Origin of the sequence: Butyrivibrio sp. AD3002 (assembly GCF_000420905.1) — a bacterium.
Lineage (GTDB): Bacteria > Bacillota > Clostridia > Lachnospirales > Lachnospiraceae > Butyrivibrio.
Window position 1 is genome coordinate 230685 of sequence record NZ_ATVV01000001.1, and the last position, 230686, is coordinate 461370.

Sequence of the window (230686 nt, forward strand, 5' to 3'; positions counted from 1 at the left end):
TGCTTTTTTTCTGATTTATTATACCGGGCGAGGGGAATTCTATTATCTTCCTTATAGAAAACTCAAATATTTTTGGGAAAGAGCCGTTGAAGGCGGACGAAAAAGCTTTCGATATGATGAGCTCGATCCGGAATATATAATTTCAGATGATACCAAAGGGTATATCCCATATCTGGATATGCTGCAAAAAGATCTTGAGCAAAGAGATTGACAAATAAATTGTATTCCTATAAACTTAAATAAATTTAATGTAGTAGCGAAGTAGCACGTTAACGCAATAAAGCGTCCAGGAGATATGTATGAATCGAAGACTTTTGCACACACCAGAGGGTGTACGTGATCTTTATGGAAAAGAATGCAGTGACAGATCTTTTGTAATAAATACTATAGGAAACCGTATGAAATCTTACGGGTTTGAAGCCATTGATACTCCTACTTTTGAGTTTTTTGATGTTTTTGCGGAGGAGATCAGCAGTAACAGTGAAAAAGAGCTCTATAAGTTCTTTGACCAGGATGGTAATACCATGGTACTTCGTCCGGATTTCACACCATCAGTAGCAAGATGTGTTAGTAAATATTTTTTGGAAGATGAAGAACCTGTTAGATTCTGTTACAGCGGTAAGACATTTTTAAATACTCACAGTCTGCAGGGAAAGCTGAAGGAAGTTTCCGAAATTGGCGCTGAGCTTATGAACGATGGCTCAATTTTTGCTGATGCTGAGATGATCGCATTGCTGGTGGAATCGATTTCCGCTACGGGCTTAAACGATTTTAAGGTAAGTATAGGTGATGCTGATTATTATTACGGTATCTGCGAAGAAGCCGGCATCGATTTTGATACTGAAGAAGCTATAAGAGAAAAGCTTGTAAGCAGAAATACATTTGCTGCAGATCTTATCATGGAAGAGTCCAGCATTTCAGAAAAATATCGCGAACTTATAAAAAGTGTTTCAACCTGTATAGGAAATGCAGAAGTTCTTGAAGAAGCAGGAAAGCTCGTTAATAACAAGCGTTCACAAAAAGCTATTTCTCACCTTCAAAGTTTATATCAGGTATTATGTAACTACGGTATTCAGGATTACATATCTTTTGATCTGGGTATGCTTAGTAAATTTAATTATTATACCGGCGTAATGTTTGGCGCTTATACATACGGTGTAGGTGATGCGATAGCAAAAGGCGGTCGATATGATGACCTTCTCGACAGATTTGGAAAGAGCGCACCTTCAATCGGATTTATGATTAATCTTGATGATCTGATGAAAGCTTTATACAACCAGAAAATTCAGCTGCCTGAAGAAGATAAGCCAATAGTTATTGAATATGATGAAAACAGCTTCAAAGATTCTCTTTCTAAGGCTAAAGAGCTTAGAAAGCAAGGTACAAGAGTAATCTTAAAGGGGGCAAAATAATAATGAATAAACAGGATAGATATCTCACATTTGCCCTTGGTAAGGGAAGACTTGTCGATTCTACAATGGAGCTTTTAAAGAAATGCGGCATTGAGTGTGAAGAAATAACAGATAAAAAGACGCGAAAACTTATTTTTACAAATGAAGAGCTGAAACTTAAATTTTTCCTGGCAAAGGGTCCTGATGTTCCCACCTATGTTGAATATGGTGCTGCTGACATCGGTATAGTCGGCAAGGATACAATCATGGAAGAAAATAGAAGTGTTTATGAAGTTCTTGATCTGGGATTTGGTAAATGCAGAATGTGTGTATGCGGTCCCGAATCTGCCAGAGAACTTCTCGATCATCATGAAATGATCAAGGTTGCCAGCAAATATCCTAGTATTGCAAAAGATTATTTTTATAACAGAAAAAACCAGACTGTTGACATTATTAAACTAAACGGTTCGGTTGAGCTTGGTCCAATTGTTAATCTCTCGGATGTTATAGTTGATATAGTTGAAACAGGCAGTACACTTCGTGAAAACGGTCTTACTGTTTTGGAGGAGATATGTCCGTTATCTGCAAGAGTTATTGTAAACCAGGTAAGTATGCAGATGGAATCTGAAAGAATTCATAAACTAATCAATGACATGAAGGAGAACCTGTAATGCGGATAGTAGAATTAAACAGTAAAACAAAAGGAGAGCTCCTTGAGAAGTTATTAAAAAGAAGTCCTTCTAATTACGGTGAATACGAGCAAATCGTAAATGATATAATTACAAATGTAAGAGAAAATGGTGACAAAGCTATTTTTGAATATACCTCTAAATTTGATCATTTTGATATAACAGCTGATACAATAAAGGTAACAAGGCAGGAGATTGAGGCTGCATATGAAGCTCTTGACGATGACTTTATTGATGTTATAAAGAAAAGTGCTGAAAACATTCGTGTATTTCATGAAAAGCAAAAGAGAAATACCTGGATAGATACAAAAGAAGATGGTTCAATTCTTGGTCAGAGAATCATCCCAATTGAAATATCCGGTGTTTATGTACCCGGTGGAAAAGCTGCCTATCCTTCAAGCGTACTTATGAATGTTGTACCCGCCAAGGTTGCAGGTGTAGAACGTATTATAATGTGTACACCGCCTTCAAAAGATGGAAAAATCAATCCCGGAACTCTGGTAGCTGCTGATATTGCAGGTGTTACCGAAGTGTACAAGGTTGGAGGAGCGCAGGCAATTGCAGCTATGGCATTTGGTACCGAATCAGTTCCGAAAGTGGATAAAATTACCGGTCCCGGAAATATATTTGTTGCTCTTGCAAAAAAAGCCTGCTTTGGTTATGTTTCTATTGATTCTATTGCAGGTCCTTCTGAAATTCTTGTTATTGCCGATGAAACCGCAAATCCTAGATATGTTGCGGCAGACCTTTTATCACAGGCAGAGCATGATGAGATGGCCAGTGCAATTCTTGTAACTACAAGTAAGAAGCTTGCCGAAGATGTTTCAGTAGAAGTAGAGGCTTTTACCCAAAAGCTTGAGAGAAGTGAGATAATTCAAAAGTCGCTTGATAATTACGGATACATTTTTGTTGCTGATAATATGACTGATGTTATTGATGCAGCAAACGCCATAGCCTCAGAGCACCTCGAAATCATTACAAAGAATCCTTTTGAGGTTATGCCGAAAATCAAGCACGCGGGTGCTATTTTCCTTGGAGCGTATTCTTCAGAGCCCCTTGGTGATTATTTTGCAGGCCCTAACCATATTTTACCCACCAATCAGACAGCAAGATTTTTCTCGCCGCTTTCTGTGGATGATTTTGTAAAGAAGACAAGTATAATTGCGTATTCTGAGGATGGTCTCAGAAAGGTTCATAAGGATATTGAACTTTTTGCTAAAAATGAGGGCCTGACAGCCCATGCAAATTCAATAGCAGTTAGATTTGAGGAGGAATAAGAATGGCACGTATAGCTGAAATCGAAAGAAAAACCGCTGAAACTGACATTACATTAGAAATTGATCTTGATGGATCCGGAAAATCCGACATTAATACAGGCATCGGCTTTTTTGATCATATGCTTTCAGCTTTTGCCAGACATGGTTTATTTGATCTTTCTGTTAATGTTGTCGGCGATAATGATGTTGATGGCCACCACTCTGTGGAAGATACCGGAATTGTTCTTGGACAGGCAATCGCAAAAGCCCTCGGAAACAAGAAAGGGATCAAACGCTATGGTAGTTCTATCCTACCTATGGATGAGGCGCTTGTTCTATCCGCAATTGATTTATGCGGAAGACCTTATTTCGAAATGGATGCCGAATTCACTGCACCAATGGTTGGAGCGTTTGACACTCAGCTTGTGAGAGAGTTCTTTTATGCAGTTTCTTATGGTGCAATGATGAATCTGCATCTCAGAGTAATAACGGGAATCAATGATCATCACAAGATAGAAGCTATGTTTAAAGCATTCGCCAGAGCTTTGGATGAAGCAACTTCCATAGATTCAAGAATAGACGGTGTTTTAAGCACAAAGGGAAGTCTTTAATACTAAACTATTTACCGGGAGAACTAATATGCTGAAAAAATTTATACCCTGCATATATTTACATAATGGAAATGCTGTTGCATCTTTGGAAAATGCAGATGTTATTTCACAGTCACCTGTTATGCTTGCAGAGAAATATGATGATGACGATTGTGATGCAATAATCATTTTTGATATGTCAGAAAGTGATGCAGAGCATGAAGAATCACTTGATATCATAAAGGAAATATGCGGTGTGGTTTCCTGCGAAGTATATGGCGCAGGAAACGTTAAGCGTATGGAAGATATAAAAAAACTTCTATATGCCGGTTGCAAAAAGGCTTGTCTCAATTTTTCCAAACAGGGCAATATAGATATTTTGCAAGAGGTATCAGAGAAATTCGGCAAAGGCAAAATCTGTATATGCTATACAGAGACCGATAAAATATCAGCTTACGATGAACTCATAAAAAAATATGCTGATGAGCTGATTCTTTTGAACAGTTCTGAAATAAAGAAAACATTTGCTATTGATTTGCCAACTATATTATGCCTTCCGGATTTATCTCTTGATAAAATGATAGGACTGATGTCAGAGAAAAATGTCAGCGGCCTTTCCGGAAAAGCTATAAATGTCAATTCTTCCGAAATCAGAAATATGAAAAACATCTGCGCGGAGAATGATCTTGCGGTAAATCGTATGCTTCCGCAGTTTAAATGGGAAGATTTCAAGAAAAATTCCGATGGCATGGTTCCTGTAGTGGTTCAGGATTACAGAACAGATGCGGTTTTGATGGTTGCTTATTTTAACGAAGAATCATATAAGAAGACTCTTGAAACCGGTAAGATGACATATTTTAGCAGAAGTCGAAATGAGCTTTGGCTTAAGGGAGAGACAAGTGGTCACTTCCAATATGTTAAGAAGCTGACAGCGGATTGTGATATGGACACTATACTAGCAAAAGTAAAACAGGTTGGTGTTGCATGCCATACCGGCAGCTATTCGTGCTTCTTCAATGAAATTACCGGAAAAAAATATGCAGAGAAAAATCCGCAGAAGGTGCTCGATAGCGTATTTACCGTTATAAATGACAGAAAAACCAATCCAAGGGAAGGATCTTACACAAATTATCTTTTCGATAAAGGATTGGATAAGATACTGAAAAAGGTCGGTGAGGAAAGTACCGAAATGGTCATCGCCGCAAAAAATAAAAATTCAAATGAACTCATTTACGAAATGGCTGATTTCCTGTATCATATGATGGTACTTATGGCAGAAAAAGATATTAGCTGGGAAGAAATAACCGATGAGCTCGCAAGGCGCTAAGGCCTTTTAATATCGATTATTTGAATTATTTCTCAATTGATGTCTTTTATAAATCTTTCGAGGTGTAATTTGAACGAAAAATTAGCATTATCAGATGAAATCCTTCTTAGCATTAGTAAACCCGAGCGCTATATCGGCGGCGAGGTTAACAGTGCTGTGAAGGATTTATCTGACATTAAAATCAGATTTGCATTCTGTTTCCCTGATGTGTACGAAATAGGCATGTCACATTTGGGAATTCAGATTCTTTACGGTTTATTCAACGAATATGAAGATGTATGGTGTGAGCGGGTATTTTCTCCCTGGTCCGATATGGACAGTATCATGAGAGAAAATGACATCCCGCTTTTTGCTTTGGAATCACAGGATCCCATAAAGGGTTTTGATTTCCTTGGATTTACACTTCAATACGAGATGTGTTATACAAACATACTTCAGGTTCTTGATCTTTCAGGAGTCGCGATATATTCAAAGGACAGAACCTGGGATGATCCTATAGTTATTGGCGGTGGTCCTTGTTCATATAATCCGGAGCCTATAGCAGATTTCTTTGACCTTTTCTATATCGGTGAAGGAGAAACGAAATACAGAGAGCTTTTTGATTTATACGAAAAAGCAAAGGATGAAGGCTTATCAAGAGAGGAATTCTTATTCCAATGCTCTCAAATTAATGGCATCTATGTTCCTTCTTTATACGATATCAGCTACAAAGAAGACGGGACAATTAAAGCTATAACTCCTGTCAGAGAGGGCGTTCCTTCCGTAGTAAAAAAAGAACTATGCCTGGACCTCACAAATGCGTATTATCCAATGAAGCCTGTTATGCCTTTTATCAGAGTAACTCAGGACAGAGTAGTAATGGAGGTTATGAGAGGCTGCATCAGAGGCTGCAGATTCTGCCAGGCGGGGCAATTATACAGGCCTCTTCGTGAAAGAGATGTAAAGAAGCTTGAAGAATACGCAATTACATTACTTAAGAATACAGGCTACGAAGAAATATCCTTAAGCTCACTCAGCACAAGTGACTACACAGGATTAAATGAGCTTTTGGAATTCCTGATTGATTACTGTAACGAGCATAAAGTCAATATATCATTGCCTTCCCTTAGAATTGATGCATTTTCTCTTGATGTAATGAGCAAGGTTCAGGATGTTAAGAAATCCTCACTTACATTTGCTCCTGAGGCCGGATCTCAAAGGATGAGAAATGTAATTAATAAAGGGCTTACTGAAGAGGATATATTACGAGGAGCTCATGAAGCTTTTGTTGGCGGATGGAATAAGGTTAAGCTTTATTTCATGCTTGGCCTTCCCGGAGAGACTTCTGAAGATATTGAAGGAATAGGAGATATAGCCAATAAAATTGCTGTTGAGTATTTCGAGACAGTTCCTAAGGAGAAGAGAAACGGAAGAACAATTGAAATCGTAGCAAGTACGTCTTTCTTTGTCCCAAAGCCCTTTACTCCTTTCCAATGGGCTCCTATGAATACCAAGGAAGAATTCCTTGATAAGGCAAGTGTCACCAGAAAAGGTATAATGGCTCAGCTTAACCAGAAGCATATAAAGTATAACTGGCACGAGGCTGATGCCAGCATGCTTGAAGGTATACTTGCTCGCGGTGACAGAAAGCTATCGACAGTTATTTATAATGTATATAAAAGAGGCTGCATTTTTGATGCCTGGAGCGAACATTTTAAAAATGATATCTGGCTGGAAGAAATGGAAAAAGCTTCTCTTGATCCCATGTTCTATGTAAAAAGAGAGCGAACAAAGGATGAAATTCTCCCCTGGGATATGATAGATTGCGGAGTATCCAAAGAATTTTTATGGCGAGAATGGGAAACCTCCAAAAAAGGCGTTGTATCTCCGAATTGCAGACAGTCATGTATGGGATGTGGCGGTGCAAATTACGGTGTAGGTATTTGTTTTCAGCCTAAAAACGGTGTTAATTAAAGGTACTGACAAATTATGGTAAAACTACGATTAAAATTTTCAAAGCATGGTCCGATAAGGTTTCTTGGTCATCTGGATGTCATGAGATATGTCCAAAAAGCTATAAGACGTGCTGAAATAGATATTAAATACAGTGAAGGCTACAGCCCTCATCAGATTCTTTCTTTTGCACAGCCTCTTAGTGTCGGTTCCACAACCGATGGTGATTATATGGATATGACCGTACTTAGCTGTAAGTCACCCGAAGCTGTTATGGATTCTTTAAACAATGCAATGAATGAAGGCATTGTAATAACGGCTATCAGTGAACTGCCGGAGAAATCCGTAAATGCCATGACGAGTGTAGCTGCTGCTGAATATGTTATTTCATTCAGAGATGGAAAAGCTCCTGAGTTTAATCTAGAAAGTACTTTTAGAAGTTTCATGGAACAGAATGAAATTTTAGCTACAAAGAAGACAAAAAATGGTGAGAAAGAAATAAATATCAAGCCACTGATTTATGATTATGAGATACTTCCGGGAAATCAGATACATGTCCTTGTATCTGCCGGCAGTTCAAGTAATTTAAAAGCATCTCTTTTAACCGAATCGCTGTTTTCATTTGCAGGAGAGGAGATGAAGCCGTTTGCTGCCGTCTATCACAGACTTGAAACCTACCTTTCCGGTAATGATGAAAAAGGTTACTTTATTCAGCCTATGATTCCGCAAAAAATTCCGGCTCTTTCTTTTGCTGCCACTAAGTCCTCCTCACAGGGAAAGCTTTATGTGTGAAATAATTATTACAAGATGGCACGGACATCTTTCAATGATCGGTATTCTTAATAATACAGTTCAGTCGCTGGATATTTTGGATTCCATTGACAGGATCGGCAATATATACGTCGGAAGAGTCGAGAATCTTGTATCCAATTTAAACGCTGCTTTTGTCAGGTTTGAAAACATTAAGGGAAAGCATAGTGTAGGATTTTTACCATTTAAAGCTATGCCTCCTGCACATATACTTAACAGAAATGCTGATTCATCTGCATTGAAAACCGGCGATATAGTTCTTGTCCAATTAAAAGTGGAAGAGCAAAAAACAAAGCAGGCGAGGCTATCCGGTAAAATCGACCTTGATAGTTCTACTTTTGACGGTAATATCGATGATTTGATAAAGATTGCCAAGACAAGATGTGAGTACCAGATGATATCAGGTAATACCGGCCTTGTATCTGATGAAATTAGTACATTCGTATCTGATTTTATCAAAATTATTGATGCTATTGATCCTGATGCCAATTGCGCAGAATCCTATAAAATTGTTACAGATATACGAGATATTTATGATGAACTGAGCGCTCATAATGTTGTATGTGAATATTATGATGAGGAAGAAAAAAGACTTCCTTTACAAATAAATTATAGTCTTTCCAGTAAAACAGATGATTTGTTTGGGAAGAAGGTCTGGCTGGATTCGGGAGCATTTCTGATAATAGAGCAGACTGAAACCCTTAATCTGATTGACGTCAACTCAGGAAAAGCTACAAAAAAATCCGAGGATTTCTTTTTAAAACTTAATATAGAAGCTGCTATTGAGGCTTACAGACAGATTAGGCTAAGAAATCTTTCGGGCATGATACTTATTGATTTCGTGTCAATGAAAAATGCCGACATGAATGAAAGACTTATCTCATTTATAAAGAATCTGATACAATCGGATCCAATGAATCTGACTTATATTGATTTGACAGGTCTTGGTATAATGGAGTTTACAAGACAAAAAAGAAAAAAATCTCTGAGAGAAACTATTGACATAAAAAATAAGTGATGTTATTATTTCAGAGTATGCCGCTTAACGAGGTTGAAGTGGATTAATTTTTCCCACCATAGTTAGCGAGATTTGGAAAAAGGAGGTGCCTTATGTACGCAATTATTGTTACTGGTGGTAAGCAGTACAAGGTTTCCGAGGGCGACGTTATTCGTGTTGAGAAGCTTGACGTAGAAGCCGGAAAAGAAGTTACATTTGATAATGTTATTGCTGTAAGTGATGACAAGACTCTTAAGGTTGCTGGTGATGTAGCAGGCGCTAAAGTTAGTGCAACTGTTATGGAACAGGGCAAGGGCAAGAAGGTTATCGTTTACAAGTACAAGTCTAAGACAGGTTATCACAAGAAGAACGGTCACAGACAGTGCTTCACAAGCGTAAAGATTGATAAGATTTCTCTTTAATCTTGTGTTTTTTGAGTGTTTGCAGATATGACAAATATCATTATTCGTAAAAATACGGATGGCGAGTACAAGGGCTTTAAGCTTGAAGGACATGCCGGTTCCGGTGAATATGGCAAAGATATAGTATGTGCAGCAATTTCCATGCTATCTATTAATACTGTCAATTCTCTTGAAAAATTTACAGATGATGTTTTTACCTGTGATGCTAATCCTGAGAAGGGTTACATCGAAGTGCAAGCAGAGAATGGTTTCTCTAAGGAGGGCGAATTATTGATGAAGTCCTTTGAGCTTGGAATTACAGGTGTCTACAAACAGTATGGTAATGAGTTTTTGAACATTAAATTCGAGGAGGTGTAAGTCATGTTGAATATGGACCTTCAATTTTTTGCTCATAAGAAGGGAGTCGGATCCACAAAGAATGGTCGTGATTCCGAGTCAAAGCGTCTTGGAGCAAAGAGAGCTGACGGACAATTCGTAAAGGCTGGAAATATTTTATACAGACAGCGCGGCACTCATATTCATCCCGGTGTGAACGTTGGTATCGGTAAGGATGATACTCTGTTTGCACTTATCGATGGTGTGCTTCGTTTCGAGCGCAAAGGCCGCGATAAGAAGCAGGCTAGCGTTTACGCTGTAGAGAAGTAATCAGTATCGTTTTGTATTGAGCTCCAAACATATTTTGTTTGGAGCTCTTTTTCTTAGAATCCCCGTTGTTTTTATATAATTTATTTAGGAGATTATAATGCCTGCATTTGTTGATAGAGCAAGAATATTTGTTAAAAGCGGAAAAGGCGGAGATGGCCACGTATCCTTCAGAAGAGAAAAATTTGTTGCCAATGGTGGTCCCGATGGCGGAGACGGCGGAAAAGGTGGAGATGTTATTGTTAAAGTTGATCTTGGAATCAATACTCTCTCAGATTTCCATTATGGCGGCAAATATAAAGCAGAAAACGGTGAAGATGGCGGAAAGAGAAGATGTCACGGCAAACAAGGCTCTGATATCATTATTAAGGTCCCCCAGGGTACTGTAATTAAAGAAGCTGAGAGCGGTAAAGTCATTGTCGATATGTCCGGCGAAACCACAGAGTTTGTTTTACTTAAAGGTGGTCGCGGCGGTAATGGTAATATGCATTATGCAACCAGTACAATGCAGGCGCCGAGATATGCTCAGCCCGGCCAACCCTCCAAAGAACTTGAAATATTACTTGAGCTGAAAATGATAGCAGATGTAGGACTTGTTGGTTTCCCCAATGTTGGTAAATCGACGTTTTTAACAAAAGTATCTAACGCTAAGCCCAAAGTAGCAAACTATCATTTCACAACATTAACCCCTATTCTGGGTGTTGTAAGTTTAAATGATGCAAGAGGTTTTGTTGTAGCAGATATTCCCGGACTTATCGAGGGCGCAGCCGATGGAGCAGGTCTCGGACATGAATTTTTGCGCCACATTGAGCGTACAAGGATGATGATTCATGTTGTAGATGCTGCAGGAACAGAAGGGCGGGATCCCTTTGAAGATATAGAAGCCATAAATAATGAACTTGCCAAATACAATGCCGATATTACCAAGAAAACACAGGTAATAGCAGCAAATAAGATTGACATGCTTCCTGATGGAGAAGACTCTGAGATAATTCAAAAACTCAGAGAAAAATTTGAGCCACAGGGTGTAAAGGTATTTGCAACGTCAACGTTAACTGGCAAAGGCATTAATGAACTGCTATACTATATAAGTAGAGAACTTGACAAACTTGGTGATGATACTGTCGTATTTGAAAGTGAGTATGATCCCGAGGTTGAACTCAAGGTAGAAAATGAGTCCTTCACTGTTGAATATGATTCAAATGCTAAGGAATATGTAATAGAAGGACCAAAGATTGAAAAAATGCTTGGATATACTAACCTTGATTCCGAAAAAGGTTTCGCATTTTTCCAGAATTTCCTTGTTGAGACAGGTATTCTCGATAAACTTGAAGAACTTGGTATACAGGAAGGTGATACCGTCAGAATGTACGGTAACAGTTTTGATTATTACAGAAATGCAGATACCGGCGATAATCCAGTCATGAATAATGCCGAAATGCAAGATGATGATATAGATATTGATATGGAGGACAATGATGAATTTAACGAGTAAACAGCGCGCTTACTTAAAAGGGTTAGCCATGAATCTGGAGCCTGTTTTTCAGATTGGCAAGTCAGCAGTAACTCCCGAAGTAACTGAAGCAGTTTCCGAATGTTTTAATAATAAAGAGCTTATAAAGGGTTCTATTTTAAAGAATTGTACTGATGATGTTAAAGAGGTGGCAAATACTGTTGCTGACAGAACCAGATCAACACTCGTTCAGGTAATCGGCCGCAAATTTGTGTTATACAAGCCTTTTCATGAAAATCCTGAAATCAAGCTTCCTAAATAAGTAATATGTATTAAAATTTGGCCCTGTTATCATAAAGGCTACAATACTAAAAACAATTTTACAGCGAGGTTATTACTATGGCAGGCAGAAAAATCGGAATATTAGGCGGAACGTTTGATCCTATTCATCATGTTCATCTTATTCTTGGCGAAGCAGCAAGAGAGCAGTTTTGCCTGGACAGGATTATCTTTATACCCAGTGGGTGTTCATATATGAAAGATACATCTTCCATAACTCCCGGTGAGCTTAGATATCAGATGGTTAAGCTTGCAATTGAAAATAATCCTTATTTTACCTGCTCTCGAATTGAGATTGATCGTGAAGGTAATAGTTATACTATTGATACCTTACGTGAGCTTAAGAAGATGTATCCCGGTGATGAGATATATCTGATACTCGGCGGTGATACTTTCAGATCAATTGAAAGCTGGTATGAAAGTGAAGAGATTTTCAAAAACTGCATTATTCTGGCTGCTGTAAGAGACAATATGTCTATAGAAGATATGGATAAGCAAAGACGCCATCTGCACGATACATATGGTGCTGATGTCAGAATTCTCTCATTTAAGAATCTTGATTTATCAAGCAGCGACATCAGAGCTCGTATGAAAACCGGAAGATCGGTAAGATATCTTCTTCCGGATTCTGTTATTGAGTTTGCATGCCTGAAGAATATATTCAATGGAATCCCCGTAGATAATGATACCGATGATGTAAAAATATATAATGGTTGATTCATTACCTGACATTACATTATGAAGATTATTGATATTTCACACAAATTCCGAAAAGAAATGAAGCTTGTACTAAATGCGGATCGTTTTGACCACACATTGGGAGTAGCGTATACAGCAGCAAATATGGCCGCTGTACATGATGTTTCTATTGAAAAGGCTCTTATTGCAGGATATTTACATGACTGCGCTAAAAATCTCGATCATGAAGAGCAAATTAAAATCTGCAAAAAGTACGAAGTTGATATTTCCGAAGTAGAAAGAAGAAATCCGTCACTTATTCATGCTAAAGCAGGTATGTGTTTGGCAGAGCACAGATATGGTATCGATGACAAAGAGATTTTATCAGCTATAAGGTGGCATACTACCGGACATCCGGGAATGACGGACCTTGAAAAAATCGTATTCATCGCAGATTTTATAGAACCGAACAGAAAACCGCTTGAACATATGAGCGAAATTCGTAAAGAAGCATATAAAAATCTCGACAAATGTATGCTTTATATATTAAGGGACACGCTTAACTATTTAAAAAACATTGATAAAGAATGCGATCCAATGACTCAGGACACTTATGATTATTATTTAAAAAAGGGCAGGATGAACAATGAGTGAACACACAATTGAAAATTCAAAAAATATGGTCAAGATAGCTGTTGAGGCTATAGAAAATACAAAGGGCTCCGATATTGAAATTATCGATATCAGTGAAGTTTCATCACTTGGTGATTATTTCATAGTTGCAAGTGGTTCAAACAGATCTCAGATCCAGGCTATGGCTGATAAAGTTGAAGAGGCCCTTGGCAGAGCAGGCTATGAGAAAAAGGATGTAGAAGGTTATGAGAGTGCTTTTTGGATTCTTCAGGACTTCGGAGACATAATTGTTCACATATTTGATCAGGAAAACAGATTATTCTATGATCTTGAAAGAATATGGAGAGACGGAAAGCATATTACTAAAGATGAGCTGTAATTAGTTAAGGAGTAGATATTTATGAAAATATCTACTCCTTCTTTTTTATCAATATTAAATGATCTAATCGAGGATTTGGCATTTATAAATACAAATCAAAAATATCAATAAAGCCTTAAAACGCCAAATACTCTGCCAAGAATCTCGCAATCATCGACAATTATAGGTTCCATAGTATCGTTCTCAGGCTGAAGTCTTATATGTCCCTTTTCTTTATAAAAAGTTTTAACTGTTGCTGAATCATCTATAAGGGCAACTATCTGCTCACCATTCCTGGCTGTATCACAAGCTTCAACAAAAATATGATCCCCATTAAAAATGCCGGCATTTATCATAGAATCACCTTTAACATTTAGTATGAACATCTGTCCTTTAGGACACATCTCAGCCGGGATAGGGAAGTAGCTGTCAATATTCTGCTCTGCAAGAATAGGAGTTCCCGCAGCAACCTGACCGACAACAGGAATATTAACCATCTCAGTTCGAATCATATTGAATGAATCGTCACAAATTTCAATTGTACGAGGCTTGGTAGGATCTCTTTTTATATATCCGTTTTTCTCAAGTGTTTCAAGATGAGAGTGGACAGAAGATGTTGATTTCAGATGTACTGTCTCACAAATTTCTCTTACTGTCGGCGGATAGCCTTTCTCCAGAATCTTATCCTTGATAAAATCCAATATTTCTTGCTGTTTTGCACTAATTCTTCTTTTTTCCATGATAATCCTCCATAAAAATTCAGAACCTATGTTCAGTTTAGCATAAAAAAAGAATTATAGCAAACATATATTCGCTGTACGTTTTATTGGACAGGGGATGGATTATTATGAATACATAAAGAAATTGAATTAATCACAAAACACCCACATTACTGTGAGTGTCCTGCGATTTTCTTATGAGGGGGAGATAGTGTGATTTCGTTCATCAACTATCTTGATTAAATAATACTTTATAAATATGAACAAAATATGAACTCAAACGAATGATTTCTTTAAGATTATTTTGTTCTCAATTTTAGAACAAATGTGCGAATTTATTGTTGACAAAAGAATAAATGTTCGATATATTTATTACAGAACAACTGTTCGTAACGTTTGTTCGCATTCGGAGGTAACAAGATGAGAGAAGTGGTTGTTGGTGGTAAAACTTATAGTTATTCAGAGAACTGTGAGAAGAGCTTTGTTCGTTCCATGAATAATAAGAAGAGAAGAGAGATACAGCTTCGCAGAAGAGTTGTTACATTTTGTGTTTCTGTTTCTGTAATCATTTTCCTTGCTCTCATTCTTTCATTCTCATTTAAATCTGACGCAAGTAGCAGTGATGATCATCAGCAATATCGTTATTATTCTTCCGTATCAATAGCTTCCGGTGATTCAGTATATTCGATAGCTGAGAAATATATGGACGACCTTCATTACAGAGATATCAATGAACTTGCTCATGACATCGCTTCAATCAACAGAATATCGACAAATACTGATCTTGTAGCAGGTTCTAAAATATTTGTTCCTTATTATGATTATTTCATAAAATAAAAAGAAAAAAATCGGAAACTACATTTTAAATAATAGTATCCATAAATACAGTATAAAATATATAACTTTTGCCAATAGCATTTTACGCTCATATATTGCATTATTATTGAAGATAATATTGTTTAATTTTATGGAGGTAACTTATGCTATTCCAACTTTATGGCTCAAGTGCTGCGTCACAACTCATTGGATGGGTTCTTGTCTTCACGGGCCTTATTCTTATGAACGAGATTGGTAGAAGAACAAAAGCCGGCGGTATCCTGGTTTTTGTAATTATCCCTACAATCCTCACAGTTTATTTTATTGTAGCACATCTTGGTATGTTTGGAGGTGCGAGCAATCCTACAGTAGCTTATATGGACGGTTGGTTCCATTATTTCAAACTTTACGCTGCTGATATAGGATGTGTAGGCTTCATGATGATCAAGTACAAGTGGGGCATTGGCAAAGAAAAATGGTTTGCCTGGTTCCCTTGGTTCATCGTTGCAGCTAACATCATGATCGCAAATGTTTCTGATATGGAGTCAGCTCTTGCTGCATTTAATATCACAGGTAACCTTTCCGGTGCATGGTGGGCATCTAACGAAGGTGTATTCATCTACGGTGGATGGTGGAACGTTGTTAACGCTCTTGCAGGTATGATAAATATCTTCTGTATGACAGGTGTTGTTCATCTTTACACGTCTAAAGACAGAAATAAGTCAGATATGCTCTGGCCTGATATGACCGTTTGGTTTATTCTTGCTTATGATGTATGGAACTTTGAGTATACATACCTAAATCTTCCTACACACACCTGGTATTGCGGCGTTGCACTTCTTCTTGCACCTACTTTTGCAAATGCATTTTGGAACAAGGGTGCATGGATTCAGAACAGAGCTAATACACTTGCTATCTGGTGCATGTGGGCTCAGGTAGTTCCAGGATTCCAGCTTTGGAGTAAGTTTGCGGCAGCACTTCCTACAGTATACGGTGGTGCTACAGCTAATAACATTACTACAATGGATCTTTATTCAAAGGCAATTGAGCTTTACAATTCAGGAGCAGGTAAAACAGCACAGGCAGGAGAAATCATTTCATCTATGGGCATTACCGCAGATCCCAGAATGCAGGGATTTGTTGCTATTCTCTCAATTACAATCAATGTTATTTGCATAGCAGAGATTATTAAGAGAGCAGTAAAACTTGGTAAGAATCCTTACTCAAATAATGTATTTGAAGATACTAAGGATTTCCAGCTTGCTATGGATCGTGCTGAGAAGGCGTAAATATTTATATCGCGCTTATAATTGAGGTTTTTTATGCACGAACTTGGTGTAGTATTTCATATTATTGATGATCTTAAAGAGGTCGCAGAAGAAAACAAAATTGAAAAAATTGAGAAGGTTACAATTGAACTTGGTGAAGTTTCAACCGTAATTCCTCACTTTTTGACTGACTGTTGGAAGTGGGCTTCAGAGAAGCAGGATTTTATTAAAGATACAGAACTTTTAATCGAAACAATTCCTGCGATAACTGAGTGTCAGGATTGCAAGAAGCAATATGGAACCGTTGCCCACGGAAGAATATGTCCCTTTTGCGGCAGTGAACACACATATCTTGTACAGGGTAATGAATTTCTAATAAAAGAAATTGAAGTACAGGAATGATTGCAAAATTAATATATTTTAACGAAAAACTCAGCTTATATCCCTGATATAAGTTGAGTTTTTTTAATCTATTGCGTATTTTGTATTTTTTTCTTATACATTTTTAATGACAACATAGGATTTTTATTATAAAATGTATGCATGTTGCATAATACAAAACTAGGTAAGGGGGTATTCATAGCCATGGCAACTAAGGAGAAGAGAAATGTTATTGTTGGACAGTCAGGAGGACCTACAGCTGCAATCAATTCCTCACTTGCAGGTGTTTATCGTACAGCTATAGATCGTGGATACAAGAAGGTTTACGGAATGATCCATGGTGTTCAGGGTCTTATGGAAGGTCGTTATGTTGATCTTGCAGAGCACATTAAGACAGGTCTTGATGCTGAGCTCTTAAAGAGAACACCTTCGGCTTATCTTGGCTCATGTCGTTATAAGCTTCCGGAAATATTCGAAAGCAAAGAGACATATGAGAAGATTTTCCAGATACTGACTGATTTGGAAATCGATTGCTTTATTTATATCGGTGGTAATGACTCAATGGATACCATCAAAAAGCTTTCCGATTATGCAATTATTTCGGGATCTACAGTAAGATTCGTAGGATGTCCCAAAACAATTGATAATGACCTTGCACTTACTGATCACACACCCGGATATGGCTCTGCAGCAAAGTACATCGGTACTTCCGTAAAAGAGATTATTCGTGATGGTTGGAGTCTTGAGACCGAGCATGGTCAGGTTGTTATCGTTGAAATCATGGGTAGAAACGCCGGCTGGCTTACAGGTTCAGCTGCTCTTTCAAGAGGAGAGGACTGTGATGGTCCTGATGCAATCTATCTTCCCGAGCTTCCTTTTGACGTTAAGAAGTTCATAGATAAAGTCAGAAAACTCCTTAAAGAGAAAGCCAATGTTGTTATTGCAATCTCTGAGGGTATTCATGATAAAGATGGTAAATATATCAGCGAGTATGACAACGGCGTTGAATATGTAGACGCATTTGGACATAAGCAGCTTACAGGTACTGCAAGATATCTTTGCACAGTTCTTTCAACAGAAATCGGTTGTAAAACAAGAGCTATTGAACTTTCAACTCTTCAGAGAGCTGCAAGCCACTGTGCTTCACGTGTGGATATTCTTGAAGCATATGAGGTTGGCGGTGCTGCCATGAAGGCTGCTGATGAAGGTGACAGCGGTAAGATGGTTGTTATCGAGAGACTTTCAGATGATCCTTATCAGGCAGGAACAGAGGTTAAGGATGTTCATAAGATTGCAAATGATGAACGTCTTGTTCCCAGAGAATGGATTAATAAAGAAGGTACATATGTAACTGATGAGTTTATTACTTATGTTCGTCCTCTTATCCAGGGTGATGTTGGACCGATCATGGTAGATGGTATTCCGAGACATCTTTTCGTACCCGGATTCCAGGAACTCTTATAATATCTTCAATATTGACAATAATCTGTGTTACACCACTGTTATTGGGGGAGGGAGTTGCCTAATATTAGGCAACTCCTGTTTATAATTAATCGGATAATTTGCATAAAAGATATATTATTTCAATATATTTTGCTAAATTTGTACTTTAATTATGCACAATTTGATATAATATATATATAAAAGGAAACTTGTTTTTGAAGGGAGATTAATTATGTGGACAAATTCACTACTTAAACAAAACGGTAAGCTCAACATGAAAAAGAACTACTGGTATTGTGTTGTAGCTTCAGTAGTGCTTGGCATTTGCGTAGGCGGAAGCTCAGGCGGATCAGCTTATAACAGTACCCAGAATAGTGCCAGCTCAGGCGGATCATGGATTTCCGAAATTGATCCCGCAATTATAACAGCAATTTTGGGAGCTGCAGGAATAGCTATTATTATCGGTATCATTATTAAGATTGCTTTATTCAACCCCCTTGAAGTAGGATGCCAGAAGTTCTTTATAATGAACCGCGTTGAGCCCAAGGCTGAACTTGGCTATATAGCATTTGGTCTTAAGAATAACTGGAAGAATGTTGTAAAGACCATGTTTCTTACTCATTTATTTCAGGCTCTGTGGACTTTATTGTTTATTATCCCCGGAATAATAAAAGGCTATTCATACAGGCTCGTTCCATATATCATGGCTGAAAATCCTGATATGGACTCCAATGATGCCATTACACTTTCAAGATCTATGATGAATGGTCAAAAAATGAATGCATTTATTTATGATCTTTCCTTCCTTGGCTGGATAATTTTAACACTCTTTACATGCGGTATACTTGGTATTTTCTATGTTGGCCCTTACAAAGCATGTTCGGATGCAGAGCTTTATACAGCAATTAAAGAGAATTATAATCCGCAGAATACAGTATTACAGTAAAAGCTTAAGATAATATTAATTTTTCTGGCCTGTACTTTTGTGCAGGCCATTTTAGTGCGATAATATTATATATATTTATTTTGGGAACTATTATGAACACAAGAATTAAAAGATACATTTTTTTAATATTTCTATTTTGGGGATTCTTTTTTGCATGCCCTTTTTCAGAAAAACTGAGTATATCACTACATGTCAGTGCCGCCAGTGATAACAAGCTGTATGTCGGATCAAACGCCAGATATTTCACTAAGACTGTTCTTCCTAATGAAGAATTCAAAATTACGGTTTATGACAATCGTCAAAAGCTCAGCACAAAAGGCTTAAAATTTAAATCGAGTAAACCATCTGTTGCAACAATAGATAAAAATGGAAATATCGTTGCTCATGACCTGGGAATCACAACAATACAGATTAAGAGAAAACATCATCTTTTTGCCACTTTAACCGTTAAAGTAAAAGAAAGCATCCCACGAATTCTGTTTATAGGTGATTCCCGTTCGGTTTATATGTTCAATGTAAAAAACAATGAATTGTGCGGTGATGTCAGGAATGGAATGTTTGTTTATGCCAGAAGCGGAGCTCAGCATGATTACATAGACGAGGTCCTTAACGAAGTTGATCCCGATTCTTATGATGTAGTCGTTTCATGGATGGGGGCTAATGACAGAGGTAATTTTGGAGTTTATCGCAAATATTATAACGAACTACTAAAAATGAAAAAGAAGCTTATTCTATGTACTGTTGGTCCCGTAAAGGATGCATATCTTGATGAAATAGGTCTTATATGTTTTACAAATAATTTAATGGTACATTATAACAAAGGCCTGAAAAAATGGGCCAAGAAAAATCATGTAGCAACAATCGATTTATATAATTATATAGTAAAAAAGAATTTGAGAGTTGATACAAGAGACGGTGTTCATTATCTTCCACGTCCCACTAAGAGTATTTGGAAATTTATTTTAAAGAAATTACCAAATTTATAATAGCTATTTACTTCCACATGCCATAAAATGGTATGTGGAATTTTTATACATATAAAATTCCTATTTATACAAAATATATAATGATTTAGGAGATGAGAAGATGAACTATTCAGAAGAGTCACTGCGTCTGCATGGAGAATGGAAGGGTAAGATTGAAGTTGTTTCAAGAGTAAAAGTTGAAAATAAAGAAGATCTTTCACTTGCTTATACTCCAGGAGTTGCCCAGCCCTGTCTTGAAATCCAGAAGGATTACGAAAAATCCTACACCCTTACAAGACGTCATAATCTCGTAGCTGTTATAACAGATGGTACAGCTGTTCTTGGTCTCGGGGATATCGGTCCTGAAGCAGGAATGCCTGTTATGGAGGGTAAATGTGCTCTTTTTAAGGAATTTGCGGATGTTGATGCTTTTCCTATCTGTATCAGAAGCAAGGATGTCGATGAAATAGTTCGTACTGTTTATCTTATTTCAGGTTCTTTTGGCGGTATTAATCTCGAGGATATCGCAGCACCGAGATGTTTCGAAATTGAGAAGAAATTAAAGGAGCTCTGTGACATTCCCGTATTCCATGATGACCAGCATGGAACAGCAGTGGTTGTTGGTGCAGCGCTTATCAATGCACTGCGAGTCGTAGGTAAAGAAATCTCTGATGCAAAAGTGGTAATCAACGGCGCAGGTTCCGCAGGTATTGCTATTGGTAAACACCTTCTTAATCTTGGTATAAAACACCTGAAAATGGTTGACAGAAACGGCATTCTCTGTGAAGGCGTCGAGATGAATTCAGCCCAGGCAGAGATGGCAGATATTACAAATCCCGAGAAATTCAGCGGAAAGCTTGCAGACGCAATGGAAGGTGCTGATGTATTTATCGGCGTCAGTGCTCCTCATATAGTCTCAAAGGATATGATTAAGTCCATGAATGAAAAAGCTATTGTTTTTCCTATGGCAAATCCTGTTCCTGAGATTGAGTCTGAGGAAGCGCTTGAAGCCGGTGCAGCAGTTGTCGGCACAGGCAGAAGTGATCATCCCAATCAGATTAACAACGTTCTTTGTTTCCCCGGTCTTTTCCGCGGAGCACTGGATGTACGGGCAAAGGACATAACCGAAGAGATGAAACAGGCTGCATCCTATGCACTTGCTAATCTTGTATCATCTGATGAATTAAACGAAAAATACATTCTTCCGCTTGCTTTTGATAAGAGAGTGGGACCTGCCGTTGCTGAGGCTGTAGCAAAAGCTGCAAGAGAATGCGGAGTAGCAAGAATATAAAACCAAAAAATACAAAACGGTACGAAGTATAATAATACTTCGGGCCGTTTTTTCTTAAAGTAAAAAATTATAAATTATATAATTCTGTGTATTTTTCTTCCAGGTAATCCAGGAAATCATCAGCTGTAAGTGTTCTTCCCGTGATTTCTTTTATCCATTCAGAAGGAGAAAGACGGTCTGCTTTCTTAAACACATTTTCAGCCATCCAATTATTCAGTGTCCTAAAATCGCCTTTAGAAACCAGACTATTTATGTCAATTTCATTTTTCATACGATTGTAGTACATAGCATTATACATATTACCGATAGCATAAGCAGGGAAATATCCAAAGCCAAAGGTCCAGTGAACATCCTGAAGTACGCCTTCCCTGTCATTTTCAGGCTCAATACCAAGGTATTCTTTATATTTTTCATTCCATACCTTTGGAACATCATCTATAGAAAGAGTACCTTCAAAAAGTGCCTTTTCGATTTCATAACGGATTATTACATGGAAGGTATAAGTGAGCTCATCTGCTTCAGTTCTGATAAGGGATGGCTCAACAATGTTTAGTGCTTCATATAATTCGTTTTCGGAAACATCCTTCATAACCTGAGGGAATACTTCACACACTTTAGGATAAATGAGACTTACAAATTCCTTTGAACGGCCAATTCTGTTCTCATATAACCTTGATACAGACTCATGCATTCCCATTGTCTTTCCACCATTTATAAAGTGTTCGTGGTTTTCTTCGGGAACAAGCATTTCAAAGAGAGCATGACCACCCTCGTGTATTATTGAATACATGCTTCCAATAAAGTAATTGGGGTAGTAGTGAGTAGTAACACGTACATCATCCTTACCAAGTCCGTTTGTAAACGGATGCTCAGAAGTTGTAAATGCACCTCTTTCAAGATCAAAATCAATTGTTTCAAGAAGCCATTTTGCTATATTTGCCTGCTGCTCGTCGGTAACCTCTATATCCAAAAAATCTCTTCTGATATTCTTTTTACTCTTCATAATCTTTTCAAGAAGAGGAAGCAATCTTTCCTTGCACTTTCCAAAGCATTCATCCAAAACATCGGTTGTAATATCACGTTCGTAATCATCAAGAAGCTGGTTATATACCGAACCTCCGGCACTAATATCCCTTAATTTGATTATTTCCTTGTTCATCTCAAAGACATTTTTAAATGATTCCCTGAACATGGAAAAATCGGATGCTTCCCTTGCTTTGGACCAGTCAACAAAGGCCTTATTGTAAACTAGTGAAATCTCCATATTCTTCTCGGGGGTTATGTTTTTTTCTTTGATGTATGTTCTGTGAAGCTGATCTGCTAAAGCAGCATCCCATTCAGTAAGTTCGTCCTTGTGTTCATAGAGATATTCCGCAGCTTCAGTGAACTTCTCATCTTTAGCGATTTTGAATGCCTGATTACTGAGAAAAGCCGATACCTCACCCTGAGTCTCCATTCCCTTAACGGGGCATATTGTTTCCTGATCATAGGATAAAATTCTGCATGCATGATTATACGTCTCGATTTCTTTAGACGCATTAAGAATATAATTTAATTTTTCCTGTGTTTCCTTTGTCATATTCGTTCTCTCTTTCTGAAAATAATAATATTTATTGTATATCACCTTATGTTAACCTTCAATAAGGATAAATTTTACAAAAAGAATGAAAAATATTTGTCAAATCATGAAGAAATTAATATCTGAATTGATATTTTTTATTGTGTTTTTTGAGTTTTCTCTATATAATTTCATTTATAAAGTTAACGCTTTAAAACTTCAAAGGAGGAAAGTGTATGAGAAAGTTAATTGGTGTTATGACCGCCACCGTTATGCTCTCCACAATGCTTATGGCTTGTGGTAATAGCGGCGCTGCTACTATCGAGACTGTAGAAGAGGATACTGCACAGACAGAGACCGCTGCAGATACTAATGAAGATGCGGCAACTGATGAGACAGCTGATGCTGAAACATCAGAGGAAGCTACAGAGGCGGCTTCAGAAGATTACCATATTGGTATTGTAACAGGATCTGTATCCCAGTCTGAGGATGACAGAAGAGGTGCTGAGGCATTTCAGGCAAAGTACGGAGAGGACAGAGTTATTCTTGCAACCTATCCCGACAACTTCACTGAAGAGCTTGAGACAACTATCCAGACAATCGTTAATCTTTCAGATGATGCTGATATGAAGGCTATCATCGTAAACCAGGCTATTCCCGGAACAACAGAAGCATTCCGTCAAATTAAGGAGAGAAGACCTGACATCATTTGTATCGCAGGTGAGTCTCACGAGGATCTTCCTGAAATCGGAAGTGCCGCTGATCTTGTATGTAACAACGACTTCGTTGCTCGCGGATATCTTATCATCCGTACAGCACACGAGCTTGGATGTGATACATTCGTTCACATTTCATTCCCTCGTCATCTGTCCTATGAGACAATGAGCCGTCGTGTTGCTATTATGAAGGCTGCTTGTGAAGAGTTCGGCATGGAATTCGTTATGGAGTCAGCTCCCGATCCGACAACAGACGTAGGTGTTCCCGGAGCACAGGCTTACATTGCAGAGCACGTTCCGGAGTGGGTTGAAAAGTATGGTCAGAATTCTGCATATTTCTGTACAAATGATGCTCACACAGAGCCTCTTCTCAGAGGACTTCTTGAGAACGGTGGTTACTTCATTGAAGCAGACCTTCCTTCACCTCTTATGGGATATCCCGGAGCACTTGGTCTTGACCTCACAGAAGAGGCAGGTGACTTTGAGAAGATCCTTGCTAAGGTTGAGAGCGCAGTTGTAGAAAAAGGCGGCGCAGGCAGATTCGGAACATGGGCTTATTCTTATGGCTACACTGTTTCAGCAGGTCTTGCACAGCATGCTATGAATGTAATCGATGGCAAGAGTGAACTCACAAATATCGATGATATTTCAAAGGCATACGAAGTATTTTCACCCGGTGCAGCATGGAACGGTTCCAACTACACCAACGCAGATACAGGCGTTAAGGCAGACAACACCTTCCTGATCTACCAGGATACATACATCATGGGTGATCCAGGAAAATACATGGGTTCAACCGAGGTTGAGGTTCCTGAGAAGTACTTCACAACAAAATAAGATTTACCTTATGTGGGGAGATGCTTTTTATCTCCCCATATTTTGAGGTATGGAAAGGTTTTAAATAATGGGTAAAGCACCACTACTTGAAATGAAAAACATAAAAAAGGACTTCTTTGGCAATCAGGTCCTTACCGACATCAACCTTACCTTGAATGAGGGCGAGGTAATAGGTCTTTGCGGAGAAAACGGTGCCGGAAAATCCACGCTAATGAAAATTCTGTTTGGAGCAGATTCCATACGTGAAACAGGCGGATATGGCGGAGATATTATTCTGAACGGTGAAAAGGTTTCATTTCAGTCCCCGTTTGATGCCATTGCCGCAGGTATTGGAATGGTACATCAGGAATTTTCACTTATTCCCGGATTTACGGCTACAGAAAACATTTTATTAAACAGAGAATCAAAGAAAACAAGTGTTCTTTCACAGCTTTTCAGTGACCGTATGGATACACTGGATCGTAAGGATATGGATACACGCGCTGATGAAGCTATTCAGAAAATGGGCGTTAATATAGATAAAAACATGCTTACTTCAAACATGCCTGTAGGCCATAAGCAGTTTACAGAGATTGCAAGAGAGCTTTCAAAGGAGCAGTTAAAGCTTCTTATTCTTGACGAACCCACTGCGGTTTTGACAGAAAAAGAGGCGGAAGCTCTTCTTGATTCTATCCGAGGCATGTCTAAAAGAGGTATTGCTGTTATTTTCATAACACACAGACTTGGAGAAATTCTCTCGGTATGTGACAGAGTCATTACCATGCGTGATGGCTATGTAGTTAACGAATCCGCAACAAAGGATACAAGTGTTGCTGATATCACTAAATGGATGGTCGGCCGTGACGTAGCGGGTTCCGATGCCAATTATGTTACCGAAGATCTCGGAGCTGACAAGAAGATCGTTATGTCTATCAGAAAGCTTTGGGTTGATATGCCTGGTGAAACCGTGCGAAATGTCAATCTTGACGTCAGAGAGGGTGAAATTTTAGGTATCGGCGGCCTTGCAGGTCAGGGTAAGCTTGGTATTCCGAACGGTGTTATGGGACTATATCAGGCCGGAGGAACCGTTACTTTCGAAGGCAATGATATTCCCTTAAATAATCCGAGAAAATGTCTTGATTCTTCATTTGCTTTTGTATCAGAGGATAGAAGAGGAGTCGGTCTTCTTTTAGACGAATCCCTAGAGTGGAATATTTCTTTCCCTGCAATGCAGATTCAGGACAAGTTTTTGAAAAAATATCTCGGAGGCATGATTAAATGGAGAGATGACTCCGCAATTAAAGCAGTCACCGACAAATATATTGATGAGCTTAAAATTAAGTGCACAAGCTCAACTCAGAAAGCAAAAGAGCTTTCAGGTGGTAATCAGCAGAAGGTATGTCTTGCAAAAGCCTTTGCGCTTGAACCTAAGCTGCTTTTTGTAAGCGAACCTACAAGAGGTATCGATGTAGGTGCAAAATCACTGGTGCTTGATGCTTTGAAAAAGTTCAATAAAGAAAAAGGCGTAACAATTGTCATGGTATCCTCCGAGCTGGAAGAGCTTAGAAGAACCTGTGACAGAATAGCGATCGTTTCAGGCGGAAAGGTTGCAGGTATACTCCCTGCAGGTGAACAGCTTGAAAAATTCGGCGAGCTTATGCTGCAAAACTGTTAAGGAGTAATACGTGATGAGTGAACAGACAACTACGATCACATTTAAAGATAGGGCAAGAAGCATAGCCAAGGATTTCGGCCTTCCGAGACTTATTATTACCGGTTTCCTTGTACTTTTACTTGTTGTTTCGCCCTTTGTGGGAGCTGATCTACCCACACAGATTTCAAATATTATTAACCGCTTTAGCTGGAACGGAATTCTTGTACTGGCAATGGTACCTATGGTTCATTCCGGTTGTGGACTGAATTTCGGCCTTCCTCTTGGAATTATTTCCGGCCTTTTAGGTGCAACTCTTTCAATAGAGCTTGGTTTTACAGGAACTATGTCATTCTTCATGGCAATTCTTCTTGCAACACCCTTTGCTTTGGTATTCGGAAGTGTTTACGGTTGGCTACTTAACAAAATTAAGGGTGGAGAGATGATGATTGCAACATATGTTGGATTTTCATCAGTTTCTCTTATGTGTATGATGTGGCTTCTTCTTCCTTACCACAGTCCCAACATGGTATGGGGTATGGCAGGCAAAGGTCTCAGAACTACAATTTCCCTTGAAGGTTACTATACTCAGGCTCTTGCAAAGATTCTTCAGATCAATATAGGTAATCTTTCAATACCTACGGGAGCCCTTATTTTCTTTGCGCTTCTTGCTTTCCTTATGTGGGCTTTCCTTCATACAAAGACAGGAACCGCTATGACTGCAGTTGGTTCAAATCCTGAATTTGCCAGATCTGCAGGAATTAATGTAAACAAAATAAGACTTATTTCCGTTGTAATGTCCACCTGGCTTGCAGCTATAGGCATTCTTGTTTATGAGCAGGGATTTGGCTTTATTCAGCTCTATATGGCACCTTTTTATATGGCACTTCCTGCTGTATCCGCAATCCTTATAGGTGGCGCATCCGTAAATAAAGCTTCAATTATGAACGTTATTATCGGAACAATCCTTTTCCAGGGTATTGTAACAATGACACCTACAGTAATGAACAATATGATTCATCTTGATATGAGTGAGGTTATCAGAATAATTGTTTCCAACGGTATGATTCTGTATGCACTTACAAGAAAAACGGAGGGAGCAAAATGAGTAAAAATAGTTTAGGCGATTACCTCAGAAGGTTTTCAGTACCTCTTATGTTTCTTCTTATATGTGCGGTATGTGCGCCGATTTCAGGACTTTCTCCGAGCTATCTGGCAAATGAGATTGTTACCAGAATGGGAAGAAATGCATTTTTGATCCTTAGCCTTCTTATTCCGATTATGGCCGGAATGGGTCTTAACTTTTCAATGACTCTGGGAGCTATGGCAGGAGAGATTGGTCTTATACTTGTATGTGATTGGCAGATTGTCGGAATCCCCGGTATGGTACTTGCCATGATCATTTCAATCCCGATTTCTGCACTGCTTGGTCTTTTCTGCGGAAAAGTGCTCAATATGGCTAAAGGCCGTGAGATGATCACGAGTTATATTATAAGTTTCTTTATCAACGGTATTTACCAGCTTGTCGTACTTTACCTTATGGGACCTGTTATTCCAATTAAGCATGGTACAATCAAGCTTCCCAGAGGTTATGGTGTCAGAAACACAGTATCCCTTTTATCCATGAGACAAAAGCTTGATAACCTTATTCCTCTTACCATTGCAGGAGTAAAGATTCCTGTCGCAACTTTCATTATCGTGTTTTTATTATGCCTTGTTATCATCTGGTTCAGAAAGACTAAGCTTGGTCAGGATATGAGAGCAGTCGGACAGGATATGGAAGTAGCAAGAGATGCCGGAATAGATGTTGAGCGTACCAGAATTATATCAATGGTTCTTTCTACAGTATTTGCAGGCATTGGTATGATCATCTATCTCCAGAATATGGGTAATATTGCAACCTACAGCTCACATTCACAGATTGGTATGTTCTGTATTGCAGCACTCCTTGTCGGAGGTGCTTCTGTAGATAAAGCATCTATCGGAAATGTATTCCTTGGAATAATACTTTTCCACACAATGTTTATCGTTGCTCCTAAGGCTGGAACTGTTATTACAGGCGATTCCATGATAGGAGAGTATTTCCGCGTATTTGTTTCCTATGCGGTTATTACAGTTGCACTTATAATGTATGAGACAAATAAGAGAAAGAATAAATCAAAAGAGAGCCAACAGCTTGCTTTGTCTCAGGAGGAGGAAGTAAATGGATAAATCAAAGAAAAAAGTCCTGATATATCGCATTATAGCTCTTGTAGTCCTCGTCCTGATTGCAGCAGCCATGTTTATAATCGGCAGAGGACATACAGTATATTTTGATAATAAACCACTTGAATATGGTGGAAAAACAATAGACGAAGTTCCTTATAAGATAGATGTCCTCGTAAACGGCGAAAAGGTAGCATCTATTAAAGAGGGCGAACGTGGTATGGTTGATACCATGGGACAAAACTTCAATATGCAGCTTCTTGTAACCAAGGAAAAAGATGGTAAAACCTCCAAGATTCAGGTAGGACTTCCTTTGCCATATAATATGGACGGAATTATATTAAACCTTCCGGCAATGCTTGCAGGATTACCGCAGGATGCATATATTTCAGAATTTATTCCGACACCATCAGCTGCAGAACTTGAAGATGAAGAAGTTGTAACTGATGAAACCGAAGGACTTATGGATTTCGGTGAATAAATTCCAATAGCATAATTAAATCAAAAGAGACAAGATCAAAATGATTTTGTCTCTTTTATAATGCATGTGTTTTTCACGATAGTAGTTGTAATATGTGCATTTTGGTGTGTAGATATAAAATAATATCATTGCAGAAAATTCCGGTTTAATGTAATTCCTTATCACCAAATTCGCTTTGAAGCTGCATTAGTTCGTTTACTATAGGATTCTCATTATCAAAGTATTTTACATATCCATGCAAGGATTTTGCCTTTTGCTTTAATGTTTTGGAATGACTCCAAATAAATATTACGGATTTACCTTTTCCGTTTTTTGCTTCCTGAATCAAATTGGCGGCAGCGCTGTTTCCGTCAAAGGCAACTACCATGGAGGGTCTTCGTTCAAATATCTCGTAATTGAAGCTTTTATATATCCCCATTCCTTCGGCTTCAGGGGAAACACGTATATACACACCTGCATCCTTTAATTTATCACGTTCACTCTTTGTGATTAGCATAGGAACTACGGCATAAATTCTAAATCCTTTTGAATTGTGATCAATTAAATATTTTTCATATCCTGAAAGCTTATGGCCTATTATAAAACAAACTTCATCAGGATTCATGAATTTTAATAAAGCATCAAGTTGTTTTTTTCCGTCCGGAGTGATATTTGTCGCACGTTTTTCGGTATTAAAACTGCCACCCAAAAGAACAACAGGAAAACGATCCCAGGTAATTTCACTAATTTCATCCATAAGCTCTTTATTTGCATCAAATCTTTTTACTTTTCTTGAAGATGACTTTGTTATTCTTACAGTCTTCATCTTTTCAAGCAAAAATTCCTCCATATCACGATTTTTCAGCATTGAAATAAAAGCAGCTTTTTTATCGGAATAAGCTATCTGCCCCTCTTCTATTATGCCTGTTTCCGCGTCTTTCATGAGTTTTAGTTCATCATCCGTAAGTTCAAGCATTTTCTTTAAAGAAAGCTGTTCATCAATCGAACTGGTACCGTACAGAGCCGCCCCGTCTGTACCCTGTACACATCTGATTCCCTGTTTTAAATAATACTTAAGCGGATGATCTTTGAGCGAGTTCAGGTTATTTAGACGAACATTACTTGTAAGCTGGAATTCCAGAACTATATTATTCTCTTTTAGCTGTTTTATTACTTCACGTCCTTTTTTAGACCGTGGTGAGTAGGTATAAAGGCCGTGTCCAAGCCTCATTCTGGGCATAGACTGCCCCGGAAGAAGGCAATCCTTAACACAATTAATGCTATGTGAAATATTATCCTTCAAGCTGTCATTTTCTCCTGCATGAACCCTTATAACGAAAGACGGATCAATAGCGGCAAATTTTACAAGCTCTCTAAATACAGGCTTAAGGGTGATAATATCGTTTATTTCTTCTCCGACAAAGTCGCAGCCTGCAACATAAGGATCAAGGAATGTGCCTCTGAGGACCTCCAAATTTTGTTCAAGATAATCGGCAGGAGTTATCGCGTCTTTTACAATTGTAAGCGGAATTCTTCTCATAGCAGCAAGAAATCTTATCATTACGCCTGTTTCCTGATAAATCTTAGGCATCACATCATGGACTTCCTTGAGCATTTCTACGGATTCATATTTCTTAACAAGTGTCGTATCGCTTATTTCCGCATAACAAACACCTTGTTTTTTATAGTTTCTTGCAATCCAAAGCAGCTTATCCTGAAAAATAGTATTTGATGCATAATCAGGATTTTCCTTGTCCTTTAGCATCTGCTTCACATGAACCTTTACATCCTCATCAGGAATCTGGTCTATATTGCCCAATCTGATCTTATCTTCACTTTCTTTTGCTTTACAAAAAACATATCTGTAAAGATAAACCTTCTCAAGATTAGTAAAAACGGCCTGTCCATCCTTTATAACCGCAAGAGAACCGCGTATCTTTACTATATTCATTTCTGCATTATCAAGGTTATTTAAAATAAGATCAGCAAAATTAATAAAAGTATTATCATTAATTCTTCTGTCCAAGTACTTTCCTTCAAGTCCCGAAGAGATAAACTGCCTTGCAACTTTATTTCTTTGTGCATTTAACTTATCCCATTGTTCATTGGTAAGTTTTAAATCAAGCTTTTTTACATAATACAAAGGGTATCTTATCTGATGGTAAATTCCCAGTGCAATTAAGATATCCCCGGGCAGATTGCCATTCATATGTGTGTGAAGATCAGCCCTGAATTTAAGTTCTTTATTTACATAGGTTTTGAAAATTGTTTTAGAAAGATCAAGCTGGTAGTTTTTTGTCTGACTCATGAGAGTCTTGGCTATAGCCGGAATTGTAGCTTTTAGATCAACACGGCCATCAGGAAAAATATCGGCAATTTCAATGTCTCCAAGGCTAAAAATATAAGACTCACAGTTATCTGCATCTACAAAGCACGGAACTTCACCCTCAATGACAAATAAACCTTCCTCATTTTGAGTAAGAGGTAATTTGCATATTGATGCAAGATTCCTGATCAGGTTCCCTGTATGATGATTCGGAGTGGACAATACATAATAAAGTCTGTCCAAGTCCTTATAGAGACTTACAATTATATCCTTTTCCGCATCAAGAAAAAAACAGGTGAAATAAGTCATTAAACATCCCTCATATTAAGATAAGACAAGTATATTGATGAATATTATACAATTATGAAAGCTCATCAAGCGTTTTACCATAAGGCTCGAGGAAATCATCCATGAAGTCCAAGACCTCCGGTAATTCTCTTTTTAATTTATTCAGAGATTTCAGTGTGCTCTTTTCAGCCGTCCTGAATTCACTGTTACCCGCATTCTTTTCCTCAATACATTTAATAAATGCAGATAGTTTATCTGCGGCTTTTACAAGCTTTCTCATATAAAGCTCATCTTCGCCTTCCTGAGTTTTAAATATCTTCTCAAATGATGGCTGGAGGTCTTCAGGAAGCTTATGTAAGAGCTGCACATCAGCAATTGCTTCTACCTGTTTATATGCGGTCTTAAGCTCTTCATTGTAATATTTTACCGGAGTCGGCATATCACCGGTAATAATCTCCGAAGCATCATGATAAAGCCCTATCAGAGCCGCCTTCTCCGCATTTAGATTTCTTCCATATCTTACATTTCCAATAACGCAAAGAGCATGCGCAATCATAGCAACTTCAAGGGAGTGTTCGCATAGATTCTCCTGCCTTGAGTTACGCATAAGCGCCCATCTTTCGATATATTTCATCCTGGAGATAATAGCGAAAAAATTGTAAGCCATATTTTGATATCAAAAAGGAGCAAACAGCAAAAAGTCTGCTCCTTTAATCCTTTCTTAAGTCTGTAAAATAAGATTAAACCGGTTAGTCTCTGTTTTCAAAATCCTCAACAAACTGACAAATCAGATCAACTGTGCCATCTATACCCAGAACGCTGCTGTTTATTGTAAGATCATAAGTATCGGATCTTCCCCATTTCTTTGAGGAATAATAATTATAGTAACTCTGTCTCTGTTTATCTTTTTTTAGCATCATCTCGAGTGCTTTATCTTTATTGGTAACATCCGGATATCGCTCCATCAGACGGGCAATCTTATCATCCTCATCACCGTGTATAAAGATATTTAAAACGTTTTTATACTCCGAAAGCGCATAATCGGCACATCTTCCAACAATTACGCAAGGGCCTTCGTCAGCAATTTTCTTGATGGTATCAAATTGTGCAAGAAAAATCTTATGGCTGATAGGCATGTCAACAAAACTGGAGGAATTATATCCAAATGAATACGTATCCATGACAAGATTATATAGGAATGATGTGGTCGGCCTCTCATCGTGATCCTGAATCATTTCCTGCGCAAAGCCACTCTCAGAAGCCGCTCTGGTCAAAAGTTCTTTATCATAACACTTAATACCGAAGCGTTCAGCTACCTTTCCACCAATTTCACGTCCGCCTGAACCAAATTGTCTGCCTATTGTTATGATTGTATTCATAATAAAACCTCCATTTAAAAGATTTCATATATTTGAATACATTATACCATAATTGTATGCCTGTAATTAAGAAAAAAGTGGGAAATTCAGCTTAATATTTCAAGCAGATGCTGAAAATAATCCGGCAATGGCGCATCGGTTTCAATATAATCTCCGGACACAGGATGCTTGAATCCAAGTGTTTTAGCATGAAGACATTGTCCCTGAAGCTTGAATTTGCTTTTAAAGGATGGCCCATATACAGTATCTCCCAATAAAGGGTGTCCTATATGCGCCATATGAACCCTTATCTGATGAGTTCTTCCTGTTTCAAGATGACATTCAACATATGTCATTTTGTCCTTTTCAAAACGCTTTAAAACTTTATAATGAGTAACTGCTGTTTTTCCCTGTCCCTCAGGTACTATACTCATCTTTTTTCGGTCAGATACAGATCTTCCTATATTACCTGTGATTGTCCCCTCATCATCTTTAATAATCCCGTGACACAAAGCATGATATACACGATTGATGCTGTGTTCTTTTAATTGATCAGCAATAGCCCTGTGCGCAATATCATTTTTGCATATTATTACAGATCCCGTAGTATCCTTATCTATTCTGTGAACAATACCGGGTCTCATCACGCCGTTAATTCCGGAAAGATCATCTCCAAGGTAATACATAAGTGCATTAACAAGAGTCCCTGTATAGTGTCCGGCTGCAGGATGAACAACCATATCTTTCGGTTTATTTACAACAAGAACGTCCTTGTCTTCATATATTATTTCAAGCGGTATGTTTTCCGGCTCAATATCGGGAATAATGGACTTTGGAATCTCCATTTCAAGTATATCACCCTCAGATACAGAAAAACTTGCTTTCACAGGTTTTCCGTTGACAAAAACTTTCTGATCCTTTATGAGTTTTTGGATATAACTTCTGGACATAGAATCAGAGAGAGAGCTCATAACCTTATCAACTCTCTCTCCGTCATTATCCTCTCCGGCCACGTATTTTACTCTGTTTTCTTTATCAAAAGTATCCGTCATTTTAACTCCCTGTACTTTTTCTGCTGTTTAAAGCTAAGAAAATCAAAGTCCTTCTCCTTATAATAAAACAGGAAAAGAATAATAAATAAAATAGTGGAAACAGTGACATATATATCAGCCACATTAAAAATAGGGAAATTAATGATCACAAACGAAATAAAATCAACAACATACTCATTTCTAATTCTGTCAATCATATTCCCGGCAGCGCCACTTGCAATCATTACCAGTATTATCTGTAGTATAGTATATTTCTTTTCAAGGGGAAGCTGAAAAAGAACATATCCTATAACCAAAATTATCATTACCGCAATCATAACAAAAAATATTTTTTGGTTCTGCAGAATTCCGAAAGCGGCACCATGATTCTTCAAAAATGTAAGTTCAAGTACCCCTTTTATAATTACAAAGGATTCCTTCCCCTGCAACTTTTCGACCGCAAGAAATTTCGTAAACTGGTCAAGTGCAACAAGAAGAATCATTGATATCAAATCAACAATAAGGCATATTTTTTTTCTTGTAGTAATCTTATTCATAAAATGCTCCAAATATTATTCAAAGTCGTCCGTCCAGGTAATTTCCTTTAATGCTTCTCTAACCTCATCATCTGTAACAGATGGATCAATGACAGCTTTTCCAACTTTTTTCAAAAGGATAAATTTAATTGTATTTCCATCTGCTTTTTTATCAGAATGCATGAGTTCAATAACTTTTTCAGCATCAATATCAGTTACTGAAATGGGGAGTCCAAACGGAACAAACATGTCTCTTATCTCATAATACTCTTCCATCGAAAGCATCTGCCTCTTCCAGGAAATAAAAGCTGCAGCCACACAGCCAAGTGCTACGCATTCTCCATGAAAAAGTGTAAAGTCCTTATATTTTTCTATAGCATGGCCAATTGTATGTCCAAAATTAAGAAGTGTTCTATCACCTTTTTCAGTAGGGTCTTTTTCAACCACAGCTCTCTTAATTGAACAGCTCTTTTTGATCATAGACATGAGCGTTTCAGGATCTTTTTCCTCTATCTCATACATGTTATCTATTAACCACATGTAGAAATCGGAGTCTTTTATCAGACCATGCTTCATAACCTCTGCAAATCCCGAAGCAAACTGCTCACCGGGTAAAGAATTAAGAACGCTGACGTTCATATATACAAGTTTAGGCATATAGAAAGCGCCCACCATATTTTTATAGCCTTTAAAATCAACTCCTGTCTTACCGCCTATGCTACTGTCCGTCTGAGCAAGAAGCGTTGTAGGAATCTGGATAAACGCAATACCCCTGAGATACGTTGCAGCAGTGTATCCGACCATATCGCCTACAACACCGCCTCCAAGGGCAACTATAAGATCATGCCTGTCAAAATGGTTATCAATAAGTACCTGATATATTTTTTCAATCTCTGAAAGATTTTTGTTCTCTTCACCTGCCGGAATGGCATATACAACTGTTGTAGGAGAAACTGTCTCCAGGCACTCCTTTATCTGTTCTGCATATAGCTTCTCAACATTTGTATCAGTTATTATAGCAATCTTTCTTCCGGAAAAACCAAGCCCTGATATTCGTTCAGCCAATCCTTCAAAGCTGTCATCCAAAACTATGTCATAACATGGTTCATTATTATATTGTACATTCAAAACTTCTGACATACTTAAGTCCTCACAAAAAGGCAGAAGCAAAAAGCTTCTGCCTCAAAAAATCATTTATAAAATTACATCTGCTGAGGTCCGATGCTACCAAGTGAGCCCTCATAAGCTCCACCTAATATATCCTGAAAATCACCCGATATATCTACACTTGCAGGTGTAACAATAAATATATATCTGGAAATCTTCTGAAGATTACCGTTTATTGCAAAACAAGAACCTGAAGTAAAATCAATAATTCTCTGCGCAAGTTCAACATCTATTCCCTCAAGGTTAAGTACAACAGTACGATTATTAAGGAGGGTCTCTGTAATCTCACGTGCATCCTCTATAGAGGTGGGTTTAACAACACATACCTCCATGCCGCCAACACCTCTGTTTCTTGATGGAACAGGTCTTGGTGCAGCAACAGGTTTCTTTGTAAGTCTCTCCTCATTTATCTCGATTGAAGGATCATCTTTACCTAAAGAGCTAGCTTTATGTATAGGCTCTATCGGGCTATCATAATAAGCATCATCATCCTGATCGTAGTAACCACTTTCATCATCCCCATTCAGCTTCATAGCTGACAAAAACTTATCCATTACACTCATGTGATATACTCCTAATCCCCAAATAATTCTATGTAACTAATTTGGTATAATTATTACCTATTAATAGATACATATATACAACTATTATATTATGCTAGTTTTCGCTCGAAGTGTCAAGGTTCTTAACGTCTCCTTTAACTGTCGAGGCATCCAGAACAATATAATCATAAACGTTTAATCCATAATTTGTATTTGATTTTACGATAGCATATTCCTCATTTTGATAAAGTATACTTATCTGTCTGAAATCAGCATAACCTTTATTGATATTATATACGCCAACAAGCGTGTCCTTTGTACTGATAGTAAACTTCTCCTGAGAATCCGACTTAATGAGTAAATCTCCGGCTCTAAGTACATCGTCATCAACATAATAAGCTTCATCATTCTCATTATAGAGTTCAATCTCTATAACTTCAGGTGATTCCTTACCGTTTTCATCATACTTATCTCTCAGTACAGTCGAAGTATTATTAACACCTTTGGATACATATTCCTTCGGTATAACAAAAAAGCTTTTTTCTGCTATTGATGAATTTGGAATTTTAAGTCCTTTTTCCTCTTCCGTAATCAGCTCAACATTAAGGAATCTGTCTTTTGAAAAAGTAATCATCGAGTTTGTGAATGAAAGTCCGACAAAAGTGTCACCTGCATCATTTGTTACATAGGATACCTTCCCCCACACTTCATCCTGATTTTTTAAAAATCTGACCTTAACATATTCTCTTTCCGCGAGAGCCTTTACCTTATCCAGGTCATTCTCATTGATAGCTATCATCCAGTCTTCATTTGTCGAAAGCTTAAAAGCAGGATCCCCAACACCGACAAGAGAATTACTTATTAGCTGCTTTCTCTCATATTTCGTGCTATCCATAAGGTCCTTACTTAGATCTGCAAGCCCAATATTTTCATAGCCATCAATATAATACTGAACTATTCCGGTATCCGATGAATAGCAGTAATTAATACTATTCAAGGCCGATGCATTTCCGCTAAGTGATTCAATACTTTGAAGAACACTGGCACTAGCCAGCTTTTGAACGGTACCATCAAGGCTACTCTTAAAATCATACACAGTGGAAAATGATCTTGGATCAAAGTCCTCACTATAGCTGACTATCTGAGAACGAAGTTCACTTAAATCATCATCGGAAAGTGCTGCCTGCTCAGTACCCTGAGTTTTAAGGTACTCAAGAAGGTCGCCCGATTCATCAACTGTGTATACAAGATTTCCAACTGCAACCCTTTGACCCTCTGTAGCAAAATAATTTACATAACCTGCATTCGATGCTTCAACAACCTTTTCCTGCCGAAGTGCTACAGCTTCGTAGATATTATTTGAGGAAAGAGAGCCTTCTCTTACTTCATATCCGACAATATGCTTTTTACTGAAATAACTGAAAACACAGATAACAACATATACCATCATAAATGCAAAGAATATAATCCCGACATTTATATGCAGAAAAGAAGGATATCGTGTTATCTTGTTCTTCTTCTTTTTTACCATATTTTAAACTAAAGATAAGTCGCGACAATGCCGCGACTTATCGATATCCTATTCTAAATTTATAATCAGAGCGCCATTGCAACCTTTGATTTTACACTTTCAGGAAGCTCAGATTCATCCATTGAAACACTGAGTACGAAATCAACATTGAATTTCTCACTCAAACGCTCGAGCTTTTCAATTGTAGGGGTGATATCTTTTCCTTCAAGACAAGCAATGTTGAGGAAACCATCAAAATACATTTGCTGAAGATCGTGATCCTGTGAAATCACGCCGCTGACGAAACCGATAAATTCGTCTGAATTCTCAATCATAAATTCCGGAACTACAATAAGGCGAACTTTGTTGTTAAGTTCAAACATGTGCTTTGTATTTCTGTCAAGAAATACAACATTACCTAAAATGTTCTTAACCTCGGTATTGACCTTGTTCAACAGGCATTTTGTCTTGCCCTTTCCCTTATTCCCAACAATTAATTGAACCATATCCATACCCTCCAGTGTGTGTTATTTTTTTTGAGATAAGGCTCGGAAATGTTCGATTTTACCGCTTTAGGTATTATCTAAAACGCTTATCTCTTTTAATAATAATATTATAATTTACGCACCCGTTATCTGCAATAACAAATCAGACATTTCACGATAAAGTGTTTCGGTGTCCTCTGCACGCATAATTACAGCAATATAATTATTTCCGGAGGTATCCGAAGCAAGCTGAATCAGGCAATGACCCGCGGCATTTGTAGTTCCTGTCTTTCCCCCAAGAACAGTAATTCCGGCAGGCATCTCATAATTACCGTTGATATAGCCGTTCGTATTTTTTACCTCAATATCCTTGAGATCACCGGAAGCCTGGTTGTACTGCGTAGAATATGCCGACATTCTGATAATTTCATTAAATTTGTCGTACTTTAATGCTTCATTGAACATAAGATACATGTCATATACACATGTATAATGATCATCGGCAGTTAATCCGTTGGGATTCATAAAATGAGTATGAGTTGCACCGATTGCCTTAGCCTCGGCATTCATCTGTTCAACAAAAGCATCCACGCTGCCGGAGATATTCTTTGCAATGAGCATCGCTATATCATTTGCCGAATAAATAAGAAGTAAATGAAGAGCCTGCTCCAAAGTCATGGAATCACCTTCTTTAAGGTTAACCTTTTGAGCGCCATCCTCAGTTACATATACATCAGAATCAGCAATTAAAAGTTGATCAAGAGAACCGTTTTTAAGAGCAACTATCGCAGTCATCACCTTTGTCAGTGATGCAGGATCAATCTGAAGCTGTGCATTTTTGCAATACAAAGTCTTTTTATTGTTCAAATCAAAAAGACCGCAGCAGGTATTATCGCTTAATGTAAGCGAATCACCAATATCTCCGTTTGCGACACAGAGATCAGCGGCAAAGCTCTTCATGACAACAACTCCGAATTCATTATACTCAGTTGATGCAATTTTATATGGAAAAGCATACTCTTTGTCAGCACAACCGCATAAAAAAACAGAAAAAACAAGCGCAATACAAAGCATGCTAAAATGTCTCTTCAATTTATTTATACATCTCACGCCACTCAAGATCTCCTCTGTCCAAAGATTTGATTAATAATTCAGCTGTAGCAAGGTTTGTTGCAATCGGAATATTATGCATATCACATAATCTCATTACATTATTTACATCAGGCTCATGAACCTTCTGTGTAAGAGGATCACGAAGGAAAACAACAAGATCTATCTCGTTTGCTTCAATTGCAGCGCCAATCTGCTGAGATCCGCCAAGATGTCCTGCCAGATATTTGTGTATATTCAGATTTGTGACCTCTTCAATAAGTCTTCCCGTAGTTCCAGTCGCATAAAGATCATGCTTGGATAAAATACCTCTGTAAGCAATACAGAAGTTCTGCATTAATTTCTTTTTTGCATCATGAGCTATAAAAGCAATATTCATTGGTAATCCCCTTCCCCAACTTAAAAGTATTTTTTGCCTTGCAGTCGTACATTAAGTACAAACCCCATACCCGCAAAGCAGCTGACAATAGATGTTAGTCCTGCGCTGACAAAAGGCAGCGGAATTCCTGTATTCGGTAGTGCTCCTGTAGCAACACCAATATTAAGAAATCCCTGAAATCCTATCCAGGCCCCCATACCTGTAGCTATAAGCTGCCCTGTTAGATCCTTTGCTCTACCAGCTATAACCATGCATTCAAGAGCAATAAGAAGAATCAAAACAATAACCGCACATCCACCTATAAACCCGAATTCTTCTCCGACTACAGTAAAAATAAAGTCCGTCTGAGACTCGGAAACGAAACCGCCGTTCAAAACAGAACTAATCTCGTTTGTGTTGTAACCTTTTCCTAATAGCTGACCGGAGCCTATAGCCATAATAGAATTAAGGGTCTGATAAGCATCCGATGAAGCAAAATCTTCCGGATGAAGCCACGCCAAAACACGCCTTTGCTGATAATCACGCAAAATCACACTCTTATCCGCAAGCGCATCAAAAATAACAAGTAAGGCTGTCGGAATTGAAATAGCAAGAACCGTTATCACAAATTTTATATTTATGCCGGCTGAGAACAATATGCAACAAATAATAACTGTTAACATAATTGTCGTGGAAAGATCAGGCTGCAGTACAATCATGATAAGCGGCGGTGCCAAAAGCCCAAGACAAATAAAAATAAAGTATATCTTTTTGACTTTATCCTTATATTTCATTATGAACGCTGAAAAAAATAAAATCAATAATATTTTGGATGCTTCAGAGGGCTGAAACTGTACTCCAAGTACAGTAATCCATCTTGTAGCACCTTTTACTGAATGGCTCAAAGGTGTAAACACCAGTGATAAAACAACCAGATTCAGGATATAGTAAATTGCATAAAACTTACAAATAAAAATGTAATCAAGCAGGGATATGAAAATCATCATAAATACCCCCAAAACTATACCCACAATCTGCTTCTTTTTATAAGATGGATCCGCACTTCCCACAGCCATTACGCCTATGCAGGAAAGTGCTATAAGCATCATAACAAGCTTAAAATCATAATCAAATATATGATAGCTTTTTAGTTTTTCCAAAAATGTCTCAGTCCGCATTTGCTTCTCCACCTTGCAATTCTTGCGCTGTTCCGCTCTGCACCTCTTCCGGCTGTGCAAGCCCGAAGTAATATGCAAGAGCCTTCTTGGTTATCTGAGCGGCATAACTTGAAGAATATCCGAAAGCTATTCTGGTAGCTATGGATATTTCAGGCTTCTCATAAGGAGCATAGCATACAAAAAGTGCATGGTTTGCTCGTTTCTTTGATTCCTCGGCAGTACCCGTCTTACCTGCAACATTTACTGCCAGATCATCAAAATAAGGCTTGTCCTCTACAACCTGACGCATGCCCATGTGTATGGCATTCCAGAAAGAAGAATCCATATCTATATGATTTCTTACAGTCGCTCCATGCTCTTCAAGAAGATTTCCGTTTGAATCAGAAGTCTTCTTAACCAGAGTAAGGTTATAACATGTACCGCTATTGGCAACAGCGGTTATATATCTTGCAAGACCTACTGTTGTAAATGAGTTGGTACCCTGACCGATTGCGGAACGAGTCGAGTCAATGTCGGAAACAATCGGATCATATTCAGTAATCTCAATGCCGGTAGTCTCACTTAAACCATAGAGATCTGCATATTTAGCAAGCTTTTCAAGACCCACTTCGGATTTATAGTTTTCGCCCACAAGACTAAGTCTGTAACCGACCTCAAAAAAGAAAGCGTTACAGGAATTTCTTATTCCTCCGGTAACATCGAGTGACCCGTGTGATGCCGGATAAATCCAGCAGTGTGCGGGATTTGTATTATCAAGCTTATCAAATACACCGGTACAGGTGATTGTGGAGCCTAAATCTATGACTCCCTCCATCAGACCTGCCGTTGCCGATACCATCTTAAAGGTAGAACCGGGCGCGGTTCTTTGCATCGTTGCATAATTAAGAAGCGGTGAAGACTGATCGCTTCTAAGCTTTGCGTAATACTCTGAATCAACGCCGTTAGCCATTTTATTATTATCATATCCGGGATATGACACAAGAGCCAAAACATCTCCGTTATTAACATCCGTAACAACCATTGATCCGGTACATGGATCAAGTGCCAGCTGTGCGGGAGTAATATCCAGGTTTGATATTCTGTTTACCATAAAAGTATACGGAGATTCTGAGCCCGCAAGCCACTGCGAAAGCTCTTCTTCAGGTAGCTCTACTACTCCCTGCTCAAGCAGTATATTGCAAACAGCATTTCCGCTTATCAGATCATCCTGAAGAAGATACTTGTAAAGCTTTTTATTAAACTCATCATCCTCAGAAATATCATTGAAAATATATTCTACAATAGTGTTAAAGATCTCCTGCGAATCCACATACTGGCTCTCAAGATCAAGAACCGTTACATCGATCCAGTTTGCTGAAATGCAGTATCTGATATAATCCGAAAGCGAAATTGTTTCTTCTGTAGTCCATGCTACATAAGTTTTATCTTCCTTATCGACCTTTTCGGAATCAATAACCCCATTATTATATAGCTTATTTGCTATATAACTCATGTAAACCTGATACTCCTTCGTAAGCTGATTATACGGAGTGTTCAGTTCCGTAAACTCACTTCTTAGGCCTTCGTTTACCTGCTTTTTTTTGGTCAAAAAGCTCTCATGAACTGACATCTCTGAAGGCCCGGCTTCAGAGCTTTCCATATGCTTTAAATTTATTACATGGTTATCAAAAAGCGCAAAATATACATCATATATCGGTATCTGTATTTCACTGGCCTTTTGATTTTCACTCATAGTAAAGAATTTGATATTTTGAATCTTGGAAATCAAAATGCCGGCAAGCGATTGCTCGATTATGTTGTAGCATGCTTCCTGCAGATCTTTATCAATGGTCAGATATACATCACTTCCTGCAGTCGAATCTATATAACTACTGGTTTCTATAACCTTACCTGTGTTATCTACATATACTGTCTCACTACCCTTTGTACCCTGCAGTACATGTTCCATTGACTGCTCAATTCCTGATTTACCGACTGTGTCATTTGAATTATAAGACGGATTTACAGCCTGTAATTCAGCAAGTTCAGTGTCGGAAACCTTTCCGGTATAACCGATAATCTGAGAAAAATACTCAGAATCAACATATACACGGGCTGTATTTTCTTCAATGGATACACCCTCAAGGATATTTGCATTCTCCATGATATCCGCAACTGTCTTATCGCTGACACTCGTTGCAATGGTCGTATTAATATACTTCTGATAGCTATTAGAGTACATCTTATATCTTACGACTATAACCTTGAGCATCCTGTCTTTGGTATAACCCATTCCGGGAACAAAACTCTTCTTATTTCCAGGTTCAGAATAATCACCTATACCGAATTTAGTACAAAGATCGTCCACTACCTCACTTGCTGTCTTGGACCTTTCTTCGTATTTTAAATCATTTGTGCTTGTTCTGCCGTACACATCAGCAAGAAAACGTAGCAGAGCCTTATCTTCTACAGTAAACTCAAAATTATTTGAACTGCTCAGTTGAATATTGAAATCAGTATCAACGGTATCACCGTCTTTTTCGACGATATCGATTGTCTTATTTATCGTCTCATTGATTGCAGCGTTTTTACCTGAACCCGATTCATATACATCCTCGATCATAACAGAATTTGAAAGCTGATTATATGCAAGAAGATTGCCGTTTCGGTCGTAGATATTACCTCTGGCCGCAGAAATAGACTTTTCTTTCATAATCTTTAACTGAAATGAATCCTGGTAGGTTTCACCTTTTACGATTTGCAAAAAGAAAAGTCTGTAAATAAGCCCTGCAGACGCAAGTATCATCAGGGCCGATATCATGACAAGACGTGACGTTATGAAATTGACAAAAACTTCCTTTATCTTACTAAACAAATTTCTTTGCGCTCCTTTGTTCAATATCTTCCAGATAGGAATTTATCTTGATAAGAACAGGATAAATAAATACTGCCACCAAAGCTGTATATACAACCTCGGGCAAAATCACGTTTATTGTGTAATATGTAATATTGAATTTGTTTCTGAACATAAACAGAAGCACGTAACAGATAAATCCGAACAAAAAGTCCGAAGAAACTATTAGTGCCAAAGGAAGGAGAATATTTTCGGGGAAAAATATCTTATTGAACTTCCCGATAATAAAACCTATATACATATAGATAAGAGCATAAAAGCCCAGATAGGTACCAAAGAAAATATCCACCAACAATCCACAGAACATACCAACAACCATTCCACTCTTATCCCCACGCATGAAAGCATAAGAGGAAGTCAGGATGATCATCAGATTAGGTACAATTCCACTGAAATCCAACACCCTGAATACGGTTGTCTGCATTATGAAGCTTATTAAAATAGATAAAAAAATAAATAATAATCTTCGCATAAAAACAATATTATTCCCCGGTATTTTTCAGTTCCATGACAACAAGAACTTCATTCATGTATTCAAATTGAACTACCGGCGTAATCTTACCGGATTTTGTCAGATTATTTGAATCTTCTTCTATTGTAGAGATATATCCGACCAAAACTCCGGGCAGGTATTTATCACTGATATTTGAAGTAACTACCTTATCACCGACACTGACCTTGTCAGCCTCGTCAACAAGCTTGGAAAAAGCAATCTGACCTTCGTTATATAACTCAAGGTCTCCTGTAGCGATAAGATTTTCAGATGCCGAAAGAACCGTACAACTGACAGAAGAATTATCAGCAATAATGGTCTGAACCTTAGCCCAGTCAGGACCAACATCGGTAACTCTACCGACTAGACCGCCGCCGGCAATTACATTCATGTCAACTTCAACGCCTACATCAGATCCCTTATCAATAACAAAGGAATGATACCAGTTGCCGGCATCCTTAGCTATTATTCTTGCTCCGATTTTTTTATAATCGGAATACTGTGCATCAAGTTCATACAATTCGCGCAGCTTTATCAGTTCATATTTATCCTGCTCAAGATGGGTATTCTCAATTGTAAGCTGCTCGATCTGGGATTTCAGATCCTGGTTTTCCTTCTGAAGAGCTCGTATACTTTCAAGATTGTCAGCAGTACTCTTCATCCAGACGCCTACAGTAGAAATACCTTTTTGAAAAGGAATAACAGCTGTTCCGGCAAAGGAGTTAACTGAACGATTAAAAACATTAGTATTGAACGTAATTATGATAAGTCCAACACATAAAATTGTTAAAATAAAGAGGAGATATTTACTTGGAAGTGTAAATTTATCTCCCCCTCTTTTAATGATAGGACTCATTTATACATCCTCTTCAACTGAGTAAGCAAGAGCCTTATACTGATCATCCTTAATAATCTTACCGAGACCTATGGCAACGGAACTGAGCGGATTCTCCGCAAGGTTTACATTAAGTCCGACACCGTTTGACAGTCTCTGTGCAAGGTGGCATACCTGTGAAGCACCACCTGTAAGATATAAGCCGTTCTTGAAGATATCTGCGGCAAGCTCCGGAGGCGTGCGCTCAAGTGTAGCCTTAATATTGTCAAGAATCTGATCAAAGCTCTCAATCAGTGACTGATCTAAAAGATCTGTAGGAATTGATCTCTCAACCGGAAGGCCTGTTACGATATCTCTTCCGTAAACTACTGCATCTTCACCTGCCTTCTCAAGATCCTTAAGTGACATCTTTATATTTTCTGAAGTCTTCTCACCGATAATAAGTGAGAACTCTTTACGGATTACATTTCTGATGGCATCGTCAAATTTCTTACCGCCAACCTTGATCAGCTTACTGATAACAATGCCCTTAAGTGAAAGGATGGAAATCTCGGTTGTATCATAGCCTACATTAACTACAAGTACACCCTGTGAATTCATGACATCAACACCCATTCCGAGTCCGTCTGCCACAGGCTTTTTAACCATCATGATCTTCTTGGCTTTTACACCTGACTCTCTTATAAGGTCATGAAAAGCACGTCTTTCTACTTCTGTCACATCCTTAGGAACAGCTATATAAACATCTACAGGCTTAAGTGCACCCTTCATCTGATCAGTGATAAAGAGCTTTACAAGAGTCTTCATGTGTTCAATGTCAGCAATAACACCGTTACTTAAAGGATAAGAAATCTTAATATTACTCGGTGCCTTCTCATACATATCATATGCAGAATCACCGTAAGCAAGAATTGATGTCTTATTCTCAACTGCAATAAGATTCTTCTCTACAGTTACAGCATCTGTTGCCTTATTGTAGATTTTGATATTGCTTGTTCCAAGATCGATACCAAAAGTATTGTTGCCCAAAATATAAGCCTCCTAAATTACATAACATTATTTTCTGTAAAACTGAAATATGTGTGATCACCGATAATAATATGATCCAAAAGCTTAATATCCAAAAGGATACCTGCTTCTTTTAACTCTTCCGTAAGCTTAATATCCGAATATGAAGGAGTCGGATCCCCTCCCGGATGATTATGCAAAAGAATAATCTTAACCGCATTATTTTTGATTGCGTATATAAAGACTTCTCTTGGTGACAGCGGCGCGGAATTAACCGTACCAACCGAGAGTTCAAACTCACAAATGAGTTCATTCTGGTTATTGAGACAGGCTACTACTGAATGTTCACGTCTGAAGTTACACATTTTTTCCATATAATAACCGGCCACAGTTCCCGGATCGTTAAAATCAAGGCGCATCTTCGCCTTGCTCCTGGCAATTCTGTTTGAAATCTCAGCAATACACATAAGCTTTACAGCTTTAACATGACCTATTCCCGGGATCTGCAAGAGGTCCTTCATGGTCAGATATCTTATTCCCGAAATCCCTTTCCCGTACTTCTCACACATTGAGAGCACATAATTGCCAATTTCCATTGGTGTTCGCTGTGAAGTGCCGGTTCTGATAATTATCGCCAAAAGCTCTGCATCCGTAAGTGATTCCGGACCTTTTTCCAGAAATCTCTCATATGGAAGCATACTTTTAATACCGTCATCTTCATTCAGCATTTTACTTATTGATTTTTTATTATCCATTATTTCATACCAATGCTTCTTCGGGCACATTAATATGAAAAATAATCAGACCTCAAATGATTATACCACAATTTGAGAAGTGAGCAACAACGTTGCTTCTATAAAATGTAGTATTTTTCAGATTTTGACAAGTCCCTTCTCATACATGACCGCCAAAGTCTTCATAATGCCGTATTTGACATGTTGCCAGGTGAGTCCACCCTGAAAATATACACTGTAGGGTTCACGAAGCGGTCCATCAGCCGAAAGCTCAATTGAACTGCCGGAAACAAAAGCACCTGCAGCCATTATTACCTGTGAATCATAACCGGGCATATCCCAGGGCTCCGGTGTAACATATGAATCTACCGGCGCTGCAGCCTGTATTCCCTCACAGAAAGAGGTAAGCAGTTCGGGTTTTCCAAATGTAATTGCCTGAATTATGTCATAGCGCTCTTCAGTACTATTCGGTAGAACTGAAAAACCAAGCTTTTCATAAATGTTTGCCGCAAAAATAGCACCCATAAGAGCATTTGCAGTAACATTCGGTGCAAGGAACAATCCCTGGTAGAACTGTGGAAGTATGCCAAGAGAAGCTCCAACCTCCTTGCCAAGGCCCGGAGAAGTAAGTCTGTATGCGGCATTTTCAACGCATTCGCTCTTTCCTGCTATATAGCCTCCTATCGGAGCAAGTCCGCCGCCCGGATTCTTAATAAGTGATCCGACAATCATATCTGCACCTACATCCGTTGGCTCAATCGTTTCCACAAATTCACCATAGCAATTATCAACCATGCATATAACATCTTTTTTTATGTCTTTTATGAAGCTGATAAGCTCACCGATTCTTTCAACAGAAAGTGTCGGTCTTGTCTGATATCCCTTACTTCTCTGAATAGTTACAAGCTTAGTTTTTTCATTAATGGCTTTTTTTATCCCATCAAAATCGAATGATCCATCAGGCAAAAGGTCAACCTGGCTGTAACTTACTCCATATTCTGCAAGAGATCCTTTTGACGGTCGTATGCCTATAACCTCTTCCAGAGTATCGTAAGGTTTTCCAACAGGAGACAAAAGCTCATCGCCCGGACGAAGGTTACTCATTAGTGCAAGAGCAAGCGCATGGGTTCCGCATGTAATCTGCGGTCTTACCAGAGCATCCTCTGTATGGAAAACCGATGCATATACAGCTTCAAGCTTATCTCTTCCAATGTCATTATAGCCGTAACCTGTCGTTCCGAGGAGACAGGCTTCCGAAACCTTATTATCCTGCATTGCTTTCAAAACCTTAGCCTGATTAAAATCAGATACTTCCCTGATCTTTTCAAAGCGAGGCTTTAAATCATTCCAGATTTTATCGCAAAAATCATAGACATCCGAAGGGATGCCCATGCTTTCATACATACTTTTCAAATTTATATGTTCCATCTTTCTTTAATCCTTCTAACTAATTCACTGGCAATTTCCATATCATCGCGCCTAAACTCGGATTTGTCAACCCAGGATACATCTTTTTCACGTCTAAACCAGGTCAACTGTCTCTTTGCAAAATGTCTTGTATTTCGCTTTAATAGTTCTACCGCACGTTCTTTTGTAACCTCATTGTCAAGATATGAAAGGATTTCTCTATAACCAAGTGCCTGCATAGATGTGGCTTTTCTGTCTATATTTTTCTCCTTAAGCGCTTTCACCTCATCTATAAGACCTTCTTCCATCATCTTATCGATTCTCTTTTCAATTCTGTCATAGAGAATCTCCCTATCGTCAGTAAGAACAAAATAGAAAAAATCATAAGGTGATGATTTGGCTCTTTGATCTTCGTTATGTTCGGAGATTTTCATACCTGTTTCCTTATTAAAACAAAGTGCTCTCATAACGCGTTTCACATTATTCTCATGAAGATCTTTGGCATATTCGGGGTCTGTTTCCTTTAACATTTCATAGAGTTTATGAACCCCTTCGGGTGCCTGGGCCAATTCAGACAGCTCCTGCTTAAACGCCTTTAGCTCATCACTATCATGATTATTGGAAAAATCGATATCATAAAGAACAGACTGAATATAAAACCCCGTACCTCCAACAATTATCGGAAGCTTTCCTCTGTTTGTGATATCCTCTATAGCTTCTTTTGCAAGCTTCTGAAATTCAAAAACATTGAAATCCTCTGCAGGATCAAGAAAATCTATAAGATGATGAGGAATCCCCTGCATTGCCTCTTTTGATATCTTATCCGTACCGATGTTCATATCCTTATAAACCTGCATGGAATCCGCGGATATGATCTCGCCACCCAGCTGTTTGGCAAGTTCTATAGATATTTTTGTTTTGCCGACAGCTGTCGGACCTGTCAGTATTACAAGTCTTTTCATCAATCAACTACTCTCTTAAACTTCTTTTCAATCTCATACTTGCTCATGGAAATAATCGTTGGTCTTCCATGCGGACAGTTATATGGATTATCAAGTGTCAAAAGCTCATCAATAAGCTTTTCCATCTCCATTCGGGAAATTTTCATATTTCCTTTTACAGAAGCTTTACATGCCATACTCGCAATCTTGTAATTAATTACGTCCGGTGTCCTGTCAAGATTATTATCAGTAGCGAGCTCATCAAGTATCTCGGTAAACATCTCCTTCTCATTTTCGCAGCCATATATATCCACAGGCACCTCACGGATCGCATAATCATGCCCACCAAAGGGCTCTATATTAAATCCGAGTTTTTCAAAAGAAGAATGATACTTTTCAAAAACATCTATCTCCTGCGTTGTGAGTGATACTATGATAGGCGGCTGTACAAGCTGAGAAACTGTCTCTTTCTTCTCATATCTCTTGATCATGCGCTCATAGTTAACCTTCTCATGAGCTGCATGCTGATCGACAATAAACATTTTATCCTTGAATGCAATTATCCAGTATGTATCAAAAATCTGACCGAGTATCGTATACTCATTCCTGTTGTCTTTGGTCAGTATCTTCTCATCAAAAAGATCAAGCTGTATGCCTTTTTCAACAATTACTGCATCCGAGCTCTTTATAATGGGGCCTGCTGCTTTTGAGTCTTCTTCAGATTTGGGCGGAGTATGATCGCCAAAAACCCTGGTCCATACAGGCGATTTCATATTATCTTCGATAACAACGGGTTCGGGAGATATCCCCTCTGCAAAAACGGGCTCATCCTCCTTGAGCTTTTTATCCTCAGATAACCTGCTTTGTTCAAACGGCTCCGGAACTTTTTCTTCAACAGCTTTCTTTTCGGAAATATTTTTATTCGGAACCGGTGTTGCTGCAGCTTTTGCTTCAGAAGCTTTTTCTTCCCTTTCATCACGTAAAACTTCGGGAATCATCTCATGCTCATGAAGAGTTACCGCCACGCTTTTTATTATAAACTCATATACTGCCGGCTGATTGCTGAATCTCACTTCCATTTTTGAAGGATGGACATTCACATCAACAAGTTCAGAGCGCATACGTATATGAACCACGCAGAAAGGAAACTTATGCTGCATAAGATATTCCTTATAGCCCTCCTCAAGAGCTTTGGAAATAATCTTATCCTTAATATATCTACCGTTTACAAAAAAGTTTTCAAAATTTCTGTTTGATCTGTTAAGGGCCGGCTCCCCCAGATACCCTTCAATGGTATAATCGCCTTCTGTTATGGAAATAGGCACCAGACACATTGCCACATCACGTCCGAATATCCTGTAAATAATTTCCTTGAGGTCGCCGTTTCCCGAGGTGGTAAACCTATCATCTCTGTTATTTATAAAATGAAATGAAATCGAGGGATTGTCCATAGCGAGATGTTCCATAAGATCTCCCACATAGGATCCTTCGGTCTGATTTGTTTTAAGGAATTTTTTTCTGGCAGGCGTATTAAAAAACAAATCCCTTACAATAATAGTAGTACCTGTTGGAGCTCCGATCTCTTCAATAGATTCTTCATTTCCTCCGCTGACACAATACCTTGTGCCTATCAACTCATTTTCAGTTTTTGTGATGAGCTCTGTCTGTGAAACAGCAGCTATACTCGAGAGAGCTTCACCACGAAATCCCAATGATTTCAGCCTGTAAATATCATCAATGCTCATGAGTTTACTGGTTGCATGTCTCTTAAAAGCATTTCTTATTTCACTTTTGTCTATACCACAGCCGTTGTCAGTAACCCTTATCATCTTGGTTCCGCCGTCATGTATTTCCACTGTTATAGACGTAGCACCTGAATCGATAGCATTTTCAACAAGCTCTTTTACTACGCTTGAAGGTCTTTCAACAACTTCTCCTGCTGCAATCTGGTCTATGGTATTCTGATCAAGCTCAAAAATTTTAGCCATTTGTCACGTCTCCTGCAAAGCCTTTCCATCTGTTTTTCAGTTCGTTTTGAAGCTTATATAACGTATTTAAGGCATCCATAGGCGTAAGATTTGAAATATCAATCTCCTGTAATTCCTTTATAACATCTTCATCTTTAACAGTATCAAAAAGTGACATCTGAGAAAGGTCAACAGAATCATAATGTTTTACCGTATTTCTTCTGTCATTTTTTTGATTAATCTCAATCCCCTGAACCTTATCCGTTATATCATTGTCGGAAAGTTCTTCGGCAATAGCCTTTGCCCTGTCTATTACCATATCGGGGATACCTGCAAGGCGGGCAACCTGAATACCATAGCTCTTATCAGCGCCGCCTTTTATAATCTTGTGAAGGAAAACAATGTCATCGCCCTTTTCTTTTACTGCGATGCAGTAATTATTTACATTGCCGATTTTTCCTTCAAGCTCTGTAAGCTCGTGATAATGTGTTGCAAATAAGGTTCTGGCTCCAAGCAATTTCCTGTTACTTATATGCTCTATGACAGCCCAGGCGATGGACAAACCATCATATGTTGAAGTACCTCTTCCTATCTCATCAAGGATAAGAAGTGACTTTGAAGTGGCATTTCTAAGTATATTAGCAACTTCATTCATCTCCACCATAAAAGTACTCTGACCGCTTCCAAGATCATCGGATGCACCGACTCTTGTAAAAATACGGTCCACGACACCTATCTGCGCAGACTCAGCAGGAACAAAGCTTCCAATCTGAGCCATCAGTACGATGAGAGCAGTCTGTCTCATAAATGTTGATTTACCTGCCATATTGGGGCCGGTAATTATCGCAACAGCGTGCTTTTTATCATCGAGAAATGTATCGTTCGAAATAAACAGATCGCTTCTGTCAAGCATCTGCTCGATTACAGGATGTCTTCCTCCCGTAATCTTCAATGTTCCTTTATCATTTAGCTCCGGCTTGACATAATGATTTCTTTCAGCCACATAAGCCAGGGAACAATATACATCAAGAAGAGCTATTCCCTTTGCTGTACTTTGTATTCTCTCTATTTCAAGCGATATTGAATCTCTTATCTTACAAAACATCTCATACTCAAGATTATTGAGTTTATCCTGAGCATTTAAAATTGTGTCCTCAAGCTCTTTCAGTTCAGGCGTTGTGTATCTCTCACAATTTGTAAGTGTCTGCTTTCTTATAAAATAATCCGGTACCTTATCTTTAAAGGAATTAGTGACCTCAAAGGAATACCCGAAAACATTGCTGTATTTTATTCTGAGATTTTTAATATCAAGTTTTTCGCGTTCTTTTGCCTCAAGATCAGAAAGCCACTGTTTACCTTCTGTACTAGCTTTTCTGAAATGATCAATATCGCTGTCAAAACCGTCTTTTATTATGCCACCTTCTTTTATTGCAAGCGGTGGTTCTTCGATAATCGCCTTGTCTATTAGTTCATATATATCCTGCAGATCATCTATCTGCTCGTAAACTTCGGCAAGAGAAGCCGTGTCTTTCAATTCCTCAAGAACAATCCTGATCGCGGGTAGCATTTTAAGGGAATTTCTAAACGCCAAAAGATCTCTGGGATTTGCGGTATGGTAATTAATCTTCGCCATCAGACGTTCCATATCATATATAGGACCCAGATACTCTCTAAGCTCATCCCTTGAAATCGTATTTTTAAGCAAAGCTTCTACAGCGTTCTGTCTTCCGATAATATCTTCAACATCTATCAGAGGCTGCTCTATAAAGCTGCGCAGCATTCTGGCACCCATAGCAGTCTTGGTCTTATCAAGAACCCAAAGGAGCGTTCCTCTCTTCTGCTTATCTCTCATTGTTTCAATAAGCTCGAGATTTCTTCTTGTAGAAGAATCAAGAAGCATGTATTTACTCGTAAGATAAGGATAAATATGAATTATATTTGAAAGATCATCCTTTTGAAGCTCTGTAAGATATTTCAAAATTGCCCCTGCGGATAATATGCCGCTGGGAAAGTCCGTAATTCCGAGTCCTGAAAGAGAACCCACCTTAAAGTGCTTCATAAGCACCTGCTTATCCGTTTCCTCATCAAAATATCTGGGATCTAGAGGATTGATTACCAGATTACTTCTGTCCTTCAGGTTCTCTATATCAACCCCGCTTACAAGAAAGGCATCATTACAGATAAGCTCTGAGGGTTGATACTTCTGAATTTCATCAAGGATGTCCTTAAGCTGATCCACTTCGGTAAGATAAAAATCTCCTGTAGTAACATCGGCAAAAGCAATACCACTTTTATCATCCGAATAAAAAACACACATCAGATAGTTGTTCTTTGATTCGTCAAGAGCCTGCATATTAAGATTGGTACCGGGAGTAACAACCCTTGTTACATCTCTTTTCACGATACCCTTTGCTTCCTTCGGATCCTCGAGCTGCTCGCATATTGCGACCTTATATCCTCTGTTTACAAGCTTACTCAAATAGCTGTCTACAGCATGATGAGGAACTCCGCACATGGGAGCTCTCTCCTCAAGTCCGCAGGCTTTTCCAGTAAGTGTAAGTTCAAGCTCTTTGGATGCAACTTTTGCATCCTCAAAGAACATCTCATAAAAATCCCCAAGTCTGTAGAATAATATACAGTCTTTATATTCATCCTTGGTGCGAATATAATTCTGCATCATAGGACTTAGTTTTTCAAAATCAATTTTCAACTTTCTCTCCCGTATACTTCAAAGCTCGCTTTATGCATGAACTTTTCCTGTGTAATAAAAGCCATGGCATTCTTCAAGATCTACATCCAGAAATTCACCTATCATTGATTCATCTCCGGGGAAATGAACCAGCGTATTATTTGACATACGCCCTGTGACAAGTGAAGAGTCCTGTTCGTTGATCTCTTCAACAAGAACCCGATGCGTCTGACCTGTAAAGCGTGATGCACGCTCTTTGGCTGTCTCCTGAACCACCTTCAGCAGCCTGTCAAAATTGGGCTTGCTGACTGATTCCGGTACCTGTTCCCATCCCGCAGCGGGAGTACCTGTTCTCTTGGAATAAATAAATGTAAAAGCATTATCAAAAGCTGCTTTTTTAACAACATCGATAGTTTCATCTACATCGCTGTCAGTTTCACCGGGAAAACCGACAATAATATCAGTTGTAATTGAAACATCGGGTATAGCTGCCTTGATCTTATCTACAAGAGAAAGGAAGCTCTCCTTTGTATAGTGTCTGTTCATCTTTTTTAATATTTCATCAGATCCGGATTGAAGAGGCAGATGTATATGTCTTGCCACCTTCTCATTTTCAGCAATAACCTTGATAAGATCATCGGAAAGATCCTTTGGATGTGATGTCATAAAGCGAACCCTCTCTATACCATCAACCTTACAAACCTCCGAAAGTAACTCGGCAAAACTGATCTGCTCACCTTCGGGAAGACCTTTTCCGTAAGAATTTACGTTTTGTCCAAGAAGCATAATCTCCTTCACTCCATCGGAAGCGAGATATTCAATCTCCCTTATAATGTCTCTGGGATTTCTTGATCTCTCTCTGCCGCGGACATATGGAACTATGCAGTAGGTGCAAAAATTATTGCAGCCAAACATGATATTGATTCCGGATTTGAATTTGTACTTACGTACAATGGGAAGATCCTCAACTATCTGATCTGTATCCTTCCAGATATCTATTATCATTCTGTCGGACTCAAACATAGTATTGAGGAGCTCGGCAAACTTAAAAATGTTATGAGTACCGAAAATCAGATCAACATGTCTGTAGCTCTTTTGAATCTTCTCAATCGCTCCCTGCTCCTGCATCATACAGCCACAAAGCGCAATCTTCATCCAGGGCTTTTTCTTCTTTATTCCGCCGACATATCCAAGTCTTCCGAACACTCTCTGGTCTGCATTATCACGAACGGTACAGGTGTTATAGATAACAAAATCAGCATCCTCCGATTCCACCTGTTCGTAGCCGATTTTGGTGAGCACTCCGATAAGCTTCTCGGAATCTCTCGCGTTCATCTGACAGCCAAAGGTCACAACACAGGCCGTAGGCTTTCTTCCAAGTTCCTTTGAAAGCTCTTCGACCTTCTGCTTTACCTTTTCCATAAATTCAAACTGTCTTTTTGTTTCATCACCGGCATTTCCGGCAGCTTCTGAATGAAGTAATGTATTTTCGTTTTTCAAATCTTAAAATCTCCATAAATCCCGCAAATCTCAAGGATAATATCCACAGTTTTTCTCATTTCACTTACTACTGCAAACTCATATCGGCCATGGTAGTTATACCCACCTGTACAAAGATTAGGACAGGGCAAGCCTTTATAAGAAAGCATTGCGCCGTCGGTACCGCCTCTTATAGGCACCTCTACAGGAACAACTCCCAGAGCTTCCATAGCTGCCTTGGCATTTTCCACCAAATGCATATGAGGCTTAATCTTCTCAATCATATTATAATATGAATCTTCCATAGTAAGCTCTACAGTGCCTTCTCCATATTTATTATTGAGAAAATCCACTATACTTTTTACAAGTTCCTTCTTTTTCGTAAATTTTGCCATGTCATGATCACGTACAATGTAATAAACAACTGCTTTTTCGCAGGTTCCTTTCATCATTGTCAGATGGAAAAATCCTTCTCTTCCTTCTGTATACATGGGATTTTGTGATACCGGAAGCATTGACTGGAATTCATATGCAATTAATGTTGCGTTTAGCATACGATTCTTTGCATCACCGGGATGAACACTTCTTCCGTTTATAATTAGTTCAACCTCTGCAGCATTAAAATTCTCGTATTCCAATGTTCCAAGATCTCCGCCATCCACCGTATAGGCGAACTGAGCCCCAAACCTGTCAAGATCAAAATTATCGGTTCCTTCGCCTATTTCCTCATCGGGTGTAAATGCTATTTTTATCTCTCCGTGAGGTATCTCGGGATTTTTAAGAAGAGTCTCGACCATTGTCATAATTTCGGCAATGCCGGCCTTATCGTCAGCTCCAAGAAGTGTACTTCCATCCGTAACTATCAGATCCTCTCCTTTTTTTGATGTCAAAATAGGAAAATCCTTCGGAGAAAGAATATATTTTCCGTCATCGGAAAGCTTTATGTCGCCACCTTCATATCCTTTTACAATTCGAGCCTTTACATCTTTGCCGCTTACAGCATCAGAAGTATCCATATGAGCAATAAATCCGATAATCGGAGATTCATCCTTTTTACCGTTTGTAGCAGGAATTGTTGCATAAACATAGCAATACTTCTGATCGTAATAAACGTCAGAAGCACCTAATTCAGTAAGCTCATTATATAAAAGCTTTGCAAGATCGTGTTGCCCCGGTGTTGATGGATGTACATTTGTATGTTCATCAGACTGGGTATCAATTTTTGTATAACGGATGAATCTTTCTATCAGATCCTCAGGTTTATTTTTTATAAGTTCATATATATTGTTCAATTCAAACTCTCCTCTAATTCTCTTTCCCAGCGGCCTTTGTCCTTTCCGGTAAGGAATATTTCCTTTATGTATTTAAAAGTCGCTGCTTCTCCCTGATTTCCCAACATATCCAGGAAGAATTCAAGCTTATTGAGCGTATCCGGATGTACAAGCTTTTTCAGTACCGGTTTCTCTTTTTGATAATATTTCCAAGCATCCCACGAATCATACTCTGCACCTCTGTATGTCATGCATGCCGCAACTCTGTCGGCAATCATCTCAGCAACATACTTATTGGGCATGGGACACGGAACTATTCCGTCGCTATCCGGACCGCCCATTTTAAAAAAATCGATCCAGTACTCAAAATGATGCTTATTCCTGCCCTTGTGATGAAGCCAGGTTCTTGAGTATCCAAACAGTTCGCGCTCTCTAGTATTTGGAGAACGAGTTCCCTGATAATATCTTGCACCATTCCAGAACTCAGAGGGAGAATACTTCGATAAATCATGAGTAAGTCCCTGAAAATAAAGCCCCATTTTAAAACAGTTACGCCTAACGATATGTCTGTGTTTAGTTATGGTTTTAAAGTGCATTAATGCACCGCGAAATGTAATTCTATCGTTATTTTCCATTTTTATTTTGTTTTACCGGCCTTTTTTACTGTCTTTTTAATCGGTTTTCCAACACCAATAAGAATTTTTACTGATCTTCCGGCGCATGCAATCTTAGTTTGATCCTTAACGGAATGCATCTTCAAATTGTCTGAAGCCGTATCAGTGTCACCAAGCACATGCCAGGTCATGCCGTCCGGAAGCTTCGGAAGCGCAAAGGTTACAGGATTCCAATGCATATTATAAGCAATATAAAAGAAATCCTGCTCTTTATCAGCTTTTTCATAAAGTCCGCAATAAAGCATTCCAATGCTGTGGCTGTAGTTTGAAAGGTCCGGTCTCCAGGCTTCTATTCCATGATAAGAAAGATCAGGGTATCCGCAGGCTTTGTAATCCATAAGCTTAAATGCTTTGGATTCATGTAAAATCTTATATTTGAATCTAAGTTTTACAAGCGCTTTCAAATACTCCGTAATACCCGGGTTGAAGCCCTTTTCTGCCTGACTCCAGTCAACCCAGCCTGTAGCATTATCCTGGCAATAAGGATTATTATTACCATCCTGGGAGTTTCCGAATTCATCACCACCGAAAATCATCGGGGTACCTTGTGAAAACATGAGCATTGTAAGAGCGTTCCGTATCTGCTTTGCTCTTAGCTCCAATATTGCCGTTTTTCTGGTTTTGCCTTCTATACCGCAGTTCCAGCTAAGGTTATTGTCGGTACCGTCACCGTTGTTTTCTCCGTTTGTCTCATTTCTTTTATGTTCATAAGACACAAGATCTGCAAGACGAAGGCCTTCATAGTCACAAATATAATTAATGCAGCCGGATTCTGCGTTATTATTAAGCATTGCTTTTATGAAGTCGCCCAGTGAATTATCATCACCCTTTAGAAATCTTCGGGATGCATACATGAAATCCGGTTTAAACTCACCAAGTGTACGAACAGCCGGTGCTTTACCGCCATATATTCTGCCGTAATCAAAACCGTAGTACCATATTTTTATATCAGATAAAGCGGGATCTGCACATACCATTCCGGGAGCCGTATAACTTCCCTTCAGATGAACACCATCGATATGATAATTAAATACCCAGTGTCTTATCGCTCCGCATACAAGATCTTCCGATGCATTGTCATTAAAATAAAACTGCATAATAACTTCTATGCCGTTTTTATGCATCATCCTGACCATATCCTTGAATTCAAGATCTGCATTCTGTGAATCCATGGCATAGGCAGTTCTCGGAGCAAAATAATAGCCTTCTTTGTATCCCCAGAAATTAATCTTCTGACGAACAGAATTGCCTTTTTGTATTAAACCGTTATCTGAAACAACAATCTTTCCGCTGGTTCTATTATCGTTAAGAAAAGATCCTTCCGGCATATTGCCGCTGTTTGAGCCGTTACCGAGCTTTGGAATATCAAGAACATTCATCTCGTAAGTCGGCATAAGTTCAACTGCCGTTACCCCAAGACTCTTAATATACGGAATCTTCTCAATAAGCCCCTTGTATGTTCCGCGCTTCTTAAGCTCAAGACCACTTGAAGGCGCTTTGGTATAACCTCTTACATGGAGCGTATAAACAAAGGAATCCTCGTATTTTGTAAGCGGCGGTTTATCCTGGCCCCAATCATACTCAGTCTCATCCAACCTGCAGCGAAGATTTTCAGGCTCTACATTTTTCCCCCATCTATCGAGTCCGTCAATATAAAAAGCATACGGATCGACAAATAGCTCTCCGTTCTCATAGAGCATATATCCAGTAAACTCATCCGTTTCGCCTACTATTTCAGAGCAAAAGACCTTACCGTATCTGCTGTTTTCCGAAAAAAGAATTCTGGTACCCTTTTTATCACTATTTCTGAAAAGGACAATACCGCAATCCTTTTTCCCCTTATATGCTGCGCAAACACGTATTCCTTTTGAAGTTCTGCTTACTCCCATTGGATAAGGCCGGGAGGCTGCCTGTTTCAGATTGTTTTTCATCATTCTTCCTTTTCAACTATACGACTCTATATTGTACCACAATTTGTGCCTGTTATGTAGGAAAGTAAATTGTATTACGTCTCAATATCAAAAAAGAGACAGTATGGATAAACCATACTGCCTCGTATTTTAAAACAATCTCGTATTATGATCTTCTCAGTCCTCAGGATCAGCCTCTATAAGCTCATCAAACTCTACATCATCTAGGTACTCGTCAAATGCGTCAGCCACAGCTTCGTACTCATCGTCATCCTCAATATAACCAAGCTCAGGCTCAGCATCCTTCGATGCTTGTTTAAATTCATAAAACCATACATTACCGTCATTATTCTGTCCGTGTTCATCAAGCGGAAGAAGAACTATATAATCCTTTTTATTTACGGTAAGTACGATCAGAACCGCGCAGGTAACTGTTTTGCCCTCATCAAGTTCAAGGTCAACCGTAATCTGCTCATCATTCTGAATTTTAGTGTTCATTTCTGTAGCGATCTCTGAAAAGATCATGTGCACCTCCGTTTAGACCGTAAAGTCAATCTTGTTGCCAAAGCCCTTGATGGGTGTAGCTTCAATCTGGCTCCAGTCTACATTTTTAATTTTCTCAAGAAGCTCGTCTACAGAGTCAGCATATATTGTAGTAACCTTCTCATAAGGAGCTTCCTTCTTTCCGTAAGGTTTGGTCCCTTGTCCCTCACGAAGCTTGTCCATCGCTTCATCCCGTTCCTTACGTTTTGCTTCCTTTGCTTCCTCAGCCTTTGCTGCTTCCTTGTCTGCGGCAACCTGCTTCTGATACTTCTCATTCTGCTCTCTGATCTTCGCAAAGAACTTTACTGTACCTTCAGCATCGATCTTCATACCAATGGAATCAATTTCCTGGCCGGACTCCTTAAGCTGCTCCTTCATCTCATCGAGCTTACCTGTCGACTCATCTATAATGCCCATATATTTATTCTTGACATCCTCATCTGCCGCCATCTGCTCTAAGATTTCAGGCTCAATCAGTACGCTGTACTCTTTTGTTCCGCGAGACATAATACTCTCGGCTTCCTCATCTGAAGAATAGTTTGACACAAAAAAGTCCATATTGCCATACTTTTCTTTGAGTTCGTCCAAAAGTTTTTTGGCGCCTTCGGATAATTCAACCCCTTCCTGGATATGTGTCTCCGAAGCAGCCTTATTTTTTTGCACGCCAATTTGAGAATCCGGTTTTTTTGCATTTTCCGTCTTCTCTGTTCCATGTTTTTTAGGCTGATAAGCACTTAGCTGGTTCACAATATTGGAACCAAGGCCATTAACCATACTCATATGAAACCCTCCTTTGCTCTTTGAATCCGTGACTTCCGTGTCACCTAGATGGATATACTACTCCAATATTTTTATCGGAAGATTTACTTAATAACTTAACAGCTAAATAAAATTTTTTTTAATTTAATCTGAAATAATTGTCTATCTTTGCATGCAGGGAAACTTTATCAATTGTCTTTAGAATATAATCCGCAGGTTTTAATGCCAGCACACGGACAATACTGGCCTTATCTCCCTTTGCAGTAAGGAACATTACTGGAATATCCTTAATGCTCATATCGCTTTTAAACATCTCCAGAACCTTAGGTCCGGGTGTAACAGGCATCTCATAATCGAGCAGAATAAGATCGGCTTTGTTCTTTGCAAGCCATGTTATTGCCTGAATTCCGGAGTTCGCCATTGAAACACGGTAGGAGTCCTTAAGCCAGTCTCTTATGGTTCTCATATAAGTTACATCATCATCAACAATCAATATGCTCTTCTTATGAGATTCCATCATCTCATCCATAAAGAACTTATTCATGGTCTCTATGAATTCATCCATCTGAAGCGGTCTTTCGAAAAAGTTCTGAACATGAGACTCCGGCAGATACTGCAAAGCTTCTTCATATTCCAATGGATTGCTGATGAAAATCACCTGCCTATGCGTTTCAAGGCATAAATCCTTCAAATAAATAAGGGATTTAGGCACAATCTCATCAAGATAATATATAAAAATATTAGCTGATTCCTCATTTTTTTTAAGATCCTCAACCTTATCAGAAGAAAAAGTAGCTTCAATACCTACATCTTTAAGCTTCATGATAAGCCCTTTTACCATAAATGTTTCATTTGAACTTATGATAGTCACGTTCTTTGCCATAGCATTCTCCGAATCTCAAAAACTTATTTTTCGTTTAAAAGCTTCTTCATATCTTCCCAGTTAAGACCGGTTAGTAATTTTTCCATCTCAGCAAATATCTTCTCATCTTTATCCGGTAATTTAAAATCTTTCATAGATTTTATAACCATGTCAGCAAGATCAAAATCCATTGCATCAATAAATTCTGCCAGAGCTGCATAAGCATCATTTAAAGCAGACTCGTCAACCGGAGGCTTTTCTTCATCAGTGTCTGTTGACAGAAATGCCAATTTATCTTTAAACGATCTGTAGTCAGAAAGTAGTTTTTCAGTATCATTTTTAATCTTTTCAATGTTATTGTTATTTCCCGCTTCTTCAAGATCCTTCGCATCCGACCACAGCGCAAGTGCACCGACTATATTTGCTGAACTTTTTAGAGCATGAACCTTTATTGTGTAGTTTTTATAATCTTCATTTTTGTAATAGTTCTCAATTTCTTCGGATTTGACATCAATAGAATTATAAAAAATCCCAACTGCGGTAAAATATCCCTCCTCTGAACCACAAAGTGATATTCCCTTTTTATAATCTATTTCAGGAATCTGTGATATTGCCTTTATAAAGTCGCTTGTACCTGAATTATCTTCCTTCTTGGGGGCAGCTTCCGGCTTTTCATCTTTCTTGGAGTTCGCCGGAAGTTTCAAATCATTTCTTATTGCATCAGGCAAATACATTATTAGCACTGCCATAAGCTGTTTAAAATCAACAGGCTTATCAAGATAATTTGAAAATCCTGCTTCCAGGCACATTTTTCCTTCTTCTGGATCATCCGGTGAGACAAGCGCTACTGTTGGTGTCGATTCATTTCTGTTGTCAATACCGCCATGAATCTGAGAAAGCGTCTGTATTCCGTTCATCGTAGGCATAAGGTAATCCATCAGAATGAGGGCATACTCATTGTTTCGAACAGCTTTTAGGCATTCTCGCCCGCCATCAGCTTCTTCCGAATCAACGCCCAGATATTCAAGGAGTTTTCGTATAAAAAATCTATCAAGTTCAGAATCATCAACTATTAAAACTTTCGCGTCCACCAGAACCTCCAAACTCTACTTTTGTATGTTTGCACGCTCCATCATAATACCGATCGCCTCATAGAGCTCTTTATCATCAAAATAATCTTCTCGCAGTTCTTCGATATTTGTTATCTTTGACTCGCCTCTTTCTCCGGTCTTCGAGTATTTTTGAGGTTTCTTCTTTTTCTTTAAATCGTTGTCATTCTTATAAACCTTGTCTTCCGGCAGGTAATTTATCAGCATTTTTTCAAGAGCATCTCCGATAATCGGTTTTGAAAGATAATCCTGGAATCCTGATTTCCTATAAACATCCCTGGCTCCGGAAAAAGCATTTGCAGTAAGTGCTATGCTGGGAGTGTCTCTGTTGATATTCTTCTCATCACTCTTTAGCCTCCACAGCATCTCCATTCCGTCCATTTCGGGCATTCTATGATCAATTAGCATAAGATCATATTTCTTTTTTGCTGTCATCAAAAGTGCTTCCTTACCGCTTGAAGCAGTTTCTATATTGATCATCGTGTCTTTCAGAAGGTTTCTCGTAACCACGAGATTGATCTCATTATCATCTACAACAAGAATATCCGCATCGGGAGCAGTAAATAATTCTCTGTAATTACTGTCATCCTCAATGATCTTATCGTATGCTACCTTGAAATCTCCTATTGGCTCAAAGCTTCTTATTTGCTGTTCTACTACAAAGGAAAAGGTTGACCCTTTTCCATATTCACTTTTTACATATAGTTCCGAATTCATAAGTTTAAGGAATTTCTGAACTATACTCATTCCAAGACCTGATCCTTCAATATTTCTGTTTCTTGTTTCTTCAAGTCTTTCAAAAGGGTCATAAAGCCTATGCATGTCCTCTTCCCTAATACCAATACCGGTATCGGAAACAGATATTTTCAGTCCTATTGAACTGTCTTTATCCAAATGCCCGCCATCAATATAGTCGACAGCGAATTCAATTGACCCATGCTCGGTGTACTTTACTGCATTGGTCAGTATATTCAAAATAACCTGTTTAAGTCTGACATTATCTCCATACAAAAGATGCGGAATCTGACTGTTTACAATAGTGTTAAATTCCAGCCCTTTATTCTTTGCTCTTTCTTCAACCATATTTACAAGTTCCGAAATCATGTCAGCCAGATCATATTCCACATTATAAAGTTCCATTTTACCGGCTTCGATTTTGGAAAAATCAAGAACATCATTTATAAGTGTAAGCAGTGTATTACTGGCTGATTTAATATTATGAGCATACTTTTTCAGCTGATTATCATCATATTCTCGTAAAATTAGCTCATCCATACCGATTATGGCATTTATGGGTGTTCTGATTTCATGAGACATCTGCGATAAAAACTGAGTTTTCGCTCCATTGGCAGCAATCGCATTAGCTTCAGCTTCCGCTGCCTTGAATCTGAGTTCCTCGAGCCTTGCATTATTCAAAGCTTCTTTCATACGCAGATTTACCAATATAAACGTACATATAGCCGTAACAAACAAAGAAGCTATTATCGCAAATATATCTCTGGAAAAGTACAATCTGCTCTTCCAGAAATAGCAAAAAACAGAAAAGCCAGTGCACAAACTCAGATCAAAAGCAACGTAAACTCTTAGCTTGTCTATATATATAGTTGAAAACATTATCAGAAAAAAGGGGAAAAGTCCTGCCGGCTGCTCCTTATAGGGAAGAATGTCAATTACTATAAGCATCACATATAAAAGCCCATAAAAAAATATCGATTCAAGCCTGCACAACCTTAGACTTAATGCCCTGTTTTTTAGTTGCTGGTTTGATACAAAAAACAAAAAGAGAATAATGAATAAAATATAATAGGTTACATGTAGTCTGAAACCCTGCAGAAGCGCTTTTGCTACTATAAGCATGATTAAATAGATGCCTACAAGTGCGATAGACATCTTTCTTTGCACCGTCATGTTTATTTTCACTATATTTTTTTCGCAGATTTCAAAATATTTTTCTTCATCATTTCTGAAATCCGCTATGGTCTCTCTGAGCATTTGAAAGACATCTCCGTATTATGCGCAGGTTACATACTACCACCAATAACTACTTTTTTTCATCATAACATTAGCGTTATTCAATAACAATAATATGAGTTATTAAAAAAGTATAAGAAAAAAATGCCCTTGGAATTTATAATTTCCAAGGGCATTTCATAAATATTAATTCATTTTTTTATTTATTTATCGGATTCATTATTGTCTGTATTTTCAGAAGTTTTATCTGTTTTGTCGGTAGTATTATTATCTGCCTGCTCGGGCTTTGGTCCGTAGGTATATGCTCCCATACCCGGTAGCGCAGTCCTCTCTGCCGGCGTCATCTTTGAAAGTCTTTCTTTTCTCTTCTTTTCAGACTTTCTGATAAGAATGATAATTATCACTATTATAATAGCCAAAATTATAATAGTGATCAGATGCGTAATAATAAGCAGGGCCAGTTCCTTAAAGAAATCAGCAACGTCGTAGCAGTTTTCGATAAATCCATCCCTTGCTCTCTCAAAGAAAGTAGGATTTTTAACGGGTTCAGGAGTATAGTCAATAACCTCTCTGACCGTCACCCTTAGAGTACTGTAGCTAATCTGATTATCATAGGTTCTGAGCTGTGATTCCATAGACTCAAGCTGATAACGAACATCCGTAAGCTTATCCTGGATAGACATTATATCTTCTATTGTATCAGCTCTCTCCATTAATGTTAAAAGCTGTTCCTCTTCAGCTCTGAGCGCATTTCTGTGGCTTTCAAGATCTGCATAGGTCAGCGTAACATCCGTTACGTTCATATCCTGAGAGACTATATTACTCTTTTTTGCAACCTCGTTAACAAATCCGGAGAGCTTTTCTTCAGGAATGCGAAGCGTCATATTGGCTGTTCTTTCGTCCGAATAATTGCTCTTTGAAGTGCTGAAGCTTTCAACATAACCACCAAGCTCATCGGTTCTGTTCTTCAGAAAATCGATGGTTTTATCAAATTCCTTGGTCTCTGTTGTCATACTCATATTTGTTATGAGTTTTCTGTTGCTCTTCTTTGAAGCCTTCTCCTCCGTAACGGTTTCGGCATTGCTACTTCCCGATTCTTCCATAGCTTCCGCGACTTCCATATCGTAATCAGCCTCATAAAGAGCTCCGTCTGCAGCTTCTTCCATAGCATAATTGCCTGCAGATTCTGCGGATTTTGAAGCATAATTTGATGAAGAACCGCAACCGGTAACAGCAAAGGTCAAAATGACAGCACCTGTAAGAAATCTGATTTTATAAAAGGATTTTCTTTTCATGATAAATGTCCCCCCCTCTTAATCTAAATTTCACTTTATTTTATCAAAATATCGTCAATATTGCCATCCCGGAATAAATCTCTTATAGGCGTTAAAAACCCGGACATTCTCATGGGATTTTCTTTTGAACCTTTTACATAGCTAAGATGCAACTCTTCTTTTGCCCTAGTCATTGCAACATAAAGCATTCTTCGTTCCTCTTCTATTTCACTGCTTGTAATACTTTTTCGTGATGGAACAATTCCCTCATTTAGGTCAGGAAGATATACTCTTTTAAATTCAAGCCCCTTTGAAGCATGCATAGTCATAACCCTTACGCCCTTTTTATCACAAACCTTAACATTCCTCATAACTTCCAAAGTTTTGTCAAGTTCTTCAATATATTCTTTTAAATCCTGATAATCTCTGAAATTTTCACATAGCTTTTCAAACTCATCAAGATCAGACATATGTCCCTCCAATACCTTTGCACTTGCGCAGAATTTATTCTTGAGATATTTATCATATCCCATAAATCCTCTTATGAAATGGACAGCGCCTTTAGGACTAAGCTTAGACATAAGCTTAAGATCTCTAAAAAGCTTTTGAACCGTAGTTGTCATATTGATTTTTGACTGCCTTGCATAAAATAGAAGCAAGTCCTTTTCCTCTATCTTTTCTTTTCCTTCGAGAGCCGCTCTTGAAATATATCTGACAGGCTTATTCATTATTCTTAAAAAATCACTTCTTTTTTGACCGTCATGGATAAATGACAGATAGGAAATCATATCCTTTACAGCTGCCTTCTCGTGAAACGCTACAACTTTTTCTTTGTAAGAGCATGGTATTCCTGCTTCACCAAGCATACCTGCAAAGGCTGTCGCCGCAACATTTGTTCTGACAATGATAGAAAAATCTGACAGCGTTACATCCTCTTTGGATACCATTTTTGCATTAGCTTCAAAGGACTTTATTTCTTTAATAATACTTTTATATTGCTCTTTTTTATCGGAAAAACTTTTTCCTGTTATTATCCCTAAATCTCCTTTTTTACCTGCCTTAATATCCTTTTTGAATCTTATCTTATTTTCATCTATGATGCTTTTCGATGCTTCAAGTATTTTCGGTGCACACCTGTAATTTGTATCAAGTATAATCTCCTTGGCATCCTCAAAATGATCCTTAAAGCCCAGCATGAGTTCAGGATCGGATCCTCTGAATCCATAAATCGACTGGTCATCATCACCAACAACAAAAAGATTCCTATCTTTACCGAGTAAAAGCTTTATAACCTCAAACTGCATCAAATTTATATCCTGATATTCATCTATCTGGATATATTCAAGCCTATCCTGCCACTTTTTCCTTACATCATCTCTTTGAAGTAAATAATCCCGGCACAAAAGCACCATATCATCAAAATCTATCAGACCTTGTTCTTTCAAAATAGCAGCATATTCCTCATAAATTTCAGGAAAGTCCTCATAAAAAGGGACAGCTTTATCCCGTTCTTCCGGGCAAAGTCCAGAATTTTTAAGTCTTGATATTTCTGAAAGCATAAGTCTTATCATCTCACTATCATAATCACGCCCATGCAAAATATGACTAAGCACTTTATACTTGTCTGTTTCTTTGATAATAGTGAGTTTATCGCTATTTAGTATATGGTAAAAAATGGAATGGAATGTTCCGAAGAGAACCTCCGGATACACGGAATTTGTTTCTTTAATAAATCTTTGCTGCATCTCTATTGCAGCAGCTTTGGTAAATGTAATCGTAAGTATCGATCCGGGGTTAACTCCCTTCCGGATAAGACTTATTATTCTTTGAATTATTACAAAGGTTTTACCGCTCCCGGGACCTGCTATTACACAAGCAGGTCCCTTATCATGCATAATTGCACGCTTTTGAGCGGGATTACAATTTAAATTCATATCAGGCTTCAAGTTTTGCAATTGAATCCTTTAATCTCTTAAGAGTCTCATCTTTTCCGATGACCTCCATAGCTTCCGTAGCGCCGCAGGGAGTCATGGCTTTTCCGGAAACAGCTATACGAATCGGCCAAAGTACATAGCCGTTCTTATATTCCTTCTCCTTGATATACTCCTGAAGTCTCGCATAGAGGGCATCATTGCTGTAATCCTCCTGAGCTTCAAGTATGGGAAGAAGATCTTTTAAAACAGAAAGCGAAGAAGCTTCATCAGTCTTCATCTTCTTATGCTTATAAATTGAAACGTCATAATCAGGCATTTCCTCGAAGAAATCGATCATCTCGGCAATATCGGGCCATATCTCGATTCTGGTCTTTATCATAGCCGCAATCTTATGAAGGTCGAGATCCTTCTTTATGACCTCTTTCATATAAGGCTCTGCAAGCTCATAGAACTTGTCATCATCCATGGCTTTCAGATACTCACCGTTCATCCACTTAAGCTTTGTATAATCGAAAACCGCAGGTGATTTGTTTATTCGTCTGTAATCAAACTTTTCAACAAGCTCCTTGAGACTCATGATCTCGGTATTATCATCCGGTGACCAACCAAGAAGTGCTACAAAGTTAACAACAGTCTCGGCAAGGAAGCCCTGTTCAACAAGATCCTCGAAAGAAGAATGTCCGCTTCTCTTACTGAGCTTATGATGCTCCTCATCAGTAATAAGAGGACAATGAATATACTTCGGAACTTCCCAGCCAAAGGCATCATAGAGTCTGTTGTATTTGGGAGATGAAGAGATATATTCATTTCCTCTGACAACATGAGTTATACCCATAAGGTGGTCATCTACAACATTCGCAAAGTTATAGGTCGGATATCCGTCAGATTTGATAAGAACCATATCATCAAGTTCCTTGTTCTCAACGGAAACATCACCATAAAGCTCATCGTGGAAAGTTGTTGTACCTTCTGTGGGATTGTTCTGTCTTATAACGAACGGCTTACCCTCAGCGAGGTTTTTCTCAACTTCTTCTTTTGAAAGGTGAAGACAGTGCTTATCGTATACACTTATCTCCTTTTTGCCGCCATTACCGTCATCTATTTCCTGTACAAGAGTTGCAAGTCTTGCCTCATCGCAGAAGCAATAGTATGCTTCACCCTTATCAACAAGCTGCTTTGCATACTCCATGTAAATCCCGGCTTTCTGTCTCTCACTCTGAACATAAGGACCTACACCTCCATCCTTATCAGGGCCTTCATCATGAATAAGTCCTGTCTTCTCCAGAGTTCTGTAGATAATCTCTGTTGCGCCTTCAACATAGCGCTCCTGATCAGTATCCTCAATTCTGAGTATGAAATCACCGCCATCATGCTTTGCAATAAGATAAGCATATAATGCGGTTCTCAAATTTCCTACATGCATTCTTCCTGTAGGACTCGGTGCATAACGCGTTCTTATTTTCTGTGCCATAGTACTCCTCAAATCCTGCTGTTATATCAGCTTTTTTACATTACCTCCGGATATTCCTTTTTCTCAAATTCAACAATAATACCGGAAGCAACATTGCGACAAAGAGCTATCTGCTTCTTTTCAACCTGAATGATTACTCCGCCGCGTTCTTTTTTATTAATTACTTTAATGTGAGACCCACCAGTGACGCCAATGGATTTAAGTCTCTTAGAATAGATAGACTGTTCGACATTTAACTCTTTTACAAGGTAAATGCCGTTCTTCTCCCCATCAGTAAGTGTCATAAATTACCTCAAAAACCTTTTCTACATATAGTATTTCGTGCCAAATGCCGTGACGCATTTAGTTTTACACTATCAGGCACAAAAAGATTTTAAAATTATATAACACCTTTTTCCAAATGAAAAGAGCACCACTTTAATGTGTTAAAGTCATTCAACAATCTCCCTGTAGCACTCAGGCCTTCTGTCGCGGAATAATCCCCATGACAAACGATTTTGCCTGATCTCATTGAAATCATATACCGCCATGATGATTTCTTCCGAAGAATCACCTGCCTGCCTTAAAATATCGCCGGTTTCATCAGTCATAAAACTGTGTCCATAGAACTTAAGAGATGAAAGCTGTCCTCCGTTTTCTTCTGAAGGAACAACATTCTCCGTACCGATACGATTAGCAGCTACAACAGGGATTATATTGGCAGCTGCATGCCCTTGCATGGTTCTCTGCCAGTGTCCTGAACTGTCTACATTAAGAATAGGCTCGGATCCGATAGCAGTCGGATACAGAATTATATCTGCCCCCTGCAAAGCAAGACATCTTGCAGTTTCAGGGAACCACTGATCCCAACAAATTCCTACACCTACTCGTCCATACGCCGTTTCAAATACGGAAAATCCGGTATCACCTGGTGTAAAATAGAACTTTTCCTGATAGAAATGATCATCCGGAATATGCGTTTTTCTGTACACACCGAGAATATCGCCATCGGAATCGATCATAGCTACGGAATTGTACATCACATTGCCTTCACGCTCATAAAAACTTATTGGCATTACTATCGAAAGCTCTCTGCATATCTGCCTGAAATGAGCAACAGCCCGGTTTTGATCTACGGGAGTAGCAAAATCATAATAATCATATCTTCTTTCCTGGCAAAAGTACTGTCTTTCAAAGAGCTCTGAAAGAAGAATTATCTGCGCTCCTTGCGAGGCTGCTTTTCTGACAAGTTTTTCTGCCTTTTTTATATTCAGTCTAACCAGTTCTTCATCTGATATTTCTGTATTGTTATAGCTTTCTCTGCCACATGCAAACTGTATTGCGGCAACTGTAGTAGAGGTGCTGTTTTTATAGGTCATCTTCTGACTCCTTATTCAAAATTTATTACCTTTCTTTTCATATTGGTTATGCTTGCCGGAATCTGCTGAGTAATACAGTGAATATTACCACCGCCAAGCAGAATATCTCTTGCCGGTATTGAAACCACATTTCGATTTCTGCAGATTTTACGCATTATTTCTACTGCTCTCATATCGCTTTGTTTATTTTCGCCTCCAAAGCTAGGAATAAGCACTTCTGTATTTGTAAAATAGAAATTCACGTAACTTGCAGCCATTCTTTCGCCTACTTCCCTTTCGGCTTCACCTTCTTCGAATTCGTAATTGTAAATGTCATGTCTGCTTAAAGTAATCGGAACATCGGGTATCGGAAGCTTGTGAATCTTAAGTTTTCTTCCCCGTGCATCAGTCTCAGTCTGAAGATACTCATAATCAGACAATGAATTTGAATATTGAGGATCAAGAAAATCATCAGTCCACGCAAGCACAACTTCACCGGGCGCTGTAAACGCGCAGACATTATCTACATGTTCGTTAGTTTCGTCATTATATATACCGGAAGGCAGCCATAAAACTTTTTCAGCTCCGAGATAATTCCTTAGCATTTTTTCTATCTCATATTGAGACATATCGGGATTTCTGCCCTTGCTCAAAAGGCAGTTCGAGGTAACCATAACTGTTCCCTCTCCATCAGAATGAATCGCACCTCCTTCAAGGACAAAAGGATGAGCATCATAAACATCTTTTCCCAGATAATTACAAAACTCTGAAGCAACATTATCATCCTTATCCCAGTGTGCATAAAGGCCATCAACATTACCGCCCCAGGCATTAAAGGCCCAGTCAATACCTCTGATTTCTCCCTCTTCGTTTCTTACAAAGGTAGGTCCGACATCCCTTGCCCAGGCATCATCGGAATCCATTTCAATCAGGATTATCGTTCCGATATCTCTTTCGCCTACGGAAACAGGATGCATATTATCACTTGTAATATTGAAGATTCTTTTTATATTTGTCGTATTCTTTTTAATAAAATAATGAGCTTCGTTATAGTTCCTGTGATCGCAAAGAACATATAGTTTTTCTGATTTGAGAATGTGTGAAAAAATTCTGCAAAATGCCTTTTTGGCTTCAGTTGAATCCTTCCCCCAGCTTCCTGGTCTTGTCGGCCATATCATCACTGTCGCATCGTGAATATCATATTCAGCCGGCATATAAAAACCGTCTTCTCTTGGAGTAGATTTAATAATTGTAGACATAATCATTCACCCTCATCATTTTTGAAAATAAGACATAAACAATTTGCTTTATTGTTTCGTAAATAGAACGGTTAAAAATGCTTTTATTAGAAAATTATATAAAAAAATAGACCGTGTGCAAAGTATATATTCTTTGACACACGATCATATTTTAATGAATTATTTTGTACCGAAAATTCTGTCTCCGGCATCGCCAAGGCCGGGTACAATATATTTGTTATCATTAAGCTGGTCATCAATATGTGCACAGATGATCGGAACGTCCGGATGCTCTGATGTAACCTTCTCAAGTCCTTCGGGAGCAGCGATCAGACATATAAATCTCATCTTCTTAACACCTTTTTCCTTGAAAAGCTCAATGGCATCACATGCGGAGCCACCTGTTGCAAGCATGGGATCAAGAATAATAACTTCTCTGTCTCCGATATCCTCCGGAGCTTTAAAGAAATAGTTTACAGGCTCAAAGGTTGTCTCATCTCTATACATACCGACATGAGCAATTTTCGCATTAGGGATAACCTTAAGGACACCGTCAAGCATTCCCATTCCGGCTCTCATAATAGGGGCAAATGCATAATTATCTTCGTTTAGTCTGCCCATTTTTATAGTCTTTATAGGTGTTTCAACTACAGTCTCCTCAAGCGGAACGTCGCGCATAGCCTCATAAATAAGGTAAGCTCCTATCTCACTTACAAGCTCTCTGAAAAGCTTTGTTCCTGTATGCTTATCTCTTAAAATTGAAAGTTTATGCTCGATGAGCGGATGTTCCAACGCTGTAACATTTTTCATATCATTCTACCTCCGAAAAATTAACTGTAAGAATAATAACACAATATCATTTATAATAATACCCCAAGACTTAGGAATCTTGAGGTATTACTTCTTACAATTTAGAAACTGTACATTTTACAGGCGCATCTTAAAATCGTCATATCCAAAATGTTTTACAACCTCGGTGTTTCCATCCTCATGGAGTATGGCTATATCTGGCAGTGGCATACCGTTGAAGGTATTGTTCTTAACCATACTGTAAATAGCCATATCTTCAAAAGTAAGACGGTCACCGATTTTCATTTCATGATCAAAGCTGTAATCCCCGATAACATCACCGGCGAGGCAGGTTCGTGACGAAAGCCGATACCCGAAAGATTTATCACCGATTTCTCCACTATCTCTAAGCGGTGGTCTATAGGGCATCTCAAGGACATCAGGCATATGACAAGCAGCGGATGTATCAAGGATTAGCACCGGAAGTTTTTCTGTTTCTACAATGTCCATAACTGTGGTAACAAGGTATCCTGCATTCAATGCAATGGCTTCACCCGGTTCCAGATATACATCAATTTTGTAAATATCCTTTATGTATTTGAGGAGCTTAACCAGTCCCTCTCTGTTATAGTCATCTCTGGTGATATGATGACCGCCTCCAAGATTGAGCCATTTTATTTGACTTAGATACTTTCCGAATTTGCTTTCAAACTCCTCAAAGGTATCTTTAAGAGGCTCAAAGCCCTGCTCACATAATGTATGAAAATGCAGGCCTTCCACACCGGTTGGCAGTTCTGACGGCAAATCACATAGTCTGATTCCAAGTCTTGAGCCCGGAGCACAGGGATCATATATCTCATGATCTTCCTGAGTAGAAAACTCAGGGTTGATGCGTAGTCCCGCAGATAAGCCTCTGTCATTACATGCTTTCTCCCAGGTTTTTCTGTGATGCTCAAGCTGATTTAAGGAATTAAATACAATATGATCAGCGAAGCTGCAGATCTCTTCCATCTCATCATCATAAAAAGCCGGTTCAAAGACGTGAATCTCAGGAAAATCGCCGTCTTTTTTAGTATATCCATCAGCTATTTTTTGTTTCTGCGCTTTGGTATAAAACTCCTCATTTGCGAGCTTTGCTTCGAAAAGTCCCGAAGATGTTGTCCCTGAGAGATATTCCGCTATAAGAGGATATGTAGAATATGCAGAAAAAGCTTTTTGAGCAAGCAATATTTTTGCTCCGGACTTATCCTGTACATCCCTTAGAATTTTGCAATTTTCTTTGAGTTTCTTCTCATCTATCACATAGACAGGAGTCTTTAAATTGTTCATTTATCTTAATCCTTTAAAATTATTTTGAGATAATATCCTTCACAACCTCGCTCGCAATAACAAGTCCGCAGGCAGCAGGTGTAAACGCAGTGCTACCCGGTGTACTTCTTCTTGAAGAGCCCGAAGCCTTAAGATCTTCCATATCAGTTTCTCTAACCTCTGGTTTTAGCGGTTCTTCCTCGGAATATACCACCTTGAGGTTCTTTACGTTTCTCTTTTTGAGTTCTTTTCTCATCACCTTGCAAAGAGGACAAACCTTTGTTTTGTAAATATCTGCTACTTTAAACGCAGAAGGATCAAGCTTATTTCCTGCTCCCATGGCACTGATAACAGGAACTCCTACCTCTTTTGCGCGTAAAATAATGTCAATTTTCGCAGTAACAGTATCAACCGCGTCAACAACATAATCATAAGAGCTAAAATCGAAATCCCCTGCATTTTCGGGAAGATAAAAGCATTTATGAACATTCACCTTCACATCGGGATTTATATCAAGCATCCTGTCCTTCATAACATCTACCTTATACTTGTCTACAGTGCTATGAAGTGCAATAATCTGGCGGTTCAGATTGCTTGCAGCAACGGTATCACTGTCTATTAAGTCAAATTCTCCGATTCCGCTCCTTACAAGAGCCTCGCAGACATAGCCTCCTACACCTCCGACACCAAATATCGCTACACGAGAGCCCTTCAGTTTTTCAACATTGTTCTCACCTATGAGAAGCTCTGTTCTTGAAAATTGTTCATCCATAAGTATGCATTCTTTCCTGATTAATTGATTTTATTTTTTATTTATAGAATTGTAAGTCTTTTTTATTGGATATTGCTGAAAATAATTGTCATAATAATTATGGGTAAGATATTTTAAAAAATCAAATCCAAATTAGCAAAGCATTTTATGCGGGGGGTAATATGCGTAAAAGAATCCTAATAGCAGATGACACAACTTTCATGAGAGAAATGTTGAAATCAGCACTGGACAAAGAACAATATGAAATTGTCGGTGAAGCGACAACCGGACAGCAGGCCGTAGACCAGTTTAAGCAAAAAAAGCCCGATCTTTTAATTCTGGACATTAATATGCCTGTAATGAATGGAATAGATGCCCTTACCGAGGTAATGGAATTTGACCCCAAGGCCAATGTAATCATGTGCTCAGACCAAAAGCAGGAGCCAATGATTGTCCTTGCCCTGAAAAAGGGCGCAAAAGATTTTGTCGTTAAGCCCTTCATGGCCAGCGATGTTGTTCGCGCATTAAACAAAGTTTTTAAAGAATAATTTGTTAAACACCATAATTATAGACAATCTTGAGGGGACGACTTCAATTCTGAAGCCGCCCCCTCTTTCTTTATTTTTATATTCTTTTTTATTTATCAGTCGATAAGTGTGGGATTTTCCTCAACCACCCAAGGAAGACCATACTCGTTAAGCATCTCCATGTACGGATCGGGATCAAACTCGTCTGTAGTAAATACTCCTGGTTTCTTCCACTGTCCGGTAACTACGAGAGCTGTTCCGATCATTGCAGGTACACCGGTTGTATAACTTATTGCCTGACTTCCGAGTTCCTTGTAGCACTCCTGATGATCACACACATTATAAATATAAATTGTGCGTTCCTTTCCATCCTTGATACCTCTGAAGATACAGCCGATATTTGTTTTTCCGACTGTTCTGGGGCCAAGACTTGCAGGATCGGGAAGCAGTGCTTTCAAAAATTGAATAGGAACAATTTCTCTGCCCTCGTACATAACAGGACTTGTAGAAAGCATTCCAACATCCTCAAGACATCTCATATGGTCGAGATAGCTCTGTCCAAAGGTCATGAAGAATCTGATTCTCTTTACCTCAGGGAAATTTCTTCCAAGTGCTTCAATCTCCTCGTGGTGAAGAAGATACATATCTTTCTTACCTACCTGGGCGAAATCATATTCTCTTTTTATCTCCATGGGCTTTGTCTCAACCCAATGGCCATCCTCCCAATAGCTTCCGTTTGCGGAAACCTCTCGAAGATTTATCTCCGGATTAAAATTTGTAGCAAATGCATAACCGTGGTCACCGCCATTGCAATCCATGATATCAATGTAATGGATTTCATCAAAATAATGCTTTTTAGCATAAGCTGTGAAGACCGAAGTTACACCGGGATCAAAGCCTGTTCCAAGCAGAGCTGTAAGACCTGCTTCCTTAAATCTGTCGAAATAAGCCCACTGCCAACTGTAGTCGAAATAAGCTGTAAAGCCCTTCTCCTTGCAGCGTTTTTCATAGATTTTTCTCCACTCAGGATCATCGGTATCTTCCGGCTCATAGTTAGCTGTATCGATATAATCTACTTTACATTCAAGGCAGGCATCCATTATTGTGAGATCCTGATAAGGAAGGGCAACATTAAGCACAGCGTCGGGCTTGTAGTTGTTTATGACCCTCTTAATATCCTCTACATCGTCTGCATTAACAGTTTCTGTTGTGATTTTTACGGGTGTTCCTGCCTTCTCGAGTTTTTCCTTCAGAGCATCACATTTGCTTACTGTTCTTGATGCTATACACATTTCAGTAAATACCTTGCTGTTCTGGGCGCACTTCTGAATTGCTACCTGAGCTACGCCACCGCAACCAATAACCAATAATCTACTCATATTTTCCTCCTTATGGCAGTTTACCTTGACATTGCCTCTTCTTCCTGCAAAAGATCCTCTACATACTTTGGAAGCATGAAGGCTCCCTTATGAAGATGCGTTGTGTAGTACCATGTTTTTATATTTCTTTCATCCCATCTGTCAGGATTAAAATCCTTAAGCGGATGATATTTCTTGCTGGCAAATCCAAAAAGCCAGTAGCCAGCAGGGCATGTGGGAATGTGCGCCTGATAGACCCTGTTTATAGGGAAAACTCTGTAGGCTTTTCTGTGCATAGCTCTACAGCTCTCCTCATCCTCATCATAGAAAGGACTTCCATGCTGATAAACCATTATTCCGTCATCATGAAGAGCCTTGTAGCAGCTACCGTAAAATTCTTTTGTAAAAAGTCCGGCCTCATGTCCCAAAGGTTCCGTAACATCATTTATTATTAGGTCATACATATCCTCACATTTGCGAAGATATTTAAGGCCGTCCTGATAATAGATATGAACTCTGTCATCATCAAGTCCGCAGGCATTATCGGGAAAATACTGCTTGCATACTTCAACAAACATGTTATCAGGCTCAACTACATCAATAACCTTTATTTCATCATAGTGGCTCAGCTCTCTGGCAACACCGCCATCACCTCCGCCAAGTACAAGAACTCTCTGAACCTTAGGATGAACAGCCATAGGAACATGTACGATCATCTCGTCATAAGTGAATTCGTCCTTTTCGGAAAAAATAATATTACCGTCGGAAGTAAGAAATTTTCCGAATTCAGGTGAATCAAACACATCAATTCTCTGAAACTCGCTCGATCCCGAAAATAATTGTTTTGCAAGACGAATGCTTATTTTTACATTCTTTGTATGCATGTCACTAAACCAATAATCCATTTGCGGCATCTTTTTTCTCCTGTCAAATATAATCAGATATCTTATTTTAAAACCTGAAGCTCAGAAATATCCTCACTCTCAGGTCCCTGCATGGAGCATCCCTTTTCCTTCGCAGTCTGAATATAATCAAGTATCTCTTCTGTCACTACCTCTCCGGGTGAAATGATCGGAATTCCAGGAGGATAACACATAACAGATTCTGCTGAAATCCGCCCAACCGTCTCTTTTATCGGAAGCGATTCCTTTTCAGCATAGAATGCTTCCTGCGGCGTAGCCTTCACAATAGGAGTAACATACTCTGCCGAGAAAAAGCTCTGTTCCGGCTTAGCGTATAGTCTTCTGATATCCGCCAGAGCTCCCGCCAGTCTCTCAATATCCTGAAGTCTGTCTCCAATAGAAATGTACGCCATAACGTTTGATAAATCACCAAATTCCATCTGGATATCATACTCATCGCGAAGAAGATCGTATACTTCAATTCCGGTAAGACCCACACCTCTTGTATTTACAACAAGTTTAGTCTCATCGAAGTCATAAATGCTACCACCGTTTATAAGCTCATGTCCGTAGGCATAATATCCCGGAATCTCGTTTATCTCTTCCCTCGCATACTTAGCCATTCCTGTTACTTTTTCGAAGCTGTCCCGGCCATGAAGCGCCAGATTCCTTCTTGAAATATCAAGGCTTGCAATCAAAAGATAGCTTGCACTGGTAGTCTGTGTCAGATTAACAATTCTGCTTATATATCCTATATTAGCATTTTTTCCGCAGAGAAGTATCGAACTTTGCGTAAGACTTCCTCCGGATTTATGCATACTTATTGCTGCCATATCCGCGCCTGCCTTCATGCCGCACAGAGGGAGATTTGGTCCAAAATACAGATGTGTTCCGTGAGCCTCATCCACAAGGGCCTTCATCCCGTTTGCATGCGCAAGGTCAACTATTGCCTGCAAATTAGAACAAATACCATAATACGAAGGATTATTTATTAAAATCGCTTTCGCATCAGGATTATCCCTTACTGCAGCCTCAACATCTGCAAGTTCCATGCCGAGCGGAATTCCAAGCTTGGTATCAACCTTGGGATCAATATATACAGGAACTGCGCCACACAAAATAAGTGCATTTATGGCACTCTTATGTACATTTCTTGGCATAATGATCTTCTCACCATGCTTAACTGAAGACAAAACCATAGCCTGAACAGCACTTGTGGTTCCATTTACCATCAAAAATGCATGTTCGGCTCCAAATGCATCCGCAGTAAGTTCCTCCGCATCCTTTATTACGGAAACAGGATGGCACAAATTATCGAGAGGCTTCATGGAATTAACGTCAATGCCCACGCATTGCTCACCAAGAAAACGCACGAGTTCTGCGTTTCCACGACCTCTCTTATGTCCGGGCACGTCAAAGGGTACCACTCTCTGCTTTCTAAATCTCTCAAGTGCCTCATAAACAGGCGCTTTTCTCTGACGATCCAGATCCAACTTTTCATCCTCCAAATCAACTATATCATGAGAAAAAAAGAGCGGTATGTCTTTTTGACATACAGCCCTCTTTTAAATTGCATTATTCAGGCAAAATCATCTTAACATTAATGAAATCAAAGTCAAGGAATTACCTATATAATTAAGCAACTTTTAAGTTTTATATCGCATGTATAAACAAACCGCTAAGCAGCTTTGGTTCAAACCAGGTTGATTTAGGCGGCATAAGGCGTCCTGCATCTGCTACAGCAAACAACTCATGAATATCTGTAGGATACATGGAAAAAGCAAGAACGCAGTCGTTTTTGCATCTCTTCTCAAGCTCGGATAGTCCTCTGATTCCACCAACAAAATCAATTCTTGGATCATTCTTAGGGTCACTGATATCAAGAAGAGGCGTCAGTACCTGATTTTGAAGCACACTGACATCCAGCCCGTCAACAGCATCAGAGCTCTTTATTTCATCATGAGCATAAAGTCTGTACCACTTTCCTCCAAGAAGCATGCCAACTTCATATTTCCTTGAAGGTTTAACAGCTTCAGCCTCTTCCTTTACATCAAATTTTTCCGATATTTTTGAAAGGAATTCATTTTCGCTCATGCCGTTTAAATCTTTTATTACCCTGTTGTAATCCATGATCATGAGCTCGCTGTCAGGAAAAAGAACGGATAAGAAGAAGTCATATTCTTTATTGCCTGTGGGATTCGGGTCTGCTTCTCTTCTTTTTTTAGCGACTTTAACCGCAGAAGCACATCTGTGGTGGCCATCAGCTATATATATGCTGTCCATTCCCTCAAATGCAGATTTTATTGTGTCAATTTCATTTTCCTTATCCACAATGAAAACTCTGCTCTTTATTCCATCTACTGTAACAAAATCATATACAGGCTTATCTTCAGTTTTTACTCTGTTAATAACACCTCTGATTGCTTCGTTTTCCCTGTAGCACAAAAAGATTGGTCCGGTCTGAGCATCACAGGTATCCACATGGTGAATTCTGTCGGCTTCCTTTTTTGCAAGAGTATTCTCGTGCTTTTTAATTATATTATTGTCGTAGTCTCTTACTGAGCTGCAGGCAACAATCCCAGTCTGAACCCTTCCGTTCATAGTCTGCTCGTAGAGATAATAGCAGGGTTTACTCTCGTGAACAAAAGTGCCGTCCTCGATTTTCCCCCACAGCATATCATGAGCCTTCCTGTATACTTCTTCAGAATACATATCGTAATCTTCGGGAAACTGAGTCTCAGGTCTGTCTATCGCAAGAAATGACATAGGCTCCCTGGCAACCTCTGCTCTTGCTTCTTCTCTGTTGTACACATCATAGGGAAGAGCCGCAACCCTGTCAGCTATATCTTCTCTTGGTCTGTAAGCCGCAAATGCTCTAATATCTGCCATTTAAATAAAAGTCCTTTCGATTATGTTTCAGACATCTTTTCTGACAACACGAACTCTGATAACGCCCTCGATATTCTTGAGTTTATCAGTAATTTCATCAGAAATGGTGCTCTCTACATCGATGATGGTATAAGCGTAATCACCACGGGATTTATTGGTCATATTTGAAATATTGAATCCATCATTACCAAGAACCTGTGTAAATTTACCGATCATACCTGCAACATTCTTATGAATGATTGCAAATCTGGGACTTGTGCAGATACCCTGCTCACAGCGAGGCATATTTACTGAATTTACAATGTTACCGTTCTCAAGATAATCTTTCATCTGAAGAACAGCTTTCACTGCGCAGTTATCCTCTGATTCCTCCGTTGAAGCGCCAAGGTGAGGAATAACAATACAGCCATCATGACCTGCGGTAACAGTATTCGGGAAGTCAGTAACATACTTTCTGATTTTTCCTGAATTGATTCCGGAAAGAACATCTGTCTCGTTGCAAAGAATATCTCTTGCGAGGTTGATAAGGATAACACCCTTCTTCATCTTAGCTATAGCTTCGGCGTTAACCATGCCTTTTGTATTTTCAAGTGCAGGAACATGAATTGTTATAATATCGCACTTTGAATAAATATCATCGACGTTAGTAACATGCTTAACATCAGAGGAAAGGCTCCATGCAGCATCAACAGAAAGATACGGATCATAACCGTAGACATCCATACCTAAATTTCTGGCAGCATTTGCCACTCTTACACCAATAGCTCCGAGGCCTATAATTCCGAGCTTCTTACCGGCAATCTCAGTACCTGCAAACTTTTTCTTTGTCTTCTCTGTAAGTTTTGCAATTTCAGGGTCACCCGCATTTGCACTTACCCACTGAACTCCACCGATGATATCACGGGAAGCGATGAGCATAGCTGCAATTACCATTTCCTTTACACCGTTAGCATTTGCTCCGGGTGTATTGAATACAACAATGCCTTCCTCAGCGCAGCGATCTACGGGAATATTGTTGACTCCGGCACCTGCTCTTGCGATAGCAAGGAGATTCTCGGAAAACTCCATCTCGTTCATATTGGCACTTCTTACAAGCACGCCGTCTGCATCATCGATATTATCTACTACTTCATACTGATCTGTGAAATTGTTTAATCCAACCTTTGCAATAGGATTAAGGCACTTATATTTAAACATTTTATTCTCCTTTATCTATGTTCCGATCAACCATTATTTTTCTCAAATGCTTCCATGAAGTCTACTAGCTTCTGTACGCCTTCCTTTGGCATAGCATTGTAGATACTTGCGCGCATTCCGCCTACACTTCTGTGTCCCTTAAGACTTACAAGGCCGTTAGCTGTAGCCTCTGCGATGAATTTTGCATTGAGCTCATCAGAATCTGTAACGAAAGGAACATTCATAAGTGATCTGTCTTCAGGTCTTACAGTACCCTTGAACATCTTGCTGTTATCAAGGAAATCATAGAGAATTGCAGCCTTCTCCTCATTTCTCTTCTTCATCTCTACAAGGCCGCCCTGAGACTTAAGCCACTTGAATACCAGTCCGCACATATAAATTGCCCAGCAGTTGGGAGTATTGTAAAGAGAACCGTTGTCAGCCTGTGTCTTCCACTTAAGCATCGTAGGAACGAAATCAGGAACATCATCTCTGATGAGGTCTTCTCTGATAATACTAATTACAAGACCTGCAGGACCTACATTCTTCTGAACACCGCCATAGATAACACCGTAATCATTTACATTTACAGGCTCAGAAAGGAAGCATGAAGATACATCCGAAACAAGGATATGTCCCTTAGTATTGGGAAGCTTCTTAAACTTTGTGCCGTAAATTGTGTTATTTTCACAGATATATACATAATCTGCATCTTCTGGAATATCCAGATCAGAGCAATCCGGAATATATGAGAAAGTCTTGTCTGCACTTGATGCAACCTCTACAGCATCGCCGTACTTTTTAGCCTCAGCAAGGGCCTTCTTAGCCCACTGACCGGTAACAATATATGCCGCCTTTTTGTTCTGCATAAGGTTCATCGGAACAGCTGCAAACTGCTGGCTAGCACCTCCCTGGAGGAATAAAACCTTATAGTTGTCCGGAATATTCATAAGATCTCTGATATCCTGTTCAGCGGTCTGAATAACCTGATCAAACGTTTTTGATCTGTGGCTCATCTCATTGATAGACATACCGCAGCCGTTATAATCAAGCATTTCTGCCGCTGCCTGCTTCAAAACCTCTTCCGGAAGTACTGCCGGACCTGCACTAAAATTGTAAACTCGTGACACTGTTTCTTTCCTCCTGTTTTTCCAAAAATACAAAAATTTTTTTCACACTTTTACACTTTACTTTTTCAAAGTGTTAATATCATTCTATATAGAAATATTTTTTTGTCAACTATATATTCAATAATTATTGTTATTTAATGATTCTAAAATAAAAAATGATGTCACACGGACATCATTTTTTATCTCTTAAAAACAAATCTTCTATTAAACTGATAAGCAACAAAAAACAGAACAAAGTCAGTAGGAATCTTGATTAATACCTCTTCGCCGCCTATATATCCGTGCAGCAGTGAAACAACTATTGCACTTATAAGCATTTGGCAGGTAGCCACAAGAACAAATCGATTAAATGTTTCTTTTTGCCTGTGCTTCTTTTTAAAAACGAAGCGATGATTGAAATTATATGACATACTCGCAGATATAACTCTTGCAATAATTGTCGAAACATAGATGTATATCTGGTGCATATTCATAAATTTAAATTGTCCCAAAAAGGCACACAATAATGAAAACAGCAAAATATCGATTATCGTTGCCCATATGGAAATAAGCATATAAATTACAAAATTTACATATATAAAGAAACTTTCACGCAGTGTCCGGTACTTTTCGGTATTTGTACGCCTGGAATATAACGTCTCAAGTTCGATTTCGATAACATCTATATGGTAGTTTCTTGTATATACAAGTATATTTGTATCAAAAGGATATCCCTCTCCATTCACTTTTAGGAGTTTCTCCATATATTTAACAGGAATAGCTTTCAAAATAGATTGCGGATCGTTGACAGTAATACCAAACAAAAATCGGTATGAATAAGTAAAAAGCTTGTTAATGATCTTATTTGAAAGCGGAATATCTTCGCTGCTTCTTTGGCGTTTTGTTATTATTAACGAGTCCGGGTTTTCTTTAAGCTTAATAGCACAGCTTAAAATATCCGAAGTAAGATATACCCCCTTGCAGTCACTTATTACGCAGCCGGTAAGGTCATTATACTCCTGCAGTGCATAATTAAATGCCGTTTTGAGGCTCCTTCCAAGCCCGAGATTCACATGATGGTGAAGTACATAAGCACCGAATTCCTTCTCAATCCCCTCAAAAAAAGTCTTCATGCTTTCGCCATTACCATCATCAACAATAATAAATCTGCTAAATCCGGATATTTTTAAATCATTTAGAAGCTTTATTAGATTATCTCCCGGTTTATAAGCCGGGATAATAACCGGTATATCATCAATCTTCATTCTGTTTCTTTCCGAATTATTATAAGCTTTAATTCTTTATCAATAATATAAAAGGACCGGCACACCAACATCTACGAGCTCATAAAGCCTTTCCATGAGATCCAGAGGAGAATTGATACATCCGTGTGAGCCTGAATGTTTATATATCTCACCGCCGAATTCGCTTCTCCAGGTAGCATCATGAATTCCAATTCCTTTATTAACTCCAAGCCAATAATTCACGTAGGACGCATAATCCACTCCGCGAAGAATTGTATGATATCTTTTATTATATATATGAAAAAGCCCTACCGGGGTACCACGCCCCAGCGCAGTATTACCGGTAACTATATCATATTGAATGGTTAGTTTTCCGTTCTTATAATATCTTAATCTCTGATTGCCCATATCAACAAGTATATATTCATCCCCGAGATCTTTTGCATCTATTGTAAAGGATTTGTTCGGAAATGTTATTTCGGTTTCAGCAGGCCCCGTGCCCTCAACAGAGTTTACAAAATCCTCGAATTCCTGCTTTTCATCATAAAGTTTTCCGTTCTTGTTACCACTTACATAAATCGTACTTTTCTGGCCTTTTTGGTATCTTTCTATACAATTGTTGGTATCATATTTCCTTAGCCCCTCGCAAACAAAATCATAGATTTTAGAGCAGCTAAGAAGAAGATTTCCTTCCTTATCGGTTATGAATTCCTCTTCTACCTTGTAGTCCTCATCCGGGAATTCAATCATCTTATCGCCGGCAAGGAAGAATCCTTTTCCGGGATTTTCCTCATCAAAATCTTCTTCCCGGGCCTCCTCAAGTTCATCAATTTTAACAATCCAGTCCGCTAAATCGGATGAATCTGCCTTCATCAAATTTTCGCCGATTTTGATTGAAGCTTTAATATTCTGAACGCTCTCGATCTTATCATAAAGTGCCTTTAATTCTTTATCATTTTCGGTTATTGTTCTTACATCGTACAACTCTTTATTACTACTAAGATCCAATTCATAGAGTTTATTGTAAAATCCCTCTTTTACACTTTCGTAGAACTTATCGAAATTAGGTGTCTTCTGATCACACACTTCAAGATAGAAACCTTCATCATTTCTTTTTAATTCGTAAGAATCCGATCTTTCCACATCAAAAATAGCCCAGGTAGACAATAAGTCCCTAAGTTTATTCTCATCAAACGTCGGATTTCCCGGTATTTTTTTGCTTCTGGAAGTTAACAGATTGATTCCCCACGCAAAAGGATTCTGGTCATCTAGCATTTTTTTGAGTTCATCGTAATAATCAACCTTGAAATCAATTGCATTTGCATCAATAAAGAATTTCTCACCCTCAGCGGAAGATATAATCATTCCGCTGTAGTATGAGTTATTTATAAGATCGTTATTGGCTTCTTCCGCTGTTTTTCCGGTACAATAAATATTATTTACCCAAGTTCCATATGCATAGGTGTCATTATAGTAGAACCCAAGCATCAGATAGACCGCTATCAGCGATAGCACGGAAAAAGCCAATAATGTATATAAGATTCCCCGCTTCTTCATACCTTACCCTGAACAGAATTATGCTCTGTCCTTATCCTCTAAGTCTTTCTCATCAAAAGCTTCACTGATAGAACCGCCAGGTGAAACCATAGGAAATACCTTCTCATCAGGGTCAACCGCTATATCGATGAGAACAGGTCCCTTTGCTGCAAGAGCTTTTTTAAGAGCAGCTTCAACTTCATCCTTCTTCTTTACTCTTATAGCCATGCACCCAAGACCTTCTGCAACCTTACAGTAATCAACCTTATCTGTAAGAACAGTATTTGAATAATGCTGATTGTAATACAGATTCTGCCATTGTCTTACCATACCGAGAACCTGATTGTTTATAACAATTTCTATTACATGAATATCATATCTGCTTGCTGTCGCAAGTTCGTTCATATTCATTCGAAAACATCCGTCACCGGCTATATTAACAACAGTCTTGTCAGGCATTCCGACCTTAGCACCTATAGCCGCTCCCAGTCCGTAGCCCATAGTTCCAAGGCCGCCTGAGGTAAGGAAGGTTCTCGGATGCTTAAACTTGTAAAATTGGGCAGTCCACATCTGGTGCTGACCTACATCGGTTGAAACGATTGCTTCACCATCAGTAAGTTTATCAATAGTTTCTATAACATAAGGACATGTAAGCCCCTTCTTATCATAGCGAAGAGGAAACTGCTTTTCGTACTCTTTTATATGCGATATCCATTCAGCATGATTTTGCTGAGTAAGCTTATCATTAATTTTCCTGAGTACCTCTTTTAAATCACCAACGATGGAGAAGTCTGTCCTGATGTTCTTGTTTATTTCTGCAGCATCAATATCAATCTGAAGTATCTTAGCCTTTTTGGCGAAGGTCTTTGCATTACCGATTACTCTGTCAGAGAATCTTGCTCCCAGTGTAATAAGAAGATCACATTCACTCACACCAAAATTTGAGGTTTTGGTACCATGCATACCTATCATACCCGTATAAAGGCTGTTATGTCCGCTAAAAGCACCTTTGCCCATAAGGGTATCACATACCGGTGCCTGAATCCTTTCAGCCAGAGTAAGAAGCTCTTTATCAGCTCCGGAGATAACCGCACCGCCGCCCACATATATAAAAGGCTTCTTGGCATGCTCAATCATCTTTACAGCCGTTTTAATATCATCTTCGGTATATTTAAGAGGTTTCTCTTTATGAACAGGTTTTTGAGGCTTATAATCGCATTTATTTGCGGTTACATCCTTTGTAATGTCCACAATAACAGGGCCGGGTCTGCCGCTTCTTGCGATATCAAAAGCCTTTCTTATGGTTTCTGCAAGCTTTTTAACATCTTTTACAATATATCCGTGCTTTGTTATGGGCATTGTAATCCCGGCAATATCAACCTCCTGGAAAGTATCCTTTCCAAGCAGCGGAAGATTTACATTACAGGTAATAGCAACCATTGGAACAGAATCCATGTAAGCGGTAGCAATACCGGTAACAAGATTTGTTGAACCGGGGCCACTGGTTGCAAGACAAACACCGACTTTTCCCGTTGCCCTTGCATAACCGTCGGCAGCATGTGATGCTCCCTGCTCATGAGAAGTCAGAATATGTTTTATCTTATCCTGCTGTTTGTAAAGCTCATCATATACATTAAGAATTGTTCCGCCCGGATAGCCGAAAACAGTATCTACTCCCTGTTCCTTAAGGCATTCCAGGACAATTTGTGCTCCTGTAAGCTGCATTCTACTTATGCTCCTTTTACTTTATTTCTAAGATAGCGCCTCTGTTACCACTGGTAACCATCTTTTCATAGCGTGAAAGATATCCTGTTGTTACCTTGGGCTGTCTCGGCTTCCACTGTGCCTTTCTCTTTGCAAGTTCCTCATCGGATACTTTAACATCGAGCTTATTATTATTAATATCTATGGAAATAATATCGCCTTCCTGAACAAGCGCTATAGGTCCTCCGACAGCTGCCTCCGGTGAAACATGTCCAATGGAAGCGCCTCTGCTAGCTCCTGAGAATCTTCCGTCTGTGATAAGAGCAACTGAAGAACCAAGTCCCATACCTGCAATTGCGGATGTAGGATTAAGCATCTCTCTCATACCGGGGCCACCCTTAGGTCCTTCATATCTGATAACAACTACATCTCCTGCTACAATCTTGCCACCAAGAATAGCAGCAATTGCATCTTCTTCGCAGTCAAATACTCTTGCAGGGCCTTCATGAGCCATCATCTCCGGAACCACTGCTGATCTCTTTACGATACCGGTATCAGGCGCAAGATTTCCTTTAAGAACTGCTATTCCACCATTGGGCATATAGGGATTCTCGATAGGTCTGATAACCTCCGGATCGAGATTTCTGACATTGGCAATATTTTCTCCTACAGTCTTTCCTGTGCAGGTAATAAGATCGGTATGAAGAAGGTTCTTCTTGTTAAGCTCAGCCATAACAGCATAAATACCGCCTGCCTCATTAAGATCCTCCATATATGTAGGACCTGCAGGTGCAAGATGACAAAGATTGGGAGTGCGATCCGAAATCTCGTTCGCCATCTCCATATCAATATCAATTCCTGCTTCATGCGCAATTGCGGGAATATGAAGCATGGTGTTTGTAGAGCATCCAAGAGCCATATCCATAGCAAGCGCATTTTCAAAGGCTTCCTTGGTCATAATATCTCTTGGACGGATATTGTTTTTAACAAGTTCCATTATCTGGTAGCCTGCCTTCTTAGCAAGTCTGATACGTGCCGAGTATACAGCAGGAATTGTTCCATTACCGCGAAGACCCATTCCGATTGCTTCGGTAAGACAGTTCATGGAGTTTGCGGTGTACATACCTGAACAAGATCCGCAGGTAGGGCAAACCTTTTCTTCAAATTCAGAAAGCTCGTCTTCTGTCATATTACCGGCAGAATAGGTTCCGACTGCCTCGAACATGGAACTTAAAGATCTCTTTTTTCCTCCGACCCTTCCTGCCATCATCGGTCCGCCGGAACAGAAAATAGTAGGTATATTTACTCTTGCAGCAGCCATAAGAAGTCCGGGAACGTTCTTGTCACAGTTGGGTATCATTACCATACCATCAAAAGCGTGTGCCATTGCAAGGCACTCGGTGCTGTCCGCAACAAGATCTCTTGTAACAAGTGAGTATTTCATTCCGATATGTCCCATTGCAATACCGTCACATACTGCTATTGCAGGTACAATAACAGGCATTCCGCCGGCTTCCGCAACGCCAAGCTTTACAGCCTGAGCAATTCGATCAAGTTCCATATGTCCGGGAATAATATCACTCTGAGAACTGACAATACCGATAAGAGGCTTTTTCCTCTCCTCAGCAGTAAAACCAAGTGCATTAAACAGACTTCTGTGAGGTGCCTGTTGAAGTCCTTCCATTACGCGATCACTGTTCATAATAACCTCCTATCTTTTGTAAAGAACAAAGTCTTCATTTTCATAAAAAATAAAATAATTGGCATTTATATAGTCCCAGGGTAAGGATTCATAATTCGCATAAAACTTCCAGCTATCCTCCCCAGTATACCCTTCTGTCATCATATCTCTGTCAACAAGAATATAATCACAGTCTGTAACATCTGAATTTTCACATTCAATATTCCAACCAAACTTAAGCAAATATTGTTGGTCACAATCAAGTACACATATATTCTTTTTTTGAGACGGATGCGCTATATACAAAGCATTATAACAATTCGTTTCACGAATACCATACTGGCTGTGATATTCCGGTTTCAGCATAAGAACCGCGCAGAAAGCTATCATAGCTATAACGGGCACCCATTTAATCATAGCTCTAAGAGACCCGGCATTCTCGTTTTTTCGTAAAAAATATCTAATCATCGTACTCTGATGTTCAAGTACAAATGCATATGCAATTGCAGTAAGAACACCCACATAGGAAAACACCCTGTAATAAGGGAGTTTAGCTTGAATGATCAGCATAATGGGATAGCCCATTATATTAAAAATCATCAAAAGATTAAATATGGTTCTACTGTTTTCAAAATGTCTGACACACTCGGCAATCAGTATTATCAGTGCACATATTGAAATCAAAAGAGTCACTATGCCGAATCCCGGAAACATAAGTCCGCTTAAGGATTTAGTCCAGCTGGCAAAACTGGTGAAGTATCCGGTTCTGCTCACACTCTGAATATAAGGCTGAGAAAGCATATAATTAAGGCCTTCCCGCACCGCTGCAAAAGGATGTGACAATATAAGCTTAGTATGAGACATCCCAAAGAATCGCCCCGCTTCATCCTTTACCAGAAGATTTGAACCGACAGCAAGCCATATTATCAGATACAGGCAAAAGACTATTACAGCTGAAATAAGGCCTGTGATAATACAGTTTTTCAGCCTTTTAAAATATCTTGTCTTCCATATAGAATCACGATAATCATAAGTCCTGTATCCATTAACCAGAAGAAATATTCCGGCAGCAAGGCAGGATGGTATCACCCAGTAAATACTACTCGGTAATGTATATAAACCAAGTATTAATGCAAAACCAAAGACAATGTAATCGGGAAGCTTAAATTCCTCCGATCTGCATATAATCGTAAGTTGTCGCAGAGTAATCAAAAAGCATGTACAGGCCAGAGTATACCCTCTCCCCTGTATTGACAGGTCGTTAACCAGCATGCAGGAAAAGAAAAGAAGCATTGCGCCATACGCATAGCAATCTTCCAAAAACCTTCTGCTCAGTCTGTATACAAGATATGGATTAAAAACAGCGCAAAGAAATGATATTCCCCTCAGCCCTATATATGAGTTGCCAAATGTATTGAGCAGTGATGACAGAACAGAATATCCAACATGATTGTTGGGAAGTGGCCAGTGGATAGCGGAATATACCGGCCCTCTGCTTATAAAATAGTAATATGTATAGAGCTCATCATACCAGGGGGTTAGATAAGTGGCCCTCCATATATAGTAAAAAGCCATTGCTATTATAGAGAGAACCACAACCATATCTATCGGTTCCTGGGGCAGATAATCGTATAAAGTTTTATCTTCAGGTTCAGTTGATTCTCGAAGCAATTATATCTCCCATCTTCCTGCATCCGCACTTTTTATCTTCACTTATATTTTCGCCGGCGCGAATAAGATCAGAAGTACGATAGCCCTCTTCAAGAGCTTTTTTTACAGCATTTTCGATGCTGTCCGCTTCTTTCTCAAGTTTAAATGTATATCTAAGCATCATGGCAGCTGAAAGAATGGTTGCAATAGGATTTGCAATATCCATTCCGGCAATATCAGGTGCACTTCCATGACTTGGCTCATATAATCCAAAGCTAGTCTCATTAAGTGAAGCACTGGGTAGCATTCCTATGGATCCGGTAACCATGCTGGCTTCATCAGAAAGAATATCTCCAAACATATTCTCTGTAAGTACAACATCAAATTGAGAAGGATCCTTAACCAGCTGCATAGCACAGTTGTCTACAAGCATATGTGAGAGTTCCACTTCCGGATAATCCTTCGCAACCTCCTCGACAACCTTTCTCCAAAGCCTCGAGGAATCAAGAACATTAGCCTTATCAACACTGATTACCTTTTTAGAGCGCAGCATCGCAACATCAAAGGCTTTAATAGCTATTCTTCTAATCTCGCTCTCAGTGTAAACAAGAGTATCGGTTGCGACCATCTCCCCGTCAACTTCCTTTGTGTATCTGTCACCAAAATATAGACCACCCGTAAGTTCGCGCATTATTAAAAGATCAAAGCCTTTTTCAGAGGTCTCTGATTTAAGAGGGCATGCATCCTTTAACTCTGGATACAAGAAAGCAGGTCTTAAATTTGCAAAAAGATTCAAGGATTTACGAAGCCTAAGAAGTCCGGCTTCAGGTCTGAGAGATGGCTCAAGCTTATACCAGGGTGAAGTGGAAGTATTTCCACCGATTGAACCCATGAGAACAGCATCAGCCTGTTTACAAGTTTCGATAGTTTCATCTGTAAGTGGTGATCCGTATGCATCAATCGATGCTCCGCCCATCAGAACATCCGTGAAAGCAAACTCATGTCCATAAGCTTCAGCGACTTTATTAAGTACTTTCTTGGCTTCTGCTACGATTTCCGGACCGATTCCGTCACCAGGAATACATGTTATCCCCATTTTCATAATCATTTCTCCCCATATTATAATGATAGCCGGCAAAAATTTTTGTTCCGCCGGCTGCCACTTTATAATGCAGACTTAAAAACAAGTCTTCTTTTTACTTGGATTTTTCTTCTTTTGAATTATCCTTTACAGCATCCTCAGGCTTTTCAACCTCTACGATAGCATCTTTAACCATAGGAATGCGGCAATTCTTGTTGTTACCAAACTCAACGATAACTGTTGATGACTCATCATCAATATCGATAACAGTTCCGATAAATCCTCCTGTAGTACGAACGCTGTCTCCTACAGCGAGCTGAGAAAGGAGCTGTGCTTTCTGCTTCTGTTCCTTTCTCTGAGGACGGATCATAATAAAATACAGAACCGCAAAAATAGCAACATAAACAAGTATGATCAACATACCGCCGGCTCCGCCTGCTGCACCGGTACTTTCGAGAGCCATAGTGTTAACAAAACTCATATCAACCTCCAAATATCCTTTTTACTAGCTTTGTAAGCATATGAATAATCTTACAATTAATAGCACTTTAAAACAAGTATACTTTTTAACCCTTTTTCCAACCTTTTGCTATATCATATCTTTCAGCCGGTTCATCCTTATCAAATTCCTTCATGGCATCAAGGGTTTCTTCTTTAAACTTTTTATATCTTCCCTCATCAAGGGCACTTCTGATATCCTCCATAAGATGATTATAGAAATACAGATTATGAAGAACACACAATCTCATTCCCAGCATCTCGCCGGATTTAAGAAGATGTCTTATATAGCTTCTTGAATATCTTCTGCAAGCAGGACAATTACATCCCTCTTCGATCGGTCTGTCATCCAATTCATATTGTGCATTAAGAAGATTAATATGACCTCTCCTTGTGTAAAGATGTCCATGCCTTCCGTTTCGACTGGGATAAACGCAGTCAAAGAAATCAATTCCTCTGTCAACTGCCTCCAGGATATTGGCCGGAGTACCGACTCCCATAAGATATGTAGGCTTATTCTTAGGCAAATGATCTGTTACAATATCAAGAACATGATACATCTCCTCATGCGTCTCACCTACCGCAAGTCCACCTACAGCATAACCATCAAGCTCCATCTCTGAGATTCTCTTAGCATGTTCAATTCTGAGGTCATCAAATATGGCACCCTGATTTATTCCGAACAAAAGCTGATCCTTATTTATTGTATCCGGAAGAGAATTAAGTCTTTTCATCTCATCCTGACAACGCTTAAGCCATCTGGTGGTTCTGTCCACGGAAAACTTTACATAGTCATGATCAGCACGTGCTGAGGGACACTCATCAAACGCCATCGCAATAGTAGAAGCTATATGGGACTGTATCCTCATACTCTCTTCCGGTCCCATAAAAAGTTTATGTCCGTCAATATGCGATCTGAAGTATACTCCCTCTTCCTTAATTCTCCTGTTCTCAGAAAGAGAAAATACCTGAAATCCACCTGAATCGGTCAAGATAGGCTTATTGCAGCTCATAAATTTATGCAGTCCACCCATCTTATAGATAACATCATCACCCGGGCGCAGATGAAGATGATAGGTGTTGGACAAAACTACCTGTGTATCAATCTGCTCAAGATCTTCTGTGGATACTGCTCCTTTAATGGCAGCAACGGTCGCAACGTTCATAAAAACCGGCGTTTCGATTTTGCCGTGAACTGTTTCGAAGCTGGCTCTCTTAGCCATTCCTTCCTGTTTTAAAATCTTATACATTCATTATCCTTCCGCTTCATGAAATAACATCTTTTTTATATAAAAATGGAAGCTGTTGCATTATATTGCAACAGCCCCAAAAAATCAATCATACAAATACATATCCCAAAATTCTTCCAGACAAAGGTCCTGCTCATGCATTATCGTAGCAGCATCGACACCAACATATCTGAAATGCCATGGCTCGTATTCGATACCTGTAATGTTTTCCTTGCCTTTAAGATATCTTACGATAAAGCCATAATTATAACTGTTATCCGCAAGCCATTTACCTGCAGCAGTATCGCCAAATCCCTCATCCAGACTGTAGTAAGTCCCACAGACAATGTCAAATGCAAGCCCTATCTGGTGCTCAGAGGCTCCGGGCACGGTAACTGCCTGCGATGTTACATTATAAGCATCCTTGTATGAAAGCCCTGCCTCAAGGTAATTATTTATTTTCCTGGAAAACAGCCCCTCCTGACGATCATTGTCTCTGAAAGGAGAACAAATTGCCAGGTTTATTCCTGCATTTGCAGCATCTTTAATCATCGCCATAAGGGGTGAAATAACCCTTTTATCACAATGCATTGATTCATTTATATCACCAAAGGGGAATTCGTAACCCTCCGGTATTGGATGCTGTTTATTTACAAGAATCAATTTCCAGTCTGTTTTGTCAAACGATACTTCCGAAGAATCCTCTGTCTCTTTAAAATCATCCTCAGAATCATCTAAATCATCTATCTGATTAGCAAGTACAAATCCCTGTGCAAGCTCCTGATCCTCGGAAAGTCCGTTATCCTCTTCCTCAATGATCTTATCCTTATCAACAGGCGTATTCGAAGCGAGCTCTGCTTCTGATTCTGAAGAAACAGCCTCGAGTGAATCCAAAGTATAATACTCTTTCTGCTCCGCCTCTTTATCAAAATCCGAAATAAAGCTGACGTTCAGACTGATTGCATCCGGATAAGTAAAACTACTGCTGGCGATAAAGAAAAACAAAATGCTTGCAAGGCATGTATACCTTTTAACATTGTGGCAAAAATGAAGCCCAATGTTATAAAAAAGTAATACTACCATCGCGTAAAACATCCCCAAAAATTTTAATTTCTTGTGCTTTCGGTTAAACGAGCGGACCTGTTCCATTAACTTATCCCGGAACGTCGGTCCCATCTGTAAACTATTTGCACGCATTACATACCAACCTCATAAAAAAAATTTTCATTTCTATTTTAGCACTTTTGCATAATATTTAAACAAAAAATTAAGAATATTTTAAGGAATACCACATTTTCATCATAAAATCAAGGTTTTTTGTTTGTTTTGTTTCAAAATATGTGTAAAATAAAGAAAAATAATTTCAAAAAAGAGAAGAAGGACATAATTTATGAGCGGATCTACATTCGGTAAAAACATTTCAATGACAACCTGGGGGGAATCTCACGGAGCCGCACTGGGTGTCGTTTTAGACGGGTTTCCTGCCGGTCTTGAACTTTCCGAAAGCGATATACAGTCATTTCTTGACAGAAGGAAGCCCGGATCTTCGAAAGTCACTACCCCAAGAAAAGAAAATGATTCAGTAAAAATCCTTTCAGGAATATTTGAAGGAAAAACCACCGGAACACCTATTTCTTTGATGGTCGAAAATACTTCACAGATATCTGCCGATTATTCTGAGATAGCCGGATACTACAGACCCGGTCATGCAGATTATGGTTTTGATAAAAAATACGGTTTCAGAGACTATAGAGGTGGCGGCAGAAGTTCAGGCCGTGAAACTATCGGCCGTGTTGCTGCAGGGGCAATATGTCATAAGCTCCTTTCGCAGTTGGGAATAGATGTATATGCTTATACCAGATCCATCGGTGATGTTGCTATCGATGATTCCAAATTCGACAGGGCTCAAATTTTAAGTTCCATTACAGCCATGCCTGATGCCCAAGCTGATAAAAGAGCAACCGATCTTATTGTTAATTGCAGGGAAAAAGGTGATTCCGTTGGCGGAGTAATCGAATGCAAAATAACAGGCATGCCGGCAGGTATCGGTGAGCCCGTCTTTGATAAGCTTGATGCCCTGCTTTCTAAGGCTGTTATGAGCATAGGTTCTGTAAAAGCCGTAGAGATCGGGGATGGAGTACTTGTATCCTCAGCTTTTGGTTCCGACAATAATGACGCATTTTGTATGAATGGCGACAAAGTCTCCAAAAAAACAAACCACTCCGGCGGAATACTTGGCGGAATGAGTGATGGAACCGATATTCTCCTCCGTGCCCATATAAAACCTACACCAAGCATTTCTTCAACGCAGCAAACAATAAATAAAAAAAATGAAGAGATTGAAATTAATATAAAGGGACGCCATGACCCTGTTATTGTACCCCGTGCGGTCGTAGTTGTTGAATGCATGTGCGCTTTCACTATACTTGATCTCCTTATGTCCAACATGCACTCAAGGATTTCCTACCTGACCGACTTTTATAGTCGCTAAAAAATCAGCCGGTATACATAGTATGCCGGCTGATTTTTTAGTATAAATAATTTTTTAATTATCCCTAACTTTGATTCTCTCCCCAAGTTTATGGAATACAATACAGTTGGGACGGTCAACTTTCATTTCAGGACCGTTCATAACAAGTGTATTCTTATCAAAATTTACATTGAAGAAAGTCATTGTACTTGATTCCTGATTAAGTGATACCAAATGCTTGTTATCAGGGAACAGACATGCATCCTTTGGATACTCTCCGGAAATAGGAAGTTCGATCTTCTTTGTTAATAGACCGGTTTCCTTATCAACCTTATAAACAATTACATTGTTTTCGCCCGCAACAGAGCTTACAAGATAATTGTAATCATCGGAGAATTTCAGAGCACTGCTGGCAACACCGATTGTATCCTGTTCATCAGAATTCTGTACTGACTGGATCTCTTCAAATGAAGGAAGCCCCTTCTCCTCTGTATATTGATAAACATTGATGCTGCACTGCTGCTCAAATACGACATAAAGGAATTTACCATCCTGTGAAAACTGCATATGTCTGGGAGATGATTCCTGATCACAGTGAATTACATCGATATCAGAAATCTTACCGTTTTCAGTATCGAATCTGTAAACATTAACACGATCCATACCAAGATCAGCAGCAAGAAGATATTTATTATCCTTGGTCACTTTTATGCATTGCACATGTGGTGTATGGTTTCTACCTGCTATTGTGCCAAGCCCCTTATGGAATTTCTCATCGGTAATCTTCCCGATACTTCCATCTTCCTTAAGCTCCAGAATAGTAACCTTACCATCATGGTAGCCTGCGCATACAAGAAACTTATCATGCTGATCCATATTGATATAACAGCCACGCATACCATTAATTGATGCCTTGTTGAGAATTGTAAGGCTACCGTCATCCTCAATGTGATAAGCCTCAACACCGGCATCTGTAATCGAATATAGTGTCTCTCTGCTGTGTGACAGAACAATGTAAGAAGAATTGGTGATTTTTACCTTCTCCTTCTCTGTCAATCTTCCGTTCTTCATATCTACATCATAGATACGAATACCGTAGTTTTCCTTAGAACCTGAAGTATAACTCGCAACGTAAGCTACGTACGAATCTTTTTTTGTTTCCTTCGCCATAACCTGTCACCTCATAAAATTTTTTGTATATAAATATAATACATGCTATTTTACTGAATTTGCAAGGATACTATAATTCTTTATGTAGTTTCTGTTCATCTTTTTACAGTCGAATAAAGATATAAATCTTCCCTCTCCGAATCTTGTTGCACTGATATGAGCAAGGCATCCTTTATCAAGCACAAGAGCCGCAGATTTCGCGTTTTCTTCGGTATCTCCGAGACAATAAGCTCCGTCATTATATGCAAAAACGGCATTAATATTTTTCTTAACCACAAGGGGGGCTCCCTCTGCAGTCGGAATTCGGACACTTATTCCAATTATCTGAGCGAAGTCATCAAGAAGCGGTCTCATGTGATTTACTCTTCTTGATATTGTCATAACAGCTTCGGACTTGTTATGGAAAACGTAGTGTACATCAGGCCTTTTGGAATATATTGTCTGATGAATCAGTTTAACTCTCTCAGGAGTATCATTCCTAAGGTAAACTATTTTACCATCTTCCAGTTTACTGCTGAATCCTTCAATTATTTCATTTGGAATCTCAGTTTTACATATACTGTATATATATTTTTTTGATGCCATTTCAAGCTTTATTGCTTCATTGACAGCGTCTCTGGCGTTATGTCCGAAACATACGGCGCCGTGATTAGCCATGATAATGCTTCTGGTTTCATTATTTTTGATTGCTGCATCCTTAACGTTATCCGCCAGAGTTTTAGTTCCGGGAAGTGCATATTCGGCAACAGGAAAAACAATTTTACGTTCCTTATGTTCTGCCTTAATCCTCTTTTTCCCAAGAGCCCCGACACAGGTTGCATATACCTGATGCGTATGAACAATAAATTCCGCATCATTCCTTGAACTGTATATTGCAGTATGTACCAGATACTCACTTGAGGGTTTGTATTCTCCTTCATAAGAACCATCCTCAATTGAAACAACAGGAAGCATCTGAGGTTCCAAATCTTCATATCTTATGCCGCTTGGCGTTATAAGATAATGTTTATCATCAATCCTTGCGCTTATATTTCCCCAGGTTCTTACAATAAGTCCCTGTTCAAGTAGAGAAAGCGACACATCGATTATCTCTTCTCTCAATCTCTGAATTTCTTCTTTCGTCTTCATCCTGCTTTTTCTTTCTGCTTTTATTCTCTAATCTGGCCATCACCTGTAATGGCATATTTGTAGGAGGTAAGTTCCTTAAGTCCCATAGGCCCTCTGGCATGGAGCTTTTGCGTGCTTATTCCGATTTCGGCGCCAAAGCCAAACTGAAATCCGTCGGTAAACCTTGTTGAAGCATTTACATACACACAAGCTGCATCAACACCGTTCAAAAACAACTCGGCGCTTTCCTTATCTTCAGTAATTATGCTCTCGGAATGACCTGTATTATATTTATTGATATGCTCTATGGCTTCCTTGGTACTCTTAACAGTTTTTACAGATAAAATATAATCAAGATACTCAGTGGCAAAATCTTCCTCAGTAGCTTTTTTAGCTCCGGGCAAAAGCTGAATCGAAGCATCATCAGCTCTGAGTTCAACATTATGCTCCTGCATAGCGGCATTCAGCCTCGGCAGCAGGTCATTCTTAATATCCTCGTGAACCACAAGTGATTCGGCCGCATTACAAACACCTATTCTCTGGGTTTTAGCATTTATTATTATCGGAATAGCTTTATCAATATCTGCTGTTTTATCAATGTATATATGACAGTTACCGCTTCCGGTTTCTATCACTGGAATCTTGCTGTTCTCACACACCATCTTTATCAGGCCTGCGCTTCCTCTCGGAATAACAACATCAATATACTCTCTAAGAGAAAGCATTTCACCCACCGCGCTCCTATCAGTAAAAGGAATAAGCTGTATAAAATCGGGATTATATCCTTTTGCTTCAATAGCCTTCCTGATGATGTCGGTAATTACCATATTGGAGTTTATCGCATCAGATCCCCCCTTTAAAATAACAGCATTTCCTGCTTTAAAGGTAAGACTGAATGCATCAGCGGTTACATTTGGTCTTGACTCGTATATTATGCCGATAACACCAAGCGGAACACTTACTTTTTTAATCTTCAGTCCATTCTCAAGTTCCCAGCTGTCTATAACATTACCGATAGGATCGGGAAGCTCGGCTACCTGCCTGATTCCCTCAGCCATATCCTCTATTCTGCTTTCGGTAAGGCGAAGTCTGTCAAGGAGCCCCTGATGCATTCCTTTCTCCTCACCGTTTTTTATATCAATACCGTTCGCCTTAAGAATATCTTCGGTGCTGTCTGTCAAAGCTTTTGCTACGCTTAAGAGCGCCTCGTTTTTTTCGCTCTCCGTGAGATTTTGAAGCTCAAATTTCGCACTATGAGCCTTTTGTCCCATTGTCTTTATAGTCTCGCTAATGTTATCTTTTGGGATACTCATATACTTATCTTCTCCTTATCGGTGATTATCATTGATGTCTTGAAATCGAAACTACCCATATATTCTGTAAGATCATCAGATACAAGCTGAAAATTATATCCAATTGCTATAGGTTTCATAGTATCATCACTGATCTCATTTTTAAAGCGCATTATATATCTGTCGTAGAATCCGCCTCCGTAGCCTATTCTGTTTCCTTTTCTGTCAAATAATAATCCCGGCAGAATAATGAGTGTCTTGCCTTCATGTCCTTTATACAAAACGGAATCATTGTTTATCTGAGGCTCGTTTATTCCAAATTTCCCGGGTATTAAATCACTAAGGGCTTCTATTCTCACAAATTCCATAGCTCTGCCTTTAGTATCTGTTATCACGGGGCAGAAAACATTTTTATTATCACTTAAAGCACTGCATATTATATTATGAGTATCTGCTTCATTACCCATACTGCAATAAACCAGAATGTTATTCGCATCTGTATATTCTTTTGAATCTATTAGTTTCTCAAATATGTTGCTATCTAGCACAGCTTTTTCTTTTTCAGAAAGCAAATTACGCTTATCGGACATCTGCTTTCTAAGTTCTTCCTTCGGGCATCTGTAATGAATTGCAATCTGCTCTGCAACTCTTATTCCATCCATAGCAGCAGACGTTATTCCGCCGGCATAGCCTGCACCTTCTCCGCAAGGATAAAGCCCTTTGATTCCCAGTGCTTCAAGATTATCATCCCTATTAATTCTGACAGGAGAAGAAGTCCTTGATTCAACACCTGACAAAATAGCATCATCGGAGTCAAATCCTTTTATCATTCTTCCAAACTGTTCCATACCTTCAGTAATGGAAAGATTTATATTATGCGGCAATATTTCATGTACCGGTGCAAATTTCCACAATCCTTTTATTCTTGGCTGGTTTCTTTCGGATTCATGTCTATTGTTTACATCATTATCTAAAACCGCATTCTTGAAATCATCATAATACTCTGCCGGAACCTTTCCCTCTCCGATACTAAATGCCTTCTCTTCAAGTCTTCTTTGAAATTCCATACCGGATAGGACATCACTGCCTCCAAAGTCCTTCGGTTCCACAGTTACTACTATTGCGCTGTTAGCATTATCTCCGTCGCGCCCGGAATAACTCATACCATTAACGCAAAGTCTGTTTTCTTCCGATGAGGCGTTGACCACATACCCCCCGGGACACATGCAAAATGAGTACACACCTCTTCCATCCGAGCTTCTGGCTGTAACTTTATAAGGAGCGGGAGGTAATGACTCCGGTTTTTCTATCCCATACTGAGATTTATTGATCAAAGTCTGCGGATGTTCAACTCTAAGGCCAACCGCAAAGGCCTTTGGCTCCATATTTATGCCTGTTTCTTTTAGCTCCTCAAATGTGTCTCTTGCACTATGACCGATTGCAAGAACGACAATATCAGATCTAAACTGTTTACCGTTATCACACTTAACACCTTTTATTTTCCCATCAGAAATCACAAGCTTTGTGACCTGTGTTTCAAAGTAAAATGTGCCTCCAAGCGCTATTATTTCATTTCTGATATTTTTTATGACTTTTCTTAAAACATCCGTACCAATATGCGGTTTGGATTCGAAAAGAATATCTTCCTTCGCACCGAATTCATGAAAGACAGAAAGGCATTCAAGTGCAAGGCCCTTCTTATCCTTGACCATAGTATTTAGCTTACCGTCTGAAAAAGTACCGGCACCACCCTCTCCAAACTGCACATTGCCTTTTGGCAGCAGCTTGCCACCGTTCCAAAAGTTTTCAACAGCTTCATGCCTTTTATCAATATCCATGCCCCTCTCTAATACGATTGGGCAATACCCTGCATTTGCAAGTTCATAAGCACAAAAAAGACCGGCGGGCCCGGATCCGATAATAATCGGTCTTGTGACACCTCCGCTGTACTCTCTTTTGCTTTCCTCATCTTCTTTTCTGTTTACTGGGAACTTATATTTCTTTGAAGAAACAACAGCTGCAGTTTTGCATCTGGATTTTTTTATCACCTCATCTTCGGAAGGCGCTTTTGAAGAGAGTCTCAAATCCACTACATAAACATCGTAGATTTCCGCTTTTTTTCTGGCATCTATTGAATGCTTGCGTATTATTATCTCGGAAATGTTTGAAGGATTGATTTTTAAAAGCTTAGCTGCTTTATTTTTGAGATTGTTTTTTATCGCATCAAAAGGTTCGCTACCTTTTAGGTAAGCTTCGAAGCCATTATTTCTTATTTTTACCGAATTTAATCGTATCATAAGGAGCCTGCAGCCTCCCCTGCAATATATCCGCTGGTCCATGCCCACTGAAGATTATAACCACCGCATCTGCCATCGACATCGCATAACTCGCCGACAACATAGACTCCCGGACACCTTTTTGACGAAAGAGTGTCAGAGAGATCGCCTAAACTTATACCACCACGGGTTACCTGAGCTTTTTTATAGTCACCGATACCTGTAATATTGATTCTTATATCCCTATATTTATATAAAATGCATGCCAGCATCGACTCGCCTACGTTTTTAACTTTCATGCCCCTGCTAATTTTCATTCTGCGAAGTACCATTTCATTAATATGAGAATTGCAAAAGCCATCCAGAAGATCGCCAACCTTTCTTTCCTCCGAAAGGCACATCATCCTATCTACAAGAGCGTCAAATTCGCCATCACTGTATCCGGGAAAGAAATCAATTGAACAGGTAACAGGTCTTCCCTTTGAAAGATGTTCTGCAACTGTCCCAGATGCCTGCATAACAGGAATTCCGGAAATACCTTTTGAGGTTATCTGAACCTCACCGTACTCTTTCGCTATCTCCCCGTCGCCAATCATAAATGTCACACGGGCAAGTGCTCTCACACCACTTTCCGTGGGAAGTGTCTCATCCTCAGAAAGAAGAGAAACCAGTGCCGGAAACGTATCTTTCTTTGTCATTCCTAGCTGTTCACATATATAGTAGCCATCTCCGGTTGAACCTGTTGACTTCGGACCTGCCAGGCCTCCTGTTGAAAGAATTACACTGTCGGCTCCATATTCACCCTTGTCGGTTTTTACAGTAAAAGTACCGTCCTCATTTTTGATAATGCGCTTTACCTGCTCATTATACGTGAAATCTACGCCAAGCCTTACACATTCATTTAAAAGTACAGAAACAACAGAGCCAGCTTGCCCTGATATGGGATAAAGATATCCATCTTCTCCTACTATGACCAGGCCAAGAGAAGAAAAAAACTCAGTTACTCTGTCAACGCCAAACTGCTTAAGCCATTTCTTCATTCTTGTCCTTGAGTTGACATTATAATCATCCGGGGACACCTTGAGATTGGCAAGATTACAGCGACCATTTCCGGTCATGGAAAGTTTCTTCCCACAAACATCTGTTTTTTCTATAATTCTCACTACGGCGCCTTTTCTTGCAGCAGCAATTGCAGCGCACATACCTGAGGCACCGCCTCCCGCAATTACAACTTGATTTCTTGATGACACTTTTTTTAATTCCTTTCTCCGTTCACCATATCCGAAACAAGAGCAAAATAATCTCCCAGAGGCATTCTCTCTACTTCATAACGATTCACGCTTCTTAAAACAATAAGCAGAAGCATATATATCACAAATGCAACAACAACGCATATGAATAATGTCAGTATTTCTCCAATAATATTTACCAGAATACGGTCTATCAAAAGTGCAATAAGTCCTGAGCCAGCAGCTGCAATGAGCGGCATAAGAATATTTCTTACCATTTGCAGATTAACATCAAGCATAACCTTGATTTCCAAAAGCCCAAGAATTCCCTGAACAACAAACATTGCAGCAAAAGCTGCTATTGATGCATGAATTCCAAAGCCTCCTATATAGGACATTGCCAGAAGAACTGCAAAATGGATGATTACACCGATTATTAAATTCATAGCCATCACAAACTTATTTTTCAACTGTTTCAACAAAAAGGATTGAAATACAATGATTGCCGCAGGAATCACTACCGGAATTGCAAGTATTACCATATCAACTCCCGCATCATTACTTTTCCCGAAAACAACAGTATTAAAAGTATTAGCCAGAAGCATAATCCAAATAACTACAGGGAAAATAAGCATTGCTTCAAAATGAACAAGACTCTGTAGTCTGACTCTTGCAGACTTATAATCCTTTTTCATAATGCTGACATGAACACCGTACCAGGATTTTACAAACGGAAGGGCTGTAATGAATACAAAAAATACCACAACCGCAACACATTGACCGATATAAATTCCCCAGTTATCAATATTATCTTCCATGGGATGAAGCTTATGTGCAACATTCAAGTATACACACTCATCAGCAAGAACCAGCAATCCTGTGGCTGCTGCTATTATGCAATTAGTAATGAGATCATTTACGCACTCGTTCTTATGGTTATCATTCACCGGTATACTATCCTGCGTCTTCTCATTAAGGTCTTTCTTTCTGATAAGAAACATTATAGTCACAAAAAGAAAACTTATCAGTGAGCTGATAGCAATACCAAGGCAGGCACCAATAGCACCATATGCAGGTGCAATATCATCTACATGCATAAGTGCATCTACTTTTTTACCATAGTCAAATACCGCATTTGACAAAACAAAGGTTGAAACAACCGTAATACATGTAAGAATGGCATCTGAAATGATAGAAACGATAGCAAAACCGGATCCGCTTAAATATCCTCTTAAAACACCCTGAATACTCAGGAACAAAAATACGGGCGAAACCAAAAGAAGTACATAAAAACTTCTCGGCGAGTGAAATACCGGATTAGCCAGAACTATTGAAATTCCAGCACTGAAAAGAGTACAGAAAAGACCAACGCCAAAGCTTATAAACATAAGTTGCCTTACATTTTTCCTTGCTGATAGCATCTGGCTTCTGTGCAATCTGTTTTTAACCATCTCCCGTGTGGTGTTTTCAAAAGCACAGATAAAAACAAGATAAGCTACCATAAATAAAGAAATTGGAGCAGCAAGAAAGCCTACCCCGTCAGCTCCGGCCATATCAAAAAATGCTACCAAAAGAGCCATAATAGCCAATATAAAAATCATTCCGGACGAAAGAACAACGTCCGGTCTTATCCTAAACTTTTTACTCATACCTCTCACCCGTTTCCGCTTAGTCTCTGGTAATTCCCAGTGACTGCAAAACATTTTCCTGTTTTTCTTCCATCACTTTGGCTTCATCCTCTTCCATGTGGTCATATCCACAAAGATGAAGCATGGAATGTGCCACAAGAAAGGCAAATTCTCTAAGCTCACTATGCCCGAATTCCTCAGCTTGCTGCCTTACACGGTTTTCATTTATAACTATGTCCCCCAAAACTATGAGGCCGCTCTCAGGATCCGTAACATCTATCTTTTGTTCACCCATTGCTGCCGAAAAATCTCCCGGATTTTCGTAGCTTATATTGGGGAATGAAAGCACATCTGTTGGAGAATCGATTTCGCGAAATTCTGAATTGATCTGCCTTATACCTTCATCATCCGTTATCAGAAGGCTAAGCTGAACATCAAACGGACATCCTTCACTCTTAAGGACTTCTCCCGCAACCTTCTTTGCAGTCTCTTCAATATCAAAAGAAAACTTCGCATCAACTTCATTATCAACGAAGAAAATCATAATATAGTTTCTCCTTTTTCATAAGCTTTTTCATGCGTTCAATTTCATAAAGAGAAATATCATAATTATACAGATCTTTATTTTCTATCTTATGAAGGAAAATCTTATCTATAAGTTCATCGTAATTGATCTTTGTATTCTTATCCTTTTCAAAAAGGTACGTAATAGAAGCAATCAGCGTCTCACACATAAAAATGATAGCCGCTTCCTTTGAGCGGTGTTTTGACTTATCATTTTCAATATATTCTTTAAGATACTGCACAGCCTCATCAGGAAAGTTATTCTCAATATAAAAATGCTTAACCTCGTCCCATGTTTTTGAGTCGTCAATAACACCGATCTTATAATAATAAGACATAGTCTTTACAGCTCTGGCATTCAGTCCAAGATCCATGGCTATTCTCTCAGAAAGGTATGCAATATGAATTGCCCTAAAATAGGCTGCCTTATCCTTCTCTTTGAGCCTGACCAAAAGCGGAAATTCCGTGTCATTAATGTCCATGTATCTGTCATTACTTTTTCTTATGACATAAACCCCGAAGATATTCAAAAGAATAAGCATCAAAATTATTGTCACAACGATATTAACAATCGGAACAATAAGCATAGTAGGGGTAAGTGTCCTATTCTGAAAAAGTATGTCATACGCTACAATAAGTGAAAACAGCAGCGCCATGGAAATGAAAACCGGAAAACCGATTTTTGTCGTTTCATTAAGATCACGTAAGAGGACAAGTACAACTGCTCCGGCAACAAAATAGATAAAGAATTCCGAATAACTCCCCTCTTTTTCAAGAAGAACCGAGAACATTACAAGCATTGAGCCTGAGAACAGACCAATCTCATTTGTGGAAAAAAGACCAAGCAAAAGGAAAATAAAAACATAGGGCCAAACCTCTGCAGTAATAAGCGGAAGTGCCATAGAAATAATCAGCCCAACATAATATGAAAATACATATCTGTTTCGTTTTTGACCGTTGTCGTATGCAAAAAGTCCACGAACACTGGCATCATTTATCATGTATAGCAAAACACCGCCACATAGAAAACCCGTAAAAGTATTCCTTATAACAACCTCAATGCTTAATTTGTAAAGAATTGAAAATCCTAAAAGCATAAGTCCTGTTACAAAAAAAATTGATCCAAAGAAAAATCTTATAGGTCCCTCCCCCTTATCAAAAATTGATGTCAAAACAGGGTTATCACCTCTTACCTGATTATTTTCCGTCTGCTTACCGTTTTCTGCTGCTACTCCGTTTACATGTGTCATGATTTAATGTCTTTCCCGCCTCTTAATTGCACGTTTTTTTTCTTCGTTGGTTTTGGATTTTTCAAAATCCTCATATGCCTTAACTATCTGCTGAACCAGTGGATGACGTACAACATCCCTGCTGGTCAGATTGCAAAATGCTATATCATCTATTTTCTTTAACACAGCTGATGCAACATCCAAACCGGACTTTGTATCAGCCGGAAGATCCTTCTGCGTCGAATCTCCTGTGATAATGACTTTTGAGCCAAACCCGATTCTTGTCAGGAACATCTTCATTTGAGCAGGCGTTGTGTTCTGCGCCTCATCAAGAATTATAAATGAATTATCGAGAGTTCTTCCCCTCATATATGCAAGAGGAGCAACCTCAATAAGACCTTTTTCCATATTTTTGACAAAATTGTCTGCACCCATTATCTGATACAATGCATCATAAAGAGGCCTCAGATATGGATCAACCTTACTTTGAAGATCCCCCGGCAAAAATCCGAGCTTTTCTCCTGCTTCAATAGCCGGCCTTGTAAGAATGATTCTCTCAACTTCTCCTTTTTGAAAAGCTGTTATTGCCATCGCCATACCAAGATATGTTTTACCGGTTCCGGCCGGTCCCAACCCGAAAACTATCATGTTGTTTCTAATGGCATCTACATATTTCTTCTGCCCGAGTGTCTTGGGTTTAATTGGCTTACCATTAATTGTATGGCAGATAACATCTCCATCAATCTGAGTCAGAACATGCCCTTTTGCCTGGATTTCATCTTCCGTCGGTTCATTACTAATCTGAATGGCATAATTTATGCTCTGTTCCTCAATCTCAGACCCTGTTTCGGAGAGATCTGCCAGTTCAGCAATAATATCTGCAGCCTTTTTTACGGCTTCGCCTGTACCAATAATATGAAGTTCCCCGCCTCTGTCTATTATTTCAACCTTAAGGTTATCCTCAATCTTGCGAATATACTTATCATGCTGCCCGAATATACTTTGCATCTGTTCTATTCCAAGATGCATAGTCTTCTCAGTAATATTACTCATTTATGATATGGTTCTCCATTAATTATTCTATGTGCGCGATATATCTGCTCAAGCAGTATCACGCGCATCATCTGATGAGGAAAAGTCATATCCGAAAAGCTTATTTTTCTTTCGCATGCTTTTAATACCTCATCAGAAAGTCCTAAAGACCCACCGATGATAAACTGTAGCTTGCTCACACCTCTTGTACATTCATCCTGAATGGTATCCGCAAAGGATGTGGAAGAGAATCGTTTTCCGTCAATAGCAAGAGCAAACTTAAGAGCCTTCTGATCTATATGCTTTAAAAGACGTTCTCCTTCTTTTTCCTTTATCTGCTGTTCCAATGCAGGCGGAGCATTATCCGGAGTCTTCTCATCCTGAACTTCAATAATATTTAGCTTACAGTATCTTGTGAGTCTTTTGGAATATTCCGAAATAGCTTGATTCCAATATTTCTCTTTAATCTTTCCGACACAGAGAATATCAATAGCTATCAATTTTCATCTCCGTAAAGTTTGTCATAGTAATTGTCAATAAAAGAATCTACGAGTTCCTCACTGACATTTACATATTTTTTCATTATTTCCTTCTTAATAAACTCCGAACGTTTAAAGAACAGGCTCTCCTTATCGGTAAGCTGTTCATATTCTTCGTCATCATCATACATATGTGTATCTATGTAATCAGAAGTCAGTTCTGCCTCGCTCCAGGCCTTTATCTTCTCAAGAACGGTGTCTTCCTCAGCCGCTTTTCCTTTGAAAATCTTATAGCTTCTGACTGCAAGAATACCCATAACAAAAAACAGTACAAAAAGTGCACCCATGACTCCGCAGGTAAGGTATTTATTAAACATAGGCATATCCAATGGATTTTTTACAAGAAAAAGCACATCTGCGATAAGTCCTATTGCACCAACGGTAATTAGCATTATTCCTGATGACTGATTATCTTCTGCTTTTTGAGCACTGCTCTGATATACCATATACATCCCTCATCCGGCGTAAACGCCGCCTTCCCCCAGAGGGGGAAGGTTTTTTGTTATTTTGAAAGATACTCGTCAATTCCCTTGGCTGCAGCCTTACCTGCACCCATTGCAAGTATAACAGTTGCTGCACCGGTAACTGCGTCACCGCCTGCGAATACACCCTCTTTAGATGTCTTTCCGCTCTCTTCATCGGCAACGATACATTTTCTTCTGTTGATTTCAAGTCCTTCTGTAGTGCTTGAAATAAGAGGATTGGGGCTTGTACCAAGTGACATGATTACAGCATCACACTCAATCTCAAATTCAGAGCCCTTAACTTCCACCGGACTTCTTCTGCCGCTCTCATCAGGCTCACCAAGCTCCATTCTAATACACTTGCAGCCCTTAACCCATCCATCCTCGTTCTCAAGGATCTCAACCGGATTGCAGAGAAGATCGAAAATGATACCCTCCTGCTTAGCGTGCTCAACTTCTTCCTTTCTTGCAGGAAGTTCTTCCTCGCCTCTTCTGTAAACGATATGAACCTCTGCACCAAGACGAAGTGCTGTACGTGCAGCGTCCATAGCAACGTTACCACCGCCGACAACAACACACTTTTTAGGCTTCATGATAGGAGTGGTACTATCCTCTGAGAAAGCCTTCATAAGATTACTTCTTGTGAGGAATTCGTTTGCAGAGAATACACCTAGAGCCTGCTCACCGGGAATATTCATAAATCTTGGAAGACCTGCACCGGATCCAACAAATACAGCCTCGAAGCCTTCATCCTTCATTAATGAATCTATCGTTACAGATTTTCCGATAACAACGTCTTTCTCAATCTTAACGCCGAGAGACTCAACGTTCTCAATTTCTTTCTTAACGACCGCATCCTTGGGAAGACGGAATTCCGGAATACCGTAAACAAGTACTCCGCCAGCTTCGTGAAGCGCTTCAAAAATAGTTACATCGTAACCGATTCTCGCAAGATCACCTGCACAGGTAAGACCTGCAGGGCCGGAACCGATAACCGCAACCTTCTTTCCTTTCTTCTCCTTAGCGCCTTCGGGCTTGATACCCTTTTCTCTTGCAGTATCAGCAACAAATCTCTCAAGCTTACCGATGGAAACTGCATCGCCTTTAACACCGCGAACACACTTTCCTTCACACTGGCTCTCCTGAGGGCATACACGACCGCATACAGCGGGAAGTGCACTTGACTCACTGATAGTCTGATATGCTGTAGCAACATCTCCGGCCTTAAGCTCCTGGATGAACTTAGGTATATTAATAGAAACCGGGCATCCCTTTACGCACTGAGGATTGGGGCAATTAAGGCATCTCTCAGCCTCAGCGATTGCTTCCTCTTCATTGTATCCCAAACAAACTTCTTCAAAATTGGTAGCGCGAACCTTAGGATCCTGCTCGCGTACCGGAACTCTTGTCCAAACGTCTTGTGCCATCTTTATCTCCATTCCTTAAACGAATCCTTATTCACAGTGTCCACAGCCGCCATGATGAGAATTACCTTCCTGCTCCTTAAGTGCAAGTCGGCCTTCCTCTGTCTGATACAGTCTCATGCGCTTCATAGCCTGGTCGAAATCAACTTCATGTCCGTCGAATTCAGGACCATCAACACAGGCAAACTTTACCTGACCGCCAACAGTAAGACGGCAAGCACCGCACATTCCTGTTCCGTCGACCATAATTGTATTCATGCTGACAATTGTAGGGATGCCAAGCTCTTTTGTAAGCTTGCATACGAACTTCATCATGATCATAGGTCCGATAGCAACGCAGTGATCATAGCGTTTTCCTTCATCGTAGAGATCCTGAAGGCACTTTGTAACCATACCTTCTCTTCCGTAGGAACCGTCATCTGTTGTGACGTAGAGATTACATACAGTCTTAAATCTCTCTTCAAGAATTACAAGATCCTTGTTTTTAGCACCAATAATTACGTCGCAATCTATACCATGCTCTTTGAGCCATTTAGCCTGCGGATAAACGGGCGCTGTACCAACACCACCGGCAATAAATACAATTTTCTTTTTCTTCAGATCTTCAATGCTTTCACTACAAAGATCGGATGCATTACCCAAAGGTCCTACTACATCCGCAAGCTGATCGCCTGCCTTTTTACGGCAGATTTTTCTTGATTCTGCACCAAGTGCCTGTACTACAAGCTCGACAGTTCCCTTCTCTCTGTCATAGTCACAGATAGTAAGCGGGATACGCTCACCATCTTCTTCTGCACGAACAATAAGAAATTGTCCGGGCAAACATGTGCCGGCCACGCGGGGAGCTTCTACGATAAGCTGGTGAATATTCGTAGCTAGCTCATTAGCCTCTAAAACTTTAAACATCGCTCTCCTCCTGAATAATAAATAGTTGCAATATTGTAACAATGATAATGGATGCCCAGTCTAATTTCAAGACTTTAAACTGCTAAAGCATCAAATTATTTAACTTAATACAAAAATCCGTAAACAGCTGTCTTATCTATTGGAAATTGTGATTAGAGTGTATTTTCCGCTTGAATCATACCCAAGTCTGTTTACTTTTCCGTCATGAGTATTTACCGCATAAAGAAGACCGGTTTCATTTGTATGTCCATCATTATAGACATGGGTCTCTACAAACTTGTAATACTCACCGGATCCTGTTATTTCAATTTCTCCGTCGTAGACATAATCGTAATAACCTTCTTCACCTCTTACTTTTCCGGCGGAATCAAGCAAAATATCAAGCTTTACAAGAATCGAAATTATACTCTGTTTCGCCTGATCAACAGAAACCATGGTTGTATAAGTTAAATGATAGTTTTTCTCAACAATTTCACTCATCTTGCCTTCATCATCTATCGTGATAAATTTGAATGTAGATGATCCTATAGGCATGGAAATAGGTGTAAAATACTCTGTTGAATTTTCTGTAGGATCTGATCCGTCTGACGTATATAATATCCGACATCCCGGGTCGCAAACAGCAACAATCATCGTTGCCTGCGAATAATCACCGCTATCCTCCATAATCACGGGCTCAGCAGGTCCAATACTTTCAAGATGAAAAAAGCTCTTTACCACATCACTTTTTATTCCATATTTATTTATGAAAACAGCACGGATATGGTAATCGCCTTCCTCTTCAAGAATTAACTCATCGTCATAATGAATACTCTTCTCATCAGGATCATCGCCATTAACAGTATAATAGATATCGCCCTCTGCAGTATCTGTTATTCTGACATTCACGGCTTCATCAAAATCGCCGCCATCGGGTGAAATGACCGGTGTTACCGGAATATATTCGGAATACTCATTTTTTATTCCGGCATTCTTTGTGTTGTTTACCACTTCAACAATGGAATCATAATCCTGCTGTTCTTCATAATATCCTATAAGCTGCTTAGTTGCTGATTCCACAGTTTCGTCATCGAAAATACTACTGTCCGTCAGTGCTTTCAAAGTAACAATCGAATCCTCAATAAGACCTGCTTCTTTTTCATATCCATACTTTTGAAACATCAGCTCGGATTTTTTTATACTATATTCAGCATCATCTTCCGAAAGGCTTTCTATTGCCTTGTCAATTGTAATAATCGCATCTGACAATTTCCCTTCAACATAATAAGTCTCAGCCTGTTCTTCATAGCTAAGTGAAGTATTTTTGCCGCCGAACGAAAACAGGATAATAATGATAAAGCCTACTATTATACCTATTCCGGTAATTGCAGGTATCACATAAGGCTTTAGTTCAGTCTTATTTGCAATCATACCCGGAATCTTCTTTGTATAAAAAATGCTTTCATCCTTTAGATCATCAGCCACACCGGAAAGCGATTCATTTATTTTGTTTTCAATTTCCGGGTCAAACTCCGGTACGAAGTTAATCTCTTTGCCGCAAATTCCACAATAAAGATTCCCTTCCGGAATTTTATTCCCACAATTTGGACATTTCATAAATTCAGTCACCGGCCTTACGTAATGCTGATTCAAGACAATTGTTCATAAGCATGGCAATAGTCATTGGTCCGACTCCACCCGGAACCGGAGTTATTGCGCTGCATTTATCTGCAACATTTTCATAATCTACATCACCGCAAAGCTTTCCTGTCTCAGTATTTCTGTTTATTCCGACATCAATAACTACAGCACCTTCTTTTATATAGTCCTCAGTTATCATTTTCGCTTTGCCAACGGCTGCTATCAAAATATCCGCGCGTTTGCAGACTTCCTTAAGATCCTTTGTCCTTGAATGTGCAATTGTAACAGTTGCGTTTTCTCTGAGCATCAAAAGAGCCATTGGTTTACCTACAATGTTACTTCTTCCTACTATTACGCATTCCTTACCGCTTATTTCCACACCGGATCTTTTAAGCAGCTGGATAATTCCGGCTGGAGTACATGATACAAAACCGGGTTCTCCGATACATAGCGCACCCACATTCATTGGATGAAAACCATCCACATCCTTAAGGGGAGATATTGCATCAATGACAGTTTTCTCATCAATATGCTTAGGTACCGGCATCTGAACCAAAATTCCATGTACGGAATCATCTTTATTCAGCTTATCAATAAGCTCTAATAATTCTTCCTGTGTTGTCTCATAAGGAAGTTCATAGGATAAAGATTTAAAACCCACATACTCACATGCTTTTTTCTTATTTCTAACATAAACCTGTGAAGCAGGATCTTCTCCCACCAGGATAACGGCAAGACACACTTCTGTATTTTTTTCTTCACGAAGCTTTTTTGTCTTCTCTTTTACCTCATCCTTAACCTGTGCAGAAATTACTTTTCCATCGATGATATTCATTATTCCGGTCTCTCCTTAAATTAATGTGTATTATCAAAACAGTCCTACAATATTTCCTTTTTCATCAACATCAATTCCAAAGGCTGCAGGCTTTTTGGGAAGTCCGGGCATAGTCATGATGTTTCCTGTAAGAGCAACAATAAATCCTGCACCTGCAGAAACATATACATCTCTTACATTAATTTCAAAGCCCTGCGGTCTTCCGAGCAGTGAAGGATCATCGGATAACGAATACTGCGTCTTCGCCATGCAGACAGGAAGCTTACCGTAACCCATGTCCACAATCTTCTGAAGCTGTTTCTTTGCAGCCGGTGCATAAATAACGCCATCTGCTCCGTAAATCTTTTTAGCTACAGTTTCAATCTTCTCTTCCGGCGAAAGATCATCAGTATAGATAGGAGCATAATTTGAAGGCTTATTCTCAAGTGTATTTATTACAGCCTTTGCAAGAGCTTCGCCGCCTTTACCGCCATGTTCCCAAACTTCTGAAATTGCGAAATCACAATTTTTACTCTCACAGAAGTCCTTTACAATTGAAATCTCAGCATCAGTATCAGTAAGGAAACCGTTAAGGGTTACTACAACCGGAACCCCATACTGCTGAAGATTTTCTATGTGCTTTTCAAGGTTAACCATGCCCTTCTTAAGAGCATCTGTATTTTCTTCTGAAAGCTTGTCCTTGGGAATTCCTCCGTTATATTTAAGTGCTCTTATAGTCGCAACAAGAACTATGGCATCAGGTTTTAAGCCATGCATTCTGCACTTGATATCAAGAAACTTTTCAGCACCAAGATCTGCACCAAAACCGGCTTCCGTTATTGTGATATCTGACATATGAAGAGCTGCCTCCGTAGCCCTTATTGAATTGCAGCCATGTGCTATATTTGCAAAAGGACCGCCATGAACAATTGTCGGTGTGTGTTCAAGCGTCTGCACGAGATTAGGCTTCATTGCATCCTTTAAAAGCGCAGCCATGGCACCAACTGCATTGAGATCGCCGGCAGTAACCGGATCCCCGTTATAATTATATGCAACAACAATTCTTGAAAGACGATCCTTGAGATCCTGCATATCTCTGGCAAGGCAAAGGATTGCCATAACCTCTGTAGCTACTGTAATAACAAAATGGTCTTCTCTGACAACCCCGTCCATTTTGTTTCCAAGTCCTACCACTATATTTCTGAGGACTCTGTCATTCATATCCTCACATCTCTTAAATATTATCTGCCTGGTATCTATCTGTAGTTCGTTACCCTGTTGAATATGATTATCCAGTAGTGCTGCAAGAAGGTTATTGGCAGAAGTAATCGCATGAAAATCACCGGTGAAATGAAGGTTCATGTCATCCATAGGCACAACCTGCGCATATCCGCCGCCGGTAGCACCTCCCTTAATACCAAAACACGGGCCAAGTGAAGGCTCCCTAAGTGCTATAACTGTTTTTTTGCCGAGTCTGGAAAGCGCATCTCCGAGCCCAACGCTGGTTGTAGTTTTACCTTCACCGGCAGGAGTCGGATTAATTGCAGTAACAAGAACAAGTTTACCTGTCTTGTTCTTCTTTATTTTCTGAAGATATTCTTCCGAAAGTTTAGCCTTATACTTTCCGTAAAGCTCGAGATCGTCCTCAGAAATACCAATATTTTCGGCAACCTTTTTTATTGGCCACATCTCAGCTTCTCTTGCAATTTCGATATCTGATTTTACTGCCATTCTCTTTTTCCTCCTCAATAAAACCTCGTCAGATGATTACTTTTTTATGATGCATTATTTATCATCTCATCAAAAGCTTCTTTTGTCATAAGAATTTTCCTGGGTTTCGTTCCTTCTTCAGGTCCGACAACCCCGGCATCACTCAGTTGGTCCATAATTCTTGCAGCTCTGTTAAAGCCTATCTTATATAATCTCTGCAACATACCGATGGAAGCCTTTTCCTTCTCAATAATAGCCGCACCTGCCTGTGCAAATAAAGGATCCAGATCCGAAGCCGTATCAGCAGAATCCGAAGTCGTAGACTGCTGGCTTGATTTCGTGCTTACTTCCATACTTGAAATCTCTTCCGAAACATTTTGTCCATAACCCGTTTCGACACCCTGTGTTTTAACAAAATCCGTTACCGATTGCACTTCGTCATCGGATACAAAACATCCCTGAACTCTTGCAGGCTTATTGTAGCCTCTCGGGAAGAATAGCATGTCGCCCTTTCCGATAAGCTTTTCAGCTCCATAGCTGTCAAGAATTGTCCTTGAATCCACGCCGCTTGAAACCGCAAAAGCAATCCTGCTTGGAATATTTGCTTTAATCAAGCCTGTAATAACGTCAACCGAAGGTCTTTGCGTAGCAATTATCAGATAAATTCCGGCTGCTCTTGCAAGCTGAGTCAGTCTGACAATCGAATCCTCAACTTCGTTTTTAAACTGCATCATAAGGTCCGCAAGCTCATCTACGATAACGACGATTTCAGGCATCTTCTGCATCTCGGGATCATGCGATTGCTCGCATAAAGCATTGTACCCCTTAAGATCTCTTACCTTTGCATTGGCAAATTTCTTGTATCTTGTTGTCATCTCGGCAACTGCCCAGTTTAATGCAGCAGCAGCCTTCTTGGGATCTGTAACTACCGGTATTAACAAATGCGGTATCCCATTATAAACTGATAATTCGACTATTTTAGGATCTATCATTATGAGTCTTACATCTTCAGGTGAAGCCTTGTAGATGATACTCATAATAATTGTATTTATACATACCGATTTACCCGAACCTGTTGCTCCGGCTATAAGCAGATGTGGCATCTTGGCAATATCCGTTATCACAAGTTTACCGGCGATGTCCTTACCTATAGCAACGGAAAGCTTGGACTTTGACTTCTGAAAATCTTCGCTCTCAATAAGATCTCGCAGTGCAACGGTAGAATTCTCTTTATTAGGAACCTCAATACCTACCGCTGATTTTCCCGGTATCGGCGCCTCAATTCTAATGTCCGTTGCCGCAAGATGCATTTTTATGTCATCCGCAAGGTCAACAATCTTTCTTACTTTAACTCCTGCCTCCGGCTGAAGTTCATATCTTGTAACCGAAGGTCCTTGGCTGATATCCGTTACAGTCGCATTAACATGGAACATTTCAAGAGTCTCCTGAAGTGTTCTGGCTGTATCCTTCAAGTGTTTTGCCGAGTCACCTCTTCCTTTAACACCTTTTTTCAGGAGATTAAACGGAGGGTATTCATATTCCATAACAGGCTTTTTTATAATAGTCTGTTCCTGTCTCTTCTCAGCAGCCTCTCTGTTTTTGGAGCTCGTAATATAGTCAGTACTGTGAACAGCATATTCACCGTTATAGTCAGGGGCAAGATTCTCTGCGTGAATTGGTATGTCAGTAAAGTCATCCTTTTCTTCCTCGGCTTTAAGACGAGCCACGGGCTTTTGATTTTTTACAGCCATAAGGGCACTTCTTGCCGCGCTGTCATCCTCTTCATCAGAATAAGCATCATCCGGAGCAGAAAAATCATCACCTATACTGATAATCCTGTGTTCCTTTTCGGGCTCGCGCGTCTTTACAGCCTTCATGACATATTGTCCGTCCGGCTGAGGTTCGGTAGAAATTGAAGGATTAAACTTTATCTCATGTATATCATCATGAACCTCTTCGTCGGGAATAAATGTCTGATGTTCGGGCTCATCATCATTGTCAAAATCTATTCCATGTATCCTGAATTCCTGTTCCTTTGAAGGCTCTTCCTCGAAATAGTCCTCATCTCCATCGTCTGCAGAGATGGTTGTGTCCATGCTGACACCCGAAACCTTCCTGTCCATCCTGAGAATTTTGGCATCCTCTTTCTGTTCAAGCAGGAGCTGTCTTTCCTCTTCGATGCGGTTTTTCTCTTCCTCTCTATATTTTGCGCGCTCATCCAGGCGTTCTCTGTAAAACTCAGCTTCCTGTCTGGTTCTTTCGATCACATGCCTGCCGCCTTTTTTCACCTTGCCAAGCATGGATTTCTGTGTAAACAGCGAAATCCCGGTAAAGCCTGCCACCATCATTACAATAAGCGTACCCGCGAGAGACAGGTTGTGATAAACAGCATAAGTGATGCTTCCTGCTATCATTCCGCCGCCATTACGAGCGTTTTTGGCTCCGTCAAATATGTCTGCGGCATTGTATGATGTCATACTTTGAACTCTGCCTGTAATAAGTTCAAAAAGCATTGAAATTACAATAAGAACCAAAAGTCCCGATAATATTTTCCTTATCGCAGCAGGGCTTGCTCCGTTGGATAAAAGCAGCGCTCCGGAGGCAAAAAATACTAAGGGCATAATATATGCAGCGATACCGAAAATACCAAACATAATATCACTTAAAGTATTACCGATAGACCCGCATATCTTAAAATTGCATAAAAATAAAAAGACCGCCAGCGCTGCAAAAGCAATTAATAAAATCTCACTCTTTACAGCATAGTCCAGGGTATCCTCCTCATACCTTGCGGAAGGTCTCCTTTCATTGGTTGCCGATCTTTTTCTGGTGTTATTTGTTCTGCTCGCACCCGAGCGTTTTCTTGAATTACTTGTAGCCATACTCACCCATTACTTTTTTCAAAAAACTCATCCCAATATGCGTTTTCATAGAAGGCGCATACCACGAAATAGTATACCATTTTTGAAGCCTTTGTGCTATACTTAACACGCTTAGTTAACGCTTTTCTATTTTTGGAGGAAATTGATTATATGGAATTTAAACAGGAACTTGAAACCGGACTGCTTAAACAGATCGGCAACAACGAATCAGAGCTTAAAATCAGAGAAGTTGCTTCCAAATGTCGCCTTTTGAAGACAGAGAATGGCCTTAAGGTAGAGCTTTCATATACCGGTCCTAACGCCAGCAAATATCTTCAGTATGTGGAGAAACATCGCGAGGAGCTTACAAACTATCTTCTTCACCCCGATGATGCTGATCTTTTCGAATGGATGGAGGCAAGTCATCAGACAAGTCTTACTCTCAGAAAGCATGAGAAGGAAAAACTTATACTTTATGTAAATTTTGATCCCGAGACCATGGTCATCAAGACAGGTATTGCCGATGAGAACGTAACTATGAAGCTTGGAACTCCGCTTATGAAGGCCAATATCAGTAATATGACCAGAAACGAATTCAAGCTTGCCATTTATGATATGCTTCTTCTTGCTGATGAGATTTCAATAGCAATGGATAATTCGGAACTTAAGAAGATGGCTAACATCGAGATGGTTAAAGTTTATCTCTCCGAGATTTACGACAAATACCATGAAGGTACCCCGGAATTTTAATTTCTGATAATACGACCGGTGATAATTATATTGTCTTAAAACCTCGTTGCCTTACGGCATAATCGGTTTTAATACAATATAATTATCACCGGTCTTCTTTTATCAAAAACTCTACTTATTTTTCTTCATTCCACTATTTAGTACAATGAAAATATTCTTCTGCGGAAATTCTCATCATGGTTTCATTGTAATATTCACTTAGCATAGAATTATACAGGTGTTCATTTCTATGATGATATTTTAAACCGCAGCGTTCTATAACATTTCTGGATTTTTCATTTCCGTCAAAAAATCCGCACCAGATGGAATTCAGCCCTATCTCAGTAAAACTATATCTCACCAGCTCCGAAAGCGCCTCTGTGGCATATCCGTATCCCCAGTAATCCTTCCCGAGCCAATAACCGATTTCAGCTTCATCGTCTCTCATGATTCCACGATTTTCGCAGCTTCCAATCCGTACTCCTATACTTCCGATCGGAGTATTTTCATCATCCTTCAGAACAATCGCATACTCACCGTCATCTGACAATACAGCTCTGATAATTGCTTTGGAATACTCGGCATCTTTATGCGGAAGCCATCCGGCTCCTCTCCCAATCTCAGGATTTTTTGCAAGTCTGTATAAAATATCAGCGTCTTTCTCCTTCCACTTCCGAAGGATCAGACGCTCTGTTTTAATAACATCAACCAAAATCAGTTATTCTCCTTTGCAACAAACAAAGTACCTACATGCTTTTTGTTGATAATGTCATACAAATTATCCGTATTGCTTCCATTTGTAATAAGTACATCAACACCTCTGGCTGTAGCAAACTCAGCTGCCTGAAGTTTTGTAACCATACCTCCTGTGCCTCTGTTGGAGCCACTGCCATCAGCAAGATCATACATAGTTTCATCGATCGTCTCAACCCGGCTGATAAGTCTTGCATCAGGATACTTTGAAGGATTTTTATCATAAAATCCATCGATATCAGATAAAATAATAAGCTTACATGCGCCGCAGAAAGCTGCCACAAGAGCTGACAGCATATCATTATCAGAAAAAAGTTTCTGATCAGATTCAATCTCTGCATGGCTGACAGAGTCATTTTCATTAACGATAGGTATAATATGGTTCTCAAGAAGTGCGTCAAATGTATTCTTGAGGTTCTCTCTTCTCACCGGATCTTCAATATCATCATTATCAAGAAGAATCTGTCCGCAAAGGCGTCCGTATTCTCCAAAAAGTTTGTCATAAAGATGCATCAGTTCACTCTGACCCACCGCAGCAGCAGCCTGTTTAAGACGCAGGTCCTTAGGCTTTTGTTTAAGACGCATCTTGCCTGCTCCGACGGCAATAGCGCCGGAGCTGACAAGAACAAGATCATATCCAAGATTTTCAATTCCTGAGAGCGCCCTGCATAAAAGATCAATCTGATGAATATTAATGCCGCCATTTTCATTGGTGATAGTCGAAGTTCCTACCTTGACTACTATGCGCTCTTTTCTGATTTTTTTCGGACTCATTACATATATCCTTTATTAATTATCTGAATCTACAATTTTGTTAAGATAGTAATCAACGCAGCCTGTTGTGTTGTTCTTCGTGTATCTGTAGTTTACACGAATAATAGTTGTAGCATACATACTACTCTCGAGAATATCTCTATCCTCTGAAACCTGTTTCTCGCCGCTGAGCTTAATTGTCTTATTGTTAGCACTGGTAGTCCAGTAAAGTGTAGGATGTACCTCTTTGCTTTCGTTTGTTACATTCTTATATCTTCCAACCTGAACAGATTCAAGCGTATAACCTTTTCCCATTTGTACAGCAAACTTACCTTTACTGAGCTCAGTTACATAATTAACTGTACCAAGGCCATATTTTGTTGAAAGATCCTGACCTGCAAAAGTAGCTCTTGCAACCGGTGTTGTAGCATTTATGAAAATTGAATATTCCTGATCATCAACCTTGAATTTAAATTTGTAACGCTTAGCTGTCTTTGTAAAGAATGAAAATCTGTAAGTTACTGAATCGGTCTTATCCTCGTACTCTCTGTAAGTAAGCTTATATCTAAGTTTGCTTGAGCACTTGATATTCTTTATCTTTGCATCCTCATCATTAATTGTTACGGAAAGAACATTCTTAGCATACACGCCAGGTGTAATTGTAACCATGCTGTTTCCTGTTGCCTTATAAACAAGAACACCTCTTTTACTGAGAACCTGTGTTGTCTCATTTACATCAACCTTTGTAGCCGCGTTTACGGTAACTGCAGTTGTCGGTACAGCGCTGATAATAAATGCTGCGGCAAGCGCAGATACGATAAACTTCTTTAAATATTTTACCCCTTTTATCATACTAACCTCCTTTTTATGCCTACATATTTTGTGCATAAAAACATTCTAAACACAAGAACATGTAAATTGCAAGGAAAATCAGACATTGGGCAAGAATTTATAATATCTTTCAATGAAAAAAATCGGCTCAATAGTTATTTACAAACTATTAAACCGATTTGTGTGAATGGATTAGGCGGGAGTCGAACCCGCGTCCAAAAATCCGTCCCCTGTCCTTCTACTGTCATAGCCGGCTATTGTGGCAAAGCCATTTCCCTCTCATAACCGGAAGTCAGCGCCCTAATATGAGAAGTAGCCCCTGATACGACCATAGCTACGGAGCACTCACCATGTCGTTTCCTGCAAAGTTGACGTCAGTTACTGAATGTGCAGGTGCACTCAGGCTGACGCGCCGCATTTAGGCAGCGATTGCTAAATTATCTTCAGCGTTTATATTTAAGTTTGAGGATTAACGCACCATCCTGCGGACAGCTTCTCCAGCTTCAGAATCCCTGTCGAAACCTTTACTAACCCTTGCTTGCCTGATAAGTATATACTGATTATCGTCCAAAATCAACTAAACTTATAGTTTATCTCAGACTCACCTTGTAATCTCTCATTGCCTCTCTCTGCTGATCTCTCTTAGCGGTTGATTCTCTCTTATCATAGAGCTTTTTACCTTTAGCGAGACCAATCTGAACCTTGACCTTACCATGCTTAAAATATACCTCAAGAGGAACAAGCGTATAGCCTTGTGCCTGTGAAGCCTGATCAAGTTTTCTTATTTCAGCCTTATGAAGGAGAAGCTTACGAACGCGAAGCGGATCCTTGTTAAAAATATTACCTTTTTCATAAGGGCTTATGTTCATACCGCAAATATATGCTTCGCCCTTATCTATACTAACCCAGGCCTCCTTTATACTGCATTTCCCCTGCCTTAAGGACTTAACCTCAGTACCTGCAAGAGAAATACCTGCTTCATATTTTTCCTCAATGAAGTAATCGTGAAATGCTTTTTTGTTATTTGCAATTAATTTTATGCTTTCGTCAGCCATGACGATCATACCTCAATTCTTTGTAGTCTTAATATATTATGCCATATTATAGAAAAAAACAATAAACCACGAGTTCACATTATTATTTTTTCTTTCTACGCTTCCCCTGGCTACTCCTTGCCGCTTTCGAAGTTGCGGACTTTTTGTACTTATGTACTTTATATACTTTCCGTCCGCTCTCTGTTTCCGCCTTCTTAGCGCTCTTTTCGCTCTTCTTAGCCTTAAGCTTACTTAATTTCTTAAGTTTTGAAGCCTCTTTAAGGATTTCTTTTTTCTTTTTTTCGCTCAGCTTATCTCTTTTCTTTCCGGAAGCTTTCTTTTCCTTTGCTGTTATAACAGCTTCCTCGGAATCCAGAGATAATTTCGAAATCTTTGCGGCGCGAAGCTTAGCAGGAGTCTTTTTCTCAGGCTTCTTACCTAACTTCTTATCTACTTTCTTACTTGCAGATTTCTTTTTATTTTTCCCTTTAACTAATTTCAGATGACCGTTTTCATCCTCTTCATAGTAATCCTCTTCAAAGTCATTGTCATAGTCAAGGAAATTCAAATTATCGCCGTAATTATCCTCATTCTCATCGACAATCCTGAAATCAATTGTCTTTGCAAGTCTGTCTGTATCATGAACTCTTACAGTGACCGTCTGCCCAAGTGCGTATACTTTTCCCGTTCGCTCTCCGACAAGTCTATAGTTATCCTCATCGAAAACGTAAAAATCATCCTCCATAGTGACAGCCGGAACCATACCTTCACAGGTATTGGGAAGCTCAACAAACATTCCCCAGCCGGTAACACCGGAGACAACACCTTCGAACGTTTCTCCAATATGAGATTCCATAAATTGAGCCTTTTTCAGTTTTTCAGTCTCGCGTTCTGCTTCTTCAGCTCTTCTTTCAGTATCCGAAGAATGTTTGGCAACATTTTCAAGGATATCTTTGTAATGCTTAAGCTTATCATCATCCATTCTGCCTCTCAGATAATCCTTGATGATCCTATGAATCTGGAGGTCAGGATATCTTCTGATAGGTGAAGTGAAATGACAATAATATTTACAAGCAAGACCGTAATGACCAAGGCACTCTGTACTATACTTTGCCTGCATCATACTTCTTAGAGCTATTCTGCTTATAACCGCTTCTTCCTCGGTTCCTTCAATCTTTTCAAGGAGCTTTTGAATCTCGGAAGGTCGTATCTCTTCAGCTTTTACATTCAGATGCAAGCCAAGTCTTGATATAAAAGCATTGAGATTCGCAATTTTTTCAAGATCCGGCTGCTCATGAACACGATATACAAAAGGAGCCTGCATCCAGAAAAAGTGCTCCGCAACAGTCTCATTTGCCGCAAGCATAAAGCTTTCTATCATTGACGTCGCTGTATTTGCAACTCTTATATTAATCTCAAGAGGATTCCCTTCTTTATCAAGAGTAATCTTTGCTTCAGGAAAATCGAAATTGATCGCTCCCCTTTTTGCGCGCTTCTTCTTCAAAATCTCTGAAAGCTCAGCCATCTGTCGAAACATCGGCACAAGCTCTTCATATCTACCAATTTCATCAGGATCTTCATCCTCTAAAATAGCCACAACGGAAGTATAGGTCATTCTCTCGTTAACATTTATCACCGTTTCAGCAATCTGATGAGATAAAACCGCACCATTTGAATCAATATCCATAAGACAGCTGAGAGCAAGCCTGTCTTCACCGTGATTAAGAGAGCATATACCGTTGCTTAACCTGTGGGGAAGCATAGGAATTACTCTGTCAACAAGATATACGCTCGTCCCGCGCTTAAGAGCCTCCCTGTCTAGAGCTGAGCCCTCCTGCACGTAATTTGTTACATCAGCAATATGTACTCCGAGATGATATATCCCGTTTTCTACCGTCAATGATACAGCATCATCCAGATCTTTCGCGTCTTCGCCGTCAATCGTGACCATTGTCACACCCCTAAGGTCAAGGCGTCCCTGATAGTCACCTTCAATAAGATGATCCTTGCACTTTTCAGCCTGGTTCATCACCTTTTCAGGGAAAACACTAGGAATATCATATCCCTCAACTATTGATAATATATCAACTCCGGGATCATTAATATTTCCTATTATATCTGTTATTTTACCCTCAGGCTTCCTTCCCTTCTTTGGATCACCATAATCAGTGATAGCGACCACAACCTTATCTCCGGTAACTGCACCTCTGGTGTGTTCCTTCAATACAAAAATATCCTGTGTGAACCTTAAGTTGTCAGGAATTACAAAACCATATGTATGTCCATCCTGAAAGGTACCAACAACCTTTTCGACAGCCCTTACAAGGACTCCCACAACTCTTCCCTCGTCGCGCATACCGCCGTTCTTATTTTTGTCAGAAGTTATAACAACCTCTACGGTATCACCCTGAAAAGCTCCGCCGGTATACTCGTCGGGAATAAAGATATCCTCATCCCTGCCCTCTACTTCAACAAATCCAAAGCCTCTCTGGTTTGAAATAAAAGTACCGACAATATTCTCTTTTTTATTCATAATCTTCTTTTTGCTCATAATGTCTTCCTTTATATCCTTCCAAAAGAGCCTTAAATCTAAATAGATAGAATGCCGCTTGCTTATTTCTCATAAGATAAAAAGGGCACTCATTTAAGAGTGCCCTTAAGTAAAACAACCTGAATTTAAAATACAGTCATGTTAAGAACTATACTGAGAACTATGAAAAGCACAGAAAGTACAACTGTTACCTTCTTAAGAATGCCCTCTCTGGAACGTCCTTTAATCTGACCCCAGTAAGTAGTTTCTGCAAATCCCTGTATAGAACCAAGTCCCTGAGTCTTACCCTCCTGAGCAAGAACCAGTGTTACAAGTGCGACACAATCAATAATAAAGATAATTGCCAAAACAATTTTCAAAGCTGCCACGAAAAAATCCCTCCTAATATTTCACAAATACTCGTCTAAGATAACATAAATAATCGTAAAAATCAACAAGTATTAAATTACAGCTTACTTCTTAATAAGAAGTGATTTTCCTGTCATCTCGGCAGGCTGCTCGTAACCCATGCACTCAATAAGTGTAGGAATGATATCTGCAAGGCATCCACCCTCTCTGAGTGTATATGCAGGATCATAGTTAACGAGGATGAAAGGAACAGGATTTGTTGTATGAGCAGTGAAAGGTTCACCTGTCTCATAATCGATCATCATATCAGCGTTACCGTGGTCTGCGCAGATGAACATTGTGCCATTCTTAGCCTTAACAGCCTCTACGATCTTACCAACACACTCATCTACTGTCTCAACAGCCTTAACCGCAGCATCAATAACACCTGTATGGCCTACCATGTCCGGGTTAGCGAAGTTTGTAACAACAACATCATACTTATCTGAATTAATTGCCTCAAGTACTCTGTCGCATACTTCAGGAGCGCTCATCTGAGGCTTAAGGTCATATGTAGGAACATCCTTAGGAGAATTAACAAGGATTCTGTCCTCACCTTCATTGGGCTCTTCAACTCCGCCGTTGAAGAAGAAGGTTACATGTGCATACTTCTCTGTCTCAGCGATACGAGCCTGCTTCATGCCCTTAGCTGCAAGCCACTCACCAAAGGTATTGTTAAGAAGAACCTTCTTGAAAGCAATCTCCTTGTTGGGAATGAGCGGATCATAATCTGTGAAGCATACATAAGTAGTCTTAATGCGTGCTCCTCTGTCAAACTTATCAAAATCATCATCGCAGAAGCAATGTGTAATCTCTCTGGCTCTGTCAGGACGGAAGTTGAAGAAAATGATAGAATCATTATCCTTGATAGTAGCTGTGGGAGCGCCATCCTTCATGATAACTGTAGGAATAACGAATTCATCTGTCTTTCCGTCTTTATAAGTCTGAACCATGCACTCGTGAGCGCTGTCTGCCTTGTTGCCCTCACCCTTTGTCATGGCATCATATGCAACCTTGACACGGTCATAGTTGTTATCTCTGTCCATTGCATAGTATCTGCCGGAGATAGTAGCAACTGCACCTACGCCGAGCTCCTTCATCTTGTCCTCAAGCTGCTGAACAAAATCTATTCCTGATTCCGGAGGTGTATCACGTCCATCAAGGAAGCAGTGAACATAAACCTTGGAAAGTCCGTTTCTCTTAGCGAGCTCAAGAAGTCCGTAGATATGAGTAATATGACTGTGAACGCCACCGTCACTTACAAGACCATACATGTGAAGAGAAGAATCATTTTTCTTACAGTTATCGATAGCAGCCATAAGGCCTTCGTTTGTAAAGAAATCACCGTCCTCGATAGACTTTGTGATTCTTGTTAACTCCTGGTAAACGATACGGCCTGCACCCATATTCATATGTCCAACCTCTGAATTACCCATCTGTCCGTCAGGAAGACCTACAGCAAGTCCGCTGGCATTACCTCTAACATAAGGATAGTCCTTCATAAGGCCATCAAGGACGGGTGTATTTGCCATAGCAATAGCATTTCCCTTCGGATTATCATTAATTCCGAATCCGTCCATAATTAATAAAACTGTTGGTTTAGAACCCTGCATATTTATGCCTCCATTTATAAAATTTAATATTTTTACTCAAATATCAAGCGATTTATCGGTTTCCACACAGTAGTATACCCATAAATCGCTTGTTTTTCAAATAAACTTTTTATGTAAATTGTTATTACAATTATTGAAGCTTTGCCTCTAATCTCTTAATGTGTTCTTTGACAGCTGTTTTTTCTTCCTCTGTCATCTTCTTTTTGCCTGCTCCTATGACATTGTATTCGACAACTTTTATCAGTTCAGACGCTCCTCCGTTTGCCTTTTCATCCATATCAAGCTCATTCTGAAGAGCTAAAACAGCTACCGCAGTGGTCATTTCATCATCTGATTCATCCGCCTTCTTATATAAGAACTCGTATAACTTTGTTCTGACTTCATCGGAAAATGTCTCTTCCGTATCGCTTAACACCACTAAAGATAATAATATCAAAATACTTGATTCGACGTTTCCTGATAGATCGAATGAAATTCTTTTTATCAGATCTGACACTCGCAGTTTATATCTCTTTTGTCTGGACATTTTCTGGGGCATACCGGCCATAAGCGAATGGTCGTAAGCATTTCTGATATCCTTATCGGTTTTCAATAGTTCCGCAAAAGCCCATAGCATAGCTGCTATTGTCCTTTCGGACAGTTCATCATCCCTGCTGCTCATTCGAATTACACTGCTTCTCTCACCCGAATCGCTATTCTCATCATCATCATCCTTAAACTGACGCACCATAAGAAAATGTGCGGCATCAAGTGCGGCATGCATTATATCTCTTGAAAACACAGGATCAAGATTTTCATATACTCTGGAGCCTGTACACATCACAGCTATTAAAACCGAAAGATCAAAAACTGTCTCGTCATAAGCTTTTCCGTTTGTATCTTTCAGTGTATTCAGTTCAGAGCTTTCATATCCCTGATATAGCTTTTCCAGAACAGGACTTGTTGTTTCAACCAGCTTTCTTATCTCTCCTATGTCATCGGAACGCCCTGTTTTATCGGCTAATAGTTCATATGCATACAGTCTGAAGATTGTGCAAAGCTCCTCCATATCACCATCAAGGAGCTTTGCATTTTTTATAAATACATCATCTATTTTCTCATAATTCATCATGAGCTCTATTTTAGTTTATAATTCAAAACTTCGTCAAATGCATCCTTGTCCGCAGTAATCTTTTGTTCATTACCAACCGTTGCAATAGCAGCATTTTTGAAGAGTTTTTCATAGCTCTCCGCTGCTTCCTGCTGCATGCTGATATCTGCGTTTCTTATATCATTTACTGTATCCACATAGGCATTTTCATCAACACCCAGAATATCCCTTCTGATTCTTCTGACAGCATCACTCCATATACCTGTCGTCCTTGTTTCATCGCCATAAGCATTGAGGACATAGCCTTTGTAATCCTCTTTATCAAGCTCAGCTGTTTTTATAAACTCCGGTATACCTTCCAGTGTCTTAATGGTATCCTTTACGTTTGGATCGGAATATGTGTATGCCCCAAGCTCATAACACCTCAAAACGGAATAGGCTCCTGCCGAATAAGCTCCCATCTGAAATCTCATCTTAGGTACTATATACTTATCACTTGCAGCAAATAAGAACGGTACATAGGCTCCCCTGAATTTTTCATCATTTCTGAAATCAATATCAAAGATAGTATAATTTTGAGAGTTCTCAACAATTACTCCGGTTTTCAAAGCCAAAACAGGAAGATCATAAGAAGTCCCGGTTTCTTCATTTTCCTCAAGTCCTGAAAATGTATTTGCTGCAGTCTTAATAACCTCTTCATTTTCTGTCTTTTCAGCAACGGACGAGAAAATAAGATTTGTTTTTGTAAATGCTTTTTTCCTTGCAGTCTCAATATCAGCTACAAATTTATCAAAAACATCATCCGAATCGATATTGTCGTCAAGATTCGAAATATAATCATATATATCCTTATTATAAATATCTATAGCGAACTTTTCCGAATCAGCCGTAATCGTTGTTCCGGCTGCCGTAGCATAGGATTGTGCCAGGGAATAGGCATCGCTCTTCGCCGGATTATAGTTCTCACAATATTGGGAGATAATATGTTTAATATTGGTTTTATCACTCAAATCCGTCTCACATATGACATTCAGAACAAGATCAAGCGACTTATCAAAATCTTCGTTTAATCCCCTCCATAGGACATGCAGCATTGGTCTGTGATTTTCCTTTGCCTCCTTATTAGGATAAAATAGTCCTGTTGAAAATCCATTCAGATATTCACTTTCAAGAAGTGTCAGTTCGTCTGTATCATATTTATTTGTATCTACCTCAAACAAAAAATCAGTATAAAGTATTAGTGTCTTTATCTCATCCCTGGATAAACTGCTTAAATCAAAGTAGATATCATAATAGCCGCCCCTGCCGGCTTCAATATCCGAGGTATAATATGTAATTCCATCTTCCTGCTTTTTCTCAAAAGAAGAAGTCAGATATTCCGGCAAATCCTTAATATCTATCAAGAAGTCATTATTTGAAAGCTCTTTTTCATTCCAATCATTGAATTCCTTTGTCTTTTGAACAAATTCTTCAATTTCTTCCTCTGACATCTGTGCCTTTTTATTTTTCAGATAATCCTCTAATTCATTATCATGTTCTTCAGCAAGCCCGGGTTTAGGAATAGCCGCTACAAGAACACTTCTTGCAGGTGTCATTGCATCAGCTGCAATCCTTTTAAAGGTAGCCTGCTCATTATCACCAGCAAGCTCATCGAATATTCTTTCATACTCCTCAAAATAGTCAAGTTTCCCGGTTCTTGCCCAATATGCATTGTAAACTTCACTTAAGCCTTTTCCTACATTTGAACTATCCCTAAGAAAAATTGTACCAAGCTCAGTCTCTTTAATATTTGCTTCAAAAATATCCTTTGGTATTCCGTTTTCTGCAACTTCCGCAAGTGTATATTCTGCAATTTCTTTCAAAGACTGCATCTGATCTTCATTTGCATAATCCATAGCGAACATAAGAACCGGCTTTGCAAGATCCGTTACAATTGAAGAAGAAACAGGATTTGAGATACCATCCTCGATAAGCTTTTTATTCATACAGGATGCATTATTATTAATTAATGTCGTCAGAAAGTCCCACTGTATAAGCTCATCGTCAGAAGCATCCTCCATATCAATTGCATAAAAGATTCTGCCACTATCTTCTACAGAATCACCTTCATATGCAGGTATATACTCAACCTTCTCAACATATCCGTCCTCTGTATGTGAATCCTCATATTCACTTAAGTCTGTTCCATATACTTCATACTTTGACAAATATTCTGTATCAAGAAATTCTAAAAATCTGTCTATATCAAGATCTCCATAAAGAGAAATCAAGCTGTTATCAAAATGATAACACCTTTCATACGTATCAATTGTATGTTCATAGGTTAGATCATCATAATGATACTCAGCTCTACCTATCATATTAGATGCAATCTGTCCGGGGAACATATTATCTATAAGGGCATTGAGCGAGCATTCCGAAAGGTCAGTTAAAAAGCCGTAGTCTTCCGCATATACCGTACCATTTATGCCAATATCACCTTCAGGATCATCAAGCTCAAATCTAATAGCTTCCCTTTCAAAAATTTTTTCATCCTTCAAAATAGCCGGGTCAACCATGCAACTCATATAAGCATCCATCATAGTCATGAGCTGATCCTCACTCATGGATGAAACCGGATAGTAGGTTGTCGTCAAATTTGTATGTGCATTAACATATGTATTATATGATTTATTGGCAATATCAAAGAAAAGATCCTTGGAAGGATATTTTTCGGAGGATGCCAAAATCGCATGCTCAAAAATATGATTAGTATCAGTCTCATCTATAAAGGGAGTTTTGTAAGCGATGCAAAAAGACACTTCCGGATCTGAATTCTTCGTATAAACAAGATCAGCTCCGCTCTTTTCGTGCTTAAAAGTATAAATATCTGAGCTAAGGAAGTGGCTGCTGTACATATCATTTAACTTAAATCCATGATATATCTCGCCGACAACCATCTCTCCTGACATTTCGTCATTAGAATCGCTGTCTTCCTCAGCCTTATCTTCAGCGTTTTCTTCCGTAATTTCCTCTGCCTGATTATCATCCTCTTTCGCTTCGGCGGTATCCCCTGCCTGCTCAGCGGTATCTTCAGAGTTTTCAGGTGTTTCCGAAACTTCTGAGGCAGCTGAATCATTTTTATCAGTACTATCGCTTGATGGTGCAGCTGTGCTGCATCCCGCAACTAAACATAATGACATCAGAACTGATATTATTTTTTTCTTCATTCCAAGCCCTCCAACGTTTAAGATAAATACACACAATCATTATTATTTTAGCTTTGATAAAAATAGCCCTCAATTAAATCTCTATTAACTTTTTATTACAAAAAAATAAGCCGGAATTGAAAAAAAGCTTCATGGAGTTTTTATTCCATGAAGCTTTTACACTTTATACTGCAGTTATTTTCTTGTTTTATTTATCTTTTCTTACACCAAGCTTCTCGGTTCTTGGTCTGGCATTTCTTCTGAACTTATCTGCGGATGCCTTCTTATGCATAGGAGAAGCATCTCTCATACCGCGGTCCTTGCTGTACTTACTATCACGGCTTCTTCCATAACCGGAACCCTTGCCGTCTCTTCGTCCTTTTCCATCGCCTCTGCCCTGACCGTCTCTTCTGCCGTGGCCGTCTTTTTCAAATCTGCCGCCTCTGCCTTCTCTTCTGTCTCTGCTTCTCTGTCCTCTGTATATGTCACGTTTTCTGGGCTTCAAATCAAGCTCCTCAGGTGCTTTGCCCATCTTAAGTCTCATAAGGCCGGCAGCCAGCTGCTCAATTGAATACTCGTCCTCAGCTACCTTATCATTTAAGAACTCAAGGCAATCTGTAATTTCCCCTGCCTCTATGAGATCGATAACCTCTGCAAAAAGCTTTCTGGCCTTGGCTCTTGTGATTTCTTTTGCTGAAGGAACTTCACCTTCTTCAATCTTTGTATGACAGATTCTCTCAATATCCCTGAGCTTATACATTTCTCTGGGAGATACAAGTGAGAATGACTGTCCGCTCTTACCAGCACGACCCGTACGGCCTATTCTGTGTACATAATATTCGATATCTTCCGGTATATCATAGTTGAATACAGCAGTAACACCGCTTACATCAATTCCTCTTGCGGCTACATCTGTTGCAATAAGGAAATCCGCCTGTCCGAATCTGAAAAGATTCATAACGGTGTCTCGCTGGAACTGGGATAAATCTCCGTGGAGTCCTTCTGCCCTGTAGCCCTTGTTCTTAAGAATGCCTGTAAGCTCATCGACTTTACGTTTTGTATTACAAAATACAAGACTTCTTACCGGCTGATGATATTCAATAAGCCTTGTAAGAACCTCTTCCTTATAATTTGACGGAACCACATAGTAGTACTGCTCAATTGATTTAACAGTGATTTCCTTGGGTGTCATCTTTATGTATTCCGCATCGTGCTGATATTTTCTTGTAATCTGTAAAATAGGTTCAGGCATTGTAGCTGAGAACAATGCTGTCTGCTTCTCTTCAGGCATACCGTCGAGAATAGTTTCGATATCATCCCTGAACCCCATATCAAGCATTTCGTCAGCTTCGTCAAGTACAAGAACGCGCACATCGTTCATTTTCATGGTGTGACGTCTCATGTGATCCATTACACGCCCCGGAGTTCCTACAACAATCTGTACTCCTGATGATAATGCGCGGATCTGTCTCGAAATGTCCTGACCACCGTAAACGGGAAGTACCTTTATCCCATGCATATATTTACCAAAGCTTCTGATATCATCGGCAGCCTGCATTGCAAGCTCTCTTGTAGGGCAAAGAACTACTGCCTGAAGATGTCTATTGTCAGGATCGATTTTCTGAAGAAGCGGAATACCGAAAGCAGCAGTCTTTCCTGTTCCTGTCTGAGCCTGTCCGATAATGTCCACTCCCTTCATCATCACAGGAATAGCAGCCTTCTGGATTGGAGACATGTATTCAAATCCCATTTCCGTAATAGCTCTTAATACTCTCTCGTCAATGCCTTCAGCTTCATCGTAGCGAACCTTGACTTCTTCGTTTGCTTCAGCTTTCTTTTTATCTCTATCCTTATGATCTGCCCTTTTGGGATCTCGTTCTTTTGTTCCGGAAACTGCTTCCGAAATCCCTTCAATGTTCTTCTTAATCTCGTCTAAAATATTGGACATATTACCTCTTTCTTATAAAAATAAAAGAGGACGATCATTTAATATGTCGTCCCCAATAAACACATTCAAATTACACAATGAAAAACTATATCATCAATTTCGATTTTACACAAGCAATTTATTTTTTAAATTACATATCTCCACTCATCACATCTTTATTTTTTATGATGTAGTCACAAAGAGAAATAATTGTAAGTGCAAGTGCTATATACATAATGATCGTGGTAACAAGCTGAAGCTGCGGCAGATTGATGATCATAAGAATTACCATGAACATCTGGAAGGTTGTCTTAAATTTGCCCCAATAGCTTGCAGCAATAACTCTTCCGTTCTCAACAGCTATAAGTCTGAAACCGCTTATAATAAACTCTCTTGCTATAATAATAACAACAATCCATGAAGGAATTCTGTCAAGCTCTATCAGACAGATCATTGCACTGCACACAAGAAGCTTGTCAGCAAGAGGATCCATGAATTTTCCGAAATCCGTGACCAGATTATACTTTCTTGCAATTTTGCCGTCAGCAAGGTCAGTAAGCGATGCAATAATGAAAATCGCAAGCGCTATCCATTTATCAGCTTCACCAAAGATATTAGCAAGCAAAAACAGTACAAAAAAAGGAATCAAAATAACTCTAATTACAGTAAGCTTATTCGGTAAATTCATTTTCATCTTCTTTCCCCTCCGTTAACTCCCCAATCAGGTCATAATCATTTGAACCGGTTATAAGAACATCAACAAACTGTCCGCTCATGAGATCATATGGAACATTCATGATAAAGAGATATCCATCAACATCAGGAGCATCCATATATGTTCGCGCCACATAGGTACTGCCATCGTATTCATCATCGTCATCGTCGGCAATTCTTCCTTCGATAACAGCACTTACAACCTGTCCGATTCTGTCTTTGGCAGCATTAAAAGCTATTTCCTGCTGTGCTTCCATTATATCATCTCTTCTGCTTTCCTTCACCTCCTGTGAAAGCTGATCTGCCATTTCTCCAGCAACAGTTTCTTCCTCCTGGGAATAAGCAAAGCATCCGAGCCTGTCAAACTTCATTTCTTTAATAAAAGAAAGTGATTCCTCGTGATCAGCCTCTGTCTCACCGGGGAAACCGGCAATAAGAGTTGTTCTCAGGCAAATATCCGGAATCTGAGATCTTATATAGCTTATCCTCTCAGCAATGGCAGCTCTTGTTGTTGCCCTTCCCATAAGCTTAAGTATGTGATCAGATCCGCTCTGAAGAGGTATATCGAGATAATTACATACCTTTGGCTCATTCTTTATTGTCTGTATGAGCTCATCAGTGATCTCCTCAGGATAACAATACATTATGCGAATCCATTTAAGATCTTCTATCTCACAGAGCTTATGAAGAAGCTCCGGAAGCATTTTTTTACCGTATAGATCAACACCGTAAAGTGTAGTCTCCTGCGCAACAAGAATTATTTCCGTTACTCCCTGATTCACAAGTGCTTTTGCACCTTCAATCAGCTCTTCCATAGGTACGCTTCTGTATTTACCGCGAACCTTAGGTATAACGCAGTAAGTACAATTTTTATTGCAGCCCTCAGCTATCTTCAAATAATTGTACTGGCCACCTGTAGTCTGAACTCTCTTCTGATTGCCTATAGGCTTCTTTTCAAGACTGTCCAGATAAATTCTTCTCATAGATGAAGTGTTTTCGGAAGTCTCTACGTCAGAAGGTTCCTGCCCATTTTCTGCAAGAACACCATCAAGAGCATCAACTATATGCTCCATGGAAGCGGTTCCCAGAATCCTGTCAACTTCCGGAATCTCTTTCAGCACTTCTTCACGATATCTCTCAGCAAGACACCCGGTTACAATCAGTGCCTTATACTTTCCGCTTTTCCTATACTCACCAAGCTCGATAATCGTGTTGATACTTTCTTCCTTCGCATCACCAATAAAGCAGCATGTGTTTACCACTGCTGCTTCGGCTATTTCTTCATCATCTGTAAATTCATGCCCCCGCTGTGACAGCATTCCGAGCATAACTTCAGAATCAACACGGTTTTTGTCACAGCCGAGAGATACAAATAATATTTTCATATTGGTTACCTGAGGAAATTATTCCTCGACAGAATCCTCTTCCTTAGTTTCAAGAAGTGCTTCCTTCTCCTCGTCAGAAAGAATTCTGAGTTTATCGGCATTAAGTTCGTCAACAGCGATTGAAAGGAACTTCTCATTATCCTTAACTCTTACCATAGGCTCATCACCTGCGATAAGCTGTCTTGCTCTCTTAGCTGTTGCCATAACGATGGAATATCTTGAGCTGATGATAGGCTCATTTCCTTCCTCTACGTCCTTATTAACTACCTTCATAAGATCCACATATGACGGATGTATCATGTTAGTCCTCCATTTAAAAATAATTACTTTAACTCTGACAGCTGCGCCCTAATCTCTTCAATAAATTCCTTATTGCGATCAGGCGTATAATGGGCTGCCTGTATTATCTCATGCATCTGCTTAACGCAGACGTCAAGATCGTCATTGATTACTATATTATCATACTCGTCAATACCCTGTCCCTCTTCTTTTGCTCTGAGCATTCTTCCGTGTATGACATCATCAGTTTCGGTGCCTCTTCCACGAAGCCTCTTCTCGAGTTCCTCAACCGAAGGAGGTGTTACGAAAAGAAGAAGCGCCTGGGGGAATTTCTTCTTAATCTGAAGTGCACCCTGTATTTCTATTTCAAGAATTACATCCTTGCCGGCATCAAGCTTTTCCTGGACAAATTTCTTGGGAGTTCCATAGTAGTTTCCCACATAGCAGGCATGCTCCACAAGTCCGTCCTTCGCTATAAGCTTCTCAAATTCTTCCTTAGAGATGAAAAAATACTCTCTTCCATCTTCTTCTCCGGGTCTGGGATTTCTGGTAGTAGCCGATATTGATAACGCATAATTATCATATTTTTTAATCAGCTCCTTCATCAGAGTACCCTTTCCGGCACCGGAAAAACCGGAAACAACAACAATAATACCTTTGTTATTCATAAAGTCTTACTTCCTACCTTACTCAATATTCTGAATCTGTTCACGTACCTTCTCTACATCTGTCTTAAGGCTTATGCCCCTGTCAGATATCTCAAGATCTGTTGATTTAGATAAGATAGTATTGGACTCTCTGTTCATCTCCTGAGCAAGGAAATCCAGTTTTCTTCCTATTCCTTCCTTGTCGTCGCCCTTGTTAAGAGCATCTCTCATAGCTTTGATATGACTTCTTAAGCGAACAAGCTCCTCATCCACTGAAACCTTATCAGCATAAAGAGTAACCTCCATGATAAGTCTGTTCTCATCAACTGCCTTATCCTCAAGGAGTTCTTTAACCTTATCTCTAAGGCGGTTTCTGTACTCATCAATAATAATGGGGGATCTCTCTGTAATAAACTCAACGCTCTCCAGCATTCCTTCAAGCTTCTCATCGAGATCCTTGTGTAGAAATTCTCCCTCTTTCTGTCTTGCAGCGGCAAACTCTTCGCCGGCGCCGTCAATTGCCTTCTTAAGAGTTCCCCACATCTCTTCTTCATCAAGCTCCGCATCCTCCATGCTGAAAACATCCGGATACTTTGAAAGTGAAGATACTCTGATATCATTGTCGATACCAAAATCTTCGGACATCTGCTTTAAGTACTCGAGATACTCGGCAGCAATTTCCTTGTTGTATCTTACTCTTGTATCGGTCTCGGAAAAATCCTCATATGTTATGAAAACATCGACCTTTCCTCTTTTAATAAACTGCTTAAGTTCGTTCCTGATCTTGGATTCAAGTGCGTTAAACTTCTTGGGCATCTTGATATTGATATCAAGATAACGGTTGTTTACGGACTTCATCTCGACCGTAAACTTATGCTTCTCGTCGGCTACTTCACTTCGTCCATAGCCTGTCATACTACAAACCATAATTCCTCCTAACCGAAAATATTTTCACTTCCGGTCTTTCTATCGTTATTTGGCATAATTCTGATAGAAACACCTCTTTTATAATATGATGAAACAGCAGTTTTAGTCAATGATTTCAAGCTTAAACGCATATTATTATTGTCATTAAGAAAGACAGTGAAAATTGATTCCACTGTCTTTCTTAATTTCTGTTTTTCAGATTTAAAAGAGATTATTTTGTGATTGTCTGCTTTTTACCTGAGATTCCTCTGGCTTTCAATACTTTTGTATAACTCTTTAATTTACTCTTAGGAACCTTTACTTTTGCTTTGGTATTAATACCCTTAAACGCATTCTTACCAACCGTATTCTTGGAAAGACTAGTTGTCTTAATTCTTATATTCTTAAGGTTTTTGCATCCATAAAATGCGTTTTTACCGATTGATAATATGTTTTTCTCAATAGTAACTGACCTTAACTTGGTATTGTTCTTAAACGCATTTGGAGCAATCGCATAAACCATATAGTTTACGTCATCAACTGTTATGTCTGCAGGAATTGTAACGTTCTTGTCACTGCTGTTCTTAGACTTTACATAAATAACAGCATTTGAATTTACACCTGTCTGTAATACAAGGTAATAAGCATTTGATTCCTCATCAACAACCGTATCACCTACCTCAGGCTTTGCCTTCTTAGTTTCAACCTTATCAGAAGGCTTTGTATCTTTTCCTTCTGTTTTCTTGCCTTCACCGGATTCATCCTTACCCGGCTTTATTTCCTCTGTACTTTTCTCACCGGTCTCATTATTTCCTGTGCTTTCCCAATGAGCATACAGAATCATATTCATATCGATTTTTAATAACTCACCGGGCTTAACTATAATATTATTAGTTGCCTTACTAACTTTCCAACCTGCGAATTTATAACCGCTTCTAGTTGGTATATCATTTGTGATAGTAAGAGCATTTCTATAGTATTTTATCTGGGAAGCCGGCGCATTATTACCACCATTGGCATCAAACTTTATTGTGTGCTCGGCAACAGCAAAATTCCATGTCTGGTTTGCCTGTATATTATTCCCGTTAAATGGCCTCTGCTGAACATTCGCCCCGTTACTTTTGGATGAATTAACCACATCCATTGCCATTCCGCTACATCTTGGAACAAGTGCATAGCCACTTCCTGCGGGAATTATTGCCCACTGCTGTGCCAGGCTACCATTTGCATCATGAACGCATATATTAGAATTATATTGTGTACCTCCACCATATAAATCAAGCACTTTTCCTGAGGCTGCATTTGTAAGCTTATAATAACCGTTATTAAGCTTTTCTACGTCAAATGAATTATATTTACTCTGACATGAATCATCCCAAATCTGAACATTTGTAGCATTAGCTATATTAGCTGTATCTCCGGCAACATCCAATTCCAGGTTGCTATTCAGTGCACTGGTAATAATATATCTGCCATTACTAATTGGCTGGGCAGGTTTGTAGGGTATAAACACCCATGACTGTGCATCAGAATTGTTATTGGAACAGGTTCTTACATTTGAGTTATCCGCAATATTTCCGTTTTCTATATCCAGAGAATATCCGTTGCATCTGGCCTGAATTCTATAGCCATTTCTACCGTTTGCAGAAATAGCAAACAGCTGAGCATCGTTGTCTTCATAATTATAATAAACATCTACATTTGTACCGCTTTCAAGACCTTGATAATAAACATCAAGTGCCATACCTGTGTCATATTGAGTTATAGTATAAAATCCATTCTCATATTTTAGATGCCAAACATCATAATCATTAAGACTCAGATTATCCTCATGCCAAAGATGTACATTTTGAAATTCAGTAGCCGGATAACTGCTACCTTCTATATCAAGATAGTATTTCTGATTTGCTGCATTGGCTATAATATAATCGCCATCAGGCAGAGTCCTGCTATAGCCTGATGCCATTCTACTTCCTGTAGGTGTAGACGGAGTTGGTTCAGGATCGGGTTGAGGTGTGGGAGCCTCAGCTGTAAAGATTCTGATCCTTTGATATTTCTGTAAACTATATCCACATATCGTGTCGCCAACTTGAGTAACACCATACCCGGAATCATCTACCCACAGATTACCGGTTGATCTTGTTCTTTCTTCATCAACATATGAAAAGTGATTCGGGCCACATACAATTACATAATACCCTTGCTTACTATAATTTATAGCAGTGTTTCTTCTTGTTGCATTGTCACCGCTTAACATAACACCATCTTTTTTCTGTGTAATAGTCTTTCCCAAAACTTTTTTTGCATACAAAATCGGGATTTCACCAGGAGTACCCTGCTCTGTAACATCCCCTAATGAGGCAACCTTACCATTAGCCGCACACCATCTAAATAATTCATCAGGATTAAAGTTTGGATCTGTAACAAGCCCTGTAGCTTTCAGTAATTTTGCATAAGAAACAATTCTGCAACCGCCACTTCTCATGGTGGCATAATCAGACTGCTTCTGTCTCCAATCACGCCAATCCGATGAATATGACGCCGCTTTCGAAGTGAAGCCAAATAAAATTGCCAACATAGGCGTAAAAATGAGTAACGTAAAGATTCTGAGAGCAATTTTTTTGCCCTCAAAGTGAGACTTTGATTGATATAACACTTTCTTCATACCCTCCTAAAAATAAAATCGTGACAACAAAATTATAACACTATATCAAAAAATTAAATCATGAAAAGAACAAAAAAAACGTAACAATTTTTCATGACGAATTGCCCAAAAAATTGTTACGTTTTATTTTTAGTCTTAATCAATTTCCTTAAGCGCGGAAATATCAGTACCTATAACCATTGAATAATTGGTGTAATATACGACAAATCCGGGCTTTGCGCCTCCCGGCTTTTTGACATCCTTGCGCTTTAAGTAGTCAATCTCGACCTTGTCCTGTTCCTTGCCCTTTGAATAATAAGCCGCAAGGGATGCAGCCTCCTCGAAAGTTCTGTCCGGCACCTCTTTTCCTTCGGTGATGAGAACAACGTGAGACCCGGGTATGCCCTTTGCGTGGAACCACCAGTCTCCACCGTTGGCCATCTTGAAGGTAAGCTCATCGTTCTGGTAGTTGTTTTTCCCTACATAGATATGGAAACCGTCGCTACTGATATAGTGGAAGGGCTTACTCTTGGAATTTCGGCCACGGTTGTTCTTACCGTTTTTTCCTTTTCCGTTTATCCTGTCAGCGGCACTACCCTTTATATATCCGCCCTCTACAAGCTCTCTTCTGATATCCGTAAGATCCTCTTCCTGCCTTGCGATATCAAGAGAAGCAGCAATGGATTCCAGATGAGAAACGGTCTCTGAAACCTCTTTCATCTGAATCTCAAGCGCCTCAGCGGTTCTCTTCATCTTTGTATACTTATCAAAATACTTCTTGGCGTTCTGAGCAATAGTAAGTGTGGGATCAAGAGTTATCTTGACATCTTTTCCGGTATTGTAATCATTAACCGTTATCGACGTGGCATCAGGCTCAGCACTGTAGCCATATACTGTAAGAAGTTCGCCGTAAATCCTGTATTTATCCTTCTTCTCGGTGTCGCGGAGCTGATTGGTCTGAAGATCGAGCGTTCTGATATTTCTCTCAAGAGCAGTTGCTACCAATTTTCTGAGGTCTGAAGATTTTTGTCTGATCCTTGTAACAGTATTTTTCTCAGAATAAAAGTCCAGTAAAAGTGTCGATATCTCCTCATATTCTTTGTAAGAAGAATCCGCACCTTTATGATACATGGTAAGCGGAATTGCTGCATATTCCTTAGGCTTGTCGTTAATATAAATCAGTTCGGAAGCAAATTCATCATTCCTGATCCCTGTCATAACGTTATCAAAAGCATCCCACAGTCTGACACATTCATCGTTCTCAAGCGCAATAGCAGATTTATCAGAATCAATATCAGCCCTGTAGCATATTTCTCTTGAAACAACAGGTGAAAGGCCTGTGAAGCTCTCATAAAGAGCCTTGAAAACAGGCTGCCCTTTTGAAGGAACAAGACTCATAAACTCATCCTTGGTTACTTTCAGAGGATTAAGTTTATCCTGGGTTACAGGCACAAAATAATCCCGTCCCGGAAGTACTTCACGAACAGAACTCACCGATGAAGGAATATGCTTAATAGAATCAATGATCTTATTATCTTCATCTACAAAAATGATGTTGCTGTATTTTCCCATAAGTTCCATAAGCAGTGTCTTATGGCGAAGATCTCCCATCTCATCCAAATGCTCAATCTCAATCCTGATGATCCTCTCAAACTCAGGCTGAAATACATCTATTATCTTGCCGTTCTGAATATGTTTTCTTAGAAGCATGCAGAAATTTGGTGCTGTCATGGGACTCTGCTTGTTTTCATCTGTCATATAGACAAGCGGAAGTGAAGCATCAGAAGACATAAAAAGTCGTCTCTGACCGCCGCCGTTTTCCACAGCCTTCCTTACCGTTATTAAAAGCTCATCTTTTTCTGTCTGGGCGATCTTGTAAATACGACCGCCTGTAAGTTCTTTTTTTATGTCGCGCACTATGTTGGCGACTGTAATTCCATCGAATGCCATTTTTAATATCTCCTGCATTCCTTATCAAGTAGGTCGAAGTTTACATAATCGGCCACTCTTCCGGTTGAATTATTTACTACGGCGAAATGCAGTCCCTTTCGCTCAATCATTATATTTTCATCATTAATTTCGAGAAGGAAATCTTTATCCTTAAAACTATCCCAGCTTCCCTTTAAATGATAGGATACGTTATCAGATGCAGTACCCTTGATATTTTGGTTTTCTTTGGTAGCATGGCTGTCGTTCAGCTCGCTGTTAATTGCTGCAACTATAGTGACATCCTGTCCTTTTGGAATATCATCGCTTATGCCGAGAGCTTTTAACGCTGCTATGTTGTCATCCGTAAGTCTCATAGCGCCGCTCTTCCTGGTCGTGATAAATACAGTATATTCACCACTCTCTGCATACGCTTTCAAAGCTTCGAGATACTCCTGCAGGTCAGTCTGTTTAAGGTGCATATCACCTCTTTGTGAAAAGAGACTAATATCAGAGCCAAGAGCCCCCTTACAAATAATATTGAAGTCTGTATCACCGGGATTTATCTCACTTGCAGGTATATCTACAGAATATGATCCATCCGCGTTTAAAACCATGTTATAGGTCATAAGGCTGTCGTAATTTCCATCCTTCCTTACATCGACCTGAATACCCTCGATTTTTTCAACAACTCCCGTAATGTCACTTACTGTTACTTTAACTATATCTCCCTGCTCTTCGATGCTGCAGTTTGCAGACGCTCCCTCATAATTTTGTTCCATCGCCATTTCATCGGTTATTCCGGCAAGTTCATTCATAAAGTGAGACTTTCTGTTCAGCTCGCTCTCTTCAAGTTCCATTCCATATTTTTCAAGAAGAGTCTGCTCACTTGAAAACAGATTTGCTCCAAGTCCAAGCCTGTCACCCTCAATAGATGCACCTAAAGCAGCAACTGTTGTCGGGAACATATCGAAGGTTGTATATTCTCTCTGGTCTGCACCATCCCTTGATGTACCGGGATTAATAATACAGGTGTATACCTTTCTCGTATAATCCTCAGGTATTTCCGCACAAAAATCAGCATCCATTGTAGGATGGTCGCCAACAAGAACTATGGTAGTATTTTCATAGAAATCCTGCTCTTTTATCCAGTTTACAAATTCTGTAGCCTGTCTGCTTGCACATGCAAATACGTTGGAATACTGATCCTCAAACTCATCTTCACACAATCTGCAGACATAACCATCCTCAAAATGAGTATCAACGGTAAGAAGTGTCAGATTGAAAGGTTCATCCGATTTTGACAGCTCGCTGAGACGATTTTTAGCATATTCGTAGAGTTTCTCATCCTCAAAGCCCCACCATACACCATAATCCTGGGGTATCCATCCCTGGTCCTTGGCATAAGGATAGTCAACTATGCCATAATCACCGTGCATCTTAAAGAAGAGCTCTCTTCCACCAAAACTGGCATTTGAACCGCAAAGGTATTCCTGATGATAGCCCTCATCCTTTAAAATATCACCTATTGCCCTTACAGTCGGGAAGAATGTCTCCTGCTCCGACATGCTGTTTGCATCAATGCTTATCTGTAGAGGAAGTCCTGTGGACTGAGCAAAAATAGCACCCATTGTCCAATCGGTTCCTGGCATGGAAAAACCGCCGTTAAGCTTATCTGAACCATCTCCGAAAAACTCATGCGAAAGTGCCAGGTCCGTAAGCTCAGGAATTCGACTCTTTTCAAAAGCTCCGCCATGCTCAGAATCGCTGTCTGTAACTTCAGTGGATTCGAGGTAGATGTAAACCAGATTTCTCTTCTTTTCAGGGAAATCGATGTTTACGGAATTGGGATCCACGTAATTGTCCTTAATAAAGGTGGATGCATGCAGCTGCTGATCAATATATGAAGTCATATCCAGCTGAATCCACGTATAAGCCATAGCTGCCACGAGTGCTATGACAGATGCTCCAATTGCAACCAGTGTCTTTTTACCTTTAAATGCATCTTTTGCAAGTAGCAGAAATAAAAAGATTATAAGTGCTGCCACACATGTTGGCAGAAATGCTCTCATAATAAAAAGTTTTATCATAGCATGTGACGCGCCCGACAAAGACATCTTTACATTGAAAACAAGCTCGTTCACTGTCATGGTATTCCAGGTATTGAAAAACCAAAGAGATGTAAACAAGAGTAAAAACGGTATTGATAATAATAATGTTAAAAACAGGTATTTTATTATATTTCTTTTCTTCACGACAGTTCCTTAAATGTTATAATTATTTTTGGTTTCACCAAACTACAATATTTTAGCATAATAAGCCCTAACAAACTATAAGGATTCACTACTTATGTTCATTACATCATTCAAAAAAATGAAGCTGAATATCGTACTTATCATGGCAGTTACTCTGTCACTTTTTTTATCTGCATGTTCTTCAGGCAAGGTTTCTGACAACATAGAAGCCATGCGCAGTTTTTTTTTAGAGAATAAATATATTATCCATGCATGTGGTTTTGTAAGTGATGATGAGGGCACTTTATACGATTATACGAATTCAAAGGAAGCTCTTGAAAACAGTCTCTTAGCAGGAAACAGAATTATCGAGGTCGATTTTCATTACACCAGTGATGGCACCCTTGTCTGCGGTAAGGCCTGGGGAGATCTCTACCTTGACGGCAAACAGATGACTCCCGGTGAAGCTCCGACGCTTTCAGATTATCTTCAGTGCAAAATACTGGATAAATTCACTGTTCTTACTTTTGAAGACATCGCAAATTATATGCGTGAATATACGGATATGGTTGTTGTCACTGATACAAAAGAAACAAATATTGAAACATATAAAATGATAGCCTCTTCCTATCCCGATCTCACAGACAGATTTGTCGTTCAGATATATCATGCGTCAGAATATGATGCAGTAAAAAAAGCCGGTTTCCCTTATATCATCTATACCTTATATGAAACTGATGATAGCGAACGGACAGAAGAAGCACTTTTAAAAGCATCTAAAAAGCCTCTTGTCGGCTTTACTTTTCATACAGACCTAACTTTCGATGATGAATTTATGAGAATCATGAAAGAGACAAATACTCCGCTTTTTGTACATACGGTTAATGATGATGAACAAATAAAAAAATACCTGAGCGAAGGAATCTCAGGTATTTATACCGATCGTACAGATCTATAGCCTTCCCCTTTTGGAAAAGGGATTAACTTTTCATAATATGTACCTTCTTCAGAAGGCCTACCAATGTATGACCCTTAGGGAAGGATTTAAGCTCTTCTTCAGTAACCGCATTCGTTCTTACCATTCCTACTGCATATATAATTACTGCTACAAAAACAGCAATCATAACAGCAAATAGGTTTACAAAATAGTCACGTGAAATAAACTTTTCGAATAAGAGCTTAAACAGCTCATACACTCCCCACGCAACTGTTCCCATTACGGCAGATACCCCTGCAGGGAGCAGATACATCTTCATAATATCCTGTTTAACGTTAAGCACTTTTGAAATTGAATGTTCATTCAAAACACACATCAAAAATGAATAAGTTATAGTCACGATAGCAAGAGCCTTATTTCCAAGATTTGTGAAAAGAAGGAGTACCACAAGCAGTGCCGTCTGAACAATAAGAGCAAAGGTAGCATTTAAAACCGGTGCGTTCACCCTTCCTATACCTTGCAAAATTGCATTGCTAACTGTTGATAGCGAATAAAAAACAACAGTAACAGCAAGCATCTGCATTAAAAATCCAGCCTCATGTATAGTCGCCCTTTGCGGAAACAGAAGCATAATTATAGGATCAGCAAGGGCAAAAAGTCCAACTGCGGAAGGAATAGCTATCATATTGATCATACGATATACCTTCTCAACAAGCGCTTCTGTTCTTTCATAGTTCTTTTGCGCAAAGTAAGTTGATATGCTCGGCATAATTGTTGCCGCAGTAGCTGCCGCGATCGATATCGGGAAATTTGCTATCACCACCGCTTTTTGTGAAAAAACGCCATATCTAGTGACTACCTCATTGTGAGGAATATTCTTGCTATAGGTCATTATCTTTGAAAAAAGCGTGGAATTCATTGTAGTTGATAAATTATATATAGCAGTACTCAAAATAAAAGGCGTAACTATCATAATAATCAGTCTGAATATCTCTTTATACTGCATATTCTCATGATGATCATGAATTACTTTTCTGTTTATATAATCCTTATTGATACTGTATACAAAATACATAAATATCAGTGCTATAACCACACCGGACCCTGTTCCAAGTGAGCTTCCTATTGCACCATACATGGCTCTGGTAGAATCATCGCTTCCTTTCGAAATAGCAAATTTCACAAGAAAATAAGCTGCTCCCACAGAAACAAAAGCATTCAAAAATTGCTCAACTAGCTGCGATACACTTGTTGGCACCATCGTTCTGTGAGCCTGAAAGTATCCTCGCAAAACTCCAAGAGGTCCGAATATTAAAATTACAGGTGCAAAAAACCTGAGAACCGGAATTGAATATCCGTCTACAAGAAACGGCGCCCCAAAGAAGACAAAAAGACTTCCAATCCCACCGACTACGCACACATAAATAAGCGCACAGTGAAAAATCCGCTGTGCGTTGCGATACTCGTGTACAGCAAGCTTCTGCGATATGATTTTACTCATGGCAGAAGGTATGCTGTACGCCGAAATCAACAATACAATTGAATAAATATTGTAAGCCGTACTGTAATATCCATTGCCCTCATCACCAATAATTCCGGTAAGAGGAGCACGGTATAATAGACCGATAATTCTTGATATTATTCCGGCAGTTGCAAGGACACTTCCCTGCACAATCATGTTTTTCTTTTTGCTCATATTATTACGGTCTAAGCCAATCGTACATCTCCTGATATTTGGATGCCGAAACCTCCCATGAGAAGTTGGCAGCCATTGCACGATCAATCATCTTGTTCCATTCACGCTTGTTGTCATAGTATACTCTCTCAGCTTCGCGAACAGTACGCATCATCTCATGCGCGTTGTAATTAAGGAATCCGAAGCCTGTACCCTTGCTCTCATACTGATTGTAAGGTTCAACGGTATCGGTAAGTCCTCCGGTCTGTCTGACAATCGGAATAGAACCATATCTAAGCGCCATCAGCTGTGAAAGTCCGCAGGGCTCAAACAGCGAAGGCATAAGGAAAGCATCAGATGCTGCATAAATCTTATGTGACAAAGGATTGGAATAAAAAATATTCGCAGAAACCTTCTCCGGGAACTTCCATGCAAAGTGACGGAACATATTCTCATACTGTTCTTCACCTGTTCCGAGAACAACTATCTGAATTGCATCCTGACAGAGCTCATCCAGAACATAAGCTATAAGGTCAAAGCCCTTCTGATCGGTAAGTCTTGAAATAATACCGATCAACATTGTCTTATCATCCTCGGGAAGTCCAAGCTCTCTCTGGAGTGCTCTCTTATTCTTCACCTTCTCCTTGCGGAAATTGATTGCATTATAAGGATAATCCAGGAACTTATCTGTCTCGGGATTGAATTCCGTATAATCAATACCATTGACAATACCGCGAAGATCATTGGTTCTGGCTCTCAATAGACCATCTAGACCTTCTCCGTAAAACTCGGTTTTAATTTCTTCAGCATAAGTACTGCTGACGGTTGTGATCGCATCAGCATATACGATACCGCCCTTAAGCAGGTTGGCATCCTTGTAATATCCAAGCTTATCGGGTGTGAAGTAATAATCCGGAAGTCCTGTGATATCCTGAACATCCTTTGCATCCCATTTACCCTGGAATTTCAGGTTATGAATTGTCATTATAGACTTTATGCCACGGAAAAATTCATTACCCTGGAATCTCTCCTTAAGGTAAACCGGGATAAGACCTGTCTGCCAGTCGTGGCAATGAATTATATCAGGTCTGAATCCTATAACCGGAAGAATTGAAAGCGCAGCCTTGCTGAAATATGCAAACTTCTCAATCTCCCAGATAACATCTCCGCTATAGGGAGCCATTCCGTTAAAGAAATACTCATTATCTATAAAGTAGTACTTTATGCCTTCAACCTCAGCATAAAAGATTCCCACATACTCGCTCTTCCAGTGAAAATCCATGTAAAAATTCGAAACATATTCGAGCTTATCCTTCATCTCCTGTGCCATACAGGTATATTTCGGGAGGATAACTCTGACATCGAAATACTTCTTATCAATGTCCTTAGGCAGAGAGCCAACAACATCTGCAAGTCCGCCGGTTTTAATAAATGGTACGCCTTCTGATGCAACAAATAGAATGTTCTTCATGTAGTGCCTCCATCATTTGGAAGATTTTTTATTAACAGGCGATCAGTCTTCTGTCACCTGATATTTCGCAGACTGCATAGCTATAAGCTCTTCATCTGAGAAATAATCGATTTTCATAGCCTTCTTAACGTCACTGAGAGTCTGTGCTGCAACCTCTTCTGCAACTTCCGAGCCCTTCTTGATAACGTCATATACATACGGAATATCCTTCTGGAATTCCTCTCTGCGCTTTCTGATAGGCTCAAGCTCGGACTGGAGGACATTGTTAAGGAACTTCTTAACCTTAACATCTCCTAGACCACCTCTCTTGTAGTGAGCCTTCATCTCATCGAGATTTGCATAATCGGGAGCAAACTCAGCAAAATGCTCATCCTTTGCAAATGCATCAAGATAAATAAATACCGGATTGTTCTCAACTTCGCCCGGGTCCTCAACGCGAAGGTGATTGGGATCTGTGAACATTCCCATTACCTTCTTTTTTATCATCTCCGGTGACTCTGAAAGGTAAATACAGTTTCCAAGTGATTTGCTCATCTTAGCTGTTCCGTCGGTACCCGGAAGACGAAGACAAGCTGCATTATCCGGAAGCAGGATGTTCGGCTCAACAAGCGCTTCACCGTATACTGAATTGAATTTTCTTACAATTTCTCTGCACTGCTCAATCATTGGCTCCTGATCCTCTCCAACGGGAACAGTTGTAGCCTTAAATGCGGTAATATCAGCAGCCTGGCTTATTGGATATGTGAAAAATCCAACCGGAATGCTTGTTTCAAAATTTCTCATCTGTATTTCAGACTTTACTGTGGGATTTCTCTGAAGTCTGGATACTGTAACAAGATTCATGTAATAGAATGTAAGCTCTGTAAGTTCAGGTATCTGTGACTGTACAAAAAGCGTGCTCTTTGCGGGATCAAGACCTACCGCGAGATAATCGAGCGCAACCTCAATAACATTCTGTCTCACCTTCTCGGGATTCTCGGCATTGTCTGTAAGAGCCTGAGCATCCGCGATCATAATGAAAATATCATCAAACTCCCCTGAATTCTGGAGTTCCACTCTCCTTCTGAGTGAACCGACATAATGACCGACATGAAGCTTCCCCGTCGGGCGATCGCCGGTAAGTATAACTTTGCGCATAACTTTTTCCATCTCCTTAAAATATATAATTAAATATTATATCAAAAAACCTTATTTTTTTATAGATAGTGCAAACTGTTCTCTGCTAACACATGCAATAACATCTCCGATATCGGGAGTCTGTCCCAGAATGCCGTAATCCTGATGAATCGGAATAACTCCAAACTTCATAGCTTTACCGCCGATTCTGTTCTGAACATAATCGCCTATCTTCACACAGATACTTTGCATTACCGCATCACGGATTCCCCATTCCGTGAGCTTTGCGAGCATCTGATCCGTGGTTGCCAGATCCTGAAGGATTCTGGCCTGGGATATAGTTCCACCCGCTAATACCGTATGAAGTGAAAATACTTCTCGCCTTCCGTCAGCATTCCAGGTATGAGTATCCATAATACCCGCAGCCAGTCTGATAAGCTTTGAAGCATTTCCGACAAGCAGGAAATTTTCCATTCCAACCATTGCTGCCATATCAAGTGTGTCACCTATGTAGTTTCTGCATCTTATGCAGTGCGCCATTGATATATGGGTATTATCCTGTATATATTTATGTCCTGCATTACCCGGAACCGCAATAACATTCCTTATCCCGGATTCATATTGCTCCTGGATAGCACCTGCGATTTCCGATAGAACATCGTCCTGTGAAGTTCTGGCAACGGAACCGTTACCCCCGGTAATACTAAACTGCAATGAGCTGTTATTATACGATATGGCAGAAACCGTTATTTTAATAAGCGGCATTATATCCGCAAAATGGATCGCATCCGCAACAGCCTCAAAAATTACATCTCTCGCTTCCTTATCAATATTCGCAAATCCGGCAGGTACTCCATGCTCAGCAGCAGTAAGCCTGCTTATACCTTCCCCGCCATCAAGATACAGATTAATATATTCCGGTTTTATATATATATCATCCGGAATATCCGTCATCTTCCTTACACGCTCAACCGTCACATGAACTTCCGAAGCACCGGAAAGCCCCTGAATATTTACATTGCCGATAACAACACAGAATTCACGAAGCGCATGGTTTTCAGGATGCGGAATAAAGCGAACGGGAACATTGACCGGTCTGCCATCATCAGTATGAAATTCTATAGACTCGTAACTAATACGCAAAAGTAGCGACGAAGCAGCAGCTTTTGCTGCCACCGCAGCAATCGCTCCCCCGGATAATGAAGAAATATTTGAAAAAACGTTCATGCCTTTTTGAATCATTGATTTCCCCCCAGGCGGTGTTCGTTTATTAGTCATTTTTATAAAAATAGTATAACATGTTTTACTCTAAGGCGCTTTATTATTGGAGAATTCTTTTATATTTACTCGTCATTATAGACACATAATATTCTAAAATTCGTTCGTGATTAGATATAATTTCGAATTATTTTATATTTAGTTTATGAATTGTCCATATTCTGTACAAATTTACTCTTTACTATAAATTTAACAGGAGTTAGAACTTCTGACTCCCCCAACAAAACTTTTTTCATACCGGGTTGTCGGGTTCCCCACCTGACAACCCCTCCTCCCAAAAAACGCCCCGGCGTTTATTTTTTTGGAATGATACGGGAGGGGATGCGGATGTGTTAGGCCAAAACGGCCTCCTTGATAATCGTACGATTGTAGAAAAACAAATTTCTATATTGCATACAAAAACAGAAAGAGAGCTTAATATATTGGATTTAAACCGATTATGCGTATTTTGCAACGAGGTTTAAAGACAATATATTAAGCTCTCTTTCGTCATGTATATCAATATCTTGAAATCTGTTTTTCTACAAGTCGTACGAATTCCTGGTTGGTGCGGGTTTTGGAGAACATGTTTATGCACTGGTCTACAGCTTCGTCTGCCTTCATGCCGTTGAAGCCCTTGCGAAGTGCATTAACTGCTGCGAGTTCTTCGGGCTTGAGAAGCAGATCTTCACGTCTGGTACTGGACTTGGGAATATTGATAGCAGGGAATATTCTCTTCTCCTGCATCTTTCTGTCGAGAACCATTTCCATGTTACCTGTTCCCTTGAATTCCTCATATATAACATCGTCCATCTTGGAACCTGTCTCTACAAGTGCTGTAGCAAGGATTGTAAGACTTCCGCCCTGTCTCATGTTTCTTGCTGCGCCGAAGAATCTCTTGGGCATATGAAGAGCCGCCGGATCAAGACCTCCGGAAAGTGTTCTTCCTGACGGAGGAACTACAATATTATATGCTCTTGTAAGTCTTGTAATTGAATCAAGAAGAATCATAACGTCCTTGTTGTGCTCAACAAGTCGCTTAGCACGCTCGATAACCATCTCGGATACTCTCTTATGATGCTCCGGAAGCTCGTCGAAGGTTGAATAGATAACCTCTGCATTAGGTCCCTCAATACTCTCCTTGATATCCGTAACTTCCTCAGGACGCTCGTCTATGAGAAGAACTATAAGGTGAATATCGGGATTACTTCTCTTTACAGAAAGAGCAACATCTTTAAGAAGTGTTGTCTTTCCTGCCTTAGGAGGTGAAACAATCATTCCACGCTGTCCTTTACCGATAGGCGAGATCATATCCATGATTCTCATTGCTATCGTGCAGCCGGGATGTTCAAGAACAATCTGCTGATTCGGGAAAATGGGGGTCATCTTTTCAAAATCCCATCTGCCCATAGCAACTTCGGGCTTATAGCCGTTTATTGAATTAAGCTGGAGCAGTGCTCCGAACTTATCGTTTTCCTTTTTCTGTCTGGCAATACCTTTAAGAATATCACCGGTTTTGAGATTATACTTTCTTATCATACCCGGAGCAACATAAACATCGTTCTCACCGGGAAGATAATTCTCGCATCTGATAAATCCAAAACCATCCTGCATTACTTCAAGAATACCGTCTGCTTCTATTCCATTGGCAATTTCAGCCTCATCGGCAGGAGTTTCCTTTTTTGCGTAGGATTCCTGGGATTCTGAAGAAGACTTTTGTTCCTTATTCTCAGCGGGCTTTGCCTCGTTAGAATTCTTATCTGGAGCCTTTTTCTCTGCAGGCTTCTTATCTGCTCCGTCATTTCTGCTGTTATCGGCAATAATAACCTTCTTCTTGCCGGGCTTTTTTTGTGCAGGTTTATCGTTTGATTCATTTGCACTTTTTGCAGGCTTCTTTTCTGCTCCCTTTGTCTCAGCTTCTTTTGCCTCAGCTGCCTTTGCCTTAGCTTCCTCAGCCTGCTGTTTCTCATAGAGCTCCAAAAGAGCATCAATGAGTTCAGATTTCTTCATTGTTGTAACACTCTTAATTCCATTCTGCTTTGCAAGATCGCGAAGGGACGCAAGTGTTAGTGTCTCTAATTTTTCTCTCAAATTTAATTCCTTTCTTATAAATTAAAATTATAAAAAACAATTGGAAAAAGTAATCGAAAACTTAAAAATTAAGTCTGATTGTCGATAAGCTAATGCTTCAAGATAAAAACTACCTTCGACTAAACATCACAATACATCATAAAATAAGAAATATCAATAGAAATTTTTTTAAGATTTTATTAAATAAGGGGAATTATTCATTCCCCTTACCACTGTCTATCATAATACCGATAGCTTCTTTTGCAACCTCATACAGAGTAGCCATCTGTTTTGCGCCTTCATCATCCATTTCGGCAAGCTTATTGTACTGTGAAGTAAAATAGTTTTTTGCCTGAATGACTGTCGCACTCGATATAACTCTGCCGTTACTCATAATTGTACCGGTCTCGGAATTATATCTTCCGGTTGTTGTTTTAAATTTTTGTGCATCGCCCATTCCCATGGATTGTGCGAGCGAGTGAATAAGTGCTTCTCTTCCCTTATTATCTGCCATAGTAATCCCCTCATCCGTCAGCTGCGCTGACGCCTTCCCCTACAAGGGGAAGGCTATGATAATAAAATAGTTATTCTCACAAAATATCAGATTACTTCGCTACAACTTCCTTGATAGATTCAGCGAGACCTGCTACGCCTGCGATACTGCTGGGTACAATAATCTTTGTAGCCTGTCCGTTTGCGGCCTTCTCAAAAGCTTCGAGACTCTTAATTGTAAGAACAGACTCGTCAGCACCGGCATCCTTAAGCATCTGGATACCATCAGCATTAGCCTTCTGGACGCTTCTAATAGCCTCTGCTTTACCTTCAGCTTCTCTGATCTGCTTCTCCTTCTCGGCCTCAGCCTTGAGGATTGTTGCCTGCTTATCAGCCTCTGCCTGAAGAATCTTACTCTGCTTTTCACCCTCTGCAACTGTGATAGCTGACTGCTTCTCACCTTCTGCGAAGAGGATCTTTTCTCTCTTTTCACGCTCAGCCTTCATCTGCTTCTCCATGGCATCACGAATCTGCTCCGGAGGATTGATGTTCTTAAGCTCTACTCGTGTAATCTTAATACCCCAGGGATCTGTTGCTATATCAAGAGCATCCTGCATCTGAGCATTGATCTGGTCACGGCTGGTAAGTGTTTCATCAAGTGTAAGTGATCCGATTACATTACGAAGAGTTGTTGCTGTAAGATTTTCAATAGCTCCTATCGGATTTCTTACTCCGTATGCATAAGCCTTGGGATCAGAAATTCTAAAGAACACGATTGAGTCTATCTGCATTGTTACATTATCCTGAGTGATAACAGGCTGAGGCGGGAAATCACAGTACTGTTCCTTAAGATCAACCTTTCTTGCAATTCTGTCGATAAAAGGAACCATAAAGTGAAGACCGACATCCCAAGTTTCCTTGTATGCACCGAGACGCTCAACAATAAATGAGTGAGCCTGCGGTACAATCTTGATATTTAGTGCAATCAGAACAAGAATTAAAACGATGATAATAAATATTGGCATAACTTCTCCTCCTTCTTCATACCTTTAAGCTTTCTTTACGATAAGCTTATTGCCCTCAACTTTTTCAATAATAACTGTTTCCCCTGATGAAATATTAACCTCATCATCCATACTTCTTGCGTTCCAGGTAGTCCCATCAAGAATCACGGCGCCTGTCTCCTTGATATTGTCTATATCCTTGGAGACAGTAACCTTTCTTCCGGGAACCGCATCGATGTTGGTCTTAACAATTCTTCCGCCAAGCAGTCTTACCGATACCGGTCTTACCAAAAGCAACATGACAATTGAAACCAGAATAAAAACCACTATCTGCAGCGGAACCGAAAAACCGAGCACAGCCATAATAAATGCTGCCAAAGCTCCGATTGCAAACCATATGGTGGAAAGCCCCTGTGTCAATATTTCAAAAACAGCTAATATTACGGTAAGTATCAGCCAAAATATCATAGGCGACACTCCAAATAACGTATTGTACATGTCAGTCACCCCACTTTATCATACAAAGAAGCTTATTATCAGCTTATCTCGTTTACATAAATCTGTACACGGCTCTGAATGATATCAGCAACCTCCGCAGCAGTCTTCTGTCCGCTGAAGTATGCCGCTGCCTCTTCAAAGATAATGCTTGTTACAGCTTCATTTGCATTTCCTACCTGATCGATGCTATTAAGGAAGTTCAGCACCTCATTTACCTCATCATCAGTCATAGGATCAACAATTACCTCTGTATCTCCAACATACCAGGTATCATCATATTCAACTTCCTTGCCATTCTCATCGATATATGTAGGCTTCTTCTTAGCTTTCTCTGAAAGCTCATCCATCTTTGTCATACTTACAGGCCAAGCACCGTCAATAGTTTTCTGATACTCGTCTGATAGGAAGTATCTCATGAATTCCCAACATCCGTCCTTAACCTTAGAACTTGAGCTCATGGTGAGCTGAAGGTTAGGATAAAGCGCGGAGCCACTTCCGTTATCTGAAGGGAAGCCTACTGTCTTAATGGGCTTACCGAAAGTACCCTTTGCCTCATAGTTATAATCAGAGAAAGCGTACAGATATAATCTCTCTGCAAGTGCCTTATCAGTTCTGTAAAGAGCTGCTGTCTCATAATTGTAATCATCTTCTGAAAGCTCCTCAGGGAACTCATTTACGAACTCAAGAAGATGTGTAAATGCCTCTGAATCATAGCTGCAGGTAAGAGTCGACCAGTCGATGTACTGTGAACCGGAAAGACTGAGAGCCATCTCAAGAACTTCATCTCTTGTAAGAGGTCCGAAAATATTCTTATGCTCGATATTCTTTGCCTTTACAAGCTTTTCAAGTTCATCGATAGTCCATGTATAATCATCATTTCCTACGTCGTCTGTAGCTGCAACAACTGTTTCAACATAGAAGCTGGGAATGAGCTTATACATCTTACCGTCATTCTTGAATGCTTCCATTACATGATCCATATACTTGACCTTGCTTAATTCTTCATCATTCTTGAAGTAATCTGTCATATCTTCAAAAAGTCCCTTTGAGATATAACTATCTACAGGCATATCGGAATCAAGAACAAGGATATCAGGTGCATTACCGGAAACAATGTCTGTGTTCAACTTGTTTGCACCACCTGACATCTCACTGTCAGAGTCATATTTTGAGTAATCACTTATTACAATACGATATTTATCATTTGTCTTATTGAACTTAATTATCTGCGCTCTTACATCATAATCGATATAGTTACAGCCAAGAACAATCTGCTGTCTTTCGCTTACAGTCTTGGGATCAACCTTTGTAAGATATGTAAGGTTATACTTCATATCTTCTGTAGGAATAAGTGCAATTATCTCGGTATCGGAAATTGCTACCATCTGAGATACACCGTAAGTATCAATATCCGAATCAACGAAATTGAGGATCATTGAAACCTTTTCATCACCGAGCTTATAGGTATAAATACCCTCGGAACCTGATGCAAAAAGATCATGGCTTCCTGCACCTGAATAAAATGAGTAGTCATAGAAAGTTGAATCTACAGTTCCAACCTCAGTGGCCTTCTCGCCCTTTAAATCAACTTTATAAAAAGTCTGTTCGGAACCATTTACAAGCGCACCGAAGCTTCCGTCACCCAGTTTATACACATATGCTGAAAAACCATACTCTGTGTCAGCATTATCAAAAGCGATATCAGCGGTCTTGCTTCCATCTGCAGTACTGTATTTATGAACTCCGTTTGTATCGGATACAAGTAGAGTATCATTATCAGCAGCAATAAAAGAATTCACATAATAATATGAATCGGTTGTAGAATCAATCTCCTGTCTCCATACTTCCGTACCGTTGTTGTCATACTTGACCATGTAATAAGTATCTGAATCAACATTACTTGAAGATGACATGTCAACTCCGGTATCTGTATCGGAGGGCATAATTACATCACCCTCACCGCCTTCAGATGAAGTAGTATTAGTATCTTCTGTAGCATCCTGGCTTGTAGAAGCTGCGTCATCGGATGTACCCTCTTCATCTGCTTCGGAATCATCGGAAAGAGCTTCTTCCTCATCCTCACCGGAATATTGTGTAACATCGTCTTCAACCGATTCGGAATCTTCAATCTCTATTGAGTTACCATCCTCAAGAATAATCGGAGAAGAACCATCCAACCCCTGATCAAATTCAAAATCACCGCCACCCATATAGCCTGCATATTGGACTTCAAGGGTATAAATTGAACCATCATCGGTAAGTGCTGCGTTATACAGCAGTAAATTTCCTGAATTTGCGAGATCAATAGTATTTAAGTTACTTCCGTCTTTATCAAAAGTGAAAACAGTAGTTTTATTGTTTCCCTCATCGGAAACAGCAGTTCCTACTGCATAAATCTTATCTCCGAATTTGCCGAGAGCCGAAATTGATGATGTATCAATGCTCTCTCCAAGGTCAATCGGATTATCCTTAAACACATAGGCAGAAGCATCATGACTTGCCTGTTCCTCGGTCGATCCTGTCTTTTTCTTACCGCAGCCGCATCCTGCCATAGTTACAGCCATAACTACAGCCATTGAAGCGCTGAGTATCCTTTTTAGATAAATTCTTCTCATTAAATATCCTCCTTGTTTATCCATAAAACAAACTGAAAAACCGTCAAAAATATTTCCACTTTTCGTTATGATATTTCATGTTTGATTCAAGATTGTACTTCCAGTCGGCAGCTTTTTCAACAAGCTGACCTACAGTCCATTTCCTGTGTCTGTAAGCCTGTACAACAACTATAGCTGCCATCAAAAACAAAACTACTGCGCAAACTATCTGAATAAGAAGAAGCACGGCCAGTATGTTTTCATAAGCCCTTGCATTATTCTCCCAATAGGGATAAATAACAGGCTTCGTCTGCATTCCTCTCATATTAAACTGTCCAATAAGCTTAAACAGATTAGGATCTTCGAATCTCGCGCTGTTATCAACAACCTCAACCTGGGTTGTATTAAGCGAGAGCTTCTCTATAACAAAATTAGCGGCATAGTTGTCTACGGTATTGGGCATAACAACTTCCATACAGACAATACCCTTGGCCTGTGTCTCAACATCAGAAGTGCCGCCTCCTTCCTCATCATCATTCTTGGATGCCACGTTGACCTTACCAAGAGAGCCGTCTGTCGAGAGAACGGAAGCATCGATTCTGCCATAGGTTGCAAGAGATTCAAATGACATAAAAATAGTAGGATATACCATACCGGCAGCCTTTACATATTTTCCGCTGTCCCTCTTTACAACACCTGCAATATAGTGAGGTACTCCTCCAAGTAAAATGGTCTCACCCACAATATCATTGGAGCCAAACAGCTGCCATGCAAGTTCCTCATCGAGAATTACATAATCCTTCATGACTATGTCACCGGTAAAATAGTTACCACTCATAACTCTCATCGGATGGAACTGAAAAAAGTCTCCTCCAACGCCGATACCAACTGCTGTTACAGATTTAAGGTCTCTCGTGATCTCTATGCTTCCCACAGCGCTGTAGCAGTAATTCCATACTGCACCGCCACCCTCTGTGCTGGCATCTGCTTCCTGAAGTCCGTCAGCAATAAGACCTTTATTGATCTTATAAGCATATTCGTTAACCGTATCGATACTTACACCCTGATTCTCGGAAAAGAACATGCTGACCTGACCGCATCTGGTATCCCCTGACCATCTGTTACCCATCATCTGATCATACTGATGTCTTGCCATGAAATCTTTTTGGACTCCTAAAGCAAAGATGATAAGCGCAAGCAGGACCATAACAACAAAATATATGATCTGTTTTAATTTCAGATTTTTGAAAAATCCTATAATACTTTCTTTTAATTTGTTCATGAATTATTAGCCAGTCTTACCTGATCACCGGATTTAATAGGAGCTGTCGCTGTAGTGATCACATACTCATCACCCTCAAGGCTGCCGCTTATAGCTGCAGTAGTATCATCAGATCCAAGCACCTCTACATCAACTCTTGCAGCAATATATCTGTTTCCGAGAGGACTGGACTTCGACTTTACTATAAGGATAAATTTACCGTTGGAGTCTTCTCTTACAGCTCCTGCAGGAATTGTAAGGTCATAGTTATCAGACTTCTGTCCAATCTGAAGACTTACTGACTGGCCGTTTTGTACTTCCGGACTTTCAATATTGAAAGTAAGAAGTTTCTTTGTATTAGGATTCTGCTGATCCGCAGTAATAGACTTAAGGGTTGCCTTAAAGTCTGTGTAGTACCATGCATTCTGAGGCTCAGCAATATCGCCAACCTTAAGGCGCTTTGCCTGATCCATGGTAACAGAGAAGCTTGTAACCATACCCTTGCCGTCAACCTGAATTGTTGCAACGGGATTCTCGGCATTGGTTGTCTCACCTGCTTTGAGGGCAAGCTCTGTTATTGTTCCGTCTACAGGCGCAGTTACGGTAGCACCGGTTGATTCCTTCTCAAGCTTCTCAACCGTTTCTCTCTGCTCAGCAATTGTATCTCTCTGAGAATCAAGTTCGATTTCCTTTGCTATCTCAGTAAGAAGCTCTGTTCTGTCTGTTGTTGCTCTCTCGAGCTCCTGAGCTGTCTTATTTTTTGTATCCTGAAGTGAAGCTGCCTTTCTCTGGTAGTCACTGTCAACCTGCCCTGCCTGGGTTGTCATCTGCGAAACATCTTTTGTACTATGTGCCTGCTCAATATTGAGCTGATCCTTCTCTTGATTAAGTGCATCAATAACTGAGTCATGATACCAGTACATTTTCTTTAATGATTCTAAATCTTTAATCTGAGTTCCTAATTTAGCCTTTTTAATTTGTGAATCAGTTTTATCAAGATACGCCTCAAGTCTGGCTTTTTCAGCTTCTTCTTCAGCAAGCTGTGTATCTATTTCAGTGATTCTTGCTGTAATCTCAGCTTCTCTGTACTGAGGCGTTGCCTCATCATAATTATACTGAGCCGCAGTATATGACTGTGCCTGAGACTGCGCATCAATTGTTGCCTGGGCTTCCTCATCAGCAAGCTTAGCAGCATCGTATCTGTCTGTTGCAGCCTTGAGCTTAGCCTGGAACTGATCCATTGTGAGAGTCTGACCGCCTCTGATACGATTTATGGCCTCATCTGAGAGATCACCTGAGAAAAGTGAAGTTTCATAAGTCTGTAAGAGCTCCTCCAGCTTTGTCTTAGCTTCCTGAAGCTCAGTTGATTCCTTATCTTCAAGGTTATAAATTACATCACCCTTTTTTACCTGGGCTCCAACCTCAACAGCAACGCTCTTTATTACGCGCTCCTGTGAAACCTTTACCGAATATGGATCCTTGGCTTCTACAGTACCGGTTCCTCTGATAACCGGTGAAATTGTTCCTTCCTGAATCTGCTGAATAGCAACCTCCGGAAGTGAAAAATTCATAATTGTGTTTGAGAAAAAAGTAAGCAATAACAGTATTGCCAGAAAGGCTATTGTTATATCCTTGATAATATCCTTTCTGCTTTTCTTTGGTCTCTCATTTCTAACTTCAGACATACCTTTAATTCCTCTTCCCTTAAAACTAAATCACGCCTGCTCTCCTCCTCTAGTTATGCAGGCAACGCCGTTACTGGCTGTAAAATCTATCCTTTTAAACCGCCCTGGTACGAAATACCTTCGATTAGGTACTCTTCGCCGTACAGGAAAATCAATAGCGGCGGCACAAGATAAATAACCGCTACCGCAAATGCCAGGCTTATTTCGCCTGAATTGATTTTCGACAAAAATACCGAAAGCGGATGAAGCTCATCGTTGCTGAGCAGAATAAGCGGCTGCTCAACCATGTTCCAATAATCTATAAAAACCAGAATTGCGATTGATATAAGTCCGCTCTTACAAAGCGGGGCGCATATCTGGGTAAATATCTGCCACTCACTGGCTCCGTCAATTGATGCTGCCTCCATTACCTCTGCCGGAATTCTCCTGATAAATTTCGTAAGAAGATAAACCGCAAACGGTGAAAAAAATCCGGGCAGCCATATGGCCCATCTCGTATCAAGTATTCCGAGAGCCGATGATACCAGATAATTAGGTACCAATGTAACCTGATATGGCATAAGCATCATTATGATGTAAAGGAAAAATATTATCTCCCTTACCCTTCCCTTGTATCTTGCAAACCCGTAGGATGCAAGCATCGCCACTAGAAGCTGAATCACAAGGATCGGAACAACATAGATCATGCTGTTCCAAAACTTAACAAGATATTCCGGTGATTTGAACAGCACAGTGAAATACTGACTGAATGTAACAATATCCGGAATAAACTTGAGGTTAACCGTTTTTGATATAAATACCTTTCCTCCGGTATCCGTCGTCTGAAAAACCGCACCGTAATTGGCACTGATTTCAGAAGAACTCATGAAGGAATTTGTAATTGTAAGTATTGTCGGCAATAGGAACAATGCCGCAAAAATCGCACATATAATGGTTCCTGCTATAGTACCGTATTTATATATTTTTTTCTTTCTTCTTGCCTTCCGAATGGCTCTTTCGTAAAACGCCGCTTCACCGGTAGGCAATTTAAGTCCTGCCATACTAGCCTTCTATATCCTTTCCATACCGGTTTTCAGTGTTAAACATGATAAGCATCAGAACAACAATTACCAATGCCATGATAATGGCCGAAGCCGAAAGCTTCTGGTAATCGACTGAGGCAAATGTATTATTCATAAAATGCTGCATCATATACAGCGTTTTATAAGGATAATCTCCGGTCATTAGATATATCTCTCTGAATACCTTAAAGGAATTAATAAGAGACATAATGGTAACAAACAGTATAGTGGATGAGAGATATCTCATCTTTATTGTCCAGAAAATCTGTCTGTCAGTTGCGCTCTCAAGCTTTGCCACCTCAATCAGATCCTTGGGCACACTCGAAAGAGCTGCCATGAACAGAATCATGTTATAGCCGAGGTTTTTCCATAAAAACAGTGCAACAATAACTATCTGCGCCTTGTCTGATTTAAGCCAGTCAATCTTTGGTCCGCCGAAATTCATACTTATGACATTTATAATTCCGTTAAAATGGAACAACACCTGCCAAATAAGTACTATCGAAGCAATTGGAACCATCATGGGGCTAAGGAAAAAGCTCCTGAACTGGCTCTTAAACGGTATACCTGATTCCATAACAACAGCCAGGAACAGAGAAAGCGCCACCGCAAGAGGCACAGCTATTATCGAAAACATAAAAGTATTATATGCAGCCTGCCTGAAAGCATTATTAACAAACACTCTTTCAAAATTGAAAAAGCCGACAAACTCTTTCTGAATAGGATTGTTTACAACCGAATAAAAAACAACCACACAGAAAGGAATAACAAAGAATGTCAAAACTCCCATGAGACTCGGTAAAAGAAATGCCCATGAAACAGCAGTCTCACGAATAGTCTTTCTAGTGCTCTTTTTATTAGCAAGATGCTTTATTCTCTTAGCGCGGTTCACAATATTATTCTTTAATCCGCGATTTTGCTCATCAGTCTGGCCTGCAGCATTTCTTCTGAGAAATCTATTAAATTTTTCAGCTGATCCCGATATCTTTTCGGGAATCTTTTTCATTTTATCCATAAATCAGTTTTTAAAGCTATGTATCGGAGCCGGAATCCTTCCTCCTCTGTTAACAAATTCATCACAAGAAAATGTGTTGACGCTCATGATAGGACCAAATCCCAATAGTCCACCAAAGTCCACAGTATCTCCTGCTTTCTTACCGATAACCGGTATGAGTCTTACGGCTGTAGTCTTCTGGTTTATCATGCCGATAGCCATCTCATCGGCAATAATTCCGGAAATGGTTGTACTTTTTGTATCTCCGGGAATTGCTATCATATCAAGACCTACAGAGCATACACAAGTCATAGCCTCAAGCTTTTCAAGTGATAAAGCTCCTGCATTAACTGCATTTATCATACCCTGGTCTTCACTAACCGGAATAAATGCACCTGACAAACCGCCTACATAAGAGGATGCCATTGCTCCACCCTTCTTAACCTGGTCATTTAACAACGCAAGTGCTGCAGTAGTCCCGGGTGCGCCCGCATGCTCAACACCAATCTCATGAAGAATATCAGCAACACTGTCTCCGATAGCCGGTGTGGGCGCAAGTGAAAGGTCAACAATTCCAAAGGGAACTCCTAATCTTTCGGAAGCTTCCTTTGCTACAAGCTGACCTACTCTCGTAACCTTAAATGCTGTCTTTTTAATTGTTTCACAGAGAATTTCAAAATTCTCCCCGCGAACCTTTTCCAGTGCCGTCTTAACAACTCCGGGCCCGCTTACGCCGACATTTATAATTCTGTCGGCTTCTGTAACTCCATGAAAAGCACCTGCCATGAAAGGATTGTCATCAGGAGCATTGCAGAATACAACAAGCTTCGTGCACCCCGCACTGTCATTATCCTTAGTAGCCTCGGCTGTCTTAACGATTACGTCGCCAAGAAGTCTTACGGCATCCATGTTTATTCCTGTTTTGGTTGAACCTACATTTACAGATGAACATACAACATCTGTCTGGGAAAGTGCCTGCGGTATAGACTCTATAAGAAGTCTGTCGGCATCTGTCATGCCCTTACTTACAAGCGCGCTGTAACCACCGAGGAAGTTTATTCCAACATCCTTTGCAACCTTATCAAGAGTCTTTGCAATAGACACAAAATCCTCTGTACTCTTGCATGCAGCCGCACCGATAAGCGCGATCGGAGTAACGGAAATTCTCTTATTTACGATTGGAATACCAAACTCCTTGGCAATATCTTCTCCGGTCTGAACAAGATCCTTGGCGGATCCATAGATTTTCTCATATATATTTTTGTTTAATGTATCAAGGTCTGAGCTGATGCAATCCAAAAGGCTGATACCCATTGTAATAGTACGGACATCCAGATTTTCCTTTTCGATCATCTCGTTAGTCTCAGAGACTTCATTAATGTTAATCATTTAAGCTCCTTTTTAAATTCTGTGCATTGAATCGAAAATTTCTTCTCTCTGGCATTTAATTACAACGCCGATGTCCTCACCGATCTTATCCAGGGTGTCGCTTACTTCCTGGAAACTTGCTTCACTCTTACTAACATCAACGATCATCATCATATTAAAATATCCGGAAACTATTGTCTGTGAAATATCAAGAATGTTGATACTGTTTTCAGCCAGAAAAGTACATACCTTAGCAATAATACCTACAGTATCCTTACCGACCACAGTAATAATGATTTTGTTCATAATATTTTACTCCCTTGTCTTTTCTCACACTTCAATAACAGGAGAAAGCTCATTTCTCGCTGCTACCATTATTGGAAAATCATTTCCATGATATGGATTCTCACCCATTTCTATCTCAACCCTCACCGTCTCGTAAGCAAGCTCGGGCAGATTGTTCTCTTTACTCAGATGTCCGAGAAGAATTCCTTTAAGGCCGTCGTGCAAAATCCTGCACAGAAGTTCACCGCTCTTTTCATTGGACAAATGTCCTTTTTCACCAAGGATTCTCCTTTTTAACTGATACGGATACGGCCCCGTCTGAAGCATCCTCACATCATGATTGGCTTCTATCAGTATTGCATCCATGCCTCTCAGGTTATCAACCGTATAATCATTGTAACATCCAAGATCCGTCGCGACTCCGATTTTCTTTTTGCCGCAGGAAACCCTGTACGCCACAGGTTCAAGCGCATCATGCATTATCGTGATCGGATTTACAACAATATCCTTTACCGGAACCTTTTCATCTGCTCGGATTTCATGAAACTCAGCAGAGAGCATTTCTCCCTTCTTATCACTTGTCCTGATTCCCTGTAAAGTTCCTCTGGTTGCATATACCGGAATATCATATTTTTTTAAAATAGTATGAAGTCCTGCAATATGATCTGAATGCTCATGTGTGACAAAGATCGCATCTATATCGGCCAGGGATAAATCCATTCCGGCCAATCCTTCTTCTATTCTTTTCTTACTGCATCCTGTATCTATCAGGATGTTTGTAGTATCGGAACCTATATAAATACTGTTACCGCTACTACCGCTTGAGAGGCTTGCAAGTCTCATCTAATGCAATCTCCGTTTCCATATTAAGTATAAACTGTGACGAAAATGTGTCTATCATATTAAGATTGTGTTATCTATTTCCAATAGACTTCAATTCTGTCGCCTTCATGTATCGCCTGCATATAATCGGGAGTACCGCCATTTAGTGTGGTTACTATCGATCTGCCGTTAGGTTTACTGAGGTCAAAATCAATAACATCAAATATATCTACAAAAATATAATCCGATTTTCCGTGAAGCACAATAGGCTCATTGTTAACTATTACATGAAGATCATGTGTAACCACGCGTCTGGTGGGTGCTGCACTCCTTACAGAAGAAGTAGTTGTACTTCCGCCGGAGATACTTACGCTGCCATCTTCATTCTCCTCCAAGTCAAGATCCGCATCGGCTTCGTAGGATGACTCCTCATTTTCCTGTTCGATGGCAACTTCATCGGCATCGGGGAAATTAGCATAATATTCCATGATAGCATCAGCGCCGCTCTTAAACTCAACCTTAAAGTTCTCGTAAACGGGAGTATCTCCTTTTGCAACCTCATTGTTGACAGTGATAACCATATCCTCTGTGAGGTCAATATCCAGAAGCTCCGCTATCTGAGCTGCAGTCTCATAATCAAGAATCTTTATCTCGTCTCCGGACTTAATATCATAAAGGCCGGTCTGAACTTCTCCGTTAACCTCAGCGGTTCTCGGTACGTCAATACTCTTTCCGTCTACAGTAATATTGAAGGTTCCCTTGAACTCAGGAATATCATTGATTTCACTGCTTCCTGCCTTACCGACTGTCGAACTTGTAACTTCGATAATATCATTTGCATGAATCTTGGTATGAATATCTGCAGGAGATCCGTTAAGCGTGATAACAGCTGCCTCTCCGGGCTCACCTCTCACCATTCTCTCCTGGCCGTTAACGGTAAATCTCAATTCTTCGCCGCGCTTAGGGAACAGATCCTCGTTAGGAAAATCTGCCTGCATCGCAGCATCAACAATTGCAAGCTTACCGTTATCGTAAATTTTAGTCTGCTGTCCGTTAAAGGATACAAACACAAAGTTGTTGGACTGCTCATAGAAGCTTATACAGATACCGAGAGGTGTAACCATAAGTGAATCTCTCTCAATGGTGCTGTCTTCATTAAGGAATCGAATGCTCTTCATGACTTCTTCGCCCCGAAGCGCAACACGCTCCTCCGGAATCTTCATCTCTTTTGCCAAAGCCTTGGTGTACCCCGGTACACAACCGCCACCTCCGACAACGAATACAGCACTTACTGATTTATTGCCGTTAAGCTGCTTAATCTGCTGTGTTACCATCTTGGACATCTTCTCAACAAGAGGCTTAATCATTTTTGATATTTCCTTTGCCGAGATTGTCTTCTCAAGTCCCATGATATCAACATATTTAACCTGATCCATGTGACTTGCGTCAATTTTAATCTGATCCGCGGTATTGAAATCAACCAGGCAGTGCTGAGCAATAATCTCTGTGATGGAATCACCTGCAATTGGAAGCATTCCATAGGATGTAATTGTTCCATCATCCGTTATACAGATATCGGAGGTTCCTGCACCAACATCAACAAGTGCCAGATTAAGCATTCTGAACTGAGGCGGAATTGCAACCATCATAGCAGCTATAGGCTCGAGAGTCATATTTGCAACCTTAAGGTCTGCTCTCTCACAAGCCTTATAAAGACCGTCAACACAATCATCCGGAAGGAAGGTTGCAATAAGGTCAATTGCTACTCTTCCGGCATTATGTCCTTCTAGATTGGCAATCTGATAATCATCAAGATAATAATGCATTACAGAGTAACCAACCAGATAAAATTTCATATCCGACTGATTCTGCGCAAGGAATTCCTGATAGGCCTTCTCAACAGCTTTTGACTCAAGGTTATAGATTTCCTCCTGAGTAAGCTCTCTGTTATCAGTGAATTCTTCTTCAAAATTTGTTTTAATTGTACGAAGTACACGACCTGCGGCAGCAATACATACATCTGTCAGATGTATCTGTGTCTGCTGTTCAAGATTCTCCTTGACGTGCCTGATCGTAGCGCCAACCTTGCCGATATCATGTATCTGTCCATCGAGCATGGCTCTGGTCTCATGCTTCTCAACACACTGCGCCATTACATTGAAGATTTCATCCTCCATGTACCCGACTGTACCGACAACACTTCTGGTACCGATATCAAGACCGAATACTACGTTTTTCTCAGATTGTTCAACCATTTCAGCCATCAGTTTTCCCCCAGCTTCAAATCAATTTGTCTTTTAGTGTCGTTCTCATCATTGCTGTTATCTATTACAAAACTTGCATATTTACGGAATTCTTCATCGGAAAGCTGTCCCTTTATAATATCATCTATCTTCTCATCACTGTATCCGCGCGATTCTTTAAGGCGCTTTCTCCTGACACTCTCATCTGCGTAAATGTACCACAATTCATCCACGATTTTGTGATAGCCGTTTTCAATAAGAAGTGCAGCTTCTATGAAAAGATAGTCAAGCTTTCCTTCCGCTTTTTCTTTTTCTATTTCACCGAAAATATAATTATTTACCGCAGGATGAAGAATATCATTAACCTGCTTTAAGAGACTATCATCGGCAAATATCTTCGCCGCCATCTTTTTCTTGTCTATCTCTCCATCCGGTCCGAGTATATCCTCGGAAAGAAGATCAACTATTGGTTCATAGCAGCTCTGTCCCTTAAGCTTAATATCATTAGCCACTTTATCGGAAAAGATGATACGGCAGTTACAACTCTTCTCTATGTAGTTAAGCACTGTGCTTTTTCCGGCGCCTACTCCTCCGGTTACTCCGATTACTTTCACTCTACTTCGCCTCAAACCAGTCTGAACCCGTGTGACACTCTGCCTCGAGCGGAACAAGAAGATCAGCTGCTTTTGTCATCTCCTCTTCAAGAATAAGCTTTATCTTTTTCTCTTCTTCCTTCTTGGTCTCAATCAAAAGTTCATCATGTATCTGAAGAATCATTCTTGATAATAACTGTTCTTTTCGAATTCTTCTCCATACACGAATCATAGCAATCTTAATAATGTCGGCAGCAGTTCCCTGAATCGGAGCATTCATTGCAACTCTCTCTCCGAACTGTCTCTGCATGAAATTGCCTGACTTAAGCTCCGGCATCGGGCGTCGTCTTTTATAAAGAGTCACCGCATAGCCCTTTTCCTTGGCACTCTCTACCGCGCTGTCCTGATAATTCTTAACCCCAGGATAAGTTGCAAGATAGTCCTCCATGTACTTCTTTGCATCGGATCTGGAAATATTAAGATCTTCGCTAAGTCCGAAAGCACTTATTCCGTATACTATTCCAAAATTAACAGCCTTAGCGTTTCTTCTCTGGATATCAGTAACCTCATCGAAAGGAATTCCAAATACCTTTGATGCCGTAATCCTGTGAATATCTCTACCCTCGTGATATGCATCTATAAGGCCCTGATCCCCGGACATATGAGCCAGAATTCTAAGCTCTATCTGTGAATAATCGGCATCGGCAAAAACATATCCTTCCTTCGGAACAAAAACCTTCCTGATAGCTCTGCCGAGCTCAGTCCTCATGGGGATATTCTGAAGATTCGGTTCTGTCGAACTGATTCTTCCCGTAGCAGTTATTGTCTGGTTAAAACTGGTATGAATTCTATTGTCTGTATCAATATATGTCGCAAGACCATCCGCATAAGTGCTCTTTAACTTCGTAAGCCCCCTGTACTCAAGAATATTCCTGATGATAGGATTCTCGGGAGCAAGCTTTTCCAGGACGTCAGCAGCAGTGGAATAGCCTGTTTTTGTCTTCTTTCCGCCTTTCAATCCCAGTTTCTCAAAGAGTATCTCCCCCAGCTGCTTTGGAGAATTGATATTAAACTCCTGGCCTGCCTCCTTATGTATAGCCTTTTCCAGTTCCTCGATTCTGCCTGTAAGGCGCTCACCGTAAACCTTAAGCTCTTCTCGTTTAACAAGGATACCTTCTTTCTCCATGTCATAGAGAATATAGCTTAGCGGCATTTCAACATCATTCATCAGATCCTGCATGTCAGAGTCTTCCAGCTTCTTCTGAATAAGAGGAGCCGCTTTATAAGAAACATACGCAAGATATCCTGTGTACTCTTTTCTGAGATTCCTGTCTGCCGCAAGCGGAGATTCTTTTCCGAAAATCTGTGTCTTGGATCTAATTGTCATCTGCAGATATTCCGAAGCAATATCTTCCGGAAGGTAGTCGTTCTTTAAGGGATTGTTCAGATAAGCCCCTATAAGAATATCAAATGAGCCCTCTTTTTTCTTTTCGTAGTTGTCAACTTCGTAGGGTTTAAAATATTTATATGCATGCTTTATGTCAAAGAAAGAAAGTCTGCATTTCTCCGAAAGTTCCTCGAGCTTCTCCCCAACATAAGCGGCTGTAATATCGTTTTCAAGCTCAAAATACGAAGCCTTTTCATCTTCAAAGCAAACACTGATTCCAATAAGATCAGTAGACTCTGATGCGTCATCAAAAAGTGAAAGCTGTCCGATTTTTTCCCTCTTTTTTCCTGACGGGCTATCATCGGATAAAATTCCTATTCCGATAAACCGGTCGTTCCTTGATCCGGCATAAGACAAAGCACCTTTAAATACTGCATCTGCTTCAGACTTCGTATTGATGTCTTTAAAATCAATCTTAATCTCTGTTTTTGTAACATCTCCCTCAAACTTCGTAAGGAGATTGCGGAAATTCAGTCTTTTAAAAAGCTCATAAGCTTCGCGATTAAAAATGTTGTCGATTGTGGCATTTTCGAAAGAGTAATCAAACTCGGCATTCACATCGATTGTTGCGAGAGTCTTACTCAAATCGCATAGCTCCCTGTTAGCCGCAAGCGATTCTCTTATTGCCTTCTTTGATATATTGTCAAGATTGGCATATATATTCTCAATAGATCCGTAAGTAGTCATAAGCTCAATTGCAGTCTTCTCACCGACCTTGGGAACCCCGGGAATATTATCCGATGAATCTCCCATAAGGGCTTTAAGCTCTATAAACTGAACCGGATTTACTTTATATAAAGTCTCGACATCACCTGCAAAATAATTCTCGATTTCTGTTTTGCCCTGTTTTGTCTTGGGAATACGAACGCAAATATGATCCGTTGCAACCTGCAAAAGATCCCTGTCACCGGAGACAAGTCTGACTTCCATGCCTTCTCTCTCGCCTCTCTTAGCGATAGTTCCGAGAATATCGTCAGCCTCAAGTCCTGCCTTCTCCATACGGCAAATGTTCATGCTGTCAAGAACTTCCTTCATCAGCGGCACCTGCTGTCTGAGTTCTTCCGGCATTGGCTTTCTGGTTCCCTTGTACTCGGCATATATTTTGTGTCTGAATGTGGGTTCGTGGACATCAAAAGCAACAGTCAGATAATCCGGCTGTTCCTCATCAATCAGTCTGAAAAGAATATTCAGAAATCCATAGACTGCACCTGTATGCAGGCCTTCTGAATTAGTAAGATCAGGAAGACCGTAGAAGGCTCTGTTAAGTATACTGTGTCCGTCTATCAGTAATAATTTCTTCCCCATTTTAAAAATATCCCCAACTAAATAATATTAAGCAAATAAAATCTATCCGTTGTCCTTATTCTCAGCGAAGCGCGATTGAAAGCGCAATCGCTGCTATAATTTCAGCAACGACCATAATCTGCAGAAAGTATGCGGTCTTCAATAATCTCTTACGCATACGAAGTCTTACCCAGGCATCATTCGTAGTGGACTTCAGTTCTTTCGTAAGGTTAAAAGTACTACCATCCTCAAGTCTCTGAATACCTGTTTCTATCAAAAACTGTATGGTAAGTTCTTCCTTACAACTTCTGCAGGATTCCATATGATTCAAAAATGACTCAAGAGAATAATTATCCAATTCATCAGCTAAAAAGCCGGGTATCATTCTCTGAAATTCTTTGCAATCCATAGTATCGCCAACCCCAATATCTTGTATGAACATAATATCGCAAAGCATACTACTAAACAATATCTAGCATACACCAAAACAGTCAATATTACAATCGGTTAAACTCCCTATATGACGGAAACGGAACTATAAATCACATATGGTGCAGAAAAATATATGGCACCAAAATCTCGTTGCTTACGCATAATCGATTTTGGTGCCATACACTTTTCTTTCCATATATTCTTTATTGTTCCGTTTCCTGGCTATTACTTTCTCCCTGCGATTTCGGAGGAGATTTCTTCGATTTTCTCATCAGTCAAGATGTACTTTTTCTTAAACCAGAAGATCGCGAAAAGGATTCCGATAACAGGAATGATTGTCATTGTCATGCGAAGCCCCATCTTCTGCATGATATCCACTCCCTGTGAATAGTCTATGTCTGTTGTGGTTTCTGCAGTGTCATTGCTTAGCTGCAATATCTGGAGCGCAAGAGCAGCAATAAATGCCGATACTCCGGACGCAAGCTTTACCACAAAGGTTTGCATGGAAAATATAACAGATTCATCGCGGCGGCCGTTCTTAAGTTCACCGTAATCAACGGTGTTTGCAAGGAATACGGTTGTAATAACCGCAAGCATTCCGTTTGCAGAGAAGATGAAAAACGCCGGAATAAAGAGGATATATACGTTATCCATTTTTGTTGATGCAAGTACAAGAAGCGTTATATATCCTGCAATAGCCATTCCCATGCTTATGAAGTAAATCTTTATAGATGTAAAGAATCTTCTTAGGAATGGATATAAAAGCATCATTGCCAGAATCTGAATTCCGCCGCCAAAGGTTGAAAACAGTGTGTATGCACCTCTCCAGCCTACTGTTCCGAAATCGTATTTAAAGAAATAGATTACAAGGTTTGATGTAATGTAGATTGAGCAATTAACGATTACGATAGCTACAACTACTGTCATTGCCTGATCATTCTGAATAAGTGCTCTGAACATCTCTCCTATAGATGCTGTTTTCATGTCAACTGTGGATTTTTCCTTAACATTGATACAGCATATTACAGTAAAGAGCACAAACAAAGCAGCGATCACAATTGTAAAATATGAAAAACCGATTCGTTCTACATCTCTATCGGTGATGCCCGCTCCTCCAAAGATATGGCCAAGAGCAGAAACAGACATTACTGTTATGATTGTAATTATCGCGGAACCAACACCTGCGCATGAACGAGCGAGTGTTGTAAGCCCCTCTCTTTCTTTTCCGCCCTCAGTAAAAGCAGGTATCATTGACCAATAGGGAATATCCATCATCGTATAGGTAACACCCCAAAGTATATAGGTTACAGCCGCATAGGCTACAAGCCCGCTTCCCGACAAAGTCGGCGGTGCTGAGAACATCAGATATAGCACTATTGCATTTGTTATAGTTCCGATAAGAAGCCAGGGTCTGAATTTTCCGAATCTGGTCTTCGTCTTAGCAACTATAGCTCCCATTATAGGATCATTAAATGCATCAAAAACTCTTGCCACCATAAGAATTACACCCATAGCGGCAGCACTAACCCCAAGAATATCCTGGAAGTAATACAAAACGTATGAAGCGGAAAGCATGTAAACCATGTCTTTTCCGACTGCTCCAAGACCATAAGACGCCTTTGCGGCTCCGGACAATTTGTTATGTTCGCTCATTACTTTTTAACCTCTTAAATCAAATTATTTGTTGTTATTTTTCATCCCCATGGCAAGCTCCACAACCTTGTAAGCTCCGTCATAGAGACCTGCCTTTTTATTTTCAACAATATTGTTACACATATCATCGAGCAGCGATGTATGCAGGAACTGGCTCAGCATCTGTACTGTATGCGGAATGTCTCTACACTCAAGTGTTCCGTCTCCCACCTCGGCAGAATGTATAGCGCCCCACATCTCATGCTTTCCCACTCTCTTTATAAACAGCTTGGGAACAGGATAAAATGCAAGTTCACTGGGCTTTGTAACCAGCACATCGCAGCTTCTCATAAGGAGATTGGTACAGTAAACAGCTTCGAAAATATTCTCATGCCAGAAGCCGTGAATACCGGTCACTTCATTTGAAGGATCAAGCGCATCAGCCGCAAATTTTTCTGTATCCGCAAAATCACCGAGATGCTCGTGGATGAAGGAACTCATCCCGGGAATCTCTTTTTTCAGATCCTCCCAGACCTGTCTGTAATCACCCACATTTACATATAAAGCTGCTTCATTCTTCTTTATCTTCGGAAGCAGATACTTTATTATTGCAGCAAATATCTCTTTTTGTGCTCCGGCTCCGCCAATTGTAAGAAGGAATCTCATTGGCTTTTTGTTTTTCCTCCTATCACATCTGGCCTTACAGTCATTCTCAATATTTGAAACAAGTTCATGGTCAATATAATGTCCGGTATAAACAAGTTCCTTTCCGGGCATTGCCTTGCAGACCTTATTCTTATTCATACCGTTAAGTATTCTGTAGCCCATATATGCATTTCTGCACTGTATTGTATGAATAGATCCTTCAGAAAAATGAAGTGCCATCGGCCAGTTATCGGGAACCGCATTGACTACATACTTCATACCGGCATGGATCGCAGCCTGAGCAGGCCATACATGTGTTGCAATAACAGGAATATCCTTTGGCACATTTTTATAAACAGGTGCCATCAGCTCAGCATTTGCCTGATCAGCCGCATTATATGAAAGAGCTCTGAAGCCTTCATAGTTTACAGGCTCCCACACTAGTTTGTTGAAAATAGGATTTTTTGAAAGTCTTGATCCAAGAGAATACAAGTCATTCTGAGCACTTATCAGCTTCGTGCAGGTTGTATGCGGATAGGAATTAAGATCCATCCAGTACGGTGTATATCCCATATACTTAGCACATGAAGCCATTGCCATGCTGATTCTGTAATGTCCAAAGCCCATTCTGATATTTCCAACTATAAGTCCTTTTTCCTCGTCGAAAGGCAGTGTCCCGGAAACATCAGCATTTTCAGGCAGCACCTCGATATTTTTTACTCCGAGACTCTCTCCTATGTATTTATTCTCTGTTATTTTGACAGGGTAATTTGCTTTGGAGTCATCTCCGAATTTTTTCTTGTTCTTTTCTTTTGTTTTCATTGCCTTCCTGTATACTTTTTCAGGCATTTCGTTTCCGAAAATTATCTTGGATTTCTCAGACATTACCATTTATCCTTTCACTAATTGTAAAACTTATTTCTTTCTTTATTTTCTCTCCGCTCGCACGAAGACTTATTATCAGCTTACCTGTAGAACCCTGGCGCCTCTTGGATTTAATATAGGTCCCGGCCATTCCGCCTCTGAGCGGCACCGTTCTGGGTCCGATAATCTCAATTGCACCTTCTGTCTTAAGCTTGCAGGGTTCGGCAAAAAACGGTAGAACATTTCCATTCTGGTCAACAACTCTTATCCTCACCGATGCCACATCGTAAGATCTGCCCTCCATAAGCTCAGTGTTACTAACCACAGTTTCAATGCTTATCCCCTTTACCGTCTCTTTTACGATTGTTGCTGCAACCTCGCCATTCTTAATAGCCTCAAATTTAAACGATGTTGCCTCGCCGCCCCAGTCACCGATGTATTTCTGGTACATATCAACTATGTCCTTAACAGACATCCTATGGAAAAGCATCATCTCAAGACCGGTAATCTTATCGCCAAGAGATAGGCTCCCCATGCCGTGGCGTGCAGCCTGGTTTAGTGCATGCTTAACTTTTCCTGCAAAGTATTTTGAGAACTTTTCATTTTCCGCAAACTCATCACCAATAAAGTCGTCCACAAGTATTGGACCATGTTCAATATTTCTATAAGGTGACGCACCTGGATAATACTCTTTTATAAAAACATCGTTCTTATACATTTTTACGGAATCCGCATTTGTAAAGAGCCATATATCACCGCGAATGCACTCGGGATGCTCTCCGATATCCATAGCAGATGACAGTTCCAGTACTGTCTTGTCATTTCCCTGCATTGCATATCCGTAAGCAGCAAGCTTGGGATTCCTGAACATGTCCATCACGCCGTGATAACAGATTCTGTCGCCCGAACCGAAATCCTTGTGAGTGTTGTAGTCAAACATGCACCAGCCAATGCCTCCGGCTATGTCCCTCTCACCTGCGATAGCATCCATGACTCTTATATGTCTCATCGCATGCTCGACTCTTGTATCTTCAGGATCGAAAGCTTTTGTCGGATACATATGTCCGTTATACTCTGTTACCATGTACGCCGAAGACATATCCGGTGTTGCCTGTCTCTTTTTAATGCAACCGGGCGTTTTCCCGTTATGTGAAAAGTCATTTAATGTATATACATCCTCAAGAAGATGCATTTTTGTAGCCGCTCTTACTCCTCCGGTGGCTCTCGAAGAATCAAGCTCATGAGCGATATGATTTGTTTTTAAGTAAAAATCATCATCATCTGCAGATTCATTAATTCGGACACCCCAAATAAAGATCGAAGGATGATTCCTGTACTGGAAAATCATTTCTCTTTCATTCTCAAGAGCCTGTTTTTTCCAATCCTCATCACCTATATGCTGCCATCCGGGTATCTCGGTAAATACAAGTATTCCCATTCTGTCACAGGCTTCCATAAAATCCTGAGATTGCGGATAGTGGGAAGTTCTTACGCAGTTAAGACATAAGTCTTCTTTTATTATTCTCGCATCCTCTATCTGCATCGAGGCAGGCATTGCATATCCAACATACGGATAGGACTGATGTCTGTTCAAGCCGCGCAGTTTGAATTTTCTTCCGTTTAGATAAAAGCCGTCTGCCTTAAAAGAAGCGTTCCTGAATCCAAACGTTATATTTTTCTCATCAATGAGCTGATCATCTCTGTATATTCTAATGATATATTTATAAAGTGCGGGATTTTTCACATCCCACAAGACAACAGGAAGTGTATGATAATCAAAGGTCATCTTATTTTTTGCAGCTATCCTGTTTAGCTCAGTTTCCTCTGCATATTCATCATTTGCATCCTTGGGAAGTTCACCTGAAATTCTTTTTAGTGACTCGGTTACAACACAACCGGTAAGTGATCCCTTGATTCTGAATCTCGCACGTAGGAAAGCTCCGACAGATCTTGGTGAAACATCCTTCTCCTTAAGCGAAACGTTCATAACCTCAGGAACTTCTGTATATACAAACGCTCTGGAAATATAGGTCTTATCGGTTATTTCGATAAATACATCTCTGTAAATACCTCCATAAGTCATATAATCCACCACAAACCCGAAGGGCGGAACATTCAGAGATTCTCTACTGTCAAGCTTCACAACAATTGTGTTTGGTTCGTCATAACGAATATGCTCGGATATATCAAACTCGAAGGCAGTATAGCCGCAGGAATGTGTCCCAAGAAGCACACCGTTAAAATATACCGTAGCTTCATGCGCCGCACCTTCAAAATGAATTGCAACTCTCTTGTCCTTCCAATTATGGTCTGCCCTGAAAGTCTTGCGGTAGCAGCTCACCATCTGATAAACAGCATCATCAAAATAATTGAAAGATGTCTCTGCAACTGTATGTGGGATTCTTATATTTTGAAATCCTGTATCCCTGAAATCTGAGCTGATCATACTCTCATCAAATTCGCTCTTAAATTTCCAGTCATTGTTTAAATAGATTACTTTTCTCATCAGGCTTATCCTCAATTGTGTCCGGAAACGAATTGCACACATTTACGTTTCCGCATGTTTATAGTAACACTCCACGCGTGGAGAAACAAGAAACGAAATGTGCAAATTTCGTTTCCGCATTTTGTGCAATAATACTATATTCCAAAAATATATATGTAAGGGGAATAATAATCTGAATTAGCAAAAGAAAAAGACATCCAAACATATACTGCCTGAATGTCATAATAATAGTGCCGGCGGTGGGACTTGAACCCACACGCCCGTGAGGACAACAGATTTTGAGTCTGCATCGTCTGCCATTCCGACACGCCGGCCTATGTGCAAAAATCTGCGACTCACCTATGTTAACATATCAAAAATGGATATTCAAGCACCAAATGGACATATTATCAAAAGAGCCGTCAACTATCCCATTCTTCATACTCGAAAGCGGTTTCTTTTCTTCCTGCCTTTTTCCCAAGGAAGTAGAATATGCCTGCTATAACAAGCACTCCTACGAATACGGAAAGTCCGATTATAAGCAGGTTCTTCTTATCATCATCAAGATCATCGAAACGATCCTGCGCATATGCGCAAGCACTCTTAGCCTTGGTTCCTGTAAAAGAAAGAACCTTTTCTGCGCTCTTTTTAAGTTCATCAATATCGATATCCTGTATTTTTTTATCAAACAAGCAACTCATAATAATCCCCCTTTACATGGCTCATCCATGTTCTCCTGAATAAATGATATCATTTCTTTGCCGGCTTTCACAACCTCTTTTCCATAAAATCCATGACCGGCATCGGTTATCTGTATGATTTTGGCTGCAGGAAAATTCCTTCTTGCATCAAGACTGTATGAAATCGGAACAACCTGATCGATATTGCCATGCAAAATAAGTACATTCCTGTCATATTTGCCCATACAGTCATGTATATCAAGAGAAAATGCATCCTCGTAGTATCTGCGCCCTACCGGAAGACCGAAAACAGTTGTTGTTTCCTCAATCATCTCTTTCTTTGGATATCTGTTTTTAGCATCGTCAAAAAGAATATATGCAGGATATAGAAGCACCATAGCCCTGATTTCTTTAGGTGTTTTGGAAGCTGCAATAGTTGAAGCTACGCCTCCCTGGCTTTCTCCCATAAGAAATATATTCTTCCTGTCTGCAAAAGGTGCTTTTCTAATATTTTCAACCACAGCTTCTATGTCTTTGCTTTCTGTGAGCACAGACATATCAGTCATTTTACCGTCGCTCCTGGACGATAGACCACCGCCGCAGAAGTCAAAGATATAACACCCTATCCCTTCCCTTACAAGAAGTTCCGCATAAGGCCTTGTTCCTTCCCGGCTTCCCCCGAAGCCGTGCGCCATGATCACTATGGGATATCTTCCCTTAGCATCATCAGGCAAATATAGTTCCCCAGAAATGTGATACCCGTCTCTCTCCACTATATATGTCTTTTGCATAGCTGCCTCACATATAATACAGAACCACATTTTTCCGATAACTATTTTATCAAAATTTCATACAATTAACAAGTTTTGGGGCATCTATAAACGGTTAAAAAAACATAAAAATAATCTTCAAATTTTCGAAAGAAATCTATTGAATTAATTCAAATATGTAATACAATATATAGTAGTTGAAGGGGAATTATTTCAACTATATGTATGTATATGTTGGATTTTACTATTTTTGGGGGTTCTTTATGTCAGCCATTTTAACAAAAGAATTTGATATTGATATGACCAACGACAACGTTATCGATTATACACTTATCAGACATATGCTTCGTTCCATAGGCATTAATCACTGGTCTGTATCCAAGGCAATGGATGAATATGATGTGCCTGAAGATCAGCGTGACATTTATATGGAGACTATTGCTGACAAGTTTTTTGTCAGCTGATACGATAGTATAACCCTATTCCATAAGAACAAAAACGGACATTTTTGAGAAAATGTCCGTTTTTGTCGTTCATATTTCAATATTATATATGTCCTATGTTTATTTTACAGTAACCTTACAGGTTGCTTTCTTTTTCCCATCCTTTGTAGATACTGTGACGATACAAGTACCTTTTCCTTTTGCCTTCACAACACCTTTTTTTGTTATCTTGGCGACTTTTTTGTTGCTGCACTTCCATACAAGCTGCGTAGTATCCTTAGCTGAAACCGGGTTAGTTTTTACAGTCAGTTGGAATTTCTTTCCCTTTTTCAGCTTTAGCTTTTTCTTATTCAGCTTTAATGACTTTATTTCTGAGTTTTCCTCAGTAACCGTAACATAACAGATATCCTTTTTGCCATCTGGAGAAGAAACCGTTACAGTACAGGTTCCTGCTGCTACAGCATTCACCTTGCCGTTTGAATCTACTGAAGCCACATTTTTGTTATTGCTCTTCCATGTAAGAAGTGACTCTGCTCTGGCAGGCTTAACCGTCACCTTGAGCTGACTACTTTCTCCGGCCTTCAAAGTAAGTTTATCCTTACTAAGTGACAGCGTCTTTACAGATACATAGGAACCTACAGTTCCAGTATTATAGCTTGTAGAACTCATGGGATGAAGCTGATAAAATGACGAATCCGCATACTGCGACCATCTTTTGTGATCATCAAATTCACTGTCACATTTCATAAAGTACGCATATTTTTCCTTGTCTTTTCCCGCATCCCAGGTTGCATCAATGTTATAGTAATAATCTCCAACTCTAACAATATTCCAGCCATGCCCTCCGGAACTTGTATTCCCGGCAATAAGCCTGCAGCTTACCCCCGCATCATTTAAAAGTCTGTAAACAAGGAGCGCATATCCCTGGCAAACAGCACTTTTATTTATCGCAGCCGCATAGCAGGTATATTTTAACTGAGAATTACCATACTCATATTTTACGTTGTCGCATACATATTCATACACCGCCAGAATTTTGTCATATTCTCCCTTTGATGAGAGCGACAATGCGGATGAAATCTGGCTTACTTTTGCATTCACAGATTGTTCCTGCGCTGCAGAAGTATAATAAGTCATATAAAAAGTGAAAGTTCCGCTTGTTTTGCCGTCCTTCTTATCATAGGCTATCTGCATTCCCATGCCGCTATAGCCCCATTTGAGATAATCGCCTTCATTACCCTTGCCTGTATGCTGCATTGCAATATTGAAAGCATTATTCTCCATAGTTATAAGCGAAGAAGCATCATAATCCGTACCCGGGAATGTGAAGTACACATAGATATTCCTATCCTTACGTTTTAATCCTTCTCGCAAGACAGTAGCTGCCTCAGCTACAGAAGAACTCTTTTCCGCATTAAGAACAGCCTCCTCGGTAACCCGAAGTTCAGGGCCGTAATAAAGCTCATCCTCAGAAATAATCCCGGCATATAAAGGATTAACCCTGTAGATTGCCTCTGTAGTTTCTAAATATCTGTTATTATCCTCTGCTTTGGAAATAATGGAATAATTCTCCGAAGAACTCACGAAAAGAAAGGCTATCAGAGCGATAGCGATGAACCTGATCTTTTCCCTCGTAAAAAAATATTTCATTAAATAACCCTCAATAACGAAAAAATGTTACTGAGGGTATTATAACACATTTTTAGTATCTTTACATTTATTGATGATTTTTTTATTGTTGCAAAGCTTCAACTATTGTGGGCAAAAGCTGCTTTTTCCTTGATACAACACCTTTTAACAGCGCTATATGGTCGCTGCCTGCTGTCACATGGAAACCTGCATCAATGATACTCTCCGCCTTGTTCCCTTCAAAAGCCACAATCGAAGATTCGCTTATTATATTGGTCATCATAAAGAAAATCATATCAAGTCCGTCGCTCACCATAATATCCTTGAGCTCAGGAAGTACTCTCTCCTTGATCTCTGCAAGCTCTTCTGCGCTCATAGAATTGACCTGACCAATACCGATTGTTTTATCTTCAACTGTAAACTTTTTGAAGTCCTGATGAACAATCTGTTTTGGAGTCTTGCTTCCCATATTGGATCCTGCACGGAACATCTCCCTTGCAAAATCCTCAACATTTATCTCCGCAATAGCAGCAAGCTCTTCACCTGCGCGCTTATCTATCTCTGTACAGGTAGGTGATCTGTACATGAGTGTATCCGAGATAATGGCCGACAGCATAAGTGCCGCCGTGGTTTTATCAACCTCAATCCCAGATTCTTTATACATCGAATAGATTATTGTACACGACGAACCAAGGGGCTGATTTCTGAAAAATACCGGATTTGCAGTCTCTATCGATGATCCGAGTCTGTGGTGATCGATTATCTCAAGAATTTCTGCACTCTCAGCTCCATCAACAGTCTGGCTCTTTTCATTATGATCAACAAGAATTAGCTGTTTTCTCATCGCTCCCAGCAAATTACGGCGTGAAATCATTCCCACAAAGTTCTCATCTTCATCTAAAACCGGGAAATATCTGTGGCGAACCTGTGCCATGGTCTGCTGAATATCTTCAATAAAATCATTGGTGTGAAAAGAAACAAGTTGTTCTCTTTTCATGATGGAGCCAACAGGCGCGCTCTCATTGATAAGTCTTGCTACGGTAAAGGTATCATAAGGAGTTGTGATAATCCTACAGCCGCGTTCCTCCGCAAGCTTCTGTATTGTATTGGTGACCTTGGCATCTATGCAGACAACTATACAGGCTGCCTGGTTCTCTATAGCAACAAGCTGCGTTTCATAGCGGTTACCGCATATAACTATATCTCCGGGATCAATTACCTCCTCCATGATTTCCGGAGAAGCTGTCGCAATCAGAACTTTACCTGATGTAATCTGCTCTGACATATCCCCCACAAGCATATTGCCATCAAGCGTATCAACTATATTTCCGTAATAGGTCTTTGTTTCGGAAAGAATTGTCGCATCATGAACATCCATACAGGTCTCCATGATGTCATTTGTTGTAATAAGGCCTGTCAGTTTTCCATTCTGAGTAATGCAAAGAGTAACTACATTCTCATCCTTCATTCTCTCCCAAGCGCGTTTTAAGGAAATATGATCATCATCAGCATGGAGGTCTCTTATCTCCATGTCGCAAACCTGTGTACGCACATCCTTTGTATACTTCGGCGCAGTTATACCAAAACGCCCAAGCACAAACTGTGTCTCCTCATTAAGATGCCCGCATCGTCTGGGTTCACAGACTTCTTCACCTGCAATCTTGTTCTTAAGATTCGCATAGCATATTGCTGCACAGACAGAGTCTGTATCCGGGTTTTTATGTCCAATAACGTATACCAGTCTCTTCTTCATAAACTTCTCCTGAATCTATGTATAAAAAATCCTCTTTTTATAGTGGCAATCTTTTGCCTATTATTTTAACTCATTTTATGTAAAAAATATTTAATTTATTCACTGTTCAAACTGGCTTCTGTATAGATCTGAGTAAAAACCGTTGGCTTTAAGAAGCGAGTTATGATCTCCCTGCTCTATAATATGTCCGTCTTTCATTACAAGTATCCTGTCAGCTTCCTTGATAGTAGACAATCTGTGAGCAACGATAAAACTAGTTCTACCCACCATCATTTTCTGGAATGCTCGCTGAATTCTCATCTCCGTGCGTGTATCAATAGAGCTTGTTGCTTCATCCAGAATGAGCATCGGAGGTACACTCAGCATAATTCTTGTAATACACAAGAGCTGCTTCTGTCCCTGAGAAAGCATTCCTCCATCCTCACTTATCACGGTGTCATATCCGTCCGGTAATTTTTTAATGAAGCTTTGAGCATGCGACTTTTTCGCCGCTTCTATAACCTCAGCCTCAGTAAAGCCTGTTCTGCCAAGAGTAATATTATCCTTTATAGTCCCGCTTCTAAGCCAGGTCTCCTGAAGTACCATTCCATAATTTTCGCGAAGCTGCGCTCTTCTTAAGTTTCTTATGTCACATCCCTCGACACTTATAGCACCCTTATCTACATCATAGAATCTCATCAGAAGATTGATAATAGTTGTTTTTCCGCTTCCAGTCGGACCTACTATAGCTACTCTCTGACCTTCTTTTACGGAAAGTGTGAGGTTTTTGATCAATTCTCTGTCCTTATCGTACGAAAACTCCACATCTTTAATTTCAATATTGCCTTTTGCAATGCCGAGTTCATCGCAAGGAACAGCATCCGGGATCTGCGGCTTTTCATCAATAAGATCAAATACTCGCCTTGCACAGGCAAGCGCATTCTGAAGTTCTGTTACAACACCTGATATCTCATTAAAAGGTTTAGTATACTGCGTAGCATAACTCAAAAAAATTGTAAGCGATCCAACACTCATTATTCCATTTATACATTCGAAAGCTCCAAAGAGTGCCACAAAAGCATAAACAGTATTATTAACAACTCTGGTGCTGGGATTTGTAAGGGATGAGAAAAATGTGGCCTTTAAGCTGGTCTTTGCGAGTCGTTCATTAATCTCATCAAAAGTCTCCTGATTTTCATCTTCGTGTCCAAAGGCTTTTACAACCTTCAGATTGCCTATCATCTCATCAATGAGCGCCGTCTGCTCAGCTCTTGCTTTAGACTGCTCCTTGAAAAGTGAGTAGGATCTTGTTGCTATAAATCTCGCAACAAGAAGTGATATAGGCGTAAGAATTACTACCATAGCAGCTATCTTCCACTGAAGATAGAACATGAAAACCAACGTACCAACAATGGTAACAATGCCTGTAAAAAGCTGTGTGAAACCCATAAGAAGACCATCTGCAAACTGGTCAACATCTGAAATAACCTTACTAACCACTTCTCCCTGTGGATGACTATCCAGATATTCAAAGGGCAATATCTGAAGCTTATCAAAGGCGTCATTTCTTACATCTCTGATAACGCTAAATGTAATTCTGTTATTAACGCCATACATAAACCACTGGCAAAGTGCAGTAATACCAATAACAATTCCCATCCTCATAAGGAGCGACCTTATAAGTTCAAAGTTCACATCCCCTTTGCCAACGATACAGTCCACAACCTGCCCTGCAATTATAGGCGCATATAGCGTTAGTACGGCTGATATAACAGCAAAACTGATTGAAAAAAATATCAATAATTTATATGCGGAGGCATATTTCAAAACACGTTTAAGTTCACGCATTTACGGCCTCCTTTCCAAACTGTGACTCAAAAATTTCTCTGTAAGTCGCACTGTTCATAAGGAGTTCTTCATGCGTTCCGATTCCATCGACATGTCCGTCATCGAGAACTATTATTTTGTCACAGAATCTTATTGATGCCGCTCTCTGCGAAACTATAAATGTTACCGGCTTATATGAAAGCTTTGAAATAGCATTTCTAAGATTTTTATCAGTCATATTATCGAGAGCTGATGAGCTGTCATCAAGTATCAGAACTTCGGGCTTTTTGACAAGAGCTCTCGCTATCGTGAGCCTTTGCCTCTGACCTCCCGAGAGATTCCTGCCGCTTTGTGTTATTTCAGCTGAAAGCTGCCCCTTCTTTTCTTTCACAACTTCGGCTGCCTGCGCAGTATGAACCGCATCCCAAATCTCTTCATCACTCGCATTTGCATTGCCCCATCTGAGATTATCTCTTATAGTTCCTTTGAAAAGAACTGCCTTCTGAGGAACAACACCAATCACATCTCTCAGGGATTCAAGTGTATAATCCCTGACATCTCTTCCTTTGAATTTAACGCTTCCGCCTGTGGTATCATAAAATCTCGGAATAAGATTAACAAGCGTAGTTTTTCCCGAACCGGTACCACCAATAATTCCGATCGATTCGCCCTTCTTTGCGGAAAAAGTCACTTCCGAAAGTGAATCTTCGCTGTCACCTTTGTAGCACAATGATACATTCTCAAAACTTATTACAATATCATCCTTCATTGATACACTTTTTGCATCAACGCTTCCACCTGTCATTGACCCTGTTTCTTCAAGCATGGTCTGAATTCTGTTTCCGCAGGCAAACGATCTCGTAACCTGAATGATCAGATTTGCCAGCTTAACAAGCTCTACCAGAATCTGAGACATATAATTATAAAGAGCCACTACTGCTCCGGTGGTAAGAATTCCGGTATAAACCTTATCCGCCCCCGTCTTAAGAAGAATTATTATTGCAATATTAAGAATCACATAGGTTATAGGGTTCATCAGTGCAGAAACCCTGCCAACAAACTCCTGAAGCTTAGTGAGCCCTTCATTTTTAGCTCTAAAGTTGCCCGTTTCATTTTTTTCAAGTCCGAAAGCTCTTATCACACGGACTCCCGAAAGATTTTCTCTTGTGAGGCCAAGAACATTATCCAGAAGTTCCTGAACCTTTTTATATCTTGGAATTCCCCAAAGCATAATTCCGAAAACAACTATAGACAGAACAATTATCGTAACAAGGAAAATAAGTGCCTGGTTAAAATCAATAGTAAAAGCCATAACCATTGCGCCAAAGACAACAAAAGGTGAACGAAGAAGCAGTCTAAGGGTAAGATTAACGCCTTGCTGAACCTGGTTTATATCACTTGTCATCCTGGTTATCAAAGTATTGGTACCAAGGCTGTCAATCTGTTCGTAAGATAGCCCCTGGATATTCTTAAAAAGATCTTTCTTAACCGCAGCAGCAAAATAAGAAGCTGCCTTAGCTGCAAAAAACTGCGCCGTTACAGAACTGATATACCCTACTACTGCAAGAAGTATGAGGACCAGGCTCATTTTTAATACATACGAGCTGTCGCTGTTTCTGATACCCTTATCAATTATGGCTGCAACAACAAGAGGCACGATAAGCTCAAAACTGGCCTCAAGCAATTTGAAAAGCGGACCCAGGGCGGCTTCCAATGAATATTTCTTAAGATATTTCAGTAACTTTTTCATGTATAAATTCTTAGTCCTTTCGGATAGTGGTTCTTTAATGAGCCCCCCGCATACTTTGACCATCCCAGGCTGTAGCCATCAAATGTGATAAGATACCAGCCATTTGAAAGCCCCGGTTCTCTGAAGCTCATGCCTCCTATAAACTGCATTGCTTTTGAAGTATCATGAAGTTCATACGAATACCGTACAGCCTCAGTCGTTATTGCAAGTGCCAACGCATGAGATGGTTCAAACCGGTCTTTTTTTATAGTTCCCAGGTGTAACCCCGGTCTCAAAACAGTAAGCCCTCTGATTCCGGGCATCCCTTCCGGCGCCAAATATAACTGGTCACCAAAAAGAAAAGGATTACCACTTATACAGCCTTGTATATGTACAAATCCTTTTTGATCCTTAGTAATATCTATTTCTTTTATATTTTCATCAGCAAATTGAATGAAGGGTTTTATATCTGTTTCCTTCACGGGTTTTATATTTCCGTTAATACCATAATTCCCATGGTTAAGACTAATATCCCCTTCTTTTTCAAACACTGCAAGAAAATGGCCTTCTCCCTTAAGCTTATGAGGCCACAGTCTTGCCGTACATTTTTTTACTGCCTCGTTAATCTCCGAAGAAATCTGCTTCTGAAAAGATATATATTCATCAAAATCAAAAGTTCCGACAATATCTCTGACTTTTTGAATATTAGCGATATCTCCGGGAACCATGCCGTCATATAATTCTATGCTTACAGGCTTTAATCCATCCTGAATCAAAATACCGGCCTGAAGTTCATCTTCTTCAGGTGCAAAGGTACATGTAGAATAAACAAGTCGGCCGCCCGGTGCAAGCATTTTAACCGCAGATCTTAGTATATCTGTCTGTCTCTTCGCACAAAGCTCAACATTATCCTCGCTCCAGTTATCAATCGCTTCATCATTTTTTCTGAACATACCTTCACCGGAGCAGGGCGCATCAACAAGTATTCTGTCAAAATACCCTTCAAAAATTTCAGAAAGGATTTCCGGCTTCATGTTCGTGACAAGAGCATTTCTAATTCCGAGCCTCTCAACATTCAGTGATAATATCTGTGCTCTTTTCCTGTCAATCTCATTTGCTACAAGTATACCCTTACCCTTCATCCGGCATGCAATCTGAGTACTTTTTCCTCCCGGAGCAGCACAAAGGTCGAGCACCTTTTCACCAGGCTGAGGATCCAGAAAACTCACCGGCGACATTGCACTGGGTTCCTGGATATAGTAAACCCCTGCTTCATGATAAGGATGTTTACCCGGAGTTCCGGAAATAAAACTATAGCCTGTAGGTTCCCATAAGATTTCATCCTCAAGATTGGCTGAGGTTTTACCAAGAATTATCGAGGCTTTGTTGGCACTCGTATCCCCAAGTCGTATCGGATTTAACCTTATTGCCCTTACGGGCTCTCTTTCAAGGGCTTCCTCAAGCTGTTCAAATTCATCGCCGAGAATGGCCTTTATCCTTTTTTCAAAATCATTGCTCAAACTCATCTTTATGCTCTTTTATATATTTCTTAATTCCCTTAAAGGTTTCCGGACTAATGATGTGCTCAATTCTGCACGCATCATTTTCTGCTACTTCCGGAGATACTTTTGCAGTCAGCATGAGAAATTTTGTAAGATTTGTATGTCTGTCATAAACACTTTTGGCCTTTTTCAAGCCTTCCTGTGTAAGCTCAAGCTCACCATCGTTTGCTACGGTAATGAATCCGTTTTCCTTTAAGATTCCAACAGCCCTCGAAACGCTGGGTCTTGAAAAGCCAAGTTCATTGGCAACATCTATTGAACGAACATAGCCATTTCTCTTTTTCAAGAGATAAATTGTTTCGATATAGTCTTCACCTGACTCTTGCATATAAGCCTCCTTAAGATATGTTTTTGTATCTTTATTAGTATAGTATAAACCGTTAGCACTATCAAACTTTACAAAATAAAAATGACCGATGTGTTTTCCACATCGGTCATTATCATTTCAGTCTAAAATTATTTAGCAAAATCAGTTGCCCTACTCTCACGAATGATATTAACCTTGATCTGTCCGGGATATTCCATCTCGTTCTCAATCTTCTTAGCAATGTCTCTTGCCATTAATACCATATCGGAGTCACTTATCTGCTCGGGAACAACCATTACTCTGACTTCTCTTCCGGCCTGAATAGCAAATGAGTGATCAACGCCCTTAAAGCTTCCTGTGATCTCCTCGAGTTCTTTTAATCTGCTGGTATAAGTCTCCAGAGTCTCTCTACGAGCTCCGGGTCTTGCAGCTGAAATGGTATCAGCAGCCTGTACTATAACAGCTATAAGTGACTGAGGCTCAACATCTCCGTGATGTGCCTCTACTGCATTGATGACGGTTGCAGATTCTTTGTACTTCTTACAAATATCAACACCAAGTGAAATATGTGAGCCTTCCATTTCATGATCAACGGCCTTACCGATATCATGAAGGAGACCGGCTCTCTTAGCAAGACGAACATCCAGCTCCAATTCTGAAGCCATAAGTCCGCAAAGCTGTGATACTTCAACAGAATGCTTTAATGCGTTCTGACCATAACTTGTACGGAAACGCATGCGACCAAGAAGTTTGATGATTTCAGGATGCAATCCATGAACACCTGCTTCAAGAGCGGCATTCTCACCTTCTTCTTTAATCTTATTGGCAACTTCCTTCTGTGCCTTTTCAACCATCTCTTCAATTCTTGCAGGATGGATTCGGCCATCCACAATCAGTTTTTCAAGAGCGATTCTGGCTACCTCTCTTCTGATAGGATCAAATCCCGAGATAACAACAGCCTCAGGTGTATCATCAATAATAAGATCAACACCTGTCATGGTTTCGAGAGTTCTGATATTTCTTCCCTCTCGGCCGATAATACGTCCCTTCATCTCATCGTTAGGAAGCTGAACAACCGAAATGGTTGTCTCCGAAACATGATCTGCTGCGCATCTCTGAATTGCATTTACCACAATTTCCTTAGCGCGCTTATCTGCCTCTTCCTTAGCCTCCGCTTCCATGTTTTTAATCATGACTGCGGATTCATGTTTTACGTCATCTTCAACAATCTTTAAAAGATACTCTTTTGCCTGCTCGGAGGTTAAGCCTGAGATTTTCTCAAGTTCCTGTCTTCTCTGCTCATCAAGCTTCGCAACCTCTTGCGTTTTCTTGTTCAATGCATCTTCACGTGCATTTAAACTGGCCTCTTTCTTCTCAATTGCTTCTGATCTCTTTTCGACGTTCTCTTCTTTCTGCTGAACTCTTCTTTCTGAACGCTGAACCTCTGCTCTCCTATCCCTCACTTCCTTTTCAAGGTCATTTCTGGCCTTAAGTGATTCTTCTTTTACTTCCAGGAGTTTTTCGCGCTTCGATTCATCGGCAGCTCTTACAGCGTCGTCGATGATTTTTCTTGCCCTTTCCTCTGCGGTTCCGATCTTGCTCTCATTCTCAGCGTCAATTTTCTTTTGACGGAATGTCATGACCAAAGCGGTTACCAGTACCGAAATGACAAGAGTTGCTGCTACTGCTACAAAAATAATTGCAAGCATACAGGAGCACCTCCTTATTTAATTTTCATTGTACGATATTTTGTATAAAATGATTAAAAAATTCATTATTTCATACAATATAACAACATATTAAGTTTACGCTCAGTTTATGCCCGTGTCAAGTGATAACGCTCTTTGTATGGTGTCGCCGCCAAAGCCTTTTCGGTATAAAAATGCCATAATTTTCTGCCTTTCCTCATAGGAGGCATTTTCGTTATCAAAGTGTTTCTTTCGTAAAAGAGAAATGCATAGATCAAGCTCGGGATCATCATTTTCCTCTGAATAAGCCTCGGACACCATTTTCTCGATTATGTCAGCAGATATTCCTTTTTGTATCAGATCCTGTTTTATTCTGTTTTTACTCCGAAGATTTATCTGATATCTGATGTAATCCCCGGCATATCTCTCGTCATCAATGTATCTGTAGGATTTAAGATAATCTATAGTCTCATCAATCACAGATTCGGCATACATTCCTTCCCTAAGCTTATCCCGCAGCTTGCGTTCTGTATAATCACGTTTTTGAAGCAAATTCATAGCTCGTAGCTTTGCTCTTTTAGGAATAACCGTCTCTGTTATCTCATTAAAAACAGGCGAAGAAATCTCTTCGCCTGTTTTAATTCCATAACTTCTTATCTCGCCTCTGTACAGGATAAAAGCAAATTCACCATCTATAAATACTTTAGATCTTTTATTGTCAAACGCTACTATATCCGTTACAGTCATGTTGCTTATGCCTCTTCTGATTTGGAAGCCTTAGACTTTTTTCCTGTGGGAGCCGGCTCCTCTTCCTTGGCTTCTTCGCCGCCCTCAAGTCCGTAATGACTCCTTACTTTTGCAGCAATTTCTTCAAGTACTTCAGGATGTTCAGCAAGATAAGTCTTAGCATTCTCACGTCCCTGGCCGATCTTGTCACTTCCGTACTGGTACCACGCGCCACTCTTATTCACAATGTCACAAGCGGCGGCAAGATCAAGTACATCACCAGTATAAGAAATTCCTTTGCCATACATGATGTCGAATTCAGCCTCTTTAAACGGAGGTGCAATCTTATTCTTAACAATTTTCACTCTTGTACGGTTTCCGATAGACTCTCCGCTCTGCTTCAAGGTCTCAATTCTTCTTACATCCATTCTTACGGAAGAATAGAATTTGAGAGCACGTCCGCCGGTTGTAGTCTCCGGATTGCCAAACATAACACCAACCTTCTCTCGAAGCTGATTTATAAAGATAACCGAGCAATTGGACTTGCTGATAACCGCTGTAAGTTTACGAAGCGCCTGTGACATGAGTCTGGCCTGAAGTCCGACATGGGAATCGCCCATATCGCCATCTATTTCTGCTTTAGGCACCAACGCAGCAACAGAGTCGACTACAACAATGTCAATAGCTCCTGAGCGAACCATTGTCTCACAAATCTCAAGGGCCTGTTCGCCGGAATCCGGCTGTGAAATATATAAATTATCCACATCAACACCGATATTCTTGGCATATACAGGATCAAGCGCATGCTCCGCATCAATGAATCCGGCGATACCGCCTCTCTTCTGAACCTCTGCGATCATGTGGAGTGTGACCGTTGTCTTACCACTGGACTCAGGTCCATAAATCTCAACAATGCGTCCCTTCGGAATACCTCCGAGACCAAGTGCTATATCAAGACTGAGTGAGCCCGTCGGAGTGGTCTCAACATTCATCTGAGCCGAAGGATCACCTAATTTCATAACGGCGCCTTTACCAAACTGCTTCTCAATCTGTCCGAGTGCTGCCTCTAATGCTCTCTGCTTATCTTCTCTTTCCATACTGTTCTTCTCCTTTTCTCCAGAACAAGCGTTCTGTAATGATAATAAAACAAATGTTCGTATGTGTCAACATGAAAAACTCGAAAGTTTACCCGTAAAACAAATAAAAAATGGAAAAATTGGCGACACGCCATAATTAAGACTTTTGTATATTACACACACCTGGAAGAAAAGTCAACCCCAAAATCTGTGCATTCGAATCACACGGAAAATGCAAAGAGAGCCAGTTTGGAAACAATAAGTTCCCTTACTATCATACCTGCTTTTTCTTTTTCCGAAGGAGTAATTGCTGCAAGCTGGTTCATCGTATACACTTTTTCCTGATAGTGATCAGAGGATCCTTTTCTTAACTGGCTAACTCTTACCTTAGCCTTGAGTTGTTTGAAAACCCGAAACTGAAAATCCTCCTCTGCCAGGTAATAAAGGTGACTCTCAAGGGTTGTGGCCGGATCCATATCCTTAACTATGTACCGCTCCACGATAGTCTTAAACTTAAACGGTGCCATCTCATCCGCGAGGATTTCTGTATAACTCAGCCTTGCTCCAAAGTAATATTTTGAAACATCCTGCATGGTATATTTAAAATCATCCTCGTTTACAATGTTGTACAAGTACCTGTCCCCTTTGTTCTACCTAATACTATCATTTTTGGTGTACGATAAATCACCCTTATTCTAAAAACAAATCCGATTGAAGGGAAATCATTCCTTCTTTTCAGGTTTATAATCTATATCTTCTATCTGATTGCCGCACGCTTTGATTGCTTCAAGTATTTTTGCTCTGTCCCAGCCGGTCTCTTCAGCAAGCTCATCTACAGTACAGCTTCTTCTGAGTTCATCGGCCAGCTCCTTAGCCTTATCCGCAACCTCCTGAACAAGCTTAACAGCTTTTTGCGCTCTGGCTGTTTCTGCAGCATCATCCTCTATAAGATTCTCCATGGCATCCATAACCATCTGAGCCAGAAATGCATCACATTCTTTATGATCTTCCAGATTGGAGAGATCTCCAACCGCCTTCATAAGAGCAATGTTGCCCTCACCTATAAGATCCTCAATAAGTACTCCCTGCTCTGCATACAGCTTTGCAACATCGGCAACCATGGAAAGGCTTATCTCCGCCAGTTTCTTCTGCGCATCTGTTTCTCCCGCCATGGCGGAAATAATAATTGCTTCCTTTTCACCGTCAGAAACAGTTTCAATCATGGATAATTCTTCAAGATACTCAGAAAGATATCCCGATTCTTCCTCACTGAGGTACTCACTTGAATCGATAGTCTCTCCAATACCTATATTGTGCTTTTTTAAATAATCATATATAAGTTCGTACTGGGCATCGCTAAGTTCAAGGTTTTCAAATGCATCCCTTATCTCGTCCTCAGTAACCGTTCCGCCCTGCCTTCTTGCATGCTTCGTAATATCTGCAAGGACCTGGGCGAATTCCTTTTCCTTATTATCAAGATTAGACATATAAATCTCCTGTTATTTCACATGTGTATGAGTAAAAAGATGTTCCTGACAATACTCATAATTGCCGTTACATTTGGAACAAAATCTGAATTCCATGGTGGGATCATCACTTTCTGTTTTGCCGCAAACAGCACATTTATGTTTCGTAATTCCCGGCGGCGTTATCTTTACAGAACGTTTGAAATCGTTTCTTCTCTTGACTTCTTTCGGCCGAAGATGCATGAGGCGTCCGCCTGAGAACCAGAAAATGGCAAAGGTTAAAAGTGAGGCCGTAATAGCAAAGAACAGATAAATATTACCATTCACAAATGCGGAAATAGCTTCAAAGGCAAGCCAGCCACCATATACTATTCCAAGCCACTTCATCTTAAGCGGAATAATGAACATGAAAAGTACAACGTTATCAGGAAAAGTTGCGGCAAAGGCAAGCAGTATAGACATATTAATATAATATGTACTAAATGAATACGCAGCCAACTGCATCTCAAATCCGACATCTCCTGTCATATAAGGTGTATTCATTCCCATTTTTAATTCAAACAGAACAAACGCATAGCTTAAAAAAGCAGCTATGATCATTAAAAGTAAACCGGTAAAAATATAGAGATTATATTTATACTCTCCCCATACTCTCTCCATGGTCGTTCCTATTGAATAATAAAAATACAGCATGATAAGTACAAAGAAAAGATTACTCTCCGTAGGTGGAATAAGTATCCAGGTTACAATTCTCCATATCTGGCCACGCAGAATCAAATGTGGATTAAGAGTAAGCATATTTAATATGCCTGTTCCAATTGGAGCAAATCTCAAAATGTAGCCGATTATATAACATATAATAAGAACCAGTGTCAGATTCTTTATCGCATATTTCCCGAATTTCTTTTCAAAATTACTCATATAACTCCTATGATGAAAACTATCACAAAAAATAGCTTTCTTTGCAAAATTTTATTATATGTTTTTACACATTCTTATTGAGTTTATCACATTTTATGCCCTTTTGCACCGATATTTGAATAATTGATTTTTAAACTTTCTTCGATTATAATGTAGCGTAATGCGCATTTTATTTTTGCGATATAAATATAAGTAGTAACAGATTTGTTTTTAGGTTTTTTAGGTTTCAGAGGTTTTTATTTATGATTTCAAAGGACTACACACTTGGCATTGACATTGGTTCTACCACCGTCAAGATTGCTCTTATGGACTCAGACAGAAACATCGTCTTTTCAGATTATAAGAGACATTTTGCAAACATTCAGGAGACACTCTTATCACTTCTTCAGGATGCTGCAAAAATAAGCGGTAATGTTACCCTTCACCCTGTCATTACAGGATCCGGCGGTCTTACTCTTGCCAGCCATCTGGAAGTACCTTTTGTCCAGGAAGTTATCTCCGTATCCACAGCACTTAAGGCTCTTGCTCCCAAGACTGACGTAGCTATTGAGCTTGGCGGCGAGGATGCAAAGATCATCTACTTTGAAGACGGTAATGTTGAGCAGCGAATGAACGGTATCTGCGCAGGCGGTACAGGTTCATTTATCGATCAGATGGCATCGCTTTTGCAGACAGATGCATCCGGTCTTAATGATTATGCCAAAAATTATCAGTCTCTCTATACCATTGCGGCTCGCTGCGGTGTTTTCGCAAAATCAGATATACAGCCTCTTATCAATGAAGGCGCAACTAAGGAAGACCTTGCAGCTTCTATTTTCCAGGCTGTTGTAAACCAGACTATAAGTGGTCTTGCCTGCGGCAAGCCTATCAGAGGACATATCGCATTTCTCGGCGGACCTCTTCATTTCCTTTCAGAGCTCAAAGTCGCTTTTATCCGCACACTTAAGCTTGATGATGAGCATATTATCGATACTGATAATTCTCATCTATTTGCCGCGATCGGTTCAGCCATGAATGCACAGGAAGACTGCCATTACTCAATGGTTGATATGATTGGGAAACTCTCACATAAAATAACAATGGCTGCAGAGGTCTCAAGACTTGAGCCACTCTTTGAGTCTGAAGATGAGTATAAGGAATTCCTTGATCGACAGAATAATTACCGAGTAAAAACCGCAAGGCTTGACACCTATAAAGGAAACGCATTCCTCGGAATCGATGCGGGAAGCACCACTACAAAATGTGCCCTCGTATCTGAGGACGGCGATCTTCTTTATTCATTCTATTCAAGCAATAACGGAAGCCCTCTTAAAACAGCTATCAGCTCTATTCAGGAAATCTATAAGCTTATGCCCGAAGGCGTTAATATAGCTCGTTCCTGCTCCACCGGTTACGGTGAAGCTTTGCTTAAGTCCGCACTTATGCTCGATGATGGCGAAGTAGAGACTATTGCACATTATAATGCAGCAGCATTCTTTGATCCTGAAGTTGACTGTATCCTGGATATCGGCGGTCAGGATATGAAGTGTATTCATATAAAAAACGAGACTGTCGACAGCGTTCAGCTTAATGAAGCATGCTCTTCCGGTTGCGGAAGCTTTATAGAGACTTTTGCAAAATCTCTTAATTACAGTGTTCAGGATTTTGCAAAAATCGCTCTGTTTGCTGATGCTCCCATTGATCTTGGTACTCGCTGCACTGTTTTCATGAACTCACGAGTTAAGCAGGCTCAGAAGGAAGGCGCTTCTGTTGCTGACATTTCTGCAGGACTTGCTTATTCAGTTATTAAAAACGCACTCTTTAAGGTTATAAAGGTATCAGATGCAAAGGAACTCGGTGATCACATAGTTGTTCAGGGTGGTACCTTCTACAATGATGCTGTTCTTAAAGCTTTTGAAAAAATTTCCGGAGCTCAGGTTACCCGTCCTGATATTGCGGGTATTATGGGTGCTTTTGGTGCTGCTCTTATCGCAAGAAATCGATTCCACGAAAAGAACAGCTCCAAGACAACCATGCTTACAATCGATCAGATTAACAAGCTCGAATATTCAACAAGCATGACTACCTGTCAGGGATGCACCAACCATTGTCGTCTTACCATCAATAAGTTTACCGGTGGACGTCAGCACATTTCCGGTAATCGCTGCGAACGCGGTATCGGCAAAGTAAAAAATGCTGCCGGCATTCCTAATCTTTTTGAATATAAGTACAAGAGAATATTTGATTACAAGCCTCTTAATGAACTTGAGGCTAAGCGCGGAACAGTTGGTATTCCCAGAGTTCTGAATTATTATGAGAACTATCCTTTCTGGTTTACATTTTTCACAAAGCTCGGATATCGCGTCGTTCTCTCGCCCAGATCCACTCACCAGATTTATGAGCTTGGCATTGAATCAATTCCCAGCGAATCTGAGTGTTATCCGGCGAAGATTTCTCATGGTCACATAGAGTGGCTCATCAGAAATAACGTTGATTTTATCTTCTATCCCGGTCTGTTCTATGAGCGCGATGAGGTAGATGGAGCAACAAACCACTATAACTGCCCTATTGTTACTTCATATTCCGAAAACATAAAGAATAACGTAGAGGCAATTACTGATGGAAAAGTAAAACTCAGAAATCCTTTTATGTCCTTTGCAAGCCTTAAGACTGCCACTGATGCTCTTGTTAAGGAATTTTCAGAGCTTCCTGCCAATGAGATAATTGCAGCGGCAAGCGAAGGCTGGGCTGAGATGGAAAAGGCAAGGGATGATATCCGAAAGAAAGGTGAAGAGACGCTTCGCTGGATGAAGGAAAACAATCGTCACGGTATTGTTGTAGCGGGTCGCCCCTACCATGTAGATCCCGAGATTAATCATGGTATTCCGGATATGATTTGTTCCTACGGTGTTGCAGTTCTTACAGAGGATTCAGTATCTCACCTCGGGACACCTGAACGCCCCCTTATCGTATCAGACCAGTGGATGTATCACTCACGTCTGTATGCCGCAGCAAGTTTTGTACGCACAAGAGATGATCTTGATCTTATTCAGCTTAACTCTTTTGGTTGCGGTCTGGACGCAGTAACCACAGATCAGGTAAATGATATATTATCTGGTTCAGATAAGATTTATACCTGTCTTAAAATTGATGAAGTTAATAATCTTGGCAGCGCAAGAATTCGTGTTCGTTCATTGCTTGCAGCTATACGTGTGCGCGCACAGAAAGAAAACAAAGAACGCACAATAGGTTCAACCGCAATTAACAGAAAGCTCTTTACGGAGGAAATGAGAGCAAATTACACCATTCTCGTTCCCCAGATGTCTCCTATTCATTTTGACATCATTGAGCCGGCTCTATCCGCATGCGGATACAACATTGTTGTAATGCAGAATGATAATAAGCACGCTATAGACATGGGTCTTAAGTATGTTAACAATGACGCCTGCTACCCTTCACTCTGGGTTGTTGGTCAGATTATGGATGAGCTTCACTCAGGAAAGTATGATCTTAACAGAACTGCCGTACTTATGAGCCAGACAGGCGGTGGATGTCGTGCTACCAACTATGTTGGTTTTATAAGAAGGGCTCTGAGAAAAGCCGGTATGGAACAAGTACCCGTTATCTCCGCCAACTTAAGTAAACTTGAGGCGAACCCGGGCTTCCATCTCAATTTCGAGATGCTTGAAAGAGCTGCTTATGCGGCAGTTTTCGGTGATATCTTCATGAGATGCGTATACCGTATGCGTCCCTACGAAGTTACTGAAGGTTCGGTTAATGCACTTCATGATAAGTGGAAAAAAGAGTGTATAGAATTTGTTTCTGCAAAGCATCTAAGCTTCTTCAAATTCCAGCGTATGTGCAGGGAAATAGTTGAAGATTTTGATAAGATACCGATTACCGATGCCATTAAACCAAGAGTCGGTGTTGTAGGAGAGATTCTTGTAAAATTTGCTCCCGCTGCTAACAATCACCTTGTAGAGCTTCTTGAATCAGAAGGCGCCGAAGCTGTTGTTCCGGATCTTTTAGACTTCATGCTCTACTGCTTCTACAATCAGGTTTACAAAGCTGATCAGTTTGGAACAAGCGCTAAGACCAAGGCCTTTTGTAAAGCAGGTATATGGGCTCTGGAAAAGCTTCGCGGCGGAGCTTCCAAAGCATTTGAAAAGAGTATTCACTTTGATGCTCCTACAAGCATTTATAAGCTTGTTGAATATGCAAAGCCTATTGTTTCAATCGGTAACCAGACAGGTGAAGGCTGGTTCCTTACAGGCGAGATGGTTGAACTCATCAAGGAAGGTGCCTCCAATATTGTCTGCACACAGCCTTTTGGTTGTCTTCCGAATCATGTTGTTGGTAAGGGCGTAATTAAGCAGATGAGAAAACTCTATCCCGGATGTAATATCGTAGCAATTGATTATGACCCGGGTGCAAGTGAAGTAAATCAGCTTAACAGAATCAAGCTCATGCTCTCTACGGCTCACACCAAGGCTCATGAAGAAGAAAAGCTTGAAGAGGCAAAAGCAATTTCATAAAGTATGAGAAATAAAAATCAGCCGGTGCATTTGCACCGGCTGTATTTGTTTACTTACTTTGCCTTTTCATTAAGTTTATCAATGTCATCCTGAAGTCGTTCCATAGCAAACTCATTAGATCTTAAAGCCAGATGCGCTTTAAGTGAACGATTATGAACATCATTTCTCTTCTTGAAATAATCAAGCAGATTTTCATCATCGATCTTAAGGTATCCATCGGCTATTGCCCCCGGAAGTACAAACTTTTTGACTACATCCGAAAACTCAACCTCTATATACTTGCCATCCTGTTTAACAATTGTGCCTTTACCAAATTTCTCATGCGTAATCTTTAAATTCAAGGCATCCTTGTTTCCGAGAGCTGCTGCTTCTTTATCGAGGTCCTCAATCTCTCTCTCCATATTGGCATGCTCAGTCTTAAGTTCTTCCATCCGCTTGGCATTCTCTTCCAAAAGTTCTTTGGTTCTCTTGGTTCTGGTCTTAGTTGTAGTCTTTACTTCCTTCTCTTCCTCTTCAAGATCTAAACCCATAGGTTACCCCTTTTCCGCAGATAAAAATCCGCAAGCTAAACATCATCGATATATTATATTTTAGCTTATTTTTTATCGTTTGCGGACATAGTACCCCATATTTCATAAAACTTTTATGTTTATAAAAAAAACATTTCAGATAGTTTCAGTCGTAAGGGCAGAGGTTGCTTTTGTTTTTTTCTCGTCATCAAGGATCTGGCCCCATCTATATGGAGTTGCCTGATATACATAATAATCAAGCCAATTGGAATACAGATTATTACAGTGAGAACGCCAGGTTAACTTTGGTGTATTATCAGGATCGTCTTCCGGATAATAGTTTTCAGGAATATGTATTGGAAGATTCTTGCTTAAATCTCTAATGTATTCGTTGTGAAGAGTCAGTCTGTCATATTCTGCATGCCCCATAACAAAAATGTTTTTGCCGTCTCTGCTCATGCAAAGAAATACGCCTGCAACAGTTGATTCCGCGAGAACTACAAGGTCTTTGCATGCATGTATCTCTGATGAGGGTGATTCCGTATGTCTTGAATGGGGCATAAGAAATACATCATCAAATCCCCTTACAAGCGGAACTTTTCTGTTCTCCACCCTGTGCTCAAATAAACCAAAAAGTTTTTCCTGCAACGGGCGTTTCTTTATTCCGTAATGGTAATAGAGTCCGGCCTGTGCCCCCCAGCAGATATGAAAAGTAGAAGTTACGTTTGTTTTTGACCACTCGAAAATTCTGCAGAGTTCCTCCCAATAATCGACCTCTTCGAATTCCATCTGCTCAACCGGAGCTCCTGTTATAATAAGTCCGTCATAGGTATTATCCTGAAGCTCATCAAAGGTATGATAGAATCTGTTAAGATGGTTTGGCGATGTATTAAGCGACTTGTGACTGCTTACTCTCATAAAAGAAACATCTATCTGTAAAGGTGTATTAGATAAAGATCTAAGGAGCTGAAGCTCTGTATCCTCCTTTAATGGCATCAGATTCAGAATACAAATATTCAAAGAACGAATATCCTGATGCATGGCGCGATTTTCATCCACCACAAAGATATTTTCTTTTTCCAGGATCTCACGTACCGGGAGATCATTCATAATTTTGATCGGCATACCATAACCTCCATCACCTTATAAAAGGTATATTATTTTATTAATTCAAGAAATTCTTCTTCGTTTATAACTTTAATACCCAGTTCCTGTGCCTTGGTCAGTTTACTGCCCGCAGCTTCACCCGCAAGAACCATAGTAGTCTTCTTCGAAACACTTCCGGCAGCTTTTCCACCGTTTTTCGTAATAAGCTCTTCTGCTTCTTTTCTCCCAAGACTGGGCAGTGTTCCGGTAACAACAATTGTCATACCACTTAGTTTATCCGAGGCGTCCTCATCAATTTTAACAGCCATATTTACTCCGGCATCTTTCATCCTGAGTATCAGCTCTTCATTATCTTTGCTGTGGAAGAACTCGTACAAATCATTTGCCGTCGTCTCTCCAATATCAGGCATAGACAAAAATCCATCCACAGTAATTTTGAAAAGATCAGTAAGATCCGATACATGTTTCATGATTTCTCTGGCTGTAGCTTTTCCGACATTTCTTATGGCAAGTCCTGTCAGAAGCATTACCGGGTCATTTTCTTTTGACTTTTCTATCTCAGATAGAAGTTTATCTGTATTCTTTTCCTTACCGATTATTCCCTTTTCGACCATCTCATCACGGTACTTGTAAAGGTCATATATATCGGCATAGCTTTTCAGATATCCGTCTTTTGTCAGGGCTTCTATGAGCGTATCACCAAGTCCCATGATGTTCATGGCATCTCTTGATGTAAAATAGGCTATAGTTCTCGTAACCTGAGCAGGGCATGTGGGATTAACGCACCTTATGTCTGCTGTATCCTCTTCCCGTACTAGCTTATGCCCGCATACAGGACATATTTCAGGAGCTTTGAATATCTCTGCAGGTTCTTCCACACAACCATTTAATTTAGGTATGATCTCACCTGATTTGAAGAGTTTATATGCTCCTCCTATACCTATTTTCATATCCCTGATGTAATCCTGGTTGTGCAGTGTTGCTCTTGAAACTGAGGTTCCACAAAGTCTTGCGGGTTTTCCGGTCTCTTTATCATGAAAACTTCCTGTAAATGTAAGCTTACCAGTTCTGCCTACATCTACAATGATTTCATCCATTACAACAACTTTTTCTTCAGGCGGGTACTTGTATGCAATATGTCCGCTTGAGTATTTGCTGCCTGCCGGAAAATCTTCTCTCCAGGCTGTATGATCAACCTTCACTACAGCTCCGTCGAGATCAAAAGTAAGGTCAAATCGCTCGTCACCGATGGCATCTATCGCATCAATAACATCCTCGGAACTATTGCAGAGTCTGTGTCGTACAACAGGAATACCGAGCTCCTCCAAAGTATCAAGTGCTTTGCAGTGGCTTTCCAAAAGCTCTGCAGGACCATCCTGAACATTAAACACAAACATTCGAAGGCCGCGTTCCTTTGTAACCGCACTGTCAAGCTGCCTAAGCGTTCCCGCCGCTAGATTTCTCGGATTAGCTGCAAGCTTTTTGCCGAGCTTCTCCTGCTGTTCATTGAATCTGTCAAAGTCCTCGTGTGACATATATACTTCACCGCGAAGCTCCAGATAACTTGCACTGTACCTTATTTCCTTCTGTACATCAGGAATCACAAGAGCATTTATTGTAACATCTTCCCCGATTCTTCCATCCCCTCTGGTCTCAGCCATCACAAGCTTCATAAAACCGGGCTTATCTGTATCCGCCTCATACCTGAGAGTCATCGAAAGACCGTCTATCTTCTGTTCTACAGAAAACTGCGCATCCGGATGCTTTTCATGAACTTTATTCACCCAGGAAGTAACATCTGCCTTGTCAAATACGTCTTCAATTGAAAGCATAGGAACATTGTGAGTTACCTTCACTCCGGCTTCTCTCTTTGCTGTGCCTCCGATAATCTGGCTCGGAGACTCCTTGGTTATGAGCTCCGGATGCTCTTTCTCCATTTTTTTAAGTTCCAGCATCAACTGATCATACTCATAATCAGAAATCTCAGGAGCATCCTGATTGTAATACCGGTCCATATGATAGCGGATTTTTTCCGAAAGCTCCTTATATTTTAATTGTGTATCATTATCTGCCATAAAAAACTCCCCATAAACAACTTATTTTGCCTTTTTCATACTAATTCTTCCGGGCAAGCTCATAGAGCATTTTGAGTTCATCGCCCTCAATCATGCGATGCTCTGAATACCCAAGCTCACCCAGCTCAATATTCAGTATGCGCACTCTCTTCAGCCTGACAACACCATATCCAAAAGCGTTGCACATTCGTCTTATCTGCCTGTTCAGCCCCTGAGTAAGTATTATTCTAAAACAACTCTCAGATATTTTTTTCACCTTACAGGGTCTTGTCGTTTTATCAAGTTCCTTAAGATAAACTCCTTTTTCCATATCAGTTAGGAACTTTTCCGTAATGGATTTATCAACTTCAACGACATATTCCTTCTCGTGGCCGTTGCGGGATTTCATCATTGCCTGAATAAGATCCCCATCATTCGTAAGGATCATAAGCCCCTCAGAATCCTTGTCCAGGCGGCCTGCGTAGGTCACACGTCTGTCAAAACCGAGATCCTCAATTATTGTTCTCTCTGCATGTTCATCCTTTTCAGTGCAAACTACGCCCACAGGCTTATTATACGCAATAACAATTTTATCACCAAATCGGGATATCAAAACACCGTCGCAGAGAATCTCATCCTCATCGCTAACCTTCATCCCGCACTGAGCCGGCTTACCATTGACGGTTATTCTTCCTTCCTCTATGAGCTTGTCAGCATCCCGCCGTGAACATACACCGCACATGGCAATATATTTATTTAATCTAATCTCTTCCATATTTTCTTTGTTCTTAGAATATATTCGTGGTTTTCATAGTATAAAAAAGGAACGTCCTTCATCGGAAGTCGTCCCTTTTGGTAAAACTCATTTATAAATGCAGTGGTCCTTCTTCGAAAGTTATAAACTGCGGAGTCTCTCTATTGCATCCCCGTTAAGAACAGTATCAAAGTTCTCATCCATATGACAGATTATACTGTCCTTCGTGGTTACAAATTTGCCGAACTCGTAGCACACAGAGAAAACTGCAGCAAATGTTTTTGCATTTTCATCCTTTCGGTCAAATACCATATAAAACATATTATCGGAAGGATTTCTGTACAATGTACTGCCCATGACAACATCATCGGGAATCTGCTTACTTAGTAAAATAGCTGTCCTCAAATCCTTAATTGAAAAGGCAAAAGTCTTAAAGCCGATCTTCTCAAGTTCTTCAGATACCCTTTTTTCGTCTCTGTTTTCTATTCTGGTCTGTCGTACAGATCCTCTCTTTACCGGTATACTGTCATCCTCTTTATCATTCATATCAGATGAAGTCTTCTCTACCATATTCTTAACTGAATTGGTGAAATCCTTAAGACTCTGAAGATATTCACTCAATTTGGGAATTCTGTCTTCCTCCGGAACATCACCGAGTTCCTCCAGGAAATTCTTAGGAAATCTCAGTCCTGCTTTTTCAGTTAAATTCTTAAGCATATCCGCAAAAGCTCCCTCCGTATTCTCGGAAAGAGTAAGCGATATTGAATGGTCCGGAAGGACGGTTATCTGCATGGGTGTAAAAGCTCCCTGGGGCTTGTAATCAACCTCAGCAGCTGCTTTCTCCATAACTTCGTGTAAGAAATCCATAGCCTCCTGGCTCTTATCAAAAAGATCCTCGAGACGAAGTCCCTGCTCGTCCATATCATCTTCTGTAATTATGCAGTTAACAGTGTCCTTATTAACTCTTGTAAATTTCATATTAAACTCCAAATATGTCAAAAGCCACTTTCAAATCACAACATATAGTGCATTATATCACAGTATATTCAAATTACAAAGCAATTTACGCTTTATGTTCTATCAGCATATTCTCGGAAGTCCCTCACCATACAGTGGTCCGATAAGTCTTGTTCCTCCGATTGATGTATGAAGTATTACACCTGAATTATCGGCTTTTTTGACCTCTCCGATAATAGTTGCATTTTCACCATATTTTGATGACTTTATGATAGAAAGTGCCTTATCCGCGTCGTCACCTGAAACCACGCAGATCATCTTCCCTTCGTTTCCCATATAAACCGGGTCAAGTCCGAGCATTTTACAAAAATCCCTGACTTCTCCACTAACAGGCAGTTTATCCTGATATATATTTATCTCACAATCTGAAGCCTTCGAAAACTCATGTAAAACAGTACCGAGACCACCTCTTGTCACATCTCTCATGGCATGTACTTTTACATTCTCATCTATAAGTGAGCGGCACATCTCGGAAAGAGGTGCATTATCGGACTTAATATTATTTTTTATATTCATTCTGCCCGATAGAATTGCTGCATGGTGGTCACCGAGATTACCGGATACTATGATTACATCGCCCTCTTTAAGTCCTGAAGGTGAAAGTGAAACACCCTCGGGCATAAAACCGACGCCTGATGTATTTATCATTATTCCGCCAAAATCTCCTCGCTTTTCCACAACTTTTGTATCGCCTGTTATTATGGTGACACCTGCTTCTTTCGCTGTAGCTGCCATGGATTCGATTATCTTATCAAGATCATCCAGATCCATTCCTTCCTCAAGGATACATCCACAGGTAAGATACTTGGGAACAGCACCGCTCATAAGCAAATCATTAACGGTGCCGCATACGGATAGTCTTCCGATGTCTCCGCCCGGGAAGAAATACGGGGTTACAACAAAACTGTCTGTAGTAACCGCCAGTCTCCCGCTTCCGGGAACAACTGCGGAATCCTCCATCTGATCAAGATATTCATTCTTAAAATGTTTGGCAAATATGTTTTCTATCAGTTCAGTTGTTGAAGCACCGCCGCTTCCATGTGCCATTGTAACTTTCATCTATATTTATTCCTTATCTCTTCTTTCTGCCTGAAATATAATAATTGTAACAACTTCCCTCCGTGGAGACCATGCATGCACCATGAGCATCCTCGGGCGTACATTTATTACCAAATAAAGGGCATTCATCGGGAGATATTTCCCCGGTCAGTACCCGTGCACAGCTGCATCCCGGCGGCATATGATCCTCATCAAGACCATAGCTTCCGGCATCATACTCGCTATATTCCTTTTTCAGTCTCATACCGGATCCGGGAATCATTCCCATTCCGCGCCATGAAGCGTCACAGGGTTCAAAAAATTCGCTGACTGCTTTTCTTGCTTCCTCATTTCCTTTTTCCGTGACAGCACTCTTATATACATTCTTTATTCCGCTTTCGCCCTTCATTCCGCAAAGAGCATATACAGCAGCCAAGAGTCCCTGGCCGTTAAAACCTGCAACAACAAACGGAAGCCCTGTCTCCTCTGAAAGTTCTTTAAACAGGTCCGAACCTGTAATTACACTTACATGTCCAGGCGCAAGAAATCCGTCTATATTATCAGTATTTTTGCAAACCCATCTTATCACCTGGGGCATAGTCTTAAGGGATGTCAGGAGCTTTAAATTATGAACATCCTGCGAGATAATCTCTTTTAATACCATAGCGTAAACGGGGGTTGTAGTCTCAAACCCGATAGCTGCAAAAACATAATTCCTGTCAGGGTTATTCTTTGCCATTTTCACAGCATCCATCGGAGAATAGAGCATCTCGACGCTGCCACCGTTTGCCCTTGCATCGGCAAGGCTCATCTTTGAGCCTTTTACCCTTAAAAGATCCCCAAAAGTAAGCACTGTAGTATTGTCAGTGAGTGCCAGCTCTGTAAGCCTGTCAATTACTGCTGTGACAGTAACACATACCGGACATCCGGGACCTGATATCAGATGGATTTTGGGCGATATCATCCCCGGTATACCATTTTCAGAAATAGCCGCAGTGTGAGTTCCGCAAACTTCCATAAAACGGAGCTCTTCGCCGTCATAATTTTTTAGTTTTTCCTTTATAAGCTCTAATTTATTCATAAATTAAATCTGAATATCCTCTATTTCCCGGAAAAGTTCTTCTATCTCATCTGCTTCTTCATCGCTCATTGTCTGAATTATGCAGCCTGCATGTACCAGAACTCTGTCTCCGATTTTCACCTTTACAAGTCCTGCCTCTGCCTCAACCGTGTTGCCCGAAAAATCCACAGTTGCCTTTGTTCCGTTAAGCTGCGTAATACGACCGGGTATTGCTACGCACATAATTATTCCTTTCAAATATCATAAATACTAATTTGATTTTTCCTTTAAGTCTGCCAGATATATCTGACCTGCGCTTATTCCCTGATCATTTGTAGGAAAAACGCGGTTATAGTATACCACAAAACCATCATTTACAAGTAATCTTTCACATAATGACAAAAGAACCCTATTGGTAAAAACTCCGCCAGAAAGGCATATGCTGTTAAGTCCTGTCCTTTCTCTGAGTTTCAGACATACTCTTAAAGTTATTTGCGCTATCACATTGTGAAAGGCATATGCGAGCATGCCGATATCCTTTCTATTGTCATTATCAGTCAGATACCCAAGGAGCTTTTGCATATCAGGAATGTATTCTTCATTATCATAATTAATCCTGATCAGATCTGAAATCGGAAGCTCTTTGACAATCTCATCGGATTTCCGGGATTTCAAATAATCCTCAGCCTTATTCTGAAGCTTTATAGCACACTCACCCTCATAGGAATTGTAATTACATACCCCGAGAATACAGCTTACAGCATCAAACAGCCGCCCCATTCCTGAGCTTTTGTGTACATTTATATTATTTTGAAGCGCTGCCTTCAGTAATCCTTTTTCCGACTCATTCAGAATATGGTCAGGTATATCTATACCTGAATCATACAGATAGCAAAATGCAGATATTTCCGCATTTTTCATAGCCTCATCACTACCTGCAATTCTCACACTCTTAAAATGTCCTGCCCTCTCAAAATCTCCGCTCCTGCAGATAAGAAATTCGCTGCCCCAAATAGTATTATCAGTTCCGTAGCCTGTACCATCAAATGCTACACCAATGCACTCTGTAAGTGCATTTTCCGCCATGACAGAACCAATATGAGCGTGATGATGCTGAATCTTCAGACGTTCCCCACCAGCCTCATCTGCAAGAGCAGATGAATGATATCCCGGATGCATATCTGAAATGACAATTTTCTTTTCAGTACTTAAATTGTCAGTTCTAAAAAACTTCTCGAATTCCGCCAGTTCATATCTTTGAAGCTTTAGTACACTATAGTCTTCCATATCTCCCAAAAACTGACTCTGGATAATTCTATCCCCAAAGCCTATAGCAAAGGAATTCTTAAGATCCGCTCCATAAGCCTCATACAGTATTTTTTCCTTAAGCGGCTTTTCCAAAAACATCGGGAGCGGCACATATCCTCTGGCGCGCCTTATGAACCTTGGACATTCATAGTCGTCTTCTGTTCGATAAATCTGTAAAACTGAATCATCAAGCGGTCTCAAAATATCTCGCTCATAATAGAGTATCCCGTCAATGCTATCCCCGAATTTATCAGCAAAAACCGTATCATCTGTTATCATCGGTTCCCCGGAAATATTGCCACTTGTCACGATAAGTTCGGAAAGTTCAAGAGTAAGTAATCTGTGAACCCCTGATGAAGGTAAAAATCCACCTATCTGCCTTGAATCTCCACATACATTTTCCGCAAAAGGATCCTCTTTTTTATCCAAAAGAACTATAGGTCTTGCCGAAGATTCCAAATACTTCTTTTCAAGTTCCGAAATAAAACAGAACTGCTCTATTTTCCGAACCGAATCAAACATAACTGCAAATGGCTTTTGTTCTCTTCCCTTAAGCAGACGCAGTCTTTTTACCGTATCGTAATTATATGGACTTGCGGCAAGTTGATATCCGCCTATTCCTTTTATCCCTATAATGCCGCCATCTCTAATAACCCGTATCGCCTGTGACAAAGCATCTTCTTTTTCGAAGAAATCACCATCATTTCCGCTCCTGAAAACGATTTGAGGGCCGCAGTCATGACAGGATATGGTCTGGGCATGTCTTCTTCTCCCACTTCTGTATTCCTTTTCACAAACCAGGCACATTGAAAAGACGCCCATTGTGGTCGTCTCTCTGTCATAGGGAAGTTCTTTTAATATACTGAATCTTGGTCCGCAGGAAGCACAGCTTATGAGCGGATACCGATGCCTTCTGTCTTTTTTATCAAGAAGTTCTTTCATACATTCCGGACATATACCTATGTCCGGCGGAAATACAGGCAAATAATTTTTATCAAATTCTCCGCTGCTCTCTACAATACGAAAACCGGAATGGTCACTTTGACCTTCCGGTTCGTTACATTTATAATAATCGAGTGATACTCGCAAAACAATACTTCCCGAGGGCGAATTAGTCCTAAGTTCATCTGTAAATGAGCTAATCTTATCACCATCACCCTCAGCAGTTATTTCCACTATACCACCAAGATTCTTCACTTCTCCTCTGAGCTCATATTTATTTGCAAGCTCTGCTACAAACGGTCTGTAACCAACGCCTTGGACAGCCCCTGTAACACGGATAAGTGCTTTCATTTTTATTCGTCCTTTTTCTCTGCTGCAGCTGCCTTTGCTGCCGCTGCGGCTGCCGCACGTTCCTTGGCTGCCTTCATAAGTGCTTCCTGAGCTGCAATAGCCTTTTCTGACTGTTTAAAGGTCTTGGTAACCTTTTCGGTTCCGGGCTCTGTAAAGTGAGTGTCCATAGAAAGACATTTCTTAGGACAGTTATCAACACAGCATCTGCACTGAATACAACTCATAGGTCTGATTGACCAGGTCTTCTCAGTTTTATCAACAGTTATCGCATGTGTCGGACACTTTATGGAACAAAGACCGCAAAGTACGCACACGTCCATGTCGTTTTGTACATGACCGCGAGTACGCTCAGGATATACCTTTGGCTCGAAAGGATATTTACGAGTCGCAGGTTTTGAGAACAGATTTTTTAATACTGTACCGTTAAAATTTATTAGACTCAAATCTCTCTACCTTCTTTCTAAATAAGCGTTAGCGTTCTGTACAACTGATACAAGGATCAATGGTAAGTACGAGAATCGGAACATCTGCGAAATCACATCCTGCCAGAATATCAACAAGTGCAGGAATATTAGCAAATGTGGGAGTTCTAACTCTCATACGATCGATAAACTTTGTACCGTTCGCTTTTACATAGTAAAGAGCTTCACCTCTTGGCTGCTCAATTCTTGCCATGTACTCACCGTTAGGCAATTGATTAGGTTTAACCTGTAAATCAACCTCACCTGCAGGCATCTTATCGATACACTGTCTCATAATATCAATTGACTGATAGAGCTCTTTGATACGCACTTCTGTACGAGCATAAGAATCGCAATCTGTGCTGATGATAGGCTCAAACTCAATCTTATCATATGCGCAATAGCCTGTTGATCTGATATCTCTTGCAATACCACTTGCACGAAGGAAAGGACCTGCTGTACCAAGAAGATCTGCCTTCTCGGGAGTAAGGATACCAACACCTACAAGTCTGTTCTTAACAGCAACATCATCGAAGAAAGGCTTGCTAACCATCTTAAGGCCTTCTTCAATACTATCAAGTCTCTGTCTGAAATCCTTGAGCATATCGTCCGGAATGTCGCGTCGAAGTCCGCCAATCTTCATTATGGAGAAGATAACTCGACCACCGGTTGCCATCTCAAACATATCAAGAATCTCTTCACGGATTCTCCAGCACTCCATGTATAATGACTCAAAACCAAATGCATCTGCAAGAAGTCCAAGCCAAAGCATATGTGAATGCATTCTGCTAAGTTCTGAAAGCATTGTTCTAAGGAACTTCGCTCTGTCAGGCACTTCAAGGTCCATAATGTGCTCGACAGCATCACAATAGCCAAGTCCATGACCAAGTGAGCAGATACCGCAGATACGCTCTGCTACATATACCATTTCATGAAAATCTTTTTTATCTACAAGCTTTTCCAGACCACGATGGATGAAACCAATGGAAGGAATAGCCTGGACAACCTTCTCATCCTCAAGTACCAGATCAAGATGTATGGGCTCCGGCAATACAGGATGCTGAGGTCCGAAAGGAATTACACTTCTAGTTGACATAGAATCTCCTCTTTCTATTTACGTTATTTACACAAACTAATCACAAGGAAGTTACTTAAATGGAGTTTCTATAGCTGTTCTATAGAAATTACCCTTGTAGTCAAGACTGATCATCTGAATATCTATTCCGAACAGGTCATGCATCTCGTTTTCATAAAGAAAAGCACAGGGAAAAACATGACTGATACTGTTTATGGGCTGATTATTCTCAAGGATTATCTTGACCTGTAATACCTCAAGTGCCTTGCCAAAGCTGTATACAAGTTCATAGCCTTCAGCGGTCTTTGTCGCACACTGCTGCATAAGATGGTAACCATCAAACTTCAGCTTCTGCGCCTCGTCGATGACTTCCTCCGCCTTAACAATCTTAAATTCTGTATTCATCAGGCGTTTCCTCCTTCATCCTTTTTAGGCGCAGCCGTTTCAGTTGCAGGTGCTGCGGGTGCAGCTGCCTTCGCAGGAGCTGCAGCAGTGGGCGCTGCCGGCTTAGGTGCAGGCTTAGCTGTCTGTGCCATCTTGGCCTCTGCCTGCTCTCTTAATGCCTCTTCTGTCAAAACTGCATCATACTGCGTAGCCGGATCATAATCCTCAGCCTTCATACGAACTGCAATCTTACTGTAATCAACTGTGCAGTAACCCTGCTTCATTGATTCCTTAACCTTAACTCTCTTTTCCTCAAGGATTGCAAGTGCCTTAACCACACCATCAATAAGTGCCTCAGGTCTTACTGCACATCCGGGAACATATACATCAACAGGAACTACCTTATCGGAACCTCCGAGAATGTTATAGCACTCCTTGAAGATACCACCGTCACAGGAACAAATTCCGCAGGCAATAACTACCTTGGGATCCGGCATCTGGTTATAAAGCTGTCTTACAACGGGTGCTGTCTGAGCATTTATACCGCCTGTAAGAAGCAGAATATCAGCATGCTTGGGATTTCCTGTATTTATAATTCCGAATCTTTCAACGTCATAAAGTGGAGTCATCGTTGCAAGAACCTCAATATCACATCCGTTGCAACTGGATCCATCATAATGTAACACCCAGGGTGATTTTGAAATTTTCATAGTTTCTCCTTTTACTTAATTACACTTAAGATAAGCAAGTTTGTTCCGGCTGTTACAAGAATTACTACCCAGCTGGAAATAAGCATCGCCATGTATTTAACACGGGGGAATATGTTATCTATCAGTGTCTCCATGAGATAGAATATTATGCATGCAATAACAGCCCAAACGATACTGATAGGATTGTTGTAAATAAAGAACATTGCAACGATACCCATCATAAGGACTTCATCATACCATTCCGCTATCTCATAGAAAGCAAGGTTCGTACCTGAAATATCAGAGGTAAGACCCTTAACCATCTCCTGGTGTGCGTGATGAGAGGTACTCATGTCAAAAGGAGATTTTCTAAACTTGATTGTAAGTATAAACAAAAATCCGATGAGCATTCCGGGAATCTTAATGATTGCAGGGTTTGCAGCATGAATAAGATCATTTACCATAAAGCTTCCGTTTGCTTCATAAAAACCAATGGCAACCAAAAGAATCATGGGCTCATAACACATCATCTGCAAAAGCTCACGGTTTGCTCCAAGCGCACTGTAAGGACCGTTTGTTGAATATGCAGCAAGAACCATCATAACCTCTGACATTGACAGAGCGAAGAATACCAGCAGCATATCACCGCCACCAAAGAAAAGTGCACCTGTAAAAATAGTAAATATTGTATAAGCAATCACAAAGAGAACCTGAATACTGTTAACAACAGTGGTCTGCTTTGCAAGAAGCTTATAAACATCATAAAACGGCTGGAAAAGCGGAGGTCCCTGTCTTCTCTGCATTCTGGCTGATACGACACGGTCAACACCTTCCATGAGTCCACCCAGGATGGGTGCGAGTAAAATATAAAGAACAACCTTAATCACTGTCATAATCATCAGAAAGCACCTCCGCAAACTATAATCAGCATTACGATTACGATTATTGCAGAAATCACAATACTGGGAACAAGAAGCTTATCCTCTCCGAAGTATTCTGTCATATACCAGTTTGACATATACAGAGGTCTTGCCTTTCCGAAAGAGTCAATATAATTACGGTCATCACCGGCATTAACACCGGCAACATAGGACATAGTCATCTTACTCTTCTTACCAATGGCAAGTATTCTGCTTCCTATAGGAATAGCAAATATCATGGCTACCATGATCATCATTATGATGACATCGGAACCACCGATAACATTTGGAATATTTTTGTGGAATGCCTCATTAAGTACGGGCTGAACCATGATGTCAGACATCTTCGGGAAAGCGAAGCACATGATAATGATCATCATAGTAAGCGGTACAAGTGAAATCATCTCACTCTTGGGAGTAATATCCTCGAGCTCATAAGACTGATGAATAACAGTACAAATCTTTCCAAGCCACTTAGCCCAATAGAACAATGTTGAACCTGAACCAAATACAAGGAAAAGGACAAGCCATACAGAGTTTGAATCAACGAATGATTTAAGAGCAGCCCACTTTGAAACTAGCATTCCGAAAGGAGCCATAAACATTCCGCAAATTCCGATGATCATTATGAATGCAAGCTTAGGAAGCTTGATAATAAGACCATGCATATCCTCAATGTCACGGCTGTGCATGCAGTTCTCGATATCGCCGACTGTCTGGAACAGAAGTGACTTTGATACAGCGTGGAAAAGAATAAGCATTGTAGCTGCCCATACACCCTCTGTAGTACCTGTACCAGCACAGGCTGTAATAAGTCCGAGGTTTGAAATTGTTGAATAAGCAAGTACCTTTTTACCATCACTTACAGTGATAGCAAGAAGTGATGCTGCAAAGAATGTGAATCCACCGATAACAGTGATCATTACACCTGTGAAGGTTCCGTTAAGCATGGGTGAAAGTCTGATGAGCATATATACACCAATCTTAACCATGGTAGCTGAGTGAAGAAGTGCACTACTGGGAGTAGGCGCAACCATCGCTCCAAGGAGCCATCTTGAGAACGGGAACTGTGCACTCTTTGTAAGAGCAGCAAATGCAATAAGTGTTACAGGCACCATTACAAACATATTCTGTCTCGGAACAAGTGCTGTAAGCTGACTTAAGTTTGAAATACCAAGAACAAGATTGCAGACAAGAAGAGCCGCTCCAAATCCGCATCCGCCAAGAAGGTTCATCCAAAGTGCTCTGAAGCTGTTGTTTACAGCTTCCTCGGTTCTTGTATAGCCGATGAGAAGGAATGAACAAACACTTGTGATTTCCCAGAAGAAATAGATCCATCCGAGATTATCGGACACAATGAGCCCGAACATGGCACCTACGAAAACAAACAAAAGTGCCAGGAAATAATTGGATCTGTCCTCTACCTCAGTATGGTGGTTATGATAGTCCTTCATATAACCAACTGCGTAGATACAGATCAGGATACCCACAATACCAACAATAAGTATCATAACTGCTGAGAGGAAATCCACTCTTAAGTGAGGCGCTCCCTCTACCGCATAACCTGATAAATCCATCGCAAGTACCGGAATTGTACCCACCATGGACAAAAGTATAGCATAATACTTCTTATACTTAATACTCAGGAAAACAACTATTGCCATGAGAAGAAGCTCTCCTCCCATGATAATATGATCATGTGGAGCAGTCGCAGTCAGATATGTATTGCGAGTAGTTCCCTTCATGGAAAGAACCCTTATGCCTACCATTATAGCGGTAGCCATAACACTGAATCCTCCTACAATTGCAACAAAATTGCGCAGTAGTGATGAATTCTTAATGCAGAACATAAGAACTGCAATTACAAATGGAAAAAGAATCAGGAAACTTACTGCTTTTAGAATTGAAATAGTCAAAGATTCTCCACCCCTTTCAGGATAATAATATTATGCAAATCCCTTGCAAAAGACCGCAAAAGTTGCCTTAAATATACTACCACAAAACACTAAGTTTTTCATAAAAAATTGTTATAAAAAAAACAAATAATTTATAAAAATTTTATCGAACTTTCGAAATGATCAAATATAGCAATCTGTAAAGTTCTTTAGCATCATTTTCGGAAAGCTTTACGCAGTTTCCTATTTTTCCAGGGATATCTTTAGCCTGATTCTTTATCGACTCTCCTTCAGGTGTAATAGATACTAGAAGATTACGCTCATCTGTCTTGGATCTGGTCCTTTTTATATATCCTTTACTCTCAAGTTTTTTCAAAACAGGCGTAAGAGTACCGGAGTCAAGGTATAAGCATTCCCCAAGGCTCTTTACATTCATCTCCTTTTTATCCCACAGTACCATCATCGTGATGTACTGAGTATATGTCAGATCCAGTTCATCCAGATAAGGCTTATAAGCCCTTATTATCTCCTTAGAACAAGCATAAAGCGGAAAACAAAGCTGATTCTCAAGCTTTAATTGATCAAAGTTTTCTTTACTCATTTTTCCCTCCAAATAACAACAAATTAAATTGCGAGCAATTATACTGCTATCTTATAATAGCACATTGCCAGTCAAAATCAATATTTTTAATAAAAATATAATCAAAATTTAAATGATTGATTCCAAAATAAAAGGATGCTGACCGCATCCTCATATTTTTTATTCTTTCACCTGATGCTTAATATTCTTAATCGGTATATTCGCATATAGGGCAGGAACGCATTTCTTTTCATCGCCTGTCCCTTCTGTATCCATCTGTGTAAACTTAATATCAAGGCCTTCTTTATCCACTTCAACATATTTTGAAAGCACTTCGATTATATCATTTTTAATTCGATCCATTATTTCAGGTGAACAGTTCTGCCTGTCAGAAACCAGAACAAGTTTAAGGCGATCCCTGGCTGCCTGACCGGAAGTTTTTTTCTTAAAAACATCTGTCAGATTCATGACATATCCCCCTATCACCTATGGAAAACGCTGGCTATAGCTGCGAACAATCCCTTTCTCTCATCAAGATCAAGGAACGGAACAGAATCACCAAGTATCCTTCGGCATATATTCATATATGCCTGTCCCGCAAGTGTGCTGTCACCTGCAAGCGGTTCTCCGTTATTGGTTGCAATAACTATATTCTCATCGTCCGGTACGACGCCAAGAAGATCAATAGCAAGGATATCCACAACGTCATCGGCGCTCATCATATCGCCTCTTCTAACCATCTCCGGTCTTATTCTATTGACAACAAGCTGAGTCTGTCCTATCTCATTAGCTTCCAGAAGACCAATTATTCTATCTGCATCTCGTACAGCAGAAACCTCAGGAGTAGTAACAACAATAGCTCTTTCTGCACCTGCTATAGCATTCTTAAAGCCCTGCTCTATACCGGCAGGACAATCCATAATAACATAATCAAATTCCTGTTTCAGTTCCTCACAAAGCATCTTCATCTGATCAGGTGTCACGCTGGTCTTATCCTTGGTTTGTGCCGCCGGCAAAAGAAATAGAGTATCAAATCTCTTATCTCTTATCATCGCCTGCTTCACCTTACAACTCCCCTCAACAACATCGACAAGATTATACACGATTCGATTTTCAAGCCCCATGACAACGTCAAGGTTTCTTAGCCCAATATCGGTATCAATCAGCACAACCTTCTTGTTAAGCTTTGCAAGCGCTGTACCAATATTTGCAGTAGTTGTTGTTTTTCCAACACCGCCTTTGCCGGAAGTTACGACTATTACTTCTCCCATACAACCCTCCATAGAAAATTTATATAAAACGATTATCTCTCAAAAATGCTGCGCCGTAAACATCTTTTACAATATGTCCGTTTAAAATATATGCCACCTCAGTTTTTTTGTCAGTCTGACCTTTCATAAAACTTTTCATTTTCAGCCTGGGGCCCTCATCTGAATCCGGAGAAATAGCAATCTTATCGGCAATTCTGACCTGCAGTGGATCAAGCTCCAACGCCATTATAAAAGCACTCTCATCGCCTGTGCTTCCTGCATGTGCGCTGCCTCTAAGAGCCCCCATAACAAAAATATTGCCCTCCGAACTTACTGATGCTCCGGGTTTAACATCCCCCAGAATTACTACACTTTTGCAAAAAGAAAGGTCCTGGCCGGATCTCAGATTGCCCGTATGTATATCTGCCTGTTTTTTTATAATATCCGGATCAATCCCTAACTGTTCTTCATCCGGTTTACTATCCTCTTCCTGTTGTACAATTACAGGTTGTTTTACATAGCTTGCAAAAATTCTGTCGGTGTCCGGATCATCTCTGATAACACAGCACACATCTATATCGCAATTATTGGAAATAGTATCAAGAATTTCATTCTCTTCTTTGTCGCAAAGAGTCCTGCCTCTTATTATCATCCCCATAGAGGCTTTTCCCAGAAAGGATTTTGATTCACGGAACTTGTCAGCAATCTCTTTAACAAGAATCTCAAATGACTCCTTGGGATCCAGTTCAAGGATAATTCCTTTTCCCGTACCTTTAAGATTAACTGCCCCCATCTATAACTCCTCCCAAACAAACTTTTTCGATATTATTCAACAAAAACGCCCCTGCCGTTATATAACGGCAAGGGCAATCAAATCTAATACTTGATAGGAATATTACTGCATTCCTGCCTGCTTAGCAACCTCTTCTGCGAAGTTCTCTTCTCTCTTCTCGATGCCTTCACCGGTCTCAAAACGAACAAAACGCTTGATAGAAAGGTTTGCGCCATTCTCCTTAGCAACCTGAGCAACATACTGAGCAACAGTCTGCTTACCATCTTCAGCCTTTACGTAAACCTGCTGGTTAAGGCAGATCTCCTTAAGCTCTTTCTGGAGACGGCCCTCGAGCATCTTCTCGATGATCTGCTGAGGCTTTCTCTTTCCTTCAGGAAGTTCTTCATTCTCCTTAGTAGCCTGAGCAAGAAGAATCTCCTTCTCATGGTTTCTGAACTCTTCAGAAACATCGTTCATATCAACATACTTAGGATAAAGTGCTGCAATCTGCATTGCAATGTTCTTGATAGCATCCTTGATGTTATCGTTAACAACATCTGTATCTGCCTCAACAAGAACAGAAATTCTTCCGCCACCGTGAACATAAGGTACTACAATACCGTTCTCTGCAGTAACCTTCTCGAAACGACGAATGCTGAGTTTCTCAGAGATAACTGCTGTGATATCGATAAGTGCTTCCTGAACTGTCTTAGAAGTATCAACATTCCACTTCTCAGCCATGAAGCTATCCATATCCTTAGCGTCAGACTCAACAGCCTGCTTTGCAACTGCCTCAACAAAAGTCTGGAACTGCTCGTTCTTAGCAACGAAATCTGTCTCTGAATTAACCTCTACAACTGCTGCAGTCTTATCATCCTTAACTGCGATTCTTGTAAGGCCCTCAGCTGCGATTCTGCTAGCCTTCTTCTCAGCCTTAGCCTGACCGTTCTTTCTAAGGAACTCAACTGCTGCGTCCATGTCTCCGTTTGTCTCAGTAAGAGCCTTCTTGCACTCCATCATACCTGCGCCGGTAGACTCACGTAACTCTTTAACCATTGCTGCTGTGATAGCCATGTGTATTATCCTCCACGATATTTAAATTATATTTTTCAAATAATATTCTGAATAAGGATTACTCCTCAGTAGCCTCTGCAGCCTCTTCGTCTGCAACCTGCTCCTCAGATGTAAGGTTCTCTGCACCCTGGTTAGCCTCGATAACAGCATCAGCCATCTTACCAACAAGAAGCTTTACTGCACGGATAGCATCATCATTTCCGGGAATGATGAAATCAAGCTCATCAGGATCGCAGTTTGTATCGCCGATACCGATAAGTGTAATACCAAGTGCCTCAGCTTCCTGAATGCAGATTCTTTCCTTCTTAGGATCTACTACAAAGATAGCATCAGGGATTCTCTTCATATCGCGGATTCCGCCAAGAACCTTGTCAAGCTTCTCATATTCCTTCTTGAGCTGTGCAACTTCCTTCTTAGGAAGAACATCGAAAGTACCATCTTCCTGCATCTTCTCAAGCTTCTTAAGACGATCAATTCTGCTCTGAATTGTACGGAAGTTGGTAAGCATACCACCAAGCCATCTCTCGTTTACATAGTACATGCCGCAACGCTCAGCCTCAGACTTAACTGCGTCCTGCGCCTGCTTCTTAGTACCAACGAAAAGAACTGTACCACCCTGTGATGCGATCTCAAACACTGCCTTGTAAGCCTCGTCAACCTTAACAACTGACTTCTGAAGATCGATAATGTGGATACCGTTTCTCTCTGTGAAGATATAAGGAGCCATCTTAGGGTTCCATCTTCTGGTCTGGTGTCCGAAATGTACACCTGCTTCAAGTAACTGTTTCATAGATACAACGCTCATGTTATTACCTCCATTTGGTTAATCTTCCGCATTTCTTTGCTCTTTTTGCCCGAAGGGGCGTTAAATCCTCCGGAAAGCTATCACCCTATCCATGTCAGACACCGGATGAAATCTGGAAATACGTGTTTATTTGCTACACTGTCAGCTAAAAATGGGCATAAAAAAACCCAAATGCTCACAGCTTCATAAGAATACCATGATTTTGGGCTTTTGACAAGACATTTTTATTTGGTAATTATTGATGTGATCTCCTCAAAGGAAGCACCTCGAGGGATCTGTTTCGTTCCGGATCGTATAAATCTGTCCTTCCCGGTACTTATAAGGTAGTTATTATACTCAACTCCGTCAGTAATAATTCCTGCCTCTCTTAAAATTCTGGCACAGTCATCCGAATCACTGCCGCTTGGCAAAACAACAATCACATAATTTGTATCACTGCTGTTTGCCACCTGAGAAGTTTCTGAACTTTCATTAGAAGAATCGTTTGCAGAAGCAGCTTCACTTACTGAGGCTTCTTCCGGGGCAGTTTCTGACTCGTCTGTTGAAGTTTCTGTTTCTGAAGTTTCTGTTTCTGAAGTTTCTGCTCCTGTTTCTTCGGCTTGAAGAGTTTCTGTGGAAGCTGTTTCAGAAGCGTCATCCGAAGCGAGCTTAACATCTTCTTCGGCTGAAATGCTTTCACTGCTTTCTCCAGTCGGTTCGCTCTCCTGCGTCTTTTCATCCACTTCAGGAACTGATTCACCTGCTGCAGACTCGTCTTCGTGGATTTCTTCAAATATTTCTTCTCCTTTTTCATCCACTTGCGAATCGGATGCAGTGTTATTGGCTTCATCGATTACCTCCGAATTCTTAGCCGTCTCCGAATAGCTTGACAACGTACTTTCGGCTTCAACCATCCCGAGCTGCTTAGCCCTCTTTATTATTTCCTCATCACTCATTTTGGCAGTACGTTTTCCAAGCGCAATACCCATTATCACAGCTGTAAGGACAATTCCGAGACCAAGTCCCCTTAAATAATATTTTAGTTTCATGATAACTCTTTCATTCCCCCAAAACCGCTGTTACATTATTGAACTGCGGTTTTTCTTATGTTTTCCGGCAAGATCTATTACAAGCTTAACCTCTCCTATGCCAAGTCTCAGTTCTCTCGCAATGACTACCGCTGACTTTCCTGCCTTATGCATATCAAGTATTTTCTGATTTCTTGAAGCGGGATCACTTATTACATCATTATTCGGAACAACCACCTCTTCAATAGTCTTTTTCCTTGTAGCATCGGAAATTGAAACTACCTTCGCAGGCTTTTCAACCTGAGCAGGTGCCTCTTCCATTGAGATTTGTTCAGTAGAATCATCTACAGCAACAGCAGTCTGAATTTCAGGCTGTACGAGGGGAGTGTTCTCAATAACCTCATCAGCAATATCATCAAGAAAATCATTCTCATCTGAATCCGGCCAATATTGTGAGCGAAGTTCCATTGGCTCGTTATCATAATACTCCAGTTCTTCCGACATAGCCTGGGTTGCACTTTCAGGCTCCGAACCTATTACTCTGTTCTGAGTCTTTTTAGCTGCAGCAGCATCAGCTCTGTCAAGAATGTCGGCAAGTGATGAAAACTGCGGTGCTGATTCCTCCTGCGCCCCTGCCTCAATCTCCGCCTGCTTTGCTTCTTCCTGTAATCTGGCCTGTCTTGCGGCTTCTTCTTGTAACTTAGCCTGTCTTGCGGCTTCTTCCTCGGCGCGTAGTCTTGCTTCTTCCTCAGCCGCTTTTCTTTTTGCTTCAGCCTCTATCTCAGCTCTTCTTCGCGCTTCCGCTTCACGCTCTGCCTGTCTTCTTTCTTCCTCTTCGCGAAGAGCCTGTTCTCTGGCCTGAGCCTCCAGTTCAACCTGTTTTTTGGCCTCTTCCTCAAGCTCAGCCTGCCTTTTAGCTTCTGCTTCCTTTACTTCCTTGGCAGCACGATTAGCCTCAGAAACAGTGTTTTTGAGGTTCTTGTGCTTGTCATTAAGCATATCATACATAAAAACTACTTCATCATGATTTTTATGGATATCATTCATGACAGTATCTGAATATTCGCTTATGGCAGACATCTTCTCGTTGGTTACCCTGTCCATTGCACGCTCGGCCTTATTAATTGCCTCCTCCATGCAATCATCAAGCATCTCATCGATTTGTCCCTGAGAATTCTTGATCGCTTTGGAAACCATATCATTTATCTTCTGATTGGTCTTGTCAAAATCGAAACCGGCAGCCTCTTTGCCTCCCGGAATCAGATACCCTATTATAACCGCCAGGACTCCGGCGGCGATTAAAATTATTTCCGTGACACTTATCATAACATCCCCACTCGAGCAAAAGTATCCCGCTCCTCCATAACGAAATACATTATCTAGTATTATAAAGTGTTCAGATTTTGAAGTCAAACCCCGAGGAAATATGCATATCCAGAGGCTTTCCATCGGCCCCTATAAGGGTTTCAGACAGCTTTTCAAGCTCCTCGGGAGTTCTATACTTGTTTTTACCTTTTCCGCCATTTCCAAAGTACTCATTTTTTCCTTTTTCTTTGGCATCGTGTTTTTCTTTTTCCTGCTGGGAGACGTCTTCTTTCTTAATCACAGAATTGGACTTCTGATCAACTTCTTTGTTGAACTCGGTCTGGAAGGCATTCTGATCAGTGAAGACCTTGTTGTCTTCATTTTGCTTAATCTGTGAAAAATCGTTAGTTCTTAAAACATTGCCCTGAAAATCAATTCTGTTAATCGACATATTTACCTCCCTTCTCCCGCAATATATCTCCCCTTTCTATAATTATTATATCGTACCAAAACGCAAAAAACCTTATATTGGCCCGGTTTTTACATATCCATCCCTAAGTTCGAATCTGCAATAAGTAGATTCTGTTTTGAGCGTAGTCTGCTGATCACCGATATGAATTGTAATTCCCGGATATGCCGTCCCTTCAACTACGACGTAAGCATCCTTTGAATCCGCAAGCTTTTGCTGAAGCTGCTCAAGTTCTTTATTGTTCTTCTCAATCTGAGATACCAGAACTTTATTCATTGTGATAAGCTGCTGAGCCTGTCTGGTCTGTTCCGGCGAAAGCTGTCCGCCTGTTCTAAGTCTTTTTGTAATGGACTCAACGGTTGGCTTTATAGTAACCAGACGCTTGGTCGAATCCGCAACTGCCTTTTGAAGTTCCCTTATTCTTACTTTTATGTTGGGATCCGCACCAACTTCAATAATGGTTGTGGCTCCCATATCACTTCCAAGATCCTTTGCAGTTATCTTATCAGTAGCTGTAACTCTGCCGCCCGCAATAAATCCCTTTTTACCGGAAACGTTGATTTCCGTTCCGGAAGAAACATTTGAATGAAGGATACTCTCGCTTGTAACACTTCCTTTCGCAGTTACTTTCGAATTTTCAATAAACTTGGTAACAATATTACCTCCGGCCTTTATTTCTCCTTTACCCATACCGTTAATGCCGCGTTCCAGAATAATATCGCTTCCGGCATTTAAGCTGGCACCTTCAACAACACCTTTTACGATAATATTTGCACCTGCTTTAATTGAAAAACCTGATGCTACAGTTCCTTTTACTACCACACTTCCGTCATAATTTATATTTCCCGTCGAGACATCAACGTTTTCAAACTCTATAACGTTACTTACCGTAACTTTACCGTCCTTCAAAGTGACATGCCCATCTGCATCAGCATATAAAACGAGCCCATCCTCGGAAAGATAAGTATTTTTGCCCGGAACAAGCTTTAATGCCTTTACGGGATGAGGATTCAAAATCTCGCCATAAATATTCTGTCCGGGATCTCCGGGATCTTCGGGCGTTAGTATGGCAAGCTGCTCGCCTTTATGTACATGGTTAATAATATTCAGATTAAAATAGTCAACACTGCCGTCTTCACGCATAGTGGGTTTCGCATGCAAATCCGCCTTGAAGGTATAATCAACCTTCGCATTGGTCCCTTCTCTTGTTTTTGACCCTTTTGCCACCACGATTTCCTTGCAATATTCTCTATCAGAGAAATAGTTGCTTATAGCTTCAGAATCTATCCCAAATACAATATTTCTGTACGCAAGATCTTCGATAAACTCCTTAGGGGTCATCTCCTCTGCACCTTCGGAAGGCGCATAAAAAAATGCCGAGGCCTCCATACGGTCACGGGAAATAGTGAGCCTGTAGCTCTCTCTTTCCGGGAAAGCCGCGTTGTCATTTAAAACAACAAGCTCTCCTGTCGCTTGCGTAACAGCCTCGTTCAGCACTTGTGGTCTATAGCTTATTGATCTTTCATCAAGGTATTCCTTGATATCATCATATTGAAGGGTTTCTCCGAAATCTGTAGGCGGAAAAACCTTTATACCGGTCGTAGTGGGCATAGTGATTAGTTGAAAATAACCGTTCATTCATACCCTCCTGTCAATTAGCCCCTTTAGCCAAGTTGTGTAAGTATGCCCATGTACTTTCCGAGTTTTTCTCTCATTTTTTGCAGAGCTCTCGTGTGCAACTGTGAAACTCTGGACTCGGAAACCTCAAGCACATTGCTTATTTCCTTTAGTGTCAGTTCTTCGTAATAATATAAAAGAATAACTTTCTTCTCTTTATCGGTAAGAAGAGCCAGACTTTCGGCAAGCATCTTCTTAAGTTCTTCTTTTTCAATTGCTTCCTCGGGTTTTTCAAAACTCGAGGCAAGATTATTGGTATCCTCCGGAACATCGCTTCCCTGTTCCATAAATTCATTCAGAGAAACAACGCCGGTAACCTTCATCTGATTCTGCCAGTTTACATACTCATCATCGGAAATACCGAGTTTCGAAGCTATCTCCGTATCAGTCGCAGGATGCCCCTGTTCTTTTTCGATCTCATGTATCGCCGCCTCAATTTTTTTCTGCTTCTGGCGGATGGTTCTGGGAATCCAGTCCATCTTCCTTATCTGATCAAGAATCGCACCTCTTATACGGACGCTTGCATAGGTTTCAAATTTGACATCCTTCATAAGGTCAAACTTATCTATGGCGTCAATCAGACCAAAAATACCATACCCAACAAGGTCGTCATACTCAACGTTGAAGCCAAGGTACATGGAAAGTCGCCCCGCCACCAGTTTCACAAGCGGAGCATACTCCAAAATAAGCTTCTCTCTAAGTTCAGGTGCTTTATTCTTATGATATTCATTCCAAAGCTTACTTCTTCCAGTCTCATCCATAAGCTAACAGTCCCTGTCAAAATTCCGAAAAGTCTTCCCCGACTACGAAATCATCGCTTTCTCCGAATGGATTATACTCATTCGGTGTATTTTGGTTTTCTGTTTCTTCATCTGCCAAAGCAGCAGCCTCTTCGGCAGCCAGCCTCTCAGCTTCGGCCTGCGCCTCAGCTTCGGCAGCAGCAAGTTCATCGGCTTCTCTTTGAGCTATAGCCTCTTCCTGAACAAGAATTGCATCTTCTTTGGCTCTGTTCAAATTGTCAAAATGACTGACAATCAGCTCAAAAAATCTACCAACCACAAAAAAAACAGCCAATGATAAAAGAAGAGTTTTAATCCAGGCTCCGATTTCGTAATGCTGCAGAAGTGTGAATATCGCCATGAATCCACCTCCAAGCAGCATAACGAAAGCGGTAATAAGTCTTGTCTTAGGAGCTTCGGTAATAACCCTTGTCTCCCTATGAAATTTTCTTTCTTTTTTCTTCTCTTCCGGCTTTTCTTCGCTGGCCTCTACTATTTTCTCTTCAGTAATCTCTTCAGCACTCATATCGTCTTTTCCGGTTTTCCTACTGCTCTAATGACAAAGTTGCCGTTCTCTGGATAGAAAATAACAGTACGTCCGTAAGAATCTCCGGTATCCTGCGCCAAAATAGGAATACCCAGTTCTTTTAGTTTTTTAATCGTAGCTGCTACATTTCGTTCTCCCACACGCATGGTAGCATTGCCGGAATTAAACGCAAACATCTGGGCGCCACCGGCTATCTTTGCCACAAGGCGTGATTTATTGGCACCTTTAGCCACTACCTGCTTAATAAGTTCATCAATTCCTGTATCCGCAAATTTCGGAATATTGGAATTGTTTTTTATTTCTTTAGAATCAGGTAGCATAATATGTGCCAAACCGCCAATTTTCGTTACCGGATCCCTTACAGCAATCCCTACACAGGAGCCAAGTCCAAGTGTCGTGATACCGTCAGGAGAGACGCAAATATTAAGATCGGCCATACCAACCTTGATAATTTGACTCATTCACTTAGCTCCTTATCCACTAATTGTGACATCTCCCATTCCAAGAGATGAAAGTATCTTGCTGTAACCATCCATATCAGGCAGAAGAATGAAATATCCGCTCAGTGTCTCGGTGTCAAAAAAGCTTGTCTCAATAAGAAGAATCTTGTCACCCATCATACCGAACTCAATAGCAGGCACAGAAAGTATTGCTCCCGCCATATCAATGGCAATAAACGGTACTGAAGGCAGCAACTTAAGATTAGTAATCATGGAAAGTGAATTCAGATAAGAGCCTGTAATAATGTTACCCACTTCCTTGATTGCTGAAAGCTCCGTATCATCAAAAGGAACTGTTTCGTCCTTGTCTTTAATACCCATAAGCATATTAACAAGATGTCTGGCTGCTTTCATACCCAGAAGGAACATAATACTTCCATTAATGTCCCCTTCAACGCTCAGATAAATGCCTGTCATAATCTGTTCAGCACCACCCATCAGGTCTCCGACGTCCTTAAAATCAAGAAGTCTTACCTGTGGTACAGACATATCAACCTTAGTATTAAGCATCTGTGCAAGAGCTGTTGTAGCATTTCCTGCGCCGATGTTGCCCAGCTCTTTTAAGACATCAAAATACTGGCTGGACAGATTCTCCAAACTCATTTCACTCAAAGGTCTTCCTCCTTCAAATACTCTTAAGCCTTAGCCTTGTCATCTTCCATCTCTACCATTCCAAGATCAAGAATGGAGACAAGCCCACCTTCATATTTTCCAACACCGCTTATGAAACTGTTAAGCTTTTTGCCCTTATCGGCACTGTAGGTTACCTTTTCAATGCTCTTACTTCCAAGAGTAAGAACCTGATTAACCTGATCTACAATAATTCCAATAAGTGTATCTTCCTCAGCCTTAAGAATGATTATTCTGCTCTTGTCCGTTATCTCATCCGGTTCCATATCCATCTTGAGTCTGAGGCTCATTACAGGAACAATGACACCACGAATGTTGATAACGCCCTTAAGGTAATGCGCTACCTGCGGAACCCTTGTGATCTGCTGCATACGTACAATGTTATCAATATATTTGATATCTATTCCATACTGTTCGTCGCCAAGCCTGATGATAATATACTGAATCAGTTCGCCGACATCCTGAGTATCTCTTAATTCATTCATAATATTATCCTTTCTTTGTGGAAGTTATGCTAACTGATTTGTATCCAGGATCAGAGCTATCTCGCCATCACCAAGTATTGTTGCGCCACTTATCATACGGCACTTATTCATGTATCTGCCAAGAGGCTTGATAACAATTTCCTGCTGTCCCATGAGTTCATCAATTACAAGACCAAACTGCTGATCACCTTTTCTTGTGATAACAACAACAAGATCTTCATCCTCATTCTTCGTGCTCTCTGTTTCAAGAGCTCTGCTTACACGAATAATAGGAGTTACACTTCCGCGAAGATTAATAACCTCCTTATTCTCAACTGTTTTAATGTCGGTCGGAGCAACGTCCTCAATACTCTGAATTGAATCAAGCGGAATTGCATATTTCTCACCGCCAACTACAACCATCAGAGCCTGAATGATAGCAAGTGTCAGAGGCAGTCTGATCTGCCAGGTACTTCCTTCTCCAAGCTTTGTCTTAACACTTACTTCACCGGATAGGGACTCAATCTTTGACTTAACAACGTCAAGACCTACACCACGTCCTGATACTTCAGTAACCTGCTTTGCTGTGGAGAATCCGGGATGGAAAAGGAAATCCACGCACTGCTGCTCTGTAAGTGAAGCTGCTTCCTCAGGTGTTACGATACCTTTCTCAATAGCTTTGTTCTTAACTATTTCAGCATCGATACCGTTACCATCGTCACCAACTTCGATAACTACGCTGTTACCATCCTGGAACGCATGCAGGAAAATATGACCTTCTTCGGTCTTTCCTCTCTCGGCACGAAGTTCTGCGGACTCAATACCGTGATCGGCACTGTTACGCAACAAGTGCATCAGAGGATCACCGATTTCATCAACCACGGTTCTGTCCATTTCAGTATCTTCACCGGTCATGGTCAGTTCCATTGTCTTGCCAAGCTGCTTATTAAGATCTCGAATCATACGAGGGAATTTCTGGAGTACGCTCTCGATAGGTACCATTCGGACTTTCATGACAGATTCATGAAGATTGGTAGTAACGCTTTCCAGATATTCTATCTGCTCGTTTACATTGCCACTTACAATTCCTGCTGAATTTGCGGCAGATATCAAAGAGTTCTTCGCAATGATAAGCTCACTTACCAGGTTCATGAGGACATCCAGTTTATCGATATCAACACGAACTGTGCGGTTAACAACAGGCTTACCAACAGGCTTCTTGCCTCCGGCATCCTTAGCCGGTGCCTTCTCTGCAGGCTTAGCTGCAGGCGCTGCGGGTGCTGCAGGAGCAGCTGCTGCGGGTGCAGGTGCTGCTGCGGCTGCAGGTGCTGCTGCGGGTGCTGCTTCCTCGGTGCTGGCTGCTGCATTAGGATCATAATCACCTATCTCGCAGTCCTCAATTTCAGAAACGCTCTTTACTATTTCTTTGATTTTTTCCTTATCTTCTTCGTCTGTAGAAATGATTAGACTAAAATTGAATTCAAACTTTTCATCCTCAATATCCTGGGTAGAAGGCTCGGAAACAACAAGCTCGCCGATATCCTCTATTCCCTTAAACACGAGGAATGCTCTGGCTGCCTTAAGAATGCAGCTCTCCTGTATCTTAACATTAAGGCCATAAAGCTTTTTGCCCTGACTCTTCATATCTTCCAAATTGCCCTTGGTGTCAGGATCAATCTTTATAGCTCTGTAGTCCTTTGTAGGATCAGCATCGGGTGCAGGTCCTCCTGCTGCAGGCGCTGCTGCGGGCGCTGCTGCAGGTGCTGCTTCTGCTGCAGGTGCCGCTTCTGCTGCGGGCGCCGCTGCAGGTGCTGCTCCTCCACCTGATGCTCCAGCTCTGATATCAGCCAAAGCCTTGATAATATTAGCATTTTCCTCAGTTCCTTCGTCCTGTGACTCTGTGATATTATCCACATAAGCCTGTATTGCATCCAGACACTGGAACAAAGTGTCGATCATGCTTGAATCGATTTTGAGTGTGCCGTTACGCACATCAGAAAATACATCTTCCATATCATGGGTAAGATTCTGCATGTTCTTATAACCCATGGTACCTGCCATTCCTTTCATGGAATGCGCAGAACGGAAAATTTCATTAATACAATCCTCGTTCTCCGGATCCTGCTCCAACTGCATGATGCTGTCATTCAGTGTTTGCAGATGCTCCTTTGCTTCGTCGAGAAAGACGCCTAGATACTGAGAAACATCCATAATCCCTTTACCTCCATAAGAAAACCCTCACGCAGGCGTCAGAAATCAGGAAAAGCTAGTCATCGAACACCTACGTTCATAATGATTTCCTGGGCTACGTCATCAAGCGTAACGACCTGATTAACGAGACCAGCTGTTGCCAATGCCTTAGGCATGCCATAAACTGTGCAGGATGCTTCATCCTGACCAATGACATGTACCTTCTTAACCGATTTCAGATTTTTAATTCCCTCAGTACCGTCAGCACCCATTCCGGTGAGTACCACGCAACAAATTGAGTCGTAATCGGAATCCATAAGTGACTCATACATAAAGTTTGCACATGGTCTTACACCTTCTCTTGTGGGACCGTCCACATAGTGAATGGTGTGCTTTCCACCGGAGGTCAATACATGCATATGCTTTCCGCCTCTCGCGATATAGACGGTGCCGGCCTGAAGAACATCTCCTTCAGCTGCTTCCTTAACCGTAACCTCAGATAAGGAATTAAGTCTCTCAGCAAGGGATGCTGTAAAGCCTTCCGGCATGTGCTGTACAAGTACAACCGGTGTTTTAAGATTTTTGGGAAGTTTGGGAATAACCGCCTGAAGCGCACGAGGCCCACCCGTAGAACTTGCAATCGCAACGATACGATTACCTGTGACCTTGTCTGCATGCTTAGCGACAATATCCACCATCTTACGAGAGGCTTTGATTTCATCAATCGAAAAAGCCTTCGCACTAACCGGCGCTTTTGAATCGCAAACTGCTGCGAGAGTTCTTGTAAGCGTCGTAGTGAAATCATCGCCGCGGCAATCCGAGGCGCGATCCGGTTTGTGAATAAAATCAAGGGCGCCGAGTTCCAAACAGTCGAGGGTAACCTTCGCCCCTTCCTTAGTATCTGTGGAACACATCATAACTTTCACCCTTATTTTATTTTTGTTAATCTCCTTGAGTAACGTAATTCCGTCCATGCGAGGCATGTTGATATCAAGAATACATGCATCATATGAATTTTTCTTCAGCAACTCAAGGGCTTCAACTCCGTCTTTAGCCTTATCTACAACCTGAAATCTTGAATCTGAATTAACTATATCACTAAGTACGGTTCTCATGAGTGCAGAGTCATCAACTAATAAAATTTTTTTCGACATTTAGTTTTGCTTCTTTCTAATTTTTCGTTCTTCCTCAAAGATAAAATGTATGATATCTTCTCTGGAAGTTTCGTCAATGTAGCTGTACTGTATGCGGTGCTCATACAGTCCCGGCCTGTTTTCGAGTTCCTGTACCCGAAGTACGGTGCACACCATCTCGTACTCCACATTATTAATGTTTCCGGGTAAGCGATATGAGCAGTAAATCGTACTGCCCTCTTCATATTGGAAATTAGCGACAAATCGTAAACCACCGCCGCTGATATCCACTATTACACTTCGCTGAAGAGGCTTATTCGTCCCAAGCAGAAGTCCCCAATTTCGTCTTATAGCTTCCACTTCCTCCTCAGAGAATATCCTCGACCTCAGTTCCAACGCACAACTAAATCTGTAGTATTCTCTTCTCTGTAACCTCTGAAGGTTGCTCAGAAGATCAAGGACCAGAATATAGACATTGTTACTTCGATATCTGTCTATGATTCTTCCGTAACACTGGAACAGTCCCCTTGAGCTGTAAAAGCACAAACTATATTCACCGTCCACGGGAAGTAATACCAACTTCCCCTTGTCCATCGGCATGAGTACTTCAATTCTGTCCTCTGACAAAACATCGGTAATCTTGCTTAGGTGAATTTTCTTCGTGCGGCTGTCATCGTCCATCCAGACCTTCCCGATGGCCTTCAGTTCAATTTTGTTGCCTGGCGCAATATAGTCCGCAAGCATACAGGTACCCCTCTTACCTTTTTATTTATTGACCGGATGCTTTGTCTCCGGTATTTTTCTCCGAATTCAATTTGCGACCTGTAATAATATGTGAAAAAAACGCTGCCATACCCCTTGGCTTATATTTTTCACTCTCCGTTTTCTTCACAAGATCAGCTGCAATCTTTTCAAAAGATTTGGCTGACTTTGAATTAGGATACTGTATTGAAACCGGCGATTGCTGCATAACACCGCGAGCCAACATCTGATCCTGTGGAATAGCTCCCAGATATGCAAGCGGAAGCTTTAAATATCTGGCAACTACAGCATTTAATTTATTAAATAACTGTTGTCCCTCCTCTGCGGAATTAACCCTGTTGGAAACAACTTTAATCATCGTATTGTCTCTGGAAAATCTCTCCTGCTGGTTTAATGCCTTAAGCAGAGAATACGAATCCGTTATCGATGTGGGTTCCGGAGTGGTAACAAGTATTATTTCACCACTTGCTACGAGGAACTCCATAACTGCACTCGAAATACCCGCACCGGTGTCAATTATTATTGTATCTGCAATAGCATCGAGCTCAGCAAGATTAACGATAATATCAACCAGGTATTTTCTTTCCAGATTATACATACCCGAGATTCCCGATCCCCCGGATATAAATCCGACACCTTCGGGCCCCCAGGTAATAATGTCCTTTATATTCTTATGCTGGTAAATCAAATCGCTAAGATTATGTTTGGGTACGGTTCCAAACATAATCTCTATATTGGCAAGGCCAAAATCCGCGTCAAGAATAATGACTCTCTGTCCCATTCTTCTAAACTGTATCGCCAGATTTATTGAAACATTTGATTTTCCTACGCCTCCCTTACCGCTCGTAACCGTTATGATTCTGGCGAGGGGTCTCTGGGGGGCATGTTCTGCTTTTATAATTTCTCTTAGCTGTTGTGCCTGATCCATAAAAATAATCCTGTTTCTATTCTATCAAAATATGCAAAAATCATCTACTATTTTCCGCCAAGAAGCCCCTTAACACTTCTCTGTGCATCAAAGACGGCAATATCGCTCGGAACGTTCTGCCCGTTAGTTATATATGACATAGGTGCCCCCGTGTGCATATGTATATTGTACAGATTTCCGGCTGAGCTTGTCTCGTCCATCTTGGTAAAAATCAGTTTATATTTCACGAGCTCCGAATATCCGTCAGCTATCTCAATAAGATCCCTATATTTGGTTGTTGCGGAAAGTACGAGATAGTTTTCGGTTTCTACGCATTCTTCAAGTGCATTTATAAAACCTATCATTGTCATCTTCTGCTCTTCGTTATGAAGGCTGTGGCCTGCCGTATCAACCATGAGATAATCATAATCCTTGAAATCTTCAGCTGCCTGCTTCATCTCTTCAACAGAATAAATAACTCTGAACGGAATATCCATAATGGTCGCATAAGTACGAAGCTGCTCAGCGGCAGCAATTCTGTAGGTATCAACTGTCAGCAGTGCTACCTTCTTCTTTCTGTTTATGCATAGATCCGAAGCCAGTTTCGCAATTGTTGTAGTCTTACCTACGCCGGTGGGACCTATGAAAATCTCAGCTATCGGGCCATCCTGGCTCTCCTTGATTCTGCTGGCCGGTCCAAATTTAAGTACCATTTTCTGATAAACATTGGCAAGAACATATTCCATCGGAATATTGGGTTTACTTACCTTTTCAACCTCATCGGTAAGCTGATTTGCATAAATCTCATCAACCTCATTTTCTATCAGAGTATTGTATAGTACACGAACAAATGAAAGCGTCTCTTCCGATACAGTGTTCTTTTCCTCATGTATATCCGACTGTTCCTCAGAATACAGGTCAGTTTTCACATCATCCTTCTCGTTTTTGAGATTTTGCTCAAGAAGGTTATGAAGACTGTCCAGTTTTTCCTCGATTGCGCTGCTCTCCTCCTGCAAGACATGCTCCTTTATCGGCTCACGTTTCTGCGTTGCAGGGGGCTGAGAAGCTGAAGACACTTTTAGCGGAGGAATCTCTCCCTCTGCCTGGGCCTTTAACAGTTTGTCTGCCATCGATACAGGTTTACTTGGTCTTACTGTCTTAGTATCCTTTGCAGGCTTAACAGACCTCGTTATCTTCGATGGTTCATCTTCAAGCGCTACCGTAACCTCTATTTTTGAGGGAGCAAAAATAGAAAAAAAGCCACTCTTTTTAACCGGTCTGACATTCATTATTACAATGTTGTCTCCCAGCTCTTTCTTTGCAATTTCTGTAGCATCCGATTCAGTTTTTCCGGTAAATTTTTTAATAATCATTTTATGCCGCTACCATTCCTACAGACTGCATTTCAACATTAGGTTCCACTTCATTGTATGAAAGGACAATAAGATCTTTATAATAGTCCTCTGTCATCTTCTTAAAGTACATACGCACTATAGGCGATGTCATAATAATTGGTATCATTCCTGCATCCTCAAGCTTTTTAGCCTGCTCTCCGACAGACTTCAGGATTGCCTTGGTTCTGGTGGGATCAAGAGTAAGATAAGCACCTGTCTCTGTCTGCTTGACTGATTGCATTATCTCCTGCTCTATCTTAGGATCAAGAGTTATGACACTTGTTGTTTCACCCGGATAGAAATACTTGTTGGAAATCGCTCTTCTGAGGCTTTGCCTTACATACTCAGTCAGAATATCGCTATCGTGAGTAGACGGCGCATAATCAGCCAGTGTCTCAAAAATTGTAACAAGATCTCTTATGGAAATACCCTCCGAGAGCAGATTCTGAAGAACCTTTTCAATCTCGCCGAGGCTCATAAGCTTAGGTACAAGTTCATCTACCAGTGCAGGGTTATTCTCCTGAAGATTGTTAACAAGATTCTGAACATCCTGTCTGGTAAGAAGCTCTGCAATATGATTTCTTATAACCTCAGTCAGATGAGTAGCAATGATTGAAGGAGGATCTACTACGGTATAACCGAGCGATTCCGCACGCTCTCTCTGGCTCTCTGTTATCCAGGTTGCAGGCAGATGGAATGAAGGCTCAAAGGTAGGAATACCCGTTATTTCCTCCTCGACGTTACCGGGGTTCATCGCCATGTAGTGGTCAAACAGAATCTCACCGTCGCTCACC

The 230686-nt window shown here is 40.1% G+C and carries 199 protein-coding genes, 1 tRNA gene, 1 other RNA gene and 1 pseudogene (2 of these 202 only partly in view); 35 read left to right on the plus strand and 167 right to left on the minus strand.

From position 1 onward, the window contains the following. The 17 genes from G596_RS0100970 to rsfS all read left to right on the plus strand — a co-directional run. Window positions 1-211, plus strand: the end of a protein-coding gene (locus tag G596_RS0100970) for a Holliday junction resolvase RecU (RefSeq protein ID WP_022759954.1). 323 nt of this gene lie to the left of the window's left edge; 211 of the gene's 534 nt are visible here — the last part of the coding sequence; the start codon falls outside the window, past its left edge; it ends in the stop codon at window positions 209-211. Window positions 212-299: 88 nt separating this feature from the next. Beyond that, the gene (gene hisZ, locus G596_RS0100975) at window positions 300-1412 is read left to right on the plus strand and encodes an ATP phosphoribosyltransferase regulatory subunit (protein WP_022759955.1); all 1113 of its coding nucleotides are present in this window, start codon (window positions 300-302) and stop codon (window positions 1410-1412) included. Window positions 1413-1414: 2 nt separating this feature from the next. Then, a complete protein-coding gene (gene hisG / locus G596_RS0100980) occupies window positions 1415-2062 on the plus strand; it encodes an ATP phosphoribosyltransferase (RefSeq protein ID WP_022759956.1) in 648 nt (215 codons plus the stop codon). Further along, window positions 2062-3357, plus strand: coding sequence for a histidinol dehydrogenase (gene hisD / locus G596_RS0100985; RefSeq protein ID WP_022759957.1), 1296 nt, complete (start codon window positions 2062-2064; stop codon window positions 3355-3357). Before hisG ends, hisD begins: the two co-directional genes overlap by 1 nt. A gap of 2 nt (window positions 3358-3359) precedes the next feature. Continuing rightward, window positions 3360-3947: an imidazoleglycerol-phosphate dehydratase HisB gene (gene hisB, locus G596_RS0100990; protein ID WP_022759958.1), complete on the plus strand. Its 588-nt coding sequence runs from the start codon at window positions 3360-3362 to the stop codon at window positions 3945-3947. A gap of 28 nt (window positions 3948-3975) precedes the next feature. Beyond that, a complete protein-coding gene (hisIE, locus tag G596_RS24275; protein ID WP_022759959.1) occupies window positions 3976-5253 on the plus strand; it encodes a bifunctional phosphoribosyl-AMP cyclohydrolase/phosphoribosyl-ATP diphosphatase HisIE in 1278 nt (425 codons plus the stop codon). 69 nt (window positions 5254-5322) lie between these two features. Beyond that, window positions 5323-7206: a TIGR03960 family B12-binding radical SAM protein gene (locus G596_RS0101000; RefSeq protein ID WP_022759960.1), complete on the plus strand. Its 1884-nt coding sequence runs from the start codon at window positions 5323-5325 to the stop codon at window positions 7204-7206. Window positions 7207-7221: 15 nt separating this feature from the next. Further along, a complete protein-coding gene (locus G596_RS20420; RefSeq protein ID WP_022759961.1) occupies window positions 7222-7977 on the plus strand; it encodes a TIGR03936 family radical SAM-associated protein in 756 nt (251 codons plus the stop codon). Continuing rightward, entirely contained in the window at window positions 7970-9013 is a 1044-nt protein-coding gene (locus tag G596_RS23330) for a ribonuclease E/G (RefSeq protein ID WP_022759962.1), read from the plus strand. The genes G596_RS20420 and G596_RS23330 overlap by 8 nt, the downstream gene beginning before the upstream one ends. Before the next feature lie 92 nt (window positions 9014-9105). After that, entirely contained in the window at window positions 9106-9414 is a 309-nt protein-coding gene (rplU, locus tag G596_RS0101015) for a 50S ribosomal protein L21 (RefSeq protein WP_022759963.1), read from the plus strand. Between the two features lie 27 nt (window positions 9415-9441). Further along, window positions 9442-9771 carry a ribosomal-processing cysteine protease Prp gene (locus tag G596_RS0101020; protein WP_022759964.1) on the plus strand — a complete coding sequence of 110 codons (330 nt, stop codon included), beginning with the start codon at window positions 9442-9444 and terminating at the stop codon, window positions 9769-9771. A 3-nt stretch (window positions 9772-9774) separates the two neighbouring features. Then, window positions 9775-10059 (plus strand): 50S ribosomal protein L27, encoded by a 285-nt coding sequence (gene rpmA, locus G596_RS0101025; protein ID WP_022759965.1) that lies wholly within the window; start codon window positions 9775-9777, stop codon window positions 10057-10059. Window positions 10060-10156: 97 nt separating this feature from the next. Continuing rightward, the gene (gene obgE / locus G596_RS20430; protein ID WP_022759966.1) at window positions 10157-11551 is read left to right on the plus strand and encodes a GTPase ObgE; all 1395 of its coding nucleotides are present in this window, start codon (window positions 10157-10159) and stop codon (window positions 11549-11551) included. After that, window positions 11535-11831, plus strand: coding sequence for a ribosome assembly RNA-binding protein YhbY (gene yhbY, locus G596_RS0101035; RefSeq protein ID WP_022759967.1), 297 nt, complete (start codon window positions 11535-11537; stop codon window positions 11829-11831). Before obgE ends, yhbY begins: the two co-directional genes overlap by 17 nt. A 77-nt stretch (window positions 11832-11908) precedes the next feature. Next, window positions 11909-12565 (plus strand): nicotinate-nucleotide adenylyltransferase, encoded by a 657-nt coding sequence (gene nadD, locus G596_RS20435; RefSeq protein ID WP_022759968.1) that lies wholly within the window; start codon window positions 11909-11911, stop codon window positions 12563-12565. Window positions 12566-12586: 21 nt separating this feature from the next. Continuing rightward, the gene (gene yqeK / locus G596_RS0101045; protein WP_022759969.1) at window positions 12587-13180 is read left to right on the plus strand and encodes a bis(5'-nucleosyl)-tetraphosphatase (symmetrical) YqeK; all 594 of its coding nucleotides are present in this window, start codon (window positions 12587-12589) and stop codon (window positions 13178-13180) included. Continuing rightward, on the plus strand, window positions 13173-13538 hold the full coding sequence (gene rsfS, locus G596_RS0101050; protein WP_022759970.1) for a ribosome silencing factor: 366 nt from the start codon (window positions 13173-13175) through the stop codon (window positions 13536-13538). The genes yqeK and rsfS overlap by 8 nt, the downstream gene beginning before the upstream one ends. A gap of 104 nt (window positions 13539-13642) precedes the next feature. Here rsfS and lexA read toward each other — a convergent pair whose 3' ends face one another. Next, complete coding sequence (gene lexA / locus G596_RS0101055; RefSeq protein WP_022759971.1) at window positions 13643-14257, minus strand: transcriptional repressor LexA; 615 nt, start codon at window positions 14255-14257, stop codon at window positions 13643-13645. 399 nt (window positions 14258-14656) lie between these two features. Between lexA and G596_RS0101060 the strand changes: the two genes are divergently transcribed. The 7 genes from G596_RS0101060 to G596_RS0101090 all read left to right on the plus strand — a co-directional run bounded on the left by G596_RS0101060 (window position 14657) and on the right by G596_RS0101090 (window position 21346). Continuing rightward, window positions 14657-15073 (plus strand): LysM peptidoglycan-binding domain-containing protein, encoded by a 417-nt coding sequence (locus tag G596_RS0101060; protein WP_022759972.1) that lies wholly within the window; start codon window positions 14657-14659, stop codon window positions 15071-15073. 143 nt (window positions 15074-15216) lie between these two features. Further along, window positions 15217-16341 carry a DUF5692 family protein gene (locus G596_RS0101065; protein WP_022759973.1) on the plus strand — a complete coding sequence of 375 codons (1125 nt, stop codon included), beginning with the start codon at window positions 15217-15219 and terminating at the stop codon, window positions 16339-16341. A gap of 33 nt (window positions 16342-16374) precedes the next feature. After that, window positions 16375-16722, plus strand: a complete 348-nt coding sequence (locus G596_RS0101070; RefSeq protein WP_022759974.1) for a hydrogenase maturation nickel metallochaperone HypA — start codon at window positions 16375-16377, stop codon at window positions 16720-16722. 183 nt (window positions 16723-16905) lie between these two features. Then, window positions 16906-18165: a 6-phosphofructokinase gene (locus G596_RS0101075; protein WP_022759975.1), complete on the plus strand. Its 1260-nt coding sequence runs from the start codon at window positions 16906-16908 to the stop codon at window positions 18163-18165. A 211-nt stretch (window positions 18166-18376) separates the two neighbouring features. Then, a complete protein-coding gene (locus tag G596_RS20440; protein WP_022759976.1) occupies window positions 18377-19090 on the plus strand; it encodes a DUF975 family protein in 714 nt (237 codons plus the stop codon). 92 nt (window positions 19091-19182) lie between these two features. After that, window positions 19183-20076, plus strand: coding sequence for an Ig-like domain-containing protein (locus G596_RS0101085; RefSeq protein WP_022759977.1), 894 nt, complete (start codon window positions 19183-19185; stop codon window positions 20074-20076). 100 nt (window positions 20077-20176) lie between these two features. Next, window positions 20177-21346: an NAD(P)-dependent malic enzyme gene (locus G596_RS0101090; protein ID WP_022759978.1), complete on the plus strand. Its 1170-nt coding sequence runs from the start codon at window positions 20177-20179 to the stop codon at window positions 21344-21346. A gap of 67 nt (window positions 21347-21413) precedes the next feature. Here the strand turns inward: G596_RS0101090 and G596_RS0101095 are convergent, their stop codons facing one another. Continuing rightward, window positions 21414-22925: a carboxypeptidase M32 gene (locus G596_RS0101095; protein ID WP_022759979.1), complete on the minus strand. Its 1512-nt coding sequence runs from the start codon at window positions 22923-22925 to the stop codon at window positions 21414-21416. Window positions 22926-23140: 215 nt separating this feature from the next. On the opposite strand from G596_RS0101095, the gene G596_RS0101100 reads away from it, so the two are divergent. The 5 genes from G596_RS0101100 to G596_RS0101120 all read left to right on the plus strand — a co-directional run bounded on the left by G596_RS0101100 (window position 23141) and on the right by G596_RS0101120 (window position 28773). After that, a complete protein-coding gene (locus G596_RS0101100) occupies window positions 23141-24457 on the plus strand; it encodes a DUF3798 domain-containing protein (protein WP_022759980.1) in 1317 nt (438 codons plus the stop codon). 67 nt (window positions 24458-24524) lie between these two features. After that, a complete protein-coding gene (locus G596_RS0101105) occupies window positions 24525-26111 on the plus strand; it encodes a sugar ABC transporter ATP-binding protein (protein WP_022759981.1) in 1587 nt (528 codons plus the stop codon). A 13-nt stretch (window positions 26112-26124) separates the two neighbouring features. Further along, window positions 26125-27195, plus strand: a complete 1071-nt coding sequence (locus tag G596_RS0101110) for an ABC transporter permease (protein WP_022759982.1) — start codon at window positions 26125-26127, stop codon at window positions 27193-27195. Next, the gene (locus tag G596_RS0101115) at window positions 27192-28298 is read left to right on the plus strand and encodes an ABC transporter permease (protein WP_022759983.1); all 1107 of its coding nucleotides are present in this window, start codon (window positions 27192-27194) and stop codon (window positions 28296-28298) included. The genes G596_RS0101110 and G596_RS0101115 overlap by 4 nt, the downstream gene beginning before the upstream one ends. Further along, complete coding sequence (locus G596_RS0101120; protein ID WP_022759984.1) at window positions 28291-28773, plus strand: DUF6672 family protein; 483 nt, start codon at window positions 28291-28293, stop codon at window positions 28771-28773. The genes G596_RS0101115 and G596_RS0101120 overlap by 8 nt, the downstream gene beginning before the upstream one ends. A 145-nt stretch (window positions 28774-28918) precedes the next feature. On the opposite strand, the gene G596_RS20445 is transcribed toward G596_RS0101120, so the two are convergent. From G596_RS20445 to G596_RS0101315, 39 genes are all read right to left on the minus strand, one after another. After that, window positions 28919-31387, minus strand: a complete 2469-nt coding sequence (locus G596_RS20445) for an adenosine deaminase (protein ID WP_022759985.1) — start codon at window positions 31385-31387, stop codon at window positions 28919-28921. A gap of 52 nt (window positions 31388-31439) precedes the next feature. Then, on the minus strand, window positions 31440-32033 hold the full coding sequence (yfbR, locus tag G596_RS0101130; RefSeq protein WP_022759986.1) for a 5'-deoxynucleotidase: 594 nt from the start codon (window positions 32031-32033) through the stop codon (window positions 31440-31442). An 82-nt stretch (window positions 32034-32115) separates the two neighbouring features. Continuing rightward, entirely contained in the window at window positions 32116-32745 is a 630-nt protein-coding gene (locus G596_RS0101135) for a cytidylate kinase-like family protein (RefSeq protein ID WP_022759987.1), read from the minus strand. An 86-nt stretch (window positions 32746-32831) separates the two neighbouring features. Further along, window positions 32832-33776 carry an RluA family pseudouridine synthase gene (locus G596_RS0101140; RefSeq protein ID WP_022759988.1) on the minus strand — a complete coding sequence of 315 codons (945 nt, stop codon included), beginning with the start codon at window positions 33774-33776 and terminating at the stop codon, window positions 32832-32834. Further along, the gene (gene lspA, locus G596_RS0101145) at window positions 33773-34312 is read right to left on the minus strand and encodes a signal peptidase II (protein ID WP_022759989.1); all 540 of its coding nucleotides are present in this window, start codon (window positions 34310-34312) and stop codon (window positions 33773-33775) included. Before lspA ends, G596_RS0101140 begins: the two co-directional genes overlap by 4 nt. Window positions 34313-34327: 15 nt before the next feature. Then, window positions 34328-35431: a 3-dehydroquinate synthase gene (gene aroB, locus G596_RS0101150; RefSeq protein ID WP_022759990.1), complete on the minus strand. Its 1104-nt coding sequence runs from the start codon at window positions 35429-35431 to the stop codon at window positions 34328-34330. 62 nt (window positions 35432-35493) lie between these two features. Beyond that, entirely contained in the window at window positions 35494-36021 is a 528-nt protein-coding gene (locus tag G596_RS0101155) for a cell division protein SepF (RefSeq protein ID WP_022759991.1), read from the minus strand. Window positions 36022-36115: 94 nt separating this feature from the next. Continuing rightward, window positions 36116-37531 carry an HlyD family efflux transporter periplasmic adaptor subunit gene (locus tag G596_RS0101160; RefSeq protein WP_022759992.1) on the minus strand — a complete coding sequence of 472 codons (1416 nt, stop codon included), beginning with the start codon at window positions 37529-37531 and terminating at the stop codon, window positions 36116-36118. Window positions 37532-37596: 65 nt separating this feature from the next. Beyond that, window positions 37597-38016: a hypothetical protein gene (locus tag G596_RS0101165; RefSeq protein ID WP_022759993.1), complete on the minus strand. Its 420-nt coding sequence runs from the start codon at window positions 38014-38016 to the stop codon at window positions 37597-37599. A 114-nt stretch (window positions 38017-38130) separates the two neighbouring features. Next, window positions 38131-39069, minus strand: a complete 939-nt coding sequence (locus G596_RS0101170; protein WP_022759994.1) for a D-alanyl-D-alanine carboxypeptidase family protein — start codon at window positions 39067-39069, stop codon at window positions 38131-38133. A gap of 19 nt (window positions 39070-39088) precedes the next feature. Further along, a complete protein-coding gene (gene mgsA / locus G596_RS0101175; protein WP_022759995.1) occupies window positions 39089-39484 on the minus strand; it encodes a methylglyoxal synthase in 396 nt (131 codons plus the stop codon). 20 nt (window positions 39485-39504) lie between these two features. Next, window positions 39505-40641: an FtsW/RodA/SpoVE family cell cycle protein gene (locus G596_RS0101180; protein WP_022759996.1), complete on the minus strand. Its 1137-nt coding sequence runs from the start codon at window positions 40639-40641 to the stop codon at window positions 39505-39507. Then, window positions 40631-43495, minus strand: coding sequence for a penicillin-binding transpeptidase domain-containing protein (locus G596_RS0101185; protein WP_022759997.1), 2865 nt, complete (start codon window positions 43493-43495; stop codon window positions 40631-40633). The genes G596_RS0101180 and G596_RS0101185 overlap by 11 nt, the downstream gene beginning before the upstream one ends. Next, a complete protein-coding gene (gene mreD, locus G596_RS0101190) occupies window positions 43488-44006 on the minus strand; it encodes a rod shape-determining protein MreD (RefSeq protein WP_022759998.1) in 519 nt (172 codons plus the stop codon). Before mreD ends, G596_RS0101185 begins: the two co-directional genes overlap by 8 nt. A 10-nt stretch (window positions 44007-44016) precedes the next feature. Next, entirely contained in the window at window positions 44017-44883 is an 867-nt protein-coding gene (mreC, locus tag G596_RS0101195) for a rod shape-determining protein MreC (RefSeq protein WP_022759999.1), read from the minus strand. Further along, on the minus strand, window positions 44884-45891 hold the full coding sequence (gene mreB / locus G596_RS0101200) for a rod shape-determining protein (protein WP_022760000.1): 1008 nt from the start codon (window positions 45889-45891) through the stop codon (window positions 44884-44886). Window positions 45892-45908: 17 nt separating this feature from the next. Further along, window positions 45909-46625 (minus strand): RadC family protein, encoded by a 717-nt coding sequence (radC, locus tag G596_RS0101205; RefSeq protein ID WP_044927663.1) that lies wholly within the window; start codon window positions 46623-46625, stop codon window positions 45909-45911. Between the two features lie 117 nt (window positions 46626-46742). After that, complete coding sequence (locus G596_RS0101210; protein WP_022760002.1) at window positions 46743-48032, minus strand: methionine gamma-lyase family protein; 1290 nt, start codon at window positions 48030-48032, stop codon at window positions 46743-46745. Next, on the minus strand, window positions 48020-48973 hold the full coding sequence (gene miaA, locus G596_RS0101215) for a tRNA (adenosine(37)-N6)-dimethylallyltransferase MiaA (protein ID WP_022760003.1): 954 nt from the start codon (window positions 48971-48973) through the stop codon (window positions 48020-48022). The genes G596_RS0101210 and miaA overlap by 13 nt, the downstream gene beginning before the upstream one ends. Then, the gene (gene mutL / locus G596_RS0101220) at window positions 48973-50940 is read right to left on the minus strand and encodes a DNA mismatch repair endonuclease MutL (RefSeq protein WP_022760004.1); all 1968 of its coding nucleotides are present in this window, start codon (window positions 50938-50940) and stop codon (window positions 48973-48975) included. The genes miaA and mutL overlap by 1 nt, the downstream gene beginning before the upstream one ends. Then, complete coding sequence (mutS, locus tag G596_RS0101225) at window positions 50933-53599, minus strand: DNA mismatch repair protein MutS (RefSeq protein ID WP_026497487.1); 2667 nt, start codon at window positions 53597-53599, stop codon at window positions 50933-50935. Before mutS ends, mutL begins: the two co-directional genes overlap by 8 nt. A 60-nt stretch (window positions 53600-53659) precedes the next feature. Next, window positions 53660-55108: a tRNA (N6-isopentenyl adenosine(37)-C2)-methylthiotransferase MiaB gene (gene miaB / locus G596_RS20450; protein ID WP_022760006.1), complete on the minus strand. Its 1449-nt coding sequence runs from the start codon at window positions 55106-55108 to the stop codon at window positions 53660-53662. Then, on the minus strand, window positions 55105-56379 hold the full coding sequence (pepT, locus tag G596_RS0101235; RefSeq protein WP_022760007.1) for a peptidase T: 1275 nt from the start codon (window positions 56377-56379) through the stop codon (window positions 55105-55107). Before pepT ends, miaB begins: the two co-directional genes overlap by 4 nt. After that, window positions 56376-56993, minus strand: coding sequence for a DUF5662 family protein (locus tag G596_RS20455; RefSeq protein ID WP_022760008.1), 618 nt, complete (start codon window positions 56991-56993; stop codon window positions 56376-56378). Before G596_RS20455 ends, pepT begins: the two co-directional genes overlap by 4 nt. Before the next feature lie 2 nt (window positions 56994-56995). Then, the gene (locus G596_RS20460; protein WP_155829092.1) at window positions 56996-58921 is read right to left on the minus strand and encodes a hypothetical protein; all 1926 of its coding nucleotides are present in this window, start codon (window positions 58919-58921) and stop codon (window positions 56996-56998) included. A 198-nt stretch (window positions 58922-59119) separates the two neighbouring features. Then, entirely contained in the window at window positions 59120-59467 is a 348-nt protein-coding gene (locus G596_RS0101250) for a DUF1292 domain-containing protein (RefSeq protein ID WP_022760010.1), read from the minus strand. 12 nt (window positions 59468-59479) lie between these two features. Next, on the minus strand, window positions 59480-60265 hold the full coding sequence (locus tag G596_RS0101255) for a DUF6033 family protein (protein ID WP_022760011.1): 786 nt from the start codon (window positions 60263-60265) through the stop codon (window positions 59480-59482). Between the two features lie 118 nt (window positions 60266-60383). Next, a complete protein-coding gene (locus G596_RS20465) occupies window positions 60384-61127 on the minus strand; it encodes a response regulator (RefSeq protein WP_022760012.1) in 744 nt (247 codons plus the stop codon). Window positions 61128-61150: 23 nt separating this feature from the next. After that, a complete protein-coding gene (locus G596_RS0101265) occupies window positions 61151-62197 on the minus strand; it encodes a response regulator (RefSeq protein ID WP_022760013.1) in 1047 nt (348 codons plus the stop codon). Between the two features lie 15 nt (window positions 62198-62212). Beyond that, window positions 62213-64207: an ATP-binding protein gene (locus tag G596_RS23335; protein WP_022760014.1), complete on the minus strand. Its 1995-nt coding sequence runs from the start codon at window positions 64205-64207 to the stop codon at window positions 62213-62215. A gap of 182 nt (window positions 64208-64389) precedes the next feature. Beyond that, entirely contained in the window at window positions 64390-65481 is a 1092-nt protein-coding gene (locus tag G596_RS23340; protein WP_022760015.1) for a DUF4349 domain-containing protein, read from the minus strand. Between the two features lie 35 nt (window positions 65482-65516). Next, window positions 65517-67394 (minus strand): ATP-dependent helicase, encoded by a 1878-nt coding sequence (locus tag G596_RS20480; RefSeq protein ID WP_049944828.1) that lies wholly within the window; start codon window positions 67392-67394, stop codon window positions 65517-65519. Window position 67395: 1 nt separating this feature from the next. Further along, complete coding sequence (gene gltX / locus G596_RS0101285; RefSeq protein WP_022760017.1) at window positions 67396-68865, minus strand: glutamate--tRNA ligase; 1470 nt, start codon at window positions 68863-68865, stop codon at window positions 67396-67398. Between the two features lie 35 nt (window positions 68866-68900). After that, window positions 68901-69149 carry a ferrous iron transport protein A gene (locus tag G596_RS0101290; protein WP_022760018.1) on the minus strand — a complete coding sequence of 83 codons (249 nt, stop codon included), beginning with the start codon at window positions 69147-69149 and terminating at the stop codon, window positions 68901-68903. Between the two features lie 147 nt (window positions 69150-69296). After that, window positions 69297-70223, minus strand: coding sequence for an N-carbamoylputrescine amidase (gene aguB / locus G596_RS0101295; protein WP_022760019.1), 927 nt, complete (start codon window positions 70221-70223; stop codon window positions 69297-69299). Between the two features lie 11 nt (window positions 70224-70234). Further along, complete coding sequence (gene aguA, locus G596_RS0101300; RefSeq protein WP_044927674.1) at window positions 70235-71461, minus strand: agmatine deiminase; 1227 nt, start codon at window positions 71459-71461, stop codon at window positions 70235-70237. 159 nt (window positions 71462-71620) lie between these two features. After that, entirely contained in the window at window positions 71621-72250 is a 630-nt protein-coding gene (gene upp, locus G596_RS0101305; protein WP_022760021.1) for a uracil phosphoribosyltransferase, read from the minus strand. 117 nt (window positions 72251-72367) lie between these two features. Next, a complete protein-coding gene (gene nspC / locus G596_RS0101310; protein ID WP_022760022.1) occupies window positions 72368-73558 on the minus strand; it encodes a carboxynorspermidine decarboxylase in 1191 nt (396 codons plus the stop codon). A gap of 19 nt (window positions 73559-73577) precedes the next feature. Beyond that, a complete protein-coding gene (locus tag G596_RS0101315) occupies window positions 73578-74309 on the minus strand; it encodes a tRNA threonylcarbamoyladenosine dehydratase (RefSeq protein WP_022760023.1) in 732 nt (243 codons plus the stop codon). A gap of 161 nt (window positions 74310-74470) precedes the next feature. Here G596_RS0101315 and G596_RS0101320 point away from each other — a divergent pair, with 161 nt between their 5' ends. Then, window positions 74471-74836, plus strand: a complete 366-nt coding sequence (locus G596_RS0101320) for a response regulator (protein ID WP_022760024.1) — start codon at window positions 74471-74473, stop codon at window positions 74834-74836. A gap of 95 nt (window positions 74837-74931) precedes the next feature. Here G596_RS0101320 and G596_RS0101325 read toward each other — a convergent pair whose 3' ends face one another. The 15 genes from G596_RS0101325 to G596_RS23345 all read right to left on the minus strand — a co-directional run bounded on the left by G596_RS0101325 (window position 74932) and on the right by G596_RS23345 (window position 93955). Then, on the minus strand, window positions 74932-76194 hold the full coding sequence (locus G596_RS0101325) for a saccharopine dehydrogenase family protein (RefSeq protein ID WP_022760025.1): 1263 nt from the start codon (window positions 76192-76194) through the stop codon (window positions 74932-74934). Between the two features lie 20 nt (window positions 76195-76214). Further along, window positions 76215-77078 carry a polyamine aminopropyltransferase gene (gene speE / locus G596_RS0101330; protein ID WP_026497477.1) on the minus strand — a complete coding sequence of 288 codons (864 nt, stop codon included), beginning with the start codon at window positions 77076-77078 and terminating at the stop codon, window positions 76215-76217. 41 nt (window positions 77079-77119) lie between these two features. Then, a complete protein-coding gene (locus G596_RS0101335) occupies window positions 77120-78568 on the minus strand; it encodes an aminotransferase class I/II-fold pyridoxal phosphate-dependent enzyme (RefSeq protein ID WP_022760027.1) in 1449 nt (482 codons plus the stop codon). 160 nt (window positions 78569-78728) lie between these two features. Next, window positions 78729-79964 (minus strand): DUF1015 domain-containing protein, encoded by a 1236-nt coding sequence (locus G596_RS0101340; protein WP_022760028.1) that lies wholly within the window; start codon window positions 79962-79964, stop codon window positions 78729-78731. A gap of 27 nt (window positions 79965-79991) precedes the next feature. Further along, complete coding sequence (locus G596_RS0101345) at window positions 79992-81161, minus strand: phosphoglycerate dehydrogenase (protein ID WP_022760029.1); 1170 nt, start codon at window positions 81159-81161, stop codon at window positions 79992-79994. A gap of 26 nt (window positions 81162-81187) precedes the next feature. Beyond that, window positions 81188-82270, minus strand: a complete 1083-nt coding sequence (gene serC, locus G596_RS0101350; RefSeq protein WP_022760030.1) for a 3-phosphoserine/phosphohydroxythreonine transaminase — start codon at window positions 82268-82270, stop codon at window positions 81188-81190. 179 nt (window positions 82271-82449) lie between these two features. Continuing rightward, window positions 82450-83514, minus strand: a complete 1065-nt coding sequence (locus tag G596_RS0101355; protein ID WP_022760031.1) for a GtrA family protein — start codon at window positions 83512-83514, stop codon at window positions 82450-82452. Window positions 83515-83553: 39 nt separating this feature from the next. Continuing rightward, window positions 83554-85050 carry a L,D-transpeptidase gene (locus G596_RS0101360; RefSeq protein ID WP_081646606.1) on the minus strand — a complete coding sequence of 499 codons (1497 nt, stop codon included), beginning with the start codon at window positions 85048-85050 and terminating at the stop codon, window positions 83554-83556. Between the two features lie 18 nt (window positions 85051-85068). Continuing rightward, complete coding sequence (gene ilvB / locus G596_RS0101365; RefSeq protein WP_022760033.1) at window positions 85069-86754, minus strand: biosynthetic-type acetolactate synthase large subunit; 1686 nt, start codon at window positions 86752-86754, stop codon at window positions 85069-85071. Window positions 86755-86770: 16 nt separating this feature from the next. Then, window positions 86771-88435 carry a dihydroxy-acid dehydratase gene (gene ilvD, locus G596_RS0101370; protein ID WP_022760034.1) on the minus strand — a complete coding sequence of 555 codons (1665 nt, stop codon included), beginning with the start codon at window positions 88433-88435 and terminating at the stop codon, window positions 86771-86773. A gap of 9 nt (window positions 88436-88444) precedes the next feature. Then, window positions 88445-90085 carry a glycosyltransferase family 39 protein gene (locus tag G596_RS0101375; protein ID WP_022760035.1) on the minus strand — a complete coding sequence of 547 codons (1641 nt, stop codon included), beginning with the start codon at window positions 90083-90085 and terminating at the stop codon, window positions 88445-88447. Continuing rightward, on the minus strand, window positions 90066-91166 hold the full coding sequence (gene leuB, locus G596_RS0101380; protein WP_022760036.1) for a 3-isopropylmalate dehydrogenase: 1101 nt from the start codon (window positions 91164-91166) through the stop codon (window positions 90066-90068). Before leuB ends, G596_RS0101375 begins: the two co-directional genes overlap by 20 nt. A 94-nt stretch (window positions 91167-91260) precedes the next feature. Beyond that, entirely contained in the window at window positions 91261-91626 is a 366-nt protein-coding gene (gene yajC / locus G596_RS0101385) for a preprotein translocase subunit YajC (RefSeq protein WP_026497470.1), read from the minus strand. An 85-nt stretch (window positions 91627-91711) separates the two neighbouring features. Beyond that, on the minus strand, window positions 91712-92893 hold the full coding sequence (gene tgt / locus G596_RS0101390) for a tRNA guanosine(34) transglycosylase Tgt (protein ID WP_022760037.1): 1182 nt from the start codon (window positions 92891-92893) through the stop codon (window positions 91712-91714). An 84-nt stretch (window positions 92894-92977) separates the two neighbouring features. Next, window positions 92978-93955, minus strand: coding sequence for a M15 family metallopeptidase (locus tag G596_RS23345; protein WP_022760038.1), 978 nt, complete (start codon window positions 93953-93955; stop codon window positions 92978-92980). 307 nt (window positions 93956-94262) lie between these two features. Between G596_RS23345 and aroC the strand changes: the two genes are divergently transcribed. Next, window positions 94263-95363, plus strand: a complete 1101-nt coding sequence (aroC, locus tag G596_RS0101400; protein ID WP_022760039.1) for a chorismate synthase — start codon at window positions 94263-94265, stop codon at window positions 95361-95363. A gap of 54 nt (window positions 95364-95417) precedes the next feature. On the opposite strand, the gene G596_RS0101405 is transcribed toward aroC, so the two are convergent. The 18 genes and pseudogenes from G596_RS0101405 to G596_RS0101485 form a co-directional block, all read right to left on the minus strand. Continuing rightward, window positions 95418-96512 carry a lactonase family protein gene (locus G596_RS0101405; RefSeq protein WP_022760040.1) on the minus strand — a complete coding sequence of 365 codons (1095 nt, stop codon included), beginning with the start codon at window positions 96510-96512 and terminating at the stop codon, window positions 95418-95420. Between the two features lie 45 nt (window positions 96513-96557). Further along, window positions 96558-97640: a class II aldolase/adducin family protein gene (locus tag G596_RS23350; RefSeq protein WP_022760041.1), complete on the minus strand. Its 1083-nt coding sequence runs from the start codon at window positions 97638-97640 to the stop codon at window positions 96558-96560. A gap of 20 nt (window positions 97641-97660) precedes the next feature. Then, the gene (locus tag G596_RS0101415) at window positions 97661-98932 is read right to left on the minus strand and encodes a glutamate-5-semialdehyde dehydrogenase (protein ID WP_022760042.1); all 1272 of its coding nucleotides are present in this window, start codon (window positions 98930-98932) and stop codon (window positions 97661-97663) included. After that, window positions 98929-99546, minus strand: a complete 618-nt coding sequence (locus G596_RS25925; protein ID WP_442855838.1) for a 5-formyltetrahydrofolate cyclo-ligase — start codon at window positions 99544-99546, stop codon at window positions 98929-98931. The genes G596_RS0101415 and G596_RS25925 overlap by 4 nt, the downstream gene beginning before the upstream one ends. Continuing rightward, window positions 99532-101208: pseudogene (locus tag G596_RS20495) on the minus strand (NAD(P)/FAD-dependent oxidoreductase); the annotation flags it as partial. The gene G596_RS25925 and the pseudogene G596_RS20495, both read right to left, overlap by 15 nt. Then, the gene (locus G596_RS20500) at window positions 101205-102437 is read right to left on the minus strand and encodes an aminoacetone oxidase family FAD-binding enzyme (protein WP_022760044.1); all 1233 of its coding nucleotides are present in this window, start codon (window positions 102435-102437) and stop codon (window positions 101205-101207) included. The pseudogene G596_RS20495 and the gene G596_RS20500, both read right to left, overlap by 4 nt. 5 nt (window positions 102438-102442) lie before the next feature. After that, the gene (locus G596_RS0101430; RefSeq protein WP_022760045.1) at window positions 102443-104065 is read right to left on the minus strand and encodes a polysaccharide biosynthesis C-terminal domain-containing protein; all 1623 of its coding nucleotides are present in this window, start codon (window positions 104063-104065) and stop codon (window positions 102443-102445) included. Between the two features lie 19 nt (window positions 104066-104084). After that, window positions 104085-104588, minus strand: a complete 504-nt coding sequence (gene ybeY / locus G596_RS0101435; RefSeq protein ID WP_022760046.1) for an rRNA maturation RNase YbeY — start codon at window positions 104586-104588, stop codon at window positions 104085-104087. Continuing rightward, window positions 104572-105858, minus strand: coding sequence for a hypothetical protein (locus G596_RS0101440; RefSeq protein WP_022760047.1), 1287 nt, complete (start codon window positions 105856-105858; stop codon window positions 104572-104574). The genes ybeY and G596_RS0101440 overlap by 17 nt, the downstream gene beginning before the upstream one ends. 3 nt (window positions 105859-105861) lie before the next feature. Beyond that, window positions 105862-106890 carry a PhoH family protein gene (locus G596_RS0101445; RefSeq protein WP_022760048.1) on the minus strand — a complete coding sequence of 343 codons (1029 nt, stop codon included), beginning with the start codon at window positions 106888-106890 and terminating at the stop codon, window positions 105862-105864. Then, the gene (rlmH, locus tag G596_RS0101450) at window positions 106887-107366 is read right to left on the minus strand and encodes a 23S rRNA (pseudouridine(1915)-N(3))-methyltransferase RlmH (protein ID WP_026671150.1); all 480 of its coding nucleotides are present in this window, start codon (window positions 107364-107366) and stop codon (window positions 106887-106889) included. The genes G596_RS0101445 and rlmH overlap by 4 nt, the downstream gene beginning before the upstream one ends. Beyond that, the gene (locus G596_RS0101455) at window positions 107366-107854 is read right to left on the minus strand and encodes a hypothetical protein (RefSeq protein WP_022760050.1); all 489 of its coding nucleotides are present in this window, start codon (window positions 107852-107854) and stop codon (window positions 107366-107368) included. The genes rlmH and G596_RS0101455 overlap by 1 nt, the downstream gene beginning before the upstream one ends. A 56-nt stretch (window positions 107855-107910) precedes the next feature. Next, entirely contained in the window at window positions 107911-109299 is a 1389-nt protein-coding gene (gene gltA / locus G596_RS0101460; RefSeq protein ID WP_022760051.1) for an NADPH-dependent glutamate synthase, read from the minus strand. A gap of 27 nt (window positions 109300-109326) precedes the next feature. Beyond that, window positions 109327-110202, minus strand: coding sequence for a sulfide/dihydroorotate dehydrogenase-like FAD/NAD-binding protein (locus G596_RS0101465; RefSeq protein WP_022760052.1), 876 nt, complete (start codon window positions 110200-110202; stop codon window positions 109327-109329). Between the two features lie 132 nt (window positions 110203-110334). Next, window positions 110335-111798, minus strand: coding sequence for a chitobiase/beta-hexosaminidase C-terminal domain-containing protein (locus G596_RS0101470; protein WP_022760053.1), 1464 nt, complete (start codon window positions 111796-111798; stop codon window positions 110335-110337). Window positions 111799-111802: 4 nt separating this feature from the next. After that, window positions 111803-112660 carry a bifunctional methylenetetrahydrofolate dehydrogenase/methenyltetrahydrofolate cyclohydrolase FolD gene (gene folD, locus G596_RS0101475; RefSeq protein WP_026497457.1) on the minus strand — a complete coding sequence of 286 codons (858 nt, stop codon included), beginning with the start codon at window positions 112658-112660 and terminating at the stop codon, window positions 111803-111805. Window positions 112661-112690: 30 nt separating this feature from the next. Continuing rightward, on the minus strand, window positions 112691-114367 hold the full coding sequence (locus tag G596_RS0101480) for a formate--tetrahydrofolate ligase (protein ID WP_022760055.1): 1677 nt from the start codon (window positions 114365-114367) through the stop codon (window positions 112691-112693). Window positions 114368-114411: 44 nt separating this feature from the next. Next, window positions 114412-117228: an FtsK/SpoIIIE family DNA translocase gene (locus tag G596_RS0101485; protein ID WP_022760056.1), complete on the minus strand. Its 2817-nt coding sequence runs from the start codon at window positions 117226-117228 to the stop codon at window positions 114412-114414. A gap of 150 nt (window positions 117229-117378) precedes the next feature. On the opposite strand from G596_RS0101485, the gene G596_RS0101490 reads away from it, so the two are divergent. Beyond that, window positions 117379-117957, plus strand: coding sequence for a hypothetical protein (locus G596_RS0101490; protein WP_022760057.1), 579 nt, complete (start codon window positions 117379-117381; stop codon window positions 117955-117957). Between the two features lie 133 nt (window positions 117958-118090). Here G596_RS0101490 and G596_RS0101495 read toward each other — a convergent pair whose 3' ends face one another. The 19 genes from G596_RS0101495 to G596_RS23355 all read right to left on the minus strand — a co-directional run bounded on the left by G596_RS0101495 (window position 118091) and on the right by G596_RS23355 (window position 142654). Further along, window positions 118091-118648, minus strand: coding sequence for a GNAT family N-acetyltransferase (locus tag G596_RS0101495; RefSeq protein ID WP_022760058.1), 558 nt, complete (start codon window positions 118646-118648; stop codon window positions 118091-118093). 2 nt (window positions 118649-118650) lie between these two features. Then, a complete protein-coding gene (proB, locus tag G596_RS0101500) occupies window positions 118651-119463 on the minus strand; it encodes a glutamate 5-kinase (RefSeq protein ID WP_022760059.1) in 813 nt (270 codons plus the stop codon). A 15-nt stretch (window positions 119464-119478) separates the two neighbouring features. After that, complete coding sequence (locus G596_RS0101505; RefSeq protein WP_022760060.1) at window positions 119479-120294, minus strand: hypothetical protein; 816 nt, start codon at window positions 120292-120294, stop codon at window positions 119479-119481. 164 nt (window positions 120295-120458) lie between these two features. Beyond that, window positions 120459-120807: a transfer-messenger RNA gene (ssrA, locus tag G596_RS24280) on the minus strand. A gap of 56 nt (window positions 120808-120863) precedes the next feature. Beyond that, complete coding sequence (smpB, locus tag G596_RS0101510) at window positions 120864-121328, minus strand: SsrA-binding protein SmpB (RefSeq protein WP_022760061.1); 465 nt, start codon at window positions 121326-121328, stop codon at window positions 120864-120866. An 82-nt stretch (window positions 121329-121410) separates the two neighbouring features. Then, window positions 121411-123858, minus strand: a complete 2448-nt coding sequence (rnr, locus tag G596_RS20505; protein ID WP_022760062.1) for a ribonuclease R — start codon at window positions 123856-123858, stop codon at window positions 121411-121413. 125 nt (window positions 123859-123983) lie between these two features. Then, entirely contained in the window at window positions 123984-124226 is a 243-nt protein-coding gene (gene secG / locus G596_RS0101520) for a preprotein translocase subunit SecG (protein ID WP_022760063.1), read from the minus strand. Window positions 124227-124310: 84 nt separating this feature from the next. Next, window positions 124311-125858 (minus strand): 2,3-bisphosphoglycerate-independent phosphoglycerate mutase, encoded by a 1548-nt coding sequence (gpmI, locus tag G596_RS0101525; protein WP_022760064.1) that lies wholly within the window; start codon window positions 125856-125858, stop codon window positions 124311-124313. Between the two features lie 130 nt (window positions 125859-125988). Continuing rightward, window positions 125989-126969: a hypothetical protein gene (locus tag G596_RS0101530; RefSeq protein WP_196805174.1), complete on the minus strand. Its 981-nt coding sequence runs from the start codon at window positions 126967-126969 to the stop codon at window positions 125989-125991. Between the two features lie 5 nt (window positions 126970-126974). Beyond that, window positions 126975-130157 carry an insulinase family protein gene (locus G596_RS0101535; protein ID WP_022760066.1) on the minus strand — a complete coding sequence of 1061 codons (3183 nt, stop codon included), beginning with the start codon at window positions 130155-130157 and terminating at the stop codon, window positions 126975-126977. A 187-nt stretch (window positions 130158-130344) separates the two neighbouring features. Beyond that, a complete protein-coding gene (locus G596_RS20510) occupies window positions 130345-132084 on the minus strand; it encodes a DEAD/DEAH box helicase (RefSeq protein ID WP_022760067.1) in 1740 nt (579 codons plus the stop codon). Between the two features lie 130 nt (window positions 132085-132214). Next, window positions 132215-132751 carry a CDP-diacylglycerol--glycerol-3-phosphate 3-phosphatidyltransferase gene (pgsA, locus tag G596_RS0101545; RefSeq protein ID WP_026497452.1) on the minus strand — a complete coding sequence of 179 codons (537 nt, stop codon included), beginning with the start codon at window positions 132749-132751 and terminating at the stop codon, window positions 132215-132217. After that, window positions 132735-134162, minus strand: coding sequence for a 30S ribosomal protein S12 methylthiotransferase RimO (gene rimO / locus G596_RS0101550; protein WP_022760069.1), 1428 nt, complete (start codon window positions 134160-134162; stop codon window positions 132735-132737). Before rimO ends, pgsA begins: the two co-directional genes overlap by 17 nt. An 18-nt stretch (window positions 134163-134180) precedes the next feature. Beyond that, window positions 134181-134462 (minus strand): DNA-directed RNA polymerase subunit omega, encoded by a 282-nt coding sequence (rpoZ, locus tag G596_RS0101555; protein WP_022760070.1) that lies wholly within the window; start codon window positions 134460-134462, stop codon window positions 134181-134183. Window positions 134463-134485: 23 nt separating this feature from the next. Beyond that, window positions 134486-135109: a guanylate kinase gene (gmk, locus tag G596_RS0101560; RefSeq protein WP_022760071.1), complete on the minus strand. Its 624-nt coding sequence runs from the start codon at window positions 135107-135109 to the stop codon at window positions 134486-134488. A gap of 18 nt (window positions 135110-135127) precedes the next feature. Continuing rightward, window positions 135128-136015: a YicC/YloC family endoribonuclease gene (locus G596_RS0101565; RefSeq protein ID WP_022760072.1), complete on the minus strand. Its 888-nt coding sequence runs from the start codon at window positions 136013-136015 to the stop codon at window positions 135128-135130. A gap of 211 nt (window positions 136016-136226) precedes the next feature. After that, a complete protein-coding gene (locus tag G596_RS0101570; RefSeq protein WP_022760073.1) occupies window positions 136227-138659 on the minus strand; it encodes an RICIN domain-containing protein in 2433 nt (810 codons plus the stop codon). A 135-nt stretch (window positions 138660-138794) separates the two neighbouring features. After that, window positions 138795-140588 carry an Rqc2 family fibronectin-binding protein gene (locus tag G596_RS0101575; protein WP_022760074.1) on the minus strand — a complete coding sequence of 598 codons (1794 nt, stop codon included), beginning with the start codon at window positions 140586-140588 and terminating at the stop codon, window positions 138795-138797. 2 nt (window positions 140589-140590) lie between these two features. Continuing rightward, window positions 140591-142654, minus strand: a complete 2064-nt coding sequence (locus G596_RS23355; RefSeq protein WP_196805175.1) for an LTA synthase family protein — start codon at window positions 142652-142654, stop codon at window positions 140591-140593. Window positions 142655-142913: 259 nt separating this feature from the next. Here G596_RS23355 and G596_RS0101585 point away from each other — a divergent pair, with 259 nt between their 5' ends. After that, window positions 142914-143756: a glycerophosphodiester phosphodiesterase family protein gene (locus G596_RS0101585; RefSeq protein WP_022760076.1), complete on the plus strand. Its 843-nt coding sequence runs from the start codon at window positions 142914-142916 to the stop codon at window positions 143754-143756. 22 nt (window positions 143757-143778) lie between these two features. Here the strand turns inward: G596_RS0101585 and G596_RS0101590 are convergent, their stop codons facing one another. The 26 genes from G596_RS0101590 to G596_RS0101720 all read right to left on the minus strand — a co-directional run bounded on the left by G596_RS0101590 (window position 143779) and on the right by G596_RS0101720 (window position 176484). After that, window positions 143779-145431: a putative polysaccharide biosynthesis protein gene (locus tag G596_RS0101590; RefSeq protein WP_022760077.1), complete on the minus strand. Its 1653-nt coding sequence runs from the start codon at window positions 145429-145431 to the stop codon at window positions 143779-143781. A 4-nt stretch (window positions 145432-145435) separates the two neighbouring features. Then, on the minus strand, window positions 145436-146881 hold the full coding sequence (gene glgA, locus G596_RS0101595) for a glycogen synthase GlgA (RefSeq protein ID WP_022760078.1): 1446 nt from the start codon (window positions 146879-146881) through the stop codon (window positions 145436-145438). 42 nt (window positions 146882-146923) lie between these two features. Beyond that, window positions 146924-148018: a tryptophan--tRNA ligase gene (gene trpS / locus G596_RS0101600; RefSeq protein WP_022760079.1), complete on the minus strand. Its 1095-nt coding sequence runs from the start codon at window positions 148016-148018 to the stop codon at window positions 146924-146926. 51 nt (window positions 148019-148069) lie between these two features. Continuing rightward, a complete protein-coding gene (locus G596_RS0101605; RefSeq protein WP_022760080.1) occupies window positions 148070-149239 on the minus strand; it encodes a cobalt-precorrin-5B (C(1))-methyltransferase in 1170 nt (389 codons plus the stop codon). Between the two features lie 534 nt (window positions 149240-149773). Further along, the gene (rho, locus tag G596_RS0101615; RefSeq protein WP_022760082.1) at window positions 149774-151345 is read right to left on the minus strand and encodes a transcription termination factor Rho; all 1572 of its coding nucleotides are present in this window, start codon (window positions 151343-151345) and stop codon (window positions 149774-149776) included. A gap of 193 nt (window positions 151346-151538) precedes the next feature. Then, entirely contained in the window at window positions 151539-151838 is a 300-nt protein-coding gene (locus G596_RS0101620) for a hypothetical protein (RefSeq protein WP_022760083.1), read from the minus strand. Window positions 151839-151929: 91 nt separating this feature from the next. Further along, window positions 151930-152841: an SPFH domain-containing protein gene (locus G596_RS0101625; protein WP_022760084.1), complete on the minus strand. Its 912-nt coding sequence runs from the start codon at window positions 152839-152841 to the stop codon at window positions 151930-151932. 24 nt (window positions 152842-152865) lie between these two features. Continuing rightward, complete coding sequence (locus tag G596_RS0101630; protein ID WP_022760085.1) at window positions 152866-153288, minus strand: NfeD family protein; 423 nt, start codon at window positions 153286-153288, stop codon at window positions 152866-152868. Window positions 153289-153356: 68 nt separating this feature from the next. Continuing rightward, window positions 153357-155933: an ABC transporter substrate-binding protein gene (locus G596_RS0101635; protein ID WP_022760086.1), complete on the minus strand. Its 2577-nt coding sequence runs from the start codon at window positions 155931-155933 to the stop codon at window positions 153357-153359. Window positions 155934-155976: 43 nt separating this feature from the next. Further along, on the minus strand, window positions 155977-157194 hold the full coding sequence (locus tag G596_RS0101640) for an ABC transporter permease (protein ID WP_022760087.1): 1218 nt from the start codon (window positions 157192-157194) through the stop codon (window positions 155977-155979). Then, window positions 157191-158858, minus strand: coding sequence for an HlyD family efflux transporter periplasmic adaptor subunit (locus G596_RS0101645; protein ID WP_022760088.1), 1668 nt, complete (start codon window positions 158856-158858; stop codon window positions 157191-157193). Before G596_RS0101645 ends, G596_RS0101640 begins: the two co-directional genes overlap by 4 nt. Before the next feature lie 86 nt (window positions 158859-158944). Continuing rightward, window positions 158945-159898, minus strand: a complete 954-nt coding sequence (locus tag G596_RS0101650; protein WP_022760089.1) for a carbohydrate ABC transporter permease — start codon at window positions 159896-159898, stop codon at window positions 158945-158947. A 1-nt stretch (window position 159899) separates the two neighbouring features. Beyond that, a complete protein-coding gene (locus tag G596_RS0101655; protein WP_022760090.1) occupies window positions 159900-160934 on the minus strand; it encodes a carbohydrate ABC transporter permease in 1035 nt (344 codons plus the stop codon). Window positions 160935-160937: 3 nt separating this feature from the next. After that, window positions 160938-162302 carry a PFL family protein gene (locus G596_RS0101660; protein WP_022760091.1) on the minus strand — a complete coding sequence of 455 codons (1365 nt, stop codon included), beginning with the start codon at window positions 162300-162302 and terminating at the stop codon, window positions 160938-160940. 12 nt (window positions 162303-162314) lie between these two features. Then, window positions 162315-162587, minus strand: a complete 273-nt coding sequence (locus G596_RS0101665; RefSeq protein WP_022760092.1) for an ACT domain-containing protein — start codon at window positions 162585-162587, stop codon at window positions 162315-162317. Between the two features lie 24 nt (window positions 162588-162611). Next, window positions 162612-163409, minus strand: coding sequence for an MBL fold metallo-hydrolase (locus tag G596_RS0101670; protein WP_022760093.1), 798 nt, complete (start codon window positions 163407-163409; stop codon window positions 162612-162614). Between the two features lie 74 nt (window positions 163410-163483). Beyond that, the gene (locus G596_RS0101675) at window positions 163484-165652 is read right to left on the minus strand and encodes a cell division protein FtsA (RefSeq protein ID WP_022760094.1); all 2169 of its coding nucleotides are present in this window, start codon (window positions 165650-165652) and stop codon (window positions 163484-163486) included. Beyond that, complete coding sequence (coaE, locus tag G596_RS0101680) at window positions 165652-166245, minus strand: dephospho-CoA kinase (protein ID WP_022760095.1); 594 nt, start codon at window positions 166243-166245, stop codon at window positions 165652-165654. Before coaE ends, G596_RS0101675 begins: the two co-directional genes overlap by 1 nt. 1 nt (window position 166246) lies before the next feature. Next, entirely contained in the window at window positions 166247-168976 is a 2730-nt protein-coding gene (gene polA, locus G596_RS0101685; protein ID WP_022760096.1) for a DNA polymerase I, read from the minus strand. A 61-nt stretch (window positions 168977-169037) separates the two neighbouring features. Continuing rightward, window positions 169038-169364 (minus strand): zf-HC2 domain-containing protein, encoded by a 327-nt coding sequence (locus tag G596_RS0101690; protein WP_022760097.1) that lies wholly within the window; start codon window positions 169362-169364, stop codon window positions 169038-169040. 248 nt (window positions 169365-169612) lie between these two features. Continuing rightward, window positions 169613-171040, minus strand: coding sequence for a glycoside-pentoside-hexuronide (GPH):cation symporter (locus G596_RS0101695; protein WP_022760098.1), 1428 nt, complete (start codon window positions 171038-171040; stop codon window positions 169613-169615). A 24-nt stretch (window positions 171041-171064) separates the two neighbouring features. Continuing rightward, window positions 171065-172549 (minus strand): DUF6937 domain-containing protein, encoded by a 1485-nt coding sequence (locus G596_RS0101700; RefSeq protein WP_022760099.1) that lies wholly within the window; start codon window positions 172547-172549, stop codon window positions 171065-171067. Continuing rightward, window positions 172542-175034 (minus strand): glycoside hydrolase family 2 protein, encoded by a 2493-nt coding sequence (locus G596_RS0101705; RefSeq protein WP_026671152.1) that lies wholly within the window; start codon window positions 175032-175034, stop codon window positions 172542-172544. The genes G596_RS0101700 and G596_RS0101705 overlap by 8 nt, the downstream gene beginning before the upstream one ends. A gap of 231 nt (window positions 175035-175265) precedes the next feature. Beyond that, window positions 175266-175348: transfer RNA gene (locus tag G596_RS0101710), tRNA-Leu, on the minus strand. Between the two features lie 87 nt (window positions 175349-175435). Next, window positions 175436-175714, minus strand: coding sequence for a hypothetical protein (locus G596_RS0101715; protein ID WP_022760101.1), 279 nt, complete (start codon window positions 175712-175714; stop codon window positions 175436-175438). After that, window positions 175711-176484, minus strand: coding sequence for an alpha/beta hydrolase family protein (locus tag G596_RS0101720; RefSeq protein ID WP_022760102.1), 774 nt, complete (start codon window positions 176482-176484; stop codon window positions 175711-175713). The genes G596_RS0101715 and G596_RS0101720 overlap by 4 nt, the downstream gene beginning before the upstream one ends. 242 nt (window positions 176485-176726) lie before the next feature. Here G596_RS0101720 and G596_RS0101725 point away from each other — a divergent pair, with 242 nt between their 5' ends. Then, a complete protein-coding gene (locus G596_RS0101725; RefSeq protein ID WP_022760103.1) occupies window positions 176727-176927 on the plus strand; it encodes a hypothetical protein in 201 nt (66 codons plus the stop codon). A 99-nt stretch (window positions 176928-177026) separates the two neighbouring features. Here the strand turns inward: G596_RS0101725 and G596_RS0101730 are convergent, their stop codons facing one another. The 12 genes from G596_RS0101730 to G596_RS0101785 form a co-directional block, all read right to left on the minus strand. Further along, window positions 177027-178556: an Ig-like domain-containing protein gene (locus G596_RS0101730; protein WP_022760104.1), complete on the minus strand. Its 1530-nt coding sequence runs from the start codon at window positions 178554-178556 to the stop codon at window positions 177027-177029. Window positions 178557-178638: 82 nt separating this feature from the next. Then, the gene (locus G596_RS0101735; protein WP_022760105.1) at window positions 178639-180288 is read right to left on the minus strand and encodes a putative manganese-dependent inorganic diphosphatase; all 1650 of its coding nucleotides are present in this window, start codon (window positions 180286-180288) and stop codon (window positions 178639-178641) included. A gap of 99 nt (window positions 180289-180387) precedes the next feature. Further along, window positions 180388-182115, minus strand: a complete 1728-nt coding sequence (locus G596_RS0101740) for an ABC transporter ATP-binding protein (RefSeq protein ID WP_022760106.1) — start codon at window positions 182113-182115, stop codon at window positions 180388-180390. Further along, window positions 182108-183844 carry an ABC transporter ATP-binding protein gene (locus tag G596_RS0101745; RefSeq protein ID WP_022760107.1) on the minus strand — a complete coding sequence of 579 codons (1737 nt, stop codon included), beginning with the start codon at window positions 183842-183844 and terminating at the stop codon, window positions 182108-182110. Before G596_RS0101745 ends, G596_RS0101740 begins: the two co-directional genes overlap by 8 nt. Further along, window positions 183841-185349: an RsmF rRNA methyltransferase first C-terminal domain-containing protein gene (locus G596_RS0101750; protein ID WP_022760108.1), complete on the minus strand. Its 1509-nt coding sequence runs from the start codon at window positions 185347-185349 to the stop codon at window positions 183841-183843. The genes G596_RS0101745 and G596_RS0101750 overlap by 4 nt, the downstream gene beginning before the upstream one ends. Further along, window positions 185333-185713 carry a metal-dependent transcriptional regulator gene (locus G596_RS0101755; RefSeq protein WP_022760109.1) on the minus strand — a complete coding sequence of 127 codons (381 nt, stop codon included), beginning with the start codon at window positions 185711-185713 and terminating at the stop codon, window positions 185333-185335. Before G596_RS0101755 ends, G596_RS0101750 begins: the two co-directional genes overlap by 17 nt. A 128-nt stretch (window positions 185714-185841) precedes the next feature. Continuing rightward, window positions 185842-187401, minus strand: a complete 1560-nt coding sequence (gene rny / locus G596_RS0101760) for a ribonuclease Y (protein WP_022760110.1) — start codon at window positions 187399-187401, stop codon at window positions 185842-185844. Window positions 187402-187503: 102 nt separating this feature from the next. After that, window positions 187504-188127, minus strand: a complete 624-nt coding sequence (locus tag G596_RS0101765; protein ID WP_022760111.1) for a regulatory protein RecX — start codon at window positions 188125-188127, stop codon at window positions 187504-187506. 5 nt (window positions 188128-188132) lie between these two features. Continuing rightward, a complete protein-coding gene (recA, locus tag G596_RS0101770) occupies window positions 188133-189203 on the minus strand; it encodes a recombinase RecA (RefSeq protein ID WP_022760112.1) in 1071 nt (356 codons plus the stop codon). A gap of 200 nt (window positions 189204-189403) precedes the next feature. Further along, window positions 189404-189814: a hypothetical protein gene (locus G596_RS0101775; protein WP_022760113.1), complete on the minus strand. Its 411-nt coding sequence runs from the start codon at window positions 189812-189814 to the stop codon at window positions 189404-189406. A 90-nt stretch (window positions 189815-189904) separates the two neighbouring features. Further along, the gene (locus G596_RS0101780) at window positions 189905-190669 is read right to left on the minus strand and encodes an RNA polymerase sigma factor region1.1 domain-containing protein (protein WP_022760114.1); all 765 of its coding nucleotides are present in this window, start codon (window positions 190667-190669) and stop codon (window positions 189905-189907) included. Between the two features lie 12 nt (window positions 190670-190681). Next, complete coding sequence (locus G596_RS0101785; RefSeq protein ID WP_022760115.1) at window positions 190682-191569, minus strand: hypothetical protein; 888 nt, start codon at window positions 191567-191569, stop codon at window positions 190682-190684. A 242-nt stretch (window positions 191570-191811) separates the two neighbouring features. Between G596_RS0101785 and G596_RS20520 the strand changes: the two genes are divergently transcribed. Beyond that, the gene (locus G596_RS20520; RefSeq protein ID WP_022760116.1) at window positions 191812-196083 is read left to right on the plus strand and encodes a 2-hydroxyacyl-CoA dehydratase; all 4272 of its coding nucleotides are present in this window, start codon (window positions 191812-191814) and stop codon (window positions 196081-196083) included. Between the two features lie 53 nt (window positions 196084-196136). Here the strand turns inward: G596_RS20520 and G596_RS0101795 are convergent, their stop codons facing one another. The 36 genes from G596_RS0101795 to flhA all read right to left on the minus strand — a co-directional run. Then, window positions 196137-196613: a hypothetical protein gene (locus tag G596_RS0101795; protein ID WP_022760117.1), complete on the minus strand. Its 477-nt coding sequence runs from the start codon at window positions 196611-196613 to the stop codon at window positions 196137-196139. 135 nt (window positions 196614-196748) lie between these two features. Continuing rightward, a complete protein-coding gene (gene metA, locus G596_RS0101800) occupies window positions 196749-197717 on the minus strand; it encodes a homoserine O-acetyltransferase MetA (RefSeq protein ID WP_022760118.1) in 969 nt (322 codons plus the stop codon). Window positions 197718-197749: 32 nt separating this feature from the next. Then, window positions 197750-199774: an NAD-dependent DNA ligase LigA gene (gene ligA, locus G596_RS0101805; protein WP_022760119.1), complete on the minus strand. Its 2025-nt coding sequence runs from the start codon at window positions 199772-199774 to the stop codon at window positions 197750-197752. Between the two features lie 40 nt (window positions 199775-199814). Next, a complete protein-coding gene (locus G596_RS0101810) occupies window positions 199815-200528 on the minus strand; it encodes a pseudouridine synthase (protein ID WP_022760120.1) in 714 nt (237 codons plus the stop codon). A 120-nt stretch (window positions 200529-200648) separates the two neighbouring features. Continuing rightward, window positions 200649-201485, minus strand: coding sequence for an adaptor protein MecA (locus G596_RS0101815; RefSeq protein WP_022760121.1), 837 nt, complete (start codon window positions 201483-201485; stop codon window positions 200649-200651). Between the two features lie 102 nt (window positions 201486-201587). Beyond that, window positions 201588-202583, minus strand: a complete 996-nt coding sequence (hypE, locus tag G596_RS0101820) for a hydrogenase expression/formation protein HypE (protein ID WP_022760122.1) — start codon at window positions 202581-202583, stop codon at window positions 201588-201590. A gap of 13 nt (window positions 202584-202596) precedes the next feature. Continuing rightward, the gene (gene hypD, locus G596_RS0101825; RefSeq protein ID WP_022760123.1) at window positions 202597-203643 is read right to left on the minus strand and encodes a hydrogenase formation protein HypD; all 1047 of its coding nucleotides are present in this window, start codon (window positions 203641-203643) and stop codon (window positions 202597-202599) included. A 3-nt stretch (window positions 203644-203646) separates the two neighbouring features. Next, entirely contained in the window at window positions 203647-203880 is a 234-nt protein-coding gene (locus G596_RS0101830; RefSeq protein ID WP_242829157.1) for a HypC/HybG/HupF family hydrogenase formation chaperone, read from the minus strand. A 12-nt stretch (window positions 203881-203892) separates the two neighbouring features. Further along, complete coding sequence (gene hypF / locus G596_RS0101835) at window positions 203893-206223, minus strand: carbamoyltransferase HypF (protein ID WP_022760125.1); 2331 nt, start codon at window positions 206221-206223, stop codon at window positions 203893-203895. 2 nt (window positions 206224-206225) lie between these two features. Next, entirely contained in the window at window positions 206226-206666 is a 441-nt protein-coding gene (locus G596_RS0101840; RefSeq protein WP_022760126.1) for a 4Fe-4S dicluster domain-containing protein, read from the minus strand. 28 nt (window positions 206667-206694) lie between these two features. Beyond that, a complete protein-coding gene (locus G596_RS0101845; protein ID WP_022760127.1) occupies window positions 206695-207780 on the minus strand; it encodes a hydrogenase large subunit in 1086 nt (361 codons plus the stop codon). 51 nt (window positions 207781-207831) lie between these two features. Next, window positions 207832-208164, minus strand: coding sequence for an NADH-quinone oxidoreductase subunit C (locus tag G596_RS0101850; protein ID WP_022760128.1), 333 nt, complete (start codon window positions 208162-208164; stop codon window positions 207832-207834). Continuing rightward, on the minus strand, window positions 208164-208853 hold the full coding sequence (locus G596_RS25830; protein WP_022760129.1) for an NADH-quinone oxidoreductase subunit B family protein: 690 nt from the start codon (window positions 208851-208853) through the stop codon (window positions 208164-208166). The genes G596_RS0101850 and G596_RS25830 overlap by 1 nt, the downstream gene beginning before the upstream one ends. A gap of 11 nt (window positions 208854-208864) precedes the next feature. Next, window positions 208865-209731, minus strand: coding sequence for a respiratory chain complex I subunit 1 family protein (locus tag G596_RS0101860; protein WP_022760130.1), 867 nt, complete (start codon window positions 209729-209731; stop codon window positions 208865-208867). Continuing rightward, the gene (locus G596_RS0101865) at window positions 209731-211668 is read right to left on the minus strand and encodes an NADH-quinone oxidoreductase subunit 5 family protein (protein ID WP_022760131.1); all 1938 of its coding nucleotides are present in this window, start codon (window positions 211666-211668) and stop codon (window positions 209731-209733) included. Before G596_RS0101865 ends, G596_RS0101860 begins: the two co-directional genes overlap by 1 nt. A gap of 142 nt (window positions 211669-211810) precedes the next feature. Then, the gene (locus tag G596_RS0101870) at window positions 211811-212248 is read right to left on the minus strand and encodes a MarR family winged helix-turn-helix transcriptional regulator (RefSeq protein ID WP_026497409.1); all 438 of its coding nucleotides are present in this window, start codon (window positions 212246-212248) and stop codon (window positions 211811-211813) included. A 159-nt stretch (window positions 212249-212407) separates the two neighbouring features. Continuing rightward, a complete protein-coding gene (minE, locus tag G596_RS0101875; RefSeq protein WP_022760133.1) occupies window positions 212408-212695 on the minus strand; it encodes a cell division topological specificity factor MinE in 288 nt (95 codons plus the stop codon). A gap of 14 nt (window positions 212696-212709) precedes the next feature. Then, window positions 212710-213498, minus strand: coding sequence for a septum site-determining protein MinD (minD, locus tag G596_RS0101880; RefSeq protein ID WP_022760134.1), 789 nt, complete (start codon window positions 213496-213498; stop codon window positions 212710-212712). A gap of 19 nt (window positions 213499-213517) precedes the next feature. Next, the gene (locus tag G596_RS20530) at window positions 213518-214270 is read right to left on the minus strand and encodes a septum site-determining protein MinC (protein WP_022760135.1); all 753 of its coding nucleotides are present in this window, start codon (window positions 214268-214270) and stop codon (window positions 213518-213520) included. 102 nt (window positions 214271-214372) lie between these two features. Beyond that, window positions 214373-215323, minus strand: a complete 951-nt coding sequence (gene tsf, locus G596_RS0101890) for a translation elongation factor Ts (RefSeq protein WP_022760136.1) — start codon at window positions 215321-215323, stop codon at window positions 214373-214375. Window positions 215324-215381: 58 nt separating this feature from the next. Then, on the minus strand, window positions 215382-216128 hold the full coding sequence (rpsB, locus tag G596_RS0101895) for a 30S ribosomal protein S2 (RefSeq protein WP_022760137.1): 747 nt from the start codon (window positions 216126-216128) through the stop codon (window positions 215382-215384). A gap of 224 nt (window positions 216129-216352) precedes the next feature. Further along, entirely contained in the window at window positions 216353-217156 is an 804-nt protein-coding gene (locus G596_RS0101900) for a hypothetical protein (RefSeq protein WP_022760138.1), read from the minus strand. Window positions 217157-217186: 30 nt separating this feature from the next. Continuing rightward, entirely contained in the window at window positions 217187-218461 is a 1275-nt protein-coding gene (locus G596_RS23360; protein ID WP_022760139.1) for a DUF6115 domain-containing protein, read from the minus strand. 70 nt (window positions 218462-218531) lie between these two features. Further along, window positions 218532-218891 carry a hypothetical protein gene (locus G596_RS0101910; RefSeq protein ID WP_022760140.1) on the minus strand — a complete coding sequence of 120 codons (360 nt, stop codon included), beginning with the start codon at window positions 218889-218891 and terminating at the stop codon, window positions 218532-218534. Window positions 218892-218963: 72 nt separating this feature from the next. After that, a complete protein-coding gene (locus G596_RS20540) occupies window positions 218964-220547 on the minus strand; it encodes a DUF342 domain-containing protein (protein ID WP_022760141.1) in 1584 nt (527 codons plus the stop codon). Window positions 220548-220573: 26 nt separating this feature from the next. After that, window positions 220574-221347 carry a FliA/WhiG family RNA polymerase sigma factor gene (locus G596_RS0101920; RefSeq protein WP_022760142.1) on the minus strand — a complete coding sequence of 258 codons (774 nt, stop codon included), beginning with the start codon at window positions 221345-221347 and terminating at the stop codon, window positions 220574-220576. 16 nt (window positions 221348-221363) lie between these two features. Next, entirely contained in the window at window positions 221364-221891 is a 528-nt protein-coding gene (locus G596_RS0101925) for a hypothetical protein (RefSeq protein ID WP_022760143.1), read from the minus strand. Beyond that, the gene (locus G596_RS0101930) at window positions 221888-222373 is read right to left on the minus strand and encodes a chemotaxis protein CheD (protein WP_022760144.1); all 486 of its coding nucleotides are present in this window, start codon (window positions 222371-222373) and stop codon (window positions 221888-221890) included. The genes G596_RS0101925 and G596_RS0101930 overlap by 4 nt, the downstream gene beginning before the upstream one ends. A 12-nt stretch (window positions 222374-222385) precedes the next feature. Further along, on the minus strand, window positions 222386-223024 hold the full coding sequence (locus G596_RS0101935) for a chemotaxis protein CheC (protein WP_022760145.1): 639 nt from the start codon (window positions 223022-223024) through the stop codon (window positions 222386-222388). A 23-nt stretch (window positions 223025-223047) separates the two neighbouring features. Then, window positions 223048-223527, minus strand: coding sequence for a chemotaxis protein CheW (locus G596_RS0101940; RefSeq protein WP_022760146.1), 480 nt, complete (start codon window positions 223525-223527; stop codon window positions 223048-223050). Between the two features lie 24 nt (window positions 223528-223551). Continuing rightward, the gene (locus tag G596_RS0101945) at window positions 223552-225717 is read right to left on the minus strand and encodes a chemotaxis protein CheA (RefSeq protein WP_022760147.1); all 2166 of its coding nucleotides are present in this window, start codon (window positions 225715-225717) and stop codon (window positions 223552-223554) included. A 59-nt stretch (window positions 225718-225776) separates the two neighbouring features. Then, window positions 225777-226850 (minus strand): protein-glutamate methylesterase/protein-glutamine glutaminase, encoded by a 1074-nt coding sequence (locus tag G596_RS0101950; protein ID WP_022760148.1) that lies wholly within the window; start codon window positions 226848-226850, stop codon window positions 225777-225779. Beyond that, complete coding sequence (locus G596_RS0101955) at window positions 226851-227573, minus strand: flagellar brake protein (RefSeq protein WP_022760149.1); 723 nt, start codon at window positions 227571-227573, stop codon at window positions 226851-226853. It abuts the gene before it with no gap. 25 nt (window positions 227574-227598) lie between these two features. Next, complete coding sequence (locus tag G596_RS0101960) at window positions 227599-228519, minus strand: MinD/ParA family protein (protein ID WP_022760150.1); 921 nt, start codon at window positions 228517-228519, stop codon at window positions 227599-227601. A 47-nt stretch (window positions 228520-228566) separates the two neighbouring features. After that, window positions 228567-229871 carry a flagellar biosynthesis protein FlhF gene (gene flhF, locus G596_RS0101965; RefSeq protein WP_022760151.1) on the minus strand — a complete coding sequence of 435 codons (1305 nt, stop codon included), beginning with the start codon at window positions 229869-229871 and terminating at the stop codon, window positions 228567-228569. 1 nt (window position 229872) lies between these two features. Continuing rightward, window positions 229873-230686 carry the final stretch of a flagellar biosynthesis protein FlhA gene (flhA, locus tag G596_RS0101970; protein WP_022760152.1) on the minus strand. The gene runs 1253 nt beyond the window's last position, so the window shows 814 of its 2067 coding nt (coding positions 1254-2067); its start codon lies off the right edge, out of view; it ends in the stop codon at window positions 229873-229875.

Coding starts and splice junctions, on each gene's coding strand:
- hisZ (WP_022759955.1), top strand. CDS start 300: ATGAATCGAAGACTTTTGCACACACCAGAGGGTGTACGTGATCTTTAT.
- hisG (WP_022759956.1), top strand. CDS start 1,415: ATGAATAAACAGGATAGATATCTCACATTTGCCCTTGGTAAGGGAAGA.
- hisD (WP_022759957.1), top strand. CDS start 2,062: ATGCGGATAGTAGAATTAAACAGTAAAACAAAAGGAGAGCTCCTTGAG.
- hisB (WP_022759958.1), top strand. CDS start 3,360: ATGGCACGTATAGCTGAAATCGAAAGAAAAACCGCTGAAACTGACATT.
- hisIE (WP_022759959.1), top strand. CDS start 3,976: ATGCTGAAAAAATTTATACCCTGCATATATTTACATAATGGAAATGCT.
- G596_RS20420 (WP_022759961.1), top strand. CDS start 7,222: ATGGTAAAACTACGATTAAAATTTTCAAAGCATGGTCCGATAAGGTTT.
- G596_RS23330 (WP_022759962.1), top strand. CDS start 7,970: ATGTGTGAAATAATTATTACAAGATGGCACGGACATCTTTCAATGATC.
- rplU (WP_022759963.1), top strand. CDS start 9,106: ATGTACGCAATTATTGTTACTGGTGGTAAGCAGTACAAGGTTTCCGAG.
- G596_RS0101020 (WP_022759964.1), top strand. CDS start 9,442: ATGACAAATATCATTATTCGTAAAAATACGGATGGCGAGTACAAGGGC.
- rpmA (WP_022759965.1), top strand. CDS start 9,775: ATGTTGAATATGGACCTTCAATTTTTTGCTCATAAGAAGGGAGTCGGA.
- obgE (WP_022759966.1), top strand. CDS start 10,157: ATGCCTGCATTTGTTGATAGAGCAAGAATATTTGTTAAAAGCGGAAAA.
- yhbY (WP_022759967.1), top strand. CDS start 11,535: ATGAATTTAACGAGTAAACAGCGCGCTTACTTAAAAGGGTTAGCCATG.
- nadD (WP_022759968.1), top strand. CDS start 11,909: ATGGCAGGCAGAAAAATCGGAATATTAGGCGGAACGTTTGATCCTATT.
- yqeK (WP_022759969.1), top strand. CDS start 12,587: ATGAAGATTATTGATATTTCACACAAATTCCGAAAAGAAATGAAGCTT.
- rsfS (WP_022759970.1), top strand. CDS start 13,173: ATGAGTGAACACACAATTGAAAATTCAAAAAATATGGTCAAGATAGCT.
- lexA (WP_022759971.1), bottom strand. CDS start 14,257: ATGGAAAAAAGAAGAATTAGTGCAAAACAGCAAGAAATATTGGATTTT.
- G596_RS0101060 (WP_022759972.1), top strand. CDS start 14,657: ATGAGAGAAGTGGTTGTTGGTGGTAAAACTTATAGTTATTCAGAGAAC.
- G596_RS0101065 (WP_022759973.1), top strand. CDS start 15,217: ATGCTATTCCAACTTTATGGCTCAAGTGCTGCGTCACAACTCATTGGA.
- G596_RS0101070 (WP_022759974.1), top strand. CDS start 16,375: ATGCACGAACTTGGTGTAGTATTTCATATTATTGATGATCTTAAAGAG.
- G596_RS0101075 (WP_022759975.1), top strand. CDS start 16,906: ATGGCAACTAAGGAGAAGAGAAATGTTATTGTTGGACAGTCAGGAGGA.
- G596_RS20440 (WP_022759976.1), top strand. CDS start 18,377: ATGTGGACAAATTCACTACTTAAACAAAACGGTAAGCTCAACATGAAA.
- G596_RS0101085 (WP_022759977.1), top strand. CDS start 19,183: ATGAACACAAGAATTAAAAGATACATTTTTTTAATATTTCTATTTTGG.
- G596_RS0101090 (WP_022759978.1), top strand. CDS start 20,177: ATGAACTATTCAGAAGAGTCACTGCGTCTGCATGGAGAATGGAAGGGT.
- G596_RS0101095 (WP_022759979.1), bottom strand. CDS start 22,925: ATGACAAAGGAAACACAGGAAAAATTAAATTATATTCTTAATGCGTCT.
- G596_RS0101100 (WP_022759980.1), top strand. CDS start 23,141: ATGAGAAAGTTAATTGGTGTTATGACCGCCACCGTTATGCTCTCCACA.
- G596_RS0101105 (WP_022759981.1), top strand. CDS start 24,525: ATGGGTAAAGCACCACTACTTGAAATGAAAAACATAAAAAAGGACTTC.
- G596_RS0101110 (WP_022759982.1), top strand. CDS start 26,125: ATGAGTGAACAGACAACTACGATCACATTTAAAGATAGGGCAAGAAGC.
- G596_RS0101115 (WP_022759983.1), top strand. CDS start 27,192: ATGAGTAAAAATAGTTTAGGCGATTACCTCAGAAGGTTTTCAGTACCT.
- G596_RS0101120 (WP_022759984.1), top strand. CDS start 28,291: ATGGATAAATCAAAGAAAAAAGTCCTGATATATCGCATTATAGCTCTT.
- G596_RS20445 (WP_022759985.1), bottom strand. CDS start 31,387: ATGACTTATTTCACCTGTTTTTTTCTTGATGCGGAAAAGGATATAATT.
- yfbR (WP_022759986.1), bottom strand. CDS start 32,033: ATGGCTTACAATTTTTTCGCTATTATCTCCAGGATGAAATATATCGAA.
- G596_RS0101135 (WP_022759987.1), bottom strand. CDS start 32,745: ATGAATACAATCATAACAATAGGCAGACAATTTGGTTCAGGCGGACGT.
- G596_RS0101140 (WP_022759988.1), bottom strand. CDS start 33,776: ATGACGGATACTTTTGATAAAGAAAACAGAGTAAAATACGTGGCCGGA.
- lspA (WP_022759989.1), bottom strand. CDS start 34,312: ATGAATAAGATTACTACAAGAAAAAAAATATGCCTTATTGTTGATTTG.
- aroB (WP_022759990.1), bottom strand. CDS start 35,431: ATGTCAGAAGTTTTGAATGTACAATATAATAATGAACCATGTTATGAC.
- G596_RS0101155 (WP_022759991.1), bottom strand. CDS start 36,021: ATGAGTGTAATGGATAAGTTTTTGTCAGCTATGAAGCTGAATGGGGAT.
- G596_RS0101160 (WP_022759992.1), bottom strand. CDS start 37,531: ATGGTAAAAAAGAAGAAGAACAAGATAACACGATATCCTTCTTTTCTG.
- G596_RS0101165 (WP_022759993.1), bottom strand. CDS start 38,016: ATGGTTCAATTAATTGTTGGGAATAAGGGAAAGGGCAAGACAAAATGC.
- G596_RS0101170 (WP_022759994.1), bottom strand. CDS start 39,069: ATGCTTTGTATTGCGCTTGTTTTTTCTGTTTTTTTATGCGGTTGTGCT.
- mgsA (WP_022759995.1), bottom strand. CDS start 39,484: ATGAATATTGCTTTTATAGCTCATGATGCAAAAAAGAAATTAATGCAG.
- G596_RS0101180 (WP_022759996.1), bottom strand. CDS start 40,641: ATGCGGACTGAGACATTTTTGGAAAAACTAAAAAGCTATCATATATTT.
- mreD (WP_022759998.1), bottom strand. CDS start 44,006: ATGCGAAGATTATTATTTATTTTTTTATCTATTTTAATAAGCTTCATA.
- mreC (WP_022759999.1), bottom strand. CDS start 44,883: ATGAGTCCTATCATTAAAAGAGGGGGAGATAAATTTACACTTCCAAGT.
- radC (WP_044927663.1), bottom strand. CDS start 46,625: ATGGATAATAAAAAATCAATAAGTAAAATGCTGAATGAAGATGACGGT.
- G596_RS0101210 (WP_022760002.1), bottom strand. CDS start 48,032: ATGGAACATATAAATTTGAAAAGTATGTATGAAAGCATGGGCATCCCT.
- miaA (WP_022760003.1), bottom strand. CDS start 48,973: ATGAAAAGACTTGTAATACTGACAGGTCCGACAGCTGTCGGCAAAACA.
- mutL (WP_022760004.1), bottom strand. CDS start 50,940: ATGGCTAAAATTTTTGAGCTTGATCAGAATACCATAGACCAGATTGCA.
- mutS (WP_026497487.1), bottom strand. CDS start 53,599: ATGATGCAGAATTATATTCGCACCAAGGATGAATATAAAGACTGTATA.
- G596_RS20455 (WP_022760008.1), bottom strand. CDS start 56,993: ATGGAAAATAACGATAGAATTACATTTCGCGGTGCATTAATGCACTTT.
- G596_RS20460 (WP_155829092.1), bottom strand. CDS start 58,921: ATGGGAGTAAGCAGAACTTCAAAAGGAATACGTGTTTGCGCAGCATAT.
- G596_RS0101250 (WP_022760010.1), bottom strand. CDS start 59,467: ATGATCTTTTCAGAGATCGCTACAGAAATGAACACTAAAATTCAGAAT.
- G596_RS0101255 (WP_022760011.1), bottom strand. CDS start 60,265: ATGAGTATGGTTAATGGCCTTGGTTCCAATATTGTGAACCAGCTAAGT.
- G596_RS20465 (WP_022760012.1), bottom strand. CDS start 61,127: ATGGCAAAGAACGTGACTATCATAAGTTCAAATGAAACATTTATGGTA.
- G596_RS23335 (WP_022760014.1), bottom strand. CDS start 64,207: ATGCTCAGAGAGACCATAGCGGATTTCAGAAATGATGAAGAAAAATAT.
- G596_RS23340 (WP_022760015.1), bottom strand. CDS start 65,481: ATGAAAAGAAAATCCTTTTATAAAATCAGATTTCTTACAGGTGCTGTC.
- G596_RS20480 (WP_049944828.1), bottom strand. CDS start 67,394: ATGAATTTAAATTGTAATCCCGCTCAAAAGCGTGCAATTATGCATGAT.
- gltX (WP_022760017.1), bottom strand. CDS start 68,865: ATGGCACAGAAAATAAGAACGCGTTATGCACCGAGTCCTACAGGAAGA.
- G596_RS0101290 (WP_022760018.1), bottom strand. CDS start 69,149: ATGACACTTACTGATGGGGAGAAGAACGGCATTTACCTTGTAAAAGAG.
- aguB (WP_022760019.1), bottom strand. CDS start 70,223: ATGACCTATAAAAACAGCACCTCTACTACAGTTGCCGCAATACAGTTT.
- aguA (WP_044927674.1), bottom strand. CDS start 71,461: ATGTCTACAATTATTAAATCTACTCCAAGAGAAGACGGTTTTTATATG.
- upp (WP_022760021.1), bottom strand. CDS start 72,250: ATGAAAAATGTTACAGCGTTGGAACATCCGCTCATCGAGCATAAACTT.
- nspC (WP_022760022.1), bottom strand. CDS start 73,558: ATGAACAATTTAAAGACTCCTGTCTATGTGATAGATGAGAAGAAACTC.
- G596_RS0101315 (WP_022760023.1), bottom strand. CDS start 74,309: ATGGATGAACAATTTTCAAGAACAGAGCTTCTCATAGGTGAGAACAAT.
- G596_RS0101320 (WP_022760024.1), top strand. CDS start 74,471: ATGCGTAAAAGAATCCTAATAGCAGATGACACAACTTTCATGAGAGAA.
- G596_RS0101325 (WP_022760025.1), bottom strand. CDS start 76,194: ATGAGTAGATTATTGGTTATTGGTTGCGGTGGCGTAGCTCAGGTAGCA.
- speE (WP_026497477.1), bottom strand. CDS start 77,078: ATGGATTATTGGTTTAGTGACATGCATACAAAGAATGTAAAAATAAGC.
- G596_RS0101340 (WP_022760028.1), bottom strand. CDS start 79,964: ATGGCAGATATTAGAGCATTTGCGGCTTACAGACCAAGAGAAGATATA.
- G596_RS0101345 (WP_022760029.1), bottom strand. CDS start 81,161: ATGTTTAAATATAAGTGCCTTAATCCTATTGCAAAGGTTGGATTAAAC.
- G596_RS0101355 (WP_022760031.1), bottom strand. CDS start 83,514: ATGAAGATTGATGATATACCGGTTATTATCCCGGCTTATAAACCGGGA.
- G596_RS0101360 (WP_081646606.1), bottom strand. CDS start 85,050: ATGAAGAAGCGGGGAATCTTATATACATTATTGGCTTTTTCCGTGCTA.
- ilvB (WP_022760033.1), bottom strand. CDS start 86,754: ATGCAGCTTACAGGAGCACAAATTGTCCTGGAATGCCTTAAGGAACAG.
- ilvD (WP_022760034.1), bottom strand. CDS start 88,435: ATGAACAGTGATCGCGTAATGGAAGGACTTCAACAGGCACCTCACAGA.
- leuB (WP_022760036.1), bottom strand. CDS start 91,166: ATGAAAATGGGGATAACATGTATTCCTGGTGACGGAATCGGTCCGGAA.
- yajC (WP_026497470.1), bottom strand. CDS start 91,626: ATGAGTTTTGTTAACACTATGGCTCTCGAAAGTACCGGTGCAGCAGGC.
- tgt (WP_022760037.1), bottom strand. CDS start 92,893: ATGTATAAGATTTTAAAACAGGAAGGAATGGCTAAGAGAGCCAGCTTC.
- G596_RS23345 (WP_022760038.1), bottom strand. CDS start 93,955: ATGGTAGTATTACTTTTTTATAACATTGGGCTTCATTTTTGCCACAAT.
- aroC (WP_022760039.1), top strand. CDS start 94,263: ATGAGCGGATCTACATTCGGTAAAAACATTTCAATGACAACCTGGGGG.
- G596_RS0101405 (WP_022760040.1), bottom strand. CDS start 96,512: ATGGCGAAGGAAACAAAAAAAGATTCGTACGTAGCTTACGTTGCGAGT.
- G596_RS23350 (WP_022760041.1), bottom strand. CDS start 97,640: ATGAAGACGAAAGAAGAAATTCAGAGATTGAGAGAAGAGATAATCGAT.
- G596_RS0101415 (WP_022760042.1), bottom strand. CDS start 98,932: ATGAGTATCCCAAAAGATAACATTAGCGAGACTATAAAGACAATGGGA.
- G596_RS0101430 (WP_022760045.1), bottom strand. CDS start 104,065: ATGAGTAAAAAGTTTAGGATAAGACCGGACGTTGTTCTTTCGTCCGGA.
- ybeY (WP_022760046.1), bottom strand. CDS start 104,588: ATGATTTTCTTCGTTGATAATGAAGTTGATGCGAAGTTTTCTTTTGAT.
- G596_RS0101440 (WP_022760047.1), bottom strand. CDS start 105,858: ATGACACATGTAAACGGAGTAGCAGCAGAAAACGGTAAGCAGACGGAA.
- G596_RS0101445 (WP_022760048.1), bottom strand. CDS start 106,890: ATGAGTAATATTACTGAGAAGACTATGCATCTTGGAATAGAACAGATG.
- G596_RS0101455 (WP_022760050.1), bottom strand. CDS start 107,854: ATGGTATATCAGAGCAGTGCTCAAAAAGCAGAAGATAATCAGTCATCA.
- gltA (WP_022760051.1), bottom strand. CDS start 109,299: ATGGCACAAGACGTTTGGACAAGAGTTCCGGTACGCGAGCAGGATCCT.
- G596_RS0101465 (WP_022760052.1), bottom strand. CDS start 110,202: ATGTTTAAAGTTTTAGAGGCTAATGAGCTAGCTACGAATATTCACCAG.
- G596_RS0101470 (WP_022760053.1), bottom strand. CDS start 111,798: ATGAAATGTCCAAATTGTGGGAATAAAATTCCGGAAGGGAATCTTTAT.
- G596_RS0101480 (WP_022760055.1), bottom strand. CDS start 114,367: ATGGCAGTAAAATCAGATATCGAAATTGCAAGAGAAGCTGAGATGTGG.
- G596_RS0101485 (WP_022760056.1), bottom strand. CDS start 117,228: ATGGCTACAAGTAATTCAAGAAAACGCTCGGGTGCGAGCAGAACAAAT.
- G596_RS0101490 (WP_022760057.1), top strand. CDS start 117,379: ATGGAATTTAAACAGGAACTTGAAACCGGACTGCTTAAACAGATCGGC.
- proB (WP_022760059.1), bottom strand. CDS start 119,463: ATGAGTCCGAAAAAAATCAGAAAAGAGCGCATAGTAGTCAAGGTAGGA.
- G596_RS0101505 (WP_022760060.1), bottom strand. CDS start 120,294: ATGATAAAAGGGGTAAAATATTTAAAGAAGTTTATCGTATCTGCGCTT.
- smpB (WP_022760061.1), bottom strand. CDS start 121,328: ATGGCTGACGAAAGCATAAAATTAATTGCAAATAACAAAAAAGCATTT.
- rnr (WP_022760062.1), bottom strand. CDS start 123,858: ATGAGCAAAAAGAAGATTATGAATAAAAAAGAGAATATTGTCGGTACT.
- gpmI (WP_022760064.1), bottom strand. CDS start 125,858: ATGCAGGGTTCTAAACCAACAGTTTTATTAATTATGGACGGATTCGGA.
- G596_RS0101530 (WP_196805174.1), bottom strand. CDS start 126,969: ATGATGAATTATGAGAAAATAGATGATGTATTTATAAAAAATGCAAAG.
- G596_RS0101535 (WP_022760066.1), bottom strand. CDS start 130,157: ATGAAGAAAAAAATAATATCAGTTCTGATGTCATTATGTTTAGTTGCG.
- G596_RS20510 (WP_022760067.1), bottom strand. CDS start 132,084: ATGTCCAATATTTTAGACGAGATTAAGAAGAACATTGAAGGGATTTCG.
- pgsA (WP_026497452.1), bottom strand. CDS start 132,751: ATGAATTTACCGAATAAGCTTACTGTAATTAGAGTTATTTTGATTCCT.
- rimO (WP_022760069.1), bottom strand. CDS start 134,162: ATGAAAATATTATTTGTATCTCTCGGCTGTGACAAAAACCGTGTTGAT.
- rpoZ (WP_022760070.1), bottom strand. CDS start 134,462: ATGATACATCCGTCATATGTGGATCTTATGAAGGTAGTTAATAAGGAC.
- gmk (WP_022760071.1), bottom strand. CDS start 135,109: ATGAATAACAAAGGTATTATTGTTGTTGTTTCCGGTTTTTCCGGTGCC.
- G596_RS0101565 (WP_022760072.1), bottom strand. CDS start 136,015: ATGGTTTGTAGTATGACAGGCTATGGACGAAGTGAAGTAGCCGACGAG.
- G596_RS0101570 (WP_022760073.1), bottom strand. CDS start 138,659: ATGAAGAAAGTGTTATATCAATCAAAGTCTCACTTTGAGGGCAAAAAA.
- G596_RS0101575 (WP_022760074.1), bottom strand. CDS start 140,588: ATGGCATTCGATGGAATTACAGTCGCCAACATAGTGCGCGACATAAAA.
- G596_RS23355 (WP_196805175.1), bottom strand. CDS start 142,654: ATGATAAAACTTTTTATTATGAGAGCATTTCTGCCAACATGTGTGGCA.
- G596_RS0101585 (WP_022760076.1), top strand. CDS start 142,914: ATGTTCATTACATCATTCAAAAAAATGAAGCTGAATATCGTACTTATC.
- G596_RS0101590 (WP_022760077.1), bottom strand. CDS start 145,431: ATGAGCAAAAAGAAAAACATGATTGTGCAGGGAAGTGTCCTTGCAACT.
- glgA (WP_022760078.1), bottom strand. CDS start 146,881: ATGAAGAACATTCTATTTGTTGCATCAGAAGGCGTACCATTTATTAAA.
- trpS (WP_022760079.1), bottom strand. CDS start 148,018: ATGCGCAAAGTTATACTTACCGGCGATCGCCCGACGGGGAAGCTTCAT.
- G596_RS0101605 (WP_022760080.1), bottom strand. CDS start 149,239: ATGATTCAAAAAGGCATGAACGTTTTTTCAAATATTTCTTCATTATCC.
- G596_RS0101620 (WP_022760083.1), bottom strand. CDS start 151,838: ATGGCAGATAATAAGGGAAGAGAAGCACTTATTCACTCGCTCGCACAA.
- G596_RS0101625 (WP_022760084.1), bottom strand. CDS start 152,841: ATGCCAATATTTATTATCATCGTTTTAATTCTTGTTCTGATTGCACTA.
- G596_RS0101630 (WP_022760085.1), bottom strand. CDS start 153,288: ATGATATTTTGGCTGATACTTACCGTAATATTAGCTGTTTTTGAAATA.
- G596_RS0101635 (WP_022760086.1), bottom strand. CDS start 155,933: ATGAGAAGAATTTATCTAAAAAGGATACTCAGCGCTTCAATGGCTGTA.
- G596_RS0101640 (WP_022760087.1), bottom strand. CDS start 157,194: ATGAACAAATTAAAAGAAAGTATTATAGGATTTTTCAAAAATCTGAAA.
- G596_RS0101645 (WP_022760088.1), bottom strand. CDS start 158,858: ATGTCTGAAGTTAGAAATGAGAGACCAAAGAAAAGCAGAAAGGATATT.
- G596_RS0101650 (WP_022760089.1), bottom strand. CDS start 159,898: ATGGCAGGACTTAAATTGCCTACCGGTGAAGCGGCGTTTTACGAAAGA.
- G596_RS0101655 (WP_022760090.1), bottom strand. CDS start 160,934: ATGGATAAAATGAAAAAGATTCCCGAAAAGATATCGGGATCAGCTGAA.
- G596_RS0101660 (WP_022760091.1), bottom strand. CDS start 162,302: ATGATTAACATTAATGAAGTCTCTGAGACTAACGAGATGATCGAAAAG.
- G596_RS0101665 (WP_022760092.1), bottom strand. CDS start 162,587: ATGAACAAAATCATTATTACTGTGGTCGGTAAGGATACTGTAGGTATT.
- G596_RS0101670 (WP_022760093.1), bottom strand. CDS start 163,409: ATGAGACTTGCAAGCCTCTCAAGCGGTAGTAGCGGTAACAGTATTTAT.
- G596_RS0101675 (WP_022760094.1), bottom strand. CDS start 165,652: ATGGCTGAAATGGTTGAACAATCTGAGAAAAACGTAGTATTCGGTCTT.
- polA (WP_022760096.1), bottom strand. CDS start 168,976: ATGGGGAAGAAATTATTACTGATAGACGGACACAGTATACTTAACAGA.
- G596_RS0101690 (WP_022760097.1), bottom strand. CDS start 169,364: ATGGATTGCAAAGAATTTCAGAGAATGATACCCGGCTTTTTAGCTGAT.
- G596_RS0101695 (WP_022760098.1), bottom strand. CDS start 171,040: ATGAGCGAACATAACAAATTGTCCGGAGCCGCAAAGGCGTCTTATGGT.
- G596_RS0101700 (WP_022760099.1), bottom strand. CDS start 172,549: ATGTCTGAGAAATCCAAGATAATTTTCGGAAACGAAATGCCTGAAAAA.
- G596_RS0101705 (WP_026671152.1), bottom strand. CDS start 175,034: ATGAGAAAAGTAATCTATTTAAACAATGACTGGAAATTTAAGAGCGAA.
- G596_RS0101715 (WP_022760101.1), bottom strand. CDS start 175,714: ATGAGTTGCTTGTTTGATAAAAAAATACAGGATATCGATATTGATGAA.
- G596_RS0101720 (WP_022760102.1), bottom strand. CDS start 176,484: ATGCAAAAGACATATATAGTGGAGAGAGACGGGTATCACATTTCTGGG.
- G596_RS0101725 (WP_022760103.1), top strand. CDS start 176,727: ATGTCAGCCATTTTAACAAAAGAATTTGATATTGATATGACCAACGAC.
- G596_RS0101730 (WP_022760104.1), bottom strand. CDS start 178,556: ATGAAATATTTTTTTACGAGGGAAAAGATCAGGTTCATCGCTATCGCT.
- G596_RS0101735 (WP_022760105.1), bottom strand. CDS start 180,288: ATGAAGAAGAGACTGGTATACGTTATTGGACATAAAAACCCGGATACA.
- G596_RS0101740 (WP_022760106.1), bottom strand. CDS start 182,115: ATGCGTGAACTTAAACGTGTTTTGAAATATGCCTCCGCATATAAATTA.
- G596_RS0101745 (WP_022760107.1), bottom strand. CDS start 183,844: ATGAAAAAGTTACTGAAATATCTTAAGAAATATTCATTGGAAGCCGCC.
- G596_RS0101750 (WP_022760108.1), bottom strand. CDS start 185,349: ATGAGTTTGAGCAATGATTTTGAAAAAAGGATAAAGGCCATTCTCGGC.
- G596_RS0101755 (WP_022760109.1), bottom strand. CDS start 185,713: ATGCAAGAGTCAGGTGAAGACTATATCGAAACAATTTATCTCTTGAAA.
- rny (WP_022760110.1), bottom strand. CDS start 187,401: ATGCTTGCAATTATTTTTGTAGCAGTAGCAGCAACTCTTGTCATTTCG.
- G596_RS0101765 (WP_022760111.1), bottom strand. CDS start 188,127: ATGACTGTAACGGATATAGTAGCGTTTGACAATAAAAGATCTAAAGTA.
- recA (WP_022760112.1), bottom strand. CDS start 189,203: ATGGAAAGAGAAGATAAGCAGAGAGCATTAGAGGCAGCACTCGGACAG.
- G596_RS0101780 (WP_022760114.1), bottom strand. CDS start 190,669: ATGTCTAATCTTGATAATAAGGAAAAGGAATTCGCCCAGGTCCTTGCA.
- G596_RS0101785 (WP_022760115.1), bottom strand. CDS start 191,569: ATGAGTAATTTTGAAAAGAAATTCGGGAAATATGCGATAAAGAATCTG.
- G596_RS20520 (WP_022760116.1), top strand. CDS start 191,812: ATGATTTCAAAGGACTACACACTTGGCATTGACATTGGTTCTACCACC.
- G596_RS0101795 (WP_022760117.1), bottom strand. CDS start 196,613: ATGGGTTTAGATCTTGAAGAGGAAGAGAAGGAAGTAAAGACTACAACT.
- metA (WP_022760118.1), bottom strand. CDS start 197,717: ATGCCGATCAAAATTATGAATGATCTCCCGGTACGTGAGATCCTGGAA.
- ligA (WP_022760119.1), bottom strand. CDS start 199,774: ATGGCAGATAATGATACACAATTAAAATATAAGGAGCTTTCGGAAAAA.
- G596_RS0101810 (WP_022760120.1), bottom strand. CDS start 200,528: ATGGAAGAGATTAGATTAAATAAATATATTGCCATGTGCGGTGTATGT.
- G596_RS0101815 (WP_022760121.1), bottom strand. CDS start 201,485: ATGAAATTTACAAGAGTTAATAAGGACACTGTTAACTGCATAATTACA.
- hypE (WP_022760122.1), bottom strand. CDS start 202,583: ATGAAAGTTACAATGGCACATGGAAGCGGCGGTGCTTCAACAACTGAA.
- hypD (WP_022760123.1), bottom strand. CDS start 203,643: ATGAATAAATTAGAGCTTATAAAGGAAAAACTAAAAAATTATGACGGC.
- hypF (WP_022760125.1), bottom strand. CDS start 206,223: ATGAAAGCACTTATCCGTGTTACAGGGGCTGTCCAAGGCGTTGGTTAC.
- G596_RS0101845 (WP_022760127.1), bottom strand. CDS start 207,780: ATGTCAACTAGAAGTGTAATTCCTTTCGGACCTCAGCATCCTGTATTG.
- G596_RS0101850 (WP_022760128.1), bottom strand. CDS start 208,164: ATGAATACAGAATTTAAGATTGTTAAGGCGGAGGAAGTCATCGACGAG.
- G596_RS25830 (WP_022760129.1), bottom strand. CDS start 208,853: ATGAAAATTTCAAAATCACCCTGGGTGTTACATTATGATGGATCCAGT.
- G596_RS0101860 (WP_022760130.1), bottom strand. CDS start 209,731: ATGATTATGACAGTGATTAAGGTTGTTCTTTATATTTTACTCGCACCC.
- G596_RS0101870 (WP_026497409.1), bottom strand. CDS start 212,248: ATGAGTAAAGAAAACTTTGATCAATTAAAGCTTGAGAATCAGCTTTGT.
- minE (WP_022760133.1), bottom strand. CDS start 212,695: ATGAATCTGACAGATGTTTTTAAGAAAAAAACTTCCGGTCAGGCAGCC.
- minD (WP_022760134.1), bottom strand. CDS start 213,498: ATGGGAGAAGTAATAGTCGTAACTTCCGGCAAAGGCGGTGTTGGAAAA.
- G596_RS20530 (WP_022760135.1), bottom strand. CDS start 214,270: ATGGGGGCAGTTAATCTTAAAGGTACGGGAAAAGGAATTATCCTTGAA.
- tsf (WP_022760136.1), bottom strand. CDS start 215,323: ATGGCTATCACAGCAGCAATGGTTAAAGAGTTACGTGAGTCTACCGGC.
- rpsB (WP_022760137.1), bottom strand. CDS start 216,128: ATGAGCGTTGTATCTATGAAACAGTTACTTGAAGCAGGTGTACATTTC.
- G596_RS0101900 (WP_022760138.1), bottom strand. CDS start 217,156: ATGAAACTAAAATATTATTTAAGGGGACTTGGTCTCGGAATTGTCCTT.
- G596_RS23360 (WP_022760139.1), bottom strand. CDS start 218,461: ATGATAAGTGTCACGGAAATAATTTTAATCGCCGCCGGAGTCCTGGCG.
- G596_RS0101910 (WP_022760140.1), bottom strand. CDS start 218,891: ATGTCGATTAACAGAATTGATTTTCAGGGCAATGTTTTAAGAACTAAC.
- G596_RS20540 (WP_022760141.1), bottom strand. CDS start 220,547: ATGAACGGTTATTTTCAACTAATCACTATGCCCACTACGACCGGTATA.
- G596_RS0101920 (WP_022760142.1), bottom strand. CDS start 221,347: ATGGATGAGACTGGAAGAAGTAAGCTTTGGAATGAATATCATAAGAAT.
- G596_RS0101925 (WP_022760143.1), bottom strand. CDS start 221,891: ATGAGTGCTGAAGAGATTACTGAAGAGAAAATAGTAGAGGCCAGCGAA.
- G596_RS0101930 (WP_022760144.1), bottom strand. CDS start 222,373: ATGAGTCAAATTATCAAGGTTGGTATGGCCGATCTTAATATTTGCGTC.
- G596_RS0101940 (WP_022760146.1), bottom strand. CDS start 223,527: ATGAATGAATTAAGAGATACTCAGGATGTCGGCGAACTGATTCAGTAT.
- G596_RS0101945 (WP_022760147.1), bottom strand. CDS start 225,717: ATGGATGTTTCTCAGTATCTAGGCGTCTTTCTCGACGAAGCAAAGGAG.
- G596_RS0101950 (WP_022760148.1), bottom strand. CDS start 226,850: ATGTCGAAAAAAATTTTATTAGTTGATGACTCTGCACTCATGAGAACC.
- G596_RS0101955 (WP_022760149.1), bottom strand. CDS start 227,573: ATGCTTGCGGACTATATTGCGCCAGGCAACAAAATTGAACTGAAGGCC.
- G596_RS0101960 (WP_022760150.1), bottom strand. CDS start 228,519: ATGGATCAGGCACAACAGCTAAGAGAAATTATAAAAGCAGAACATGCC.
- flhF (WP_022760151.1), bottom strand. CDS start 229,871: ATGATTATTAAAAAATTTACCGGAAAAACTGAATCGGATGCTACAGAA.